The following is a 221415-nucleotide window of genomic DNA, read 5'->3' on the forward strand; positions in this document are numbered from 1 at the left end:
ATATCGACCCTGCCGAGATCGAGGATGCGCTCCTGGCGCACAAGGATGTGGCCTTTGCCGGCGCTATCGGCCAGCCCGACGCCCATGCCGGCGAAATTCCCTGCGCCTATGTCGAACTGGTTTCCGGCGGCACGGTCACGGCAGAAGAGTTGCGCGAACACTGCAAGGTGCATGTCCATGAGCGCGCCGCATTGCCAAGGCATGTCGAGATCCTGGATGAACTGCCCAAGACCGCGGTGGGCAAGGTGTTCAAGCCGGACCTGCGCAAGCGGGCCATCACCCGTGTCTACAACGCCGCGCTGGAAGAGGCGTCGCTGAACGCGAAGGTCGTCGAAGTGATCGACGACAAGAAACGCGGCCTTGTCGCGCGGGTCGAGCGCACGGGCGTGCTGCACGATGATGAGGTGGGTCATGTCCTCGGCGCCTTCACCCGCCCGTGGGAATGGGCCGAGTGAAGAGGGCGGGCTGGCAGGTGCCAGCCCCGGCCCTTACCGCTGGTATCGGCGCTATCTGACCGGGCTGTTCAGCCTGCGGAAGAGGCAGGCCGCGGCCATCAGCGCAAGCACGGTCAGCAACAGCCATGCCATGCCCGATTGCCGGTGCGTCACGGTGGCGGTTTCCGGGTCAAGGCAACGATCCAATTCGTTGAAGCAATCGGCCTGCTGGTAGATCTGCACGATGAACATGGCCGCCGACATCATCGACAGGCCAACCAGCGCCGCGACCAGTGCCAAGCTGAGCGGCGATGCCCTTTTTGGGGATGCGGGGGCGGCAGGGCGTGGTTTGAACATCGCGGACATTTCCAAGCGTGCGGGGCCTTCGACAGGGTTGCGATGCCGGCGTTGGCGGAAAGCCGGCACGCTGCCCCCAGTCTATACAAACGAAAACCCCGCCGAGACAGCGGGGTTTCCTGAAAATCAGGGGCCGCCGCGCGGGGCGGTCCCTTTTTCCGGCGCGGGCCGGGTCAGCTCATCACGAACTGATAGCTGGCCGGCACGTATTCGAACCCGTCGCCGCGGGTTTCCACAAAGCCGATCGCCGGGAAGGGCATGTGGTATCCGATGAACGGCACCTTGTCGGCGGCCATCATGCCCAAAAGCTGGCGGCGTGTCGCGGCGGCGGCGGCCTTGTCGCGGTCGAACTTGACCTCCCAATCCGGGTAGGCCAGCGACCAGACATAATGGTTGGCGAAATCCGCGCCCAGCACAAGCTGCTGCCCGTCGCTTTCCAGCATGTATGTCATGTGGCCCGGCGTGTGGCCGAAGGCGGCCATCGCGGTCACGCCCGAGGCGACGCTGCCGCCATCGTCCAGCATGGTGGTCTTTTCAGCCAGAGGGCGGACGTTGTTTTCGAACCCTTCATTGCCCGACATTTCCCAGGCGTCGAATTCCACCGCGCCGGTCATGTAGGAGGCATTGCCAAAGGTGGGTGCGCCATCGGTCATCAGCCCGCCGATATGGTCGCCATGCATGTGCGTGATCACCACCTTGTCGATCTGTTCGGCGGTGTAGCCTGCCGCCTGCAGGGCCGCCGTGGTGCCCGCGCCGTTCAGGCCGGTGTCGAACAGGATCAGCTCGGACCCGGTGTTGACGACGGTCGGCGTGAAATAGAACTGCGCCTTGTCGGTCGGGATCATGTTGGCGGCCGACACTTCGGCGAATTCGTCAGGCGTGACGTTCATGCCGAAGATGCTTTGCGGTTCGGGCACGGTGCGGGTGCCGGCCAGCAGGGTCGTCACCTCGAAGCTGCCCAGCTTCATGCGTTTGAACTGGGGCATGGCGACGCCCAGCATTTCGGCGGCGGCCAGCGCCGGGCTGGACGCGGCGGCGGCGATGGGCAGCGATGCGGCCGAGGCCAGGACGCTGCGGCGGGTCAGTTTGTGGTCGGTCATTGCAGGATTCCTCCATTGAACTGCGCCAAAAGATAATGCGACGATGGTGGCCGTGTTTGTGAATTCCCGCGCATCCCCTGTGCCTTGACGCAGGGTAAGTTGTAGGGGGCGCAAACCGTCCGTCCAGTGAGGCAGGGGCAAAAACGAGATGCTGGAAATCCTGAAGGCCCGTGATTTCGCGCTTTTGTTTTCCGCGCAGGTCGTCGCGCTGCTGGGCACGGGGCTGATGAGCGTGGCGCTGGGCCTTTTGGCCTATGATCTGGCCGGCGGCGATGCCGGGGTGGTTCTGGGTACGGCCTATGCGATCAAGATGGTGGCCTATGTAGGGCTGTCGCCGGTGGCGCATGCCGTCGTCGCGCGGTTGCCGCGCAAGGCGGTTCTGATCGGTGCGGACGTGGTGCGCGGGGGCGTTGCGCTATGCCTGCCCTTCGTGACCGAGGTCTGGCAGATCTACATTCTGATCTTCGTGCTGCAGGCCGCATCGGCCACCTTTACCCCGACCTTCCAGGCGGTGATCCCCGACATCCTGACGGACGAGGCGCGGTATACCCGCGCGCTGTCGCTGTCGCGGTTGGCCTATGACATCGAAAACGTCGCCAGTCCGGCGCTGGCTGGGCTGTTGCTGCTGGTCATGCCGTTCTCGGCGCTGTTTGCGGGCACGGCGCTGGGGTTTGCCGCGTCAGCGCTGCTGGTGCGGCGCGCGACCGTGCCGCCGGTGTCCGAGGCGGCGGGAACCGCACCTTTTGTCACGCGGGCGACGGCGGGCATCCGGCACTATCTTGCCACGCCGCGCCTGCGCGGGCTCCTGGCGCTTAATCTGGGCGCGGCGGCATCGGGCGCGTTCGTGCTGGTCAATACGGTGGTGCTGGTGCGGTCCGGGTTCGGCATGGACGAAGCTGCGCTTGCGACCGCGATGGCGGCGTTCGGGGCCGGGTCGATGGCGGCCGCGCTTGTCGTGCCGCGTGCGGTCGAGGCGCTGGGCGACCGTCCGCTGATGATCGGGGCGGGATGGGCGCTGGGTGTGCTGACACTTGCGGCCGGCGGTTGGATGGCAGGGCAGGGCCTGCCCGCATGGCCGGTCTTTCTGGGGCTTTGGGGCATGATCGGCGCGCTTTATTCCGCGATCCTTACGCCTTCGGGGCGGCTTATCCGCCGGTCGGGGGATGCCGCCGAGCGGCCGGGGCTGTTCACCGCGCAATTCGCGCTCAGCCATGCGTGCTGGCTGCTGACCTATCCGCTGGCGGGGTATGCCGGGCGGGTGTTGGGTATGCCGGCGGCGATGCTGATCCTGGGCGCGCTGGCGCTGGGCGGTGTGCTGGCCGCGCGGCGTGTCTGGCCGGCCTAGGGCCGCGCGGTTTCTGGACAATTCCGCGCGGGTGTGCGATGGCCCGCGCCAACAGGAGACATCCCGATGACAACCACCCGTTTCGCCCCGTCGCCCACCGGCTATATCCATGTAGGCAACCTGCGCACCGCGCTGATGAATTACCTGATCGCCCGCAAGGCCGGCGGCACCTTCATCCTGCGGATCGACGACACTGACCAGGAACGGTCGAAGCAGGAATATATCGACCAGATCCAGCGCGACCTGGAATGGCTGGGCCTGACCTGGGACCGCATCGAATACCAGTCCAAGCGTCTGGACCGCTACGCCGAAGCCGCCGACCGCCTGCGTGAGATGGGCCGGTTCTACGAGGCGTTCGAGACCCCGACCGAACTGGACCTGAAGCGCAAGAAGCAGCTCAACATGGGCAAGCCGCCGGTTTACGACCGCGCCGCGCTGGCGCTGTCGGAGGCCGAAAAGGACAAGCTGCGGGAAGAGCGTGGCCCCGGCGTGTGGCGTTTCAAGCTGGATCACGAGCGGATCGAGTGGGAAGACGGCATCCTTGGCCCGATCTCGATCGACGCGGCCAGCGTCAGCGACCCGGTGCTGATCCGGGCGGACGGGCAGGTTCTTTATACCATCGCGTCGGTCGTGGACGACACCGAGATGGGCGTGACCAACGTCGTGCGCGGTTCGGACCATGTGACCAACACCGCCACGCAGATTCAGATCATCCGGGCGCTGGGCGGCAATGTGCCTGCCTTCGCGCATCATTCGCTGCTGACCGGCCCGCAGGGCGAGGCGCTGTCGAAACGGCTGGGTGCGCTGTCGATCCGCGACCTGCGCGCGCAAGGCGTGGAACCCGCCGCGCTTTTGTCGCTGATGGCACGGCTGGGGTCGTCCGACCCGGTGGAGCTGCACAGTTCGCTGGAAGAGCTGGCCGAAGGCTTCGACATCTCGCGCTTCGGTTCGGCGCCGACCAAGTTCGACGAACGCGACCTGTTCCCGCTGACCGCGCATTACCTGCAGCAATTGCCGCTGTCCGAAGTGGCGGGCGACATTGCGGAACTGGGCGTGCCGGACGATCTGGCGGAACGGTTCTGGACGGTGACGCGCGACAACATCACCACGCGGGCGGACCTTGCCGGCTGGTGGGCGATGTGCCGCGACGGAGCGACCCCGGTTGTGGCGGACGAGGACCGCGAATTCGTGAAAGAGGCATTGGCGATGCTGCCCGAGCCGCCCTTTGCCGATGATACATGGTCCAACTGGACCACGGCGGTGAAAGAGGCGACGGGGCGTAAGGGCAAGCCGCTTTTCATGCCGCTGCGCCTGGCGCTGACAGGGCAGAAATCGGGCCCCGACATGGGCGACCTGATGCCTCTGTTGCAGAAGGTGCCGCAGGTCGGCTGACCGCCCGCACGGTATGACCCGCCAGCCCGAAAGCTGGCGGGTTTTTCGATCACGCCAGCATCAGCGCGAACGCATCGAGGTGATAGGACGACCCTGTAAGCAGGTTGTCGTAAACCTCGGCCAGTTGGGTGCCTTCGACGTCTTCGATCGCGGCGGCGATATCGACCATGTCCTTTTCCTCGATCGCCAGCCCGACCTCGAGCGCATCGGTCAGCGACTCGCTCCCTTCGGCCAGCAGGGTGTCGTACATTTCCTGCAGCTCGGGGTTGGTGAACTCTCCGGCATCGGCCAGCACGAACCGGTCGGTGTCGATGTCCAGACTATCGGCCACCTGGATCAGCGCGTCGAAATGCTTGTCCTCGGACTGGGCGATGTTGTCGAAGATCTTGACCCCGTAAAGGTCATAGAACGCCTCGTAGATGTCGCCGGCCAGTTTTTCCTCTTCGATCATGTAAAGAAGCTCGGATACGGCTGCGTCGGAATAGGTCGCGGACGTGTGGCTGCTGTCGTCGGAGGCGTGAGCGTCCACCGTTGTGCCGGAATCGTGACCATGTTCGAAACTCTTGAGCTTTTGCTTGCCCATACTCGAGAATTTGTACTGCTTCATATGATAACCTCTTTTTCTTTCAGTCGGTTATCGCGCGTTCCTTAGTCATATATTAATTTTAATATGTGTCTTTTGTAAGGCTTGCAACCACGCCTTGACGCCTTGGGCGGGGAATGGCCCATGGCAAGGCGGATTTCGGCGCATCGTGGAAATCAGACGCGGTCGAGCGCGTCCTTTTCGGACTCGAGCTTCAGGGCAAGCTGCGCATGATCGCGCGCACGGTCCGCCATGTCAGAGGCGGCTTGCGCGAGGTCTTTGGCCGGTGCCTCGGTCAACGCCAGCAGCACGCGGCGTAGCGCGCGGGCCACCTCGATCTGCGCGGCCCCGTCGCGCGCCGTGGCCAAAAAAGCGGCGTCGACCATGTCCACGTCACGCGGCACGGGCAGAAAGACACGCGAAAACCGTGGTGGTTTCGGTTGGCTATCATTCGTGGCGTAATCCCACAAAAGGGTGCCGAGGCGGGTCACCACCTCGATCGCGGTGCCCGGGTCGTTCACCCCCGGCGACAGGGCGCGCGACGCGATTTCCGACAGCGTCGTCAGGCCGAAGGCGGGATCCTGTTCATGCGTCCGTATGCCGCCGATCACGAAGCAGTGCGCGATCCGGTCGAGCGTGGCGTCGCTGACCGTGCCGCCGACCTGCGCGATCGGCTGGCCGCGCAGGACATGTTGGCCGGGCGCATGCGTGATGTAGATCGATGCCGATTTGCCCGCGCATTCCTGCAACCGGCCCAGATCGGCCAACTGCACATAGCCCGACCGCAGGGCGGGCACCGGGGTGGTGCGTTCGGGCATGACGGTATTGCCGTCCAGCGGGTTTGCGCCCAGGGCCGGTTCGCGGGTGCGCGCGATTAGGCTGCGGCGGGCGCGGTCATAGGCGACGGCCATGCTGTCGTCCATGCTGCCCAACTGGCTGAGATGTTCGATCCAGCGCAGCATGGCGATCACCACCATCGCGACGACGAATATCGTCACGCCCATCACCACGACCGCCGTTTCGCTGCCGTAGAATTTTGCGCGGAACAGGATGATCGTGGTCAGCGAATAGACAAAGGCCCCGATAAAGGCCGCCAGAACGCTCTGAGTGGTGGTGTCTTCCAGCAGCAGGCGGTGAATGCGCGGGGTGGCGTTGGCGGCGGCGGCGCGGTGGGCGGCCACCATCACGTTCAGTGAAAAGGTCGAAACGGCCAGCATGGACGAGGCCAGGATGGTCAGCACGGGCATGACCGCGTCCGGGCCGATGCGGCTGGCCAGGCGTTCGGGCATCCACGGCTCGACCGCCGGGGCGGCCAGTGCGGCGATCCCCGCCAGCAGGGCAAAACCCGCCACGCGGACACCCAACCTGCGCCAGGCGCGGCGCAGCAGCATCAGCGGCAGGTAGAGCGTCTGGCGTATCACCTCGCGGCCTCCGGTCTGCGGGTCAGGATCGTGGGGTCGAGCGGTATCCGCCGCGCGCCCACCTGTTCGAGCGCGTCATCGACCATCTTGCGTTCCGCCGGCGCCAGCGCCTGGTGGCGCGGATAGACCGGATCGGCGCGGTCGTCCATGACCGGCGAGGCCCAGCCGTCGGTCGTGGCCAGGAACGCCGCCACGCCCTCGGCGCCGAATTCGTTGAAATAGCCCTGCATGACCACATCGACATAGCTGAGCAGGATCGGGTGGTCGTCGCTGGGCGCGTGGTGCGCGCCGTCGGGGATCGCGTAGATCGCGATCTGCGGGCGGTGGGGCAGGGGGTGATGCACGTCATCGCTGACATGCACGCGGTCATAGGCGTGTTCGCGTTGGTCCAATGCGGCCCAGCTGTGCCCCGGCACAGCCGCGATCAACCCGTCGATGCGGGCGGCCGGGTCGGGTACCGCCGTAAGGAAAGCCACGGCACGCTGAGGCGTTCCGCGCCAGGCCCGGCGCCAGCCGCGCACGCTGGCGCGGTGGGCGTTTTCGAACCCGTGGGTGGCCCGGTTCACAAGCGAGCCGTAGCCAAAGAAAAATGCATCATCCATGCAACAAATGTAGCCGCTCTTGATTCAGGTCAATCCGAAGACACCGCGTTTCGGTGCAGGATGCTTGCCACATCTTGCAGCGAAAGACAGCCCCTTGCGCATAACCAAACGTACCAACCTGGCCATCCGTGTCCTCATGTTCTGTGGGGCGAATTCCGAACGCCTCGTCACGAAAAGCGAGATCGCGGACCGGTGCAACACGTCTGAAAATCACCTTGCCCAGGTGATCAACCAGCTTGGGCAGCTTGGGTATCTGCACACCCAGCGCGGCCGCAACGGCGGCATCATGCTGGCCCGCCCGATGGACCAGATCGTCATCGGGGACGTGTTCCGCCAGCTTGAGGCGAGCGTGCCGCTGGCCGAATGTTTTGCCGATGTCGACAACACCTGCCCGCTGGTCGAGGCATGCCGTCTGCGGCTGGCCATCGCAGATGCGGCTGACGCCTTCTATGCTCATCTCGACGAGGTGCGCCTGGATGCGCTGGTTTGCGGCAATGATCGCTTGCTGGATATCCTCGTGCCGGCCCGCTGTGCGACGGCAGAGGCACGCTAGCATACGAAAACGACCCCTTGTCGTGCGGCACCGACTCGGCTAACCCTAGTTCACCAGCACGGGAGAACCGGTCAGACCGGTGCCGAAGGAGCAACCGCCCCGGAAACTCTCAGGCCAAAGGGACCGCGCTGGACAGGAAGACTCTGGAGAGAGGCGCGCCGGACGCGTCCGCCGAAGGGATAGCGATCTCAGGCAAGAAGGACAGAGGGGGCATCGGCGCACCGGGAAAGCGGTGCAGAATGATGCCCGGTGACGTCTTTGCCCGTATCACCGCGCAGGAACCCTTGGGGGGTATGGGTTGATGACGGAACTGAAACGGCTGGCGCTGCACGATCTGCACACAGAACTGGGCGGCCGCATGGTGCCTTTCGCGGGGTATGAAATGCCCGTTCAATATCCTGCGGGCGTCATGGCCGAGCACACCCATACCCGTGAAAAGGCAGGGCTGTTCGATGTCAGCCACATGGGGCAGGTGATCCTGCGTGCCGGCAGCTACGAGGACGCAGCACTTGCGCTGGAGTCGCTGGTGCCGGTCGATGTCGCCGGGCTGTCCGAAGGGCGGCAGCGCTACGGGTTTTTCACCAACGACGCGGGTGGGCTGCTGGACGACCTGATGCTGGCCAACCGGGGCGATCACTTGTTCATGGTGGTAAATGCCGCCTGCAAGGTTCAGGACATCGCGCATATGCGCGCCGCGCTTGAGCCGCAGGGTGTCGCGGTCGAGGAAATCACCGACCGTGCGCTTCTGGCGCTTCAGGGCCCGATGGCCGAGGCGGTGCTGGCCGCGCATGCGCCTGCCGTTGCCGGCATGCGGTTCATGGACGTGGCGGTGATGGAAATCGACGGGGCGGAATGCTGGATTTCCCGTTCGGGATACACCGGCGAGGATGGTTACGAGATTTCGGTGCCCGAAGGGGCGGCCGACGGTTTCGCCCGAAAGCTGCTGGCAGATGACCGCGTCCTGCCGATCGGGCTGGGCGCGCGCGACAGCCTGCGGCTGGAGGCCGGGCTTTGCCTTTACGGACATGACATCGACGCGGGTACGACGCCGGTTGAGGCCGGGCTGACCTGGGCGATCCAGAAAATCCGCCGTCCGGGCGGCGCGCGGCCGGGCGGCTATCCCGGCGCCGACCGCATCGCGCACGACCTTGACGAGGGGCCGGCCCGGCGCCGCGTGGGCCTGCGCCCCGAAGGCCGCGCACCGATGCGCGAGGGCGTGGCGCTGTTCGCGACCGAGGACGGAGAAGACCAGATCGGCAAGATCACCTCGGGCGGGTTCGGTCCCACCGTCGGTGCGCCCGTCGCGATGGGATACGTGCCCGCGCAATTCGCCGAACCCGGCACGCGGCTGTGGGGCGAGGTGCGCGGAAAGCGCCTGCCCGTGGCCGTCGCCCCGCTGCCCTTTACCCCCGCCAATTTCAAACGCTGAAACCAACAAGGGATGGACCCCATGAAATTCACCGAAGACCATGAATGGCTGCGCGTCGAAGACGATCTGGTTGTCGTCGGCATCACCGAGCACGCCAGCACGCAGTTGGGCGATGTCGTGTTCGTCGAACTGCCCGAGGTCGGCACCAAGGTGGCCGCCGGCGACGAGATCGTCGTGATCGAAAGCGTCAAGGCCGCATCCGACATCGTGGCCCCCGTGGACGGCGAGATCGTCGAGGTGAACGACGCCATCGTGGACGAGCCCGGCAAGGTCAACGAAGACCCGCTGGGTGCGGCATGGTTCTTCAAGTTGAAGGTCGAGGACATGGACGAGATCGACAAGTTCATGGACGAGGACGCCTATAAAGAATTCGTGGGCTGACGCCTGCGAAAGGGTGGGCCGCGCGGCCCGCCCGACGCCACCACCAGATAGCCATAGCGGGACAAACCGATGCCCTTCGAGCCGACCGACTACCTGCCTTACGATTTCGCCAACCGCCGCCATATCGGCCCCTCGCCCGACGAGATGGCCGATATGCTCGAGGTCGTGGGGGCCGACAGCCTTGGTGCGCTGATCGACGAAACCGTGCCAAAGAGTATCCGGCAGGAAAAGCCGCTGGATTTCGGCAAGCCGAAATCCGAGCGTGAACTGCTTTGGCACATGCGGCAGGTCGCCAAGAAGAACGAGGTTCTGACCACGCTGATCGGGCAGGGGTATCACGGCACGGTCACGCCGCCCGCGATCCAGCGCAACATCCTGGAAAATCCGGCCTGGTACACCGCCTATACCCCCTACCAGCCCGAGATCAGCCAGGGCCGGCTCGAGGCGCTGCTGAACTACCAGACGATGGTGGCCGACCTGACCGGGCTTGAAATCGCGAATGCCTCGCTGCTGGACGAGGCGACGGCGGCGGCCGAGGCGATGACGATGGCGCAGCGTGTCGCGAAATCCAAGGCGAAGGCCTTTTTCATCGACGAGAATTGCCATCCCCAGAACATCGCGGTGATGCGCACACGGGCCGAGCCGCTGGGCATCGAGGTGATCGTCGGCGCCCCCGAAGAGATGGACGCCGCCCAGGTGTTTGGCGCGGTATTCCAGTATCCCGGCACCTATGGCCATGTGCGCGATTTCACCCCACAGATGGACGCCATGCACGAGGCGGGCGCGATCGGCATCGTGATCGCCGACCCGATGGCGCTTTGCGTGCTGAAGGAACCCGGCGCGATGGGCGCCGATATCGCCGTGGGCAGCACCCAGCGCTTTGGCGTGCCGATGGGCTATGGCGGGCCGCACGCGGCCTACATGGCGTGCCGCGACGCCTACAAGCGCGCGATGCCGGGCCGGCTGGTCGGGGTGTCGGTGGACAGCCACGGCAACCGCGCCTACCGGCTGGCGCTGCAGACCCGCGAGCAGCATATCCGCCGCGAAAAGGCCACCAGCAACGTCTGCACCGCGCAGGCCCTGCTGGCGGTGATGGCGTCGATGTATGCGGTGTTCCACGGACCCAAGGGGCTCAAGGCGATTGCGCAGCGCATCCACCGCAAGACCGTGCGCCTGGCGCGCGGGCTGGAAGAGGCCGGTTTCGAGATCGAACCGGCGGATGGGTTTTTCGACACGATCACGGTCGAGGTCGGGCTGTTCCAGCGCGGTGTTCTGCAGGCCGCGGTCAAGGAGGGCGTGAACCTGCGCCGCGTCGGCAAGACCAAGGTCGGCATCACCTTTGACGAGGCGACCCGACCCGCGATCATCGAAGCGGTCTGGCGCGCCTTCGGCATCCACCGCAAGGACGAGGATCTCGATCCGGAGTACCGCCTGCCCGATGCGCTGGTGCGGACCAGCGATTACCTGACCCACGATGTGTTCCACATGAACCGGGCTGAAACGGAAATGATGCGCTACATGCGCCGTTTGGCCGACCGCGATCTTGCGCTCGACCGGGCGATGATCCCGCTGGGATCGTGCACGATGAAGCTGAATGCCGCGGCCGAGATGATGCCGATCAGCTGGCCCGAGTTTTCCAACATGCACCCGTTCGCGCCGGTCGATCAGGCGCGGGGCTATGCCGAAATGGTGCAGGATCTTTCGGAAAAGCTGTGCGTCATCACCGGCTATGACGGTATGTCGATGCAGCCCAATTCCGGCGCGCAGGGTGAATATGCGGGGCTTTTGACGATCGCCGCCTATCACCGCGCGCGTGGCGAGGGGCACCGCAACATCTGCCTGATCCCGGTCAGCGCCCACGGCACCAACCCCGCCAGCGCGCAGATGGTCGGCTGGAAGGTTGTGCCGGTGAAATCGGCCGAGAACGGAGATATCGACCTCGAAGATTTCCGCGCCAAGGCCGAGCAGCACGCGGAAAACCTGGCGGGCTGCATGATCACCTACCCCTCGACCCACGGCGTGTTCGAGGAAACGGTCAAGGATGTCTGCAAGATCACCCATGATCACGGCGGGCAGGTCTATATCGACGGGGCGAACCTGAACGCGATGGTGGGCCTGTCGCGGCCGGGCGATCTGGGCGGCGATGTCAGCCACCTGAACCTGCACAAGACCTTTGCCATCCCGCATGGCGGGGGCGGGCCGGGCATGGGCCCGATCGGGGTCAAGGCGCATCTGGAGCCCTATCTGCCGGGCCATCCCGAAACCGGCGGGGCCGAAGGGCCGGTATCTGCGGCGCCTTACGGGTCGGCCTCGATCCTGGCAATCTCTTGGGCCTATGTGCTGCTGATGGGTGGCGAGGGCATGACACAGGCCACGCGCGTGGCGATCCTGAATGCCAACTACATCGCAAAGCGGCTCGAAGGGGCGTATGACGTGCTTTACAAGGGCCCGACGGGCCGCGTGGCGCATGAGTGCATCATCGACACCCGCCCCTTTGCCGAAAGCGCAGGCGTGACGGTGGACGACATCGCCAAGCGGCTGATCGATTGCGGGTTCCACGCCCCCACGATGAGCTGGCCGGTGGCCGGCACATTGATGGTGGAGCCGACGGAAAGCGAAACCAAGGCCGAGCTCGACCGCTTCTGCGACGCGATGCTGGCCATCCGCGAGGAAATCCGCGCGATCGAGGAAGGCCGGATGGACCCGGAAAACAACGCGCTGAAGAACGCGCCGCACACGATGGAAGACCTCGTGCGCGACTGGGACCGGCCCTACAGCCGCGAACAGGGCTGTTTCCCGCCGGGCGCCTTCCGCGTCGACAAGTACTGGCCGCCGGTCAACCGCGTCGACAACGCCTGGGGCGACCGGCACCTGGTCTGCACCTGCCCGCCGATGAGCGACTACGCCGAAGCGGCGGAGTAGAACGACCTGACCGCGCGCTTTTGGCGGCGCGCGGTCGGCCCGTCACCGGCCGGAACGGTGCGGTGCTGGATGTTCCCGGTCAGTTAACGGAGCATTGAAAGGTCCGCAGCGCCTGCATCTGGCGGCATTGGCCGCTATAGCTGTCCAGTTGGCTGCACACCTGTTGCGTGTCGTTGAACGGCAGCGCGCGCGCAAAGCCCAGGACCGGCAGCGGTTGCTGGCCTCGTTGGTCGCCATCGTCCAGCTGATCTGCTCGGTCAGCGGGTCATAACTCGTCTGCATCTTGATGGTGCCGTCGCTGCGGCTGCCCGAAACGGGATCCATGGATACCGAGGTCGGCCCCATACAGGCCGACACTGCCAAGGCGGAACAAAGAACTAACGTTAAGCGGTGCATGGATTTCTCTGGTGTGATTTAAGGTTGTGTCGTTTTTTGCGTGGAATACGGCACACTTTTGGCGATACGAGGGAAAATTCCCGGTCATGTCAGATGATTAGCGCCGATGCCTGTGCCGATGGGCTGTGTGCCGCACATGACGATGCCATCGCCCCGAAATCAGACCCTCAGGATCAGACTGTCGGCCTCCTGACGGATTTTCGGCCAGCGTGCCGCCGGGTCGTCCGGGGCCGATTGTCCCAATGCCACCAGTACGTCCGGCGCAAGCCCGCGCCCTGTCAGGTCCAGCGCGTCGCCCAGGCGCGCGGCGTCGAACCCTTCCATCGGGCAGGCGTCCAGCCCGGCTTCGGCTGCCGCGGCAAGGAACAGCCCGAGGGCAAGGTAGGTCTGCGCCCGCGCCCAGGCGTTGAAATCAGCAGGGGACTTGCCCTCGATATCGCGGGCGTAGCCGTCACGCAGCTTGCGCACGGCCTCGGCGCCCGCAAGCCCACGCTGGGCTGCGACCTTCGCGGCATGGGCATCCAGCGCCAATGCGCCGGCCTTTGTCAAATGCGCGAAAAGCACCAGATGCCCGGCCTCGCCGACATTGGTGCTGGAATAGACGCTGCCCGACACGGCGGCGCGGGTTGTTGCATCTTCGATCACCAGCGCGCGCCATGGCTGCGCGTTAAAGGCGGTGGGCGCCAGAACCGCCGCATGCAACGCATGATCCAGCGCCGCGGAATCCGCGGCGCCGGGGACGAACCGGCGCACTGCATGGCGCCGGCCCAACAGGTCGGTCAAGCTCATTCCGCGGCGACCGCCGGTGCGTCGGGGGCCGGGCGCAGGCCCTTTTCGGCCAGCAGGGGCATGACGTTGTCGCGGAAATTGGGGAATTCCTCGGCGTAATCGAGGAAGGACATCGTGGTGCCCGCGAACCCGGCCTTGGCCAGGCTTTCGATCCCGTCGGCGACCTGTTCAGGCGTACCCACCAGCGGAAAGCCCCCGTGCCCCGCCGCCATCCGGTCGCGGATCAGCGCCAGCAGGTCGTGCGGGAAGGATTGCGCATTGGCGAATTGCAGATTGATCAGGTTGTCCACGGCCTCCCAGTCGGCATTGTCCTGCGCGTACCACTGATGCACCTCGCGCGCCTCCTTTTCGGTGGGGCGGCAGCAGATATGGCTGAAGGTCAGCACGCCCACCTTGCGCCCCTTTCCTGCGGCCTGGTCCTTCAGTTCCTGCACCTCGCCGACCGAGCGTTCCAGATCGATCGCCGGAGTGAACAGGAAATCGGCGTTGTCGGTGGCAAAATCGCGCCCCTGCGGGCTGCCGGCGGCATTCAGGATCGGCGGGCGGCCATCGACGGGGCGCGGCGCTCCGAGAATTTGCTTTAGGTTGAAATACTTGCCGTCCCAGTCGAAAACCTCTTCGCTGGTCCACAGTTTCTGTACGACGTCGAACCATTCCTGCGCATAGCCATAGCGCGTTTCGTGATCGTCAGGCAGGGTCAGGCCAAGCGCCTCGTATTCCGGTCGGTTCCAGCCCGCGACGATGTTCAGGCCGATCCGGCCCTTGCCCACCTGGTCGGCGGTGGCCAGCTGCTTGGCCACCACGACGGGGTGATTGGCCGCGGTGTGCATGGTGGCGAAAACCGTGAGCCGCTCGGTCGAGGCCAGCAGCGCGGTGGCCCAGGTCATGGTTTCCAGCACGTTGTGATGGAAATTCGTCTCGCCGCCGTATCCGATCCAGCGGGCGATGGGCAGCATGAAATCCACCCCCGCCGCATCCAGCATCTTGGCCAGCCGCAGGTTGTTGTCCCAGCTGTTGTCCCAGCGTTCATCCACCTTCGTCACGGTCATCCCGGACGAGCAGTTGGTGGAAAAAGTGCCAAGCTTGAAATGGTCGTTTGCCAGAAAGGCGCGCATGGTTTCGTCTCCGCTGTTGGTCGTTTTGTCTTTGGTGGTAAAATTGGATGCATTTTCAAATAAAAAATCAATTTAAAAATCGATCTTGTGAAAATCACCTTTGGCGACAATGCTGTAGCCCGTGCAAATGCACATGAAAGGAGCCCCGCCGATGAGCCCGAACAAGCCCGAATCAAGCGTCGACAGACGCTGGCACCTCGCGCAGGAGCCTCTCGAGGTCGAGTTGACGGATTTCGAATACGCCCTGATGCGGGCCTTTGAATCCTTCGGGCGCTGGCAGGCGGAATGCCTGGCCTCGTCCGCGCGGCTCGAGGCGTCGGGCCCCGAAAACGCGCTGCTGCATGTCATCCGCATGCATGACCGGCCCAAGACGATCAAGGAGCTGGCCCGCCTGACCAACCGCGACGACATTCCCAACATTCAATACAGCCTGCGCAAGCTGCTCAAGGCCGGGCTGATCGCGCGCGAAGGCTCGTCGCGCACCGGGGTGCATTACACCGTCACCGACGAGGGCCGCGCCATCACCGACCGCTATGCCGAAATCCGGCGGGAATTGCTGGTGTCGCTGCTGGGGCGGCTGAAATCACCCGACGCCTCGCTGCGGGATGCCACCCGCACGCTCGAACTGCTGGTGGGCATCTATGACAGCGCGGCGCTGGATGCGGTCACCCACCGGCGGGATTAGGCGCCGTCCCCCCGCTTCATCTTGCCAAAAATACTCAGGCGCTCAGCTTTCCACGGGCGGTGCGGTAAGCAGCGGGTCGAGCACCTCGGCCACGGCGTCCCAGGTGGCCGGGTCCGCGGCGGTCAGCAGGTATCCCTTTTCCCGGTCGATGGTATAGTCGGCACCGTCCAGCATTTTCGCCACCCCGCCCGCGCGCTGGCAGATCAGAACGCCGGCCGCGTGGTCCCAGGGGTTCAGCGTGCCCGACAGGATGAAATCCACGTTTCCCATCGCCGCCATCCGGTATTCATGCGCCGAACAGCGCAGCGCGTCGGTGCGGGCGAACTCGGTCAGCAGCGGGGCCAGCAGCCGCTGCACCGGCTTTGGCATCAGCGATGCATGGGTATAGCCCGACAATTTCGCGATCGGCCCGCCGCCCGACATCGTCAGCCGGGTTTCGCGACCGGTTGCGGTGACGTGGCGGGCGGGGCTGGCCTCGTCCGCGATCACGTAGTCATCCGCCAGCGGGTCGTAGATCAGCCCGAATACCGGCCTGCCATAGCGCGTCGCCGCCAGGATCACCCCGAAGGCGCCCAGCCCGTGGGCGAAATTCCAGGTGCCGTCCACCGGATCGATGATAAAGGCCAGCTCGGCCTCGGCCGCCCTGGTGCGCAGCGACGGATCGGCGGCGGCGGCCTCTTCGCCGATGATGGTGGCGCCGGGGAACATCCGCGCCAGCCCGCGCGCGATCATCGCCTCGGCAGCGGTGTCGGCCTCGGTCACAAGGTCGTCGGGCCGTGTCTTGGCGGCGATCTGGCCCGCGCTCAGCCGGCGAAAGCGCGGCAGGATCTCGGTGCGCGCGGCGCGGCGGATGATGTTGATCAGGCTGGTCTGTTGCGCGGGGCTCAGCGGGCCGGTGATGATGGCGGGCAGGTCGGTGGGCATGGGGGAATCGCCTTGGCTGGGATCATGGCCTGATTGCCAGCAGGTCGGTGCGGATGCAACGCGGGCAGGGCGCGACAAATCGGGACTCGAAAAAGAACAAAACGTGAATATACTTGTCCCTTGCCATGTATGCCGAGCTTTGCGCCACGTCGAATTTCACCTTCCTCACCGGGGCGTCGCACCCCGAGGAGCTGATGACCCGTGCCATGATGCTGGGCCTGCCCGCGCTGGCGGTGGCCGATGAAAACAGCGTGGCCGGCATCGTGCGCGCCCATACCCGCGCGCGCGACCTTGCCCGCCAGCTGGCCGAGCGCCGGGCCGAGGAGCAGGCCAACGGCGTGATCGGCCCCGGCCGTCCCGGCGCGCCCGCGCAGACACCCGACCTTCACGCGCCGCGCCTGATCCCCGCGGCCACGCTGGTGTTCGAGTGCGGCCTGCGTCTGACGGCGTTGCCGCGCGACCGGCAAGGATGGGCCAATCTCTGCCGCCTGCTGACCACGGGCCGCCGCCGTGCGCCGAAAGGGGACTGCCTGCTCAGGCTCGACGACCTGTGGGATCGGGCGCCGGGGCTCGAACTGCTCCTGCACCCGCCACAGGCGCTGCCGGGGCCGCGCGGCGCGGGTGATTGGTTGCCACAGGCCGAACGGCTGGCGCGCCGCCTTGGGCCGCAGATGCACCTGCTGATGCATCCCCGCTATGACGGGCAGGATGGCCCGCGGCTCGATGCGCAGGCGGCGCTGGCGCGGCGGCTGGGGCTGGGCGCGGTCGCCTCGGCGCTGCCCATGATGCACCACGGCGCGCGGCGGCAACTGGCCGACGTGCTGGCGGCGATCCGCACGGGGCGGCGGGTCGACCAGTTGGGCCGCGCGGCGCTGGCCAATGGCGAACAGCGCCTGCGGTCAGGGGACGAGATGCGCCGCATCTTCGCCGGCCATGCCGATGCGGTGGACGCGGCGGGGGCGCTGGCGGCGCGGCTGGACTTTTCGCTGGACGAGCTGCGCTATGAATACCCGTCCGAGGTGGCGCCGGGCGAAACCCCAGCCGCGCGGCTGCGGCGGCTGGCCGAGGCAGGGCTGCGCTGGCGTTATCCCCATGGCGCCCCCGACAGGGTGCGCGCGCTTCTGGAACATGAGCTGACGCTGATCGGCCGGCTGAAATACGAGCCCTATTTCCTGACCGTGCATGACGTGGTGGATTTCGCCCGCGCGCGCGGCATCCTGTGCCAGGGGCGGGGATCGGCGGCCAATTCGGTGGTCTGCTATTGCCTGGGCGTGACCTCGGTCAGCCCCGAGATCGGCACGATGGTGTTCGAACGCTTCGTCTCGGAGGCGCGCGACGAGCCGCCCGATATCGACGTGGATTTTGAACATGAACGCCGCGAAGAGGTGATCCAGTGGATCTATGAGCGCTATGGCCGCCACCGTGCGGGGCTGTGCGCCACGGTGATCCATTACCGCGGCAAGCGCGCCATCCGCGAGGTGGGCCGTGCGATGGGCCTGGCGCAGGACACGATCTCGGCGCTGTCCTCGCAGCTCTGGGGGTTTTTCTCGACCCACGGGACCGAACCCGAGCGCCTGCGCGAGATCGGGCTGGACCCGGCCGATCCGCATCTTGCGCGCACCATGCGCCTGATCCGCGAGATCATCGGCTTTCCCCGTCACCTGTCCCAGCATGTGGGCGGCTTCATCATGACCGAGGGGCGCCTGGACGAGCTGGTGCCGATCGAGAATGCCAGCATGGAGGACCGCACCGTCATCTGCTGGGACAAGGACGATATCGACAGCCTCGGCATCCTGAAGGTCGATGTTCTCAGCCTCGGGATGCTGACCTGCATCCGCAAGGCGTTCGATCTGATCTCGGCGCATCACGGCACCGGTTACAGCCTGGCGACCCTGCCGCCCGAGGACAGCCGGGTCTACGACATGCTGTGCCGGGCCGACAGCGTGGGGGTGTTCCAGGTCGAAAGCCGCGCGCAGATGAATTTCCTGCCGCGCATGCGCCCGCGCTGTTTCTACGACCTGGTGATCGAGGTGGCGATCATCCGCCCGGGGCCGATCCAGGGCGACATGGTGCATCCCTATATCCGCCGCCGCAACGGCGAAGAGCAGGTCAGCTTTCCCTCGGATGCGCTGGGCGAGGTGCTGGGCAAGACGCTGGGCGTGCCTCTGTTCCAGGAACAGGCGATGCAGATCGCCATCGTGGGGGCAGGGTTCACCCCCGACGAGGCCGACCGCCTGCGCCGGTCGCTGGCCACGTTCAAGAAACACGGCAACGTGTCGGAATTTCGCGCCCGTTTCATGCGGGGCATGCGCGCCAACGGCTATGACGAGGATTTCGCCGATCGCTGCTTTTCCCAGATCGAGGGGTTCGGCAGCTACGGCTTTCCCGAAAGCCACGCGGCGTCCTTTGCGCTGCTGGTCTATGCCTCGGCCTGGATCAAGTGCCACCATCCCGGCATCTTCGCCTGCGCACTGCTCAATTCGCAGCCGATGGGGTTCTATGCGCCAGCACAGATCGTGCGCGACGCGCGTGAACACGGGGTCGTGGTGCGCCCGGTCTGCATCGAGCGCAGTTTCTGGGACAACGTGATGGAGCCGGACGGGCAGGGCGGGCTGGCGCTGCGGCTGGGGTTCCGCCAGATCAAGGGCCTGCCCGAGGAAGAGGCCGCCTGGCTGACCGCGGCGCGCGGCAACGGCTATCGCTCGGTGCAGGATGTGTGGCGGCGCGCGGGGGTCAGCCCCCCGACGCTCACCCGGTTGGCCGAGGCGGATGTGTTCGCCGTGCTGGGCCTGTCACGGCGCGAGGCGCTGTGGCAGGCCGGCGCGATCCGCGCGGCCAGGCCGCTGCCCCTGTTCGACGGCGATCTCGATGGCGAGGCGATCGACGAACCGCCCGCCCATCTGCCCGCGATGACCCTGGGCGAAGAGGTGGTCGAGGATTACGTGGCGACCCGGCTGTCGTTGCGGGCGCATCCGCTGGCGCTGCTGCGTCCGCTGCTGACCCCGCCCGACGGCCGGCCGCCGGCGGCGGGGCCGGATGCGCGGCGCGCGCCCGACCTGTCGCGGATCAGCTTCACACGGGCCAACCCGGATTGACCGGCGCGCCGGTCAGCGCAGGCGGCGCGGGCAGGTGGCCAGTTGCGCGTCATAAAGGACCGCGCGCTCGCCCACCTCGCCCGAGATGCGCATCAGCCAGCTTTTCGCACGGTGGCTGCCGCGGCTGAAACCGGTATGCCCCTCGTGATAGGCAAGGTACTGGTTGCGCGCGTCGTACAGCGAAATCCCGTTTCTTTCCCGCGACTTGTTCATGTACCAGCCCATGAAGTCGGTGGCGTCGCGAATACGGTCACGCTTTGCGCCCCAGCGCCCGGTGGCGCGGCGGTAATCGTCCCACGTGCCGTCCAGCGCCTGCGCGTAGCCGTAGGCCGAGCTTTGGCGGCCCATCGGGATCACGCCCAACGCATAGCGGAAGGGGGTGCGTGCGTTGCCGATGAATTTGCTTTCCTGGTAGATCGTGGCCATCTGCACCGCGACCGGCACGCCCCATTTGCGTTCCGTCGCGACGAAGGCACGCCCGTATTTCGGACGCTGCGCCAGGATCGAACAGGCGTTGTCCAGGTTGCGCGGTGCCGAGAAATCGCCGCCCCCGCAGGAGGCGAGAACCATCAGCAATACCAGTGCGCGAAGAGTTCTGCTCATCTGCCTCTCGCCTCGGTTTATTTGTTTTTTTGCTACTTTAGCGAAAAATCGCCGCGTGTGAAATCACAATTGCGGGCCGCGTCCCGATCACGCACTGTGCAGGTGAGGTTCACGCAGTGTTTCCTTGAATTTCTTGGGAAAAAGGCGCATTGTGCAAGGCTGTGACGAGAGGGAATCCGACGTGATGTTGAAGACGCAGGCGAAATACAGCCTTGGGCAGGTGGTGCGGCACAAGCGCCATCCGTTTCGTGGCGTCGTCTTCGATGTCGATCCGCGGTTCAACAACACCGAGGAATGGTACCAGTCCATCCCCGAAGAGCTGCGCCCGTCCAAGGATCAGCCCTATTATCACCTGCTGGCCGAGAACGAGACGAGCTATTACATCGCCTACGTTTCGGAACAGAACCTGCTGCCCGACACCTCGGGTGAGCCGGTCGACCACCCCGATATCGCGGACCTGTTCGGGCCGTTCCGGGACGGGCAGTACCCGTTGCATTTCCAGCTGAATTGAAGCGCGCGGGCCGTTAACCGCGCGGTTCGCCCGTGAAACCGCGCAATTCCTGACAAATCGTTACCGAAAACCGCGCGATTGCGCGCCGGGACCGCGCGTTTCCTGACGAAAGGTTAACGCCCTGGGCCGGGTTTCGCGGCGGATCGGGCGGTATTTGGGGCCGAACAGGCAAGACCGCGCGGTGCGAGGGAGAAACCGCGCGGTCTTAACCTTTCCCACTTGGGGCGCATGTCCGGGGTCACACCTCGCGCGCGGCGGGGTCGGGAAGGATCCCGCCCTCGGGCGTGCGGCGGTGATCGAAATCGGGGTCGTCACGCTTGATCCTGCGCGACACCAGATGGGCCGCGGGCAGGGTCAGCACGGCGCCAAGCGCCACCGCCCCGGCGATCACCGGCCAGTCGTAATAGCCCAGGCTGAAGGCGATGATGAGAAACCCACCCGCCAGCACGGGAAACACGCCGGACGGGATGAGCACGTATTTCAGGCGATCCATATCGGGCCTCCTTTCACCACCGAGTTATGCAGGCCGTGCGGCGGTGAAAGGGAGGCTCAAGCAGGGGTGAGAGTTGGTCGCGTTGGTGTGAGGGGGATAAGACAACGTGCATCCTAAAGGTGATGCGTTATTAACCTAGGGTGATCTCGGCCCTTTGTATCTAATGCCTATTTGGTTCGAGTTTTCATAACCGCAACGTCGGTTGGTCCAAGCTCGGTCCAACTAAGTATATTATGAGATGTTATTTGTGAATCTCATTGTAACGGTCGGTCGTGGGTGTTTGCCGAAAAAGTTCACCACCAAATCTTCGCCGCCCCAGAAGAGCCCCACAGGGAAATGCACATTCTTGTTTTCAACATTCAAATACAGAAACTGCCCTGTGAATGAAACAATGTCCTTGTTCGATTTTTCCAAAACAACTGTTGCAATGAGTGCCCAAACCAAATTTACGGGAAAGTGGATGCGACCTTCCCCAAAATTGAAATTCCAACCGACAAAAGAACCGGGTTGCTGTTCGGAAAATGCAAACTTTGAAGAAATTGTATATCCGTGTTGAGTGGCATTTCGGTAGCAGTGGTAAATTATGTCTGCAACATCTGGGTTTTCGAGAGTCTTGCCATCGTCGGTTGAAACAGAAATATTCGGAAACCTCGTTTCCGACATATTAAGACCAGTGCAACTAAAAGGCTCAATTATTTGATACTTGGATCTAACGTAGTCTTTGTATTCTTTGCCAGTGATCTTGGCTTTTCCCAAAGCTTTCCGCGCAGTTGCCTCAAGGGCGGGACAGATTAAGTCTAGGGCCTGATCCCAGTTTCTATTTCTCCCGCCTTCAATTGATAGTTCCACACGTTTGGCTATGTCCATAAGGCAATCTCCAAAATAGGGTGTCGCAAGCCTGAATATCAACCTAAAGTTAAGTGGGGTCAAGGTTGGTGCCTCGCCCAATACTGGGCTCATGGCGACACTTGTGCCAGAAGCTTGTCGTAGGTCCACTCCCTTGGTTAGGAGGTCCGAGCACGATGCTGATTTTCGAAAAGTGATTAGGGTGCGATCAGCGCGCAATCGCAGCGGGGCGGGCCCGCAGGTTTTCTGCAAAAACCGTCTTTCACCCACGCGCCCGTAAAATGGACAACCTCAGTTGTCCATTTTCAGGGCGGAAATGAACGCTTCCTGCGGGATATCCACCTTGCCGAACTGGCGCATCTTCTTTTTTCCCGCCTTCTGCTTGTCCAGCAGCTTGCGTTTGCGGGTGGCGTCGCCGCCGTAGCATTTGGCCGTCACGTCCTTGCGCAGCGCGGCCAGCGTTTCGCGGGCGATGACCTTGCCGCCGATGGCGGCCTGGATCGGGATCTTGAACATGTGGCGCGGGATCAGATCCTTGAGCTTTTCGCACATGGCGCGGCCGCGCATCTCGGCCCGGTCGCGATGGACCATGGTCGACAGGGCATCCACCGGCTCGTCATTCACGAGGATCTGCATCTTGACCAGGTTGTCGGCGCGGTAGCCCGTCAGCTGGTAGTCGAAGCTGGCATAGCCCTTGGTCACCGATTTCAGACGGTCGTAGAAATCGAACACCACCTCGTTCAGTGGCAGGTCGTAGACCACCATCGCGCGGGCGCCGGCATAGGTCAGGTCAAGCTGGATGCCGCGGCGGTCCTGGCAGAGTTTCAGCACGTCGCCCAGGAATTCGTCGGGCACCAGGATCGTGGCCTTGATGCGCGGTTCCTCGATATGGTCGATCTTGGAGGGGTCGGGCATGTCGGCGGGGTTGTGCAGTTCGACGAAGCTGCCGTCGCGCATGTAGATGTGATAGATCACGCTGGGCGCGGTCGTGATCAGCTCGATATCGTATTCGCGTTCGATGCGGTCGCGGATGACCTCGAGGTGCAGGAGCCCCAGAAAGCCGCAGCGGAAGCCGAAGCCGAGGGCGGCAGAGGTTTCCATCTCGTAGCTGAAGGAGGCGTCGTTCAGGGCCAGTTTCTCGATCGCGTCGCGCAGGTCTTCGAATTCGGCGCTATCGACGGGGAAGAGGCCGCAGAACACCACCGGGACCGAGGGTTTGAAGCCCGGCAGCGGTTTGTCGGCGCCTTTCTTTTCGTGCGTGATGGTGTCGCCCACGCGGGTGTCGCGGACCTGCTTGATCGACGCGGTGATGAAGCCGATTTCGCCGGGGCCGAGTTCGTCGACGTTCTGCATGGCGGGGCGGAAGACGCCGATGCGGTCGACGCCGTAGCGCGCGCCGGTCTGCATCATCTTGATCTGGTCGCCCTTTTTCAGCTTGCCGTCCATGATCCGTACCAGCACGACGACGCCGAGATAGCTGTCGTACCAGCTGTCGACCAGCATCGCCTTGAGCGGCGCGTTGGCATCGCCGGTGGGGGCGGGCAGGCGGTGGACGATCGCCTCGAGCACCTCGTGGATGCCGATGCCGGACTTGGCGCTGACGCGGATCGCGTCGGAGGCGTCGATGCCGATCACGTCCTCGATCTGTTCGGCCACGCGGTCGCAGTCGGAGGCGGGGAGGTCGATCTTGTTGAGCACCGGCACGATCTCGTGGTCGGCGTCGATGGCCTGGTAGACATTGGCCAGCGTCTGCGCCTCGACGCCCTGGGTGCTGTCGACGACCAGCAGCGAGCCTTCGACCGCGCGCATCGAGCGGCTGACCTCGTAGGCGAAGTCGACATGGCCGGGCGTGTCGATCAGGTTGAGGACATAGTGTTCGCCGTTGTCGGCGGTATATTCGATGCGGACCGTATTGGCCTTGATCGTGATGCCGCGTTCGCGTTCGATATCCATCGCGTCGAGCAACTGCTCTTTCATGTCGCGGGCCGACACGGTGTTGGTTTCCTGAATCAGCCGGTCGGCCAGGGTGGATTTCCCATGGTCGATATGGGCGACGATGGAGAAGTTACGGATATGCGCGAGGTCTGTCATGGATGGGGATATGATGCGGATTCGGAGGGCGGTCAAGGTGGCGCGTGCGTGGGGCTGTGCGGCGGTGCTGGCGCTGTGGGGCGCGGGCGCGCAGGCGCAGGCGCTGATCGTGACGGTGGACCTGTCGGAGCAGCGGATGGAGGTGGCCGAGGGCGGCGAGATCACCCATGACTGGCCGGTCTCCACCGCGCGGGCGGGCAAGTGCACGCCGGTCGGCACCTATACGCCTTACCTGTTGAAACGCATGCATTATTCCACGCTTTACGACAACGCGCCGATGCCCTGGTCGATCTTTTTCCTGGGCAATTACGCGATCCACGGCACGACGCAGGTGGACCGGCTGGGGCAGCCGGCCTCGGCGGGGTGCATCCGGCTGGCGCCGGAAAACGCCGAAATCCTGTTCGAAACGGTGCGCGAGGTTGGGATGGACCAGACGCGCATCGTGGTGCGCGAGTGATCAGCCCCGTGTCGACAGGTCGAGCCAGTCGGCGGCCTCGGGTGTGGTCTGGACCTCTTCCCAGGTGATGACGGGCAGGTCGTAGGGGTGTTCCTCGGCCACAAGCTGCGCCAGTGCCGCGACGTGGGCGGCGCCGGTTTTCAGCAGCAGGTGTACTTCGGCCTCTTCCTCGACCGCGCCTTTCCAGTGAAACAGGCTGATCACGCCGGGGGTGATGTTGGCGCAGGCCGCCAGCCGGGCCTGAAGCGCGGCGCTTGCGATGTCGCGGGCGCTGTCGATGTCGGGGCAGGTGGTCGAAAGGTGGATCATAGACTGGAATGGCTGCCATCGCAGAGCGGGGTCTTGCCCGAATGCTTGCAACCGCAGAAGAACACCTTTTTCGACGCCTCGGCGGTGTATTTCACCGGGGTGAATTCTGTGCCCTTGTGGCTGCCGTCGCAAAAGGGCTGGTTCTGCGATTTCCCGCAGGCGCACCAGAAATAGTTTTTCCCTTCCTCGACCTCGACGGGGTAGGGGGATTTCTGCGGGATGTCGGGCGTGTCGGTCATGTGGCTGGCTCCTGTGCTGGCTCGCTTTGCGATGTTGGCGGATGGGGCGCGGGCGTCAAGGCGTCTTGCGCGTTCGGCGGCGGTGCATGGCGTAGAGGATCGGGGCCGCGATGTGGCGGTAGCCGCGATCAGCCAGCCAGTGCAGGCCCGGCAGCCCGGTGAGCCAGGCCAGCCACCGCCAGCCGGGCAGGCGCGCCCAGAGCAGGCGGAAAGCGTCGAGCCCCTCGTGCCGCTGCCCGTTCAGGTCCACGCGAAAGGATTGAGCGGCGGTGTCGCGGTCGATGCCCCAGGCGGGCGCGGCGTCCAGCCCGTCGATTTCCAGCGGCAGCCCGGTCTTGCGGGCAAGCCGCGCATAGCCCGCGACCTCGCGCGCGCAGATCGGGCAGGTGTCGTTATGCAGGATACGCAGATCGTCCATGCCGCGAAGGATAGCGCTCGGGCGGGTGTGTCAATGGCTGGCCGTTCGTGACACACTGGCGGTCATAGCCAAGGGAGGAGTTCACATGACACGGCCAATCGCGACCGAGGCGCGGATCAGGGGGCGCGTGCAGGGCGTTGCCTTTCGCGCATGGACGCAGGCGCAGGCGGAAAAGCAGGAATTGCGGGGTTGGGTGACCAACAACCCGGACGGTTCGGTTTCGGCCCTGTTCGTGGGGCCGAAAGCCATCGTGGACGACATGGTGGCGCAGCTTTGGGGCGGTCCCGGCGCGGCGGTCGTCGAAGACGTGGCCGCGCGCGAGGTGGATATCCCGGCGGAATTGCCCGAGGTGTTCATGATCCTCCGGTGAGCGGGGGATTGTGGGCTTGATCTGCCAGCTGGTCGCGGCTTCTGTCTATCACCCGTGGTGAGGTGATGGGGGCGGGCGCTGCCCCCTGACGCTTTGTTTAGACCCGCCGGCCCCACAGGTCGTATTCGCCCGCCTCGTCGACCTCGACCCGGACGATATCGCCCACGGCCAGCCCCTCGGTGTCTTCGTCGATAATGAGGTTGCCGTCGATTTCCGGGGCGTCGGATTTGGTGCGGCAGGTGGCGATGCCGTCGGCGTCGATGTCGTCGACGATCACGTCCATCACCTGGCCCACCTTGGCGGCCAGTTTCGCCTCGGATATCGCCTGGGCCTTTTCCATGAAGCGTTCCCAGCGGTCCTGTTTCACCTCGGGCGCGACGTGATCGGGCAGCGCGTTCGAGCGCGCTCCCTCGACGTTTTCGTATTGGAAGCAGCCGACACGATCCAGCTGCGCCTCGTCCATCCAGTCGAGCAGGGTCTGGAATTCTGCCTCGGTCTCACCTGGATAGCCGACGATGAAGGTCGAGCGCAGGGTGATGTCGGGGCAGATCGCGCGCCATTCGGCGATGCGGTCGAGCGTCCTTTCGGCATGGGCGGGGCGCGCCATGCGCTTGAGCGTGTCGGGATGGGCGTGCTGGAACGGGATATCCAGGTAGGGCAGCACCAGCCCGTCGGCCATCAGCGGGATCAGGTCGCGCACATGGGGGTAGGGGTAGACATAGTGCAGCCGCACCCAGGCTCCGAGGCTGCCGAGGTCGCGGGCGAGATCGGTGATATGGGCGCGGTGGCCGCGCTCTTCGGCATGCTTGATGTCGACGCCGTAGGCGCTGGTGTCCTGGCTGATCACCAGCAGTTCCCTGACGCCGTTTTCGACCAGCTTTTCGGCCTCGCGCAGGATGGCGTGGGCGGGCCGGCTGGCCAGCCGGCCGCGCATGTCGGGGATGATGCAGAACTTGCACTTGTGGTTACAGCCCTCGGAAATCTTGAGATAGCTGTAATGGCGCGGGGTCAGCTTGACGCCGCTGGCGGGCAGAAGGTCGATGAACGGGTCGGGCGCGGGCGGCACGGCGGCGTGGACCGCATCGAGCACCTGTTCGTATTGATGCGGGCCGGTCACGGCCAGAACCTTGGGGTGCGCGCCGGTGATGTATTCGGGCTCGGCGCCCAGGCAGCCGGTGACGATGACGCGGCCGTTTTCCTTGAGCGCCTCGCCGATGGCGTCGAGCGATTCCGCCTTTGCGCTGTCGAGAAAGCCGCAGGTGTTCACGATCACCGCGTCGGCGCCGGAATAGTCGGGGCTGATGCCGTAGCCTTCGGCGCGCAGGCGGGTGAGGATGCGTTCGCTGTCGACAAGCGCCTTGGGACAGCCGAGGCTGACCATGCCGATGGTCGGCTGGCCGTCGCGGCGGGTGTCTGTCACGCGGGCGCGGGCAAGATCGGGGCGGAGATCGGGCGGGTTCTGCATGGGCGCGATATACGCCCGGCCCCGCGCCCGGAAAAGAGAAACCGTGCGGGATTCAAGGAATTTTTTGCAATTCCTTAACAAAGTCGTATATACATTGGAGATACGAAAAATAACCCGAGCAGGTTTTGTTTCATGACCGGTGCCTTCAAAAGGGCCTGGGCCGAGGTGGTCCAGCCGATGTTTTCCCGTCCGCGTCGCCTCCAGGTGGCGGCGCTTTGCTGCAAGCAGACCGAAAAGGGCGAGCGTGTTCTGTTGATCACGTCGCGCGACACCGGTCGGTGGATCCTGCCCAAGGGCTGGCCCATCGACGGGCTGACCGCGCCGGACGCCGCGTTGCAGGAAGCCTGGGAAGAGGCCGGTGTGCAAAAGGCGCATATCCGCCGGACGCCGGCCGGCAGCTATGAATACGACAAGATCCTCGAAGGCGGGGTTCCGGTTCCTGTTGACGTGCAGGTCTATCGCGTGGATGTCGACAAGTTGGCCGATGCCTATCCCGAAGCGGACGAACGCACGCGGCGCTGGGTGTCGCCCGCCGAGGCGGCCGAACTGGTCGACGAGGACAGCCTGAAAGACCTGCTGCGGCAAATGTAACAGACTTGCGAAGTTTTTGTGACGGCGCGGTTGATCCGCGCCGGTCGCGCGCGTAGGGCATTGCGGAAACAACACGCCCGGGGGCGCCGCATGACCGATCCGACGCAGAACGGACAGAGCTGGAAAACGCTCGACAAAGATCTCAACCGCATCAGCCAGGTGGAATATGCCACCGCCTATGTCTCGCGCCCGCTGGTGGCGCCGGGGATCGCGCTGGCCTTTATCGTCGTCGCCGGTCTGGCGGCGGCGGTGTTCTTTGGCCAGACGCCGGTCAATATGGTGGTGGTCGCGGCGGCGGTATTCGGCGCCTACATGGCGATCAATATCGGCGCCAACGACGTGGCCAACAACATGGGTCCGGCGGTGGGCGCCAATGCGCTGACCATGGGCGGGGCCATCGTGATCGCGGCCCTGTGCGAAAGCGCCGGGGCGCTATTGGCGGGTGGCGACGTGGTGTCGACCATTTCCAAGGGCATCATCGACCCGGCGGGCGTGTCGGAAACGCGGGTGTTCATCTGGGCGATGATGGCGGCGCTGATATCCTCGGCGCTGTGGGTGAACCTGGCCACCTGGGTCGGTGCGCCGGTATCGACCACCCATTCGGTCGTCGGCGGCGTCATGGGCGCGGGCATCGCGGCGGCGGGACTTGCGGCGGTGAACTGGCCCACGATGGGCGCGATCGCGGCAAGCTGGGTGATCTCGCCCGTGCTGGGCGGGGCGATTGCCGCCGCATTCCTGGCATTCATCAAGGCACGGATCATCTATGTCGACGACAAGATCGCGGCGGCGCGCAAATGGGTGCCGGTGCTGGTGGGCATCATGGCGGGGGTCTTTGCCACCTACCTTGCGATGAAGGGGCTGAAGAAGATCGTCAAGATCGACCTTGGCACCGCGCTGTTCATCGGGGCGGTGACCGGGGCGGTGACTTACGTGATCACCGCGCCGCTGATCCGCCGCCAGTCCGAGGGTATGGAGAACCGCAACAAGTCGCTCAAGGCGCTGTTCGGCCTGCCGCTGGTGTTTTCCGCCGCGCTGCTGAGTTTCGCGCATGGCGCCAACGACGTGGCCAATGCGGTCGGTCCGCTGGCGGCCATCGTGCATGCGGCCGAGTTCGGCGATGTGCAGGCCAAGGTGGCGATCCCGCAATGGGTGATGATCATCGGCGCCTTCGGCATCTCGTTCGGGCTGTTCCTGTTCGGGCCGAAACTGATCCGCATGGTGGGCAGCCAGATCACCAAGCTGAACCCGATGCGGGCCTATTGCGTGGCGCTGAGCGCGGCGATCACCGTCATCGTGGCAAGCTGGCTGGGCTTGCCCGTCAGTTCCACCCATATCGCGGTGGGCGGCGTGTTCGGGGTGGGTTTCTTCCGCGAGTGGCACGCGGAACGGCGTTTGCGCAACGGCAATGGACAACGCGCCGAAGCCAAGCGCCTTGCCCCCGAAGAGCGCCGCCGGCGCAAGCTGGTGCGCCGCAGCCATTTCATGACCATCGTTGCGGCCTGGGTCATCACCGTGCCCGCGGCGGCGGCGATGTCGGCAGTGATCTTCCTGGTGCTCAACGCGCTGGTGGTCTGAGCGGCTGTATTCGGCTGTTTGAACTTCGGTTTCTTACGGTTGGATTGATCCGCACCGCAGGGCATCGCATGGCCGCGGTCGGGCGACCTGGCATTGGGTGGTCGCACTTTATGGTGACGCCACATCTTTGCTGCGATCTTTGCGCATGCGGTGACCAATCGCCCGGCCGGGGGGCGGCCGTGCGATGCCCGGGCCGCTTCGCGGCTGTTCCGGGCAGGGCAATTCGCACTACGCCATCCATTGCGGGCGCGTGGCAGGATGCTATCCTGTGCGCAATCAAGTTAGGGGTGCGTGATGCGTTTGCTGTTCAGGATCATCGGTTTCTTCATCGTCATGGCGCTGGTCGCCGTGGTGTCGCTGCTGTTGCTGCCAGGCGACCGCATCGCCCGGATCGCGGCGGACCAGATCGAGGCGCAGACCGGGCGCGCGGTGACATTGTCCGGCGACACGCAGGTGAGTTTCTGGCCGGTTCTTGGCGTGTCGACCGGCAAGATGGCCATCGCCAATGCCGACTGGGCCCAGGGTGGCCCGATGATGGAGGCAGACAGCCTCAAGGTCGGCGTGGACATGGCAGCACTGATCGGCGGCAGCATCCGCATCACCGGGCTCGAGGCGGAAAACCCGGTGATCCGGCTGGAAACGGCGGCGGACGGGCGCGCGAACTGGCAGGTGGGCGTCGAGGGCGTCAGCCCCTCGGGCGTGTCTGACAGTGCGCCGAACCCGCTGTCGCTGACGCTGGACCGGGCGCTGATCACCAACGCGACGGTCAGCTACACCGACCGCGCGACCGGCGCGACCAGCGTCTACGAGGGCGTTGGCTTTGACATGCGCTGGCCCGATGCGGCGGGGGCCGCGGATTTTGTCCTGACGCTGCAACCGGGCGGCAGCCCGGTCGAGGTGACGGCGACGGTGCAGAATTTCGCCGGGCTGTTCGAGGGCGCAGCGCAGCCGATGGTCGCGCGGGCCAGGCTGGGGGGCGGCAGCGTGAGCTTTGACGGGCGCGGGGGGCCGGGTCTGTTCGCGCAGGGGCAGCTCAAGGCCGATCTGCCCGACACGGGCGCGGCGCTGGCTGCGCTTGGCGTAGGCGGGGTCGATATCCCGCGCGGGCTGGGCCGGGCGGTATCGCTGCAGGCGGGTCTGGATTTCAACGGCACCCGCGCGGTTCTGGACGGGATGTCGCTGGCGCTGGATTCCAACCGGCTGTCGGGCGCGGTGACGGTTGCGCTGCGGGACACGCCGCTGGTGACGGGGCGCCTTTCGGCGGGTGCGCTGGATCTGACGGCGCTGTCGGCCTCGAGCGGCAGCGGGGGCAGTGGCGGTGGGACGCCCAAGGCTGGCGGCGGCTGGCCCAGGGACCGGATCGACGCCAGCGGGCTGGCTGCCTTCGATGCCGATCTGACATTGGCGGCGCAATCGGTGGACCTTGGCCAGTTCAAGCTTGGCGCGACGGAAATCCGGGCGACCAACACCCAGTCGCGTGCGGTGTTCGATATCCAGCGCATGGCCGCCTATGGCGGGCAGATCGCAGGCGATTTCGTGATGAACAACCGCTCGGGCCTGTCGGTCGGCGGGCGGCTGCGGGCCACGGGTGTGGACATGAAGGCGCTGTTGACCGCCGCGGCGGGTATTTCGCGCTTCAAGGCCACCGGCGAGGCGCGGGTGGAATTCCTGGGCGTGGGCAATTCTCTGGATGCGATCATGCGCTCGCTCAGCGGCAATGGCGGTTTTTCCACCGGGCGCGGGGTGATCGACGGGATCGACCTCGACCGGCTGATGCGCGGCGACATGACGACCGGCGGCACGACTGTTTTCGATGCGATGACGGCGAGCTTTACCATTGCCGGCGGGGTGCTGCGCAACGATGACCTGTCGATGGCGCTGCCCTTTGCCAAGGCGACGGGTCAGGGGCAGATCGACCTGGGCGGGCAGAGCATCGACTACACGGTGACGCCGATTTCGCTGACCGCGCGCGACGGGCGCGGGTTGCAGGTGCCGGTGCGGGTGCGCGGCCCCTGGGCCGACCCCAAGATCTCGATCGACCTGGAAAAGGCGGTGAAACAGAATTTCGAGGCCGAGATCGACGCCAAGGAACAGGAAGTGAAGCAGAAGGTCGAGGACAAGATCACCGACAAGCTTGGCGTCGACAGGAATGCCGACCAGAGCGTCGAAGACGCGGTCAAGGACAAGGTCGAAGACAAGCTCAAAGATGAGCTGAAAAAGGGCTTGGGCAAGCTGTTCGAGTGATCCGCGGCCATACCCGCAGAAATTGCTAGGAGATTGCGGACGCTCTTTTTACTGTAGGGTCATTGCACGAAGCGTTTCGGGGTTTTCCCAATGACCGATTTGGAAAAGGAATTTCTGCTGGCGGAATATGCCACGCTGCGTGACGAGATCGCGGACCGGCAGGCCAAGACGTTTCAGATCATCACGGCGGGGCTGTTCGGGATTCCAAGCATCGTGGCCCTGGGCAAGGTCGTCGAGGACGAGTTCAACGTGGGCGAGGCGCTGTTCCTGATGGCGCCGGCGATCGTGATCGTGTCGTGCTTTCTCTATGTGTCCCAGCACACCGGCATGATGCGGGCCGGGAGTTACATCCGCCACCATATCGAACCGCGGTTCCTGGCGGCAGGCAAGGGCTGGGAAAACTGGCTGGAGGACAAGGACAGCAAGGAACGTCTGCGTTCACGCCGGGTCGATGCGTATCTGAACATCTGCTTCTTTGTCGTCGTATGCCTTTATTTCATCGGTGCGATCATGGCGTTCTGGGAGTTCTCGGGCCCTCTGTTCGGGATTCCATCGCTCAATAGCTTCGTTGCCATCATTTATGTGATCCTGGGCATAGTCACCATCGGGGCGGCGGTGAACGAGGCGATGACGGGGCACGACGGAAAACCCGCGGAATCATCCGGTTCGGAAAGCTGAAGGGCCGCGCGCAGTTGCAGTGCGCACGGCCCATTTTTTGCAGTCGTTTCAGCGCCGGTCAGACGCCGAGGCACCAGCGCATGATGGCCTTTTGCGCGTGCAGCCGGTTTTCGGCCTCGTCGAAGATCACCGAATGCGGGCCGTCCATCACCTCGGAGGTCGCTTCGTCGTCGCGATGGGCGGGCAGGCAGTGCATGAACAGCGCGTCGGGTTTGGCGTGCGACATCAGCTCGGAATTGACCTGGTAGGGGCGCAGCTGGTTGTGCCGCCGTTCGCGGGCCGATTGCGGATCGTGCATCGACACCCAGGTATCGGTGACGACAAGATCGGCGCCTTCGACGGCCTTGACCGGGTCGCGCACGATATCGACGTTGACGCCCTTGGCGCGGGCCTCTTCCACAAAGACCATCTCGGGGTCGAGCGGCGGCGGGCCGGTGAATGTCAGGTCGAACCCGAATTGCCCGGCCGCGTGGGCAAAGCTGGCAAAGACGTTGTTGCCGTCGCCCGACCACACGACCTTTTTGCCGGCGATGGGGCCGCGATGTTCCTCGAATGTCAGGATATCGGCCATTATCTGGCAGGGATGGGAGCGGTTGGTCAGCCCGTTGATCACCGGAACGTCGGCGTATTCGGCCATTTCCAGAAGGGTCTGTTCCTCGAATGTGCGGATCATGATCATGTCGACATAGCGCGACAGAACGCGGGCGGTGTCGGCGATGGTTTCGCCGTGGCCGAGCTGCATGTCGGCGCCTGACAGCACCATGGTTTCGCCGCCCATCTGGCGCACGCCCACGTCAAAGCTGACGCGCGTCCGGGTCGAGGGTTTTTCGAAGATCAGCGCCACCATGTGGCCGGCCAGCGGCTGGTCGTCGTCGGGGCTGCCCTTGGGCCGGCCGTTGCGCGCGTCCTTCATGGCGCGTGCGGTGTCGATCATGGACCTGAGTGCGGTGGTGTCGGTCTTGTTGATGTCGAGAAAATGCTTCATGTCGTTCGTTTCCTTTTGGGGGGCAGGGGGCGTTGCCCCCTCTTGGCCCATGGGGCCAATTCACCCCCGAGTATTTCCGGCAAGATGAAGATCAGGCTGCGCCAACCTGCGCCGCGGCCTTGTCGAGGCGGGACAGCGCCTCGGCCGCTTCGTCGGCAGAGAGCGTCAGGGGCGGCAGCAGTCGGATCACGTTGTCGGCGGCAGGCACGGTGATGACGGCGTTGTCATAGCCGGCCTTGACCACGTCGGCATTGGGGGCCTTGCACTTGATGCCCAGCATCAGGCCGGTGCCGCGGACTTCTTCAAAGACGTCGGGATGCGCGGCGACCAGCCCTTCGAGGCCCTGGCGGAGCTGCCCCGCGACGCGGTTGACCTGTGAAAGGAAACCGGGGTCTGCCACATGGTCCATCACCGCGCAGCCCACGGCGCAGGCCAGCGGGTTGCCGCCATAGGTCGAGCCGTGGGTGCCCGCCGTCATGCCGCTGGCGGCATCCTCGGTCGCGAGCACCGCGCCCAGCGGGAAGCCGCCGCCGATGCCCTTGGCGACCATCATGATGTCGGGGGTGATGCCGGCCCATTCATGGGCGAACAGCTTGCCGGTGCGGCCCATGCCGCACTGCACCTCGTCGAGCACCAGCAGCGCGCCGGTTTCGTCGCACAGGTCGCGCAGCCCCTTGAGGCACTGGTCGGGCAGCGGGCGGATGCCGCCTTCGCCCTGCACCGGTTCGATGAGGATGGCGGCGGTGCGGTCGGTCACGGCGGCGCGCAGCGCGTCGTGGTCGCCCCAGGGCAGGTGGGTAAAGCCGGGCATCAGCGGGCCGAAGCCCTTGGTCATCTTTTCTGATCCGGCCGCGGCTATGGCCGCGGTCGAGCGGCCGTGGAAGGAACCCGCGAAGGTGACGATCTCGATCCTTTCGGGGTCGCCCTTTTCGTACCAGTACTTGCGCACCATCTTGACGGCGAGTTCACAGCTTTCGGTGCCGGAATTGGTAAAGAAAACCGTGTCGCCGAAGGTGTGTTCGACCAGCCGGTCGGCCAGCGCCTGCTGCTGCGGGATCTGGTAGAGGTTCGAGACATGCCACAGCTTTTCGGCCTGATCCGTCAGCGCCTTGACCAGCGCGGGATGGGCATGGCCCAGGGCATTCACCGCGATGCCGGCGCCGAGATCCAGAAAACGTCGCCCATCCGCCGTCAGCAGCCAGCTGCCCTCGCCCTTGACGAACTCAAGCGGGGCCCGGGAATAGGTCGGCAGAATACTGGGGATCATGGCGATCATCCTTTGGTGAAAAAGAAGCCAACTGAGTGCCTTACGGCACGGGCTTCGTCAAGGTTTTCGGGAGTTTGCGCAATCCTGCGCGGGTGACAACGAAAAACGGACGTCAGGCGCGGGTGCGTCGGCGTCGGATGGCGGGGATATGGGCCAGCGTCGTCATGGCGTGTCGCTTAGAGGGTTTTTCGCGCCCTGCCAAGCGAAAACGCGCAAGGGCCGCGCGACGGCGGCCCCGCGCGGCCTTATGCCTTGAGCCGGTAGCCGCGGCGGAACATGTCCCAGGCCAGGATGCCGACCGCCAGCGTGAAGCCGGTGACGACCGCAAGGCCAAGCCAGGGCGAGCTGTCGGAAATGCCCAGCATGCCATAGCGCCCGCCGTCGATGATGTAGAACACCGGGTTGGCGTGGGTGATTTCGCGCAGGCCGGCGGGCAGCGCCTCGACCGAGTAGAAGGTGCCCGACAGGAAGGCCAGCGGCGTGACCACGAAATTGGTGATCGCGGCCATCTGGTCGAATTTCTGCGCGATCACCCCTGCAACGACGCCCATTGCCCCCATCATGGCCGAGCCCATGACCACGAAGACCAGCATAACAAGCGGGTGCTGCGGGGTGATGCCGAGAAACAGCCAGACCCCCAGCGCGATCGGCAGAGCCACGAACAGCCCGCGCCCGACACCGCCCGCGATGTAACCCAGCACCAGTTCCAGCGGCGACAGCGGCGGCATCAGCGTATCCACGATATTGCCCTGCACCTTGGAGCCCACCAGCGAGGACGAGGTATTCGCGAAGGAGTTCTGGATCACCGTCATCATCATCAGCCCCGGCGCGATGAAGGTGGTGAATGCCACGCCCATGACGTCGCCGCGGGTCGGGCCGATGGCGATGGTGAAGATCACCAGGAACAGCCCCGCCGTCACCAGCGGCGCAACCAGCGTCTGCATCCAGATCGCGGTAAAGCGCTGCACCTCGCGCAGGGCCAGCGTGTAAAGCCCCAGCCAGTTCATGCGCCCAAAGCGGCGCGCGCCCATTTCGGTTCCGGCCATTGTGTCCCCCTGTCGCGATTCGGTGCCTTGTAACTCGGTCACGGATGCTTAGAATAGGGGCAACCGAAATTGAAAGAGGGCGGTCGGCGCGTGCGGGCCGCCTTTTGATCTCATAACACCGGGTGAGCGACCATGTCCTGGACCGATGAACGCGTCGAGCTGTTGAAGAAAATGTGGGGCGAGGGCCAGTCGGCCAGCCAGATCGCCAAGGAACTGGGCGGCGTGACCCGCAACGCCGTGATCGGCAAGGTGCACCGCCTGGGCCTGTCGAACCGGTCGGGCGGTGGCGGCACCGCCAAGGCCGAGACAAAGCCCAAGGCCGAGGCCAAGGCAAAGCCGGCGGCCAAGACGACCAAGAAGCCGTCGGCGCCCGAAGCGGCAAAACCGGTGCCCGAGCCCAAGGCCGAGGCGCGTCCGGCGCCGACGCCCGCGCGCAAGCAGATCATTCCCGCGGGCCAGCCGCTGCCGCCGCAGCCTTCGGCGAACGAAATCGACCCCGCGGCGCTGGCCAAGGTCAGCGAGATCGAAAAGAAAGCCAAGAAGCTGACGCTGATGGAGCTGACCGAACGGACCTGCAAATGGCCCGTGGGCGACCCCGCGACCGAGGATTTCTGGTTCTGCGGCCTTCCCGTGCAACAGGGTAAGCCCTATTGCGAGGCGCATGTCGGCGTGGCGTTCCAACCGATGTCGAGCCGACGCGACCGTCGCCGGTAAGGCGGCCGGGCGTGCGGCGCTTTTCCCTTTCGCCCCTTGCCCGGTGGCTTGTGCTGCTGGTGCTGCCGGTCTTTGCGCTGTCCGTGGCGTTGATGCCGCAGGCCGCATCCGCACATCTTGCAAAACCGCAGGCGGCAATCGCCGCCATGGGCCATGACGCGGGCATGGGCGCATGCCCCGAATGTGACGCCGCGGGCGATGGCTGTGCGCAGGTTTGCGCGTTGTGTCACGTAATGTCGCCCGAAGTCGCGGCCGCTGCCGTGCCGGGGCATCGTGCGCGCGCGGTGTTGCCATCCGCCCGGCAGGACCAGCCGGGTCCGCGTGCCGACGTGCCAAGCCCGCCACCGCGCTTTTCCTGATCCGACCTGTTCCACTGGCGGGCCGTTGTCCCGCCTGAAACCTGTTCGTATCAGAAAGAGAACCGATATGTATCATTCCACAGTTTCGCGCCGGTCACTGCTGACCGGTCTTGCCGCCACGGTCGCGGTGCTTTCCCCTGTCGCCACGCTGGCGCAGGCAGACCGCGTGTTGCGCGTGACCAAGACGCCCACCTGCGGCTGTTGCGGGGCCTGGGTCGACATGGCCCGCGCCCACGGCTTTGCCGTCGAGGTGACCGATACCTATGACTATGCCGGCATGAAAACCGCGGCAGGTGTGCCGGACACCCTGCTGTCGTGCCACACCGCCACGATCGGCGGCTACGTGGTCGAAGGGCATGTGCCCTTTGCCGCGATCGACCACATGCTTGAGACCCGGCCGGACATCGTGGGCATTTCCGTGCCCGAGATGCCCTCCGATTCGCCGGGCATGGGCGGCGGGCGTGACGCGATCGTTCCGGTGACGGCCTGGGGCCGGTCGGCCGGTGCGGGCGCGCCTTACATCTTCGCCAAGTAACAGTGGCTTCGGGCGCTCCGGTTGCGGGGCGCCCGGGTTCAGCGGCGCGAGAGGATGAACCACTCGCCCACGTTCTCGCGGGTGATGTAGCCCAGGAAATGGCCCTTGGCGTCGGTTACGGCCACGCCCGGCATACCGGATTGCATCGCGTCCAGCACGTCGTCCATCGGCGCATCGAGCCGCAGGGCGGGAATGTCCTGCGTCATCGCGCCCGAGACGGGATCGGCGCGGTGGTCGTTCTGGATCGCGGCGATGATGGCGTTGCGGGTCAGGATGCCCTGAAGGTGGCCATCGGCGTCGATCACCGGAAATTCGGCCTGTGTGGTGCGCAGAACCGCAGCGGCCGCCGTGTCGAGCGTGTCACCGGGGGACAGCGCCTCGAACTGGGTGATCATCGCGTCACGTGCGCGGGCATCGTGCGCCCGGCCGCGCAGCGCGGCGTCAGAGCTTTCGGCCCCGGCCGCAAAAAAGATGAACACCGCGATCAGCACCAGCAGCGGGCTGCCACCGGTCAGGCCGAGGAAGCCGAACAGGAACGCCATCGCCTGTCCGACCTGTGCGGCGATCTGCGTGGCCCGCACCCTGTCCATGAACAGCGCCAGCACCGCGCGGAACACCCGCCCGCCATCCATCGGGAAGGACGGGATCATGTTGAACAGCACCAGCATCAGGTTCACCGCCGCAAGGCGTTGCAGAAAGCCCTGGGTCGGATCTTCGAGCGATTGCAGCACGTTGAGCTGCATGCTTGCGCCCAGGACCACCGTCAGCACCAGCCAGATCACCACGTTCACCGCAGGCCCGGCCAGCGCCACCAGGATTTCCTGACGCGGGTCTTCGGGGATGCGTTCCAGCCTTGCCATGCCGCCGATGGGCAGCAGCGTGATGTCGGGGGTTTTCACGCCGAACCGGCGGGCCATCGTGACGTGGCCGAACTCGTGCAGCACCACACATGTGAAAAGCGCCAGGATGAAGGCCACGTTTTCCAGCGCGGCGGCGGGGCCTTCGGCACCCCAGGCCGCGACCAGAACCCAGGCCAGCAGCAGGAAAAAGGTTGCGTGGATGCGGATCTCGGTGCCGCGGATCGTTCCGATGGGAAAGGACCAGTGCATTGGGTGCCCCCTTTTGGCTTGGCCCGATTTTGGAGGGGCTGGCGGCGAAAGGCAAAGGGCAAATGGCCTCAGCCGCGGGGCTTGGCGCGCAGGGTCGGATCGGCCTGGGCGGGGTCTTCGGGCCAGGGGTGTTTGGGATAGCGCGCGCGCATGTCCTTGCGCACATCGGCATAGGAGCCGGCCCAGAATCCGGGCAGGTCCATCGTGGTCTGCACCGGCCGGCCCGCCGGTGAAAGAAGCGTGACGCGCAGCGGCTGGCCGGCGACGGTGGGATGGGTCGTCTGGCCGAACATTTCCTGCAGGCGCAGCTGGATTTCGGGCGCCTCGCCGGAATAGTCGATGGCGATGCGGCGGCCCAGCGGCGTGGTGAAATGCGCCGGTGCCGCGCGGTCGAGCGCCTGCATCCGGTCCCATGACAGCCGCGCGCGCAAAGCTTCGAGCGGGTCGAAGCGTTTCCAGTCCTCGGCGCTGCGGATGCCGTGGAGATGCGGCAGGAGCCAGTCTTCGAGGCTGTCCATCAGGGCCGTTTCGCCCATGTCCGGCAGGTCGAGCCCGCCATCGCGGGCCAGTTGCACACGCGCGGTGAAACGGCGCGCGGCATCGGTCAGGCCGAGGCCAAGGTCGCGCACACCGTCCAGCATGGCGCGCGCGATGGCGTCGTTGGGGGCGTCCTTCCAGATGCGGTCGTCCAGCACGATGGCGCCCAGCCGTTCCTGCCGCCGCGCGACGACCCGGCGGTCGCGCCGCGACCACGCGCAGGTGTCGACCCAGCCGATCCGGTCGGTAAAGAGGCCGCGCAGCTCGCTTTCGGTGATGGCGATGGCCTGCCTGATGCGTGCCTCGCGCGGGTTGCCGTCTGTATCGGTGACAACGATCAGCCGGGCCTGGCCCAGCGGGTCGCCATCGTCCAGCACCGCGCCCTTGCCGCCCGACAGAACGAAACGGGGCGCATCGCCGCTTCGGCGTTGCCCGATCCGGTCGGGATAGGCGAGCGCGGCCATTTCGGCCGCGCTGTGCGGGTCTGCGTGGGCGCGCGGTACCGCCTGTTCCAATCGCTTCGATTCCGCGCGGATTCGGTCGACGACCGCGCGGTTGGCGGGGTGGGGATGCCGTTCGGCGTAGCGGCGGGGATGCGTTACCGCCTCGAGCCGTAGCGACAGGTCGACGGGCGCGCCGCGCGGCAGCGGATCGCGTTCGGCCAGGAGCGCGGCCATCGGTGCGGCCCGCGGCCCCGCGACGGCCAGCATATGCGCCAGGCGCGGGTGAAGCGGCAATGCCGCCAGCGCGCGGCCGTGATCGGTGATGCGGTCGCCCGCATCGAGCGCCCCCAGCATCCTGAGCAGCGCCTGCGCCTCGGCATAGGCGCCAGGGTTGGGCTGGGTGAGAAAGGGCAGATCGTCGGGCGCAGCCCCCCAGAGTGCCAGCTCCAGCGCGAGGCCGGACAGGTCGGCGGCCTCGATCTCGGCGGGGGGGAAGGGGGCAAGCGCACCTTCCTCGCCCTTTGTCCATAGGCGGTAACAGGTGCCTTCGGCCACGCGGCCCGCGCGGCCTGCGCGCTGGGTGGCCTCGGCGCGCGTCACCCGTTCGGTGACCAGCCGCGCCATGCCCGAGCCGGGATCGAAGCGCGCGCGGCGGGCGCGACCGGCATCGACGACAATGCGGATATCCTCGATCGTGAGCGAGGTTTCGGCGATGGCGGTGGCCAGCACGATCTTGCGGCCCACGGCCATCGGCGCGATCGCGGCACGCTGCGCGGCAAAGGGCATCGCGCCATAGAGCGGGCACAGCGCGCAGTCGGATGGCAGGCGGTCTTTCAACAGTGCCTCGGTCCGGCGGATTTCGCCTTCGCCGGGCAGAAAGACCAGAACGCCGCCGGTGGTTTCCGACACCGCCTGCGCCACCAGGTCGGCGGTGGCCTGTTCCAGCCGGGCGGTTTTCGGCACCGGCGTGTCGCGCCAGCGGATATCGACCGGAAAGCTGCGCCCTTGGGAGGTAACGATCGGGGCCTCCATCAAATCGGCCACGGGCTGGGCGTCGAGCGTGGCCGACATCGCCAGCAGGATGAGGTCGTCGCGCAAAGCGCCCGCGACCTCGAGGCAGAGCGCCAGGCCGAGATCGGCATTGAGCGAGCGTTCGTGGAATTCGTCGAAGATCACCGCGCCCACCCCCGCAAGCCCGGGGTCGGATTGCAGCATGCGGGTCAGGATGCCTTCGGTCACGACCTCGATCCGGGTATCGCGGCCACGCCTGGTTTCGCCGCGGATGCGGTAGCCGACGGTCTGCCCCACCTGTTCGCCAAGGGTTTCGGCCATGCGCTCGGCCGCGGCGCGCGCAGCCAGCCGGCGCGGCTCCAACATCACGATGCGACCCGTGGTCAGCCCGGCGCGCAGGATTTCCAGCGGCACGACTGTGGTCTTTCCCGCGCCGGGCGGGGCCTGCAGCACGGCGCGGCCCGCGCCTTGCAGGGCTGCCAGCAGATCGGGGATCGCGTCATGGATCGGCAGGGTTGTCATGGGGGCTGTTATTGCGCGCTTTGCGCGCCCGGGAAAGGGGGGCTGTCCGCCCCCCTCTTGGGCCTTTGGCCCAATTCACCCCCCGAGGATATTTCCTGAAAGAGAAAGCACGGGCTGGACTTTGCGGCACGGGCTGGGGCATCACGGCGACCGGAACGACGGAGGCGGCGATGGATACCGACCAGTTGGCAGACCGGATCGTGGCAGGTGACAGGCGGGCGCTGGCGCGTGCGATCACGCTGGTGGAAAGCAGCCGCGCCGATCACCGTGACCAGGCCGTCGCGCTGATCGAGGCGTTGCGCGCCAAGACCGCCAGGCAGGCGGTGAGAATCGGGCTGTCGGGCACGCCCGGCGTGGGCAAGTCGACCTTCATCGAAAGCTTCGGGATGATGCTGCTGGGGCAGGGCCTGCGGGTCGCGGTGCTGGCGGTCGATCCGTCGAGCGCGCGTTCGGGCGGGTCGATCCTGGGCGACAAGACGCGGATGGAGCGGCTGAGCCGGGAACAGGGCGCGTTCATTCGCCCCTCGCCCAGCCAGTCGCATCTGGGCGGTGTCGCGCGGCGCACGCGCGAGGCGGTGGCATTGTGCGAGGCCGCCGGGTTCGACGTGGTGCTGATCGAAACGGTGGGTGTGGGGCAGTCCGAGACGGTCGTGGCCGAGATGTCGGATATTTTCGTTTTGCTGCTGGCGCCTGCGGGCGGGGACGAGTTGCAGGGCGTCAAGCGCGGCATCATGGAGATGGCCGACCTGATCCTGGTGAACAAGGCCGATGGCGATCTGAAGGCCTCGGCGGTCCGCACCCAGGCCGATTATGCCGGGGCGCTGCGCCTGCTGCGCAAGCGGCCGCAGGATCCCGAAGGCTTTCCCAAGGCGATTTGCGTTTCGGCCTTGCAGGAGGACGGGCTGGAACGTGCCTGGGACGAGATGCGCGCGCTGGTCGACTGGCGGCGGGACACCGGGCATTTCGACGCCCGCCGCGCGGGGCAGGCGCGTTACTGGTTCGACCAGGAGGTGCGGCAGGCGCTGCTGGCCCAGCTCGAGACCGGGGCGGCGCGGGCGCGCATGGATGCGCTGGCCGAGGCGGTGGCGGATGGGCGCATGACGCCGACGGTCGCCGCGCAGGAGATGCTGGACAGTCTCGGCGGGGCGTGACGCCCCCCGGTTTTCGTGCTATGCGGTAGCGGCAATCATGGCAGGAGGGTGCAGGATGTATCGCGGGATCTGGAATATCTGATCCGATAAGGCCCGTATGTCCGGGCCGCGAGCGGGCAGGTGCCCGCGCATTTCCCATGCGATACGTTCAAGAAAGCCCTGCCCATGTTCCGTTTCTTCGAAAACCTTGTCGATCCTTACGGCCCCTATGAACAGAAGGATCACCCGCCCCAGACGCTGTGGCGGTTCATGTGGGATTATTCCCAGCCCTTCAAACGCGTGTTCGCGCTGGCGGCCGTCCTGTCGGTGCTGGTGGCGGGGGTCGAGATCGCGCTGATCTATTACATGGGCTGGATCGTCGACATCCTGCAGGGCGATCCGGGGCAGGTCTGGGCCGAACATGGCGCGGTGCTGATCGCGTTGGGGGTGTTCATCCTGTTCCTGCGCCCCGCGATCCAGGGGCTGGACGTGCTGCTGTTGAACAACACGATCATGCCGAATTTCGGCACGCTGATCCGCTGGCGGGCGCATGCCCATGTGCTGCGGCAGTCGGTGGGCTGGTTCGAAAACGATTTCGCGGGCCGCATCGCCAACCGTATCATGCAGACCCCTCCGGCGGCGGGCGAGGCGGTGTTCCAGGTGTTCGACGCGGTGACCTTTGCGCTGGCCTATGCGGCGGGCGCGGTGATCGTGCTGGGCCAGGCGGATGCGCGGCTGATGCTGCCTCTGCTGGCCTGGCTGGTCGCTTACGGGCTGCTGATGCGTTGGGCGATTGTGCGCGTTGCGCCCGCCAGCCAGGCCGCGTCGGACGCGCGCAGCGCGGTGACCGGACGGGTGGTGGACAGCTATACCAACATTCATTCGGTCAAGATGTTCGCCCACCACGACCGCGAACTGGCCTTTGCCGGCGAGGCGATAGAACAGGCGCGGCGCACCTTCCAGGCGGAAATGCGGCTATATACCAAGATGGATTTCGGCCTTGTGGTGCTCAATGGCTTGCTGATCGTCAGCGTGGTGGGCTGGGCGCTTTGGCTGTGGATGCAGGGCCAGGCCAGCGTCGGCGCGGTCGCGGCGGCCACGGCGCTGACCCTGCGGCTGAATGCCATGACGGGCTGGATCATGTGGGCGCTGACCACGCTGTTCCGGCAACTGGGCGTGGTGGCCGAGGGGATGGAGACGATCGCCCAGCCGATCACGCTGCTCGATGCGCCCGGCGCCAAACCGCTTGAGGTCGGCCGCGGAGAGATCGTCTTCGACGGGTTGCGCCATGCCTACGGGCGCCAGAGCGGGGGGCTCGAAGGGGTCGACCTGCGTGTGGCGGCAGGCGAAAAGGTCGGGCTGGTCGGCCGGTCGGGGGCGGGCAAATCCACGCTGATGAAACTGCTGTTGCGGTTCTACGCCGCCGAGGGCGGGCGCATCGTGATCGACGGGCAGGACATCGCCGGTGTCACGCAGGACAGTCTGCGCCGCCAGATCGGCATGGTCAGCCAGGACAGCGCGCTGTTGCACCGTTCGGTGCGCGACAACCTGCTTTATGGCCGCCCGGATGCCGACGACGCGCAGCTTGTCCAGGCGGCGCGGCAGGCGCAGGCGCTGGAGTTCATCCACGACCTCGAAGACCCGCAGGGCCGGCGCGGGTTCGACGCGCATGTGGGCGAACGTGGCGTCAAGCTGTCGGGCGGGCAGCGGCAGCGCATCGCGCTGGCGCGCGTGATCCTGAAGGACGCGCCGATCCTGTTGCTGGACGAGGCGACCTCGGCGCTCGATTCCGAGGTCGAGGCGGCGGTGCAGGACACGCTTTACGGCATGATGGAAGGCAAGACCGTGATCGCCATCGCCCACCGGCTGTCGACGATCGCGCGGATGGACCGGATCGTCGTGCTGGACCAGGGCCGGATCGTCGAGCAGGGCCGGCATGCCGAGTTGCTGGATCACGGCGGCCTTTATGCCACGCTCTGGGCTCATCAGTCGGGCGGTTTCCTGGGCGATGACTGAGGACGGACGTGCCTGCTTCATCTTGCCTCAAATACCTCCGGGGGTGAATTGGGCCAACGGCCCAAGAGGGGGCAGCGCCCCCTTGCCCCCGGCGCCGCAGGCGCAACCACTTGTCTGGCAAATCCCCCTTGACGCCCCATCCGATTCCGCCTAATCACCCACAACGAATTTCAGGGCGCTGCCCCCGGCAGTGCCCTTATGTGTTGCAGGGGCCTCATGTGCCCCCCGATCCAGACGAGGAACATGACATGTCGCGCCGCTGCGAACTGACCGGGAAAGGCCCGATGACTGGCAACAATGTCAGCCATGCAAACAACAAGACCAAGCGTCGCTTCCTGCCGAACCTGAACGACACGACGCTTCAGTCCGAAGCACTGGGCCGTGGCGTCAAGCTGCGTATCTCGGCTTCGGCGCTGCGTTCGGTCGATCACCGTGGCGGGCTCGATGCCTACCTGCTGAAGGCCAAGGATGCCGATCTTTCGGCAAACGCCCTGAAGCTGAAGAAAGAGATCATCAAGGCGCAGGAAGCCAACGCCTGATCCTTTCGGCTCGGAATTGAAAACAGCCCCGTCGGTCGACCGGCGGGGCTGTTTCCTTTTGTCGCTTTGGCATCAGGCAAGGGATCCGTATATCTGGCGTCATGACAATGTTGCGGCATCCCGTGATGGGCGTCCTGATGGCGCTGATGCTGGTCCTGACGGGCCAGTCGATGGCCATTGCCCGCGGCACGCCCGGACCGTCTGGCGAGATGGTCCTGTGCACGGGCACCGGGCCCATCACCGTCCTTGTGGACGAAAACGGCCAGCCCGTAGGCCGGGCGCATATTTGTCCCGATTGCGCCTTTGCCTTCTTCGCGGCCCACTGGGATGCCCCGGACCTGCCCGCGCGTGCCCCGGCAAGCCTTGTGCCATTGCGTCCCGGCGCACAGACCTTGCCGGATGCGCTGCAGGTTCCCGTGCCGCAGGCCAGGGGGCCGCCGGTTCTGTCCTGATCTCAAATCTCCAAGGATCACGACAGAACAGGAAAGGACCAGACGATGTCGATCAAATCCACGCTTTTCGCTGCCGCCGCTGCGGTGGCTTTCGCCATGCCCGCCTTCGCCGCCGATATCACGGTGGACGACCCTTATGCCCGCGCGTCTTCGATGATGTCGAGCTCGGGTGCGGCCTTCATGATCATCCACAACAACACCGACACCGACGACCAGCTTGTCGGCGCGGCCTCGGACGTGGCTGAAAAGGTCGAACTGCACACCCACAAGGAAGACGAGAACGGCGTCATGCGCATGCTGCATGTCGAGGAAGGCTTTGCGATCCCGGCAGGCGGCACCATCGAAATGGTGCGCGGCGGCCATCACGTCATGTTCCTGGGTCTGAAGGAAGAGATGCAGCAGGGCGACGTGATAAGCGTGACGCTGCAGTTCGAAAAGGCCGGCGACGTGACCGTCGAAGTGCCGGTCGACCTGGAACGCAAGCCGATGCATGGCAACATGAACAACGGCAACATGAACAATGGTCAGATGAAGCAATCCGACTGATCGCGGCATTGGTCGCGGTATCTGCGGGCCGGCCTTTCGGGGCCGGCCTTTCTTGTGCGCTCAGGCCCGGCCCGACAGCACGGCATCGACCCAGTCGGGCACGACCTCGGTGGCCGCGCCATGGCGTGTCTCGGCGAAATCCGACACCGTGACCGAGGGTTCGAGGTTCAGCTCGACCGTATGCGCTCCGGCGGCGGCGGCCTCCTGCACGAAGGCGGCGGCGGGATAGACATTGCCCGAGGTGCCGATCGCGGCAAAAAGGCCCGCACCGCCAAGATGTGTCCAGATATCGTCCATGTGATAGGGGATTTCGCCGAACCAGACCACGTCGGGCCTGGTTTCGGGCCGCCCGCAGGCCGGGCAGGGGTCGGCCGGGGCCATGACTTCAGGCGCATCCCAGCGGTGACCGCAGGCATTGCACAGCGCGCGCGCCAGTTCGCCATGCATATGCAGCACGCCGCGGGCGCCACCGGCCTCGTGCAGGGCATCGACGTTCTGCGTGACGATCACGACCTCGCCGGCGTAGTCGGCCTGCAGGCGGGCCAACGCGCGATGCGCGGCGTTGGGTTGCGCTTTTGCCGCCTGCGCGCGGCGCTGGTTGTAGAAATCCTGCACCAGCGCGGGATTGCGCGCGAAGCCTTCGGGCGTGGCCACGTCCTCGATCGGGTAGCGCGTCCAGATCCCGTCCTTGTCGCGAAACGTGCCAAGGCCGCTTTCGGCGGAAATGCCTGCGCCGGTCAGGATCACGATCTTGTCCATGTCTTGCCCTTTCGCCGCTTTGGCCCCAGAACAGGGGCATGAGCAAGCGTATCCTCTTTGTCTGTCTTGGCAATATCTGCCGCTCACCCTCGGCCCATGCGGTGACGCGCAGCCTTGCGCCCGACTGGACCGTCGACAGCGCCGGCACCTCTGACTGGCATGTGGGCGAGCCACCCTATGGCCCGATGCAGGCCGCGGCACGTGCGCGCGGCATCGCGATGGACGATCTGCGGGCGCGGCAGTTCCATGCCGACGATTTCGACCTGTTCGACCTGATCGTGGCAATGGATGCCGACAACCTTGCCCGGATCGAGTCGCAGCGCCCCGCCGGCAACGCCACGCCCGTGCGCCTGTTCACCGATTTCGACGGCGTCGGGGCTGGCGATCATGTGCCCGATCCCTATTACACCCGCGATTTCGACGGCTGCCTCGACCTGATCGAAACCTGCGCCCGGGGCTTGATCGAAACCGACTGAGCCGCGGGGTTTGCGGCTTTTCCGAAACTGGGTTTCGCGCGAAGAAAAATCGCCCCTGCCGGACGGTGCCCGCCCTTGCCGTGGGCGGTCCGCATGGCTTTCCTTGAGAAACCAAGGAGGCGCGCGATGACCATCCGACAGATAAAGGCAGCAAGCGGCCTGCCACCCCAAGCCGCGCAAGACACCGCCGACACCGTGCAGGTGATGCTGGCGCGCATCCGCGCGGGCGGCGAGGACGCGGCGCGCGATTATGCGCAGCGTCTGGATGGCTGGGACGGTCCGGCCCTGGTTCAGCCCGAGGCGATCGCGCGGGCCTGCGACGCCGTACCCGAAGGGCTGAAGGCCGATATCCGCTATGCCCATGACAACATCCGACGGTTCGCCGAGGCACAGCGCGCCACGCTGACCGAAATGGAGGTCGAACTGCGGCCCGGACTTTTCGCCGGGCAGCGGGTGATCCCCGTCGGGTCGGTCGGGGCCTATGTGCCGGGCGGGCGTTATGCCCATATCGCGAGCGCGCTGATGACGATCGCCTCCGCGCGGGCGGCGGGTGTGGCGCAGATCACGGCCTGTTCGCCCCCGCGTGGCGATCAGGGTATTCCCGCGCCGATCCTTTACGCGATGCATCTTGCCGGGGCTGATCGTATCCTGTGCATGGGCGGTGTGCAGGGGGTGGCGGCGATGGCGTTCGGCCTGTTCGGCGGGCGGCCTGCCGATATCCTGGTGGGGCCGGGCAATCAGTACGTGGCAGAGGCCAAGAGGCAACTCTTCGGGCCGGTCGGCATCGACATGGTGGCGGGGCCGACCGACAGCCTGATCTTGGCCGACGACAGCGCCGATGCGTTGACCGTGGCGTGGGATCTGGTGGGCCAGGCGGAACACGGGGCCAATTCCCCGGTCTGGCTGGTCGCCTCGGATGCGGCGCTGGCAGAGGCGGTGATGGAACACGTCCCCATTTGCATCGCGGCGCTGCCCGAGCCGAATCGGACGGCCGCGCGCGACGCCTGGGAGGCGCTGGGCGAGGTGTGGGTCTGCGACACGCCCGAAGACATGGCGCAAAAGGCCGACGAATTCGCGCCCGAGCACCTGCATGTGCAGGCCCGCGACCTCGATTGGTGGCAGGGCCGGTTGCGCAATTACGGCTCGCTTTTCCTGGGCGCGAACACGACCGTCCCCTTCGGTGACAAGGCGGCGGGGCCGAACCACGTTCTGCCGACCAGCGGCGCGGCGCGGCATACCGGGGGGCTGTCGGTTCTGAAATACCTCAAGACGGTGACCTGGCAGCGTGTCGAGGACCGCGCGCTGCCCGAACTGGCGCGGGTCAGCGCCAGTATCAGCCGTCATGAAGGGATGGAGGGCCATGCCCGCAGCGCCGAAATGCGTCTGCCGCGCCCGCCTTCGACGTTGAAAGCGGTCGGTTAGCCGCAGTATTCGACCGCGCGCGCGGCGAAGGCCTTGTAGCGTTCCCAGAACCGTTCGTTGGCGATGTTGTCGGACTGCCGGGTTTCCTGCGCGCGGTGCGGATCGCGGAAAAACCGCGCGGCCTGACGCTGCTCGCCGCGTGTCAGCATCTGGTCGGCCACGCGCTGGATGCAGCCGCACAATTCCGGCGTCTTCTGCTTGCGCGGGCTGGCGATGCAGGCGCGGGCGATTGTCCCTGCCTCGGCCGGGGTGGGAAGGGACGGACCGACAAGCCCGGCAAGAACGATGATCACGACCGTTTTTTTCATTCCGCCTGTCTTGCCTCGTCGCGGGTTTCGCATTGCAGACTTAGTGCGTGTCCACGCAAGTCCAATTCTGGCTGAAGCCAAAGCTGAATTCAACTTGCGCCGCGAAAGCTGCCGATCACATTTGGGAAATCATGGTGCTGCTGGAGAGAATTGAACTCTCGACCTCTCCCTTACCAAGGGAGTGCTCTACCTCTGAGCTACAGCAGCGCCGTTCGTGGGCGGCTGATTAGACGCAATTTCGCGCGGGTGCAAGCGCAATCTGGACGGTTTTTTCGCCCTGCTGTAGAGAGGGGCCATGGACCGCAAGAACACACACAATAACCAGTCGAAAAAGGACGCCGAGCGCGATGCGCGGTTGAAGGCCGCGCTCAAGGCCAATATGGCGCGGCGCAAGGAGCAGGCCCGCGCGCGCGCAGGTCACAAGGCGGACGGCGATACAAGCGAAGAAGGGCAGAACTGATGGATTCGATTATCGTGCGCGGGAATGGCGCGCTGAGCGGGCAGATACCGATCGCGGGCGCAAAGAATGCCTGCCTGACCCTGATGCCCGCCACGTTGCTGAGCGACGAGCCGCTTACGCTGACCAATGCGCCGCGCCTGTCGGATATCCGTACGATGTCGGAATTGTTGCGCTCGCTCGGGGCCGAAGTTGCGTCGATGCAGGACGGGCAGGTTCTGGCGCTGTCGAGCCACAAGTTGTCCAGCACACGGGCCGAGTACGATATCGTGCGCAAGATGCGCGCGTCGATCCTGGTCCTTGGGCCGCTGCTGGCACGCGAGGGCCATGCGCAGGTATCGCTGCCCGGCGGCTGCGCCATCGGCGCGCGGCCTGTCGATCTGCATCTGCGTGCGCTCGAAGCCATGGGCGCCGAGATGGAGCTGAAGGACGGCTACGTTCATGCCAAGGCCCCCGGCGGGCTGAAGGGCGGGATTGTCGAGTTTCCCTTCGTGTCGGTGGGCGCGACGGAAAATGCGCTGATGGCGGCGACGCTGGCAAAGGGGACGACCGTCCTGAAGAACGCGGCGCGCGAGCCCGAGATCGTGGATCTTGCGCAATGCCTGCGCCGCATGGGTGCGCAGATCGACGGCGAAGGTACGTCCGAGATCACCGTCCAGGGAGTCGACCGCCTGGGCGGGGCCACCCATCCGGTGGTGACCGACCGGATCGAGCTGGGCACCTACATGCTGGCCCCCGCGATCTGTGGCGGTGAGGTCGAATGCCTTGGCGGGCGGATCGACCTGGTGGGCGCGTTCTGCGAAAAGCTGGATGCGGCGGGCATTTCGGTCGAGGAAACGCCGATTGGCCTGAAGGTATCGCGCAAGAACGGCCGGGTGCGCGCAGTCGACGTGACGACCGAACCTTTCCCCGGCTTTCCGACCGACCTGCAGGCGCAGATGATGGCGCTGCTTTGCACAGCCGAAGGCACCAGTGTTCTGGAAGAGAAGATTTTCGAGAACCGGTTCATGCATGCGCCCGAACTGATGCGAATGGGCGCGAAGATCGACGTGCATGGCGGCACCGCGACGGTGACGGGTGTGGAAAGGTTGAAGGGCGCGCCGGTCATGGCGACCGACCTGCGGGCCAGCGTGTCGCTGATCCTGGCGGGTCTGGCGGCCGAGGGTGAAACCATCGTCAACCGGGTTTATCACCTTGACCGCGGCTATGAGCGGGTCGAGGAAAAACTGGGCAATGTCGGTGCGCATATCGAAAGGGTTTCGGGCAAGTGACGGATGATGCACGCTTCGAGGACGGGCGCGAGGCGCCGCTGAACCTGGGGGCCCTCGATCAAGAGGATCTGAAGGTGATCTCGGCGTTGGTGCAGGACGCGGTGTTTCCGGCGTCGGAAATGGCCTGGCGCGCGCGTGACCGTCGTTTCGCCCTGCTCTTGAACCGGTTTCGCTGGGAAGACAGAGGGCGCGACCGTCACGGGCCCGAGCGGGTGCAGTCGCTTCTGGTCATCGAAAACGTGCTGAAGGTTGCAAGCCAAGGCGTCCCACGTGGAGATGCGGACACCATCCTGTCGCTGCTGGCGATCGACTGGCAACCCGGCGAGGCGCCGGGCGGCGTGCTGGAGTTGCAGCTTGCCGGCGATGGCGCGATCCGGCTGGAGGTCGAGGCGCTCGAGGTGGCTCTGCGCGACGTGACCCGCCCCTATCGCGCGCCGTCGCGCAAGGCGCCGACCCACGACGGCTGACCGCGCCCGGCCCCGGACAGGGCAAGGCGCGGCCGCGGCATCATTTCTGGATGGATTGCAGGTAATAGGCCAGCGACAGGATGCGCCCGCGCGCGATCACTTCGCCGCCGTAAGCGCCGGCTGCCGAAGCTTCGGCCTTGAACTGACCGCCCCAGACCGGCATTTCGCTGCCATGGCCGCGCACTCCGGTGCGCCCGTCGATGATCTGGATCACGTCGAGCATCGGGAACACGCCATCGTTTTGTGCCGACAATTGTGTCAGGTCGGGCACTTTGACCGACATGAATTCAGCCATTGGCCCATTGCCCAGGCCGGCCGGGCCATGGCACGAGGCGCAGGCGTTCATATATTCGCGCTGGCCGGTTTCTTCGGCTTGCGCCATCGGGGAACACATCAGAAAAACAGCCGCAGAAAACGCGGATAATACCGAGAAAGTCCGTTTCATGGTGATTTCCTCCTCTGAAAAAGGGGCTTGCCCCTAAGTCAAGTCTAACCGGCGCGCGCCGGCCCGCTTTGATCAGGATCATGCTAGGCCCTTGAGGGTCGAAGGCGTTACAAGTATGGGTCGCGCAACGAAAAGGAGCCGCCAATGCCCGTTTTTCTGGATGCCACGGACGCCGATTTCGACGCGGCGTTTTCCACCCTGCTGTCGGCCAAGCGCGAAGACAGCCCGGATGTCGACGAGGTGGTCGCCGGGATCATCGCCGATGTGCGTGCGCGCGGCGATGCGGCGCTGATCGAGCTGACGGCGAAATTCGACCGGCTGGACCTGACACCCGACACGCTGCGGTTTTCCGAAGCAGAGGTGGATGCGCTGATCGCGCAGGTGCCGGCGCATGAACGCGAGGCGCTGGAACTGGCGGCCGAGCGTATCCGCGCCTACCATGTGCGGCAGATGCCGCAGGACCAGTCCTGGACCGACCCCGAGGGCGCGATGCTGGGCTGGCGCTGGTCGCCGGTTTCGGCGGCGGGGCTTTACGTGCCGGGGGGGCTTGCCTCTTACCCGTCTTCGGTTCTGATGAACGCGATCCCGGCCAAGGTGGCCGGTGTCGACCGGCTGGCCATCGTGGTCCCCACGCCGGGCGGGCAGGCCAATCCGCTGGTATTGCTGGCCGCGCGGCTGGCGGGTGTGGACGAGATCTATCGCATCGGGGGGGCGCAGGCGGTGGCGGCGCTGGCCTATGGCACCGAAACGATCGCGCCGGTGGACAAGATCACCGGGCCCGGCAATGCGTATGTCGCGGCGGCCAAGCGGCGGGTGTTCGGCAAGGTGGGGATCGACATGATCGCCGGTCCGTCCGAGATCCTGGTGATCGCGGATGCCGATAACGATCCCGACTGGCTTGCTCTCGACCTGCTGAGCCAGGCCGAACATGACGAAAGCGCGCAGTCGATCCTGATCACCGACAGCCCCGTTATGGCCAAGGCCGTCAGCGTCGCGATGGACCGGTTCCTGACCACGCTGGAACGGCGCGACATCGCCGGGGCAAGCTGGCGCGATTTCGGCGCGATCATCACCGTGCCCGACCTCGATACGGCGGCGGCGCTGTCGAACCGCGTGGCGCCCGAACACCTGGAATTGTGCGTGGAAGACCCCGACGCGCTGGCCGAAAAGATCACCCATGCCGGCGCGATCTTCCTTGGGGCCTGGACGCCCGAGGCCATCGGCGACTATGTCGGCGGGCCCAACCACGTTTTGCCAACGGCGCGTTCGGCGCGGTTTTCCTCGGGGCTGTCGGTGATGGATTTCCTCAAGCGTACGACCCTGGCCAAGATGACGCCGGGCGCGCTGGCGGCGATCGGCCCGGCGGCCGAGACGCTGGCGATTTCGGAAAGCCTCGAGGCGCATGGGCTGAGCGTGCGCGCGCGGCTGAACCGGTTGAACGAAGGCTAGGGGCTGCAAAGGGTCGCGGCGCTTTTGATTGCCGAACGGGCTGGCCTGCGCTAGGGACGGTCCATCCAAAAGACGGAAAAAACGACCCATGTCCTACATCAGCCATATCGAGTTGGACGACGCGAACCTGCCGCCGCCCACGCCGGAAATCGAACAGGAGCGCAAGGTCGCGATGTTCGACCTGCTTGAGGAAAACACCTTTTCGTTGCCAAAACGCGACGACCGCGTGGTGCCGGACGGTCCCTACCGCGTCGGGCTGTCGATCCGCGACAAGCGGCTTGTCTTTGACGTGCTGACCGAGGACGGGCAGAAAGCGGCCGAATTCCACCTGTCGTTGTCGCCGTTCCGGCAGGTGGTCAAGGATTACTGGGCGATCTGCGAAAGCTATTACGAGGCGGTCAAGAACTCGGCCCCCAGCCAGATCGAAACGATCGACATGGCCCGGCGCGGCATCCACAACGAAGGTGCGCGCATCCTGGCCGAGCGCCTGGAAGGCAAGGCCGAGATCGACAACGATACCGCGCGCCGCCTGTTCACCCTGATCTGCGTGCTGCATTTCGGGGGCTGATGGTGGTTGGCGATCTGCCCCAGTCGGTGCTGTTCTGCTGCGATCACAACGCGGTCCGTTCGCCCATGGCCGAAGGGATCATGAAGAAGTTCTACGGCACCGACACCTATGTGCAGTCGGTCGGCGTGAAAAGCGACCTGGAAATCGACGGCTTCGCGATTGCGGTCTGTGCCGAGATCGGGGTCGAGCTGTCCCGCCACCGGTCGCGCAGTTTCGAGCAATTGCAGGAATGGGGCGACGATCTTTCGGCCTTTGATCTGGTGGTGGCATTGTCGCCGGCCAGCCAGCGCCAGGCGCTGGAACTGACGCGGGTGTTCCACCTTCAGGTCGAATACTGGCCGATCATGGACCCGACCGGGCTGGGCGAATCCCGCGAGGCAAAGCTGGATGCCTACCGCCAGACGCGCGACCAGATCGTCGCGCATCTGATCGAACGCTGGGGCCCGCCGCGCGAGGACTGATCACCGCGGCCCGTGGGCGTCGCCAATGCGCCGGAACATGCCGTTTGCCCGTTGGACGCCGCCTGCGCCGGTGATACCAATCGCGCGACCATCAGGGAGTGACCGGTATGACCAAAAGCGCGCGTGACACGATCCAACGCTATTTCGACGCCTTCAACGCCGGCGACACCGACGCCATGCTGGCCTGCCTTGCCGATGACTTGGCCCATCACGTCAACGAGGGGCAGGTGCGCATCGGCAAGGCGAAATTCGCCGATTTCTGCGCCCACATGACCCGCTGCTACAAGGAAGAGCTGACCGACATGGTGATCTTCGAGGCCGAAGCCGGCACGCGGGGTGCGGCCGAATTCATCGTGAACGGCACCTATCTTGCCACCGATGACGGCCTGCCCGAGGCGCATGGCCAGACCTACCGGCTGCCGGCGGGATCGTTCTTTTCGCTGGACGACGGGCGCATCACCCGCGTCGTCACCTATTACAACCTTGCGGACTGGGTGGCGCAGGTTTCGAAATGATCGAGGTGCGCGCACTCACCGGCGAGGCGCTGGGCGCGGCGCTGGACGACGTGGCGCGGCTGCGCATCGCGGTGTTCCGCGACTGGCCCTACCTTTACGATGGCGATCTCGGCTATGAGCGGGACTACCTGCAATCCTATCGCGACAGCGCGGGCGCGATCGTCGTGGGGGCGTTCGATGGCGCCCGGCTGGTGGGTGCGGCCACCGGCACGCCACTGGAAGATCACGCCGACGATTTCGCCGCGGCCTTTGCCGGGACGGGGTTGAAGCTGGACGATATCTTCTACTGCGCGGAATCGGTTCTGTTGCCCGAGTATCGCGGCCATGGGATCGGGCACCGGTTCTTTGACCTGCGCGAGGATCACGCCCGCGCGCTGGGTCGCAGGAAATGCGCGTTCTGTGGCGTCGTGCGCCCGGACGATCACCCGCTGCGCCCGGACAGCTACGTGCCGCTGGACGGTTTCTGGCGCAAGCGCGGCTATGAAAGACTGCCCGGCGCCGTTGCGGAATTTTCGTGGAAGGACATCGACCGGGACGCGGAAACGAAAAAACCGCTGCAATTCTGGATCCGGGATCTCTAGATTGGGGGCGCTGCCCCCAAACCCCCGGAGTATTTGAGGCAAGATGAAGATGCGGGGCCTTGCGTCCGTGCATTGGGAAAGGAGCCATTGATGAAAGTCGCAACCGCCGCCTATCCGCTGGATTGGTTCGAGGACTGGTCCGCCTACGAAGACAAGCAGCGCGCCTGGGTGGCCGAGGCCGCGGGCGCGGGTGCCGATTTGCTGGTCTTTCCCGAATATGGCGCGATGGAGCTGGCATCGCTTGGCGGGGGCAATGTCGCGGGCGACGTGACCGGATCGATCCGGGCGGTGTCCGAAAGGGTCGAGGCGATGAACGGGCTGCATGCGCGGCTGGCCGCCGAATTCGGCGTGCACATCCTGGGCGGTTCGGCCCCGGTCGAGGTCGGGGGCCGCGTGGTGAACCGGGCGCATCTGTTCGCGCCTTCCGGCGCGGCGGGGCACCAGGACAAGCAGATCATGACCCGGTTCGAACGCGACGACTGGGGCGTCGAAGGCGGCGGGCCGCTGCGGGTGTTCGACACCGCGCTGGGCAAGCTGGGTATCCTCATCTGCTATGACAGCGAATTTCCTCTGCTGGCCCGCACGCTGGCCGAGGCCGGCGCCGAGATTTTGCTGGTTCCCAGTTGCACCGAGGCGCTGGAAGGGTACTGGCGGGTGCGGATCGGGGCGATGGCGCGTGCGCTGGAATGTCAGTGCGTGTCGGTCATGGCCTCGCTCGTGGGCGATCAGCCGCGCATTTATGCGGTCGAAGAGAACACCGGCATGGGCGGCGTGTTCGGCCCGCCGGATCGCGGCTTTCCGCCGTCGGGCGTTCTGGCAGAGGGCGAGTTGAACCGGCCAGGATGGACCTATGCCGAAATCGACCCTGCCGCGATCGCCGATGTGCGGGCCGATGGCCATGTGCTGAACATGACCCATTGGACCGAACAGGCCGAGCGTCTGCCACATATCGAGACGATCGCGTTGGCCTAGGCGTTTTCCCCTTGAAAAAAGCCGCGAATGCGCCCATTTAAGCGCCTGTCCCGCACCTCTGGCGGGTCATGCAACTAAGGAGAGACCATGGCCAAGGAAGAAATGCTCGAATTTCCCGGTGTCGTGAAGGAACTCCTGCCGAATGCGACGTTTCGGGTCGAGCTGGATAACGGCCATGAGATCATCGCACATACGGCAGGAAAGATGCGCAAGAACCGCATCCGCGTTCTGGCAGGCGACCGGGTACAGGTCGAAATGACGCCTTACGATCTGACCAAGGGTCGTATCAACTATCGTTTCAAGTAACGTGCGCCTGATCCTCGGGTCAGGCAGCCCGCGCCGGCAGGAGCTGCTGGCGCAGATCGGGGTGGTGGCGGACGACATCCGCCCGCCCGATATCGACGAGACCCCCCTGAAACAGGAATTGCCGCGTCCCTATTGCGCGCGCATGGCGCGTGAAAAGGCGCAGGCCGTGCCTGCCGCGGCGGACGATCTGGTGCTGTGCGCCGATACCACGGTCGCAATGGGCCGGCGCATCCTGGGCAAGCCCGCCGACATCGACGAGGCCGGGGCCTTTCTGCGCGCTCTTTCGGGGCGCCGTCACCGGGTAATCACCGCCGTTGCGCTGAAGCGGGGCGACAGGCTGTGGGAACGCGACGTCGTGACCACCGTGCAGATGAAACGCCTCTCCGATGAGGAACTGCGCGGCTATCTTGCGACCGGCGACTGGCAGGGCAAGGCGGGCGGCTATGGCATTCAGGGCCCGGCGGGGGCGTTGATCCCGTGGATCAACGGATCTTTCACAGGCGTGGTGGGCCTGCCGCTGGCGGAAACCGCGGCGCTCTTGCAGGCGGCGGGCTATCCGTTATGGAAGGTGGCATGAAGGGACGTCAGATCATTCTCGATCACCTGGACGGGCGCGAGGCCGCGGCGCTGATCGTGGACGGCCGCCTAGAGGATTTGCTGATCGACAGCGACACGCCCCGCGTCGGCGCGATTTATCGCGCGCTGGCCGACCGCCCCATGAAGGGGCAGGGCGGGCTGTTCCTTTCGACGCCCGACGGCAAGGTGTTCCTGCGCCAGGTGCGCGGCGTGGCGCCGGGGCAAAGCCTGCTGGTGCAGGTATCGGGCCATGCCGAGCCGGGCAAGGCGCTGCCGGTGACGCAGAAGATCCTGTTCAAGAGCCGTTACGCGATCGTCACGCCCGATGCGCCGGGCCTGAACATCAGCCGCAAGATCCGCGATGACGATTTGCGCGACCGGCTGCTGGAAATCGCGCATGAGGAAATGGATGGCGACGGGATGGGGCTGATCCTGCGGTCGTCCTGCGCAGAGGCCGAGCCGCTGGAAATCGCGGCCGATATCGCGCAGATGGCAGACCTGGCCCGTGCGGTGATGTCGGATGCATCCGGCGAAATGGAAAAGTTGACCGAGGGCGATGGCCCCCATGCGCTGGCCTGGCGCGAATGGATCGATCCCGCCGAGGTCGTGACCGAGCCGGGCGGCTTTGCCACCCACGGTGTTTTGGAACGGATCGACGCCGCGCGCAGCCCGCATGTGTCGCTGCCCGGCGGCGGGTCGCTTTATATCGAACCCACCCGCGCGCTGGTGGCGGTGGATGTGAACACCGGCACCGACACGACGCCGGCGGCCGCTCTCAAGGCCAATATAGCGGCGGCGCGCGACCTGCCCCGGCAGCTTCGGGTGCGTGGGCTTGGCGGGCAGATCACGCTTGACCTTGCGCCGATGCCGAAAAAGGATCGCCGCGCGTTCGAAACCGCGCTGCGTGCCGCGTTCCGTGCCGATACGGTCGAGACGACCCTGGCGGGCTGGACGCCGCTTGGGCATTATGAACTGCAGCGCAAACGCGAACGCCGCCCGTTGTCGGAGGTGTTGACATGAGCTGCCCGATCTGCGGCAAGGATGCCGCGCCGAAATTCCGGCCCTTTTGTTCAAAGCGCTGCGCCGATATCGACCTGGCCAAATGGCTGAGCGGGTCTTACGCGATCCCGTCCGACGATCCCGAAGACGCCGAACGTGCGGTCGAGGAGATCGCCCGCGAGGCGCAGAAACCGCACTAGGCGGTCAGCCGGCTGTCAGGGGCGAAACATACCCTTCGCGGATCACATCGGGGTCATAGGCCTTGCGGGCAAAGACCTCGCGCAGCATCGGTTCGAAATGCTCCAGCGGCAAGGTGTCGTAATCCGGGTCGAAACTGGATTGGTCCCAGCGTTCGCAGAATTCGGCGCAGCTGTCGAAACACGGGTGGTCGCGGAACCGGTCGCGCGCGTTGCGGTCCCAACCGTAATGATGCGCGTAGTAAAGCATCTGGAAGATGCCGTGATGTTCGACCACCCAGGCGACATCCCAACGGACGAAGGCGCGGATCACCTCGGCTGAAAACCGGTCGTGGTTCTGCGGAGCCAGCCCGTCGCCGATATCGTGCAGCAGCGCGCCCACGATCCAGTCGATATCCGCGCCGTCGCGTTCGGCGCGGGTGGCCGATTGCAGCCCGTGGGTCATGCGGGTGATGCGATAGCCTTCCAGCGTCGCGTCGCCCTGGCGGCGCAATTCGTCCAGAACCCTGTCGGCCGTCAGGGCCAGGTAGGGCTTTTCCAGCTCGTGGAGCAGGGCATAATCCTCGGCGGTGCCGTCCTTCATCCGGGTGAACCCGACCTTGGGGGTATCCGCCATTGCCTCAGTCCACCGCGCGGATCAGCTTGCGTTCCAGCACACGCAGTACCGTGCGCAGGTCGTGGCCGCGTTTCAGGATCTGCCCGTCCATGCCGACGACCGCGTACTGCCCCTGTTTCAGGCGCAGCTTGGGGTGTTTTTCGATCCGGTAGAGCGGGTTTTCCGCCGTGCGCCGAAACACCGAGAACACGGCCGCGTCGCGCAGGTGCGAAATACCGTAATCCCGCCATTCGCCCGCCGCCACCATGCGGCCATAGAGGCCCAGGATGACGCCCAATTCCCGCCGGTCGAACGCTACCTGCTCGGGGGCGTGGCGGGACGGGAACGGCGCGGGTGTCTGTATCGTCATGGTGCCAGACTTGCGCCGACCGGCCGATCAATCAAGCTTTTTCCGCCGAAACGGGTTGCAAGGTTCGGATCGGCCGCCGGCATCGCGGGCAAATCGTCGGTTGTTGCGTCCCACCATGTCTCGGCCTGCGGGGTCAAACCGTGCCAGGTGCGGGCCACGGCCGCGCGGGGTTCTTCGTGCCAGCCGGGCGGCAGGATCGGCGCGGGAAGGTCGGGAAAGCGCAGCACGATCCGGCGCCAGCGATGGATCAGCAGCGTCCGTGCCGCCGCGGCATCCAGTGGGGGTAGCGCTGTCCCTGCCAAAGCGTCGAGATCGCCGCGCAGCGCGTTCAGTGCCGCCAGGTGTTCGGCAGCCAGGATATCGGCGGAAATTTCCGGCGCCAGCATCTCGATCCGCCCGGTCATGCGGAACTGCGCCGCCGGCGCCGGCACGAAGGCTGGCCGCAGCGCCAGCCCGCCCAGATGCAGGGCAGACGGGTCATGCGACTCCTCGAGGCTGAGCGCCCATTCGGCAACCGGCCCCATGGGCGGCGCATAGATGCGGTGCGTGGCATCGGTGAACTTCGCCCGGCCCGAGCGCGTCAGCCGGTAATGGCTCAGCCGCCCGTCGCGTTCGCTTTCGACCCAGCCATCGCGCCCCAGCCGGGAAAGCGCGGTGCGCAACGCACCGGATTCGACCCCGATCCGGCCAAGCAAGCGTTGAAGCCTTGCGGTCGACACCCGCCCGCCGCGCATCTGCACGCTGTCACCGAAGACGGTGATCACCAGCGACCAGACGCGCAGGCGTCCGTCGGCATGCAGGCTTTCTATTAGGGAGGCAATCGGGTCCATGCCCTTGCTTACACCGTTGGCAGGGTAGGGAAAAGCCGCGGCGCCATGGAGTGGACCTTCCGCTTCATCTTGCCCGAAATACTCCGGGGGAGTCGCCCCACCGGGGCGACGGGGGCAGCGCCCCCCGGACCGCCGCGTCCTGAAAGGCGCGGCTGGCACGGCGTGGCCCGCCCATGGGGCGGGTCACACCACTTGAAAACCCTGGCGGCCTGGCGCCTATGGCCGCTCGTATGCGACCATGGTCAGCAATTCGTACTCAGCCACCTGCTCGCCGTGCTGGTTCGTCAGCGTCGCGTTCCACGCGACCTCGCCATAGCTGTCGGTGCGCTGCGTCTTGCGCTTGCAGGTCAGGCGCACGGCGATGCTGTCGCCGGGGCTGACGGGTTTCTGAAAGCTCAGCCCGTTCAGCCCGGTATTGGCCAGCACCGGACCCGGATCGGGCTGCACGAACAGGCCCGCCGCGAAGGACAGCAGAAGATAGCCATGCGCCACGCGACCAGGGAAGAACGGGTTCGCGCGGGCGGCGTCCTCGTCCATGTGGGCATAGAAGGTATCGCCGGTGAAATGGGCGAAATGTTCGATATCGTGCAGCGTGACCTCGCGCGCCTTGGTGTGGATCGTCTCGCCGATTTCGATCTCGCGGAAAGTGCGTTGGAAGGGATGCTGCGGCCCCTCGATTTCGCGGCTGCCCTTGATCCAGGTGCCGGTGATCGCGGTCAGGATGTCGGGGCTGCCCTGGATCGCGGTGCGCTGCATGTAGTGCAGAACGCCGCGCACGCCGCCCAGTTCCTCGCCGCCACCCGCGCGGCCCGGGCCGCCATGCACCATGTGGGGCAGGGGGCTACCATGGCCCGTGGCCTCGTCCGCGCTGTCGCGGCTCATGATGTAAAGCCGGCCGTGATGCGCGGCGCTTTCCAGCGTAACGTCGCGCGCGACCTGGGGATCATGGGTGAAAAGCGATGCCACAAGCGATCCGCCGCCCGCATTGGCCAGCCGCGCGGCATGGGCGGTGTCGCGATAGGGCAGCAGGGTCGAAACCGGGCCGAAGGCCTCGATCTCGTGCACGGCGCGGGCCGCATCGGGGTCGGCGCAGGCCAGAAGGGTGGGCACGAGATAGGCCCCCGGCAAGTCGGGCGCCGTGTCGCCGCAGATCACCCGCGCCTCGGCCTTGAGCCGCGTCAGCTGTCCGGTCACGTCGTCGCGCTGCGCGAAACTGGCCAGCGCGCCCATGCGCGTGGCCTTGTCCGCCGGATCACCGATGGCGATCTGGCCCAGCCTGTCGGCCAGTGCCCCGGCAACCGCGTCGATCTGCGCTTCGGGCACGATCAGGCGCCGCATGGCGGTGCATTTCTGCCCTGCCTTCACGGTGATTTCGCTGGCAGCCTCTTTCACGAACAGGTCGAACTCGGGGCTGCCCGGGGTGGCGTCGGGGCCAAGGATCGCGGCGTTCAGGCTGTCCTGTTCGCTGGCGAACCGGACCGAGTTTCGCAGCAGGTTCGGGGTCTGGCGCAGCATCAGCGCGGTATCGGCCGAGCCGGTAAAGGCCACCACGTCCTGCGCGCCGAGCAGTTCCAGCAGGTTGCCGGTGCGCCCGATCACAAGCTGCACCGCGCCTTCGGGCAATAGACCCGATTCGACGATCATGCGGAAACAGGCCTCGGTCAGGTAACAGGTCTGCGTCGCAGGCTTGACGATGCAGGGCACACCCGCCAGCAGGGCGGGGGCCATCTTTTCCAGCATCCCCCAGACCGGAAAGTTGAAGGCGTTGATATGCACCGCCACACCCTGGAGCGGCACCGCGATGTGCTGGCCCAGGAACGTGCCCCGGCGCGAAAGCTGTTCGACATCGCCGTCGATATAGACATGCCCGTCGGGCATTTCGCGCCGGCCCTTGGAGGCGAAAAGGAACATGGTGCCGATCCCGCCGTCGATATCGACCCAGCCATCCTTGCGTGTCGCGCCTGTCAGCGGGTTCAGGGCGTAAAGCTCTTCCTTGCGGCCGTCGAGGTAGGCCGCCAGCGCCTTGAGCATCCGGGCGCGGTCATGGAACGTCATGGCGCGCAGCGCCGGTCCGCCGCGGGTTTTCGCATGCTCCAGCATGGCGGCGAAATCCAGCGCGCTGCCGCCGGCCTGCGCGATCGCGGTGCCGTTGACCGGGCCGATGATCTCTTGCGCGGATGCACCCGGCGCAATCCATTGCCCGCCGGCATAGCTTTCGGGTCTCAGCATGTCGGTTCCTCCCGCTGGTGGTTTCGCGCGCAGCATGGCGCATCCCGCGGGGCGGCGCAATACTCTTGACCGCTCGGTCGGTTTTGTGCAGGGTCATGCGGTGAACAGGCGGGAGGGGCCGGATGACACCGGAAGAGCGCGCAAGGCTGTCGGCCGAAGCGATGTGGAAGGACGACCGCGCCAGCAAGTGGCTGGGCGCGCAGATCGACGAGATCGGCCCCGGACGGGCGGTTCTGTCGATGCAGGTGGCGGATCATCACCTCAACGGGCACAGCATCTGCCATGGCGGCTATATCTTTACCCTGGCCGACAGCGCCTTCGCCTTTGCCTGCAACAGCTACAACAAGATCGTCGTGGCGCAGGAAAACACGATCACCTACCTGTCCCCCGGCAAGGGGGGCGAGCGCCTGACGGCCACGGCAGAAGAGGTCAGCCTGACCGGCCGCTCAGGTGTTTACGACGTCGTTGTCACCGGCGAGGACGGGCGCAAGGTCGCGCTGTTCCGCGGGTTGTCGCGGCAGATATCAGGACAGCATTTCCAGGAGGACGAGGCATGAGAGAGGCATTCATCTGCGAGGGCTGGCGCACACCCATCGGCCGTTATGGCGGGGCCCTGGCGCATGTGCGCCCCGACGACATGCTGGCAGGCGTGATCCGCGAACTGGTGGCTCCGTTCGACGGGCTGAAGATCGACGAGTGCCTGATCGGCTGCGCCAACCAGGCCGGCGAGGACAACCGCAACGTCGCGCGCATGGCCGCGCTGCTGGCGGGCCTGGGCGAGGAGGTGCCGGGCGCCACGATCAACCGCCTGTGCGGTTCTGGCCTGGATGCCGTCGGCAGCGCCGCGCGCGCCGTCAAGACGGGCGAGGCCGACCTGGTGATCGCGGGCGGCGTGGAATCGATGAGCCGCGCGCCGCTGGTCATGCCCAAGGCGGATGCGGCGTTTTCCCGCCGGGCCGAGATCTATGACACGACGATCGGCTGGCGGTTCGTCAACCGCGCCATGCACAAGCAGTTCGGCACGGATTCGATGCCCGAAACGGCCGAGAACGTGGCCGAGGATTTCAACATCAGCCGCGAAGACCAGGACAAATTCGCCCTGCGCAGCCAGGAACGTGCCGCCGCCGCAATCGAAAGCGGCCGCCTCGCGCGTGAGATCAAGCCGGTCAGCATCCCGCAACGCAAGGGCGATCCCATCGTCGTCGATACCGACGAGCATCCCCGCGCCACCACTCTGGAAAAACTGGGCAAGCTGCCCGCCCCCTTCCGCGAGGGCGGCAGCGTGACCGCGGGCAACGCATCGGGCGTGAACGACGGTGCGGCCGCGCTGATCGTGGCCAGTGCCGACGCGGTCAAGAAATACGGCCTGACGCCGCGTGCGCGCGTCACCTCGATGGCCACGGTCGGTGTGCCGCCGCGGATCATGGGGATCGGACCGGCCCCTGCGACGCAGGCGCTGCTGGACCGTCATGACCTCAAGATCGGGGATATCGATTTTATCGAGCTGAACGAGGCCTTTGCCGCGCAGGGGCTGGCGACGATGCGCCAGCTTGGCCTGCCGGACGATGCCGACCACGTGAACCCGCATGGCGGCGCCATTGCGCTGGGCCATCCGCTTGGCATGTCCGGCGCGCGGCTTGCCCTGACCAATGCAATCACGATGTCCGACAATGGCGGCAAACGGGCGATCTGCACGATGTGCATCGGCGTGGGCCAGGGCATCGCCCTTCTGATGGAGGCCGTGTGATGGAAGACCTGTCCCCCAGACCTGGCGACCTTGAACATATCGAAACCGCCAGCCGCGACGAGATCTCGGCGCTGCAGCTGGACCGTATGAAATGGTCGCTCCGCCACGCCTATTACAACGTGCCGTTCTACCGCAAAAGCTTTGACGATGCGGGGGTGCATCCCGACGACCTGAAATCCCTGTCGGACCTGTCGAAATTTCCCTTCACGGTGAAAACCGACCTGCGCGACAACTACCCGTTCGGGATGTTTGCGGTCCCGCGCGAAGAGGTGCAGCGCATCCACGCGTCTTCGGGCACGACGGGCCAGCCGACGGTGGTGGGCTATACGAAGAACGATCTCGACGTCTGGGGCACGGTGGTCGCGCGGTCCTTGCGGGCCTCGGGCCTGCGGCGCGGCGATCTGCTGCACAACGCTTACGGCTATGGCCTGTTCACCGGCGGTTTGGGCATCCATCTGGGCGCCGACAAGCTGGGGCTTTCCACGGTGCCGATCTCGGGCGGGATGACGCCGCGCCAGGTGCGCCTGATCGAGGATTTCCGCGCCACCGGCATCACCGTCACGCCGTCCTACGCGCTGTCGATCCTGGATGAATACGCGGCGCAGGGGCTCGACCCGCGCAAATCGCCGCTCAAGGTGGGCATTTTCGGCGCCGAACCTTGGACCAACGCGATGCGCCGCGAAATCGAAGAAGCGTTCGACATGCACGCCGTCGATATCTACGGCCTGTCCGAGGTGATGGGACCGGGCGTGGCCAACGAATGCGTGGAAACCAAGGATGGCCTGCACATCTGGGAGGATCATTTCTATCCCGAGGTGATCGACCCGCAAACCGGCGAGGTGCTGCCGGATGGCGAGCTGGGCGAGCTGGTTTTCACATCGCTGTCGAAAGAGGCCTTTCCGATCGTCCGCTACCGCACGCGCGACCTGACCCGGCTGCTTCCGGGCACCGCGCGCAGCATGCGTCGGATGGAAAAGGTGACGGGCCGGTCCGACGACATGATCATCCTGCGCGGCGTCAATGTTTTCCCCACCCAGATCGAGGAAGTGCTGATGCAGGTCCGCGACCTCGCCCCTCACTTCCAGATCGAACTGCACCGCAAGGGCCGGATGGACGCGATGCGCGTGCTCTGCGAGGCCTGCGAGGGCGTCGGCCAGTCCGGCCGCGACGCCGCCGCGCGCGACATGGCGCACCGCATCAAGCAGATGGTCGGCGTCAGCGTCGAGATCCATGTCTCGGACCCTGGTGGGGTCGAACGCAGCCAGGGCAAGGCGGTGCGCATCATCGACAACCGCCCCAAGGGCGACTGATGGCCCGGGGCCTGGCCCGCGACCACGACGAGAAACGCGCGGCCCTGCGCCACGGGGCCGCGCAGTATTTCGCGCGCCACGGGTTCGACCGCGCCAGCATGACGGGGGCCGCGAAATCCTGCGGCGTGTCCAAGGCACTGATCTATCACTATTACCCGTCGAAAGAGGATCTTCTGTTCGACATTCTGGACGATCATCTGGGCGCGCTTGTCGAAGTGGTCGAGGCCGCGCGCAGCGAAGGCATCCGCGGGCTGATCCGCGCGGTGCTCTCGGCCTATGAGGACGCCGATGCCGAGCACAAGCTGCAGCTCGATGCGCTTTCGGTGCTGCCGGCGGACAAGCAGGCACCGCTGATCGCGCATCAGCGCCGGCTGGTCGCGATCATGTCGGATGCGGTCAGCGCCGAGGCGCCCGCGCTCACGCCCGACCGGCTGCGCGCTGCGACGATGACGGTGTTCGGCATCGTGAACTGGTTCTACATGTGGCACCGCCCCGGCAAGGGGCTGAGCCGTGCGGACTATGCCGACCTTGCGGGCGATTTCGTTCTGGGCGGTCTGCGCGACCTGACGTGACAAAGCGGTGTCGCTGGCGCGACGCCGTATGTCTCGGGCCCTTCGGGGCCCTCGGGGTTGGGGGCGCTGCCCCCGTCCGCGTGCCGCGGACTCCCCCGGGATATATGAAAGAAAGAGAAAACGGGATTGCGCCCGGTGTTTTCTCTTTCCGCAAATATCCCGGGGAGCGCGAGGGGCTGGCCCCTCGCCTTCGCGACATCAGCCCTTGGGATAGCCGATGGATTTGAGCGCCTCGGCGATTTCATCGAGGATGGCCGGGTCGTCGATCGTCGCGGGCATCTTGAACGCCTCGCCGTCGGCGATCTTCACCATCGTGGCGCGGAGGATCTTGCCCGAACGGGTCTTGGGCAGGCGGTCGACCACGCAGGCCAGCTTGAACGCCGCGACCGGGCCGATCTGGTCGCGCACCATGGCGACGCATTCCCTGGCGATCTCGTCATGTGGGCGGTTCACGCCGGTGGTCAGGCAGACGAAGCCCACGGGCAATTGGCCCTTGAGTTCGTCCGAGACACCGATCACGGCGCATTCGGCCACGTCGGGGTGGTTTGCCAGCACCTCTTCCATCGCGCCGGTGGACAGGCGGTGGCCGGCGACGTTGATCACGTCATCCGTGCGCGCCATGATGTAGAGATAGCCATCCTCGTCGATCATGCCTGCGTCGCCGGTTTCGTAATAGCCGGGGAAATGTTCGAGATAGGATTTGCGGAACCGCGCTTCGGCGTTCCACAGCGTCGGCAGCGTGCCCGGGGGCAGGGGGAGCTTGACTGCGATCGCGCCCAGTTCGCCCGGTTTCATCGGGTGTCCCGCCTCGTCTAGGATCTGCACGTCATAGCCGGGCATCGGCACGGTGGGGCTGCCGACCTTGACCGGCAGCGCCTCGATGCCCGCGGGCATGCCGGCGATTGTCCAGCCGGTTTCGGTCTGCCACCAGTGGTCGTAGATCGGCTTGCCCAGGACGTTCGCGGCCCAGTTGATCGTGTCGGGGTCGGCGCGTTCGCCAGCGAGATAGACCGCCCGCAGCCCGCTGAGATCGTATTTGCCGACGAATTCGCCCTTGGGGTCGTCGCGCTTGACCGCGCGGAAGGCGGTGGGGGCGGTGAAGAAGCTGCGCACGTTGTGTTCCGAGATCACCCGCCAGAACGTGCCGGCGTCCGGGGTGCCCACGGGCTTGCCTTCGAACACGATGGTCGTGTTGCCGTGGATCAGCGGCGCGTAGCAGATATAGCTGTGGCCGACGACCCAGCCCACGTCGGACGCCGCCCAGAACGTATCGCCGGGATCGACGTTGTAGATGTTCTTCATTGACCAGTTCAACGCGACCAGATGGCCGCCGGTGTGGCGCACGACGCCCTTGGGCTGGCCAGTCGTGCCCGAGGTATAGAGGATGTAGGACGGGTGGTTGCCCTCGACCGGCAGGCAGTCGGCGGGTTCGACCCCGGCCTGGAAACCGTGCCAGTCGACATCCCGGCCCTCGGTCAGTTTGGCGACTTCCTGTTCGCGCTGGAAGATCACGCAGAATTCGGGTTTGTGGCTTGCCTGCTCGATCGCGCCGTCGAGCAGCGGCTTGTAATGGACCACGCGGCCCGGTTCCAACCCGCAGGAGGCCGCGATGATCGCCTTGGGCTTGGCGTCGTCGATCCGCACGGCCAGTTCATGCGCGGCAAAACCGCCGAAGACGACGGAGTGGATCGCGCCGATGCGTCCACAGGCCAGCATGGCCTCGAGCGCCTCGGGCACCATCGGCATGTAGATGATGACGCGGTCGCCCTTTTCCACGCCCTTTGCGCGCAGCGCGCCGGCAAGGCTGGCCACGCGATCCTTGAGTTCGCGATAGGTGATCTTGTGAACGGTGCCGGTGATCGGGCTGTCATGGATGATCGCCACCTGATCGGCGCGGCCCTGTTCGACATGGCGGTCGACCGCGTTCCAGCAGGTGTTCACCTTGCCGTCGGCGAACCATTCGTACATGTCATCGCCGAGATCGAACAACGCTTTCGACGGTTTTTCGTCCCAGTCGATCGCTTCGGCCGCCTGCATCCAGAAGGCTTCGGGATCGTTCTTCCAGCTTTGATACACGTCTGCATAGGTGGTCATGGTCTTTGTCCTCCGTCCCTCAGGCCGTGGCATGCCCGGCGCTGTCTGGCAACGGGGATAGGTGACAGGGTGCCGTCGGGGCAAGCCTGTTACCGCCCAAACGGACATAAGGCCGCAGAAAATTTGCAGAATATGCAGCGATGCGCCTGCAAATTTTTGCAAACTCTTTTGTTCGATGGTCGTGGGCTGCGAAATTTTCCTGCGAGTGCAAAGTTGCAAACCATAGCTCTGCAAAACCGGTCGGGGCCGGAATCACGGATTCGCGAGCCTGACTGTTTTCGACAGCGGCGATGTCGAAATCGCATCAGACCGTGTTTCGGATCGGTGGTAGCTGTGCGGTCAGGGCGCCGCATGGTGCTGCGCCCTTTGCCTCAGGAAGGTCTGTTGCCATGGGCGACACCAAGAAAAAGCCGGCGAAACCCGGCGCCAAACCCACCAAGAAATAAGACATCCCCAACACGCACGGCGCCGCCGGTCCCGCAAGGCCGGCGGCGCTTTTTGCGTTCAGCCGTAATGCGCCACGGGCGTGCCCGCGATGGCCGCCATGTTCAGCAGCCCGCGCGCGGTGATGCCGGGGGTGACCACATGCGCGCGGTTGCCCATGCCCATCAGGATCGGGCCGACCTCGAGCCCGCCGGCCTTCATTTTCAGGATGTTGCGCACACCCGATGCCGCATCGGCATGGCCGAAGATCAGAACGTTGGCGGTGCCCTGCATGCGGTTGCCCGGCAGCAGGCGTTCGCGCAGTTCCGGGTCAAGGGCGGCATCGACGTTCATTTCACCCTCATAGGCGAAATCGCGGGGCTTGCTGTCGAGTATCGCGATTGCTTCGCGCAGCCGTTTGCCCGAACCCTCGGACTGGTTGCCGAACTGGCTTTGGGAACAGAAGGCGACATTCGGCACCAGCCCGAAACGGCGGACGTGGCGCGCGGCGCCGATGGCGATCTCGGCCAGGTTTTCCGGCGTGGGCAGCGAATAGACATGGGTGTCGGCGATGAACAGCGGCCCGTCTTCCAGGATCATCATGCTGAGCGCGCCATGCGGGCGCAGATCGCCGCGGCCCAGAACCTGCGTGACATAGTTGAGGTGCCAGCGGTATTCACCGAACGTGCCGCAGATCAGGCTGTCAGCCTCTTCGCGATGCACCATGACCGCGCCGATCGCGGTCGAATTGGTGCGCATGATCGCGCGGGCAAGATCGGGTGTGACGCCGCGACGGGCCATCAATTCGTGATAGGTGCCCCAGTAATCGCGATAGCGCGGGTCGTTTTCGGGGTTCACGATATGCAGGTCGCGGCCCGGCCGCACGGTCAGGCCATAGCGTTCGCAACGGCGTTCGATCACCTCGGGGCGCCCGATCAGGATGGGCTGTTCGGTCGTTTCCTCAAGTATCGCCTGCGCGGCGCGCAGAACGCGTTCGTCCTCGCCCTCGGCAAAGACGATGCGGCGCGCGGCGGTGGCGGCGGCCTCGAATACCGGGCGCATCAGCAGGGCGGATTTGAACACGCTTGCGTTCAGCTGTTGTTTGTAGGCGGCGAAATCGTCGATCGGGCGGGTGGCCACGCCCGACTCCATGGCGGCGCGGGCAACGGCGGTGGACACCACGCCGGACAGGCGCGGATCAAAGGGTTTGGGGATCAGGTAATCGGCCCCGAAATTCAACTGTTCCCCGCGATAGGCGGCGGCGGCTTCGGCGCTCGTGGTGGCGCGGGCCAGTTCCGCGATGCCATCGATGCAGGCCAGTTGCATCGCGTCGTTGATCTCGGTCGCGCCCACGTCCAGCGCACCCCGGAAGATGAACGGGAAACACAGCACGTTGTTGACCTGATTGGGAAAATCGCTGCGCCCGGTGGCGATGATCGCGTTCGGCGCGACCTCGCGCACCTCGTCGGGCAGGATTTCCGGCGTGGGGTTGGCCAGCGCGAAAACGATCGGGCGCTCGGCCATTTTCGCCACCATCTCGCGGCTTAGCACGCGGGGGCCGGACAGGCCGAGAAACAGGTCGGCCCCGTCGATCACCTGATCGAGCGTGCGCAGATCGGTGTCCTGCGCGAAGGCGGCCTTTTGTTCGTTCATGTCTTCGGTGCGGCCTTTCCAGACCAGCCCGTGAATATCGCAGAGCCAGACGTTTTCACGTTTTACGCCCAGTTTCAGCAGCATGTTCAGGCAGGCGATGCCGGCGGCGCCGCCGCCGGTGCTGACGACCTTGATATCCTCGAATGTCTTGCCGGCGACATGCAGCGCGTTTTTGGCCGCCGCACCCACGACAATCGCGGTGCCGTGCTGATCGTCGTGGAAGACGGGGATGTTCATCCGTTCGCGGCAGATCTTTTCCACGATGAAGCAATCGGGGGCCTTGATGTCCTCGAGGTTGATCGCGCCAAAGCTGGGTTCCATCGCGCAGACGATCTCGGCCAGTCTTTCGGGGTCGGGTTCGTCCAGTTCCAGATCGAAGCAATCGATACCGGCGAATTTCTTGAACAGGACCGCCTTGCCCTCCATCACCGGTTTCGATGCCAGCGCCCCGATATTGCCCAGCCCCAGCACGGCCGACCCGTTGGTGACCACAGCCACAAGGTTACCGCGCGCGGTATAGCGGCTGGCATTGGCGGGGTCGGCCACGATCTCGGTGCAGGCCTCGGCCACGCCGGGCGAATAGGCACGGGCAAGGTCACGGCCGTTGGCCAGTGGCTTGGTGGCGCGGATTTCGAGTTTTCCGGGCTTCGGGTGCTCGTGATAAAACAGCGCGGCCTGGCGCAGCGCGTCTTTTGGGCTTTCGGTCATGGCGGCCTCCTCCGAAGATTGTTTAGTATTAAACTATCGTTTGACGCAAGGGAAATCGGCCCCCTCCGGCCGCTTATCGCGTATTGCAAAGCGGGCCCCGAGCGGACAGGATCGAACCACCGATTGCCCAAGGACGCCGCCCATGCAGAATATCCGCGCCGAAATGCTGTTGCCAGCGTCGGATTTGCCCGAGGACATCGCCTTTTTCACGAATGTGCTGGGCATGCGGATGGACGAAATCTTTCCCGCCGATGACCCGCGCGAGGCGGTGTTTTCCGGCCATGGCCTTCGCCTGCGGCTGCGCAAGGGGCTTGGGACCGGGCCGGGCATCCTGCGAATCCGCGCCGACGATCCCGTGCTGATCGCGGGCGGCCAGACCGAACTGACCGCGCCGAACGGCACACGGATCGAAATCGCGCCGCTGGACCCGCCCGTCGTGACGCCGCCCGCCGCGCACCGCTTTGTCGTGCGCAAGCTGGCGGACAAGGCGCCCTGGATCGTCGGGCGCGCAGGCATGCAGTACCGCGACCTGATCCCCGACCGGCTGGGTGGGTCGATCATCGCCAGCCATATCCGCATCCCCGACGGCGGCCCGGTGCCGGACATGGTGCATTACCACAAGGTCGGTTTTCAGCTTATTTTCTGTATCCGGGGTTGGGTCGATGTCGTCTACGAGGATCAGGGCCCGCCGATCCGCCTGCAGGCGGGCGATTGTTTCATCCAGCCGCCCGAAATCCGCCATCGCGTGCTGCACGCCAGCGACGGGCTCGAGGTGATCGAGGTGGGCCTGCCCGCCGAACATGTCACCGAGATCGAACATGACATGGACCTGCCCACCCCGCATCTTCGGCCCGATCGTGAATGGGACGGGCAGAAATTCGTCCATCACCAGGCCGACAAGGCGGTGTGGGGGCCGTTCCGCCTGCCGGGCTTTACCTGCCGCGACACGACGATCGCGGAAAACACGCGCGGGGTGGCGGGCGTTCAGGTCGTTCGGCCCGATGGTGAGCCGACCGTCCGGGCCAGCACCGACGCCGATATCCATTTCACCTATGTCATGGCGGGCTCCCTGACGCTCGAGGGCGAAGGGCACCCGGTGCAATCGCTGGAACAGGGCGACGCTTTCGTGATCCCGCCGGGCATGAGTACACGATACAGCGACTTGTCGGACGACCTCGAACTGATCGAAGTCACGCTGCCCGGCCAATTCAAAACGCAACTGGAGGACAAGGCATGAGCCTGCTGGATGCCGCACGCGACGTGCGCGAAAACGCCTATGCACCCTATTCCCATTTCAAGGTGGGCGCCGCGGTCCGCGCCGCGTCCGGCACGGTCTATGTCGGCTGCAATGTGGAAAACGTCGCCTATCCCGAAGGCACCTGCGCCGAGGCAGGGGCCATCGCCGCGATGGTCGCCGCCGGCGAAACCGAGATCATCGAGGTCTGCGTAATCGCCGACAGCCCGACCCCCGTCACCCCCTGCGGCGGATGCCGCCAGAAACTGGCCGAGTTTTCGCGCGGCGAGGTCACGGTGCGCATGGCCACGGTCGATGGGCCGGAACAGGTGGTGACGGTGGCCGATCTGCTGCCCGGCGCCTTCGGCCTGGGCCATCTGGGCCAGGGGCACGGGGAAAAGGGCTGATTCCGCATGGATGCCCGCGCCATCATCGCCAGGCTGCGTGACAAGCACCCGGTCACGCCCGAGGATCTGTGCTGGTTCGCGCAGGGCCTTGCCGATCACGCCGTCAGCGATGCGCAGGCCGGCGCCTTTGCCATGGCTGTGCTGCTGAACGGGCTGGACCGCGACGGGCGCGTGGCGCTGACGCTGGCGATGCGCGATTCCGGCCATGTGCTGCGCTGGGCGCTGGACCGTCCGGTGATCGACAAGCATTCGACCGGTGGCGTGGGCGATTGCGTGTCGCTGGTGCTGGCGCCCGCGCTGGCGGCCTGCGGTGCGGCGGTGCCGATGATCTCGGGGCGCGGGTTGGGCCATACGGGCGGCACGCTCGACAAGCTGGAATCGATCCCCGGCTTCACCACCGACCTGGACGAGGCGCGCCTGCGTGCTGTCGTGGATCAGGCGGGCTGCGCCATCGTGGCGGCGAGCGCCGAAATCGCCCCGGCGGACAAGCGGCTTTATGCGGTGCGCGACGTGACGGCGACGGTCGAAAGCCTCGATCTCATCACCGCGTCGATCCTGTCCAAGAAACTGGCGGCGGGGCTGCAGGGGCTGGTTCTGGATGTAAAGCTCGGCTCGGGCGCGTTCATGAAAACGCCCGGGGACGCGCGGGCTTTGGCGCAGGCGCTGGTCGATACCGCCAACAGCGCCGGTTGCCCGACCGCCGCGCTTATCACCGACATGAACCAGCCGCTGGCGCCGGACCTGGGCAACGCGCTCGAGGTGGCAAGTGCGATGCGGGTGCTGACCGGCCAGGCGCGCGGGCGCCTGTACGATCTGACGGTGGAACTTGGTGGCGTGGCGCTGGCGCAGGCCGGGTTGGCGGCGGATGCGGCGCTTGGTGCGTCTGCAATCGCCGCCGCGATCTCTGACGGCCGTGCGGCGCAGGCGATGGGGCGCATGGTGGCCGCACAGGGCGGACCGCTGGCCTTTGTCGATGAATGGGCGCGCTTCCTGCCCGAGGCCCCGGTCATCCGCGAAATCCCCGCGCCGCAGGCGGGTTACGTGACGGCGATCGACGGGCAGGCGCTGGGGCTTGCCGTTGTCGGGCTGGGCGGTGGGCGGCAGGTCGAAACCGACCGGGTCGACCCGGCGGTGGGCCTGTCCGAGGTTTCGTCCCTGGGGGCGTGGATCGAAAAGGGCCAGCCGCTGGCCCGTGTCCATGCGGCGCGCGAGGATGCAGCCGAGGCCGCACTGCGCGCGGTGCAGGCAGCGGTCACGCTGGGGGCGCAGCCGCCCGATCCGCTGCCCCTGGTGCACGAACGGGTGGGCGCATGATGGTGCGCTCTTCCTTCCCTTGCGGGACGTTATCGCGACAAGGGGCGCCCGCCCCGAGGAGCGCGCCGTGACCCGCGCCTTTCTGATCGTGCTCGATTCCGTGGGCATCGGTGGCGCGCCGGATGCCGCGCGTTTCTTCAATGGGACGCGCCCCGATACCGGGGCGAACACCCTGGCCCATATCGCGCAGGCCTGCGCCACGGGCCGCGCGAACGAGGGGCGCAGCGGACCGTTGCACCTGCCCAACCTCGATCGGCTGGGCCTTGGCGCGGCGGTGCGCCTGGCCAGCGGCGACGAGGTGCCGGGGCTGGATGCGGCGCCGCAGGGACTTTGGGGGGCCGCGAGCGAAATCAGCGCAGGCAAGGACACGCCGTCGGGCCATTGGGAACTGGCGGGCGTTCCGGTGCCGTGGGACTGGCATTATTTCCCCGACACGCAGCCGGCCTTTCCGCCCGATCTCAGCGCCGCGGTGGCCAAGGCAGCCGGCACGGATGGCATTCTGGGCGACTGCCACGCCAGCGGCACCGAGATCGTCGCGCGGCTGGGGGCCGAGCATCTGCGCACCGGATGGCCGATCTGCTACACCTCTGCCGACAGCGTTTTCCAGATCGCCGCGCACGAGCAGGCGTTCGGTCTGGACCGCCTGCTGGAGCTGTGCCGCGCCGTGGCGCCGATGCTGCACAACATGCGGGTGGGCCGGGTGATCGCGCGGCCCTTTGTGGGCGAGCCGGGCCATTTCACCCGCACTGGCAACCGACGGGATTTCGCCATCGCACCGCCCAGCCCCACCTTGTGCGACTGGGTCAGCGGGGCGGGGCGCAAGGTCCACGCCGTGGGCAAGATCGGCGACATCTTTTCGATGCAGGGGATCACGGATGTCGCCAAAGGCAGCGACGCCGATCTGATGGAACACCTGTCGGACCTTCTGGAGACCGCCGAAGACGGCAGCCTGACCTTCGCCAATTTCGTCGAGTTCGACAGCCTTTACGGCCACCGCCGCGATGTGTCGGGCTATGCCCGCCACCTGGAATGGGCCGACGCCGCGCTGGGGCGTCTGATGGACCGGCTGCGGCCGGGCGATCTGATGCTGATCACCGCCGATCACGGCAACGACCCCACCTGGCCGGGCACCGACCACACCCGCGAACGTGTGCCGGTGCTGGGCGCAGGGCTCGGCGCGCGCGCGGTGGGGCAGGTGGGGTTCACGGATGTCGCCGCCAGCGTCGCCGCGCATCTGGGCATCGCGTCGCAAGGGCCGGGAAAGAGTTTTCTATGAGCTGGCGATCCTTCCCCAAGATCGAGCTGCACCTGCACCACGAAGGGGCCGCCCCGCCTGCCTTCATCCGCGGTCTCGCGCAGGAGAAGTCGGTGAACCTGGCGGGCGTCTTCGCCGAGGACGGATCATACGCCTTTCGCGATTTTGCGCATTTCCTGCAGGTCTACGAGGCGGCGACCAGCGTTCTGAAAACGCCCGACGACTACGCGCGCCTGACACTGGCCGTGCTGGAACAGTCGGCCGAACAGGGCGTGATCTATTGTGAAAGCTTCCTGTCGCCGGATTTCTGCGGCGGGCGCGACCTCGGGGCGTGGCGCGAATACCTGGCCGCAATAAGAGAGGCCGCCGCCCGCGCCGAGGCACAGATGGGCATCACCCTGCGCGGCATCGTCACCTGCATCCGCCATTTCGGCCCGGACAAGGCCCGTGAAACCGCGCTTTGCGCCGCCGAAACGGCGGGCGACTGGATCGTCGGCTTCGGCATGGGCGGGGACGAGACGCGCGGCAAGCAGGGCGATTTCGCCTGGGCCTTCGATTGCGCCCGCGAGGCGGGGTTGAAACTGACCACCCATGCCGGCGAATTCGGTGGTCCGGCCTCGGTCGCGCAGGCGCTGGACGACCTGCGCGTCGACCGGATCGGCCACGGCGTGCGCGCCATCGAAGACCCCGCGCTGGTCGACAGGCTGGCCGCCACGGGCACCGTGCTCGAGGTCTGTCCGCTGTCGAATATCGCGCTGGGCCTTTATCCCCAGATGCGGGCGCATCCCGTCGAACGGCTGCGCGCGGCGGGTGTGCGGGTGACGATCAACACCGATGATCCGCCGTTTTTCCACACCAGCATGACCCGCGAATTCGACGCGCTGGAACGCGCCTTCGACTGGGACGAAGGCGTGTTCGATCAGCTTGTGCACAATGCGCTGGACGCGGCGTTCTGCGATGACGCAACGCGCGGGAAACTGGCCAAGCGGCTGGCCGGGGACGCGGACAGCGCTTAATCCGTGCGATCGCGCAAATATTGCCGCGCGCCCGGAACGGGCGCCAGCCAGGGCTCGCGGCGGATGGTCCACAGCTCGTAATCCGGGGTGAACAGGCCGGGCGCGTCCAGCGCGCCCAGATGCAGCTCGATTTCCTGTCCGCTCGTGGCGAATACGGACGATCCGCACCGCGGGCAGAAATGCCGGCCGTCATGGTCGAGGGTCGTTCCCGTGACCGTGGCCGCATCCGCCGGGTAGACCGCGGCGGCAAAGAAGGGCGCGCCGTGATGCTTGCGGCAATCCAGGCAATGGCACAGGCCGACGCGGTCGGGGCGTGGCGGGGCGCTGAACCTGATGCCGCCGCACAGGCATCCACCCGTGATCTTGTCCATTGCGCCGCTCCCTTTCCGACCGATCGTTCCGGCAGGCTATGACGGGGGCGGCCTGCCTTGCAAATACCGGTGTTCCCTTATCCGTTTCCAATCGCGCAAAGCTGCGCTAGAACAACGCAAATTCCATGACAGGAGCCCGGCCATGAGCGATCACTTGACCATCGTCGACCACCCGCTGGTTCAGCACAAGCTGACGCTGATGCGCGACAAGACCACCCCAAGCGCCGTGTTCCGCCAGTTGCTGCACGAAATCAGCCACTTCCTGACATACGAGATCACCCGCGACCTGCCGATGACCACCAAGACCATCGAAACCCCGATGGCCGAGATGGAGGCCCCCACGCTCAAGGGCAAGAAGCTGGCGCTGATCAGCATCCTGCGCGCCGGCAACGGCATGCTGGACGGTGTGCTGGATTGCATTCCGCTGGCGCGCGTTGGCTTTGTCGGGCTTTACCGCGACGAGGCGACGCTCAAGCCGGTGCAGTATTACTGCAAGCTGCCCGAGGGCATGAACGACCGCGTGGCGATCGTCGTTGACCCGATGCTGGCGACGGGCAATTCCTCGGCTGCGGCCATCGATCTGGTCAAGGCTGCGGGCTGCACGGATATCCGCTTCATGTGCCTGCTCGCCGCCCCCGAAGGTGTCGCGCGCATGCAGGAGGCGCACCCCGATGTGCCCATCGTCACGGCCGCCCTGGACGAGCGTCTGAACGACAAGGGATACATCGTTCCGGGACTAGGGGATGCGGGTGACCGCATGTTTGGCACAAAATAAAGGGGTTTCGGGCCGCCGACTCTCTTTACTCGGTTGCGGAAAAACGGCAATCTGCCCGCAGTAATTGCGTGGGGGCGCCATGAATTTTGCACGAGTACTGTCAGTCGCGGTTTTGGTCGGCCATATCGGGTTCGGTATCGCCAATGCCCAGTCATCGCTGAAAACCGAAATCCCGGCTGAATTTCCACCTGCCAGCTTCAAGGGCACCCAATATGTCGATAGCCGCGGATGCGTCTATATCCGCGCAGGCATCGACGGCAACGTGACCTGGGTGCCGCGCATGACGCGGTCGCGGCAGCACATCTGCAACGCCCAGCCGACCTTTGCGCAGGCGCCTGCGCCGCAGCCGCAACAGTCGGCGGCGGCCAGCAAAGTCACGATCCTGCCTCCACCCTCGGACGCGCCCAAGGCGGTTGCTGCCGCTCCGAAACCGCAGCCGGCCAGCCGGCCCGCGCCGCGGACGGTTGCCACGCAACCCGCGGCGGCCCCGGCACCCGTACAGGTGGCCGCGCCCGCCCCCCGGCGGGTCATGGTCCCGTCGACACCGACGCCGGTCGCAATCGTCCCGTCCCCCGCGCCCGTGCGGCAGGTCGCCGTGCCGGCTCGCAAGGTCAAGACCGTGCGCGTGCCGGTCGCCCGCACCGCCGACGCGTCGGGATGCCGCTGGGCATCACCGCAAAGCGCGCAGTACATGCGCGGCAAGGGCGTGCGCTGCGGCCCCCAGACCGTGCCGCCGATCTCTGCGTCGGGGGCAGGTGCGGGTGCGCGTGTCGCCGCAGGATCGTCTGCCGTCACGATCACACCCACAACCCGCATCGCGCCGTTGCATGTCGCCAGGATGCAGGCAGCGGCAGCGGATGTCGGCCCGGTCCCCGAAGGCTACCGCCTGGCGTGGGAGGATGACCGCCTCAATCCCAGACGCGCCCACCAGACGCTGGAAGGCAAGCGGATGATGGACCTGCGCTGGACCCGCGATGTGCCGCGCCGTCTAGTCGACAACTCCACGGGGCTGGACGTGACCGCCTTCAATCCCGATCTGGTTTATCCCTACACGTCGATGGATCAGCAGATGGCGGCCGGGCGGCGCGGCTATCTCTCGACCAAGGGGCAGCCTGCGGCGGCCAAGCCGACCTTCTCGACCCGGTCGGCCCCCAGGACCGCGCGTGGAACGACAAGCGACAAGGCGTTGCGCGTGGCCGTCGGTCATCGTTACGTGCAGGTCGGTACGTACCCGTCCGATGCGGCGGCCCGTGGCGATGCGGCCCGGCTCAAGCGGGCGGGGCTGACGGTTCGCATGGGGACGCTGCACAGCGGGGGTGAAAAATCCCGTGTCCTTCTGGCCGGCCCCTATGCCACGCCGCAAAGCCTTGGCAATGCGCTGCATGCCGCGCGCCGCGCAGGGTTCGCCGGGGCGGTGACGCGGAAATAACACCGGACCCGGGATGCGCATCAAAAGGCCCGTGCCGCATGCACGGGCCTTTTTTCGTGGTGACTTTTCCGGTGGTCAATTGCCGCAGATCGCCTGCAGGCGAAGCCAGTCATTGTCGCTCAGCACGACGCGGGGCGGGGCGGTTCCGGCAAATGGGTCGGCCTCGATCAGGCCCAGCACGGTTTCCCCGGTAAGATCCAGCGCGTAGGCGTAAGGGGTCGAGCGCACACCCGCCCGTTCGAACGCGGCAAGCATGCGCTCGTCCGGCACTTGCACGGGTTTCGCCGAGGGCAGGGTTTCTGCATAGCGTTGCAGCGTCTCGTCCGGCAGGCTGCCGGTCGTAAGCAGCCGGAACGACGCACGCACGCCACCGGCGCGCAGCAGGCGGTCCAGCGGGTCCGATATCGCCGCCCGTTCCTGCGCGGCCAGGATGTAACCGGCGACGATATCGGGGTCTTCGTGGTCTTCGATCAGCCGCGCGCGCAGCAGGATCTGTCCTCCCGGCAGCATGAGTGCGTCGCGCACCCCGTCGCGGACCACGGCCAATCGCGGGATGCGGCCATTCGGTCCGGGCAGGCGCGTGGCCAGCCGCCCAAGCGCGGCCTGTCCCTGCGGGTCGGCACAGGCGGGGCCGGTCACGCGCTGCAACTGTGTCGCCAGTGCCGCGCCTATGTCGGCGCGCTTCGCGCCGGGCACAACCGACACCGCGTGATCGCGCAGCGCGCCCGGCAGCCAGAACACCGCCAGCGCGACGACTGCGGCGGCGCTCAGCCCCAGCATGAAAAGGCGCAGTCGGCCGGGATGGGGGCGGCCGCGTTCGATCGCGTTGCGCAGTTTCTCGATCGCGGCGATCATCTCGGGGGCGTCTTCGCCCAGCTCCAGAACCTCGTCGGGATCGCCGTCGGGATGGAAAAGCGCCGGCATCTCGCCGGGATTGGCACGCTCGACCGCCGCAAGCGACCAGTGCCCGAGCGGCCTGTCCTGCAGGTCCGAGATCACCAGCGTGGCGTCGCCGATGGATACCACGACCTCGCGGCGCTGCGCCCCGGCGCTTTCGCGCCAGAGCCCGGTCGCTTCGAGCCGCTGGTATTGCGTGAGTGCTGTCATCTGCGGGGCTGCCCTGCCTCTTTTTCATACCCTAGCACGGCGCGTCGAAGCGGGGCAATTGCCGTGATCGCAGGGGAAAACCGCGCGGTTTTTCCCCGGTAGCGCGCGGTTGTGCCCGCACTGGTAACGCGCGCCGGCCGTAGCTATCTTGGAGGCAAAGGAAAACGGGGGCGCAGTTGGTCATTTCCACCATAGCCGAAACCATCACGCGCGGTGTCGAAGAGATCGGCGATACCGTGTCGGGCGCGTTTTTCGAGCCGGTGATCCGGCTCGGCGTCACGGGGCTGGCGCGTTCGGGCAAGACGGTATTCATCACCTCGCTCGTGGCCAACCTGATGAACCGGGGGCGGATGCCGCAACTTGTGGCCGCCGCCGACGGGCGCATCTCGGCGGCCTTTCTGCAGCCCCAGCCCGACGACACCGTGCCGCGCTTCGATTACGAGGCGCATTACGCCGCGCTGACCGCCGATCAGCCGCGCTGGCCGGACAGCACCCGCGCCGTGTCGGAATTGCGCCTGTCGCTCAGGGTGAAACCCACGGGCCTGCTGGGCGGACTGCAGGGGCCGCGCACGGTGCATCTGGATATCGTCGATTACCCCGGCGAGTGGCTGCTGGACCTTGCACTGATGGACAAGACCTATGCCCAATGGTCCGAAGAGGTTCTGGGCCGCATCGCGGATCGCGAACAGGCTGCGGATTTCCTTGGCCTCGCGCAGGGGGCGGACGGCACGGCCGAACATGACGAACCCACCGCCCGCGCATTGGCCGACAGCTTTACCGCCTACCTGCATGCCGCGCGCGATGCGGGGTATTACGATTGCACGCCCGGCCGGTTCCTGTTGCCGGGCGATCTGGCGGGCAGCCCGGCGATCACCTTTGCGCCGCTGCCCGGCGCCGGGGATGCGCCGCGCAGATCGCTGGCGCGGGAAATGGCCCGCCGGTTCGAAGCTTACAAGCGCGAGGTGGTCAAACCGTTCTTTCGCGATCATTTCTCGCGGATCGACAGGCAGGTTGTTCTGGTGGATGCACTGGGCGCGATCAATGCCGGGCCCCGCGCGGTCGAGGACATGCGCCTTGCGATGGCCGATATCCTGTCGGCGTTCCGGCCGGGGCGGAACGCGTTTCTGAGCCAGCTTCTGCTGGGCAAGCGCGTGGAAAAGATCCTGTTTGCCGCCACCAAGGCCGATCACCTGCATCACAGCCAGCACGCGCGGCTGACCGCGATCATGGAGGCGCTGACGCGCGATGCCCGCGACCGCGCCGATTTCGCCGGTGCCGCGACGCAGGCGATGGCCATCGCCGCGCTGCGCGCCACGACCGAGGAAACCATCACCCATGACGGGCGGGCGCTGGATTGCGTGCGCGGTACGCTGCTCGACAGCGGCAAGCGCGCGGCCTTTTATCCCGGCGCACTGCCCGAAGATCCCAACCGCCTGTTGTCGCCGGCCCGTGAGGGCGCGGAAAAATGGCTGGAGGCCGATTATCAGGTCATGCGTTTCGCCCCCGCGCACCTGACGCTGAAACCCGGCGAAGGCCCGCCGCACATCCGGCTGGACCGTGCTGCGCAGTTCCTGATCGGGGACCGGCTGTGACCGCCCGCTCAAATCCCGTCGGCCCAAATCCCGCACGCCTGTGGGAGGCGCCGTTGCTGTTGCGCATCCTGTGGGCGCACGAAACGGCGGGGGCGCGTCCGTGGCATACCGATGCCGCGCTGATGCTGCGGTTGATCCGGGCCGGCGCGGTGCGGGTTTTGCGCGATGCGCGCGGCCCGGTGGCATTCATCGCGCGGCAGGGCCCCGTGGTGTTGGCGCTGTATGTCCATCCGCGCAGGCAGGGGCGTGGCCACGGCTCGGCCCTGCTGGAGGATGCCAAGGGGCGCTGCCCGCAGCTTGAGCTTTGGACGTTGCAGGACAATATACCCGCGCGCCGCTTTTACGCCGGGCACGGCTTTGTCGAGATTGCGCGGGGCCGGGGCCTCGGGAACGATGCGGACCTGCCCGATATTCACCTTGCCTGGCAAAAGGAGTGCGCCGCATGACCAACGGCCCGGTTCTGATCGATCTCGAAGGGCAGGACAGCGCCCCCGGACCCGACCAGGCGCCGCCGGTGCCCGACCCCGGCCTGCCCGAACCGCAGGGGCGCGCGATGCAGACAGTTGCGACGCTGACGGCGCGCCGCCCTTCGCGGCTGGCGCGGTGGTTCTGGGGGCTGCTGGTGGCGGTGCTGGGGGCGGTCCTGTCGGTTGCGGCCTGGGATTTCGCGATGGGCCTGATCCAGCGCATTCCCCTGCTGGGATACGCGGTCAGCGCGCTGATCGTGGCGTTGCTGCTGGTCGCATTGATCGCCATCCTGCGCGAGATCGCCGCCTTTTCGCGGCTGGCGCGGATCGACAGGCTGCAGGCGCGGGCCGAGGCCGCGATGGCCGAGGATTCGCTGGAAAAATCGCGCGCCTTGGTGGGTGAGCTGGAGCGACTCTATGCCCGGCGTCCCGAACTCGACTGGAACCGCGACCGCTTTGCCGCGCGCCGGGACGAACAGTTCGACGCCGCGGCGCTGTTCGCGCTGACCGAGGCCGAGATGCTGGCCCCGCTGGATGCGGCCGCGCGCGCCGAGGTCGAGGCGGCGGCGCGCCAGGTCGCCACGGTGACGGCGATCGTGCCGCTGGCGCTGGCCGATGTGGTGGCGGCGCTGACGTCGAACGTGCGGATGATACGGCGTATCGCGGAAATCTATGGCGGTCGCGCGGGCGTGCTTGGGTCGTGGCGGCTGACGCGGGCGGTGATGACGCATCTTGTGGCCACCGGCGCGGTGGCGGTGGGCGACGACCTGCTGGGATCGGTCGCGGGCGGCAACGTGCTGTCGAAACTGTCGCGCCGCTTCGGCGAGGGCATCGTCAACGGTGCGCTGACCGCGCGCGTGGGCATCGCCGCGATGGAGGTGTGCCGGCCGCTGCCGTTCAGCCGCGCGGCGCGCCCGTCGGTATCCGGCACGGTCAAGCGCGCGCTGACGGGGCTGTTCGGGCAATCGAAATGAGTGGCTGCGCCACGCAGGTCTGATTGAGTCAGGGGGCGTTGCCCCCTCGGCCTGCGGCCTCACCCCCGAGTATTTCCGGCAAGATGAAGCGGGCGGGTCAGCGCAGGATAGGCACCCCGCCCGGGCCCTGCATGCGTTCCACGACGCCCGCGCGCAGGGTACGGCCGATGCGGTGGGCGAGCGCGCTCCAGGCGGCGGCCTTTTCGGGCGGCAGTTCGTGGCGCAGCACCATGTCGAACAGGCCCAGCCAGGCATCGAACATGCCGGGGCGCACGTTGCCGGCGTCCTTGTGTACCTGCACCACGTTGCCGTCGTAAAGACCGGCGTGCAGGATCGATTTCTTCCAGAACTCGGTGACTTTCGCCTCGTGTGCGGGCCAGTCGTCGACATGCACGGCAAAGACCGGGCCCAGGCCGGGGTGTTCGCGCGCATAGGCGTAGAAGCTGGCGACGACGCGGGCGATCTCGTCCTCGGAGATGTCGAAACGCGGGGGCAGGGCGGTCATGGTCGTGGTGTCCTTGGCTGGCCGGGCCATTCTGTGCGCGCAACGCCCGTGACGCAACAGGCGGCATCGCGTCGCGCCGGACATGCGCGCGCGACCACTGGACGCCCGCGGCCACCCGGCCTATAACCCGCGCCATGATGTATTTCGCGGCCATCATCATTCGAATTACATGCCCGGCGCTCTGACAGGAACGAGCCGCCGGGAACTCAGGCGTATGGACCTCCGCGCCGCCCTCATCCCCAGATTTTGACGATACGTAAAGGACGCCCAGACATGTGCGCCGAAACGCCTGACTACAAAGACACGCTGAACCTGCCGAAAACCGATTTCCCGATGCGCGCCGGATTGCCCGCGCGCGAGCCCGAGTGGCTGGAGCGCTGGAAACGGATCGGCGTCTATGACCGCCTGCGCGACAAGGCGAAGGACGGGTCGCGCAAGCCGTTCACCCTGCATGACGGCCCTCCCTACGCCAACGGTCACCTGCATATCGGCCACGCGCTGAACAAGACGATCAAGGACATGATCGTGCGCAGCCACCAGATGATGGGGTTCGACAGCCGCTATGTGCCCGGCTGGGACTGCCACGGCCTGCCGATCGAATGGAAGATCGAGGAACAATACCGCGCCAAGGGCCAGGACAAGGACCAGGTGCCGGTGATCGATTTCCGCCAGGAATGCCGCAAGTTCGCCGAAGGCTGGATCGACATCCAGCGCGAGGAATTCAAGCGGCTGGGCATCACCGGCAACTGGGACGACCCGTACCTGACGATGGATTTCCACGCCGAGCGCGTGATCGCCGAGGAGTTCATGAAGTTCCTCATGAGCGGCGTGCTTTACCAGGGGTCCAAGCCGGTGATGTGGTCGCCGGTCGAAAAGACAGCGCTGGCCGAGGCCGAAGTGGAGTATCACGACCGCCAGACCGATGCGGTCTGGGTGCCGTTCGACATCGCCACGGGTGCAAGCGGTGATGCCGAGGGCGCAAAGGTCGTGATCTGGACGACCACGCCCTGGACGCTGCCGCAGAACCGGGCGATCTGTTTCGGCCCGGAAATCGCCTATGGCCTTTATGAAATCACCGGCACGCCGGACGAATGCTGGGCCGCAAAGGGCGACCGTTACCTGCTGGCCGACGATCTGGCCGAAGAGGCGCTGGGCGCGATGCGGCTTGAGACCGGCATGTATCGCCGTTTGCGCGATGTGGATGCGGCCGAGTTGTCGGCGCTGGTCTGCGCGCATCCGCTGCGCGGGGCCGAAGGCGCTGCGGGCGAGTGGGATTTCGACGTGCCGCTGTTCGCGGGCGATCACGTGACCGCCGATGCGGGCACGGGCTTTGTGCATACCGCGCCCAGCCATGGCGACGACGATTACCAGATCGGGCTGAAGCACGGGTTGGAGATGACCTTCAACATCATGGATGACAGCAGCTTCCGTGCCGACCTGCCGTTTTTTGGCGGGCAGCGCATCTATGATGACAAGGGCAAGGCCGGGGGCGCCAACAAGGCGGTGATCGACAAGCTGGTGGCGCTGGGCAAGCTGCTGGCGCGTCGTCGCATCACCATCTCGGACGCGCATTCCTGGCGGTCCAAGGCGCCGGTGATCCGGCTGAACCGCCCGCAATGGTTTGCCGCCATCGACCGCGAGGTGGGCGATGGGCAGGACACCTATGGCACCACGATCCGCCAGCGCGCGCTGACATCCATCGACCAGCTTGTGAAATGGACGCCGCAATCGGGGCGCAACCGGCTGTATTCGATGATCGAAAGCCGCCCCGACTGGGTGTTGTCGCGCCAGCGCGCTTGGGGCGTGCCGCTGACCTGTTTCATCCGGGTTGGCGCCAAGCCGGGCGATCCCGGTTTCCTGCTGCGCGATCCGGCGGTCAATGCCCGCATTTCCGAGGCGTTCGAGGCCGAGGGCGCGGATGCCTGGTACAAGGACGGGGCCAAGGAACGGTTCCTGGGCTATGATTATGACCCGGCAGAATGGGAACAGGTGTTCGATATCCTCGACGTCTGGTTCGACTCGGGTTCGACCCATGCCTTCGTGCTGCGCGACCGTGCGGACGGCACTGCGGACGGCATCGCCGATGTCTACATGGAAGGGACCGACCAGCATCGCGGCTGGTTCCATTCCTCGATGCTGCAGGCCTGCGGCACGATCGGGCGCGCGCCCTATCGCAATGTCGTCACCCACGGGTTCACGCTGGACGAGAAGGGCAACAAGATGTCCAAATCGCTCGGCAATACCATCGTGCCGGACGAGGTGATCAAGCAGTACGGCGCCGATATCCTGCGGCTCTGGGTGGCGCAGACCGATTACACCGCCGACCAGCGGATCGGGCCGGAGATCCTAAAAGGGGTGGCCGACAGCTATCGCCGCCTGCGCAACACGATGCGTTTCATGCTGGGTGCGCTGGGTCATGTGTCGGATGCCGACCTGGTCGCACCGGCCGAGATGCCGGAATTGGAACGCTGGGTGCTGCACCGTCTGGCCGAACTGGATGAACAGGTGCGCGCGGGCTATGCCGCGTTCGATTTCCAGGGCGTGTTCCAGCAGCTTTTCAATTTCTCCACCGTGGATCTGTCGGCGTTCTACTTCGATATCCGCAAGGATGCGCTGTATTGCGATGGCGACACTGCGCGCCGCCGTGCCGCGCGCACGGTGATGGACCTGTTGTTCCACCGCCTGACCACGTGGCTTGCGCCGATCCTGCCCTTCACGATGGAAGATGTGTGGCTGTCGCGTTTTCCGGGCGATGACAGCTCGGTCCATCTGCAGGACATGCCGGCCACGCCCGACGACTGGCGCGACGAGGCGCTGGCGGCGAAATGGGCGATGGTGCGCCGGGCCCGCCGTGCGGTGACCGCCGCGCTTGAGGTGCAGCGCACCGACAAGGTGATCGGCGCCAGCCTCGAGGCGGCGCCGGTGGTGCATGTGGCCGATGCCGACATGCTGGCGGCGCTGAAATCGGTCGCGTTCGAGGATGTGTGCATCACCTCGGATATCGTTCTGACAGCCGATCCGTCGCCGTCCGAGGCGTTCCGCATGCCGGAGGTCGAAGGCGTGGGCGTGGTGTTCGAAAAGGCCGATGGCGAGAAATGCCAGCGCTGCTGGAAAATCCTGCCCGATGTCGGCCAGCATGCCCATCCGGCGACCTGCAAGCGCTGCAACGACGCGCTGGGCTGACCGGCCCGGTTTCGTCTGGCGCAAAGGACAAGGGGGGCAGACAGCCCCCCTTTTTCGTTTCATTGTGACGCACATGAGCGTGACCGACGAGGAAATAGCGGCGATGCTGATGGCGCTTGCCCATGCGCGCGGACCCGGCAAAAGCTTTTGCCCGTCCGAGGCGGCGCGGCGCCTGTCGGATGACTGGCGGCCGCTGATGGCGGATATACGGCGTGTCGCGGCCGGTTTGCCGCTGGCCGCCACGCAAAAGGGTGTTCCGGTCGCGCCGGTGCAGGCGCGCGGGCCGATCCGGCTGCAGCTTGAACAGGGGACGGATTGATGCCGCGAAAGACCATCGACAGCCCCGTGGGCGCGTTGACATTGACCGAGGCGGATGGCGCGATCACCAGCTTGTCATGGGGCGGCGAAGGCGCGGACGACACGCCGTTGTTGCGCGCTGCGGCCGAACAGCTGGACGACTATTTTTCCAATCGGCGCAAGGTGTTCGACCTGCCTCTTGAAGTGCGCGGAAGCGATGCGCAGGCGCGTATCTGCGCGGCGATCGCCGCGATCCCGTTCGGCGAAACACGGACTTATGGCGATCTTGCGCGCGACCTGGATCTGCCCGCGCAGGCGGTCGGGCGGGGATGTGGCGGCAACCCGATCCCGATCCTGATCCCGTGCCATCGCGTCCTGGGGGCGCAAGGGCTGGGCGGTTTCTCGGGCGGGACGGGGATCGAAACGAAAATCTGGCTTCTCAGGCATGAGGGTGCGGCCGGTTTGCTGATCTGAGCCTTGCCGAACCCGAACATAACCGCGCGGTTTATCCACAAAACCGCGCGGTTTCAGCGCCGGTTTCGAACCCTGATCACGCGTTATCCACAGAGCCGCGCTCGGGCACGATCTGTTGAAGGACACCCACGGCGACAAGATAGAGGCTGGTCAGCACAAGGCCCCAATGCGCCCAGCTTTCGGGGTGAAAATCGACCCAGGCGGCCCATCCGGCGAAGAAGGTCCATGCCAGCGCGATGGGCAGCGACAAGCCGCGCCAGCGTTCCGTGCGGACGGGGTGAATGAATTTCAGCGGCAGGAACATCGCCACGGCGAGGATCGCGACGATGGCGAGGATGACGTAGAAATTCGGCTCGATCGCGAAAAGGACGATCACCACCATGTTCCAGCAGCCGGGAAAACCGGAAAAGGAATTGTCCTTTGTCTTCATGCGGGTATCGGCAAAGTAGACGACACTGGCATAGGTGATCACGATGATGGCAAGCCATCCCGTCCACCCCGGTAGGAGGTCGGATTTGAACAGCGCGTAGGCCGGGATGAAGACATAGGTCAGGTAGTCGATGATCAGGTCCATCAGCACGCCGTCGAATTCGGCGGCGTTGGTTTTCACGTCGTATTTGCGCGCCAGCGGCCCGTCTATGCCGTCCACCGCGAAGGCGACGACAAGCCAGAGGAACATCAGGCTCCATTTCTCTTCGACGGCGGCAAGCAGGGCCAGCATGGCGAAAACAGCCCCGGTCGCCGTGAGAAGATGAACCAGTATCGCCTTGATACGCAAAGACAAATCAACCTGCCTTTCGGCCGCGCGCGGCCTTTGGATGGGTGGCGTCATACACTTCTAGCAGGCGCGCTGTATCCACCGCGGTATAGGCCTGCGTGGTCGACAGCGACGCGTGGCCCAGAAGTTCCTGGATGGCGCGCAGATCGCCGCCGGAATTGAGAAGATGGGTGGCAAAGCTGTGCCGCATCGCATGTGGCGTCGCACTGGCCGGAAGGCCCAGCTGCATGCGCGCCTGTTCCATCACCTTCTGGATGGCGCGCGGGTTCAACGTTCCTCCCCGTGCGCCGCGAAACAGCGGCGCTTTTTGTTCTTTTTCATAAGGGCTTAGCGCGAGGTATTCATCCACTGCCCTGCGCGCGGCGGGCAGCACCGGCACGACGCGTTCCTTGCCGCCCTTGCCGCGGATGCGCAGCACGTCGGGCAGCGGCGCGTCCGCGCCGGTCAGCGACAGTGCCTCGGAAATACGCAGGCCAAGACCGTAAAGCAGCGTGACAACCGCCGTGTCCCGCGCGGCGATCCATGGCTCACGCGCTTGGCATTCGACGCGGTCCAGCATTTCGCGCGCGGCGTCCTCGGCCAGGGGGCGCGGGAGTTTCTTTTGGAATTTCGGGGATCTGGCGGCCAGAACTGCGGTGGGTTCGAACCCTTCGCGCTCGGCCAGCCAGCGGTAGAAGCTTTTGACCGCGGACAGCTTGCGCGCCAGCGACCTTGGCCCAAGGTCCGGTCCACGCGTCGCGGCCATCCAGGCGCGCATGTCCGATGTGCTGACGCGCGCCAGCGCCCCAAGCCACTGGCTGTCGCCCTTGTGCATGGTCATGAAGGACAAGAAGCCCAGAACATCGCGGCGGTAGGCCTCGATCGTGTTGTCGGACGCGCCTTTCAGCGCTTTCTGGCGCTCCAGCCAGTCGGCCAGCGCCTGTGTCGCGGCTGGTGAAACCAGGCTCATGACAGCCAGCGGCGCATTGCCCGTTCGAACACGCCCGCGAAAAAGCCCAAAAGATCGGTGCCCTGCGACGGGGCGAACTGGTGCGGGTCTTCGGCGCCCATCATCAGCATGCCAGGCAGGCGGCCCTTGCCGAAATCCAGGCGCAGGCAGGCTTCGGAGCGGATCCAGCCCGCGGCCTCGCCATAGATCGCCTCGCTGCCTTCCTCCATCTGGCGCAGAGTCACCTGGCGCGCCGGCCTGCCGCGTCCGCCGGTCAGGTAGGCGTCGATGAACCCCGGTTCGGCCACGCTCAGCACGTCGCCCAGCCGCTGCACCGCCGGATCGGTGTCGGATTGCACCGATTCAAGCACCAGCTTCACGATGTCGACGCGCAGGATGTCCGCCACCTCGCCGCCGAGATCGCGCAGGAAGGTTTCGAAATCCACAGGGTCCAGCATGCGCAGGATCGCACGGTGCACCTGGTTCGTGCCGGCAAGGTTCTCATAGGCCGCCGCGATGACCGAGCGGTGGGTGTCTTCCAGCCGGTCCAGCCGCGCCTCGAGCCGGTCCATCGCGATGCCGCGCAGATCGACCACGTTGCCGCCCATCGCGCGTTCGTTCGCCGCGACCAGTGCGCGCATCAGGTCGTGATCCTCGAGGATCATGTCGGGCTGTTCCAGGATCTTGTCACGCAATGCGGCGTCGATCTGGGGCTTGGTGGTCATGCGCGCCTCGGTACATTTCACCCGACCATAACAAAGCAGGGTGCGTTTTTGTCGTATTTTTTGGTTCTGTTGCGGGATCGGGGGGGGATTTGTCAACGCATAAGGCCCGCCGCGCGGGCGGGCCCTGCCAGAAAATCCGCGACTGTGTCGGGGATCAGACGATCTTGATCCCGGCCGCCTCGGCATCTTTCAGGAACTGTTCCAGCCCCTTGTCGGTCAGCGGGTGCTGCGCAAGCTTGCGGATCACCTCGGGCGGGGCGGTCATGATGTCGGCGCCGATGCGGGCGGCTTCGGTGACATGATTGACCGTGCGGATCGACGCCGCGAGGATTTCGGTTTCGAACCCGTAATTGTCATAGATCTGGCGGATATCGGCGATCAGCTGCATGCCGTCGAGGTTGATATCGTCCAGCCGCCCGATGAAGGGCGAAATGAAGGTGGCACCGGCCTTGGCCGCCAGAAGCGCCTGGTTGGCCGAAAAGCACAAGGTGACGTTGATCATGTGGCCCTCGGCCGACAGCGCCTTGCAGGCTTTCAGCCCGTCCCAAGTCAGCGGCAGCTTGATGGCGATGTTTTCGGCGATGGTGGCCAGTTTGCGGCCTTCGGCGATCATGGCCCCGGCCTCGGTGGCGACGACCTCGGCGGATACGGGGCCGTCGACGAGATCGGCGATCTCTTTGGTCACTTCAAGGATGTCCCGGCCGGATTTCTTGATCAGCGACGGGTTGGTGGTGACGCCGTCCACGATGCCAAGCTCGTTCAGTTCGGCGATGGCGTCGATCTCGGCGGTGTCCACAAAGAATTTCATTTCGGGCCTTCCTTTCGGCGGTGGGCTTGCTCCGCCCCGCCTTTACCTCATAGACCTAAAGCCCGAAACCCCATTTGGCGAAAGGTGCCGCAGGCGTGAGCGATTTCTTCCACGAAGGCGAACTGGTCGCGGTGCTGACCACCCAGCCGCTGGACCGGCTGCTGGATTACCGTGCGCCCGAAGGGGGATGTTTCGCCGGGGCCTTCGTCGAGGTGCCGTTGGGCCCGCGCAAGGTGCCGGGCGTGGTCTGGGGACCGGGCAAGGGCGATTACGACCGTTCGAAAATCCGCCCCGTGACCCGCGTGCTGGACGTGCCGCCCATGCGCGAAGAGATGCAGACGTTCCTGGCGCGGGCGGGCGATTACACGCTGACGCCGCTGACGCAGATGCTGCGGCTGGCCACGCGGGCGCCGGGCCTGGGCGATCCGCCGTCGATGCGGCGCATTTACCGGCTGGGCCAGGGCGCGCCCGACCGCGTGACGGATGCGCGCACAAGGGTGCTTGAGGTGCTGCGCGATTACGGCGGGCTGGCCTTTACCCTGGGCGAGCTGGCCGAGATGGCGGGCGTGTCCACATCCGTCATCAAGGGGCTGGTCAAGCAGGGGGTCGTCGCCGAAGAGGACAGCCCGCGGGATCTGCCGTTTCCGCCGCTCGACCCGGATTATGGCGGAAAGGATCTGACCCCGGCGCAGGCGGCGGGCGCGGCGCAACTATGCGCGGGCGTGCAATCTGGCGGGTACGGAACCACGCTTTTGCGGGGGGTCACGGGATCGGGCAAGACCGAGGTCTATCTCGAGGCGGTGGCCGAAACTCTGCGGCAGGGACGGCAGGCGCTGGTCCTGTTGCCCGAGATCGCGCTGACGCAGGATTTCATCACGCGGGTCGAGGCGCGGTTCGGCGCAAGGCCGGCCGAATGGCATTCGGGCGTGACCATGACGGAACGTCGAAGGATCTGGAAAATGGCGGCCCAGGGTGGCGCCGAACTGGTCGTGGGGGCGCGCTCGGCGCTGTTTCTGCCTTATCGCGACCTTGGGCTGATCGTCGTCGATGAAGAACACGACACATCCTACAAGCAGGAAGAGGGCGTTCTTTACAACGCGCGCGACATGGCGGTGCTGCGTGCCTCGGTCTGCGGGGCGCAGGTGGTGCTGGCCTCGGCCACGCCGAGCCTGGAAAGCTGGGTCAATGCCGAAGCGGGCAAGTACGAAAAGCTGGTTCTGGACGACCGGTTCGGCGACAGCGTGCTGCCCGAGATGCGCGCCGTCGACATGCGCGCCGAAACCCTGCCGGGCGATCGCTGGATATCGCCCACGCTGCAGCAGGCGGTGGCGGCGCGGGTGGCGCAGGGCGAACAGGCGCTGCTGTTCATCAACCGCCGCGGCTATGCGCCGATCACGCTGTGCCGGGCCTGCGGGCACCAGATCGGCTGTGACCATTGCGACGCGCGGATGGTGGAGCACCGGTTCCTGAAACGGCTGGTCTGCCACCAATGCGGCGAGACAAAGCCGATGCCGGAAAAATGCCCCTCATGCGAGGCCGAGGGCCGGCTTGCCCCGGTGGGCCCGGGTGTCGAGCGGTTGACCGAAGAGGCGCAGGCGCTGTTTCCAGATGCGCGGATCGCGACGCTGAGTTCGGACCTGTTCGGATCGGCGCGCGCGCTCAAGGAACAGATCGCCGCCATCGCCGCGGGCGAGGCCGATATCATCATCGGCACCCAGCTTGTGGCCAAGGGGCACAATTTCCCGCTCTTGACGCTGGTCGGGGTCATCGACGCCGATCTGGGGCTGCAGGGGTCGGACCTGCGCGCGGCGGAACGCACGTTCCAGCTGATGCGGCAGGTGGCGGGTCGGGCAGGGCGCGCCGAGAAGCGCGGGGTGGCGATGCTGCAGACATTCCAGCCCGAGCACCCGGTGATCCGCGCGATCCTCGCGGGCGAGGAAGAGGCGTTCTGGCGCGCCGAAGCGGCCGAGCGCAGCGTGGCTGGTGTGCCGCCGTTCGGGCGGATGGCGGGCATCATCATCTCGTCGCCGGACGCGCAGGTGGCGTTCGATATCGGCAACCACCTGGCGCGGGCGGACGCGCCCCTGCGGCAGGTGGGCGCGCAGGTTTTCGGCCCCGCGCCCGCACCGATCGCCCGCGTGCGCGGGCGGCACCGCGTGCGGCTGCTGGTCAAGGCCGACAAGGGCGTGGCGCTGCAGGGCGCGCTGCGGGCCTGGGTGGGGCAGTTGCGGCTGCCCGCACAGGCGCGACTGGCCGTCGATATCGATCCGCAAAGCTTTTTCTGACGCGCGCCGCGATCCGAATGCGTGGCTGCGCCACTCTCTAACAGTAGGGTCAGGGGGCGCTGCCCCCTCGGCCTGCGGCCTCACCCCCGGGATATTTGCCGGAAAGAGAAAGACTGCGGGCTTGTCTTTCGCGGCGCTCTGTCCGAGCCTGCCTGCGGGAGGAGATGGTTTGCACGATGTCGTGGTGATCGGGGCGGGGCCCGCCGGGCTGGCGCTGGGTGCGTGTCTGCGCGCCGAGGGGCTGGACCCTGTGATCCTGGAACGCGAGGCTTGCGTGGGCAGCGCGTGGCGGCGGCATTACGACCGGCTTTCGCTGCATACCGACCGGGACCGGTCGCACCTGCCGTTCACGCCCTTTCCGCGCGACTGGCCGCGTTACGTGCAGCGGGCGCAGGTGGTCGAGTACCTGGATGCCTATGCCGGCCACCACGGCCTCGTGCCACGGTTCGGCGCCGAGGTGACTGGTTTGGTCCGTCAGGATGCCGGGTGGCGTGTGGCGCTGAAGGGTGGCGAAGAGTTGGAGGCGCGGCAGGTGATCCTGGCGACCGGCGTGTCCGAGACGCCGTTCCGCGCGACCTGGCCGGGATTGGACGGGTTTCCCGGCGCGGTGCTGCATACCCGTGACTATCGCAGGCCGGATGACCTGCCGGGGCAGCGCGTGCTGGTGGTGGGGTTCGGCAATTCAGGCGGTGAACTGGCCATCGACCTGGTCGAGGCGGGACGCGATGTGGAAATCGCGGTACGCTCGCCGGTGAACCTGCTGCCGAAAGAGCTGCTGGGCCGGCCCATCGGCAATTGGGATGTGTTGCAGAAGATTTTCCCGTATCGCGTGGCCGATGCGATCACGGCGCCCGTACTGCGCTGGATGCTGGGCGATTACAGCCGCTACGGGCTGCGCAAGGCCAGCAAGGGGCCGATCGCGCAGATCCGGGAAGACGGGCGCATCCCGCTGATCGACCTTGGAACGCTCGACCTGATGCGTGCGGGCCGGTTGCGGGCGCGGCCGGGCATAGAACGCGTGGACGGCGCGACCGTCAGCTTCACCGACGGGACGGCGGGCGATTACGACGCGATCCTGCTGGCGACGGGTTATAGTGTCGATCTGCGCCCGCTGCTGGGCGAGATGCCCGGTGTGCTGGACGGCACGGGCCGGCCGTTGCGCTCGGGCGAGGAGCTGGCGCCGGGCCTGTGGTTTTGTTCCTACCACACCGTGCCGAACGGGCAGTTGCGCGAGATCGCGCGCCAGGCGCCGGTGATCGCGCGGGGTGTGGCTGCGGCGGTGGCTCAGGCGGCGGCGCGGGCGCCGGCGCGCTGATCGACGAGAAAATCGGTGAGCATCGCGCCGATCCACATGCAGAAGAGCGCAAGCCATGCGGTACCGGCAAAGATCGACCCGCCGGTCACGCCCGCGCCGATCGCGCATCCGCCGGCCAGCATCGCGCCAAAGCCCATCAGCACCGCCCCCGTCATCGAGCGGCGCATGTTGGATTCGTCGGAAAATCCCTGGAACTTGAACTCGCCCTTCAGCAGCGACGAGACCATCGAGCCGACGACCACGCCGGGCACGAGGCCCACCGAGAATTGCATCACCTCGTTGCGGTCCAGGAAGAACATCAGCGTATGCGCCGAGGGACCGGAGAAGGTGACGCTTTCGATCGTCACCGGATCAAAGGCAATCTGGCTGAGCGTGTAGGTCGCGACCCAGCCCACCGCCACGGAAAAGCCGACGCCTGCGCCGAAAATCAGCCGGCTGGCGGAAATCTTGTTCTTCCAGGATACGTAGAGCGCCAGCAGTGCAAAGACGATACCGATTGCAAGGCCCGCCCATTGCGGCAGCCCGAGTGCGGCCAGCAGGTCGAGGTTGCGCCCGCCGGAGGTCGTCCAGAGCGCGGCAAGATCGTTGCGCACGTCCGAGAGGATGCCCGACAGGCTCATTTGTGCGACGACGGCAAAGATAAGCCCCGAAACGACCGAGCGCAGGTTGCCGGTAGCGGCCAGAACCAGCAGGCGCCCCGAACAGCCGCGTGCCAGAACCATCCCGACGCCGAACAGAAGCCCGCCGATGATCGCGCCGGACCAGCTGCCCGGCACGGCCATGTGCCGGCTTTCGGCGGCATCGAACAGACCCAGAAGCTGTGCGGCCTGCACCCAGACAAGCGCGGTGGAAAAGGTCAGGAACCACACCGCGACCTTGTCGCCCATCTGTCCGCGGGCAAATTCGACGGTCGCCGCGCGCAGGCAGAACCGCGAGCGTTGCGCGGACACGCCGAAGATCACGCCGGTGATCAGGCCAAGCAGGGCGGCTGTCGGTGTTTCCCCGATGCGTTCGACAAGGGCTAGCAGGTCCATCGCGCGTCTCCGATCCTCGGTAAGCTCGCCCGCATATGTCAGATCGCGGTGCGAAACGCCTTGATTCAGATCAGACAGCGGGCGGGGCTGGCCAGGTGAGGCGGCGACGCTTTTCGCGCTATGCGGATTGTGCAAAGCCGCCCTGCATGGCCGCACATGCTGGCCTCTCGCCAAGTTCCGAAAAAGGGCGTAAGGGCAAGGGATGAAAACCATGCCCCTTGCCGACGCGCGGGCCTTGCCGCTCTGGCGCAGGCCGACATCGCTGCTTTTCGCGATGGCGCTTGCCATGCCGATTGCCTTTGCCACCTGGTCGGCATTGCTGAACAATTTCGTGGTCGAGGTCGCGCAGTTCGATGGCGCGGATATCGGCCTGCTGCACACGGTGCGCGAAATCCCGGGCTTTCTTGCCGTGGGCGTCATCGCCGTCATCATGTTCGTGCGCGAACAGGTGCTGGGGCTGGTGTCGCTGATCCTGCTGGGCGCGGCCACCGCGATCACCGCTTGGTTTCCCAGCCTGGGCGGCATCCTGACGATCACCATGCTCAGCTCGATCGGGTTTCACTATTACGAGACGGTGAACCAGTCGCTGCAATTGCAATGGCTGCCCAAGGAGCGCGCGCCGCAGATCCTGGGCTGGTTGCTGGCGGCCGGGTCGGCGGCGACGCTGGTGGCCTATGTGCTGATCGTGCTGACCTGGGAGGCGTTCGATCTGTCCTACAACCTGGTCTACCTGGTGTCGGGCGGAATCACGGTGGCGCTGGCGGCTTTCTGCTTGCTGGCCTATCCGCAATTCGAGGCGCCGAACCCGCAGCTTAAAAAGTTCATCCTGCGCCGGCGGTACTGGCTGTATTATGCGCTGCAGTTCATGGCGGGCGCGCGGCGGCAGATCTTCATGGTCTTCGCCGGGTTCATGATGGTCGAGAAGTTCGGCTTTGACGTGCACGAGGTGACAGGGCTGTTCCTGATCAACCTGGTGATCAATATGGGGCTGGCGCCGGTATTCGGCCGTGCGGTGGCGCGGTTCGGGGAACGCAATACGCTGGTCTTCGAATATTCCGGGCTGGTGCTGGTGTTCCTGGCCTATGGCGGGATCTACTGGTTCGGCTGGGGCGTTCTGCTGGCCTCGGTGCTTTATGTGATCGACCATATGCTGTTCGCGCTGGCGCTGGCGTTGAAGACCTATTTCCAGAAGATCGCCGATCCCGGCGATATCGCACCGACGGCGGCGGTGGCCTTTACCATCAACCATATTGCCGCGGTGGGGCTGCCCTGGGTTCTTGGCCTGTTGTGGCTGGTGTCGCCCGCGGCGGTGTTCGGGCTGGCCGCCTCGATGGCGGCCACGTCGCTGATCCTGGCGCTGATGATCCCGCGCCACCCCGAGCCCGGCAACGAGACGGTATTCTCCCGCTTCGTCGCGGCGGCGCCGGCGGAATAGGCGATGCTGGCGCGCGTCACCCGGTGCGCTAGTTTCCACGCGGCGGGCCGAAGCGCCCGAAAAGGAGAGTAACGAGGACCATGTCGCAGAGCGCGAAATTCACCACCGGATCGACCCTGCGCCATGTCGTCGTGATGACGCTGACCGGCTCACTCGGGCTGAGCTTCATGTTCCTGGTGGATTTCCTGGCGCTGTTCTGGATCAGTCAGCTTGGCCGGGAAGAGCTGATTGCGGCGGTGGGCTTTGCCGCGACGATCCAGTTCTTCCTGATCTCGATCTCGATCGGGATGATGATCGCCGCGGTGGCGCTGGTCAGCCGTGCGCTGGGGCAGGGGGATCCCGACCGAGCGCGGCGGATCGCGACTTCGGCCATGATTTACGCCGTGGCGGTGCAGGGAATGATCGCCGTCACCGTCTTTGTCCTGCGCGAGCCCATCCTGCGGTGGTCGGGCGCCGGGGGCGTGGTGCTGGAGGTGGCGTCGACATTTCTTGGCATCTCGGTCGTGTCGCTGCCGCTGATCGCGCTGGGGATGAGTTCGGCCGCGGTACTGCGGGCTGCGGGCGAGGCGTGGCGCGCGATGATGGTCACCACCACCGGCGGGCTGGTGGCGCTGGTCGTCGATCCGATCCTGATCATCCTCATGGGCCTCGGGGTGCCGGGGGCGGCGATGGCGATCGTGATCTCGCGTCTGGTGATGGCTTGCGCCGGGCTCTACTGGGTTTCCGGCAAGGGCCTTCTGACGCGGCCCGCGTTTTACGATCTGCGCGACATGATGGCGCCTTTCCTGGCGATCGCGTTGCCGGCCGTGGCGACACAGGTGTCCACCCCGTTCGGCAACTGGGTGCTGATCCGCGCGATGGCCGAACATGGCGAAAGCGCGGTTGCGGGGCTTGGTGTCGCCGCGCGCCTGCAGATCCTCGGCTTCGGTGGGATATTCGCGCTGTCAGGCGCCATCGGCGGCATTATCGGGCAGAACCACGGCGCGGGCCTGTCCGACCGCGTGCGGCAGTCCTATCTCGATGCGTTGAAATTCTGCGCGGTCTATACCGCCGTGGTCTGGGCACTGATGGTGGCCTTTGCCGATCCGCTGGCGCGCGCCTTCGGGCTGAGCGGGCTGGCGGCCGAGGTCGTGCACTGGTTCGCGCTGATCGGGGCGGGGTCGTTCATGTTCACCGGGGCGTTGTTCGTGGCCAATGCCGCCTTCAACAACCTGGGCCGGCCGATCTGGGCGACGATGGCCAACTGGGCGCGCGACGGCGGCATGATGGCCCCCTTTGCCTTTGGCCTGGGCGCGATGTTCGCGGCGCCGGGCGTGATCGCCGGGCAGGCGCTGGCCAACATCCTGGCGGGCGTTCTGGCGGCATGGTTCGGCTGGCGCTTTGTCAGCCGCGGGCTTGACCGCGCGGCGCACCCGGCCTAACGCGAGGGCGGCCAAGACAGGAGATGCCGCCATGCCCACATTCACCGCGCTGACCACTTTGATGGGAAAGGACCGCGCCGAAGCGCTGGGCGAGGCGGTGGAACGCCTTGTTCCCGAACCGACCGGCGTCGGCGTATTCGAGATCGAGGACGATTCCGGCCTGTGGGAAGTCGCGTGCTATTTCACCGAAGCACCCGATGACACCGGGCTTGCGCTGCTGGCCGCGGCGCATGACGCCAAGCCGTTCGCCGTGTCGGAACTGCCCGAGACCGATTGGGTGGCCAAGGTGCGCCGCGAACTGACCCCGGTCGAGGCCGGGCGCTTTTTCGTCTACGGCAGCCACGACGCCGACAAGGTGCCCGACGGCTGCGAGCCGCTGCTGATCGAGGCGGCGATGGCATTTGGCACCGGGCATCACGGCACGACGCTGGGCTGCCTGCGCGCGCTGGACCGGCTGGCCAATGACGGATTTCACGGGCGCAACGTCGTGGATGTCGGCTGCGGCACCGCCGTGCTGGCAATGGCTGCGGCGCGGATCTGGCCGGAAACGGTGCTGGCCAGCGATATCGACGCGGTTGCCGTCGAGGTGGCCGAGGCGAATGTGTCGGCCAACGGGCTGGACGACCGCGTGCGCTGCCTAGAGGCGACCGGGTTCGATCATCCTGATCTCAAGGCCGCAGCGCCCTTCGACCTTGTCTTTGCCAATATCCTGAAAGGTCCGCTGATCGCCCTGGCGCCGGATGTCGCGGCATATACCCAAAAGGATGGGAAAGTGATTCTTTCGGGGATTTTGAACACGCAAGCGGATGAGGTTATCGCCGTTTATGCACGTCATGGCATCAATCTTGCCCATCGCGAAGAGATTGGTGAATGGACGACGATAACGCTTGTGAAAAAAGGCTAATTCCCCGCAAAAATGGGGCGCGTTTTAGGCGCCTGCCCCATTTCTGCCGCAATCTGACATCATAAATAATTCCAACGCTGGTGGGGGCCAGCAATGGAGTTTGAGATGGTCGATGCTGCCACTGACTTTCACAAGCGCATGACGCGTATCAACAAGCGCCACGCACGCCTGTCGCACGGTTATATTTCCATCGTCGGCAAGGACGGGCTGATCATCACCAAGCCCAAGCGCCGCACGGGCGGTTTCCCGCTGCGTGTGATCTCTCTGATGATCCTGGTCTTTTTCGGTTTCAAGGTTCTGCTGATTTCGCAGCTTGGCCCACAGGGTTATGCCGAGCGTGTCCAGCTTTTGCAAACGGGCACCGCGGTCGAACAGGCCGGCGCCTACATCCTCAAGGCCGATCCGATCAGCAGCGCGCTGGCCGACGGCATCCGCAAACTGTCCCTCTGATCTCTCAATCAGGGTTCTCTACCGCCCCTGCTCAGGTTCAATGGCAGCACCAGGGGGCACAATGAAAAAGGCCGCGTTCCATCGGGAACGCGGCCTTTCGCTTTTCTGGTGGGGCGCAGCGCTCAGGCGCGGCGGGCCACTTCGTCGATGTCGCCACGGCACAGGCCGATGTCTTCCAGCTCACGGTCGGTAAGCTTGGCCAGCGCATTGCGGGTCACGCGGGCGTCGTTCCAGTCCGCGAAAGCGGCAAACAGGCGCGAGAAAACGTTACCGGCACGAGGAGCGGTGCCGAAGGCGGCGGGGCGGTGGGCGTCGAAAGCTGCCATTTTCGTGGTCCTTCAGGTTAAGAATTGTGCGGATTGAAAACCCGCTGTCTGAAGCCGCACTTAGGATGTGTGTTTTCACCTCGCAAGCCATCTTTTTTGCATAGGAGTCATGCAGTGGTTGCATGTGTCCAAAATGCGGCGAAACGCCTTGTAAAAAAGGGCTGAAACGCCTCTGCGAATGTCGGATTCAGACTGTGTGATGGCGCTTTTCGACCACTTGTTTCGCTGCGATGCGGCGAAGGGTCGTTTTTCGACTTCAGCGGTTTGGAGTTGGCGTTTGTTCGCGTTTCGTGCTACTGCGTCAGAAAAGCAACAATCGGCAGGGCAGTGATGCGGATTTTAGGGATCGATCCGGGGCTTCGGAACCTCGGATGGGGCGTGATCGAGGCGCAGGGCAGCCGACTCAGCCATGTGGCCAACGGAATATTGCACTCGGAAGGCGCGGATTTGGCGCGGCGCCTGCTGTCGCTGCACGAACAACTGACGGATATCCTGCATCGTTACGCGCCGGAAACGGCGGCTGTCGAACACACCTTCGTCAACAAGGATGGGGCGGGCACGCTGAAGCTGGGCCAGGCGCGCGCGATTGCGCTGCTGGTGCCGGCGCAGTTCGGGATTGCCGTGGGCGAATACGCGCCCAACGCTGTCAAGAAGACGGTCGTCGGCGTGGGCCATGCCCAGAAAGGGCAGGTCGATCACATGGTGCGGATGCAACTGCCCGGCGCCGATATCGCGGGGCCGGATGCGGCGGATGCGCTGGCGGTGGCGATCTGCCATGCCTACCAGGGGGCGGCCTCGACCAGGCTGGAGCAGGCGGTGCGGAGGGCCAGCGCATGATCGGCAAGATCGCGGGGCGGATCGACTACCGGGCCGAAGATCACGTCCTGATCGACGTGCGCGGTGTCGGCTACCTGGTCTATTGCTCTGACCGGACGCTGGCGGCGCTGCCGCCCGCGGGCGAGGCGGTGGCGCTGTATACCGACCTGCTGGTGCGTGAGGATCTTTTGCAGCTTTTCGGCTTTCCCACCCTGGTGGAAAAGGAATGGCACCGCCTGCTGATGAGCGTGCAGGGCGTTGGCGCCAAGGCATCGCTTGCGATCCTGGGAACGCTTGGCCCCGAGGGCGTCAGCCGCGCCATCGCCCTGGGTGACTGGAACGCCGTCAAGGCGGCCAAGGGCATCGGGCCGAAAACGGCGCAGCGCGTGGTGAACGAACTGAAGGACAAGGCCCCCGGCATCATGGCGCTTGGCGGCACGATGGGGGCGGCCATCGGCGATGACGCCGCCGACGTGATCGAGGACGCGCCCACCGCCACCGCCAAACCGCGCCCCGCGCCCATGCCGCGCGGCAATGCCGCCGCGCAGTCCGAGGCGCTGTCGGCGCTGGCCAATCTCGGCTATGCGCCGGGCGAGGCCGCGGGCGCCGTGGCGCAGGCCGCGGATGACGCGCCCGATGCCGATACCGCCACCCTGATCCGGGCGGCGCTGAAACTGCTGGCTCCGAAAGGGTAGGGCGCGCCATGACCAATCCCGACCCCACCCTGCGCCCCGATCCGTTGCCGGAAGACGGCGATCGCGCCCTGCGTCCGCAGGCGCTGGACGAATTCATCGGTCAGGCCGAGGCGCGGGCGAACCTCAAGGTGTTCATCCAGTCCGCCCGTCAGCGCGGCGAGGCGATGGATCATACGCTGTTTCACGGGCCCCCGGGGCTGGGCAAGACCACGCTGGCGCAGATTATGGCCAAGGAACTGGGGGTGAATTTCCGCATGACCTCTGGTCCGGTGCTGGCCAAGGCCGGCGATCTGGCGGCGATCCTGACCAACCTGGAAGCGCGTGATGTGCTGTTCATCGACGAAATTCACCGCCTCAATCCGGCAGTCGAAGAGGTGCTGTATCCCGCGCTCGAGGATTTCGAACTCGATCTCGTGATCGGTGAGGGCCCGGCGGCACGCACAGTGCGGATCGAATTGCAGCCCTTCACGCTGGTCGGGGCCACCACGCGGATGGGTCTTTTGACCACGCCGCTGCGCGACCGGTTCGGCATCCCGACGCGGCTGAATTTCTACACCAAGGAAGAGCTGCACGAAATCGTGACGCGCAATGCCCGCCTGATGGGCGCGCCGGCCACGCCCGAAGGCGCGATGGAGATCGCCCGCCGCTCACGCGGGACACCGCGGATCGCGGGGCGGCTGCTGCGGCGTGTGGTCGATTTCGCGGTGGTCGAGGGCGAGGGCCGTGTGACAAAGGAAATCGCCGATCACGCGCTGACCCGGCTGGGTGTCGACAACCTGGGCCTGGATGGCGCCGACCGGCGGTATCTGCGCCTGATCGCCGAGAATTATGCCGGTGGCCCGGTGGGTATCGAAACCCTGTCGGCTGCCTTGTCCGAAAGCCGCGACAGCCTTGAAGAGGTGATCGAACCTTTCCTGCTGCAGCAGGGCCTGATCCAGCGGACCCAGCGGGGACGGATGCTGGCGCAAAAGGGCTGGACGCATCTGGGGCTGGCTGCGCCGAAGCCGCCCGGACAATCCGATCTTTTCGGAAAGTGACCGCCCGTCGTGACCGTTAACCGCGCGGTTTGCCCACGAAACCGCGCGGTGTCGACGCTTGCACACGACCCGGCCTGCGCGTTATCCCCGCGCCAGCCGACAGGAGAGCCCGATGCAAGACGCCCTGATGACACCCCAAGAGGTCACGCAGCTGTTCACCCGCGCGGACGGGCGGTTCGTGTTCGCGCGCTGGGGCCGGCCCATCGCGCCGGTCGTGTTTGGCGTCGAGGACAGTACGCTTGAGGTGATCAAGGGCGCGCTCGAGGCGGTGGCGGCCCTGTCGGGGCACAAGCTGGCCGAAACCGACCCCGAGCTTGGCGCCAACCTGATGGTGTTCTTTTTCCGTGATTGGGACGAATTGCCCGAGGTGCCCAACCTGGATCGGCTGATCCCCGATCTCGGCCCGCTGGTGGCGCGGCTGAAATCCGTCGATGCCAACCAGTACCGCGTGTTCCGTTTTGACGAGGCGGGCGGGATAAAGGCGGCTTTTGTTTTCGTGCGCATGGATGCGGAATTGTCGAAACTGCCCGCCGATGTTCTGGCGCTCAGCCAGGTGGTGCAGACCTTCCTTCTTTGGTCGGACACGGCGTTCACCGATCGGTCGCCGTTGGCCGTGCTGCAGGATAGCACGATCCTGCGCCCCGATATCGCCGCGCTTGTTCGCGCGGCTTACGATCCGGTGTTGCCCGTTGCCGCAGACGATCCCTCGCATGCGCTGCGGCTGCAGGCGCGGATGCAGGCCGCGCCGCCGGACGCCTGATGCGGTGTTTCATCGGCCTGCCCCTGCCGGACGATGTCTGTGTGGCGCTCGCCGACCTGACGGCGGGCCTGCGGACCGGCCGGCCCGTGGCCGAGGACAATCTGCACCTGACGCTGGCCTTCCTGGGTGACGTGGAACTGCCCGAACTCGAGGCGCTGCATGCCGCGCTGTCGGATGTCGCCTTTGCGCCTTTCGATCTGCGGCTTGCCGGGCTCGACATGTTTGGGGGGCGGCGTCCGGCGGTGGTGTTCATCCGGGGCGATGGCGGCGAGGCCCTTCTGCGGCTGCAATCGCGCGTCACGGCGGCTGCGCGATCTGCCGGGATCGACCTGCGCCGCGAAAGGTTCCGGCCGCATGTGACGCTGGCGCGTTTCCGGCGCGACATGCGGGTCGAGGATACGGACAAGCTGGGCGCTTTCCTTGCCGCCCATGGCGATGCGGCGCTGGCGCCTTTCGGCGTCGATGCCTTCGCTCTCTACCGTTCGACGCTGCACCCCGACGGCCCGGTCTACGAGGTGCTTGCAGACTATCCCGCATCGGCCTAGCGTGCGGGCCATGAGCGAAGAAAGCCCCAAGGTCTATACCCTGCCGATCCGCGTCTATTACGAAGACACGGACATGGCCGGCATCGTCTATTACGCCAATTACCTGCGGTATATCGAACGCGGCCGCAGCGAATGGGTGCGCGAGGTGGGGCTGGACCAGAACCGCATGAAGGACGAGGACGGGATCGTTTTCGCCGTGCGCCGCGTCGAGGCGGATTACCTTGCGCCCGCGCGGCTGGATGACCGTCTGGACGTTCTGACATGGGTCGCCGAACGCAAGCCTGCGCGCATGATCATGGGCCAGGAGGTGCGGCGGGGCGACAAGGTGCTGTTCCGCGCGCTGGTCACCGTGATCTGCATGACGCTGGATGGCCGTCCGGTGCGCATGCCCGTCTGGGACGAGGGCTGATCCCGCTTTCACACCGCCGAAGGCGCCTGCCGGAGTGAATTTGCCCGGACCGCGCGCTGCGATCCGGCCCGGCGGGTTTCCGCGTAGTCGATATGGTAGCGCAGCCGTGATGCAGTTCCTGTTGGCTTTCCCCTTACCTATGGGGTAGTTTGCGGGCAAAAGGCCCTGAAAAACGGGGCCACAGACAACGAGCAGGCAGAATGGAAGCAGAAACCCTTGCACTGGCGCAGGAGATGGATTTCTCCATGTGGTCGCTTTTCGCGCGCGCCACCCTTACCGTGAAACTCGTGATGATCCTGCTGATCGTGGCCTCGTTCTGGTCATGGTCGATCATCGTTCAGAAACTCATCGCATACCGCAAGGCGCGGGCAGAGGCGGCGGTGTTCGACCGCGCCTTCTGGTCGGGCGAGCCGCTGGACGAGCTGTTCGACCAGATCGGCGCCGATCCCGCCGGCCGGTCCGAGCGTGTCTTTGCCGCCGGCATGATCGAATGGCGGCGAAGTCACCGGCAGGATGGCGGGCTGATCGCCGGGGCACAGGCCCGCATCGACCGTTCGATGGACGTGGCGATTGCCAAGGAAGCCGAGGATTTGCAGGGCGGTCTGTCGGTTCTGGCCACGGTCGGGTCGGTCACGCCGTTTGTCGGCCTGTTCGGTACAGTCTGGGGGATCATGCATGCCTTTATCGGCATCGCCGAGCAGCAGAACACCAATCTTGCCGTTGTCGCGCCCGGTATCGCCGAGGCGCTGCTGGCCACCGGGCTTGGCCTGCTGGCCGCCATCCCGGCGGTGATCTTCTACAACAAGCTGAGTGCGGACAGCGATCGCATCGTCGCGGGGTACGAGGCGTTTGCAGACGAGTTCTCGACCATACTCAGCCGTCAGCTGGATTCCTGAACCATGGGCGCAGGTGTGATCCAGAAGGACGGGGGCGGCGGGCATCGCCGGCGTCGGCGCGGCGGTCGCGCGCGTCCGATGTCGGAAATCAACGTCACGCCCTTTGTCGACGTGATGCTGGTGCTGCTGATCATCTTCATGGTGGCGGCGCCGCTGATGACGGTGGGCGTGCCGGTGGAATTGCCCAAGACCGCGGCGAACGCGTTGCCCGGCGAACAGGAAGAACCCCTGGCGATCACCATCACTGCGGAGGGTGTGGTGATGATCCAGACCACCGAGGTGCCGCGCGACGAACTGGTCAACCGGCTGCGCGCGATCGCGGCGGAACGAGCCAGCGACCGCGTGTTCGTGCGCGCCGACGGCGCCGTGCCCTATGCCGGTGTCGTGCAGGTGATGGGCGCGCTGAACAGGGCCGGATTTTCCAATATCGGGCTGGTGACGGATACCGGCGGCCCCGCGCTTGACGGGCAGGAGAACTGAGGCCCGCAATGCATGTGGGACACGTCATATCGGGGGCGGGCCATATCGGCCTGATCGGCTGGATTCTGTTCGGCGGCGCCTTTGCGCCGTCGCCGGAACCGTTCGAGGTGACCGAGGTGGCGATGATTTCCGGGGCCGAGTTCGATGCATTGATGCGCGGGCAGGAGCCGCCCGAAACCGCCACGCAGGTGGCCTTGCCCACACCGCCCGAAACCGACGAGCCGCCCGCGCCCGCACCGGCGCGCCCCGAGCCGCGCCCGACGCCGCCCGCGCCCGACGTGACCGAAGCCCCGCCGCCCGATCCCGCGCCCAGCCAGCCCGAGCCGGCCCCGGCCGAACCTGCCGACGTGCAGGACGAGGTGACCGAGATCGCGCCGCCGCCGCAGGAACAGGCGGTGCTGGCGCCAGACCTGTCCGATCGCCCCGTCCCGCGCGAGGCGCCGCGCGTCGCGCCCGAACCGGTCGCCCCGCCGCCGCCCGATGCGCGTGTCGACGACGTGGTGCGCGAAGAGGCCGTGCCGCAGGACAACCCCGACACGCCCAGCCCAGAACAAGAGGCGACCGCCCCCGAAGAGGCGACGACCGAGATCGTGACCGAAGCCGAAGAGAAACCCAGCGCGGCGCCGCTGCGGTCGGTCCGTCCGCAGGCGCGGCCCAACCGGCCCGCTCCGCAACCGCAGACCCAGACCGCCGCCGCGCCTGCGCCCGACCGGGCCGAGACCTCGAGCGCGGTGGAAAATGCGCTTGCCGAGGCTTTGGGGAACGCGCAGGCCACGGGCACGTCGACCGCGCCTTCGGGACCGCCGATGACATCGGGCGAACGCGATGCGCTGCGCGTGGGCGTGCAGCGGTGCTGGAACGTCGGGTCGCTGTCCTCGGACGCGTTGCAAACGACGGTTGTCGTCGGGGTCGAGATGAACGAGGACGCGACACCGATCACCGGCTCGATCCGGCTGATCAGCCATTCCGGCGGCTCTGAAGCCTCGGCCCGGCAGGCGTTCGAAACCGCGCGGCGGGCGATCATCCGCTGCGGCGCCAGCGGTTACGACCTCCCGCGCGACAAGTTCGGCCAGTGGCGCGAGATCGAAATGACGTTCGACCCAAGCAACATGAGGATCAAGTGATGGCCCGTGTCCCTTGGTTCGCGAAAAGCCGACGCCCGGCACCGTGCGTTCGGCCGGGATGCGCCGACTGTGACGCGATGCCGAAAGACAAGATTGAACTGACAGCCAAACCGGAGAAAATGAGGATCACATGATTTTGCGTTACCTGACCCTCCTCGCGGCCTTGTGGATCATGGCCATGCCGGCGACCGTGCAGGCCCAGAACGGGCCTCTTCGGATCACCATCGACGAAGGGGTGATCGAGCCGCTTCCCTTTGCCTCGCCGGATTTCGTGGCTGAAAACACCGCAGCGACGCAGCTGGCCGCGGACATCGCGCGTGTCGTCGCGGCGGACCTTACGGGGACGGGGCTGTTCCGGGAAATTCCGAAGGACGCTTTCATCAGCCAGATCACCAGCTTTTCCAGCCCGGTGCAGTTGGCCGACTGGCGCGCAATCAACGCGCAGGCGCTGATCACCGGGGCCGTCAGCGCCGGCAGTGACGGGCGCCTGACCGTCAAGTTCCGCCTGTACGACGTGTTCGCCGGGCAGGAGTTGGGATCGGGCTTGCAGTTCGACGGCACTCAGGCGGGCTGGCGGCGGATGGCGCACAAGGTCGCCGATGCCGTCTATAGCCGGATCACGGGCGAAGCGCCCTATTTCGACAGCCGCGTGGTGTTCGTCGCTGAAACCGGCCCAAAGGGCGACCGCAAGAAACGGTTGGCCGTGATGGATTATGACGGGGCGAATGTGCAGTACCTGACCGACAGCAGCTCCATCGTGCTGGCGCCGCGTTTTTCGCCGTCTGGCGACCGCATTCTTTATACCGGCTATGAAACCGGGTTTCCCAAGATCTACTTGCTGGATGTCGCCAGCGTCGGTCGGCAGGTGCTGGAGAACCAGCCCGGCACGATGAGCTTCAGCCCGCGGTTTTCGCCCGATGGCCAGACCGTCGTCTATTCGCTGACGCAGGGCGGCAATACCGATATTTATCGCATGTCGCTTTCGGGCGGAGCGCCGCAGCGGCTGACCAGCGCGCCCTCGATCGAAACAGCGCCCAGTTTCAGCCCCGACGGCACGCAAGTCGTGTTCGAATCCGACCGGTCCGGCACCCAGCAGCTTTACATCATGTCCGCGAATGGCGGCGAACCGCGCCGCATCAGTTTTGGTCCTGGCCGCTATGGCACGCCGGTCTGGTCTCCGCGCGGCGATCTGATCGCGTTCACCAAGCAATCCAAAGGCCGGTTCCATATCGGGGTGATGCGCACCGACGGCTCGGAAGAACGTCTGCTGACCGCGTCGTTCCTGGACGAGGGGCCGACATGGGCGCCCAACGGCCGGGTGATCATGTTCACCCGCGAAACCCAGGGCGCAGGCGGGGAATCCTCGCTCTATTCGGTGGATATCACGGGGCGGAACCTGAAACGGGTGCGCACCGAGGGCGGGGCAAGCGATCCGTCCTGGTCGCCGTTGCAGAATTAGGCCGATGCCGCAGGCGTGAAGCCGCAACCGATTCCCTTGTGAGTTCACCTGTGCTAACAAAAGCGCAGGCAAGACCAATGATGACCCATAAAACAAACGGGACAATGAAATGACCTATCTTACACGGGCAGTGATGCTGACATCGGTGCTGGCGCTGGCGGCATGCACCAATCCGGGCCGCTTCGGCGGCGGCAACGAGGTGAACCTCGGCGCCAATTCCGGTTCCGGCGCGATCGTACCCGGATCGGCGAACGATCCGGCCTCGCCGCTTTATTTCCAGCAGTCGGTCGGTGACCGCGTGCTGTTTGCCGTCGATCAGTCGACCCTGACCCCCGAGGCGCAGGCTGTGCTGGACGGGCAGGCCGCATGGCTGATGCAGAACGCCGACTACACCGCAGTGATCGAAGGCCATGCCGACGAGCAGGGCACGCGCGAATACAACCTTGCCCTGGGCGCGCGCCGCGCCAACGCGGTGCAAGAATACCTGGTGTCGCGCGGTGTCGCGGGCAGCCGCCTGCGCGTGGTCAGCTATGGCAAGGAACGTCCGATCGAGCTGTGTTCGGACGAGGCGTGCTATGCCAAGAACCGCCGCGCGGTGACAGTGCTGGCCGCCGGGCTGACAAGCTGATCCGGTAAACAGGACCAAGGGGGTGGACATGCGCAAGCTTGTGTTCGCGGGGCTGATGGCCGTTCTGGCATGGCCGGTATCCGTCCATGCGCAGCAGGCCGAAACGCTGGCCGATATCCGGCAGGAGATGACCGTTCTCTATGTCGAGATACAAAGGCTCAAGCGCGAGCTGTCCACCTCGGGGGCACCCGGCGGTGTGGTCCAGGGTGGGTCAAGCCTGGAGCGGATCGACGCGATCGAGGCCGCGCTGCAGCGGTTGACGTCGAAAACCGAAGAGCTGGAGTTTCGTATCAACCAGGTCGTGACGGACGGCACCAACCGCATTGGCGACCTGGAATTCCGCCTGTGCGAGCTGGAAAGCGATTGCGACATTTCCAAGCTGGGCGATACCCCCACGTTGGGCGGGGTCGAGGTGCCGGCAACGCCGGCGCCCGTGGCGCCCACCCCGACACCCGGCGCCGAAGGCCCGCAGCTTGCCGTTGGCGAGCAGGCGGATTTCGATGCGGCGCGCGCTGCGCTGGATGCAGGCGAATACCGCAACGCCGCCGACCTGTTCGCGCGCTTTGCCGAAACCTATCCCGGTGGGCCGATGACCGCCGAAGCGCATCTGCGCCGGGGCGAGGCCTTGAACAGCCTGGGCGAAAACACCCAGGCGGCGCGGGCCTATCTCGAGGCGTTCAGCAGCGATCAGGATGGGACGTTCGCGCCGCGTGCGTTGTTCCTGCTGGGCGAAAAACTGGGTGAACTGGGCCAGACGCAGGAGGCCTGCGTGACGCTGGCCGAGGTCGGTACACGGTTCCCGCAATCCGACGCGGTTCAATCGGCAGAGCAGGCACGGGCGCGGATCGGCTGTCAGTGAGCGGTGTCGCCGATAGGGTTGGCGCACGGATCGCGGATCTGATCGGCCCCGACCCTGTTTCGGGTCTTGGCGTTGCGGTGTCCGGCGGCAGCGATTCCCTTGCTCTGATGCTTTGTGCGGCAAAATGGGCCGCCTCGCGGGATATTGCCTTTCGGGCGGTGACAATCGACCACGGGCTGCGGGCCGAAGCCGCGCGTGAGGCCGGCGAGGTTGCGGCCGTCGCCCGCGCGCACGGGATCGCGCATGACATCGTGGCCTGGGGTGGATGGACCGGGCAAGGCAACCTGCAGGATCAGGCGCGCCAGGCGCGCTATGCGCTGATCGGCGATTGGGCGCATGACGTGGGGATCAGCCACGTCGCGTTGGGCCATACCGCCGACGACCAGGCCGAAACCCTGCTGATGCGGCTGGCGCGTGGTGCGGGCGTCGACGGACTGTCGGCCATCCCTGAGCGGCGGCTTTTCCAGGGTGTCACCTTTCTGCGGCCTTTGCTGGACATCGGGCGCGGGGAACTGCGCGACTGGCTGGCCGCGCAGGGCCAGGACTGGATCGACGACCCGTCGAACGAAGACGCGCGGTTCGACCGGGTCAAGGCGCGGCAGGCGCTGGATGTTCTGGCGCCCTTGGGGATCGGGCGTGCGCAGCTTGCGGTCGTGGCTGCCAACATGGCAGAGGCCCGCAAGGCATTGAATTGGTACGTTTATCTGGCCGCGCGTGAAATCGCGCGGCTTGAGTCCGGGGATGTCGTCATCGCCTCGGCGGGGTTCCGGGCGCTGCCCGAAGAGATCAAGCGCCGCATGCTGGCCCATGCCTTGTGCTGGATCAGCGGAGCGCCCTATCCGCCCCGCCGGCGGCCGCTGGTGGACCTGGTGAACAAGGCGCTGAACGGCGAGGGCGCCACGTTGCACGGTTGCCGCCTGCTGCCCGGGCGCGACGAGATCCGCCTGACGCGCGAATTCAACGCGGTGGCCGGGTTGCGCAGTGAGGCGGGCGCGATATGGGACGGGCGCTGGCGTTTTGCCGGGCCGGCGGGGGATGGCGGGCTCGAGATCGCCGCGCTGGGCGAGGCCGGTCTGTCGCAATGCCCGGACTGGCGCGAAACCGGCATGCCGCGCGCATCGCTGCTGGCGTGTCCGGCCGTCTGGCGGGGCGATCGCGTGGTCGCCGCACCTCTTGCGGGGCTGGCGAACGGGTGGCGGCAGGTTCTCGCCCGCGACGAAGAAGAATTCCTTTCCGCACTGATGATGCGCTGATTACGCATTGAAGTAACCGCGCCGATCTCTATCTTAGGAATGTGGGCCTTGCGCAGTCGCGCGGGCCAAAGAACTTGTGGGAGATTTTCCTTGGGCAACGCGAGAAACATCGCCTTCTGGGTGGTCCTGTTCCTGCTGATCCTTGCACTGTTCAACCTGTTCAGCGGAACGGGTGGCACGATGCAGAGCACCTCGGTCAGCTATTCGGAATTCGTGCAGAAGGTCGAAAACGAAGAGGTCAGCCGCGTCACTCTGGACGGTGAGCGTGTGCGCTTCCGTGGAGAGGACGGCACCGATTACACCACGATCAAGCCCGAGGATGCCGAGATCACCCAGCTTCTGATCGACCAGGGCATTCCCGTCAGCGCCGAAAGCCAGGAGCAAAGCGGCTTTCAGTCCTTCATCCTGTCGCTTCTGCCCTTCGTGCTGCTGGTGGCGATCTGGATCTATTTCATGAACCGCATGCAGGGTGGCGGCCGTGGCGGGGCCATGGGTTTCGGCAAGAGCCGGGCCAAGCTGCTGACAGAAAAGCACGGGCGCGTCACCTTCGACGACGTGGCGGGCATCGACGAAGCCAAGGACGAATTGCAGGAGATCGTGGAATTCCTGCGTAATCCGCAAAAATTCAGCCGCCTGGGCGGGAAAATCCCCAAGGGTGCGCTGCTGGTGGGCCCTCCGGGTACCGGTAAGACGCTTCTGGCGCGGGCCATCGCGGGCGAGGCCGGGGTTCCGTTCTTTACCATCTCGGGTTCGGATTTCGTGGAAATGTTCGTGGGTGTCGGCGCCAGCCGTGTGCGCGACATGTTCGAACAGGCGAAAAAGAACGCGCCCTGCATCGTGTTCATCGACGAGATCGACGCCGTGGGCCGGCACCGTGGTGCGGGCTATGGCGGCGGCAACGACGAGCGCGAACAGACATTGAACCAGCTTCTGGTGGAAATGGACGGGTTCGAGGCCAACGAAGGCGTGATCATCATCGCCGCGACCAACCGCAAGGACGTGCTGGACCCCGCGCTGCTGCGTCCGGGCCGGTTCGACCGGCAGGTCACGGTGCCCAACCCCGATATCAAGGGCCGCGAAAAGATCCTGGGCGTTCATGCGCGCAAGACGCCGCTTGGCCCCGATGTGGACCTGCGGATCATCGCGCGCGGCACCCCCGGTTTCTCGGGTGCGGACCTTGCCAACCTCGTGAACGAGGCGGCGCTGATGGCCGCCCGTGTCGGCCGCCGTTTCGTGACGATGGAAGATTTCGAACAGGCCAAGGACAAGGTCATGATGGGGGCCGAGCGCCGCTCGATGGTGCTGACGCCCGACCAGAAGGAAAAGACCGCCTATCACGAGGCCGGCCATGCCGTTGTCGGGTTGGCCCTGCCGAAATGCGACCCGGTCTACAAGGCGACGATCATTCCGCGCGGTGGCGCGTTGGGCATGGTGGTGTCGCTGCCGGAAATGGACCGACTGAACTGGCACAAGTCGGAATGCGAGCAGAAGCTGGCGATGACGATGGCGGGCAAGGCGGCCGAAATCCTGAAATACGGCCCCGAAGAGGTGTCGAACGGCCCGGCCGGCGATATCCAGCAGGCCAGCCAACTGGCCCGCGCGATGGTGCTGCGCTGGGGCATGTCGGACAAGGTCGGTAATATCGACTATGCCGAGGCGCATGAGGGCTATTCCGGCCAGACGCCCGGTTTCTCGGTCTCGGCGCACACCAAGGAACTGATCGAGGAAGAGGTCAAGCGCTTCATCCAGGAGGCCTATGACAAGGCGTTCGAAATTCTGACCGAGAAAAAGGAAGAATGGGAACGGCTGGCAGAGGGCTTGCTGGAATACGAAACGCTGACCGGCGAGGAAATCCAGCGTGTGATGCGCGGTGAGCCGCCGCAATCGGGCGCCGACGAGGACGAGCCCGAAGACAAGGGCAATGCGCCTTCGGTGACCGCCATTCCCAAGACCAAGCCCAAGGCCAAGCCGACGGGCGGTATGGAGCCCGAGCCGACCTGATGGCCGCAAAGACGACAAACGACTGGAACCCCGGAACCTATCACAGGTTCCGGGGTCAGCGTTTGCAGCCTGCGCTGGACCTGCTTGCGCGGATCGGCGGCCTGCCTGACGGGGATGTCGTTGATCTTGGCTGTGGCAGCGGTGCCGCGGCGCCCGCGCTGGCGGCGCGCTTTGCGGGGCGGCAGTTGATCGGGGTGGACAGTTCGGATGCGATGCTGGCCGAGGCCGGTGCTTTGGGTCGGTATGCGCGGCTGGAATGTGCCGACATCGCCGAATGGCGTCCCGAAGATAGGGCAGCCCTGATCTTTTCCAACGCGGCGCTGCATTGGGTCCATGGCCACGAGGCGCTGTTGCCGCGGCTGGCGGGAATGCTGGCGCCGGACGGTGTGCTTGCGGTGCAGGTGCCGCATCAGAACAACGCCCCAAGCCACCGGGTCTGGCTGAGCCTGGTGAACGAGATGTTTCCCGGCGCCTATGACGCTTCGGGCGGGCCGGGCATTCTGCTGCCGGCAGATTATCACCGCATCCTGTCGCCGCTTGGCCGTCTGGAGCTTTGGGAGACCGAATATTACCAGGCGCTGCCGGCAGATGAGGATGGCCACCCCGTGCGCCGGTTCACCGAGGCGACATTCGCGCGCCCGATCCTGTCGGCGCTGGACGACACCCAGCAGGCGCGTTTGATCGCGGCTTACGAGGCGGTCATGGACAAGGCGTATCCCCGCGGCGCCGATGGCACGGTGCTGTTTCCGTTCCGGCGGTTGTTCTTTACCCTTCAGGTCTGATCCGCGCGCGTGATGGTATGGGCCACGAAAGGTGATTTGATCGCCCCGCCTGGCCGGGGCAGAGTGCGCCCATCACCAAAAGGGAGGCGCCGATGCCCGCACTGATCCCCACGGATTTCACCGCCATTGTCACGTGGTTGGGCGTTGTCGAAAGCGACGACCGAACCGCCTTGGCGGCGAACGCGCGCGATGCGCTGGATCTGACCTTCGACGGGGTGGCGGGGTCGGTGCATGGCGGGCGTATCCGCCCTTCGTGCAGCCGGGTGGTCGCGCAGCACACCAAGGGCACACCGATCGCGAATGAAAGGCAAGTTTCGATCCTGTCCGAGGAAGAGATGGCCGAGATCGCGGCCGGGATGGGGCTTGCGCGGCTGGACCCGGCGCGGCTGGGCGCGACCATCGTCATTCGCGGCCTGCCGGACCTGAGCCTTGTGCCGCCGTCCTCGCGCCTGCAGGGGCCGGACGGGGCAACGCTGGTCGTCGACATGCAGAACCGGCCCTGCCATCTGCCGGCGCGCAGCATCGAAACGGTGGAGCCGGGCAAGGGCAAGCTGTTCAAGCGGGCCGCCGAGGGTCTGCGCGGCGTCACGGCTTGGGTCCAGCGCGAGGGACGTCTTGCATTGGGCGACGCTTTGCGGCTGCACATCCCCGACCAGCCGGCGTGGCCTCATATCGATTCCGCGCGCGGGCGTTGATCGGCGTCCCGGATTTCCGAAAAGAAACAGACGCGCGACATCCCGCCGCAAGAAGTGCCGGAAAGGTCGGAATTGCCGCTTTGCGACCTCGGCTCAATCTATATCACAGGCCATGGAACACAGGGCGCCGCGCGCCACACGCAGGGAAAGCATCCATGAGCTACAAATCCGATATCGAAATCGCCCGCGAAGCCAGCAAGAAACCGATCCAGGAGATCGGCGCCAAGCTGGATATCCCGACCGATCACCTGCTGCCCTATGGCCATGACAAGGCCAAGGTCAGCCAGGATTTCATCAACTCGGTCCAGGGCAATACCGATGGCAAGCTGATCCTGGTGACGGCGATCAACCCGACGCCCGCGGGCGAGGGCAAGACCACGACAACCGTGGGCCTTGGCGACGGTCTGAACCGGATCGGCAAGCGCGCGGCGATCTGCATCCGCGAGGCCAGCCTCGGCCCGTGCTTTGGCATGAAGGGCGGGGCCGCGGGCGGCGGTTATGCGCAGGTGGTGCCGATGGAGGACATGAACCTGCATTTCACCGGCGATTTCCACGCGATCACCAGCGCGCACAACCTGCTGTCGGCGATGATCGACAACCATATCTACTGGGGCAACGAACTGGCCATCGACGAGCGCCGGGTTGTCTGGCGCCGGGTGCTGGACATGAACGACCGCGCACTGCGTGATATCGTGACCAGCCTGGGCGGCGTGGCCAACGGATTCCCGCGCCAGACCGGGTTCGATATCACCGTGGCCTCCGAGGTCATGGCGATCCTGTGCCTTGCGACCGATCTCGAAGACCTGCAGCGCCGTCTGGGCGATATCATCGTGGCCTATACCCGCGACAAGCAGCCGATCACCTGCCGCGACATCAAGGCGGACGGCGCGATGACCGTGCTGCTGAAGGATGCAATGCAGCCCAACCTGGTGCAGACGCTGGAAAACAACCCCGCCTTCGTGCATGGCGGCCCGTTCGCGAACATCGCGCATGGCTGCAACTCGGTCATTGCGACGCGCACGGCGCTGAAGTTGGCCGACTACGTCGTGACAGAAGCCGGGTTCGGCGCGGACCTGGGCGCCGAGAAGTTCATGAACATCAAGTGCCGCAAGGCCGGCATCGCGCCGTCCGTGGTGGTCGTGGTGGCCACCGTGCGGGCGATGAAGATGAATGGCGGCGTCGCCAAGGCGGATCTGGGCGCGGAAAACGTCGATGCCGTGAAGAAGGGCTGCCCGAACCTTGGCCGCCATATCGAGAACGTCAAACAGTTCGGCGTGCCGGTGGTCGTGGCGATCAACCATTTCGTGACCGACACCGAGGCCGAGATCCAGGCGGTCAAGGATTACGTGGCCGAGCAGGGCTCGGAGGCGATCCTGTGCCAGCACTGGGCCAAGGGCTCGGAAGGCACCGAGGCGCTGGCCACCCGCGTGGCCGAGATCGCCGACAAGGGCGAGGGCAATTTCGCCCCGCTTTACGGCGACGATCTGAGCCTGCTGGAAAAGGTCGAAACCATCGCAAAGCGCATCTATCGCGCCGACGAGGTTCTGGCCGATCAGAAGATCCGCAACCAGCTCAAGGAATGGGAAGACGCGGGATACGGCAACCTGCCGGTCTGTATGGCGAAGACCCAGTATTCCTTTACCACCGATCCGAACCGCCGTGGCGCGCCCACCGGCCATTCGGTGCCGGTGCGCGAGGTGCGCCTGTCGGCCGGTGCCGGGTTCGTGGTGGTGATCTGTGGTGAAATCATGACGATGCCGGGCCTGCCGCGCCAGCCCGCCGCAGAGGCGATCCACCTCAACGACGCGGGCCAGATCGAGGGCCTGTTCTAGGAAAAAGGCCGGGCCGGGCGGGGCATCGAGCCCCGCCCGGCCCGGTCGCCGCCCTTGGGCGGCTCCTGCCTCCGGCGGGAGTATTTCGGGCAAGATGAAGATGCGGGGCTTGTCCCCTGGCGGTCGATCGGCGATCACGGTGCCGAACCGGGAATGAAGGGATGTTCGATGTCAGCGACGATCATTGACGGCAAGGCCTTCGCGGCCACGGTGCGCGAAAAGGTGGCGGCACATGTGGCGCGGCTGAAATCCGACCACGACATTACGCCCGGTCTGGCGGTTGTGCTGGTGGGCGAAGACCCGGCCAGCCAGGTTTATGTCCGGTCCAAGGGCAAGCAGACCATCGAAGTGGGCATGAACTCCTACGAACACAAGCTGCCGGCCGATACGTCCGAAGCGGTGCTGCTGGACCTTATCGAGCGTCTGAATGCCGACCCGGAAGTGCATGGTATCCTGGTGCAATTGCCGTTGCCCAAGCACCTGGACGAGGATCTTGTGATCAATTCCATCGCCCCGGCCAAGGATGTGGACGGATTTCACATCTCGAATGTCGGGTTGCTGGGGACGGGGCAGAAAAGCATGGTGCCCTGCACTCCGTTGGGCTGCCTGATGATGCTGCGCGAGCATCACGGCGATCTGTCGGGGTTGGAGGCCGTCGTGATCGGCCGGTCGAACATCGTGGGCAAGCCGATGGCGCAGCTTTTGCTGGGCGACAGTTGTACGGTGACGATCGCCCATTCGCGGACCCGTGATCTGCCGGGCGTGGTGCGGCGCGCGGATATCGTTGTGGCCGCTGTGGGCCGGCCCGAAATGGTGCAGGGCGACTGGATCAAACCGGGTGCCACGGTGATCGACGTGGGCATCAACCGGATCGACGCGCCGGAAAAGGGCACGAACGAGGATGGCAGCGTCAAGACAAGGCTGGTGGGGGACTGCGACTTTGACAGTTGCGCAGCCGTCGCCGGGGCCATCACCCCGGTGCCGGGCGGGGTGGGCCCGATGACCATCGCCTGCCTGTTGGCCAACACCGTCACCGCCTGTTGCCGCGATGCCGGACTGCCCGAGCCCGAGGGCCTGACCGCCTGAAGCCTGGCAAAAGCCCGTGCAGAACAACTTTATTGTTTTCGCTCGTCAAAATTGACGAGAAAACCCGCGTGTTCCCCTTGCGTGCAGCAATTTCATTTCCTACCCCGGTAGTTGTCAAAATCAAAAGTTTTGCGATGCAGGGGTGCGAGTTGGAAGATAACGGGTTTCGGCGGATCTGGCGGCGCTACACGCATCCCATCACACAGGTCGTCTGCATCTCGATTGCATTGATCGCGGCGGTGTCCGGGCCATTCGGAACGATTGATACGATGTCGTTTTTTAATCGGCTGGTTTACTGGACAGCCATCGCCTTCGGTACAACAGCGGCCGCGTATCTTGTGCGGGAGGTCACGGCAGGCTAGGTGCGCAAGGACCGCCCGATCCTGTTCGAGGCAACAGCGACCATTCTTATGGTTCTGGTTTGCACACCGTTTGTTGCGGCGCTGACCGATTTCCTGGATTCCGAAGGCTGCCGGGAGGCGGGGTGTTTCGGTGAGATGGCCTTCTACACGGCGCTGACAACCGTGATCGTTTTCGTGGTTCGGCGCGTGATCCCGGGTTTCGAGGAGTTGGTGTTCTTCGCACGCGACGAGCATGGCAATCTTCAACTGGTCGCACCCAGCCCGGTCCCGCCCAAGCAGGTCGAAGCGATACCGCGGCCACGGCTTTACCAGCGGCTTCCGAAGGGTGAAACCGGCACCGTCCTGCATTTGACGGCAAGCGGTCATTTCGTGACAGTCACGCTGAGCACGGGTGAGTATAAAATTCGGATGCGGTTCACCGATGCCGTGAATGAAATGGACATGATCGAAGGTTACTGCACCCACCGGTCACATTGGGTGGCGCGGGCGGCGGTAGCGGGCCATGGCCGCGTGGATGGCAAGCCGGTTCTGATCCTGGAGAACGGTATGGAGGTTCCGGTCAGCCGGACCTACCGCCCGGAGATGGAGGCTGCGGGACTGATCCCGCACCAGGCCTAACGCGGCATGGGCATGGGCCGGGGTGTAGGGCCTGTCAGCACGGCAAGCGCCTCGGGCCGCATAAGCGTGTCCAGAACCGCGTCAGAGCTGCGCAGCCCGCCGGTATAGGTGCCGAATGCAGGCAGGATCACGCGATCCCCGTCGATCAGGAAACACGGCCGGCTGATCGTGCGAACGCGGGTGCGGATCGCGGCCTTGGGATGATAGTGGCCCGAGATCTCGCCGCTTTGGGCGGGATCGGCAATGTGGCGGAAACAAAGCGGCGGCTGCGGCAATTCCGCAAGATGCGTGCCGCCCAGATCGACAGGACCGGGATCGTGGTTGCCTTCGATCCAGACCCAGCGGCGCCCGGCCTGAAGCCGCGTGATCCACAGCCGGTCTTCGTCGTCGAGGCCCTGCGCCGCAGCGGTATCGTCGAAGCTGTCGCCAAGGCAGACGACGATGCCTGGCTGATAATCCTCGATATCGCGGTGCAGCCGCATCAGCGTGTCGCGTGTTTCATACGGCGGCAGCGGTGCGCCGCCACGGCGGGCGAAACGTTCTGATTTGCCCAGGTGCAGGTCCGACACGCATAAAAGCCGACGGTCCGGCCACCAGAGCGCACCTGACCCCAGCGCCAGAAGCGTCTGGCCCGCGAGGGTGAAGGGATAACCGCTGGAAGGGGCGGGGGCCTGCATTGTTTTACTCTTGTTCTGCTGCCGGCAGCATCGGGGAAATCCGCCGGGCTGGCAAGGCCGGGGCGTCAGGCCAGACCGGCTTCGGTCAGCAGGCGTTCGGTTTCCTCGGCCAGCAGGCGTTCCTGGCCCGCACCCTGTACGGGCACACGGCCCGGTTCGAGAAACAAGGGCGCGGAAAGAGGCGAAAGGCGGTCGAGCCTGATGTGATCGATCCTGCCGTCGATCCGGTCGAGCATGTCCTCGATCCGGCCGAAATCGACAAGGCCGCGCATGGCCTCGTCGCGGGTGATGCGCAGCATCAGGTGATCGGGATCGTATTTCGCCAGCGTGTCGTACAGGATGTCGGATGAAAACGTGGCCTGCCGCCCCGATTTGCGCTGGCCCTGAAAGCTGCGCTGGATCAGCCCGGCGATGGTGGCCGAGGCGCGGAATGTGCGCTTCATCACGGCGTTGCCCGCAAGCCAGGTTTCCAGTCCTTCGCGCAAGGCGGCGCGGTCGAAAAGCGGCGTGGGGTCGGTGACGCGTTCCAGCCCCCAGATCAGCGTTGCGTAATCCGTGGCGACGAAACCCAGCGGATCGAGTGCCATTTCCTCCATCCGCTTGGTCAGGATCAGGCCCAGGGTGGCTTGGGCGTTGCGGCCGGCGAACCCATAGGCGCACAGGTAATCGCGCCCTTCATGGGGAAATGTTTCGATCAGCAGCCGCCCCGCCTGCGGCAGGCGCGAGACCTGGCGCTGCAGGGCCAGCCAGTCGGCGGTATGGGCGGGCAGTTGCGGCCAGTCGGGTTGCGCGAACATCGCCAGGATGCGCTGGCTGAGCTGGGTGGAGGTGGCGAATTTCGTGCCGTTGAAAACCGCGACTTTCGGTTCGCGGCCACGGTTGCGGCTGACCTCGACCGTCATTTCGCGCAGGGATTCATAGCGCACGACCTGCCCGCCGATCAGGAATGTGTCGCCGGGGGTCAGCGAGGCGGCAAAGCCTTCCTCGACCTCGCCCAGGGGCGCACCGCCGCGGCCCTTCATCCGCACCTTCAACGTGTCGGTATCCTGGATCGTGCCGATGTTCTGGCGGATCAACGCCGCGGCGCGCGGGTCGCGCAGCTGCCACATCCCGTCGGCGCGCTGTTGCAGGCGTTGCCAGCGGTCATAGGCGCGCAGGGCATAGCCGCCGGTTGCGCAGAATTCCAGGCAGGTGTCGAAATCGGCGCGGGTCAGGGTGGCATAGGCGCCCGCCGACGTGACCTCGGCGAAAAGCGCATCGGCATCGAACGGGCCGGCGCAGGCCGCGATCAGGATATGCTGGCACAGCACGTCGAGCGGGCCGGGACCGCGCGGTTCGCCGTCAAGATCGTGCGCCTTTGCCGCCTCGAGCGCAGCCACGCATTCCACCACTTCAAACCGGTTTGCAGGCACCAGCAGCGCCTTTGAGGGCGCGTTGTAGCGGTGATTGGCGCGACCGATCCGTTGGATCAGGCGTTTGACGTTCTTGGGCGCGCCGACCTGGATCACAAGGTCGACATCGCCCCAGTCGATGCCGAGATCGAGGCTGCCTGTGCAGATGATCGCGCGCAGATCGCCCGCGACCATCGCCTGTTCGACCTTTTCGCGCTGCGCGCGCGACAGCGACCCGTGGTGGATGCCGATGGGCAGGCCCTCGTCGTTCTGGAGCCAGAGCTTGTGAAAGAATATCTCGGCCTGGGCGCGGGTGTTGTGAAAGATCAGCGTGGTCTTGTGCCGTTTGACCTGTTCCAGCACTGCGGGGATTGCATAGGCCGCGCCGCCGCCGGCCCAGGGAGGGGCCTGGTCGGTGTTCAGCATGGATATGTCGGGGTCCGGGCCGGGATCGGCCTGCACGATTTCGCATCTGTCGGGGTGGCGGGCCATCAGGCGCGCGATGGCGTCGGGGTCGTCTACCGTGGCCGACAGCCCGACGCGGCGCAGTCCGGGGGCAAGGGCCTGAACACGCGACAGCGCCAGCATGAGCTGGTCGCCGCGCTTGCTGTCGGCCAGGGCGTGAATCTCGTCGATCACGATACGCTGGAGGCCGGCAAAGATGCGCGGTGCATCTTCGTAGCTGATCAGCAGGGCCAGGGATTCCGGCGTTGTCAGCAGGATATGCGGCGGATCGGCCCGCTGCCGCCGTTTGGCGCTATAGGACGTATCGCCGGTGCGGTCCTCGATGCGGATCGCAAGGCCCATGTCTTCTACGGGACGGGTCAGGTTGCGCTTGATGTCGGCGGCCAACGCCTTGAGAGGGCTGACATAAATGGTATGCAGCCCGTCATGGCCATGGGCCGCAAGTTCCGCCAGCGTCGGCAGGAACCCGGCCATCGTCTTGCCGCCGCCCGTCGGCGCGATGAGCAGCGTCGCGGGGTCTGGGGCCCGCTCCAGCATGTCGCGCTGATGCGGGTGGATCGTCCAGCCACGGGCGGAGAACCAGGTTTCGATCTGATCGGGCAGGTCACGCATCATGCAGATGTAGCGCGTTGACCCCGGCGTGAAAATAGATGCCCCGCGCCTTGCGATTATGCAAGACGCGGGGACAATTCCGGCGAGCAGACCGGACTATTTCACGATGTGCTCGTCCTTGACGAACATGTTGCCCCATGCACGATCGATAAGCTCGGGCGTCATCTGGTAGGGAATACCCTCAAAATTGCAAATCGAGATCATCTGGTCGATCAGAAAGATCGGCTGATAGTTTGCATAAATGTTGTTGATCGTGGGGTATTTCTTTTTCAGCAGGTGCACGAGTGCGGGCTCGGAAAGGGGAATCCCCTTTTTCTTGGCCACCATGGCAAAGATCTTGAGGAAGTTTTCCTGGTTCGGGCCGTCAATCTTGATCTTGTAGAAAATCCGGCGCAGCGCGGCCTGGTCGAAGATTTCGTTAGGGTGGAAGTTGGTCGAAAAGATCACCAGCGTGTCGAAGGGCACTTCGAATTTTTCACCCGATTGCAGGGCAAGGATATCCTTGTTTTCTTCCAGCGGAACGATCCAGCGGTTGACCAGCGCCTGCGGCGGTTCGGCCTGACGGCCAAGGTCGTCGACGATGAAGATGCCGCCGGTGGATTTCAGCTGCAGAGGCGCCTGGTAGGTGCGCGCCGTGGGGTTGTAGACAAGGTCGAGCATGTCGAGCGAGAGTTCACCACCGGTGATCACGGTGGGACGTTCGCATTTCACATAACGGGTGTCATAGCTGCGGCGCACACGCAGGGAGTTGGGATCGTCCTCTTCGGTTTCGGCGGCCGAATGCACGATCGGGTCGTAGACCGTGATGACCTGACCGGCGTATTCGATCGCGCGGGGGACATAGATCTTGTCGCCCATCGCATCGCGTATGCCGTTGGAAATACTGGATTTACCGTTGCCCGGTGGGCCATACATCAGGATCGACCGGCCGGCGCTGACGGCCGGGCCGAGATTGTCGAGCAGGCTGTCGGGCAGAACCAGGTGGCCCATCGCATCGGTCAACTGCTTGCGGGTGATCTGAATGTTGCGGATGGACTGTCGCTTGACCTGCTCGCGATACACTTCGAGCGGCACCGGCATCGGCCCGAAATATTCCGACTGGCTGAGCGCATCGAGCGTCCGCGCCTTGCCGGCATCGGTCAGCTGAAAACCCATTTCGTTGCCGTTCGCGTTGGCATGCAGGGTGCCCGTCGCCTCGAGCAGGTTCTGGCTGCGGGCGATGTCGATCAGTTCCTGTGTCACCGCGCGGGGCAGGCAGACGGCGCGCGCCACGTCGCCCACCATGTCCAGGTTCTTGCGGAACATGGTTTTCAACATGATGTCGCGCATCATCACCGTGGAAAGCTGCATTTCCTCGATCCGCTTGGGGACGGGGGGCGGCTGTACACCGGAGGTGGAGGGCGCTTGCATGTTCATCGGGCGTTTTTCCTGCTCGGTCCTGGCGATGCGCGGGGCATCAGTGGTGAATTCACACCGAACATGCCCGGCCAAGATGGCGAAAAGATGGAAAAAGCGGTGCGCCTTGTTGGCCTGTCACGCCGCCCCGAGCGTTAGATAGATCAGCAGCGTTCCGGCCAGTGACAGCCCCATCGGGAACTTCCAGCCCGCCGACCAGCTTTGCCATTCGGGGGCGAGGCGGCGCAGGCTGGAATGCTTGGCCAGCCTGTGGGTCACGAAAGCCGCGATCAGGTTGGCCATGAAGATCAGGATAAGCATGCGCATGTCCGCGGCCCAAAGATACGGGCCGGCCGCGGCCACGAACTTGGCATCGCCCGCACCGACAAGCCCGGCGGCGTTCATGGCGATGCCGAGCGCCAGAAGGATCGGCATATGCGCAAGTTGCCAGCCATAGTCGGGCAGCGGCATCAGGAAGGGCCCGGCCACGACGAACAGGCCGAACAGCGTGTAGACGGCCGCGTTGCGGATACGCATGAAGCGCAAATCGGTATAGGCGACCCAGGCACAGACCGGGGCCGCCAGTACGAGCAGCACCAGGGCTGCGAGATCGGGAATGGCCATGCCGCGCGTCAACGCGGCGATCAGCGTGCCAATCTCCATCCGGTATCAGCCGTCTTCGAGCGCGCGCAGCGACCGGACCGCTGCCTCGAAATGCTGGGGATGGGTTTCCACGGCTTCGCGAAGCAAGGTCTTGCCGGTTGCGACATCGCCCTGCTTGACCGCGCTCAGGCCAAGCGTGTGCAGCAATTGCGCACGTTCCACCTGATCCATCGGAATGACGGGCAGGGTGTATTTCCGCTGTGCGCCTCGGGCCAGAACAAGGTTGTTCTTGGCCGTGAACAGCGTCCCGTCCTGATCCAGGGCCTCACCAAAGAGGCGCTCGGCCTCGGCGTATTCGCCGCGCGTCAGTTTGGAATAGCCCCAGTTGTTAAGAACACCGGCGGGGCGGGTCGTCAGCCCCACGGCGATGTCATAGAAGCTGTCGGCCTTCTTCCATTCCTTGTTGCTGTCGGCAATCATCGCCTCGAGCCGGTAGCGTTTGAACGTTTCGTAGGTGGGCGGAACCTTGTCGAGCGTTTCCTCGGCTTCTTTCCACTGGCCGGCCCGGATATAGGCGTCGGCCAGGTCCACCTGATCGTCATTGGTCGAGTCCGCGTGCTTCACGACCTTTTGCCATGCCGAAACCGCCTCGGTGTTGCGTTTTGCACGCACCAGCGAACTGGCAAGGCCGCGTTGCAGGTCGATCCGTTCGGGTTTTTCCTTTGTCGCGCGGGCGAAATAGGACACCGCCTCGTTGGGATCGGCGACCGTCAGCATGATGTCGCTGAGGTTGCTTTCGTCGATCACGTCGACCTCCTGGAAGGCGCGGTCGACCTTGTCCTTGTCGATGCGCTGCTCACAGGCGGACAGGCTGAACGACCCGGCTATGCACAGGGAAATAAGGATAGGGTGGCGCATGTTGTGCGTCCTTATACTGCTCTTGCCTCTTACGGCACGCTGCGGATCACGTAGTCGCTGCTTCCGCGTCGCACCAATTTATAGTCTTGTTCTTTTTCATCACCATAGTCCTGTTTTTCATTTTTTGCTATGGCCAAGCGTAAATTATCACGAATTGAGTCACTTTCGCCATTGTCCAGTGCGTAGGCACGGCGAAGAACCTGTTCGGCCTCGGCGGTCTTGCCCTGTTCCATCAGAACGACACCAAGGTTGTTCCATGTTTCGGGGATCGCTTCGTCGGTTGCGATGGCGCGGCGCAGCAGGGTTTCCGCCTGTCCCAGCCGCCCCAGTCCCAGGTTGGCGGTGCCCATGCCCGACAGCACGTCGACATCGCGCGTCCCCCGGTCGAGCGCGGCGCGGCTGTATGCCTCGAGCGCAAGTTCGTATTCGCCGGCCTGCATCAGGCGGTGGCCGACGATCAGCCCATCCACCGCTTCTGCGCCCGGTTTTGCACCGGGTGCATAGGGGCCGCGTTGCGCGCCAAGGCCGCCTGTGGAGCAGGCGGCCAGGGCAAGGGTTGCTGTAAGGGCGATCCCCAATCGGATCGGTGTCATGCGGTTGCCTGTTTGGTCCGTGTTATCGGGCCGCACCGATCTGCGTGATCCCGTGGGCCGATGGACCGACAAGGATGATGAGAAGTGGCGGCACTGTCAGCGTCATTGTGACAAGTGTCATCTTCGTAGGCAACTTGTTTGCTTTTTCCTCGGCGCGCATCACGCGCTTGTCCCGCATTTCGCTGGCATAGACCCGCAGCGCGTCGGCGATCGAGGTGCCGAAGGTGGCCGACTGGATCAGCACGGTCACGAAACTCGACACGTCCTGCACACCACAGCGTTCGCCCATGTCGCGCAGAACGGTGGACTTGTCCTTGCCCGCCTTGATTTCAAAGCTGACCATCTCGAACTCGTCGGCGAGGGCAGGGAAGGACGGGCGGATTTCATGCGCCACCCGGATGATCGACTGATCCAGCGACTGGCCGGCCTCGATGCAGACAAGCATCATGTCGAGCGCGTCGGGGAAGCCTTCCTGGATCTGGGTCTGGCGTTCCTGCTGCCGCTTGGTGACCCAGTATTTCGGCGCCATGTAGCCGACCACGCCGGGGCCGAGGATGTAGACCAGCGTCTGCTGGGTCGACATGTCGTCCGCATCGGACAGGAACAGCAGGTAATAGATCACGCCGATTGCGATCCCGGCGATGCCCAGGGCGAATTGCGCGAAGTGATAGTAGCGAACCGAGTTGCGCGAGCGATAGCCCGCCTGCATCAGTTTCTGGCGGACGGCGGAGTATTCCTTTTCGTCCTTGGGTTCCAGGAACTCCTTGTATTTCTCAAGCTTGTCCTTGGACGAGCCGGTGCGCAGGCGCTGGCCGGGCGACATCACCACCCCGCGTTCGTTTTCCTGGCGCAGTTTTTCCAGCGGATCCTTTTGCTGTTTGAGAAGGATCGGCAGGGTTGCCAGGATCATCAGCAGCCCCAGAGAGCCGACGACGATCAGCGGTCCGAATTCGCCAAGGCTGCCGGTAAGGAGATCGTTTATCTGTTCCATGGTCGTTTCCTTGTCAGACCTTGATGTTTACCAGCATCCGCATCACCAGAAGGTTGGCGATAAGGAAGGCGCCCACGACGAAACAGGCGGGGATGAACCACGGGTGGTCGATCACCTCGTCGTAGTAATTGGGATCGAGCAGGTTGATCGCGATCAGCGCGAAGATGGGGAAGCCCGACAGGAACTTGCCCGACCATTGTGCTTCGGCGGTGATTGCCTTGACCCGCCGGAACAGGCGGAAGCGGGCGCGGATCACGCGGGCAAGACCGGCAAGGATCTCGGCCAGGTTACCGCCCGATTGCTGCTGGATCGTCACGGCCACGGCCAGAAAGCGCAAATCCTGCATATCGAGCCGTTCCGCCAGATCCTTGAGCGCGTCGCCGATGTCGCGGCCATAGGCGCTTTCGTCCGCGATGATGCCGAATTCGGTCGCGAGGGGGTCTGGAACCTCCTTGGCGACGATCTGGATCGCGGACGAGAACGGATGGCCAACACGCAGCGACCGCACCATCAGTTCGACGGCGTCGGGCAGTTGTTCCTCGATCATGCCAAGGCGTTTCTTGGCCTTGTGGTTCACCCACATGTAGACGCCGCCGACACCCATGCCCACGGCGACAAGCGCGCGCACCGGTGCGCTGGTTTCGGTGCCAACGGTAAGGCCCAGGAAGGCGATGACGGACAGGCCGATCATGATCATGATCAATTGCAGTGGCGAAAACGCGATCGCGCCCTTTTGCGCACGATCCGCCAGCATCGCATAAAGCGGGATACCCCGCGAGTTCATGTGCTGGCGCATTTCCTTGCGCAGCGTCGCCATGACCTCTTCGCGGCGGTTGCCCTGCTCCAGCATTTCCAGCCGGCGGTTGACGCGGCTGTTGAGGCTGATCGACCGCCCGAAGACCGTCAGATACAGGCCCTCGACCAGGACGAGAACGCCAATGAAGATCAGGCCGTAGATGATCGGCTCGATACTGATGGACATGACTGGTTACTCCGCTGCGATCGGTTCGAAGATGTTGGCCGGCAGGTCATAGCCCCACAGGCGGAAGCGTTCGGAATAGTGGCTGCGCACGCCTGTGGCCGTGAAATGGCCGATGATCTTGTTTTCCGGGGTCAGGCCGACGCGCTGAAAGCGGAACACTTCCTGCATTGCGATCACGTCGCCTTCCATGCCGGTGATCTCGGTGATCGAGGTCATGCGGCGGCTGCCATCCTGAAGGCGGCTGGCCTGCACGATCACGTTCACGGCGCTGGCGATCTGGCTGCGCACGGCCTTGATCGGCATTTCGATCCCGGCCATCGCGATCATGTTTTCCAGACGGCTGACACCGTCGCGGGCGCTGTTGGCGTGGATCGTCGTCATCGACCCGTCGTGGCCTGTGTTCATGGCCTGCAGCATGTCGATCACTTCCTCGCCGCGCGTTTCGCCGACGATGATGCGGTCGGGGCGCATCCGCAGCGCGTTGCGCAGACAGTCGCGCTGTGTCACCGCGCCCTTGCCCTCGACGTTCGGCGGGCGGCTTTCCATCCGGCCGACATGGGTCTGTTGCAGCTGAAGTTCGGCCGTGTCCTCGATCGTCAGGATGCGTTCCGAGTTGTCGATGAACGACGACAGCGCGTTGAGCGTCGTCGTCTTACCCGAACCGGTCCCGCCCGACACGATGATGTTCAGCCGGGTCGCGACGGCGGCCTGAAGGTAGGCGGCCATTTCCTCGGAAAAGGCGCCAAACGCCACGAGGTCGTCGACGCCAAGCTTTTCCTTCTTGAACTTACGGATGGAGACCAGGCTGCCATCGACCGCGATCGGCGGCACCATCGCGTTGAAACGCGACCCGTCCGCAAGACGGGCGTCGACATAGGGGTTCGATTCATCCACGCGCCGGCCCACGGCGCTGACGATCTTGTCGATGATGCGCTGGAGGTGGCGTTCATCCTTGAAGGTGATGTCCGTCATTTCCAGCTTGCCGGACCGTTCCACGAAGATGCGGTGCGGGCCGTTGACGAGGATATCGTTGACCGAGTCGTCCTTGAGAAGCGTTTCGAGCGGCCCGAGGCCGCGCACTTCGTCATAGAGTTCCTGGTTGAGGGTGATGCGGTCCTCGCGGTTGAGAACGACACCCTTTTCAGACAGCACCTCGGACGCGATGGCCGAGATTTCCGTCTTGAGATCCGTTTCCGTCGCGCTTTCGATGGCGCTGAGGTTGAGATTGTCCAAAAGCGCACGGTGCAGTTCCAGCTTGATCTCGCCAAGCCGTTCCTTGCGTTTGCGTTCCTTATCGGCGGGGCCCGCCTGGGCGGGCGCCTTGGCCATCGGTTTGCGCTGCGACGGCGCCTTGGGGGCAGGGGCCGCTGCCGGTTTTGCACCCGCGGGTGCCGGCGCGGCGGCCTTGGCGGCAGGGGCCGCAGAACGTGCTGCGCCCGGTTCGGGGGCGTTCGGTTTCTTGTAGCGCGAAAACATGCTTCAGATCCTCGGATTCGTCAGGCGGCTGCCTCGGTTTCGCTCTGGCCCAGCTCGTGCAGGCTTTGGGCTAGCTTTGCGATCTCCTTGCGCAGCACGTTCTTGGGCGCGCTCAGCGCAAGCGGTTGTCCGTGGTCGGCGCCTTGCGTCACCTGGCGGCCGCCATCGGGCATCAGCAGTTCGATCGAGATACCCAGGCTTTCGGCCATGCGCTTGACCCGGCTCTTGCCGTTCAGATCCGTGAACTTGGGCGAACGGTTCAGAACGAAGCGCAGTTTCTCAAAGGGCATGTCCTCGGATTGCAGCAGGCGTTTGAAACGCAGCGTGTTCTGCGCCGAACGCATGTCGAGTTCGATCATGGCAAGATAGATGTGCGCCGTGTTCAGAACAGTTTCCGTCCACTGAACCAGCGTGTGCGGCATGTCGACGAGGACGTAATCGTAATGATGACGCGCCTGTTCGATGATGCGGCGGACATCGTCGGATGTAATCAGGTCGAGCGGGATCATCTCGGCGGGCGAGGTCAGAACCTGCAGGCTGTCCTCGTAGCCGACCATGGCCGAGTTGAAGCTTTCGCCATCCATGGACTCGGTGTCCGACAAAAGCTCGAACACCGCCTCGCGGCGGGGCAGGTCCAGATATGTCGCGGCCGAGCCGTATTGCAGGTCGAGATCGATCAGGCAGACCTTGGGCGGCGTTTCGCCCTTCTTGGCGACCTGCGTCAGCTCCCAGGCCAGGTTGACGGCCATCGTGGTGGCGCCGCAGCCACCGGCAAGGCCATGCACGGCCATGACCACACCTTCGCGCGACGTGCCGGACAATCGCTTGGGGCGCGGGGCTTCGTCTTCGCCGTCGTATTCCGCATAGGGTTCGGGGGCAGGGGCGCGCAGCCGGTCGATCGCGGCCTGGAGTTCCAGCTCGGGCAGGGGGTAGGGCACGAATTCGTCCGCACCCTGGCGCAACAACTGGTGCAGTGCAGCGGGGCTTACGTCTTCGGCGATCAGGATGACCTTGACGTCGTTGGCCTTGGCGCGGGCGATGATCTCGCCCAGCATGACAAGGTTCTCTTCATCCTCGGCGTCGACGGCGAGGGCGACGAATTCCAGGTTCTCGGCTTCGGGCTGACCGAAGAAGGCAAGAGACTCGGCAAACCCCAGGTCGCCCCAGGTTTCGCCCATGGCCGCTTCCATGTCCTCGATCAGAAGATCGAAGTTCTGCACGTCGCGGGAGATCGTGCATGCCAGGATCGGATTGGATTCCGGCTGAAGTTGCGCGTTACTCGTCATTTGCCTCACATCCTTGTTCATCGGGTCACGAGGAGGCGCGGACAACGTGCCCGAACCTCAGGTTTCCCGTGCCCGAGTCGTCGGGGCCGCTTTTCTCTCAGCTTGGAAGATGAGTGAGAATGTGGGCGAGATTGCGGCCAAAAAATCGAAATTGTGCGTTATCTTTTGACGATAAGAAAGGGCGGGCTGAATTGTTCAGCCCGCCCTCCAGTTTGTTGTTTTGATTATTGTTATTGATCTGTTGCGAGGTCGGCGCCCTGAATGCCGGACAGGCCGGTGCGGGCGGTCGCGCTCTGGACGTATTCGCGGTAGATGATCTCGGCGTATTTGCCGTCCATCACCGTGGGGTGACGCCCGATAAAGCCGGAAACCTCGGTCACGGTGCGGCGATTGCGGCGCTCGCGCCCTTCGGTCACGACCAGCGGTTGGGTTTCGCCGAAGCTGACCACCGCCTCGAGCCGGTTGCGCGTGATGCCCAGGGTCGAAAGATAACCCACGACGGCCTGCGCGCGGCGCATGCCCAGGCGTTTGTTGTAGGCGTTCGAACCAACCTTGTCGGTATGGCCGTAGACGCGGAACCGCACTTCGGGGAACTGGCGGATCCAATCGGCCTGCCGGCGCAGGATCGCGCGGGCGTTTTCATCCAGTGCCGCCGAGTTGAACTCGAAATTCACCATCGAGGTAACTTCGCGGGCAAATCTCTGCGACAGGCCGACGATATAGCTTTTCTCGCCGTTCTGGATCTGGATGTTGTTCATCGTCGCGTTGCCGAAATCCGCGTCGTTGTGCAGGATGCCGGCCTCGCGCCAGAAGCTGGAGTTCCGCACCATGCTTTCGCTGCAGGCGGTGAGGGCCACAAGGCCGCTGAATGCGATGAGCTTGTACATCTGCCTTGTCTCCTCTTAATCCATCACGTAGCCGTAGGAACCCTTGAAGTCCTGCTTGGCGACTTCGCCGGCCGCACCCTTGAGCTGGCGCTGACCACCGGTACTGTTCTGCACGCGGCCATACAGGAAGAGATCCTTTTCCGACGGCGGCTTGACCCGGTCGGTCGGCAGGCTGAGCGCCTCGCCGCGGGTCGGCGTCACCAGATGCGCGGTGATGATGATCACCAGTTCGGACTGGGAACGCTGGTATTCGGCACTGCGGAACAGTGCGCCCAACACGGGGATGTCACCCAGCCAGGGCACCTGGCCGTTCAGGTCGCGGAAGTCGTCCTTGAGCAAGCCGGCGATGGCAAAGCTTTCGCCGTCGCGCAGTTCGACCGTGGTCGAGGTTTCGCGGCGCTTGAACGCGTCGATCTTGAAGGCGTTGAGTTCGAACCCGCGCGTCGGGTCGAGTTCGGACACCGCAGCTTCGAGTTCGAGGTTGATCAGCTTGTCGTCCAGAACGCGCGGGATGAAGTTCAGTTCGATCCCGAAGGGTTTGAACGCCACGGTCACGCGGCCGTCGCTCTGGCTGACGGGGACGGGGTATTCGCCACCGGCCAGGAACTTGGCCTCCTGTCCTGACAGCGCGGTCAGGTTGGGTTCGGCCAGTGTGCGGATAACGCCTTTGCTTTCAAGGGCTTCCAGCAGAACGCCGACTTCGACGGACCCTGCGTTGAAACCAAACAGCATCGCGCCGTTCTGTTCGCTGGTCTGCGGGATGGTGCCGGCCAGCGAGTTCTGCTGCGACACCGCGTTCGCGGCGGTGTTGGTGCCGCCCGACACGCCCAGGTCGCCGCCGAGCGTGCTGCCGTTCAGGGCCAGCGAGGCGCTGAGCGACTTGGAAACGTTGCGCTCCATCTCGGCGAAGCGGACCTTGAGCATGACCTGCTGAACGCCGCCGACCGTCATCAGGTTCGACACGCGCTCGGGTGCGTAGCGTTCCGCCAGTTCCAGCGCGCGCTCCATCTTGGCGGTGCTCGAAACCGTGCCTGACAGAACGATCCCGTCATTGGCGGTGCGCACTTCGATCTTTTCGCCGGGCATGATCTGGCGGATGCGTTCCTTGAACTCGGAAACATCCGCGGCCACGCGGACATCCACGTTGGTGATCAACTGGCCGTTCGCGTCAAAGATCGACAGTGTCGTCAGACCGGGCGATTTGCCCAGAACATAGATGGTGCGATCGCTGAGCGACGAGATGTCGGCGATCGACGGGTTGGCGATGCTGAGTTCGGCGAAAGGAATTTCGCTTTCCACAACGACCGCACGGTTCATGGGAACATTCAGGTCACTTGCGGTACCGCGTTTGACCACGCGGATCGTCTCTGCCTGGGCTGTGCTGGTCATTGCAAGCGGCATGGCCGCAAGCGCAAAGCCGGTCACAGCCGCCTTCAAAAGCTTCTCGATTTTCATGTGACCTGCCTCTCCGATCACGCTGCATTTATGTGGCCGTTTCGACCTTATTGCTGTCGACCATGCACGAATTGCAGTTTTTTTGCAAGAATCAAGCTGTTCCGTTCGGAAACTCATGTGGATATGTGGCAACAGCCTAAAGGAGAGCGGGCGACCGGTTGCCCGATCGCCCGCTCTGCACGCATCTATTACAGGCCGATCAGTTGGTGCAGGGGATCGGAAGCTCGACAACCTCTGCGCCCCGACGGGTGCGGATTGTGCAGACCTCTTCCTTCTTTTCTTCCTCTACAACGGGGGCCGCTGCCAGTCCAAGCAGCTTTGCCTGGTCGATTTCGATCGCTTCGCTGATCGTGTCGTCGTTGGTGCCGACAAGCGCCAGTGACAGGCGGCCGGTCGTCTGTGCCAATGCCAGGCTCGCAACCTGTTCGGGGCGGACGGCCACCGTGACGGTGCGCGCGATGGTGGCACCGGTCGTTTCGCTGTTGGCCGACTGGTCGATCGCGATGACGTTGACCGCCGTTTCGATCAGTTTGGTCACTTCGCTGCGGCTTTCGCTGTTGCGCGCGGCGCCGGGACGCTGGACCTCGCCGGTCCAGTAGACATCGACACGGTGGCCGGGCATCAGAAAGCCGGACACGCCGCTTGCGACATCGACCTTGATGGCAAAGGCGCGCATACCGCGCTCCAGCCGCGAGGTGATGCCGGCATCCTGACCGGGTTCGGTCACTTTCAGCGCCATGATCGCCTCGTCCTTTTCCATGCTCCGCACGACGGTGCGCAGTTCGTCGGAATTGGCCGGGAACAGCTCTTCTTCCTTGATGAAGGCGCCTTCGGGGATGGCGTCTTCGGGCCAGCGGACCTGGCGCACGTCTTCGCGCGTCAGTTGCTCACCGTATTTCAGTTGTCGTTCTGCCACGAAGACGGGGATGGTCTTGACCATCTGTTCCTTCACGGCATTCGCGGCGGCCAGTTTTGCCTGGTAGCTCGCGATGTAATTCTTGGCCATGTAGACCGCGAAACCGGCAAGTGCGAGGCCGGCGATCAAGACCAAACCAAAGACTACCCGCATGTTGTTTCCTCATTTGTTTTGGCATGGCACAGACGTATCTGCGATGCCTGATTTCGCTTTGCGCCCGAAGGGCCAGCGGTTGCCGTTCACTGCCTCAAGGGGTGGAACAGCCCCGGCCGTGGGGCCGGGGCGTCCATTGTCGTACCGGTTTACTGGCCGATCTCGCTGGCGATATTCGCCGCTGCATCTGCGGACAGAAGCTCGGTCTGGTCCTCGATGCCGATATAGGCGATGGTTGCCAGGCCGACGACAGCCGCGGTCAGGACGACCCAGTCAACAGTGACGGCGCCGCTCTCGTCGCGCAGGAACCGCTTAGCAAGTTTCAACATCACACCCTCCGTGGGATTAAACTATCAACGCGCCCTGAAATCGTCGTGCTGTCGGTTCTCTCTCCTCGTGCATCGATTCAGGTTGCATATTGAGTGACATGCGATTTGGGCAGAAATTTGGTTCTGACGGATCGAAATACGGGTAAACACAAGGCTTTTCGCGGGTAAGAAAGAAAAGGGACCACCTGCTTTTGCAGGCGGCCCCTCTCGAATTCCGTCAGGTGTGGCGCAATGCGCCAGCCACCATTACTGACCGATTTCGCCTGCGATGTTGCCTGCGGCATCAGCTGCCAGCAGTTCGGTCTGGTCTTCGATGGCGCCATAGGCCACGATTGCCAGGCCAACCACGGCTGCGGTCAGCACGACCCAGTCCACCGTCACGGCGCCGTCTTCGTCTTTGCGGAAGTTCTTGAAGAATTTAATCATTTTGTATCCCTCCAAAGGATCAGTTACTCAGGTTGCCCACCGCACCTTTATGGACCAGCCCCTTTTCCCTCTGGGCAGGCCCGGTACGGCATGGAACCGTTATCCAAGCTAAATGCGGCACGATTTGGGTGTGGCGAGCGTGAAGAAAGGCAATTTGGGGGCCTTTTCAGGGTATCTTGCCAAAACTCGGTCACAATTCGGCAGATCGTGTTTTTCCTCTAAGTAATTGCACAAACAAAGAAAAAGGGCCGTTCGCGATACGAACGACCCTTTTCTGTCAAGCCGCTCACCCCCGCAAGGAGGTGGCGATCGGTCATTACTGACCGATTTCGCCTGCGATGTTGCCTGCGGCGTCAGCTGCCAGCAGTTCGGTCTGGTCTTCGATGGCGCCATAGGCCACGATTGCCAGGCCAACCACGGCTGCGGTCAGCACGACCCAGTCCACCGTCACGGCGCCGTCTTCGTCTTTGCGGAAGTTCTTGAAGAATTTGATCATGGTTCGTCCCTCCAAAGGATCAGGTTGCTCAGGTTCATTACCGAGCCGGTAATTTGATGGGCGCTACTCTCAACTGGCCCATCGCCGTCTTGGTATGGCGACAATTAGCCAAGGGAATCGGGCATGATTTGGGCGGCATTCGCACCATTTTGGAAACGTGCGAGGTTTGGGTGGGGAATTTTTCTAATTATATGATTTGAAAGGGAAAAATAATTTTCGGGAACCTTTCCGATCCCATCCTCATGCCGTTTATGCAACGGTTTGCCGCCGAAGCGCACGGCGCAAACTGGCTTTTTGCACCTGATTCTGCCTATGATTCTGTAACGAGCAGTAAAAAGGCGGCAGAAAAAATGTACCGCGCGTGGATTCTGGCTGGCATGATGGCCCTTGCCGGGGCTGGCGGCGTTCTCGCCGAGGCGCCGAAGCCTTTTCCCGATTTCACTTTCAAACGGATCGCGCCCCCCAAGAAGGGTGAGCGGCCAACCCTGCCGCAGATCGAGCCGCAGGCTGCGCCGGCGGTCGAGGCCGCTGCCCCCGCGCCCGATCCCACCACGCCCGCAGACGCGCGGTATGGCTGGTTCTGGGACGTGATTTCACCCGGGAACGAGGATGTCGGTCCCGCCCGATTGGAGCCGGCCCTGACAAAGCTGTCCAATCCTCCCGACGGGCAGGGGGTTGCGGCACCGCGGCTGAGCGACCTGTTGCGCATCGCGCGTGAACAAAAAGCGCCGCTTTTGCTGAACACCGTGGGCACCGGCGTGTCGCCGGCGCTGGCCCTGGCGGTCATCTCTGTCGAATCCGGCGGCCGCGCCGATGCCGTCAGCGGTGCCGGTGCGCAAGGGCTGATGCAACTGATCCCGGCCACGGCCGAACGCTTCGGCGTCGTCGACAGCCTCGACCCGGATCAGAACATCAAGGGTGGCGTTGCCTATCTCGACTGGCTGCTCAAGGAGTTCCAGGGCGATGCGATCCTGGCGCTTGCGGCCTATAACGCGGGCGAGAACGCCGTGAAAAAGCACGCAGGCGTGCCGCCCTATGCCGAAACCCGCGACTATGTGCCCAAGGTACTGGCTGCCTTTGCCGTGGCGCGGGCCCTGTGCAAGACGCCGCCCGAATTGATCTCGGATGGCTGCGTCTTCAATCTTGGATCATGAAAAAGGGCCGCGCGACGGCGGCCCTTTCGGTTTCTTGTGCGGGACCGATCAGACGATCGTCGCGTCGGTCGCGGCAATCAGGTCTTCGCGGGTGACGCCGGGGGCGGTTTCCACGATGTGCAGGCCCTTGTGGGTCACGTCCAGAACGCCAAGGTTGGTGATGATGCGATCGACCACGGCCTTGCCGGTCAGCGGCAGGGTGCAATCCTTCAGAACCTTGGACTCACCCGCCTTGTTGGTGTGATCCATCACGACGACGACCCGGCCGACACCGGCCACGAGGTCCATCGCACCGCCCATGCCCTTGACCAGCTTGCCGGGGATCATCCAGTTGGCCAGATCGCCCTTTTCGCTGACCTCCATCGCTCCGAGGATCGCCATCGCGATTTTGCCGCCACGGATCATGCCAAAGCTGGTGGCGCTGTCGAAATAGACCGAGTGCGGCAATTCGGTGATCGTCTGCTTGCCGGCATTGATCAGGTCGGGATCCTCGTCCCCTTCGTAAGGGAAGGGGCCCATGCCCAGCATGCCGTTTTCCGATTGCAGGGTCACTTCGACGCCTTCGGGGATGTAGTTCGACACAAGGGTCGGAATCCCGATCCCCAGGTTCACGTACATCCCGTCTTCCAGTTCCTGTGCCGCGCGGGCGGCCATTTCGTTTCTGTCCCAAGGCATTTCGACTTCTTCCCCTCTTACTGGTCCGTAAAGCCCACCGGCACATCGATCATGATCACGGTGCCGGCGGCCCCGCGGGCCACGTTTATCGTTGCGTCCAGTCCTTCGAGCAGCTGCGAGATCAGCCGCCCGCCCATGGTTGCGCCATTGGGCCAGTCGATCGACGGGGGCAAGCCCACGCCATCGTCCGACACCATGATCCTGAGCCCACCTGCGGCGAGCTCGGTCACGCGCAATTCGACGTAACCCTGCTGCATCCCCTGGAATGCATGCTGGAACGCGTTCGTCAGAACCTCGCACATCACCAGGCCGATGCGCGTGGCGGTTTCCAGGTTGACCGAAATCGGTTCAACAAACTGGTTGAAACGGATGCCGACCCGGCCTTCGTGGAACGAGATCGCGTTCGCGATCCGGCTGAGCAGGCTTCCAAGGTCGATGAAACCGTCGTTGACCCTGCGATCCGAGAGCTTCATCTCTTCATAGACAAGCTGCAGACATTCCAGGCGGCGCGGCAGCGCCTCGGCCTCATGCGTCAGGCCCTTCGCGTCTTCGGCGCCGCTCAGCGTTCGCAGGCTGCCCAGGATAAGGGCCAGGTCTTTTTCGACGCGGCTGACGACGATTTCGAGATCGCGGATCTCGATCTGGTTGTCGGATGCGCGGTCGCCTGGCATCAGCGCCTTCTGGATACCCAGGAAATAGATCGGCACGCCCTGGTCGTTCTTGATCGGCGCAATTATGAGCCGGTTCTGGAACGGGGTGCCGTCTGAGCGGTAGTTGAGAATATCGACAGACACGTCGCGGGCTTTTGCGATCGCGTCGCGGATCTGATCGACGTCGCGCTTGTCCGTCCGGTCCCCTTGCAGGAAACGGCAGTTGCGCCCGATGACCGACGACCGGTTGTAGCCGGTCGTCCGCTCGAACGCGTCGTTGACATAGATGATCGGGTTATCTTCCAGTGCCGGATTGGTGATTACCATGGCGATGCTGAGCCGCGAAAACCCGATCAGCACATCGCTGTCACCGAGCACCATATCCAGTTCTTCGTCGTGCACCGAAGGAGCTCCCCGTTGTCAGGCCGCGGGGCGCGGGCGCGTCGTACGCTGTTCGATGCGCTTTTCGTGCTCGCCCTGGATCAGGCGGTGGACATAGATGCCGGGCAGGTGGATCGCATCGGCATCGAGCTCGCCTGGCTCGACGATCTCTTCGACCTCCATGATGCAGACCTTGCCGCACATGGCTGCCGGCGGGTTGAAGTTGCGCGCGGTCTTGCGGAAAATCGCGTTACCGGTGGTGTCGGCCTTCCATGCCTTCACGATCGACAGGTCGGCGAAGATCCCGCGTTCCAGGATATATTCCTGACCGTCGAAAACCTTGACTTCCTTGCCCTCGGCGATCTGCGTGCCCACACCCGTCTTGGTGTAAAAGCCCGGAATACCGGCACCGCCGGCGCGCATCCGTTCGGCCAGCGTGCCCTGCGGATTGAATTCCAGCTCAAGCTCGCCGGACAGGTACTGGCGCATGAATTCCGCGTTTTCACCCACGTAAGAGGACATCATCTTCTTGACCTGGCGCGAGGCAAGCAGCTTGCCCAGGCCGAAATCGTCGACGCCGGCGTTGTTCGACGCAACGGTCAGATTCTTGACGCCGCTGTCAACGATCGCATCGATCAGAAGTTCGGGGATGCCGCAAAGGCCAAAGCCGCCAGCAGCGATCAGCATGCCATCGTGCAACACACCGTCCAATGCGTCGGCAGCCGATTTGTAGACTTTCTTCATTTGTGTCTCCCTCAAACCGTCGTTGGCTTTGTCATGCAGTCTGTGGGTGACGGTGTCAACGATTCCGCGGGCATCGCATGCCGTTGCATACTTTCGGTAGTCAGCCCTTCTTGGCTGTCTTGCGGGTGGTTTTCTTGCGCCCGCCGCCCTTCTTGGCCGCCTTTTCGGCGATCAACTGCATGGCCTGCTCCATGGTCACGCTTTCGGGGTCGGTGTCCTTGGGCAGGGTGGCATTGATTTTCGCCCATTTGACATAGGGGCCATATCGTCCGTCCATCACGGCGACCGGTCCGCCTTCGTCGGGGTGATCTCCCAGTTCCTTGAGCGCCTTGGCGGCGGCGCGTCCGCGCCCACCGGGATTGGCCCGCTTTTCGGCCAGCAGTTCGACCGCGCGGTTCATGCCGATCTCGAACACGTCAGCAGGATCTTTGAGGTTCGCGTAGACGGGCTTTGCCTCGTCCGGCAACTGGTGTGCCACATATGGCCCGTAGCGCCCGAAATTTGCGGTGATCGTGCCACCCTCGGGGTGGTCGCCCACGACGCGCGGCAGGCTGAGAAGGGTCAGCGCCTTTTCCAGCGTCATCTCGTCCGCGCTCCAGCCCTTGGGCAGGCTGGCGCGGTCGGGCTTCTTGTTCTCTTCGGTCGCTTCGCCGCGCTGGACATAGGGCCCGAACCGGCCCGAGCGCAGGCTGATTTCGTTGCCGTTTTCATCTTCGCCCAGCACCCGGTCACCGGATTCGGCCGCATCGCCGCCGATAGGCCGGGTGTAACGGCATTCAGGGTAGCGCGAGCACCCCACGAAACCGCCCGTGCGCGAGGTTTTCAGATGCAGTTGCCCCTCGCCGCAAAGCGGGCAGGCGCGCGGGTCGCCGCCATCCTCGCGCGGGGGGTAGAGCGTGGGGGCCAGCGCGTCGTCCAGAACATCCAGCACCTCGGTGATGCGCAGCTCCGAGGTTTCTGCGATCGCGGTCGAGAAATCGCGCCAGAAACGCGACAGCAATTGCTTGTAGTCGATTTGACCTGCGCTGACCTCGTCGAGTTCGTCCTCCAGCGCGGCGGTGAAATCGTACTCCACGTAGCGGCGGAAGAAATTGGTCAGGAACACGGTGACGATGCGGCCCTTGTCCTCGGGGATCAGGCGGTTCTGTTCCTTGCGCACGTATTCGCGGTCCTGGATCGTCGTCACGATCGAGGCATAGGTCGAGGGGCGTCCGATGCCCAACTCTTCCATCTTCTTGACCAGCGTCGCCTCGGTATAGCGCGGCGGCGGCTGGGTGAAATGCTGGTCGGGTGTGATCTGGCGCTTTTCGGCCTTTTCGCCCTGCATGATCTGGGGCAGGCGCTTGTCGTCGTCATCCACGACACTGTCGTCGCGGCCTTCTTCATAGACGCGCAGGAACCCGTCGAACAGAACGACCTGCCCGGTGGCCCGCAGCCCGACCTGCCCGTCGCCACTGGCGATATCGACCGTCGTGCGCTCCAGCCGCGCGGCCTCCATCTGGCAGGCGATGGTGCGTTTCCAGATCAGGTCATAGAGCTTGCGCTGATCGGGGTCCGACAGTTTCAGCGCGGCGGCATCCTTTTTCATTTCCGTGGGGCGGATACATTCATGCGCTTCCTGCGCGTTCTTGGCCTTGTTCTTGTACATGCGCGGGCTGTCGGGCACGTATTCGGCGCCGTAACGATCCTTGATCGCGTCGCGGGTCGCGTGCACGGCCTCGGGCGCCATGTCGATCCCGTCAGTCCGCATGTAGGTAATGTGACCCGCCTCATAAAGCCGCTGTGCCGCGCTCATCGTCTGACGCGCGCCCATGCCGAACTTGCGGCTGGCTTCCTGCTGCAGGGTCGAGGTCATGAAGGGCGCGGCGGGGTTCCGGCTTGCCGGCTTGGCCTCGACCGAGCTCACCGTCAGGTCGCGGCTGGTGATCGCCTGGACCGCCAGCTCGGCCTGGGTTTCGTTCTCGATATCGTAACGGTCAAGCTTCTTGCCGGCGAGGATGGTCAGCCGTGCCTCGTATTCCTGCCCGCGCGGTGTCGCCAAAAGCGCCTTGACGGTCCAGTATTCGCGGGGTCGGAATGCCTCGATTTCCATCTCGCGCTCGACGATCAGCCGCAGGCAGACCGATTGCACGCGTCCCGCGCTGCGCGCACCGGGCAGCTTGCGCCACAAGACGGGGCTGAGGTTGAAGCCGACCAGATAGTCGAGCGCCCGCCGCGCGAGATAGGCCTCGACCAGCGGGGCGTCGATGTCGCGCGGATGCTGCATCGCCTCGGTCACCGCGGCCTTGGTGATGGCGTTGAAGGTGACGCGGCGCACGTCGGTGTCCTTCTTGATGGCGCGGCGTTTGGTCAGCGCCTCTTTCAGGTGCCAACTGATCGCCTCGCCCTCACGGTCGGGGTCGGTTGCGAGGATCAGTTCGTTGTCGTTCTTGAGGGCCTCGGCGATGGCGCGCACATGTTTCTGGCTGTCACTGCCGACTTCCCATTTCATGTCGAAATCGTGTTCCGGGTCGACCGAACCGTCCTTGGGCGGCAGGTCACGCACATGGCCGTAGGACGCCAGAACGGTGTAGTTGGAACCCAGATACTTGTTGATTGTCTTGGCCTTGGCAGGGGATTCGACAACAACGACGGGCATGCGGCTTCCTTTCGACTCGGCACTGGGGCTGTGGCGGCGGACCATGTGGGGTGCATGGCTCGTTTGTCAATGCGCCGTATCAGAGCATCGGCGTTCATCAAAACGGAAACCGACGGTATGCCGGGGTGCCGGGGCAGGTGGAAAGGACGGGGCAGGGCGCTGCGGGTTCCCGTGGCGACGGTCGCTTTGCTCGGAAGGTGTGTTCAGGTGGCGCGGGCAAGCAAACCGCCGGGGTGGCGCACGATCCGGCCCTCCAGTTCGAGGTCGGTCAATGCCGGGGCCACGGCCTGGGCCGGGGCCTTGAGGTCGCGGATCAGCTGATCCTCGGCCAACGGTGACGGCCCGAGCCGGTCGAGTATCAGGCCGTGCAGGGCCGCCGTTTCGCGCAGGCTGCGCTTTTGCGGCGGTGGGACGGGGATTTCGGTCTGGACGGGCGCGCTCTCGCCAAGATGACGGTCGATGTCGCGGGCGGGCAGGGCCTCGATCACGTCTTCGGCGCGGCGGATCAGTGTCGCACCATCGCGGATCAGCATGTTGCATCCGGCCGCGCGGGCGTCGAACGGGTGGCCGGGCACCGCGAGCACCTCGCGCCCCTGGTCCAACGCATCGCGCGCGGTGATCAGGCTACCCGATTTCGCCGCGGCCTCGACCACAACGACGGCGCGCGCCAGCCCCGAAATCAGCCGGTTGCGGCGCGGGAAATGCCGTGCCTGCGGCGTCAGGCCCATCGGTTGTTCCGACAGGCGCAGGCCCCTGGCGGCGATGTCTTCCGCAAGCGTGGTGTTTTCAGCGGGATAGATGATGTCCACACCGCCGGCCATGACAGCGATCGTTCCGGTTTCGACCGAGGCAAGATGCGCCGCGGTGTCGATGCCGCGGGCAAGGCCCGAAACGGTCACGAACCCCTGTTTGCCGAGGTCGAGCGCGAGCGCGCGCGCCATCCGGGTTCCAAGGGAGGACGCGTTGCGCGCACCGACCATCGCGATCCTGTCACGCGACAAAAGGCCGAGATCGCCCATCGCCCACAGGATCGGGGGCGGGTCGGACAGGTCAAGCAGCGCAGCGGGATAGTCGGGCGCTCCGACGCAGATCATTTGCGCCCCGGTCGCTTGCGCCTTGCGCAGTTCGGCCAGCGCGACTTCGGGCGGGCAGGGGGTGTAATCTTCGACACCGGCGGCGCGAGCGATATCTGGCAACGCTTCGAGCGCAGCCTGGGCCGAGCCGTGTTCCTTCATGAGGCGATAAAAGGTCGAAGGACCGACCCGCCGGGAGCGCAAGAGGCGAAGCCACGACACCCGCTCATCTTCCGTGGTGGGTGGGAGTGGGGGGTGAGTGGAAGGATGAAACTCTTCTGGCATCGCAACCTCGCCGTCTTACGGAATCATCTCTACCGCGCGGCTGGTTAATGCCGGGTAAACCCTGATCGACCGGAAAGAAAACCGCGCGGTTGGTGGGCCAAACCGCGCGGTTTCCCTGCACGATCGGAAATCAGGCCCCGGCGCCGCCCACGGTCAGACCGCCGATCATGACGGTCGGCTGACCCACGCCCACCGGCACCCATTGGCCGGCCTTGCCGCAATTGCCCATGCCCGGATCAAGCGCCATGTCATTGCCAAGCGCGCGGATCTGTTGCAGCGCGGTCGCGCCGTCGCCGATCAGCGTCGCGCCCTTGACCGGCGCTCCGACCTTGCCGTTCTTGACGCGGTAGGCCTCGGTGCAACTGAAAACGAACTTGCCGTTGGTGATGTCGACCTGACCGCCGCCGAACCCAACGGCATAGATGCCGTCCTTGAGGTCGGCCACGATGTCGCCGGGATCGGCATCGCCGCCCAGCATGTAGGTGTTGGTCATGCGCGGCATCGGTGCATGGGCATAGCTTTCCCGCCGTCCGTTGCCGGTGGGTTCGACCCCCATCAGGCGGGCGTTCTGGCGGTCCTGCATGAAGCCCACGAGAATGCCGTCCTCGATCAGGACATTGCGGCCGGACGGCGTGCCTTCGTCGTCGAAGGTGATAGAACCGCGCCTGTCGGGGATCGTGCCGTCATCCAGCACTGTCACACCCGGCGCGGCGACGCGCTGGCCCATCAGCCCGGCAAATGCCGAGCTGCCCTTTCGGTTGAAGTCACCCTCGAGCCCGTGACCCACTGCCTCGTGCAGCAGGATGCCGGGCCAACCGGGGCCAAGCACGACGTCCATGATGCCGGCGGGCGCGGGTTCGGCGCGCAGGTTGACCAGCGCGATGCGCAGCGCCTCTTGCGCCTTGGCCTGCCAGTCTGCGGGATCGAGCAACCCGTCCAGCCCGACGCGCCCGCCTCCGCCGGCGGTGCCCTGTTCGCGGCGGCCCTGATCTTCGACGATCACGCTGACATTGACGCGGGTCATGGGGCGCACGTCGCGCATGTGCTGGCCGTCGGGTCGCAGGATTTCCACCTCTTGCAGAGATGCGGCGATCGTCGCCGTGACCTGCACGACCCGCGGGTCGACGTCGCGCGCGAAGGCGTCGATGGCGCGCAGGGTCTCCAACTTGACGGGAAATTCCACCCCGGCGATCGGGTCGGCATCCGTATAAAGATGCCGGTTCGTGGCTTGCGGCCCGGCGGCCAGCGTTCCACCGCCTTCACCCACCGCCAGCCGCGCCGTGGCAACTGCGCGGGTCAGCGCCGCGTCCGAGATTTCAGAAGAATGGGCATAGCCCGACACCTCGCCGCGGACGGCGCGCAGCCCGAATCCTTCGGTCGCGTCATAGCTTGCCGTCTTGACGCGCCCATCGTCGAAGACCAGCGCCTCGGCGCGGCGGCGTTCAAGGAAAAGTTCGCCGTCATCCGCGCCCGCCGTCGCCTCTTGCAGCTTTCTGAGGGCCGCATCGTGATCGAGCATCGTCTGGAACGGGCGGAAATCTGTATCGGCCATCGGTCTGCCTTTGTCCTGAAGCTTTGTGCCGGGCCGCTGCACGTCGTGTGCCGGCCCGATTCCCTGTCGTTTCCTCATATAAGCCGTGCAAGCGGGCCCCGCCACCATATGGGTGCAGGCATCTTTCGCAGACGCCAAAGGGACATGCCGAATGCCTGTTTTTCGTGGCTTGTGAAGAGAGGCTCATTTGATCTATGTCAAAAAAAGCGTCCGTTTGCCGCAACCGAATATGTTGTCCGATGTGACATAATGTGGTTCATGGCAGCGAATGAATGCCGGGATTCCGCCGTATACCACGCCAGGCGGGGTCTTTTGGGACCGAACAGAACGAACGATCAACCGATCAGGGTGACACATGCGACTTTTCTCTAGCCTTCTGGCCGCATCCGCAGCCTTTTCCGCCGCGCCTGCCTTTGCGCAGGAAGCGCTTGAAATCATTGGTAAGCCCAAGGAAGGCGGCATCGGCTTTCAGCCGGCCGCGACCGAGCTGGCGCGCGATCTGCAAGGGCTGGATGGCCTGATTCTTGTGATCATCACGGCGATCACCATCATGGTCTGCCTGCTGCTGCTCTACGTGATTTTCCGGTTCAACCGCCGGGTCAATCCGAACCCGTCGAGCTTTACGCACAATTCGCCGCTGGAAGTGGCGTGGACGATCGGTCCGATCGTGATCCTCGTCTTTATCGGTGCGTTTTCGCTGCCCGTTCTGTTCAAGCAGCAGGAAATCCCCGATGGCGACATTTATATCAAGGTGACCGGCTATCAGTGGTACTGGGGCTATGAGTACACCGACCACGAATTCGGGTTCGAAAGCTTCCTGCTTGCACGCGAAGACCTGGAAGACCACGGGTATTCGCAGGACGAATACCTTTTGGCCACCGACACCGCCGTGGTCGTGCCTGTGGGCAAGACCGTCGTCATGGACGTGACCGCCGCCGACGTGATCCACAGCTGGACGATCCCTGCCTTCGGCGTGAAACAGGACGCCGTGCCGGGCCGTATCGCACAACTCTGGTTCAACGCCGAAAAGGAAGGTGTCTATTTCGGCCAGTGCTCGGAGCTGTGCGGCAAGGACCACGCCTATATGCCGATCACCGTCAAGGTCGTCAGCCAGGAAGCCTATGACGCATGGCTGAAGGGTGCGATTGCAGAATACGCGGGCAACCCCGCTTCGATCGACCTGGCCTCGGCCGAGTGACGCAAGCCTGACCGGGATGCGCCCGCCAGCGCATCCCGCCGCGCCAGCCAACAGGACACGACATGAGCGACGCGACGATCAATTCGACGGTTCAGCAGCCCGAAGCGGGCTTTGGCGACTATGTTGCGCTGCTCAAGCCGCGTGTGATGTCGCTTGTCGTGTTCACTGCCGCAGTCGGCCTGCTGGCCGCACCTGTTGCAGTGCATCCGTTCATCGCCTTTTGCGCGATCCTGTTCATCGCGATCGGGGCAGGGGCCTCGGGTGCGCTGAACATGTGGTGGGACGCCGATATCGACCGCGTGATGAAGCGCACCGCACGCCGTCCGGTTCCGGCCGGCAAGGTGACCGCAGACGAAGCGTTGTCGCTGGGCGTGGCGCTGTCGGTCATGTCGGTCATGATGCTGTGGCTTGCGACCAACTGGGTGGCCGCGGCGATCCTGGCCTTCACCATCTTCTTTTACGCCGTGATCTACACGATGTGGCTGAAGCGCTGGACGCCGCAGAACATCGTGATCGGCGGTGCGGCGGGTGCGTTCCCTCCGATGATCGGCTGGGCTGTCGCGACGGGTGGTGTCAGCATCGAATCCGTGCTGATGTTCGCGCTGATCTTCATGTGGACGCCGCCGCATTTCTGGGCGTTGGCGCTGTTCATGAACTCGGATTACGAGAACGCGGGCGTGCCGATGCTGACAGTGACGCATGGCAAGCGCGTCACGCGCAACCACGTGTTCTTTTACACGCTGCTTCTGGCCGTGCTGGCCGTGGGTGCCGGGTTCACCGCGATCGGCGGGCCGATCTACCTGACGGTGGCGGTCGTCCTGAACGCGCTGTTCGTGCTGGGCGCCTGGCGCATCTGGCGGCGTGACGAGAGCCAGGCAGAGGGCGACAAATACGCGGTCGAGAAGAAATTCTTCCGCTTGTCGCTGCTGTATCTTTTCGCGCATTTCGGTGCGATCCTCGCAGAGGCGGCGCTGCGCCCCTGGGGCCTGGGAGGCTGGTGAGCGCATGAGCTTTCGCGAGGAACATGAACTCCATGGCCGCCGCAAGGGCCGCAACATCGGTGTGGGGCTGACGCTTGCTGCGTTCATCTGCATTGTGTTCGGGCTGACGGTGGTCAAGGTGACCCGTGGCGATTTCGAACCGCCGCGTGGCCAGCAGGTGGAAGGGAACTGACGCATGGCGATGGATCCGAAAACGAAAACCGTGGCGCAAACCGTGGGCGTCGTCTTCCTGATGGGCGGGCTGGCCTGGGTGTCGGTGCCGTTCTACGACTGGTTTTGCCGTGTCACCGGGTTTGGTGGCGTGACGGATGTTGCCGAAGCCGGGTCGGACGTGATCCTGGATCAGACGATCAAGATCCGGTTCGACGCCTCGATCGAGCGCGACTTCCCCTGGGAGTTCAAGCCGCTCCAGCGCGAAATGGAAATCCGCATCGGCGAAACCGGCCTTGCCTTTTACGAGGCCTACAATCCGACCGACCGCCCGATCGCGGGCTCGGCCAGTTACAACGTGGCCCCCTACGAAGCGGGCGGCTTTTTCACCAAGATCGACTGCTTCTGCTTTGAACAGCAGGTATTGCAGCCGGGCGAGCGCGTGGAAATGCCGGTGACGTTCTATGTCGATCCCGAAATCGTCGAGGATCGCGACGCAAAATACGTCCACCGGATCACGCTGGGCTATACGTTCCACGAAATCGACCTGCCCGAAGAGCAAGCCGCTCTGAGCGCGGGCGAAGACACAACCGTTAACTAAGAAAAGCCAACGAGGGATACGCGATGGCGCACGAAAAGAACCACGATTATCACATTCTGGCCCCGTCCCTGTGGCCCCTTCTGGGCGCGATGGCGGGCTTCGTCATGCTGTTTGGCGCCGTCATGTGGATGCATGACAATGGGCCTTGGGTGTTCCTGATCGGCCTCGTTGGCGTGCTCTACGTCATGTTCGGCTGGTGGGCCGACGTTGTGGCCGAAAGCCAGGTGGGCGATCACACGCCGGTCGTCCAGATCGGCCTGCGCTATGGCTTTATCCTGTTCATCATGTCCGAGGTGATGTTCTTTGCCGCATGGTTCTGGAGCTTCTTCAAGCACGCCATGTACCCGATGGGCCCGCAAAGCCCGGCAGTCGACGGTGTCTGGCCGCCGGCTGGCATTGAAACCTTCGACCCCTGGCACCTGCCGCTGATCAACACGCTGATCCTGCTGTGCTCGGGCGCGGCGGCAACCTGGGCTCACCACGCGCTGGTTCATGAAAACAACCGCGAAGACATGAAATGGGGCCTTATCATCGCAATCGCGCTGGGCGCTATCTTCACGCTGTTCCAAGCCTATGAATACAGCCACGCGGCCTTTGGCTTCGCCGGCAACATCTACGGTGCGAACTTCTTCATGGCGACCGGCTTTCACGGGTTCCACGTGATCATCGGCACGATCTTCCTTTTCGTGTGCCTGCTGCGCCTGATGCGGGGCCATTTCACGCCGGAAAAACACGTCGGCTTCGAGGCCGCTGCCTGGTACTGGCACTTCGTCGACGTGGTGTGGCTGTTCCTGTTTGCCGCCGTTTACATCTGGGGCGGCTGAGGCACCTGCCTTTGCGGTTGAAATCCACCGCGTAAACCGACAGAAAGCAGGGCGCGCCGGGAAGGCGCGCCTTGTGCGTTTGAATGGACCCGTCCGAAAGACCCCGCGATGCAGCGTATCCTTGTCCCGCTGATTTTCGGCCTTGCCGGCGTCGCCGTGCTGGTCGGCCTTGGCACCTGGCAGGTGCAACGGCTTGAATGGAAGCGGGGCATCCTGAACGATATCGAGGCGCGGATCGCAGCCGATCCCGTGACCTTGCCCGCCGATCCCGACCCCGAGGCCGATCGCTATCTGCCGGTGCGCGTGACCGGGCGAATAGGTGACCAAGACCCGCTGCGCGTCCTGGTCAGCCAGAAACAGGTTGGCGCCGGTTACCGGCTGATATCGGCGCTGGACACCGATCAGGGCCGCGTTCTGCTGGATCGTGGTTTCATTCGGGTGGCAGATGCGATCCCGCCCGCGCCCGGAGGCCCGGTGACGGTGACGGGCAACCTGCACTGGCCGGATGACCGCAACAGTTCGACCCCCGAAAACGACGTCGCGGGCAACACCTGGTTCGCCCGCGACGTGGCGCAGATGGCCGGGGTTCTGAACACCCGGCCCCTGCTGGTCGTGGTGCGCAGCGTGTCGCCCGCCGACAAGGGCGTGACGCCGTTGCCCGTCGACAGCAGCGGCATTCCGAACGATCACCTCGAATATGCGATCACATGGTACTCGCTCGCCCTGATATGGGCGGCGATGACCGGTTATTTCCTATGGCGCAACCGGCGCCCCAAAGCTGAAGGCTGAGGGCTGATGAAATACGTATCCACCCGGGGGCAGGCCCCGGAACTGACCTTTGAAGAGGCGATGCTGACCGGGCTTGCGCGTGACGGCGGGCTTTATGTGCCGTCCGAGGTTCCGGTGATGGCGTCCGAAGAAATCGCGGCGCTGGCCGGGCTGCCCTACGAGGAAGTGGCATTCCGCATCATGCGCCCCTTCATCGGCGACACATTCACCGATGACGAATTCCGCGGTATCATCGCCCGCGCCTATGAGGGGTTCGGCCATGCCGCGCGGGCGCCGCTTGTGCAGCTCGGATCGGGGCATTTCCTGTTGGAGCTGTTCCATGGCCCCACGCTGGCGTTCAAGGATTTCGCGATGCAGCTGATCGGCCAGCTGTTCCAGGCCGCGCTGAAACGCTCGGGGCAGCGGGTGACCATCGTGGGCGCGACCAGCGGCGATACCGGATCGGCCGCGATCGAGGCGTTCAAGGGGCTGGATGCGGTGGATGTCTTCATCCTCTACCCCCATGGCCGCGTCAGCGAAGTGCAGCGCCGCCAGATGACCACGCCTTCCGAAGCAAACGTTCATGCGCTGGCCATCGACGGGCATTTCGACGACGCGCAGGCCCGTGTGAAGGACATGTTCAACGATTTCACGTTCCGTGACGGCGTGCAGCTGGCAGGCGTGAATTCGATCAACTGGGCGCGGGTGCTGGCGCAGGTCGTTTACTACTTTGCCTCGGCCGTCGAACTGGGCGCGCCGCACCGCAAGGTCAGCTTTACCGTGCCCACCGGCAATTTCGGCGACATATTCGCAGGCTACATCGCCAAGAAGATGGGCCTGCCCATTGACCGGCTGGTGGTCGCGACGAACCAGAACGACATCCTGCACCGCTGCCTCAGCACGTCCGACTACACGCCCGACGGTGTGATCCCGTCGATCAGCCCGTCGATGGATATTCAGGTCAGCTCGAACTTCGAGCGTGCGCTGTTCGATGCCTATGGCCGCGATGGCGGGGCGGTGGCGCAGCTCATGGACGAGTTGAAGGCCGGCGGTTTCAAGGTCAGCCAGGGGGCGTTGCAGGCGCTGCGCGAGCATTTCGACAGCGGCCGCTGCGACGAGGACGAAACCCGCGCCACGATCAAGCGGCTGCAGGCCACCACCGGCGAATTGCTGTGCCCGCACAGCGCGGTTGGCGTGAAGGTCGCCGAGGAGCATCTGAAACCTGGTGTGCCGATGATTACGCTGGCCACGGCCCATCCCGCCAAGTTCCCTGCCGCGGTAGAAGAGGCGTCGGGCATTCATCCGCCCTTGCCACCGCGCATGGCCGATCTTTATGAACGCGACGAGCGCGTCACGCGCGTGCCGAACGATTTGTCCGCCATCGAAACCCTGATCCGGGAGCGTATCGCCAAGTGAGTGTTGAACTGCATACCCTGTCCAACGGTTTTCGCATCGTCACCGAAAGGATGCCGGGCCTGCAATCGGCAGCCATCGGTGTGTGGGTTCTGACCGGTGCGCGCAACGAACGGCCCGAACAGAACGGCATCGCGCATTTCCTGGAGCACATGGCGTTCAAGGGTACCGAGCGGCGCAGCGCGCTGGATATCGCCGAGGCGATCGAGGATGTCGGCGGCTATATCAACGCCTATACCTCGCGCGAGGCGACGGCCTATTACGCGCGGGTTCTGGGGCCGGATGTGCCGCTGGCGCTGGACGTGATCGCAGATATCCTACGCGCTTCGGTTCTCGATCCGCGCGAGATCGAGGTCGAGCGCGGCGTGATCCTGCAGGAGATCGGGCAGGCGCTGGACACGCCCGACGATGTGATTTTCGACTGGCTGCAGGAACGTGCCTATCCCGATCAGCCGCTGGGCCGGTCGATCCTTGGCCCGGCTGAACGCGTCCGGGGCTTTTCCCGCGAGGATCTGCAGGATTTCGTGGCCGAGCATTACGCACCGGGAAACATGGTTCTTTCGGCTGCCGGCGATGTCGATCACTCCGAAATCGTGCGCCTGGCCGAGCAGGCGTTCGGCGATCTGGCGGCGCGGCCGGCATCCAAGGTTTTGCCGGCGCGGTTCGAGGGCGGCGACCTGCGGGTGAAGAAGAAGCTGGAGCAGGCCCATCTGGCCCTCGCCTTCGAAGCGCCCGCGGTGACCGATCCGGGCATCTATGCCGCGCAGATCCTGGGATCGGCGCTGGGGGGCGGCATGTCGAGCCGCCTGTTCCAGGAGATCCGCGAAAAGCGGGGGCTGTGCTACACCATCTTCGCGCAGGCGGGGGCCTATTCCGACAGCGGGATGATGACGATCTATGCCGGCACATCCGGTGAACAGCTGGGCGAGTTGACCATGCTGACGCTGGACGAGATGAAGCGGGCCGCGGACGGTCTGACCATGGCCGAGCTTGAACGTGCCCGCGCCCAGATGAAGGCCGGTCTGCTGATGGGGCTCGAAAGCCCGTCGTCGCGGGCCGAGCGCATGGCGCGGATGATACAGATCTGGGGCCGGGTGCCCGGGCTGGAGGAAGTGGTGGCCAAGGTCGATGCGGTGACGCTGCCCGATCTGCGTGACATGGCCGGGCGTATGGTGGCCGAGGCGCGCATGGCCGTCGCGCTTTACGGGCCGGTGTCGAAAGCCCCCGATTGGGACGCGCTGAATGCGCGGCGCGCTGCCTGATGCTGTTCTCGCGCAGGAAGGTTCGGATCGAAACCGAACGCATGACCCTGCGAGCGCCCCAGCACGGCGACTTCCGCGACTGGACGACCCTGCGCCGCGAAAGCGCCGATTTCCTTGTGCCGTGGGAGCCGACCTGGGCCGAGGACCACCTCACCCGCAAGGGGTTCACCAATCGTGTCTACTGGGCGCAGCGGTCGATCTCGAACGGATCGGCCGTGCCGCTTTTCCTGGTGCGCCGGGACGACCAGTTGCTGCTTGGTGCGATCACGCTGGACAATATCCGCCGTGGGCCTGCGCAGGCCGGGACGCTGGGATACTGGATCGGTGAACCTTATGCACGGCACGGATACATGCGCGAGGCGATCACCGCGATGACGCATCATGCCTTTCACCACATGGGGCTGAGCCGGATCGAGGCCGCCTGCCTGCCGGAAAACGCGGCGTCCCGGGGCGTGCTGGAAAAATGCGGCTTCAAATACGAGGGCGTGGCGCAGAGCTATCTGCAGATCAACGGGCGCTGGCGAACCCATGTGCTGTATGCCGCGCTGCGCGCGGACAGGCGCGGACGGACCGGCACGGGCTGAGTTCACGGCTGTTTGATCCTCGCCGGGCCGGGGAATCGCGCTAACCTTCCTGTGACAACAGGAGGTATGCCGATGATCCGACTTGCCCTTGCCATGTGTCTTGGCCTCAGCGCGACGGCCGCGATGGCGCAGGACCGCCGCCTGAGCCATTGCATCGCCATCGCCGATGCGGCCCCGGGGATCGAATATCTGCACAAGGCCAGCTTTAGTGAACCGGTGCCGGATTTCTCGGCGCGGATCACCTATGTGGCGCATGCCTCGTTCCTGATCCAGACGCCAGGGGGCATCAACGCGGTGACGGATTACACCGGGTTCATCGGCAATGTCGACCTGATCCCGGATGTCGTGACGATGAACCACGCGCATTCCACGCATTGGACGCCAAGCCCCGATCCTGCGATCCCGCATGTCCTGCCGGGCTGGGGAGAAGAGTTCGGCCAGGGGATCGAGCACCGCCTCGATCTGGGCGAGATGTATATCCGCAACGTGCCGACCGACATCCGCAGTTACGGCGGGGTCGAGGAAAAGGGGAACTCGATCTTCGTCTTCGAGGTCGAGGGGCTTTGCATCGGGCATCTGGGGCACCTGCATCACGAACCGGACGAGGCGCAATATGCGGCGCTTGGACGGCTCGATGTGGTGATGGCGGCTGTGGATGGCGGCATGACACTGGATCTGCCGACGATGCTGAAGGTTCTGAAGCGGTTGAAATCCTCGGTCGTGATCCCGATGCACTGGTTCCAGGACCTGTCGCTGCAAGCGTTTCTCGATGGTATGTCGGGGGAGTTCGACATCGTCAACGAAGGGGCGCATTCGCTAACCGTATCGCTGCGGGATCTGCCGCCGCGCCCGACGGTGGTGGTTCTGCGCCCAAACTACCTGCGCGCGCCCGTGGACTGACCCGGTGCAGGCAGGGGGCGCTGCCCCCTCTTGGCGCTTTGCGCCAATTCACCCCCGGAGGTATTTGAGGCAAGATGAAGAAGGGGTTGTTGACGCCGTGGCGCTGTGCGTATCTGCCTGCGTCATGCGAGGGATTGCCATGTTGAAGGACGCCGATCAGGATTTCGTCGATCAATTGCGCGCCGTGCTGCCGGAACGCGCCATTCGCACACCCGAGGCGCGCCACCTGGAAGAGCCGCGCGGTCAGTGGACGGGACAGGCCGCAGCGGTCGTTGCGCCCGGATCGGTGGACGAGGTGTCCGCCGTTCTGCGCGCCTGCAATGACGCGAAGATCGGCGTCGTGCCCTATGGCGGCGGCACCGGTCTGGTGGGCGGGCAGGTCGCGGGCGAAGGGCCCTTGCCGATCCTGCTGTCGCTCGAACGGATGGCGGCGATCCGCGCCGTGCACCCCGAAGAAAACGTGATCGAGGTCGAGGCGGGTGCGATCCTGCAGGATGTTCACACGGCGGCCGAAGCGGTCGATCGGCTTTATCCCCTGTCCATCGCGTCGAAGGGATCGGCGCGGATCGGCGGATTGCTGGGCACGAATGCGGGCGGGGTCAACGTCCTGCGCTATGGCAACGCGCGCGATCTGTGTCTGGGTGTGGAAGTCGTGCTGGCCGATGGGCGGGTCTGGAACGGGATGAGCCGCCTGCGCAAGGACAACACCGGCTATGATCTGCGTAACCTGATGATCGGCTCGGAGGGCACGCTGGGCGTGATCACAGCGGCCAGCCTGAAACTTGCCCCGCGTCCGGCGGGCGAAGGCACGGCGCTGATGGTGGTGGACAGCCCCGCCGCCGCGCTGTCATTGCTGGCGCTGGCGCGTGACAGGATGGGTGAGGGGATCAGCGCCTTCGAGATCATGCACCGGATGGGGCTGGAGTTCCTGACCGAGAAGCTGCCGGACATCCGCCAGCCGTTCGATACGCCGCCGGAGTGGTTCGTGCTGATCGACGTGGGGCTTGCCGCCGGGCTGGACCCGGCCGAGGCGCTGGAGGCGCTGTTTGCCGATGCGTTCGACAGGGGGCTGGTCAGCGACGGGATGATCGCGCAATCCGAGACGCAGCGCCACGAATTCTGGGAGGTGCGCGAACAGATACCCGAGGCCAACAGGCGCGTCGGGTCGATCTCCAGCCACGATATCAGCCTGCCGATGGGTGCGGTGGCCACGTTCATCGAACAGGGGGGCGCGGCGCTGGCGCGGCTGGGCGATTTCCGTATCAACTGTTTCGGGCATCTTGGCGACGGCAACCTGCATTACAACGTCTTCCCGCCGAAGGGCCGCGACAAATCTGAGTTCCACAACCTGCGCGACGACATCAAGACCTGCGTGCATGACCTCGTGGATGCGATGGGGGGATCGGTCAGCGCCGAGCACGGGATCGGCCGGCTGAAGGTCGGCGATCTGGAGCGTTATGGCCATCCGGTCAAGCTGGAGGTGATGCGCGGGATCAAGGCCCTGCTGGACCCCAACGGTATCCTCAATCCCGGTGCGGTGCTGCGCGCGGGGGGTTAGAGCCCCTCGAAGTCGCACAGGGCATGGACGTCCATGCCCATCTTTTCCAGCCGTTTGCGGCCGCCAAGCTCGGGCAGGTCGACCACGAAGGCGCAGCCGACGATTTCGCCGCCCAGCCGTTCGACCAGCTTGATGCCGGCTTCGGCGGTGCCGCCCGTGGCCAGCAGGTCGTCGACCAGCAGGACGGTTTCACCGGGGGCGATGGCGTCGTCGTGCACTTCGACGACCGCTTCGCCGTATTCCAGCTGGTATTCCTCGGAGATGACAGCGCCGGGCAGTTTGCCCTTCTTGCGGATCGGCACGAAGCCGGTGCCAAGCTGATGCGCCACCGCGCCACCCAGGATGAAGCCGCGCGCCTCGAGGCCGACGACCTTGTCGATCCGCTGTCCGGCATAGGGGTGCAGCATCTGGTCCACGGCCATGCGGAACCCGCGCGGATCGGCGAAAAGCGTGGTCACGTCGCGAAACAGGATGCCCTCATGCGGGAAATCCACGATTGTGCGGATGTAATCCTTTACGGTCTTGCGATTGTTCATGGCTGTCCCCGTTGCGTATTCCGGCGTCCGGTTTGGCCTATCGGCAGATGCGGTGCAAGAGGCTTGATCCTGCAGACGTCAGGGAACGCTGCGCGGGCCTGTGCCGTGCACGTTTCAGAGTTGCCCGCGCGCCGCGGCGTATTCTATGTATATACAGATCACGGTAGCGGCCTGGGCGGAAACCGAATTGACTGGCAAGGAAGACAAGCGGTCCGCCAGAAAGAGCGGCAAGAAGCGCAAGAAAAAGGACAGCCAGTTGATACTGAGGCTGGACAAGGAAGAGCGCGACGCCTTCGTCGAGCTGTGCAAGGACATGGACACGTCCGCCGCCCGCGAAATCCGCGGCTTCATCCGCAAGTTCCTGAAAAAGAACGGCTGACCGGTCAGGCCGCGCGGCGCAGCGTTGCGGTCAGTACCCCCATGCCGATCAGGGCCGCGCCGCCCGCGCGTGTCATGCCGGTCACGACGCGGGGACGGGCGATGACGCGCCGCAACCGGTCGGCCGCCAGCGCATAGGCCAGCGCGTTCAGCGCGGCAAGGCCGACGAAGGTTGCGATCAACACGGAGAATTGCGGCAAGAGCGGTGCCTGCGGGTTCACGAATTGCGGCACGAAGGCAATGAAGAATGCGATGGATTTCGGGTTGAGCGCGGTCACGACGGCGGCGTGGCGGAACACTTCGGCGGGGCGCACCGTTTCGGTATCCTGCGGGTTCAGCGCCTTGCCTGGCGCGCTGCGCAGCAGGCGCCAGCCCATCCAGATCAGATAGGCCGCGCCCACCCATTTCAGCACCGTGAACAGCGTGGCCGAGGCCAGCACCAGCGCGCCGAGACCGGCGAGCGATGCGCTCATCGCGACGAAATCGCCCAACGCCACGCCGGTCGCGCTGGCCACCGCCACCTTGCGCCCCTGGCTCAGCGCATAGCTCAGCACCAGCAGGACGGTTGGCCCCGGAATGAGAAGCAGTGCGGTCGAGGCGGCGACGAAGGCCAGCCAGATTTCCAGGGACATCAGTTGCTCTCCTGCGGTGGATAGTGGCGGCGCAGGGCCATGATGTCCTGCGGACCAAGGGTCTTGGCGGCGTTGCTGTCTTCGGAAAAGACCGAAACCCCGTTATAGGCAGGATTGCGGATATCGGTCATGAAGCCAAGGGCCTGCGTGATCTCTTCCAGCATGGCGGATTCGTATTGCCGGATCGACAGGTTGGTGGAAAAGGCGATGACGGCGCGGGTTATCTCGCGCCGGTTCGTCCACCAGACGCGCACCGTCGCGCCACGGATCGTCGCCCCGTCGATCGTATCGAGACCGGTTCCGCTGACCGGGGCACTGCCGTCCGTGTCGAGAAGATAGATGCGGATGTCGGCCTGCTCCGGTGTCTCGGTCAGAACCAGGCGCAGGCCGGCGCCGGCGTCATTGAGGTATTGCAGGGCGCGGATCACGGCAGCGCGGGCGCGTTTCTGCCGTCCGCCCAGATAGGCGCGGTCGATCCGGGCAAAGGCCACGCGCAGCGGGGACGTGGTGTCCCAGTGGATGAAGGGCTTGGAGCAATCGCCGCCCGGGGCCGCGCCACAGGCGACCACGCGATAGAAATCGTCGTCGCCCAGCACGCCGGACGTGGTGACGTATTCGGTGGCCTGCGCGGGCAGGGCGGACAGGCCGAATATGGCGGCGAGGCGCCACACGCGATCAGAGAACGCGGCCTGCCACCGCATCCAGACGCGCCAGAACCGCCGGATCGCGCTTTTCCGGCGCGGTGATCATCGCGGTGTCCAGCGCCCGGTCGCAGCCATGCGGGCAGGGTGCGCGGCCCGAACCCAGAAGCGCGGGCAGATGGGTGATGGTGCGGCGCGCCTTGTCGGCGTTGCCGGTCAGGGTGCGGACGATGTCGCTGACCTCGACCGCGTCGTGATCGGGGTGCCAGCAATCGTAATCGGTGACCATCGCGACCGAGGCATAGCAAAGCTCGGCCTCGCGGGCGAGTTTCGCCTCGGGCATGTTGGTCATGCCGATCACGTCCGCGCCCCAGTGGTCGCGATACATGTTGGATTCGGCCAGGGTGGAAAACTGCGGCCCCTCCATCGCAAGGTAGGTGCCGCCGCGATGAACGGTCGCGCCGCTTTTGTCGGCGGCCTCCGCCACGCTGTCGGCAAGGGCCGCGCAGGTGGGGTGGGCCAGGCTGACATGGGCCACGCATCCGGGGCCGAAAAACGATTTGTCGCGGGCGAATGTGCGGTCGATGAACTGATCCACGATCACGAAATCGCCCGGGGCCATTTCCTCGCGGAAGGAACCGCAGGCCGACATCGAGATCACGTCGGTCGCGCCCAGACGTTTGAGCGCGTCGATATTCGCGCGGTAAGGCACCGAACTTGGGTCAAGCACATGCCCGCGTCCGTGGCGCGGCAGGAAGGCCAGCTTCAACCCTTGCAGCGTGCCGGTCAGGATCGCGTCGGACGGTTTGCCCCAGGGGGTTTTGACCTCGACCCATTCGACCTGCTCCAGCCCGTCGATTTCGTAAAGGCCCGATCCGCCGATGATGGCGATCATCCGTTCCGTCATGCTGTTCTGCCTTTCCCGCTAGCGTCGGGCGCATATTCCGTCCGACGCGGCCCAAGCGCAAGGCCGGGTTACGGTGCGCAGGCCAAAAGCGATGGCACATCGCCATGCTGGATCACGTCGATATGCCGCGCGACGTGATCCGTGGGCCAGTCCCACCAGGCGAGGGCCTCAAGCTTTGCGATCTCTTCCTCGGTAAAGCGGCGGCGGACCACCTGCGCGGGATTGCCCGCGACGATGGAATAGGCGGGTATCGTGCCGCCCACGACCGCGCCTGCGCCCACGATCACGCCATTGCCGATCCGCGCGCCGGGCAGCACGATCGCGTCCATCCCCAGCCACACATCGTGGCCGATCACGGTATCGCGGCTGTCGGGTTGTGCCGGAACGGCGTTTTGCAGATCGAAGATCTCGAACGGAAAGGTCGAAGGCCCGTGCCGGGCGTGATTGGCCGAGGCGGTGACAAAGCGCACGCCATGCGCGATCTGGCAGAACCGCCCGATCTCCAGCCGCCCTTCGGAGGTTGGAAAGAGGTAAGGCGCCAGCAGCCCCGCCCAGCCCTGCGGCGTATCGGGCGGGGTGAAGCTCGAGGCGTAAGTATAAGCGCCAACAGAGATATTCGGCTGGTCGATGGCATTGGCCAGGAACACCGTTCCGGTATGGGGGGTGCCATCGGGCAGGATCACGGGATAGAGCGTGTCGGGATCGGGCAGGCGCGGCATGGGCGCGCTCCTTTCGCTGAAAACCTTTGTGTCGGGATAGTTCAGCGGCGGAAAATCATCGGCCCGGGCTCCTGTTGCGCACTGCATTGCTACACTTTGCGGCGCAAGAGTGCAAATCGCCGGGCCCGCCGCCGCGGCGCCGCATACGCAAGAATACCGTGCAATCCCGGGAAATCCTGTTATGACCTGCCTGCAACGCGGCCTTTCGGGCCGTTTGGGTGGCCTTTTATGCTGCACTGCAGTATGGCGCGCCCTGCGAACGGAAAAATCAGGGACAGAACATGCACCGCACCATCATGGCGAGCCTCGCCAACCGCCTAGCTTTGCCGGATCTCAGCCTCTTGCCGGATGAACGGCTGACGCCCGACCGCCTGCGGATCGAGCTGTTGTCGGGCCTGACCGTGGCGCTGGCGCTGGTCCCCGAGGCGGTGGCCTTTGCGTTTGTCGCGGGCGTGCATCCCCTGGTGGGGCTTTACGCGGCCTTCCTTGTGGGATTGATCACCGCGCTGATCGGTGGCCGCCCGGGCATGATTTCGGGGGCCACAGGTGCAATGGCCGTGGTCATGGTGGCGCTGGTGGCCCAGCATGGGGTCGAGTACCTGTTTGCAACCGTTGTGCTTATGGGGCTGTTGCAAGTCTTCGCCGGTGTGATGCAATGGGGAAAGTTCATCCGGCTGGTGCCGCATCCGGTGATGTTGGGCTTTGTCAACGGGCTGGCGATCGTGATCTTCCTTGCGCAGCTCAGCCAGTTCAAGGTTCCGGGATCGATCGAGAATACCGGCCACGGCATGGGCGGAGGCGAGTGGCTTTCGGGTGGGCAGCTTTACACGATGCTTGGGCTTGTGGCGCTGACCATGGCGATCATCTGGGTGATGCCGCGGATCACGCGTTTCGTGCCCGCGCCGCTGGCCGGCATCGGGGTCGTGGCCGGGCTGGTGATCGCGCTGGGACTGGATGTGCCGCGCGTGGGCGACATGGCGTCGATCCAGGGCGGGTTGCCGCCGTTTCATATCCCCGCCGTGCCGCTGACCTGGGAAACGCTGCAGATCATCCTGCCTTACGCGATCATCCTGGCGGCGATCGGGTTGATCGAGTCGCTGCTGACGCTGAACCTGGTGGGTGAGATCACCGGCAAGCGCGGTGGCGCGTCGCAGGAATGCATCGCCCAGGGCGTCGCCAACACCGTGACCGGCTTTTTCGGCGGCATGGGCGGTTGTGCGATGATCGGGCAGTCCATGATCAACGTGAAATCGGGCGGGCGCACCCGGGTGGCCGGGATCGCGGCGGCGCTGTTCCTGCTGGTCTTCATCCTGTTCGCGGCGCCGGTGATCGAGCTTATCCCGCTGGCGGCGCTGGTGGGCGTGATGTTCATGGTGGTGATCGGCACGTTCGCCTGGAACTCGCTGACGATCCTGCGCAAGGTGCCGCTGACCGATGCCTTCGTCATCCTGCTGGTGACCGTGGTCACCGTGATGGAAGACCTGGCCGTCGCGGTGGTCGTGGGCGTGATCGTTTCGGCGCTGGCCTATGCCTGGAACAATGCCCGCCGCATTCACGCGAAAACATACGACACGCCCGAGGGCGCGCGGGTCTATCAGGTGCAGGGGCCGCTGTTCTTCGGGTCGAGCGACGGGTTCGTCGAGATGTTCGACATCGAGCGCGACCCGGGGCTGGTGATCGTGGATTTCGCCGACAGCCGGGTGGTGGACCAGTCCGCGCTGCAGGCCATCGAGGCGGTGGCCGCCAAGTACGAGGCCGCCGGTAAACGCATCGAACTGCGCCACCTGAGCCGGGATTGCCACAAGCTGCTGAAAAAGGCGGGCCACCTGATGGTCGACAGCGACGACGACCCCGATTACGCGCTGGCGGTGGATTACAGCGTGCGCACCGGCATCCTGGGCGGACACTGACGCTGCGGTTTCGGATCGGCTGTGCCGATCCGACCGGCCGGGGGGCGTTGCCCCCCGGACCCCCCAGGATATTTGCGGAAAGAGAAAACGGGCGGGCGCGCCCCTTGTCAGTCGTCGGGGCGGGCGAGACTGAAGAGATCGGTGATCATCGAATAATCGCGATACCCGAGCCGTGTCAGGGGCTGGTAGCTGGTGATGTCGAAAACCCCGTCCTTCAGGCAATCGTCGCGCATGTAGATGCCCGTGACCTCGCCCAGTACGAGGTAGTTCGCCTCGCCGCGCAGTTTCACGACATCGACCAGCGTGCATTCCAGCGCCGCGGGGACGCCATCGACGCGGGCGCAGGGGATGGTTTCGCATTCGACCCGTGTCAGCCCGGCATGATCGAACTCGGACACGTCTGCGGGGATTGTCGCGCTCGAGGCGTTCATCGCGTCGCGCATCGCGTATTCCACGATGTTGACGCAGAACACGCCGCTTTCGCGGATGTTGCTGACGCTGTCCTTGGTGCCCTCGCGGTCGGATTTGGTTCCGGTCGAGGAAAACATGACCTGCGGCGGCACATAGGCGGTGGCGTTGAAGAAGGAATAGGGCGCGAGATTGTCGATCCCATCCTTGCCTCGGGTCGAAATCCAGCCGATCGGGCGGGGCGTTACGATGGCATTGAACGGGTTGTGTGGCAGGCCATGGCCATTTTTCGGTTCGTAAAACATGCTTGTCCTATCCTGTCGCGTTTGTGCCAGACCTAGCGCCATGCTAGGGGGCTTTCCAGCGGAATCAGGGGGTTGGCCCGGTGTTTGAACTGGCGCAGGAACGCGACAGCGATTGGTGGGAGGTCGAGGCGCTTTACGACCTGTGCTTTGCGCCGGGACGCGAGGCCTTGTCGAGCTATCGTTTGCGCGACGGCGTGCCGCCGGTTTCCGAGCTGTCACTCGTGGCGCGGGACGCCGATGGCATCCTTGCCGGGGCGATCCGGTTCTGGCCAGTTCTGGTGGGCGGGCGAAAGGCCCTGCTGCTTGGCCCCGTCGCGGTTCACCCGACACGCCAGGGTGAGGGGCTGGGCGGGCTGCTCATCCGCGACAGCCTGGCGCGCGCCGTGGCGCTGCGGTGGGAACGGGTGATGCTGGTGGGTGATGCGCCCTATTATGCGCGTTTCGGGTTTTTCCGGCTCGACGGGGTCGAGATGCCGCCGCCGACGAACCCCGAAAGGGTTCTGGGCCGCGCTTTGGTGCCAGGCGCCTGGGATGGCGTGAAAGGCAAGGTAAGCCGTGCGACTTGAACCGGGACGTGCCCTTCCCAATCTATGAAAGGCGGGAAGGAGCGCCCATGGACATAGAAATCGCCGATCCGACACCTGTTGACCTCGAGGCTGAAATGACTGCGTTGGCGCGCCGCTACCGGGCTGCGGGCGGCGTGGGCATTCAGGTTCTGAACCTGATCGGGGGACGTGCCGAGGGGCTGCTCGACCGGCTGCCGAAACCGGCGCGCGACAACCTGGACGGTGCGACCGAAGAGGCGCTCAGGCTGGCGATGCGGGCGGCGCAATCTTCGCGTGGGGTGGTCGGGGATCAGCCCGGCTGGCTGAATACAGCGCTGACAACGGCGATGGGGGCCGCCGGCGGCTTTGGCGGCTTGCCATCCGCTCTGGCGGAATTGCCTGTCACCACAACCGTGCTGCTGCGTGCGATACAGGGGGCCGCGGCCGAACACGGGTTCGACCCGGCGGCGGAAAACGTGCAGTTCGACTGCATCCGCGTGCTGGCAAGCGCCGGCCCGCTGGAAGAGGATGACGGCAGCGACCTGGCGTTCATCGGCACACGGCTGACGCTGACAGGGCCGACGCTGAACGCGCTGATCGCCCGCGTGGCGCCGCGTCTGGCTACGGTTCTTGGGCAGAAACTTGCGGCGCAGACCGTGCCCGTCCTGGGGGCCGTGGCGGGTGCGGCCACGAACTATGCCTATACCAGCTACTACCAGGAAATGGCGCATGTGCATTTTCGTCTGCGCCGCCTCGCCATCGAGGCCGACACGGCGCATGCCGATCTGCTGGACGATTTGCGGCGGCGTGTCGCCCCGAAAATCAGCCGGATGTAGACCGCGGGCTATTGCCTGCACTGCGAACGGGCCGCAAACTCCGCCACAGGAGGAGCCCGCATGTCGAACGCACCCGTCCACGAGATCGACCCGAAAGCATTCTGGCGCGATCCCTATCCCGATCTCGCAAGGATGCGGGCCGAGGCGCCGATTGCCTATGTCCCGCAACTGGGCGCGACGCTGATAACGCGGCGCGACGACATCTTCGTCAACGAAAAGAAGATCGAGGTGTTTTCCTCGCATCAGCCCGAGGGTTTGATGACGATCCTCATGGGCGAAAACATGATGCGCAAGGATGGCGCGCCCCACGTGGCAGAACGGCGCGCGATCTTTCCGACCGTGTCGCCAAAGACGGTCAAGCAGGTGTGGAAGGACCAGTTCGCCGCGGGCGCGGCGCGGGCGCTTGACCGGTTGCATGGCCGCGATACCGCCGATCTGGTCAAGGACTATGCGATGGAGGTCAGCGCGGAGGCGCTGAAATCCATGACCGGGCTGATCAACATGGACTGGCGCGAAATGGACCGGGTCAGCCAGGGCATGATCGACGGCTGCGCGAACTATGCCGGCGATCCCGCGATCGAGGCGCATTGCCACGATTGCACCGCGTCCATCGACCGTCATATCACCGAGCGGCTGCCTGAATTGCGCAAGGCCCCCGACCAGTCGCTGATTTCCGTGCAGATCGAGGCCGGTTTGCCCGAGGCACAGATGCGCGCCAACGTGAAGCTGGCGATTTCGGGCGGGCAGAACGAACCGCGCGATGCCATCGCGGGCGCAGCCTGGGCGATGCTGGCCCATCCCGAATGGCTGGAGGCGGTGCGGGCGGGCGACGTCAGCTGGCTGCAGGTGTTCGAGGAATACGCCCGCTGGATCAGTCCGATCGGCATGTCACCCCGCAGGATTGCGCAGCGTCACGAGGTGGGTGGCGTCACGCTCGAGCCCGAGGACCGTTTGTTTTTCATGTTCGGATCGGGCAACCGCGACGAAAGCGTCTTCGCCCGCCCCGATGTGTTCGATCCGACCCAGGATATTTCCGCCGCGATATCGTTCGGGGCGGGGCCGCATTTCTGCGCCGGGGCCTGGGCCTCGCGCTGCCTGATCGCCGAGGTGGCGCTGCCGATGCTGTTCGAGCGGTTCCCCAAGATCGCGCTGGCGGACGAGGCGCCGTTTGGTGGGTGGGCCTTTAGAGGGCCTTTGAATGTGCCGGTGCGGCTGAACTGAACAGGGGGTCAGGCGCCGTTGCGCAGGAACTCCATCACGGCAGGACGTACCGACATTTCGCCGCGGTCGCGCGCGCCATGGATCACGGCGCGCAGTTCATCGAGGTTGGTACGCCGCAGCACGTTCTTGACCGGTCCGATCGAAGCCGGACGCATCGACAGCGTGGGAATACCGATGGCGGCAAGGCAGGCTGCTTCGATCGGGCGGCCCGCGTCCTCTCCGCAGAAGCTGAGCGCGGTGTTCGATGCCTCGCAGCGCGCCACGATCTGTTCGAGAAAAGTCAGGAAAGACACGTTGAGCGTGTCATAGCGTCGGCGCACACGTTCGTTTTCGCGGTCGGCGGCAAAGAAGAACTGCTTCAGGTCGTTTCCGCCAATCGACAGGAAATCGACCATTTCAAAGAACTTGTCCGGCGCGAAGGCGAGGCTGGGGGTTTCCAGCATCGCACCCACTTCGATCTTTTGCGGGATGACGTGCCCAAGGATCTTTTCACGCGCAAGCGCCTTGTCCATCTCGGCGCGGGCGGCGGTGAATTCTTCGTACTGCGCCACAAACGGGAACATCACCGTCAGCGGCCGGCCGGCTGCGGCGCGCAACAGCGCCTGGAGCTGCATCCGAAGCACGCCGGGTTTGTCGAGGCCCACCCTGATTGCCCGCCAGCCAAGCGCGGGGTTCGGTTCGTCGTTGGGCTTCATGTAGGGCAGGACTTTGTCCGACCCAATGTCGAGCGTGCGGAACACCACGCGCTTGCCATGCGCGGCGTCCAGAACGCGCGAATAGAGCGCGGCCAGCTCGTGGCGCTTGGGCATCTGGTTGCGCACGAGGAATTGCAGTTCGGTCCGAAACAGGCCGACACCTTCGGCGCCCGACCCGTCGAGGCTGGGCAGATCGGCCATCAGGCCCGCGTTCATGTGCAGCCCGATCGTCTTGCCGTCCAGCGTGGTGGCGGGCTTGTCGCGGATCGAGGCATAACGTTCCAGCGCCTGGGCCTGCATCGCGATCTTGTCGCGGAACGCCGACACAACGGTTTCGTCAGGCCGCAGATGCACGATGCCCTGATCGCCATCCACCATGATGTGATCGCCGTTCAGCGCCTCGGTCGTGATCCGTTCTGCGTGGATGACCAGCGGGATCGCGAGCGCGCGCGCGACGATCGCGGCATGGCTGCCGACCGAGCCTTCCTCGAGCACGATACCTTTCAGGCTGCGCCCGTAATCCAGCAGTTCCGCAGGTCCGATATTGCGGGCGATCAGGATCGGGTCGGGGGGCATTTCCGCGCCGGTTTCGTTGCCCTGGCCGGTCAGGATGCGCAGCAGGCGGTTCGACAGGTCGTCGAGGTCGTGCAGGCGGCCGCGCAGATAGGGGTCGCTGACCTGACTCATGCGGGCGCGGGCGGCGGATTGTTCCTTTTCGACGGCGGCCTCGGCCGACAGGCCGCGGGCGATGTCCTCTTCCATGCGGCGCATCCAGCCCTTGGAATTGGCGAACATCCGGTAGGCTTCCAGAACCTCCATCTGTTCCTTGTCGCCGGTGGCCGCACCTTCGAGCATCTGGTCCACGCGCACACGCAGGTGATCGACCGCTTCGTGCAGGCGGGTCAGTTCCTTGTGCGGGTCTTCGGCGACCGGATTGGTGATGACCACGCGCGGTTCATGCAGCCAGACATGGCCCTGTGCCGCGCCTTCCTGGCCGGTCGTGCCGCGGAACATGACGGGCTGCTGGTGGCGCGCCTTCAGTGCCGCGCCTTCGCCGACGAAGGCGCCAAGCTCGGTCATTTCGGCCAGCACCATCGCCACCACTTCGAGCGCGTAGACCTCGTCCGATGAAAACTGCCGCGCCTCCTTGGACTGCACGACGAGCACGCCCAGTTTCTCGCCCAGCCGCTGCACCGGGATGCCCAGGAACGAGGAATAGATTTCCTCGCCCGTTTCGGGCATGTAGCGAAATCCCTTTTCCTTGGGGGCATCGGCCGAGTTTACGATCTTGCCGGTGCGCGCAACGCGGCCCACGAGGCCCTCGCCCAGGCGCATGCGGGTTTCGTGCACGGCCTCGGGGTTCAGGCCCTCGGTGGCGCACAGTTCCAGCGTTTCCTCGTCCCGGAACAGGTAGACCGAGCACACCTCGGTGCCCATCGAGTCGGCGATCAGATGGGTGATCTTGTCCAGCCGCGCCTGACCCGCGGCCTCTTCGGCCATGGTGTCGCGCAGCCGGCGCAGCAGCTTGCGGCTTTCGCTTTCGGTCGTTTCAGGCATGAGTTCTGCCGCTGTCCCCAAGATGGTGCGCCGTTATCCCGGCCCGACAGTTAGATCACAACGCGGGCCGGATTTGAACGGATTTCTTGTAGGTTGCGGTGGCAAGCCAAAGCGCCGATGCCCTTCATGCGTGCGATTTGGGCAGGGCGAGGGCCGTGGGCTCAGGCCGCCTTTTCCAGCTCGAACGCATCATGGAGCGCCTGCACGGCCAATTCCATGTATTTGCGGTCGATCAGAACCGAGATCTTGATTTCCGAGGTCGCGATGACCTTGATGTTGATCCCTTCGTCGCTGAGCGTCTTGAACATCTTGGCGGCGACACCCGACTGGCTGCGCATGCCGATGCCGACGGCCGACACCTTGGCCACGTCGGTATCGGCGATCAGGTCGTGGAAATTGATGTGACCGGCAGTTTTCGCGTCGTTCAGCGCCTTTTCGGCGCGCTTCACCTGGTCCACCGGGCAGGAAAAGGTCATGTCGGTGCGACCTTCCTCGGCGATGTTCTGGATGATCATGTCGACATTGACGCCGGATTCGGCCAGCGGGCCAAAGATGGCGGCGGCGATGCCGGGACGGTCGGCGACGCTGACCAGTGTCATCTTGGCCTCGTCGCGGCTGTAGGCGATGCCCGAAACGGGACGGTTTTCCATGACTTCCTCCTCATCGCAGACGAGCGTGCCCGCATCGTCGGATTGTTCCTCGAAACTGGACAGGACGCGCAGCTTGACCTTGTAGCGCATGGCCAGCTCGACCGAGCGGGTCTGCAGCACCTTGGCGCCGAGGCTGGCAAGCTCCAGCATTTCCTCGAACGCGATCTTGTCAAGCTTGCGCGCCTTCGACGCGATGCGGGGGTCGGTCGTGTAGACGCCATCCACATCGGTGTAGATATCGCAGCGTTCCGCGCCGAAAGCCGCGGCAAAGGCCACGGCCGTCGTGTCGCTGCCGCCCCGGCCCAGCGTGGTGATGCGGCCTTCGGGGCTGACGCCCTGGAAGCCGGCGACCACGGCCACGCGCATGCCTTCGCCGAACTTCGCCATGATGTTGTCGGTCGGGATATCCTCGATCCGGGCCGAGGAATGGGCGCTGTTGGTTTTCACCGGCACCTGCCAGCCCTGCCAGCTGCGCGCGGGCACGTCCATTTCCTGCAACGTCAGCGCCATCAGGCCCGCGGTGACGTTTTCGCCCGAGCTGACGATGGCGTCGTATTCGCGCGCATCGTACAGCGGCGATGTCTCGTTCACGAAGCCCACCAGCTTGTTGGTTTCCCCCGCCATGGCCGAGACGATGACGATCACGTCATAGCCCTTGGATACCTCGACGCCGACGCGTTTGGCGGCGCGCCTGATCCGGTCCAGCGTGGCGACCGAGGTGCCGCCGAATTTCATCACGAGAATGGGCATGGGATTCCCCGACGTTCAAGTTTCGCGGGGTTTAGGCGCAGTTGCGCGAAAGGGCAAGATATCAATGATGCGGGGGCTGTCCGCTCAGCCGCGGTAATCGGCCGCGCGCAAGGTGCCCGAATGCGCCATGGTTTCGGCCCCGTCGACGATGTCGGTGTTTTGTGCCGCCTGGGTGATCCAGCCTTCTGTCGTCCTTTGCGCAACGAAGGTCAGGATGGTGCGGCGCGGCCCTGCAGCGCCACCATCGGGCAGGCGCTGGCCCGTCAGCGTAAAGCGGCACTGCACGATGGCCACATCATCGCCCAGGTGCTTGACGCGGATCGTGCCCGGCGTCAGCAGGGTTTCCGCGAAAAAGCTCTGCAATGCGTAATCATGGGCCTTTTCGATCGCGGCGCGGTCATGCCACCACAGGCCGACCACGTTCACGAACTCGGCCTTTTCCGCGAAGAGCGCGGCAAGTGCTGCCGCGTCCCGCGCCATCCATGCGGCGGCAAAGGCGCCGGGGATGTCGCCCGGTTCTGCGGGCAGCGCGGTCAATAGGGATGATCCCGGCCGTCCCAGGTGCGAAAGCAGCCCGTTGTCGCCATGTCCAGCTCGTCGAAGCGGCGCAGCAGTCCATCTGCGGCCTCGTCGGCGGTGATGTCCGCGGCGGTGCCGCCCATGTCGGTTTGGACCCAGCCGGGGTGATAGATGCCGACGGCAATACCCAGATGTGCAAGATCCGCCGCAAGGTTGCGGCCAAGGTTCAACGCCGCGGCCTTGGATGCGCGGTAGATATAGCTGCCGCCGGGCGCGCGTGTCTGGCTGGCCATCTGGGACGAGATGATCGCGATCCGCGGCGATTTCGAAAGCTGAAGGTTCGGCAACAGCTCCTGCACGGTCAGGAAAACCCCCGTCACGTTCACCGCGAAGGTTTCGGCCCACATTTCGGGCGGATAGCCATCGGCAAGGTTTTGGCCCTTGTCGACATAGACGCCCGCGTTGCACACCAGCAGATCAACGGGCATCGCATCCAGCGCGGTCCCCATGGCGCGGATGTCGCCGGGGCGGGTGACATCGACTTTGATCAATCCGCCATGACCGTCGCGGGAAGTGCCGGTCACGCTGTCCCCGCGGGAGCGGCATGACTCGGCGATGGCACGGCCCACGCCGCGGCTGGCGCCTGTTATCACGACATGCATCTGCGATCCTCTCAGTTCGATTTTCGACCGGGCAAGAAGGGCAGGGGGGCCACCGGGATACCGTCTTCGATCAACTTTTTCGCGTCTTCCGGTTTCGCCTCGCCATAGATCGAGCGTTCGGGCGCCGCGCCTTCGTGCATCGCGCGGGCTTCCTTTGCGAAATTCATGCCGACGTAATCGGAATTCGCCTCGATCTTGCGCTTGAGTTCGGCAAGCGCCTGCTCCGCCGGGCTGGCGGGGGCGCTGAGCGGTTTTTCCTGTTCGGGGCCGGTCGATGCCTTGCGGCCCGGCCGGACCTGCGGCGCCATCAGGGCTTTTTCGACCCCGCTGTCACCGCAAATGGCACAGGAAACCATGCCGTTCGCCTTGAGCTTTTCAAAGGCGTCGGCTGATTGGAACCAGCTTTCGAAACGGTGGCCGTCGGTGCATTTGAGCGTGAATTTTATCATCGCGTTTTACCGGAATTAACGTGTCTTTACATAACTACGGCCGCGAAAAGATCAAGCTAACGCCGCAGCAGGCGGGGGTCGAAGTTTCGTATGATCTCGGCCAGCTCGGGTTCGGACACGCGGGCCGCCGCCTTCTTGCGGCCAAACCACTTGCGGCGACGCTGCTTTGCCTCGGGAAAGCTGCCGTCCAACGATTTCACGGCCACCGGAAAGACGATCGCGATACAAGGTTCCTGCCGCTTGCGGCCCAACACCTTGCGGTAGGAAAATACGCCGATGGCGTCCTTGTCCACCCGGCCGCGTACGCCCGCCTCTTCCCAGGCTTCGCGCAATGCGGCCTTGGCGGGTGACTTGCCCCGCATCGGCCAGCCCTTGGGGATGATCCACCGCCCGGTCCCACGCGAGGTAATCAACAGGAATTGAGGCTTTTCCTTGCGTATCCGAAAGCAAAGCGCCGCGTATTGCGTCCGCACATCGTCGTGATGCGCAAGCATCGCCTTGGTCGAAAAGTGGCGTGCCACGTACCCGGCTCCTGTCTCGTGCTGCCCTTGGCCCGACTGTCGCTTGAAAATCCACACCGATCAAGCCCCGGCCGCGCGCGCTTGCGCAGGGCCGGGCGCACGGGTAAGGCGAGAGGATGGCGACACAACTTTCGCATAAGGACCACACCCGCGCGATACTGGTGCTGGGTCTTCCGCTGATCGGCAGCCACCTGGCGCAATTCGCGGTAACGCTGACCGATGCGGTGATGCTGGGTTGGTACGATGTCGAAGTGCTTGCGCAGCAGGTTCTGGGCGGCATGCTGTTTTTCGTGCTGTTCATCATGGGATCGGGCTTTGCCTGGGCGGTGATGCCCATGGTGGCCGAGGCCGAAAGCGCCGGCCGCGTGGCCGAGGTGCGCCGCGTCACCCGTATGGCGCAATGGCTGTCCATGCTTTTCGGGCTGGCCTGTCTGCCGGTGTTCTGGTGGTCCGAGTCGCTGTTGCTGCTTGCGGGGCAACAGCCCGGTGTCGCCGCCGGCGCACAGGACTACCTGCGCATAGCGGGTCTGGCGATCTTTCCTGCGCTTATGGTCATGTTGCTGAAATCCTATCTTGCGGCGCTGGAACGTGCGCAGGTGGTGTTGTGGGTGACGGTTGCGGCCGTCTTCGTGAACGTTCTGGTGAACTACGCGCTGATCTTCGGTAACTGGGGAATGCCCGAACTGGGCATTCGCGGTGCGGCCATCGCATCGCTTGCGGTGCAGGCCGTGTCGGCGGTGGGGCTGGCGGTCTATGCCGCGCTGGTCACGCCCGAACATGCGCTGTTCAGCCGGGTCTGGCGCCCGGATTGGGAGGCGTTCGGCGCCGTGTTCCGCCTGGGCTGGCCCATCGGGATCACCAACCTCGCCGAGGTCGGTCTGTTCGCGGCCTCGTCGCTGATGATGGGGTGGCTGGGCACTTTGCCGCTCGCCGCGCATGGCATCGCGCTGCAGATCAGTTCGGCTACTTTCATGGTGCATCTGGGGTTGTCGAACGCGGCCACCGTGCGAGCGGGCAGGGCGCTGGGACGCGGCGATCTGGACGGGCTCAGGCGCGGTGGGGCGGTGATCATCGCGATCTCCGGCGTGATGGTGGCGTTGACGATCGCGTTGTTCCTGGGCCTTCCGGGGCCGATGGTCGGGCTGTTCCTGGCGCCGGACGACCCCGATCGCGCCTTCGTCATCGCGATCGGCGTCGGGTTGCTGGCGGCGGCGGCGCTGTTCCAGTTGGCAGACGCCGCACAGGTGATGGCGCTGGGCTTGCTGCGCGGGGTGCAGGACACGCGTGTGCCGATGGTGATCGCGACGCTGAGCTATTGGGCCGTGGGCGTTCCCATGAGCTATGTGCTTGGGTTCACCCTGGGCATGGGTGGCGTGGGCGTCTGGCTGGGGCTCGCCATCGGGTTGGCCCTTGCGGGCGTCTTCATGATGTGGCGGTTCTGGCGTATCACCCTGCCTGCGCTGTCGGGGCGCCCTGCCTGACGATCAAATTCCCGTGTCGGGCCTGTCCGGGGGGAACCGCGCGACTACCTTCTGCGCCATGCGACAGTCCATGATTTCATTTCCTCTCGTTGGCCTTCTTGCCCTTGCGGCCACGCTTTTGGGTGGTCCCGCCGCGGCTGCGGGCCCGGTACCGTTCGATCAAAGCTGGCAGGAGCAGCGGTTCCCGCGTCTTGCCGCCAACAGCTACGCCTTCAGGGGAAAGACTCTCGGCCTGAGGTCGGAGGGTGCGGTATCTTTGGCGTGGCGCGGGCTCGATGCGTCGTTCTGGTCGGCGCGGCAGGCGGAATGGGACTGGCAGGTCGATGCCGGCACGCCCCCGACCGACCTGACCCGCAAGGGCGGCGATGACCGCAACATCGCACTCTATTTCGTGTTCGTGCCGCGCGACAGGGCCGAGGATGCCTCGGAGTCCAGCCTGCGGCGGTTGCTGCGCGACCGGGATGCACGGGTGCTGGTCTATGTCTGGGGCGGCGCGCATGATCGCAACCAGATGCTCGATAGCCCCTATCTCGGGGATCGCGGAAAGACCGTCGTGCTGCGGCCATCCGGCAGCGGGGCGCATCGCGAAACAGTGGACCTTGCCGGGGATTATGCACGCGCCTTTGGCGGTTCACCCGGTGCGCTGGTCGGCCTTGCGGTATCCGGCGACAGCGACGATACCGACAGCCGGATCGAGGCGCGCATCGACAACCTGGTTCTGCGATAGATCAGTCTTCGGTGATGCCGCGCGCCGCAAGCATGCGGTCGGCCTTTTTGCGGACCAACACGGTGCGCAGGTCGTGCATCGCCAGCAAAAGGGAATCCGTCACCAGTTCCAGCTGTTCGTCCGTGGCACGGGATTGTGCCCAGTGGGTCGTCTGGTTCAGGTAATCCACCGCACGCAGGATGTCGTCGATATCGCGTTCGGCCAGGACGCGCACGCGCTCGGTCATCCAGTCGCGGATTGCGCTCAGGTCTTCGTCGGAAAGGGTGCGTTCGCCATGCGGCTTGATCTGGCCGTTGTTGATGTTGACGACCGCGATCTGATCCATCTCGATCCGGCGCTGGCGGTTTTCGGTGTCCACGCGGAACACGAACGCGCCGTTCTCGCGCACACGGAAATAATATGGGGGCAGTTCGCCAGCCATGCCTGTCCTGCTTTCTTGCCTATCCGAAGGGCCTTACACCAATTCCGCGCAGAAGTCGCCAATGCGCTTGCATGCTTCTGTCAATGCCTCGTCCGATGTGGCGTAGCTGATACGGAAACAGGGCGACAGGCCGAATGCGGCGCCAAAAACGACCGCAACGCCCTGCGCGTCGAGCAAGGCGGTGGCAAAGGCCTCGTCGCTGTCGATCCTGGTGCCGTCCGGCGTCTGCTTGCCAATCAGCCCGGCGATTGACGGGTAGACATAGAACGCCCCCTCGGGCCGTGGGCAGGTGATGCCGGAAATGGCGTTCAGCGCATCGACCACCAGGTTGCGGCGGCGGACGAAGGCGATGTTGTGTTCGGCGATGAAATCATGCGGACCGTTCAGGGCCGCCACCGCGGCCCACTGGCTGATCGAACAGGGGTTCGAGGTGGATTGCGACTGCACCTTGCGGATCGCCGCGATCAGCGGTTCGGGCCCCGCGGCATAGCCGATGCGCCAGCCCGTCATGCAATAGGCCTTTGACACGCCGTTGACGGTCAGCGTGCGGTCGTAAAGCCCCGGTTCGACCTGCGCGGGGGTGCAGAATTCGAAATCGTCATAGGCGAGGTGTTCGTACATGTCGTCCGTCAGCACATGCACATGCGGATGACGCATGAGCACGTCGGTCAGCGCCTTCAGTTCGTCACGCGAATAACCCGCGCCGGTGGGGTTCGAGGGCGAGTTGAACAGGAACCACTTGGTGTTGCGCGTGATCGCGGCCTCCAACTGGTCGGGCGTGATCTTGAATGCGTTTTCCAGCTGCGCCTCGATGAACACCGGCTGCCCGCCCGCCAAAAGCACCATGTCGGGATAGCTGACCCAGTAGGGGGCGGGGATGATCACCTCGTCGCCGGGGTTCAGCGTGGCCATCAGCGCGTTATAGAGCACCTGCTTGCCCCCGGTGCCCACGGTAACCTGCGCGGGCTTGTAGTCCAGCCCGTTGTCGCGCGCGAACTTGGCGCAGATCGCCTGTTTCAGCTCGGGGATGCCGTCGACCTGGGTGTAACGTGTGTGGCCGGCCTCGATCGCGGCGATACCGGCGGCGCGGATATGTTCGGGCGTGTCGAAATCGGGTTCGCCCGCGCTCAGCCCGATGATGTCGCGGCCGGCGGCCTTCAGTTCGGCCGCCTTGTTCGACATCGCGATCGTGGGTGACGGTTTTACGCGCGAAAGTGTCTGAGACAGAAAGGACATGGGCCACCCCCGGTTTTAATCGCTTGATCGATGTCTTAGGCTTGGGCGGCATGCCGATCAAGCACGATCGGAGGAACGGAGAAAAATGGAACAAACCGATACCAACGACTGGTACGGCCCCGACGCAGCGACCTTTGGCGACCGGCTGGCCGCTGCGCGCGAAGCCGCGGGCATGACCCAAAAACAGCTGGCCAAGCGCCTCGGCGTCAAGCTTGGCACACTGAATGCCTGGGAAAACGACATGAGCGAGCCGCGCGCCAACCGCCTGTCGATGATGGCCGGTATTCTCAACGTGTCGATCATGTGGTTGCTGACCGGTGAAGGCGACGGTCTGGCCGCGCCCGAGGACGAGGTGACCATTCCACCCGAAATCAATGACCTTCTGGTCGAGATCCGCGATCTCAAGGCGCAGATCGGTGCATCCGCCGAGCGACTGGGGCGCCTGGAAAAGAAGTTGCGCCTGACGCTGAAATCCGGCACCTGAGGGGCATGACAGAACCACGCGATATCCGTCTCAAACGCCTGCGCATGCGCTCGATGCGGCGCGGCATCAAGGAAATGGACATGATCCTGATCCGCTATTCGGGATCGCGCCTGGATGCGCTTGGGCCGGACGAGCTGGATGTCTATGACGCGCTGCTGTCCGAGAACGATCAGGATCTATATCAATGGGTGTCGGGCCAGGCGGCCCCGCCCGACCGCTTTTCCGCCCTGGTCGAAGATATCCGCCAAGTGATCGGAACCGCGGAATAATTCGCATTTTACGAACCATTTTGGGGGTTTAACCGATTATTCGGCATTTTGCCCCAGTGTCCCGTCCCGAGCAGCCATAGGACGGAGACACGATAGATGAGCATGCACAGCAGGATGCCCGAAGCGCATCAACACAGCTTCATGGGCGGTTACCTAGAAGCGTTGGCACTGGTCGAACGTCTGCACCGGTTGCTGCTCGACGTCATCAAGGACGAGTTCGAGCGGGTGGGCGTCATCGACATAAACGCGGTGCAGGCGCTTCTCTTGTTCAATATCGGCGAGAACGAGGTGACGGCCGGGGAACTTAAAAGCCGCGGTTACTATCAAGGCAGCAATGTCAGCTACAACCTGAAAAAGCTGGTTGAAATGGGCTACATGCATCACCAGCGGTGCGAGATCGACCGCCGCTCGGTCCGGGTCCGCCTGACGCAGAAAGGCCGCGATATCCGCGATGTCGTGGCAAAGCTCTTTGCCCGTCACGCCGATGGCCTGCAGGAAAAGGGTGTGCTGGGGGCCGAAGGGATCGAAACAATCACCCATTCGCTGCGCCGCGTCGAACGCTACTGGACGGACCAGATCCGCTATATCTACTGACGCCGGGGCGATGCCCGACCGATCTGGACGGACAATTCTCGCAGCAGCTTGCGCTCCATTGCGTCCCGGTAATCTGCGAACCCGTCGGCCCGGAGGACGAATGCCCCGGGCCCACGGATCAAATCGCGGCGGTAATGGTCGAAAAGATCACCTGTTTCGGCATGATCCATGGCCGGGTCATCCACCATGATCGCCAACCCGTTGACCGTGACACCCGCCAGCGTTCCGCGCGCATAGACCTCGGCCGGGGAGGGGCCGTCGTTGTGCACACCATCGCCTGACACGTCCAGGATCTGCCGGTCGCAGGGCGGGGCGCGGTTGAACATCGCCTGGGCGTATTCCAGCATCCGCCCGGTGCCGGTCGCGAATTCCGCATAGCTGCGGCGGCTATCGGAAATGGCGGCCGCCGCCGCGTCGATGGCAGCCGGGCTGTCCAGCCATGTCCATTCCAGGATGACGTCCTGCTGGACCAGGCCGCTCCATTCGAACACCGCCAGCGCAACACGCTGTCCCGGCACCGAAAGCACCGCGTCCCTGACCGCCGGCGCGGCCAGCGCGGCCGCCAGGCCCTGACGCTGCAACTGGTCTTCGTCCGCATCGACCGAGGACGAGATGTCCAGCGCCAGCAGCAGCGCCAGCCGGCAAGAGGCCGCCGCCGACTGCACCGACAGCAGGATCGCCAGCGCGGCCGCGGCCAGCCTTACCAATGGCCGGTGTTTTCCATGCTTGCCCACGGCTCTTGCGGCGCCAGCGGGTCGCCCATCTGCAAAAGCTCGACCGAGATATTGTCGGGGCTGCGCACAAAGGCCATGCGTCCATCACGCGGTGGGCGGTTGATCGTGACGCCGTTGTCCATCAGGTGCTGGCACATCTCGTAGATGTTTTCGACCGCATAGGCGAGATGCCCGAAATGCCGGCTGTCCGAGGGCAGGCCGTCATCTCCATCCCAGTTGTAGGTCAACTCGACCGGGCATTCCTCCTGGCCTTCCGGGGCCATGAAGATCAGCGAAAACCGACCTTCCTCGCTGTCGTAGTGGCGGGTCTTCTTGAGGCCCAGAAGCTTGTAGAACTTCATGCTGGCTTCGAGATCCTTCACCCGGACCATCGTGTGCAGGTATTTGACTTTCATTGCCCGTTCCCCCTTTGCTTGCTTTGTGTAGGCCAAGTTAAAGCGGCGGCGCGTCAATGCCAGCCGAATCTCGGATCAGGCGGTCAAAACGCGGAACGCACGCCGAATTCTGTCGCAATACGATCGGATTCGTACAGGCCGATATTCGAAAGATTGCGCTCGGCCCGAAGCGTGACCGTGGGCACGAAGCCATAGAAATCCACCTCGCGGAACGTGGCTGTGACATGGGCGATCGCGCTTTGATCCTGGCGCCCGTCCGCGCTGAACGGGCTTGTATCGTAATCCCGCATCCTCAGGGAAAGCCCGTAATCCAGGTCGACACCCCAGAACGGGTTTGGCGGCGCGAAACTGACGCCCATCCCGATCTCGGAGTAATCGGCATTCGAGCTGTCCGACCGGCTGTCGCCCAATTCCAGCCGCCAGGTCAGAACGCCACCTTCGGCAAGGGCTTGCTGCAGGAACAGGTCCAGGCGGCCGGCATCCGCATGCGGGGCGCGCGGACCACGGGTGAGTTCCGACGACAGCGTGCCGCCAAGGCGCAGGGTTGGCGACATCACGCGGGTCGCCCCAAGCTTGACCGACCCGAAATCCGCGTAATGCTGCCCGCCGTAATCCATCGTCCCGAGATGCGCACCCAGGGTGACCTCGCCGCTCCGGTCCGGCAGGCGCCAGCGCTGGGTCAATCCGCCCGAGATGATCGAGGTGCGGAAATCGCTGCCTTTGACACCGGGGGCCAAGGCCTTGGCCGCATCGCTCAGCTTGTAGGTGCGATAGTCATAGGCGAGGGTCACATCGGTGGCGCGCATCGGCGTTTCGCCGAAACGGTACCGCAGGGCAAATCCGATATTCTGCTCGACCCCGGACAGGGCCAGGGCCGCGCCGCCCAACTCGACCTCGACGAATTGCCGGGTGAAGGGATCGAAAAACGTCGACTCGCCCGTGGTAGACCCGTTGTTCACGTTTGAATTCGGGCTGATCCCGGCGATGATCTGAAAACTGAGCGGTGTCCGCGACCGCACATACTTGAAATCGCGGGCGGCACGGGCGCGGCTTGCCTCGTCGGGGGCGTGTTCGATGGCGCGGCGCAACCATAGCTGGGCGGGGATGCGCAGATCGGAACTCGCCAGTGCCTGCGCCATCACCAGCGCGCTGGCATGGCGTTCCTGCGCGGTGTCCGAGTGCCGCCAGGCCGCGCGCGCCCAGCGTCGCGCGTTTTCGAGCTGGCCCAGATCACGATAGGCGCGCGCGCCTATCAGCAGGGCATCGACATCGCCACCGTCGCGCGCGCGCAGCGCCTCGGCCATGACCGCAGCCTGATCCGGCCTGCCTTGTTCGAGCGACTGCAAAGCGATGCCGCGCAATTCGTCCGGCGTCATCTCGACCGTCGACGCCTGAGCGCCCTGCGCCATCAAGGTGGCGCAAAGGACTGCCAGTCTGAGCCACATTGCCTGCGCCTTATCTGCGCTTGACGATGAAGGCGCCGGTTTCGCGTTCGGTGATGCCGCTGCCGCGGGGATCTTCGCCTTCGAGCACGACGATCCCGACGATCTCCCCGCCCGCGCCGGACGTGTGATCGCCCGACATGACCAGGTAGTAGTTGCCTTCCAGATGGGTGTCGCCGAACCGCGAGGTAAAGACCTCGCCGGTGGCCTCGCCGTTCTCGGTCATCACGTTCGGGCCGATCCGCGTCGTGATGGTTTCCAGCGCTGACAGCGGGGAGAACCCGGTCGGCACGTTGCTGTTGGCCGCGGACAGGTAAGTCGCCGTGATGTTGTTGCCGTTGACGTCGAAAATCTCGCGGTTCGAAATCCGCAGCCGCACGGCATCGGCGCAGGTTGCCCCCGAGCAATTGTTGAGGAACCCGTCAAAGTCGATCGCCACGTCGGCATCGCCCGTCACGTATTCCAGCCCGCCGCGTCCGTCGAAGTCGCGCAAGCCAGCATAATCGCCGCCATAAGACGCCTGGCCCGAGGTCGGCAGGACCACACCGTTGTTACGCTGGTAAATGAAGCCGCCGAAACCATAGCCGACATAGCTGCCTGTGCGGACCACCGCGAATTCGGTCTGGCCGGTGTCGCTGACACCATAGATGACGCGGTGCTGAAGCTGCGAGATAGGCGAATTGGTCAGGAAATCGGGCACGGTCGTCGGTGCCTCGTAGACCGCATAGAGCGAATTGCCGGGTTTCGACAACGTGGTGACGGCGGTGCCGCGCGTGTATTGATAGGGCGGGTTGTCGCCGTCAAAGGCCAGCCCCTCGACCTGGAACGTGTCCGAGGCGCTGTCATAGGCAAAGTCGTTCGCGAACCCGTTGCCGTAATCCGTGCCCGAGGAATCCTCGGCCCGCGCTTCGCGGCGCTGGATCGGGTCCGTCGCCTGCGGGTCGCTGGTTCCGGGCAGGGCAAAGGGCTCGGTTTCGGGCTCAGCGGGGGCGGGTGCCGGCTCTTCGTCTTTCATGAACGGGTTGGTGCCATCGCCACTGCAGGCAGAAAGCGCCAGTGCCGCGCACAGCATAAGGGAATAGGGTTTCATCGCGCCTGTCCTCATTTCGCGTCTGTTGCACCCGCTTTATTATTGATGCCGGGTGTCGTTTGGGCGCTAAGGTCAGGCGGGTGCCACAAAAAGTCAACAATTGAAACACAATCGACGGCAGAGCGGGCCGCAACCGCGGCCAATCTGCCACCCCCGCGATATGGGCTTTTTCCACCCTGTAAACGCAAGATATAGTGTCCCGGCGACTCGCCCGGTAAAGAAAGGATGCGCCATGACGCTCTCGCCCGAACAACAGGCCGAAATCGACGACCTGCGTGCCAACCCGCAGCCGACGCTGCGCACGGTGTCGGAGGGCATGGAAAAGCACCTCTATTCCGCGATCCCGGTGCTGGATCACGGCTTCGTCCGGGTGGTCGACTACATGGGCGACGACGCCGCGATCTGCCAGGCCGCGCGCGTGAGCTATGGCAAGGGCACCAAGTCGGTGCAGAACGACGAGGGGCTGATCCGCTACCTGATGCGGCACTGGCATTCGACCCCGTTCGAGATGTGCGAGATCAAGCTGCACGTCAAACTGCCCGTGTTCGTCGCGCGGCAGTGGATCCGCCACCGCACCGCCAACGTCAACGAATATTCCGCGCGCTATTCGATCCTCGACCGCGAGTTCTACATTCCTGCGCCCGAGGCGCTGGCCGCGCAATCTGTCGTCAACAACCAGGGCCGGGGCGAGGCGCTGGAGGGCGAAGAGGCCGACCGCGTCCTGCGCTACCTGCGCGACGACGCGATGCGCGCCTATGACCATTACGAGGAAATGATCAGCCAGGAAGGCCAAAAGGGCCTGGCCCGCGAACTGGCCCGCATGAACCTGCCCGCCAACGTCTATACCCAATGGTACTGGAAGGTCGATCTGCACAACCTGCTGCACTTTTTGCGCCTGCGCGCCGATGCCCACGCCCAGTACGAAATCCGCGTCTATGCCGATGCGATCTGCGACGTGGTGGCCGACTGGGTGCCCTTCGCCTACAAGGCATTCGAGGATTACCGCATGGGTGGCGCCACGCTGAGCGCCACAGCCCTTGATTGTGTCCGCCGGATGTTGAAAGGTGAGGCCGTCACACAGGAAAACTCCGGTATGTCCAAGGGCGAATGGCGGGAGTTTATGGGGGTGCTTGCCTAGAAGCTGACTCTGGGTTATTGCACCCGAAAGTCGGAGTTGTGTCAGTTGCTAGTAAATCACGTACAAGGTGAGCGGTTTCCGTCGCGAAAATACACACAAGAAGAAGTTGAGGAATTCTTGCGGAGCGTTGCTTCAACAGAAGATGTCTTCTTTTGCAAACGCGTTTTGTTCCGCCTCAAGGATTGCGGCCTGGAACCCTTGGAGGTCGTCGCTGCTATCCAAGACGGCGTGGTGCGTTCTTGGGAATTGACACCGGATCGCTGGGACATCCGCCTTGAGGTGCGGCCGGATGATGGTGACGTTAAAGCTTACAACGTGGTTGTGTATCTGACCAAAGAACACTCACTGTACTGTGAGGACATCAGAGATGCGGCCTAGAGAGTGTTGGTTTCGTGAGTTGTTGACACAATCGCTCAGTGTATGTGAACACTATATTAATTAAGTCTGTGTAGATGACAGGGGTTCCTATCAGATTAACTTGATATCTGACGAACCGGTAAGAGGGACAGTATGCTGGATAAAGTTGAACGTGCGGACGTACCGAGCCATGCAATCGCAGTTTCCTTGGGCGAAGGTGATTGGTTCCGTTACTCGGCTTGCGGTATGGATAATGTCTACGTGTGTGGGGTTATGGCCGCGCATTTCACAGACCTCGATGAATGGTTTAAATTCAGAAACTTGCGTCTCATGAACCAGCTCATATCAGAGGCTTTGTCGAATGAGGTGGATTTGATCGGGCCAGCGCAGTTCACCTTTTTGAGAAAACAAACAGGTCTGACTCTGCATGAATTTTGTTCGCTGAACTCAATTGACTTGCATAGTGTCGAAGCGTGGCTTGAAGGTCGAGGGTTTCTTCCTGATGGGCTTCGCGAATCGGTGTGTGCAATGGTGAGCGACATCCACGCCAACCGCTCAACTGCAGCACAATTGCGCGATCAAGCGCTGAATCTGCATCAGGCGGCCTGATATTCGATCGTACAGAGTGCGTTCTTGCACAGCATCTTAATGGACTGGCGCTTTTCGGCGTGACGACGCGGATGTGTTCAGCGCGCCCGCTCGGTTTCGCTTGTTCCCTCCCATCATAAAAAAACCCGACCAAAATCGTCGTAATCGCTCTGGTATCCGCCGCCGCCCTCCCTATCTTTGCCCGAACGGCTAAAAAAACGCTTGTTCACCATGCGCCCCCTCCGCTTTAAGGGGCCGCGCGGAACGACGACAGGGAGCAGACATGACGAACGGTGGCGGATTACTTCCCATCATCGCCCTCTTGCCCTTTCTGGGGGCATTGATACCGGGCATCATGATCCGGGCGGGCCGGAACGCCTGCGCCGCGTTCACCGCCGTGCCGACGATCGTCGCGCTGGCGATGCTGGCCACGATGACCCCGCAGGTCATGGCGGGCGAAGTGCTGACCGCGCAGATCACCTGGCTGCCGCAGTTGGGCCTGTCGGCCAGTTTCTTCCTCGACGGGCTGGGGTTGATGTTTGCCTTCATGATCCTGGGCGTCGGGCTGCTGATCACGCTATACGCGCGGTTCTACCTGTCGGGCGAGGATCCGATGGGGCAGTTCTATACCTACCTGCTGCTGTTCCAGGGCGCGATGCTGGGCATCGTGATTTCCGACAACATCCTGCTTTTGCTGATTTTCTGGGAGCTGACGAGCCTCAGCTCCTTCCTGCTGATCGGGTATTGGAAACACCTGCCCGAGGGCCGGCAGGGCGCGCGCATGGCGCTAGCGGTCACCGGGTCGGGCGGGTTGGCGATGATCGCGGGCATGCTGATCCTGGGCAATATCGCGGGCAGCTACAACCTGACCGACATCCTGCAGCAGGGCGATGCGATCCGCGCCTCCGACTGGTATCTGCCGGCGCTGATCCTGATCCTGCTGGGCGCCTTCACCAAGTCGGCGCAGTTCCCGTTCCATTTCTGGCTGCCGCACGCGATGGCCGCGCCCACGCCGGTGTCGGCCTACCTGCACTCGGCCACGATGGTGAAGGCGGGCGTTTTCCTGATGGCCCGGATGTGGCCGGTTCTGGCGGGCACCGACGCGTGGTTCTACATCGTGTCGATCACCGGGCTTGTGACGATGGTGCTGGGCGCGCTGATCGCGCTGTTCAAGGACGATCTCAAGGCGCTGCTCGCGTTTTCCACGGTCAGCCACCTGGGCCTGCTGACGATGCTGCTGGGCTTTGGCACCGAAAAGGCGGCGATCGCTGCGGTGTTCCACATCATCAACCACCTGACCTTCAAGGCGGCGCTGTTCATGACGGCGGGGATTGTCGATCACGAAACCCACACGCGCGACATCAAGCGCCTGGGCGGGCTGGCCAAGTTCATGCCGATCACCGCGCTCATCGGCACCGTGGCGGCGCTGTCGATGGCGGGGATTCCGCTGTTCAACGGCTTCCTGTCCAAGGAGCTGATGCTGGAAGAGGCCGCGCACACCGCCTGGTACGACAATCACTGGGTCGTGCCCGCGCTGGCGACGCTGGGCGCGCTGTTGTCGGTGGCCTATTCGCTGCGCTTCATTTTCCACGTCTTTGCCGGTCCCGCGCGCGACGACTACCCGGCCAAGCCGCATGATCCGCCGTTTGGCATGTATGCCGCGCCCGCGCTGCTGTGCGTGCTGGTGGTGCTGATCGGCGTGATGCCCGCGCTGGCCACGCCGGTGGTCAAGATGGCCGCGAACGCGGTCACCGGGACCGAGCTGAGTTTCTATCTCAAGATCTGGCACGGCGTGACGCCGGCGCTGATCATGTCGATCATCGCGGTTGTCGGTGGCGCGATCCTTCTGGGCCTGCACCGCCCGCTGGAGCGCGTCTGGAACGCCGCCCCGCGCCCCGAGGCCAAGGCCATTTTCGACGCGCTGATGGCGGCCGCCGTGGGCCTTTCGACCCGTGTGACCGAAGGGCTGCACAACGGCGCGATCAGCCGCTACCTCGCGATTTTCGTGGCGGCCACGGTGGCGATGACCTGGGTCGCGTTCTCGGGCGGCACGCTCAGTCCGTCGACGCGCGAATTCCTTCCCGTGGCGCCGGTCGCGGCGATCGGCTGGGTGCTGCTGATGGCGGCCACGGTGCTGGTCGTCTTCAATCACCGCAACCGGTTCCGGGCGCTGGTGCTGATCGGGATCATCGGGCTGATGATCTCGGGCGGGTTCGTCTACCTGTCTGCGCCCGACCTTGCGCTGACGCAGATCTCGGTCGAGACCGTGACGATCATGCTGCTGCTTCTGGCGCTGCATTTCCTGCCCAAGACAACTCCGTCCGAAAGCAGCGCGGGCCTGCGCCTGCGTGACGGGGCCATCGCGATTGCGGCGGGGGTTGGCGTTGCGGCGCTGTCCATGGCGTTCCTGATGCGCGATTTCGACACGATCTCGGAATACCACCTGGCCAATTCCTACGAAGGCGGCGGCGGCACGAACGTCGTCAACGTGATCCTGGTGGACTTCCGGGGCTACGATACGTTTGGCGAGATCATCGTGCTTGGCATTGCCGGCCTGACAATCTTTGCGCTGATGGAGGCGCTGCTGAACGGTCCGGCCTCGCGCCGTCTGCGCAACACCGATTACAGCCAGGACCGGTCGCGCGACCGCCACCCGCTGATGATGGTTGTGGCCACGCGCGCGATGCTGCCCATCGCGGTGATGGTCGGCGTCTACATCTTCCTGCGCGGGCACAACCAGCCGGGCGGCGGGTTCGTTGCGGGCCTCGTGATCTCGATCGCGCTGCTGATGCAGTACATGGCCTCGGGCTTTGGCTGGACGCAGACGCGCCAGCGGTTCGAATATCATTCGATGATCGGCTGGGGCGTGCTGGTGGCCGGCATCACCGGGGCTGCGGCCTGGCTGGGCGGCGCACCGTTCCTGACCAGCATCTATGGCTACATCAAGCTGCCCTGGATCGAAAAATTCGGGCTCGGGTCGGCCTTCATGTTCGATCTGGGCGTGTTCCTGACCGTTCTCGGGGCCGTGATGCTGATGCTCTACAGCCTGTCGCGCATCGCGCGCTACGCGGGCGAAACCGTGAATATCGAGCCGATGGATTACGATCCGTCACTGAAACCAGAGCTGAAAAAGCCGGAGGAGGGGTGACATGGAGCTTTTGGTGGCAAGCTCGGTCGGCGTGCTGACCGCGGGCGGAGTGTACCTGATCCTGCGGCTAAGGGCGTTTCCCGTGATCCTGGGATTGGCGCTGCTGTCCTATGCGGTGAACATCTTTCTGTTCTCCACGGGGCGGTTGCTGGTCAACGCGCCGCCCGTGCTGAACAAGTACGGCGACGCGGTCAATACCGATCCGCTGCCACAGGCGCTGGTGCTGACGGCCATCGTGATCTCGTTCGGGATGACGGCGGTGCTGGTGATGATCGCGCTGGGCGCGTTTCTCGAGGCAGACCACGACAAGATCGACATGACCGATGAACCCGAGGCCGAGGCCATGGGCGAGGAGCGCGGCGCATGAGTCACTGGATTATCGCCCCGGTCGTTCTTCCGGCGGTCCTTGCGCCGATCATCGCCTTTGTCATGCGCCACGATATCGGGCTGGCGCGCGCGGCGTCCTTTGCGGGCACCATCGCGCTGGCCGCGATCTGCATCGGGCTGACGGTCGCCGCCGCGGGTGGCGAAACCGTATCCTACGAGCTTGGCAACTGGCCCGCGCCCTTTGGTATCGTGCTGGTGCTGGATCGGCTGTCGGCGGTCATGCTTTTGCTGACATCGATGCTTGCGCTGATCGTGCTGGTGCATGCCGTCGCTACGGGCTGGGACGCGCGCGGGCGGCATTTTCACGCGCTGTTCCAGTTCCAGCTGATGGGCATTTGCGGCGCGTTCCTGACGGGGGATGCCTTCAACCTCTTCGTTTTCTTCGAGGTTCTGCTGATCGCATCCTACGGGTTGATGATCCACGGCGGCGGCCGCGTGCGCCTGCAGGCGGGTCTGCAATACGTGGTCATGAACCTGGCGGGGTCGACGCTGTTCCTGTTCGCGCTCGGTACGCTTTATGCCGCGACGGGCACGTTGAACATCGCGGATCTTGCCGAAAAGGTACGCGCCCTGCCGGTCGAGGACGCGGCACTGGTGCGCTCGGCCGCGATCATGCTGATGATCGTCTTCGCGGTCAAAGCGGCGCTTTTCCCGGTGCAGTTCTGGCTGCCCGGCACCTATTCGAACGCGCCCGCCCCGGTGGCGGCGCTGTTCGCCATCATGACCAAGGTCGGCGCCTACGCCATCATCCGCGTCCATAGCGTGGTGTTCGGGCCGGACGTGCCGGTTCTTGCAGGGTTGCCGGGGACGTGGCTGATGCCCGCGGCGATCGTAACGCTGGCCATCGGCGCCATCGGCGTGTTGGGGGCGCGGCGCCTTATGCCGCTGCTGTCCTTCTCGGTCGTCGGCTCGATGGGGACGATGATGATCGCCGTTGCGGCCTTCACCCCCGAAGCGACGAGTGCCGCGCTCTATTACCTTGTGCACTCCACCTTCTCGGCGGCCGCGCTGTTCCTGCTGGCCGATCTCGTGGTGTCGCGGCGTGAAACCGGCGACTTGCTCAAGGCGCAGATGCCCACCGTGCAGAACGGGCTGTTCGCGGCGCTGTTCTTTGCCGGGGCGATCGGGATGGCGGGGATGCCGCCGCTCAGCGGGTTCCTGGGCAAATTGCTGATCCTCGACGCGATGCGGACGACGCCCGAGATGACGATTGCCTTCGTCGCGATCCTTGTGGGGTCTTTGCTGACCATCGTCGGCTTCGCCCGCGCCGGCAGTATCCTGTTCTGGAAATCCACCGCCATGGAGCCGGTCGAAATCGACCCGGCCGCCGACGCGGTCGACCCCGAGGCCCCGCAAGCCGCCGGTGTGCTGCAAGTGGTGCCCACTTTCGCCGCCCTGGCGCTGCTTGCCGGGCTCGCGGCGTTTGCCGGGCCGGTCAGTGCGTATCTGAACGCGGCTTCGGGGCAATTGTTCGACAGCAGCGGCTATGTCGAGGCCGTGCTGGGCCAGGACGCAGAGGGCTGATCCCATGTTGAAACGCATCTTCCCCCATCCGCTTCTCAGCCTGACGCTCGTTGTCGTGTGGCTGGCGCTGGTCAACAAGGTGACACCGGGCAACTTTGTCCTGGCGGTCCTTCTGGGTATCGCGATCCCGTTCCTGACCGCGCCCTACTGGCCGGGCCGTCCGATCATCAAGCGCCCGCTGCGCGTGATCGAGTATGTCTTCATCGTTCTGTGGGACATCATCGTTGCCAACTTTCAGGTCGCGGCGATCATCCTGTTCCGGCGCAACCAGAACATCCGTTCGCAATGGGTGACGGTGCCGCTGGATCTGACCTCGCCCGAGGCAATCACCGTGCTGGCGGGCACCATCACCATGACGCCCGGAACGGTTTCGGCGATGTTGTCCGCAGACAGCAGCGCGATCCTCGTGCATTGCCTGCACACCGACGACCCGGAAGGGGTGCGCGACGACATCAAGAAACGCTACGAGTGGCGACTGAAGGAGATTTTCCAATGATCACCTACGCCTTGCTGTTCGCCTTTGGCTGTTTCGGGATCGGGCTGCTGTTCAACCTGTGGCGCATCGCGACGGGCCCGGACACCGCCGACCGCATCCTTGCGCTGGACACGATGGTCATCAACATCATCGCGCTGCTGATCCTTTACGGCATCTGGCGCGGAACGGCCGTGTATTACGAGGCGTCGATGCTGATCGCGATGGTCGGGTTCGTGTCGACAGTTGCCTATTGCCGCTTCGTCCTGCGCGGCGACATCATCGAATAGGGGGCGCAGATGGAGCTAGTGACAGAAATCCTGATCTCGTTCTTCCTGGTGGTGGCCGGAGTGTTCGGGCTGGTCGGCTCTCTTGGCATGGTCAAGCTCAAGGATACGATGCAGCGTCTGCACGCACCGACCAAGGCGACGACGGTGGGTGTCGGTGGCGTGCTGGTCGCCTCGATGCTCTATTTCCTGCTGGTCAAGGGCACGTTCAGCTTCCACGAACTGCTGATCACGCTTTTCCTCTTCCTGACCGCGCCGATCAGTGCCAACTTCATCGCCAAGACGTTCATCCAGGGCCATCTGCGGGCCGAAAACCTGCCCGCGTCCGAGGGCGAATACGGCTGGTCGATCTACGATGATCCGCCCACCGTGGACGAGACGACCGAAGAAAACGCCTGACGGCCAGCGCAGATCCCAGGGGGCGGACATGCTGACACTCGATCACATCGCGGTAGCCGCCGAAACCCTCGAGGAGGGCCGCGCTTTCGTCGAGGATCTGCTGGGAACGCCCCTGCTGCCCGGTGGCCAGCACGCGGTTATGGGCACGCATAACATGCTGCTCGGGCTGGAAGACGGCATTTACTTCGAACTGATCGCCATCGACCCGGACGCCGCGCCGCCCGCTTTTCCACGCTGGTTCGACCTTGATAGTTTCGCAGGGCCGCCCCGGCTGACCAACTGGATCTGCCGCGTGCCCGATCTGGACGCCGCGCTGGATGTGCTGGCGGCCGGCGCACCGCTGGACGTGGTGCGCGGCGATCTCCGCTGGCGCATGGGGGTGCCTGCGGACGGGCGCTTGCCCTTCGACAACTGTCACCCTGCGCTGATCCAGTGGCAGGGCAAGCTGCACCCGATGGACAGGCTGCCCAATTCCGGCCTGCGGCTTGCCAGCCTGCGCATCCTGCATCCGCGCGCGGATGAACTGCAGGCGCTGCTGGCGCCCGTGCTTGACGACCCGCGCGTATCCTGCGGTGTCAGCGATCAGCCGGCGCTCGAGGCGGTGATCGAAACGCCCCGGGGTGAAAGGGTTCTCAGATGATCATTCGCCCGGCGCGGCCTGAAGATGCGGCCGGCATCCTGCCCATCGTGAACCACGTCATCCGCGAAACATCGATCACCTTCACCTCCACCGAGAAATCCGAAGATCAGGTCAGGGACGAAATCGCATCGCGGGACGGGGCGTATTTCGTGGCGGATGCGGACGGTCGGATAAAGGGCTTCGCCACGTATTTCCAGTTCCGCAACGGCCCCGGATACGCCCGCACGATGGAACATTCCATCGCTCTGTCGCACGATGCCTGGGGGCAGGGTGCGGGGCGGGCCCTTATGTCGGCGCTCTGCGACCATGCCGCGGCGCGGGGCGCGCACAGCATGTGGGCGGGCGTCAGCGCCGAAAACCCGTCCGGTGTCGCCTTTCATGCGCGCATCGGCTTTGCCGAGGTTGCCCGCCTGCCCGAAGTCGGGTTCAAGTTCGGGCGGTGGATGGACCTTGTTCTGATGCAAAAAATTCTCTGAGACCGTCCTGACACAGCCGCAAGCACAGGGTAGGGTGCGCGCCATGTCGATTTGGACCCGCATATCCGATGCGCTTTCCGCGCTTGCCAGTGGCGAACCGCTCTCCGCTGTGTTCGACCGGCTGCGCACGCCGCCGGAACGCTCGGTCGCGTTCACCATCGCGGTGATTGCGCTGGGCGCCAAGATGGCCAAAGCCGACGGGCTGGTCACGCGCGACGAGGTCACCGCCTTCCGCGAGGTGTTCCAGATCGCAGCCGAGGACGAAGCCCAGGCCGCCCGCGTGTTCAACCTTGCCCGGCAGGACGTGGCCGGGTTCGAGGATTATGCCCGCAAGATCAAGGCGATGTTCGACCGCACCGAAGGCCCGCTATGCGACCTGATGGAAGGGTTGTTTCACATCGCGATGGCGGACGGCACCTATCACCCGGCAGAGGATGCGTTCCTGGAACGGGTGGCCGACATCTTCGGTCTGCCCGACCGCGAGTTTCGCAGTCTGCGCGCACGCTTCGTCCCCGATGCCGCGCCCGATCCCTACAGCGTGCTGGGCGTGACGCCCGAGATGACGATGGATGACATCCGCAGCGCCTGGAAAAAGCTGGTGCGCGAAAACCACCCCGACGCGCTGACCGCGCGCGGCCTGCCGGAAGAGGCGGTCAAGATGGCCGAACGCCGGATGAACGACATCAACCGCGCGTGGGAAGAGATCAGCAAGGGCAAGGCTGCCTGATGCGCATCGCCACTTATAACATCGAGTGGTTCAACAATCTGTTCGATGATCAGGGCAATCTGCTGGACGATCGCGGGTGGTCGGGGCGGCACGATGTGCGGCGCACCGATCAGCTGGCCTCGCTCGGGATCGTGTTCACAGCGTTGAACGCCGATGCCATCATGGTCATCGAAGCGCCCGACCATAACGGCCGCCGCACCACAGTGCCCGCGCTGGAAAATTTCGCCAACTATTTCGGTCTGCGCGCGCGCAAGGCCGTGGTGGGGTTTCCGAACGACACCCAGCAGGAAATCGCGCTGCTATACGACCCCGACACGCTGAGCGCGCGGCACGATCCAATCGGTGATCCGACCGGCAAGAAGGGCGATGCGGGCAGCCCGCGTTTTGACGGTGTGTTCCGTATCGATCTCGATATCGACGCCACCGAAGACCTGGTGAAATTTTCCAAGCCCCCGTTGGAGTTGGCAATCGAAACCGTGTCGGGGCGCAAGCTGCGGATGATCGGTGCGCATCTGAAATCGAAGGCGCCGCACGGGGCGCAGAATCATGACGAGGTGATGCGCATGGCCATCGCCAACCGCCGCAAGCAACTGGCGCAGGCGATCTGGCTGCGCGGGCGGGTCGAAGAGCATCTGCAAAAGGGCGAACCCCTGATCTTGCTGGGGGATTTGAACGACGGTCCCGGATTGGACGAGTACGAGCATCTTTTCGGCCGTTCGTCGGTCGAGATCGTGATGGGCGCCGATGGGCAGCAAGGGCTTTATGATCCTCATGCAAGGCGCGCATTGCAGCAGCGGATCGGGGCGATGCCGACGTCGGCCAGGTTCTATTTGTCGAGTGAACACAGGTATTTGCAGGCCCTTCTTGATTACATCATGATCTCGGGCGACCTGCTTGCGTTGGAACCGCGTTGGCGCATCTGGCATCCCTTCGACGATCCCGTGTGCTGGTCGACGCTGGAATTGCGCGATGCGCTGATTACCGCCTCCGACCACTTTCCGGTGACGCTCGATATCGGTCTGTGACTCAAAATCTTCGCGCGGATCGCTTATATTGGTCGCATGAAACGCATCGTCCTTGCCTTTGCCCTTGCCACCCTTCCGGTTTCTGCCGTCGCGCAAGATACTGAAAAGGATGGGTTTTCCCTGATGGAAGAAGGGGCGCGCCTGTTCCTTCGCGGGATGATGGAAGAGGCCGAGCCTGCCTTGAAAGAGCTTCAGCGGCTGGTCGAGGACATGGAGCCTGCGATGCGGCAATTCGTGCAGGAAATGGGGCCTGCATTGAACGAGTTACTGGGGCAGGTTGACGATCTTTCGAATTATCATGCGCCCGAGATGCTGCCCAATGGCGACATCATCCTGCGCCGTAAAGTGCCGATGCCGCCGCCCCAGGACGGGCAGGACGAGATCGAGCTTTAGGCCCGGACGGCCGTTAACCGCGCGATATCCCCGCAAAATCGCGCAGTTCCTGACATAAGATGAACGGAAACCGCGCGGCCCGGCGCCGAAACCGCGCGGCGTGGGCCCGCCGGACACATCCCTTTGGTTAAGGAAGGGTTAATTTCAGCGTTCTCTCCGCCCGGTCCGGGCAAGGGCGCGCGGTTTGCGCCCTAAACCGCGCGGTCGTTAAGGTTTCGCTGTCGGGGACCGGCGGCGCAGCTTGACCCGGCTTGTCGCGCCCAACGTATCGGCCAGCGAAAGAAACCGCGCTTCGGCCACCTCGCCGAAGAGCGGTTCGGCCTCGGGGCTGAGCCAGAGTTCCAGTTCCTTCTTCTTGGGGAACCAGCGCATTTCGCCCATCGGCGCGCCTTGCAACCACAGCATCGCGCCAAAACGCATCGCCTTACCCAGAACCTCGGCCAGGTGGACCTCTTTTTCGGGGATCAGGCTGTACATTTCCTCGAACCGGGTGCCGTCGCGCTTGTTGGTATAGCGGTGCATCAGGGCCAGGCCCAGGAACACGCGTTCGGCATGTTTCAACCCACCCAGATTGGCGCGCGTGGCGTTGTCGAAACACACCTCGGCGCGGTAGTCGGGATGCGCACGCCAACTGACGTCATGCAGCAGGCAGGCAGCCCGGATCAGGCGCTTGCGTTCAGCCGAGGCGCTGGAGAACAGCGGCAGCACAAAATGATAGAGCTGCCGGCCAAAGCCGGGCAGGCGGGCATCCTTGGCCTCGGCAAAACGGCAGGCCTCGATCAGCGGGTCGCGGTCGCGCAGTTCCTGCGGCATCTGCTGATACAACATGCCTTCGCGGATACCATAGCTGCTGATGGCGATGTCGCGCGGCTTGAAGGTCTTGACCACCTCCTTGAGCACTTCGGCCGCCAGCGGCACCAACGCCATGCGGCTGGACGACACGCCCGAGCGGTTGCGCAACTCTTCGGCATCCTGGGATGCGATGTATTTCACCGTTTCAAGGACGGATTTGCGGCTCATGCGGTATTCGTGCAGAACGTGCAGCGGATAGCCGCGCCGCTCCATGTCGATCCGGGCGATGGCGCGCCACGACCCACCGACCAGAAACAGGCGGTTCTTTTGCGGGCCCATCTTTTCGGCGAGATCGGCCAGCGTTTCGCGGATATAGGCGCGGCGGGCCTTTTTGCCGCCCTTGATCGTGGCCAGTTTCAGCGGACCGAGCGACGAGGTTTCGCGCCTGCCGACATGGCCGCCGTTGATTTCGGCCAGTTCCATCGACGAGCCGCCGATGTCGCAGACAAGCCCGTATGATCCGGGCCAACCCAGAAGCACACCCTGCGCCGAAAGCCGTGCCTCTTCGCGCCCGTCGATGACGTGGATTTTCAATCCGGTTTCGCGCTGCACCTCGGCGCAGAAATCCGGGCCGTCCTCGGCGTCGCGGACGGCGGCCGTGGCGACGGCGGTCAGCGGGGCGATTCCCATGCCTTCGGCAAGGTGCTGGAACCGGCGCAGCGCCGACAAGGCGCGACTCCGCCCGGTCGGGGACAATTGCCCGGTCTTGCCCAGCCCTTCGCCCAGGGCGCACATTATCTTTTCGTTGTAGAAATAGGCAGGGCTGCGCGCGGCGCCGTCGAACACCACAAGGCGCACCGAGTTCGAGCCCACATCCACCACCCCCACGCGGGACAGCGCCCGTGCCTTGGGGTCGTTGAAAAGCGGCCTGCCGAACGGCCCCCAATCCTGCGGGCCCGTGCCGGTCATGTCGGTCATCGTGTGGCTCCGTGCCGTTTTGACCCGTTATGGCCGGGGTGGCGGCGGGGGTCAATCACCCGGGGGTGCGGCATGGGCCGCCTTGCCGGACCCTGGCGCGCGTTCGGCCGACAGGAAGCTGCCAAGCAGGCGCAGGGCCGATACGTTGTCACAGATCACCTTGAACAGGACAAGGAAAGGGACCGCCAGCAGCATTCCCGGTATCCCCCAGAGCCAGCCCCAGACCAGCACGGTCAGGAATACCGCGATCGTGTTCAACTCCAGCCGCCGGCCAAGCAGCCATGGGGTGACGATCTGCCCTTCGAGCGTGGTCAGCACCGCGTAGCCGAGCGGCGGAACAAGACCGGCGGCGACATCGGGATAGTGGGTCAGCGCGTGGACCCCCAGCAGAAGCACACCGATGATCCCGCCCAGGTAGGGCAGGTAGTTCAGAACAAAGGCTGCCGCACCCCAAAGCACCGGATTGGGAAAGCCCAGCAGCCAAAGATAGGCCGCCAGCGCGGCGCCAAGGCCCATGTTGATCAGCGTGATCGACAGAAGGTAGCGCGAAATCCGGGCCTCGATGTCGAAGATCACCTTGCGCACATGGTCGCGGTCGCGCGGGAAGGCGTTGAGGATCTTTAATAGCACCAGGTCGCCCGAGCCGAGGATCAGCATCGCAAGGATCGTGCCAATCGCGATCGCCGACCCGAAATTCGCGGTCTGCCCCAGCAGCGTCGACAGGAAACCGGGCCCGTCGGCACGCACGGCGGGTGCGGCGTTGGTGCCTTCGGCGATCTGTTCGACCTCTTTCGTGGCGTCCTGCATTTCCTGCACCGACGAAAACAGGGAGGCCAGTTTCCAGCGCAGTTCCGTCATCATGCGCGGGATGTCTGCGACCCAGTCGGACAGGACGCCGGACAGGGAATAGAAAAACCCGGCGATCGCCACGGCCAGCGTGGCGATGACAAGGAAGGACGCGATCGGCGCGGGGCAGCCGACGCGGCACAGCGCCCGCACGACCGGCCGGAGCGTCAGCGCAAGGAACAACCCGAACAGGATCGGGAACAGCACGTCGCGCGCGATCAGCACCGCACCGAACAGCAGGATCAGGAACACCCCGATCAGCAGGCCCCGGATCAGGGCCAGTTCATGCGACTGGGGCGTGGACACCGTCACTTTCGCCCGGACAGGAACCCGGCGGCGAATCCGGCCAGGACCACATAGGGGGCGGCCTTGCCGATTTCCTCGCCCGCCTCGCGGCTGAGGCATTCAAGCTGTTGGTGAAGTTCGGGGGGGATCTGCGGCGTATCGCGGCGTCGGGCGTCGGCCATCTGCCGTGCGATCAGCATGGCGAGGATCGCCAGGACCAGCGCCAGCAGCGCGGTCAGAAAACTTGCCGTGACAGGGCCAAGCTCGGCCGCCAGCATGAGGAAGACGCCGAAGCCCGCAAAGCCCAGGGCGGCCGCGAAGAAAACCGCGGCCACCGCGCCGCCTGCGATCTGCAGGGCGGCGCGGCGGGCCTTGGCTTCGGCCTGGCGTTCGGCAAGGCGCAGGGCCTGGCCGGCTAGGTCGATCAGCGACATCACTTGCGGCCCAGCAGACCGGCCAGGACGAATCCGGCGGCAAAGGCCATGCCGGTGGCCGCCAGGGGATGCGCGCGGATCTGGTCTTCGGTCGCGGCGCGGGCGCGCTGGCCCTGCTGGACCGCGCTGTCATAGGCGGCGCGGGCCTCCTCGGACAGGTTTTCCAAACCCGTCTGGGCCTGCGCGACGCGGTCATGCCCGATCTCGCGCGCGCGATCTCCGGCCAGTTTCGCCAGCGCTTCGATATCCTTGCGGGCTAGGGCAAGCTGGTCTTCGAGTTCCTGTTGTTTCGACATGTGTCTGTCCTCCGTTTGCCTTGGTTCGGGATGGAAAGCCTGCCGGTCAGACCGGAGGCTTGCCGCGCACGGCGCGCGCGATCATCGCGATCACGAAGAGAATGATGAAAACGTAGAAAATGATCTTTGCGATCCCGGCGGACGCGGCAGCGATACCGCCGAAACCCAGCACGCCGGCAATCAGCGCAATGACCAGAAACGTAATGGCCCAACCCAACATAATTTGACCTCCTTGTTCAGTTTGGTCGAACAGGGAAATATTCAGCAAATTTGATCAAATTCCACCGGATCGGCGGAAAACCGCGGGGAAGGGCGCCGCGAGTGCGGGGGTCAATCCTCGGTATGTGTCAGTTTTGGAACGTCTTTTGCGCCTGCCGACCCGCGGCCCGAGAGCGACGGGTTTTCCATGAAGAACCGGTGTGCGTTGAAGGCGAACTGGCCCTCGGGCACCTCGGCGCGGTGGAATTTGCCATCCGGCGACATCGTCCAGCTTTGCGCCACGTCGGCGAGGTTCGCCGCCATGATCTGGCTGACGATCTGGGCCTTGACGGTGGGGTTCTCGATATCGACGAGGGTTTCGACCCGGCGGTTGAGGTTGCGGCCCATCCAGTCGGCGGACGAGATGAAGACGCGCGCCTGTTTGCTGGGCAGCCCGTGGCCGTTGCCGAAACAGATGATGCGGGAATGTTCGAGGAACCGCCCGATGATGGATTTGACGCGGATGTTTTCCGACATGCCCTTGATGCCGGGGCGCAGCCCGCAGATGCCGCGAATGACGCAGTCGATCTTGACCCCGGCGCGGCTGGCCTCGTAGAGCGCGTCGATCATGTCGGGTTCGATCAAGGAGTTCATCTTGATCCAGATCTGCGCGGGCTTGCCGGCGCGGGCGTGCTCGGCCTCGGCGGCGATCATTTCCAGCATCTTGGGCTTGAGGCTGTGGGGGCTGATCGACAGGTTTTCCAGGCCCTCGGGCATGGCATAGCCCGACAGGTAGTTGAACACCTTGGTGGCGTCGCGCCCCAGCGCCGGGTCGCAGGTAAAGAACGACAGGTCGGTGTAGATCTTGGCGGTGATCGGGTGGTAGTTGCCGGTGCCGTAATGGGTATAGGTGACCAGCTTGTCGCCCTCGCGCCGGACCACGGTGGAAATCTTGGCATGCGTCTTCCAGTCGACGAAGCCGTAAACCACATGCGCGCCCGCGCGTTCCAGCCGGCGGGACTGGCGGATGTTGGCGGCCTCGTCGAAGCGGGCCTTGAGCTCGACCAGCGCGGTGACGGATTTGCCGTCCTCCGCGGCCTCGCACAGGGCCTCGACGATGGGCGAGTTGCGCGACGTGCGGTAGAGCGTCTGCTTGATCGCCACTACGTCCGGGTCGCGCGCGGCCTGCTGCAGGAACCGCACCACCATGTCGAAGGTTTCGTAGGGGTGGTGCAGCAACATGTCCTTTTGCCGGATGGCGGCGAACATGTCGCCGTCGAAATCCTGCACGCGTTCGGGCACGCGCGGCGTGAAGGGCGGCCAGAGCAGATCGGGCCGGGCATCCAGCACCAGTTCCTTGACGTCGGCGATACCGATCATGCCATGCACCTCGACCACCTCGTCGGGTTCGACATGCAGTTCTTCCATGATGACGGCGGTCAGCGCCTCGGGGGCGCCGGCGGAGATTTTCATGCGCACCACCTCGCCGCGGCGGCGGCGTTTCAGCGCGACCTCGAATTCGCGCACGAGGTCTTCGGCCTCTTCCTCGACTTCGAGATCGCTGTCGCGCAGCACGCGGAAGGTGCAATGCCCCTTGAGGGTGTAGCCCGGAAAGAGGCTGTCGAGATGCAGCAGCAGCACCTCTTCGAGCGGCAGGAAGCGGTGGGCGCCCTCATCCGAGGGCAGCGCCACGAAGCGGTCGATCTGGTGCGGGATCGGCAACAGCGCCTGCAGCGCGCGCTTGTCGCTTTTGCGCTGGAGTTGCAGCGCAAGGCTGAATCCTGTGTTGGGAATGAAGGGGAACGGGTGTGCGGGGTCGATCGCCAGTGGCGACAGAACCGGAAAGACGTTCGACAGGAAATGATCGGACAGATAGGCGCGGTCGGCCTTGGTCAGGTCGCCCGGTTCCAGCAGAACGATGTTTTCGGCCGCCATTTCCTGGCGCAGCTCGTTGAAGATGCGCTGCTGCGATTCCATCAGGTTGCGCGCGTCCTCGTTGATCAGGACAAGCTGCTCTGCCGGGCTGAGGCCGTCGGCGGCGGGGGTGGTGTTGCCGGCATGGGCCAGTTCGCGCAGGCCTGCCACGCGCACGGTATAGAATTCATCGAGGTTCGTGGCCGAGATCGACAGGAACCGCACCCGTTCCAGCAGGGGGACGCGGGGGTTTTCGGCCTCTTCCAGAACACGCCAGTTGAAGCCCAGCCAGCTGAGTTCGCGGTTGTAGAACCGGCCCGGCCCGTGCTGGTCCAGGTCTGGCATGGCGACGGCGGGCGAAAAGGGGGCGTGCAGGAAATCGGCGGCGGTCATGGGGACGGTATCGGCCCTTTCTGTGACGGGGGTGTGACGGTGCAGATGCGCCCGACAGGGTGCGCGCATGCGCGGGATTTGTCCAGCTATCCCGCGTCGATCCGTGCCAGAACATCGCGGGCCAGCGCCATGCTGATGCGGCGTCTGTCGGCCAGCGCGGTGCGGTCCATTTCCGCCACCACGGCACGGGCGGTGGCGAAGTCACGCGTTATGTGCTTGATCAGGTGGTTCAGCGCGTCGGGCGTGGGATTGATCTGCCGGTCGGAAAACAGCTTGAGCAGCACCGCGCCCAGAAGTTGGTCGTCCGGCGGGCTGAGCGTGGCGGCCTGCGTGCCCTGCATGCGGCTTTGCAGGTCGGGCAGCGTCAGGCCCCAATGTTGCGGCGGGGCCGACGCGGTCAGCAACAGGCTGTGCCCTTCGGCCAGCACGAGGTTGTGGAGGTGGAACAGCGCCTCTTCGGCGGCGGGGTCGCCGGCGATGCGGTCGGCATCCTCGACCGCGACGGGGGATTGCGACAGGGCGGGGATGTCGGCATCCGCCAGCCCGGTCGCGGCGACGATGCGCGCGCCGCTTTCCGCCGCCCAGACATGGGCCAGGTGGGTCTTGCCCGCGCCGGCGGGCCCGATCAGCAGCAGCTTGCGCGAGGGCCAGGTCTGCCAGCCTTCGATCATCGCCACGGCCAGGGCGTTGGCGGGCGAGACGAAGAAATCCTCGCGTCCCAGTGCGGTGCGCACCGGAAGGTCGAAACCGAGCTGCTGTGCCATCAGTCGCGCGTCTTTTCCGACAGGCCGCGATAAAGCCGGCTGTCCTTGTAGTTGTCGATCAGGAACCGTGCGATCACGCCCAGCGACGCCGCGACCGGCACCGCCACCAGCATGCCGACAAAGCCGAACAGCGTGCCGAAGACCGAAAGCGCGAAGATCAGCCAGACCGGGTGCAGCCCGACCGAGCCGCCCACCAGCTTGGGCGTGAGGATGTTGCCCTCGATCACCTGGCCCAGCACGAAGATGCCCGCGATCAGCCCCAGCGACACCCAGTCGCCCCAGAACTGGAACAGCCCCAGGCCGATGGCCAGCGCCCCGCCGACCAGCGCGCCGACATAGGGGATGAAGGTAATGAGCCCGGCGACAAAGCCCACGACCAGGCCGAATTGCAGCCCCACCAGCATCAGCGCCACCGCGTAATAGGTGCCGAGGATCAGGCAGACGGTGCCCATGCCGCGAATGAAGCTGGCGATCACGTTGTCGATCTCGCCAGCCAGGCGGCGGATCACCGGGGCGTGGTCGCGCGGCAGCAGGTCGTCGATGCGGGCGACCATGTTGTCCCAGTCATAGAGCAGGTAGAAGGCCACAACCGGCACGATCACGAACAGCATGATCACGTTGATCACCGACGCGGCCGAGTTCAGCAGCGATTCCAGCAGTTGCCCGCCGCGGTCGCGGATCGTTTCGCCCAGCGAGGCAAGCGACTGGCGCAGCACCGAGCCGTCGTCGAGCATGCCGGGAAAGCGCGTGTTGATGAATTCCAGCAGGTCGCGAAACAGTTGCGGGGCGGTGTCGAACAGGTTGACCGTCTGGTTGACAAGCGTCGGGATCACCAGCAGCGCCAGCAGGATGAAGACCAGGATCGCCACCAGCGTGATCGTCGCCGTGGCGACCGCGCGGCTTGCGCCCATGCGTTCCAGCCGGTCGGCGACGGGATCGAGGAAATAGGCCACCGCGCCGCCCAGCACGAAAGGCAGGATCACATCGCCCAGGAACCACAGCACCAGCACGAACACCGCCGCGGCGATGCCCCAGTACTTTACCTGATCCCTGACCGGGAGTGCCATTTACGCGTCTCCGAAAACCTTTCCATCCTATGTCACCCGCACGGGGCGGATATTCAAGGGGGAAGGCTGGATGCGGCCTGCCGCGCGGAACCAGGGCCGCATGCCGCCGGTCGGGCCCGTGCGCGGGGTGATCTGTCCACCAACGGCCCCTTGTGTGGCCCCAAACGCTCGGCTAGGAACAACCCACCCTGACTGTACGAGGATATCCATGCGCCTGAGCCGCTATTTCCTGCCCGTTCTGAAAGAGACGCCCGCCGAGGCGCAGATCGTCAGCCACCGCTACATGCTGCGCGCCGGCATGATCAAGCAGGCCAGCGCCGGAATCTATTCCTGGCTGCCGCTGGGCTTCAAGGTTCTGCGCAAGATCGAGAACATCGTCCACGAGGAACAGGTGCGCGCGGGCCATATCCCGATGCTGATGCCGACGCTGCAATCGGCCGATCTGTGGCGCGAAAGCGGGCGCTACGACGATTACGGCCAGGAAATGCTGCGCGTCACCGACCGGCATGGCCGCGACATGCTCTATGGTCCGACCAACGAAGAGCTGATCACCGATATCTTCCGCAGCCATGTGTCGTCCTATCGCGACCTGCCGCTGACGCTCTATCACATCCAGTGGAAATTCCGCGACGAGATCCGCCCGCGTTTCGGCGTGATGCGGGGCCGCGAGTTCCTGATGAAGGACGGCTACAATTTCGACCTGACGAAAGAGGACGCGCTGCACGCCTATAACCGCCATCTGGTCAGCTATCTGCGCACCTACGAGCGCATGGGTTTGCAGGCAATTCCGATGCGCGCCGACAGCGGCCCGATCGGCGGCGACGACACCCACGAATTCCTGGTCCTGGCCGACACCGGCGAGAGCGAGGTGTTCTATGACAGCCAGATCACCGAGCTGAAATTCGGCGACCGCGAGATCGACTATGACTCGCGCGAGCAGTGCCAGGCGGTGCTGGAAGAGTTCACCAGCCGCTACGCGCGCACCGACGAAACCCATGACGAAGCGGTGTTCAACCAGATCCCCGAAGGGCGCCGCCGCGTGGCGCGCGGGATCGAAGTAGGGCAGATCTTCTATTTCGGGACAAAGTATTCCGAGCCGATGGGCGCGACTGTGCAGGGCCCCGACGGCAAGGCGGTGCCGGTGCATATGGGCAGCCACGGCATTGGCGTGTCGCGCCTTGTGGGGGCTATCATCGAGGCCAGCCACGATGACCGCGGCATCATCTGGCCCGAGGGCGTGACGCCGTTCCATGTCGGCATCGTGAACCTGAAATCCGGCGATGCCGAGGCCGACGCCGCCTGCGAAAGCCTTTATGCCGCGCTCGAGGCGAAGGGGCTGGAGCCGCTTTACGACGACACCGACGAGCGTGCGGGCGGCAAGTTTGCGACGATGGACCTGATCGGCCTGCCCTGGCGCATCACCGTGGGGCCGCGCGGGCTGAAGAACGGGGTGGTCGAGCTGACCAGCCGCCGCACTGGCGAGAGCGAGGAAATGAGCCCCGAAGCCGCGGTCGAGCGCGTGGCGCAGATCTATGCGCCGCACATGGTGCGCGGCATCTGAACCGAAATGGCCGGGGCGGCGATGGACAGCCGCCCCGGGCCTGCCCTAGACTGGCACAAAACAATCGGTCAGAGGCAGGCAGATGATCCGGGCATTGATCCTTGCGGGCGGTATCGCCGGCGCGGCGGGGCTGTCGCAGTTTCCCGAATATTCCCAACAATATAGCCAGCGCCTTGGCGGGGCTGTCGATGCGCTTGGGCAGGTGGTGGCGGATTTCGACGCGTCGGCCGCCGCTGCCGGGCTGAGCCGCGACGCGGCGCTGGCGCAGATGACCGGCAGCGCGTTCCTCGACCGGCGCCGTGCCGACATGGCACGCACTTTCGCGCGTCACGCGCGTCTTTCCGCCGACCTTTCGGCGCTGCGCGGGGCGGGGCCCTTCATGCGCGCCTATCACGCCACCCGCCTGACCGACCCCGATATCGCCGCCCGGGCGCTGGCCGACTTTCGGCCCGCGCTGCCGCTGGATTTCGCGGGGCTTGCCTTTGGGCTGGTGGGCTTTGGCTTGGGCGCGGGGCTGGTTTCGGGGCTCTTGCGCCTTCTGCGCTGGCCTTTCGCGCGGCGCGCGCGGCCTGCCGGGTGATTGTCGCGAATCGGATAAGGCATTGTTTCGCAAGCCGCTCTTGCGCGTTGGGGCGCATTTCTGAGAGATTGTGGCAAAAGGATGGCGCGGTTGTGGGGCAGTCTGCCTGCGCGTTCGGTCGGACCGCATCAGTGCGGTAAGACCCTGGAAAGGACTGGTGCGCAGATGTTGTTTGCCCATTGTGATGAGCCCGACGCGGCGCTTGCGGATGCGCTCCATGTATCCGAAAACCTGAATGGCCGGGTGGTGATCCCGCATTGCGACAAGGCGATGGGCACGGTGGTCGTGATGCATCACGACACCTGCCGGCAGATGCCCTCGGTTTCCTACGATCACACCGATGACGGCGATTTGCGCCTGTGCCTGCCCGAGGGCGAGGTCGTGTTGCTGGGTGTGCGCGATCCTTCGCAGGTTTGCATGGTGTTGCGCGGGCACTGACCTGCCGGTCAAATCCGCTCAGTTCCGCGTGTGTGCGGGCGGCACGGCTTGACCCTGCCGTGTGAAATTCGCAGTGTCGCGCTGAATTTGACATGGATGATGCCAGTGCCGCAGCAGCGCCTTTCGCAGACCGCGCCGTTTTCCGCCTTTGAATGGATGATCGCCTGGCGCTATCTGCGCGCAAGGCGCGCCGAGGGCGGTGTCAGCGTGATGACCTGGATCAGCCTGATCGGCATCACGCTTGCCGTTTTCGCCCTGATCGCGACGCTTGCCGTGCGTTCCGGGTTCCGGGCGGAATTCGTCGATACGATCCTGGGCGCGAACGCCCATGTCACCGTCTACAGCCTGGGCACCGTCGACCAGCAGACCGGCGCGATCGACCGGACGCTGCCGGATTACGCCGAGATGGCGGCCCGCGTGGCCGAGGTGCCCGGCGTCACGCGCGTGGCCCCGCTGATCAAGGGGCAGGTGATGGCCAATGCGCGCGACCGCAACGCGGGGGTCGAGGTGTTCGGCATCGCCCCCGACGATCTGCAGGCCATCCCGCGGATCGGGCAGGGCGACGGGCACGAGGGGTCGGTTTCGGAATTCGCGCAGGGCGTCGCGATCGGGTCGGGCGTGGCGCGCGAACTGGGCGTGGGCATCGGCGACACGATCCGCATCATCAGCCCCAACGGCGTGAAAACCCCCTTTGGCACCAAGCCGCGGGTCAATGCCTACCCGGTCACCTACATCTTTACCGCGGGGCGCTGGGATATCGACCGCACGCGCATCTACATGCCGTTCGAAGAGGCGCAGGCGTTCTTCAACCGCGAAGGGGTGGCCGACGAGCTGGAAGTGATGGTCGAGAACCCCGACCAGGTCGACCGGATGGCCTTGCCGTTGCTGGCCGCCGCGGGAGAGCGCGCGCAGTTGTGGACATGGCGGGACGCCTCGGGCGGATTTCTGAACGCGCTCGAGATCGAAGACCGGGTGATGTTCGTGATCCTGTCGATCCTGGTGCTGATCGCCACGATGAACATCGTTTCGGGGCTGATCATGCTGGTCAAGAACAAGGGCCGCGATATCGGCATCCTGCGCACGATGGGCCTGACCGAAGGATCGGTTCTGCGGGTGTTTTTCATCTGCGGGGCGTTCACCGGGCTGATCGGCACGGCGATGGGGGTGATCCTGGGGTGCCTGTTCGCGATCTATATCGACCCGATCTTTGCCTTCATCAACGGGCTGTCGGGGGGCAATGCCTGGGATCCGGCGATCCGGGGCATCTATTACCTGCCCGCAAAGCTGGAACTGGCCGATGTATTGAGCGCGGTGGCGCTGTCGCTGGGGCTGTCGTTCATCGTCACGATCTTTCCGGCGCGGCGCGCGGCGCGGATGAACCCGGTGGAGGCGCTGCGCTATGAGTGATCCGGTGCTGGCGCTGGAGGGCGTGACCAAGACCTACAACAAGGGCAAGCCCGGCGCGGTCGAGGTGTTGCGCGGTGTCGATCTGCATGTGGCGCGCGGCGAGGTGGTGGCGCTGGTGGCGCCTTCGGGCGCGGGGAAATCCACGTTGCTGCATATCGCGGGGCTGCTGGACACACCCGACACCGGATCGGTCAGGATCGGCGGGGACGAGATGGTGGGTCTGTCGGATCGCCGCCGGACCATCGTGCGGCGCAACGATGTCGGCTTTGTCTACCAGTTCCATCACCTGCTGCCCGAGTTCTCGGCGGTGGAAAACATCGTGCTGCCGCAACTGGCACGGGGCGTTTCGCGGGCCGAGGCGCAGATCCGCGCGCTGGACCTGATGGCCCGCGTGGGCGTGGCGGAACGTGCCGATCACCGGCCCGCCGCGATGTCGGGCGGCGAACAGCAGCGCGTGGCCTTTTGCCGGGCGCTGGCGAACGAGCCGCGCCTTCTGCTGGCGGACGAGCCGACCGGAAACCTGGACCCCGAAACCTCGGACACGGTGTTCGAGGCGCTGATGGATCTTGTGCGCTCGACCGGGTTGTCGGCGCTAATTGCCACGCACAACATGGCGCTTGCCGCGCGGATGGACCGCGTGCTGCGCCTGGACAAGGGCGTTCTGGGGGCGGGGTAGCGGTCAGACCTTCTGGGTCAGGAACACGCCTGCCGCCATCATGGAGATGCCGCCCAGGCGCATGGCGCTGATGGGGGTGACGCGGGCGCCGAACAGCCCGTAATGATCGATCACCGCCGCGCTGATCAACTGCCCCAGCAGCACGAAGAACACAGCGTTGCCCAGGCCGAAATGTGGGGCGATGAAGGTGACCGACAGGATGTAGAACGCGACCAGCAAGCCCCCGAGCAGCAGGTGGCGCGGCACCGTCGGCAGCGCCAGGATCGGGCGCGCCCCGTGCACAAGCAGCACCACGACGCTGCCCGCCAGCGCCACGCAGAACAGCACGACCGCCGCCGCCACCGGCGAGCCGAGCCGCACGCCAAGCTGCGCATTCAATGCTGCGAGGATCGGAATGCCGACGCCCGCCGCAAGCATGGTTATCGCATAGAAATGAGTGGGTTGCATGGCAAAGCTTTCTTACGGCTTGAAGAAGGTGGCGGTGGCCTGCGCGATCAGTTTGTCATCGGGTTCGGCCAGCAGATCGGCGGCGGCGAAGATCAGCGACTTGCCCGCGCGCACGACCCGCGCCTCGCAGCGCACGCGGGTGCCGGTGCCCGGGCGCAGGAACTGCGTGTCGAGATTGGTGGTCGCGACGGGCAGCGGCTCTCCCAGATGGGCGAAACAGGCGAAAACCATGCTGGTGTCGGCCAGCGTTGCCAGCGCCTGGCCGCTGACGATGCCGCCGATGCGGGCGATTTCATCCGTGATCGGGATCGACAGCGTGGCATGGCCGTCCGCCGCCATCGCATCGAAGCGGATATCCAGCGCGCGCACCCAGGGCGCGAAGCCCGATTTCAGGATGGTTTCGGCCTCGGTCACGGTGATGGTCATTGCGTCTGTCCCCTGTTCGTCGCTTTGGCGCAGAATGGCGCGGCGGGCGGGGCTTGTCACCCATGATCCAGATCAAGGCGGCCTTGCGGGGGCTGCGACATCCTGCGCCTGAGCAGACGAGGAGGCAGAGCCGATGCCCCGCCACATTCTTGCGATCTGTGCCGCGCTGGCGCTGGCCGGGTGCATGACCGAGCCGCAACGCCCGCCGGGCGCCAAAACCTTTGCCAGCCTGTGCAGCACCTGCCACGGCGCGGGCGGGCGCGGCGACGGGCCGATCGCCGGCGATCTTCCGGTGCCGCCCGCCGACCTGACGGGACTGGCCGTGCGCAATGGCGGCGCGTTTCCGCGCGACGCCGTAATCGCCAAGGTTTACGGCTACCCAGGGCGCTACCACAGTGCCATCATGCCGGAATTCGGCCCGCTTTTCGACGGCGCGACCGTGACCGTGACGACGGCGGATGGCGCGCAGGTGGAAACGCCGCGCGCGTTGCTGGACCTTGTGGATTACGTGCAGTCGTTGCAGCGGCCATGAAAAGGAGACCCGCTATGAAACATCTTGCATTGCTCGCCCTTGCGCTGGCCCCGATGGCCGCTCAAGCCCAGGACGCGGCGGAAGGCGCGGTTGTCTACATGCAGCGCTGCGCCACATGCCATGGCGCCGAGGCCAAGGGGGGCGGGCCAATGGCGCCGATCCTGCTGGTGCAACCCAAGGATCTGACGCGGCTTGCGGCTGAAAACGATGGCGATTTCCCCCTGATGCGGGTGTTGCAGCGGATCGACGGGCGTGACCCGCTGGTCAGCCACGGCAGCGACATGCCGGTCTATGGCGAGCTGTTCGAAGGCGACGACACGGCGCTGAAGCTGCCCTCGGGGCAGCCGGTCCTGACCAGCCGCACCATTGCGGATCTCGTCGTCTTCCTGCAGGCTATCCAGCAATAAGGCAGAGACAAGGGAGCAGGAAGATGCGGATGATCGCGGCGGCGGTTCTGGGGGGTGTGTTATTGGCGGCCTGTGCGGTCGAGGACATGCCCGAACCCGACGAGGGCCGCGCGCTTTTCGTGGAAAACTGCGCGATGTGCCACGGCGCCTCGGGGCGCGGCGATGGCGAGATCGCCGCCGGGCTGCGGCCCAGGCCGGCCGACCTGACGACGATCGCCGCGCGCAATGGCGGTGCCTTCCCGCGGGCGCAGGTGCTGTCCAAGATCGACGGTTACGCGCGGTCGGACCCGCAGCAGGACATGCCGGAATTCGGGCTGCTGCTGCGTGGTGACACCGTGCCGGTGGATGTGGGCGACGGGCAGTTTACGCCGGTGCCGCGTCCGTTGGCGGCGCTGATGACCTATCTGGAATCGATCCAGCGTTAACGGCAAATCCCGCGCGTTTCGGCGCCTTTCCAGGGCAGCGAAACCTTGGGCCGGCTGATCGCCCGGTCGAGCCGGTCAATCGGCATTTCCGCCCCGATCATCGCGCGCAGGCGGCCGGTGCGCGGCGCGTCGGGATCGAGCAGGCGGCAGCAGACATATTCCTCGACGATGGCGCCCTGCTGTTCGTAGCCGTAATCGAGAAAGCGCGCCTCGGTTTCGATGTCGAAGAGATAGGGATCGGGGTTGCCCGCATGTTCGCCCGCCCCCTTGAGCGGGTGATACCCGGTGCGCTTGCGGTTCTGCCATTGCCAGACATGCACCATCTCATGCGCCATCAGTGTCGCGTCGAGCAGGTCGATCTGTTCGGGGAAATTCGCCATGAAATCATCACGATAGAGATCGCGGCGGTAAAAGACGCGGTTGAACGCCACCGCCGCGCCGGGCGAGACCGTCACGGTTTCGCCGCGCGAGGGCGGAAAGATCCGTTCCATGCAGGTCAGGCGCGGGCGCACGGGGCGCTGATAGGTGAACGAGCCCGCGATCAGCCCGTCGTGAAACCGCACCCGCGCAGGGTTCACCTCGTCGCCATGGATGGCGCGGGCAAAGGCGATCTCGTTTTCCGTCATCGGCCGCCCGCAGGCGGCAAGGAGCATCAGAAGGGCGGTGAGGATCAGGGCGCGCATGGGGGATTTAGAGCGCGTGTTCGGACGCGGCGCAAGGGAAAGGATGTGTCGTTGGCGGTGCCGTGCGGTGGCCAGACCGCAGGATGGCGATCCAACGGTGGTTGGGGGCACTTTATGGCCGCCACATCCGCAAGAGGTTTGATCGGGGCGCTGGTGGTGGCCAAATCGCCAGCCCGGGGGGCGGTCTGGCGATCGCGCGGCGGCGCGCTTTGCGCGCCTTGATTCCGCGCTGGAATTCCATTTCAACAATTATGCGGATGAGCCACTTTGATTTGATGTCATTATCTCAAGTTCTTTTGCAATTTGAACTCTTGCTAGCTGGAAAATACCTTTCTCGTTGCACATTGGACAAATGCAAGCAACCGCGGTGGGAATGAACTTTCCGTTCTCGTGCCTTGTAGAGCCACGAAACTCCGCTTTAATTTTGGCGGATTTACTCAAACATCCAACTCCTCGACGAACCGCGCGTTCTCCTGGATGTACTGGAACCGCAGTTCCGGTTTTTTCCCCATCAGCCGTTCCACGAGGTCGCCGGTTTCGCCGGGCTCGTCCTCGTCTATGGTGACGCGGATCAGCTTGCGGGTGGCCGGGTCCATCGTGGTTTCCTTGAGATCCTTGGCGTCCATCTCGCCCAGGCCCTTGAAGCGTTGCACGTCGATCTTGCCCTTGCCGCCCAGGCCCTTTTTCAGCCGTTCCTCTTTCGCCGCGTCGTCCGAGACATACATCCGGCGCGCGCCCTGCGTCAGCCGGTAGAGCGGCGGGCAGGCGAGGTAGAGATGCCCGGCATCGATCATCGGGCGCATCTGGGTGAAGAAGAACGTCATCAGCAGCGACGCGATATGCGCGCCGTCGACATCGGCGTCGGTCATGATGATGATCTTGTCATAGCGCAGGTCGTCGATGTTGAACTTGGTGCCCAGCCCCACGCCAAGCGCCTGGGTCAGGTCGCTGATCTCGGCATTGGTGCCGAGTTTCGAGCTTGCCGCGCCCAGCACGTTCAGGATCTTGCCGCGCAGCGGCAAGAGCGCCTGCATCTTGCGGTCGCGCGCCATCTTGGCCGACCCGCCCGCGCTGTCGCCCTCGACGATGAACAGCTCGGTGCCTTCGCGGGAGGTGGCCGAACAATCGACCAGCTTGCCGGGCAGGCGCAGTTTCTTGGTGGCGGACTTGCGCTGGGTTTCCTTTTCCTGCTTGCGGCGCAGCCGTTCCTCGGCCCGCAGCACGAGGAAATCGAGGATCGCGCCGGCCGATTTCGTATCGGCCGCCAGCCAGTTGTCGAAATGGTCGCGCACCGCGTTTTCGACCAGTTTCTGCGCCTCGGTCGTGGCCAGCCGGTCCTTTGTCTGGCCCACGAATTCGGGTTCGCGGATAAAGCATGACACCAGCGCGCAGCCGCCGGTCGTCAGGTCTTCGCGGGTGATCTGGGCGGCCTTGCGGTTGTTGACCAGCTCGCCATAGGCGCGGATGCCTTTGAGGATCGCGGCCCAGAACCCGGCCTCGTGCGTGCCGCCTTCGGGGGTGGGGACGGTGTTACAGTAGGATTGGATGAACCCGTCGCGCGAGGGCGTCCAGTTGATCGCCCATTCGACCTTGCCGGGGGTGTTGAATTTCTCCTGGAAATCGACGGTGCCGGCAAAGGGCGCCTCGGCATAGGTAGAGGCGCCGCCCAGGGTTTCGCGCAGGTAATCTGCCAGCCCGCCGGGAAAGTGGAACGTGGCCTCGGTCGGGGTTTCGCCATCCTCGATCGCGGATTTCCAGCGGATTTCGACGCCCGAGAACAGGTAGGCCTTGGAGCGCACCATCTTGAACAGGCGCGCGGGCTTGAACCGGTGCGAGCCGAAGATCTGTTCATCGGCGTGGAAGGTCACGGTGGTGCCGCGGCGGTTGGGGGCCTGGCCCAGCTTTTCCACCGGACCCAGCGGGATGCCGCGGGAAAAGCGCTGTTCGAACAATTCGCGGTTGCGCGCGACCTGCACGACCATCGAATCCGACAGCGCGTTCACGACCGACGCGCCAACCCCGTGCAGGCCGCCCGATGTCTGGTAGGCCTTGCCGCTGAATTTCCCGCCCGCGTGCAGCGTGCAGAGGATCACCTCGAGCGCGGATTTGTCGGGGAATTTGGGGTGCGGATCGACGGGGATGCCGCGGCCGTTGTCGCGGATGGTGATGGCATAGTCGTCGTGGAGTTCGATCTCGATGCGGTTGGCGTGGCCGGCCACGGCCTCGTCCATCGAGTTGTCGAGCACCTCGGCCACGAGGTGGTGCAGCGCGCGTTCGTCGGTGCCGCCGATATACATGCCGGGGCGTTTGCGGACAGGCTCCAGCCCTTCGAGCACCTCGATCGAAGAGGCGTCATAATCGGTGGGCTCGGTCGGGGACAGAAGGTCGTCGGCCATGTGCTGCGCTGCTCTCTTTTGGTTGGTTGGCGCGCATTATGGCAGAGCCGGCGGGGCGGGGGAAGTGGCTGTGGCCGCGATCAGCCCCGTGCGATCCAGTCGCGGATCAGGCTGGCGACAAGGGCGGGCTGCTGGTGGTGCAGCCAGTGGTCGGCATTGGCCACGTTCACGCGGGTCAGGTCGTCGCAGTAGTCTTCGAGCCCCTCGGTCGCCTCGGGCAGGAGCGCGGTGTCGTTCTCGCCCCAGATCAGCAGGTGGCGCATCGGCACGCGCAGCTTGTCATGGGGCAGGTCGGGCAGGCCGGTGGCGCGTTCGCCCGGTTTCGGCACCACCAGCGGCGAGGCGCGATACCAATTGAGCATGCCGGTCATTCGGCCCGGCCGCGCCCATTCGGCCTTGTAGGCGGCAAGCCTGTCGCCGGCCAGCCAGGACATGTCCATATGCGCGGCAAAAAGCGCCTGAAGCTTGGCGAAATCATCGGCGGCAAGGATGTCCTCGGCGCCGTCGCCGCGCAGCCAGGGGATGTATTGCGAGGCGGCGGTTTGCGCCCCGCCTGCGGCCAGCGCGCGCTGGAACGGAGCGGGATGGACGCCGTTCATGATGATCAGGCGCGACACCAGGTGCGGGTGGAACATCGCCAGCCCATAGGCCACGGCCGCGCCCCAGTCGTGGCCCAGCACGATGACCGGGGCGCCGATCTGTTCGATCAGTGCCGCCATGTCGCCCACCAGCTTTCCGTTGGCATAGTCGCGCACATCCTGCGGGGCCCAACTTTGGCCGAAGCCGCGCTGGTCGGGGGCGACTATGCGGAAATCGGGCAGGTGCCCGGCCAGGTCGGACCAGGCGCCGCCATATTCGGGAAAGCCGTGCAGGGCCAGGATGACCGGCGCATCCGCCGGCCCCCATTCGTACAGGTGAAACTCCTGCCCTTTCAGGCGGGTGGTGTGTTCCTGCATCATTCCCCCTTTGCACGGCTTTCGAAGCGCAGGCCCGCCGCCGTGCGCGCATCGAACCCCGCCCAATAGCTGTGGTCGTCCTTTTCGCTGCCCTCCTCGTTCAGGGAAACCTGGCCTTCTTCGGCGTATTCCACCAGATCGAAATATCGCGCCATGTCGTCATCGCCCTTGAGGTGCAGATCCATGAAGGCGGTGGCGAAATGCTGGGTGACGTTGTTCATGCGCACGGTGTCCCAGACCGCGTCGGCATAGTGATCGAAGGGCATGAAATCGAGGATCCCGGTATCCTGCCATGCCTCGGCCGGGGCGGGGATCGGGGCGGCGGCGTTGTGATTGGCGCCGATGAAGGTCAGCAGGTGCCGGTCGGTTCCGGTGGCCTGTTCGAAGATCTGGCGCATCGCCGGATAGGACGATACGTCATCCACCGATCCGGCCATCAGTAGCGTGGGTTTGCGCAGGCCCGTCAGCCCGGTTTGGTCCCAGAAATTATAGTTCTTGCCCCAGGGGCCGATGGCGATGATGGCCTTGACCCGGTCGTCGATCAGCCCTTCGTGGCTGTCGGTGCCTGCCTGGTTGGCGGACAGCAGCCCCTTGGGCGTGCCCCAGCTGTAGTCCACCGCCTGCTGCGTGACGCCCGCGCCGCCAAAGATCAGCGCGCCATAGCCACCCATGGAATAGCCGATCACCCCGGTTGTCGCGGTGTCGGTGATCGCGCCCAGCGGGCCGTCCAGCTCGGCCATGAAGTCGATCACCGCGCGCTGATCCCAGGGCCGGTTGTAAAGCGTCGAGCCGAACGCCGCCTGATCGGAATAGGTGCTGTCGGCGTGATCCAGCGACACGGTGACATATCCCTTGGAGGCCAGGTTCTCGCCCAGGTGGGACATCAGGAAGCGGTTGCCGGGATAGCCGTGGCTGATGACGATCAGCGGAAACGACCCTTCGGCCGGGTCGGCATCGCGTGCGGCGCGGCCATGCAGCGTGGTCGCGGTCTGCCCGTCGCGGATCACCGTGTCATAGGTGCCGCCCGGTTCAGTGCCTTCGGCGGCGGGATACCAGATCTCGACCGTGTAGGGCCGGTCGTATTCCGGGGTCGCATCGTCCGTGACGTTCAGGATGTCGATCCGGCCCGGCACGGTGAAGGACATTTCACGCACACCCACCGGGTAGGCACCATAGGGGCTGAGGGCCGGGGCGTCGGGGCGGATCGTGTCGATGCGGTTCTCTGCCATTGCGGACCCTGCGGCAATCGCCAGCGCAAGGCCGGCTGTCGTGAGTTTGATCATGGGCTCTTCCTCCTCCGTGTTGATACGCCAAGACCTAGTGCGCAAGCCCCGGTTGCCAGCCTCGCCGCCGTTTCGTCGCGTCATGGGGCCGATTGCGCGGGGTTGACCGGGATCAAGGCGCGGTTGTGGGCGGTGGGGTAAGATTGCGTAGTTCAAAAAGGAGACGCGCATGACCGCAGCCGAAACCAAGATCAAGCCGCAGGCCGAAAAGGCCAATTCGAAATCCGCGCCCGCTGCGGTAGATGCGGTCGCGGCCGTCGATCAAAAGCCGCCGCGCCGGCGCTGGCCTTCGCCCGAAGAGGTGCGCCGCGCCTTCGAGAGCGGCGAATACCCGTATCAGGACCGCATGTCGCGCCGCGCCTACGAGGCGCAAAAGGCCAAGCTGCAGGCCGAGTTGCTGAAGGTGCAGCTCTGGACACAGGAAACGGGGCAGAAATTCGTGCTGCTGTTCGAAGGGCGCGATGCGGCGGGCAAGGGCGGCACGATCAAGCGCTTTACCGAGCACCTGAATCCGCGCACCGCGCGCGTCGTCGCGTTGAACAAACCCACCGAGGAAGAGCGCGGGCAATGGTATTTTCAACGCTATATCAATCACCTGCCGACTGCCGGCGAGATGGTTCTGTATGACCGCAGCTGGTACAACCGCGCCGGTGTCGAGCGGGTGATGGGGTTCTGCGAGCCCAATGAATACCTGGAATTCATGCGTCAGACGCCGGAACTGGAGAGGATGCTGGTGCGCTCGGGCATCCAGCTATACAAATACTGGTTCTCGGTCACGCAGGACGAACAGCGCGCGCGGTTCCAAAGCCGCGAAACCGACCCCCTGAAACAGTGGAAGCTGAGCCCGATCGACAAGGCGAGCCTGGACAAGTGGGACGATTACACCGAGGCGAAGGAGGCGATGTTCTTTTACACCGACACCGCCGATGCGCCCTGGACCATCGTCAAGTCGAACGACAAGAAACGCGCGCGGCTGAACTGCATGCTGCATTTCCTGTCCACGATCGACTATCCCGGCAAGGATCTGAAGATCGCCCACGCGCCCGACCCTCTGATCGTGGGGCAGGCGGGCCATGTGATCCACCGCGCCGATCACATATTGGGGTCGGCTTTGCATCCCGATCAGCGCAAGGTGCGGTGATGCGGATAGCGGGCGGTATCTTGCCGCCCGCATCCTTCGCGGCAAGATGGCCATTTGCGCCGCTGCAGGATTGCGGCTAATCCCGTTGCATGGCCCGCTTTTTCCATATCACGGCGTTCCTGACCGCTGCGTTTTCGCCCACGATCGGCGCGGCGCATCCGCATATCTTCGTCGATACGGCGCTGCATGTGGTCACCGATGATGCGGGCCGCATCAGTGGCGTCGAGGTGCATTGGAGCTATGACGAGCTTTACAGCCTGCTGGTGCTGGAGGACATGGAGCTTGACGGCGATTACGATGGCAAGCTGACCGAGGCAGAACTGCAGGCGCTGGACGGGTTCGACCTGCAATGGGTCGAAGGGTTCGCAGGCGATCTTTATGCGACGGTGGGCGGAGAGGGCGTGACGCTTGGCGCGCCCGAAGGGCGGGGCACGAGCTTCGAGAACGGCAAGATCACCACCCGCCATTTCCGGCCCGTGTCCGGTGGCGGGGCCGAGCTGATCCTGCGCGCCTATGACCCGACATTCTACACCGCCTATGACCTGACGGGCGGCGTGCACGCGCCCGAAGGCTGCGACGTTCGGATCGAAAAGCCCGACCTCGATGCCGCCTATGCGGCGGTCGAGGCCGCGCTGGAGGACATGCCGCCCGATCCCGACGACTATCCCGAAGTGGGCGATCTTTTCGCCGATACGGTGCGCGTGACATGCGAATAGCGGTGTTCGGTGCGCTGGCCGCGATCCTGGCCCTGGCCGTCTGGCTGTGGCCGATGGGGGGCATGGATGACGTGTCGCGCTGGGCGGCGCAGGGTCAGCGCGACGTTCAGAACGCGATGGCGGGGCTGCTCAGGCGCCTGCGCGGCGGCGATCCGGCGGCGCTGGGCGGGTTGCTGGGCATGTGTTTCGCCTACGGGTTCTTTCACGCGGCAGGCCCCGGCCATGGCAAGCTGCTGATCGGCGGCTATGGCGTCGGGCGCCGGGTGCCGGTGATGCGCCTGTCGGTTCTCGCCGTGGCGTCGAGCCTGGCACAGGCAGCAAGCGCCATCGCGATGGTCTATGCCGGGGTGCTGGTGCTGGACCTCACGCGCAACCAGATGGTCGACACGGCCGAGCGGGTTCTGGCGCCGGCCAGCTATGTCATGGTTGCGCTGGTCGGGCTTTGGCTGCTGTTTCGCGGTGCGCGCCGGCTCTGGTGGGGGCGCGCGGCTGCGCATACCCATGATCATCACGATCACGGGGATGGCGAGGCTTGCGATTGCGGCCATGCCCACGGGCCCACGCCCGAACAGGCGGCCGAGGTCCATTCGCTGCGCGATGCGCTGGTGCTGATCGCCGCGGTGGCAGTGCGCCCCTGTACCGGGGCGTTGTTCGTGCTGATCCTGACATGGCAGATGGATATCCGCATGGCGGGCATCCTGGGTGCGCTCGCGATGGGGCTGGGCACCGCCAGCGTGACTGTCGCGGTGGCAATCCTGTCGGCGATCCTGCGCGAGGGCACGCTGATGCAGATCGGTGGCGGCGCGCGCAGCCTGCGCGCGCTGTCCCTGATCGAGATCGCGGCGGGTGCGGTTGTCGCCGTCGTCGCGCTGCAATTGGCGCTGGCCGCGCTCTAGCACCCGCTTGCCATTCCTTGCGGCTTCGTCCGATAGTCGGTCGGACGCATCGAAGGAGCCTTCCCGTGACCTCAGCCCTGTCGCGCACGCAGCGCATTTCCAAAACCGTGATCGAAACCGAAGGCGGCGTCGTCGCCGCGCAGAATTCGCTGGCCGCACGCGCCGGTGCCGAGGTGCTGGCTGCGGGGGGCGATGCGGTCGATGCCGCGGTGGCGACCTCGTTCGTGCTGGGCGTGGTCGAGCCCTGGATGAGCGGCCCCGCAGGCGGCGGGGCCATGATGCTGTGGCGCGCCGGCGAGGAAGAGGCGATTGCGCTCAATCACGGAATGCGCGCGCCCGCGGCGCTGGACCCGGCCGACTACCCGCTGTCCGGCGAGGGCGTGTCGGGTGATCTGTTCCCGTGGGAACGGGTGGTGGATGACCGCAACGTGCAGGGTGCCACGGCCGTGGCCGTGCCGGGCGTGGTGGACGGGCTGGGCCAGGCCCATGCGCGCTGGGGCCGGATGCCCTGGGCCGAGCTTGTGGCCCCGGCCATCGCGCAGGCGAAACAGGGGATGCTGGTCGACTGGTTCGCGGGGTTGTGCATCGCGTCGGTCACGCGGGAGCTGGCCAAAGACCCGGACGCTGCGGCGCTGTTCCTGCAGGACGGGCAATGGCCCACGATCGGGGCCTGGACGGCGCTGGCGGAAACCCGGCTCGACCAGTCGCGCATGGCCGACAGCCTGGAACAGATTGCACGCGACGGGGCGCGGGCGCTCTATGACGGCGATCTTGGCGCGGCGATGGCGGCCGATATCCAGGCAAAGGGCGGCAGCCTGTCGCATGACGACCTGCGCAGCTATGCGGCCGAGTTCCACCCCGCGCTAAGCTTTGCCTATCGCGACGCGACGATCCACGCGGTGCCCGGGCTGACCGCGGGCCCGACGCTGCAGCACGCGTTGGGTGTGGCCGCCGAAACGCCGCTGGGCGACGCGGCGGACGGTACGGCCTTTGCGGCCTATGCGCGGGGGCTGGCCTCGGCCTATGCCGACCGGCTGGCGAACATGGGCGACGACGGTGAAAGCCCCAAGGCGCCGGGATCGACCACGCATTTCTCGGTCGTGGACCGCAAGGGTAACATGGTGGCGCAGACGCAGACGCTGCTGTCGATCTTCGGGTCGCGCGTGGTGTCGCCCTCGACCGGGTTCCTGATGAACAACGGCATCATGTGGTTCGATCCGGTGCCGGGGCGGCCCAATTCGCTGGGGCCGGGCAAGCGGTGCCTGATGAATGTCTGCCCGACGATCGGGCAGACGGGCGACGGCACGCGTTTTGCCGTCGGCGCCAGCGGCGGGCGCAAGATCGTGTCGGCCGTGGCGCAGCTTTCGGCGCTGATGGCCGATTTCGGCCTGGATATCGGCGCGGCCTTCCACCATCCGCGGATCGACGTGTCGGGCGGCGCGGTCGTGGTGGCCGACGAAACCCTGCCCGAGGGCGTGATGGCCGCGCTCCGGGCCGAGCATGACGTGCGCACGGCGCGGCGCTCGGTGTTTCCGTATTCCTTTGCCTGCCCGGCGGGGGTCATGCGGCGCGCGGGGCGCAATTCGGGCTGCACCGAGATCATGTCGCCCTGGGGCGACGCCATCAGCGAAGACGAGGTGCGCGCATGACCCGCGATGCCGCCATCGCCGCGGCGACGGCGTATTTCGACGACGGGCGGTTCCAGTCGGATCTGGCGGCGCTGGTGGCCTATCCCACCGAGAGCCAGAACCCCGATGCCGCGCCCGAGCTGCGCCGCTACCTGGACGAGGCGATGCTGCCGCGCCTGACCGCGCTGGGCTTTGCCTGCGAGATTTTCGACAATCCCGTTCCCGGTGGCGCGCCCCTGCTGGTAGGCGAGCGGATCGAGGATGCGGGCCTGCCCACGATCCTGACCTATGGCCACGGCGATACCGTGCGCGGGCAGGAGGGCATGTGGCGTGACGGGCTGCATCCCTTTACCCTGACCGAGGATGGCGAGCGGCTTTACGGGCGCGGGGCGGCGGACAACAAATGCCAGCACCTGATCAACATCGCCGCGCTGGAACAGGTGCTGTCCGTGCGCGGGCGTCTGGGCTTCAACGTCAGGATCGTGCTGGAAATGGCCGAGGAAACCGGCTCGACCGGGCTGGGCGCGTTTTTCCGGCAGAACAGGGACCGGCTGACGGCGGATGTCCTGATCGCGTCGGACGGGCCGCGCCTGCAACCCGACACGCCCACGATGTTCATGGGGTCGCGCGGGGGGATCAACTTCGACCTCGTGGTCGACCTGCGCGACGGCGCGCATCATTCGGGAAACTGGGGCGGGTTGCTGGCCGATCCGGCGATGATCCTTGCGCAGGCGCTGTCGGTCATCACCGACAAGCGCGGGCTGTTGCAGATCCCCGAATGGCGGCCCGACAGCCTGACGCCGGCGGTGCGCGCGGCGCTGGACGGACTGCCGATCGAAGGCGGCCCCGATGGCCCGCAGATCGACCCCGACTGGGGTGAGGAAAGCCTGACACCGGCCGAGCGCGCCTATGGCTGGAACAGCTTCGCGATCCTCGCGATGAAAAGCGGCGTGCCCGAGGCGCCGGTCAACGCGATCTCGGCCCATGCCCGCGCGACCTGCCAGTTGCGCTTTGTCGTCGGCACCGACCCCGAGGCGATCCTGCCGTCGCTGCGCCGTCACCTCGATGCGCACGGGTTCGAATGCGTGAAGATCGACGCCGAGGGCCAGATCCATTTTCCGGCCACGCGGCTCGATCCCGGCCACCCCTGGGTGCGCTTCGTGCGCGGATCGCTGGAGCGGACGGCAGGCAAGCCCCCGCATGTGCTGCCGAATCTCGCGGGATCGCTGCCCAACGACACCTTTGCCGACATTCTGGGCCTGCCCACGGTCTGGGTGCCGCATTCCTACCGCGGCTGTTCGCAGCACGCCCCGGACGAACACGTGCTGAAACCCGTCTGCCGCGATGCGCTGCGCGTGATGGCAGGACTGTTCTGGGATATCGGTGAGGGGCAGGGTGTGCCCGGCTAGGCGAGGGCAGGGGTGATGGAGGCGAGTACCAATGGCGTACCGGTGTCGCAACCTGTTCAAATACGTTTTAAAATCATAATCTTGTCGGATTTTCCTTGTTCCAACCTGTGCCATGAAATAGCAATAAATCGCACCCTCTTGGGTGGGTAGGTATGGGGTAGGATTTTGGGGATCGAGTTCGATTCCCAGTTCGAACAAGGGCGGCTCAAATGCCAAAACGCGCCAGAGAACTCAGTGCGCTGGAGGTCAAGCGCCTCTCCCGGCCGGGTCTGCATGCCGTGGGTGGTGTGGCTGGCCTCGCCCTGCAGGTCACTGCAACGGGCGCGCGCTCCTGGGTCTTCCGATATCGCTTCAATGGGCGGCGGCGGGAGGCCGGTCTCGGCCCTTATCCAGATGTTCCGCTGGCCAAAGCTCGAGATTATGCTCGGGAGGCCCGCGACATGCTAAGACAAGGCCTCGATCCCGTCGCTGAACGCCAGGCGGCACGGCGGCGTCTTCTGACCTTTCAAGAAGCCGTTGAACGGTTTGATGCGGAAAAGGCGATCGAGTTTCGCAGTCAGCTGCACCGCAAACAGTGGCGTGCCTCGCTGGAGCGACACGCGATCCCGCAGCTCGGGGATATGGCTGTGGCTGATATTAGCCTTCAAGATGTGCTCGACACGTTGCGCCCCATTTGGCTCGAAAAGACCGAGACGGCCTCGAAAGTGCGCCAGCGGATCGAGCAAGTGTTGGATTTTGTCACTGTCTCAGGGCATCGCAGCGGCGATAACCCGGCGCGCTGGCGAGGAAATCTGAGCATGGTTCTGCCTGCGCCGGGCAAGCTCACGGCGGGGCAAAACTTTCCAGCGCTCCAGCTCGATGACGCTCCGCGCTGGTTTGCCGCCCTCCGCGCACGCTCCGGTATGAGTGCCCGGGCATTAGAATTTCAGACGTTGACGGCCTCACGAACAGGTGCCGTGCGCTTCGCTACATGGGATGAGTTTGACCTTGAGCGGCGCCTATGGATCATCCAACCGGGACGACAATTCTCGAAAATCCCGCCGTCCGGACGCCCGCACAGAGTGCCCCTCACGGAGGCGCTGGTCAGCTTGCTCAAAGGACTACCAAAAGAGCAGGGCAATCCTTTGGTGTTCTGGGCGCCGCGCGGCGGTGCTTTTTCCGATGCCGCCATCGCAGCCGTCATGCGTAAGATGCATGCGGCCGACCTCAAATCGGGGGGGGCGAGGCTTTTTTGACGCGCAAAGTGATCGTCCGGCTGTCCCACACGGGCTGCGCTCGACCTTCCGGACCTGGGTTGCGGAGCGCACACAGTTTGATGGGGATATGGCCGAGATCGCATTGGCGCATAAGGTCGGGAGCAAGGTGCAGCAAGCCTATGACCGCTCCGACCAGGTCGAGAAACGCCGCGAGATGATGGAAGCCTGGGGGGCGTTTCTCAAATCGATTTAGGAAACGAAAGTCTGGTTGGTTTCTGCGCGGCACGCTTCGCTTGAGCCATAGCGATGACTTTCTGATGCCGAGAATGCTATTCCCTAAGTTGTGTCTTGCGCAGATTTTCTTCGCGATTGTCGCGTTGCGAGCACCTCCGAAGGTGTGAGGTTTTTCGTTCATCGAATCATGATCGAATCTCTCAGGAAGAGGCGCTGATTCTTTGGTGCTAACCGATCGTAGAGAAGTAGAATTTTAAAATAAAATAATAAAAACAATAAATTAGGCGTCGGGCTTTTTTGTGACGGGTTAGCTGGACTACCTTCTGTCGATCGAAAACGTGGAGGCAGTCTATGTATCTTTCAGATCGGCAGGTGGCGCAGCGATACAGTGTTTCAAGAGGAACACCTTGGCGGTGGGCCAAAACAGACTCAACCTTTCCAAAACCAGTAGAGCTTACTCCAGGTTGTACTCGCTGGCGATTGATGGATTTGGAGAATTGGGAGCAAAACAAAGCAGAGGTTCAGAGCTATGACAAAGAATGAGCATGACGCAATACAGGCCGCTTTTGAGAACGCGGAACGAATTGATCCTATCCCCATGGGCGACCCTCCTGCGGAAAGCAAAGCCACCGCGGGTTCCAAGAAACCAAGGAAAGCGAAATTGCAGCATATGTCATCGAGATATGATGGAATACCGGTTGTCAGGAATGAAAACGGTGTGCCGATCTGGTGTACCGGCACAGCTGTAGAGATCCTACGGCATCTCCCCGAATGGCAAGGGGTTCTATACCGTGATGAGTTCTCGGGATGTGACATGCTTGCACGCCCTATTCCAGGCAGCGAAGACAGCGATGATTTTCAGCCGCGAGCAATCCAGGATCTCGACGTCACACAGGCACAGGTATGGTTCCACCATAATGGGTTCTCTAAGGCCTCCATTCGCGCAGTTGCCGATGCGCTTGAAGCCGTGGCTTTTGAAAATAGGGTCGATCCTTTGAAAGACTGGCTATTGGGGTTGACCTGGGATGGACAACCGCGGTTGTCCGCGTGGTTGACGATCTATCTCGGTGTCGAAGAAAGCGAATATTCCGCTGAGGTTGGTAAACGCTGGGCGATCTCTGCGGTGGCACGCGTCTTTGAGCCCGGTTGTAAAGCAGATTGTTGTTTGATCCTGGAAGGTCGTCAAGGCGGTGGGAAAAGTTCCGCGCTTCGCGTGCTGGCTGGTGCAGAGTATTTTGCCGACGCGTTGCCCGATCTTGCGCACAAGGACGCAAAGCTATCTCTGCGCGGGAAATGGATCTTCGAGCTTTCGGAACTCGCCGCCCTGAACCGATCTTCGTTGGAGACTGCCAAGGCATTCATATCCCGCCGGGAAGAAAAATATCGACGTCCATATGGACGAAAGGACGTCACCGAACCGCGGCGATGTGTTTTTGCCGGAACGACCAATGAAGATAGCTACCTTCGCGACACCACGGGGAACCGACGGTTTTGGCCGGTACGTGTCGGCCCTATCAATATCGATGCCCTAAGCCGGGATCGCGAACAGCTTTGGGCTGAAGCTGTGCACGCCTATCGCGCGGGAGAGCGATGGTGGCTCGACACGAAATTCAACAAGATCGCGGCTATGGAGCAGGCCGAGCGTGTCGCAGATGACCCATAGACCGCGCTGATTGTTGAACACTGTGAGAAAAAGGAAGCCGTAGCGTGCAAGACGATCCTACAAGAAACCATTGGCATCCCAAAAGAAAAAATGACGCAGGCGGATACCAAGCGGGTCGCTGGGATCCTGCGAACAATCGGGTACGTCCGTGACGGAAACTTCACGTCTGGACCCGAAAAGGGCGCCGCCAGATATGTGCGTCAAGAGGAAGTATGACGTCTCTTCATAGTAGACGTATGTCCTTCTCGGGGTCTCATAAACGATATCGGTAGACGAAGTAGACCAGTTTTTAGAGAGTTTGTGGAGAAGTGTAAGCTACTGAATAAATGGTGAATTCTCATTTCATGGTTTGTGGTGGCTCTCCGGATTTGCTTGAGAAAGATTTTGTTCTCCCTGGTCTACTTCATCTACTGCGAGGACCATTGGTGGCTTTGTTTTAGGAAAGGGGGGGGGTGGGGTAAATCTCTCTATCCTCTTCCGATCCAAACCCACTCTCTCTCCAACGCACAGATTTTTTCCTGTGTAGCTGAAGTTTTTCTCGAGGCTGACAATTCTGGTCAACCGTGCCTACCACCATTCTTTGTTGCGGCGATCTTCTAGGTGAATCATTTAAAGCATAGCAATATCAGTGTTTTAGTAACATATTTGTCGCGTGTTTCTGGATTGCTGCCGAAATGATTGGTCTCTCCTGAGGAACGCTTGGACACCGAAGAATTTTTCCCGTCGCGCAGTCACGCAACACTTTGGACTGCCTATTGAAGGTTTTTCTGCGCTCTATTGCCCGGCTGCTCAACAACCGGCCTTTCCTCCAGATGCTCCATGCTGCTGCGTCCCGCGCTTTGATAACAGCGTCGCCTAAGCGATCTTCTTGATTCATCCATAAGCTGATGGTTCCCTGCCATCATGGAACAACTTGACTCATTTCTCCTCGTCGCGCTGGCGGTCTATTTCGGACTTGCCGCACTCCTTTTCCCCGTCTTTGGCTGTCTTCTTTTTCGTGGGAGACAGCTGCTGCGCGACCAAGCTTTAGCCCTTAAAAAAACGCCTAGAACAAGCGCGATCTGAGTACGAGGCGCGGCTGACTGTAATCCTGGCGAAACGCAAGAAAGACGTTGCGCGATACTCGGCGATTATCAGTATCGAGGAGGAAATCTCCCATCTAGAAGATGACCGCGACACGAGAGTATGCGAAATCGCTCAGGAAATCCGAAAGCCTGATGAAGGCGTGCTCTGAGTTCATGAGCGGAGGATGTGACGAGGAAAAAGATGTTCGGGCACTTGTCACTGCCTGACATCTAAATGATCTGCGCGTCATGGGACCGGTTGCTCACCCCCTATTGGGCGCAAGCCAAGCAAGAGGTGCGGGATAGGCTTATCGACCGACTTAAAACGGCCGCTCCGCTTTTAGTGGGGCTGTCTTTCGAGAAATGACTGCACTGTCCCGGATCAAAGCCTTGGGGCTGTGCAGTGCCTCCCACTCCCTCTCGATTGAATACCCTTCTACTGGTCCGGCAAAAGAGCGTTCATAAGGCCAGAATTGTGAGCCTGAAAATTCCCATCGTCTCCTTTGCACCAGATTTAACTCATAAACCTGCCGCATCTGCTGCGTATGCTTTCTTCGAACAGAGTGAGAGACAGAACGAATGGGGCTTATTTTTTACGCGCGGGGCGATAGCTCCTCGGCCAATAACAGCGAGATCAACTCGGAAAGCCTGTCGAAGACGCCAACGACGACGTTAGAGTTCAAAACGATCGGGCCAGACGGGGACTATCTTCTGGAATTCAACGACGGGGCGTCCGATCCTGACACGCTGCTCTACATCAACGGCCAGGCACGTTTTTTCACGGTCGAGTTTTCGGGCAATCTTCCGCAAAGCAACAAGTTCTCGAACGTCAACGGCCTCGATCTGCGGGGTGAGGAGGTCGTGGTCATCACGGACGAGATGACCGGACAGAGATACTATTTTCTGACCGACCCGACTTTGAACACGTTCTTGACAATGGAGAGCATGCCGAACGGGTCGGTCCCGATTACCAATGTCAGCAGCACAAACGACGTTGTCATCTGCTTTGCGCGCGGGACACGGATCGAGACGCCAAGCGGGCCGACTCGAATAGAAAACCTGCGAACTGGGGACCTGGTTCATACCGAGCATGGCCCCAAACCCATTCAATGGATTGGCAGCACCAAGCTCACTTACCATCACCTGGCAGCGGATCGCTCACTCCGGCCCATAAAAGTTCGTGCGCATGCATTTGATGACAACGTGCCAGAGAAAGACATCGTTCTTTCCCCGAACCATCGGGTCGTTGTCGAAGACGGATATGTGTCGCTGCTCTTCGGGTTTGAAAGAGCGCTGTGCGCGGTGAAACATCTTTTGGACCCAGGTAGAATAGAGCCATTTCTACCGCTTGAAGGGGTCGAGTATTTTCATCTGATGCTTGAGCAGCACGAAATCGTCCAATGCAACAACCTTTCAAGTGAAAGCTTGTATTTGGGGTCTGACGCGTTCGACGCCATCGGAGAAAACGCGATGGCTCAGCTCCAAAACGACCTCAAGTCTCGAATGCCGTCAGGTGAAGTCCGGCAGAAGTCAGCATTGCCCGTTTTGAAAAAGCATGAGGCTTCCTTGCTTATTGCGCCGAACGGTTCAACACGCGGCTCAAATAGAGCGCAAAAACACGCTGCCTAACTCTCGATTGTAAAGATACATAAACGACAGCCATCGAGTAATTATTGGACGCTCTATTGTATTGAAACAGCTCCAAAGAGGAAGTCGTCGAAATCGACTGCTGTGGTTTCCAGTCCAAGAAGAAGAGTTTCAAAGGAAATTTCCCGAGAGCAAAGTGTTCGTGAGAACGAGATAACTCCCTTTCCCAAATCCAACTCTTCGGCTCTTCGCTTTTGCCACGTTTTCCGGTTTGACCCGACGGTTTCTAGCCCGTGAGGCCGGGGCGTAGTGGATACCAAGTAGTTTTTTTCTTGCGGTTTCGGTTTCAAATGACAGGTTGCGGCATTTTCCTCGCGGTCTTTGAACGCGTCACCGCAAAGAAGTTTTCTCTTCGCTACTTGTTTCCAAAGTTCACGTCGTGCTTGGTGGTCTCGGAGGCCAAGAAAAATGACGCCTACAGTGACTTCGGTTCGCGAAAAGTCTACAAACAGTTTTGCTTGGTGTTTTCTTTTTGTCAGCCGATCATCAGCCCAAACCTCTAGCCACAAACGATTTGGAACGCATGATAGGCGGGTATGTTGATCCAGGTAGGGGACTGAACAAAAGCAATCCAATTCGATGTGGCTTAAGTTCTCTGTGACCAAAGAGCCAAGCCTATCCAGAGCTCGACAGCTGGCTCTGACCGTGACCCGCTCAGAAGGTTTCAAACTTTGAAAAATGCCTGGCTTCGTTGCCCATAGCCTTTGAATCAGAGATAGGTCTCTTTCACCGGTCAGCTTGTGGAGGATATCTGATCGGGTTGACGCCTGCATTCCGAAGCTCGCGCTCGCGCCCCAAGCTCAAAGATGCAGGTTGTATGTGGTTTTTATCGGGCCTTTTTATGAACAGTTCTTTGGTAATTGTCGGCACCAAAAAGGCCCTCGCGTCTCATTTGATCCGTAGTGAACGGTATTCATTCGGACTTGCAGGCATTCCTATCTGAGATGTCATGCAGCATCTGATAGCCAACTCGTCCAAATCGCACGTAGTTCATCGGCAAGAGTCATTGGATCGAATGGCTTTGTGATTACCGCGATTGCGCCTTGAGCACGCAGTTTTTCTGCAAAATGGTCTTCAGCCTTCGCCGTAACAAACACCGTCGGTACGTCCGCCATGCCTGGAATTTTTTGAATTTCGTTCCGGACTTCCTGGCCACTCATCTCTGGCATCATGACATCCAAGAGCAGAAGTTGCGGCGCGAATTCCTCTGCTGAGGAAATCGCCGAATGGCCATCGCTGGATTGAAGGATCCTGAATTGACCGACGGTTTCCAGCGCGATCTGCACGATGGTGCGGATGTCTTCATCGTCATCGACATGTAGTATGCGTTCAAGTTCCATTAGTTGACCTTCGATTGGTGAGTTGCCCAA

232 protein-coding genes, 1 tRNA gene and 2 riboswitches (1 of these 235 cut by a window edge) are annotated in these 221415 nt (G+C 64.6%); of the genes, 138 read left to right on the forward strand and 95 right to left on the reverse strand.

From position 1 onward, the window contains the following. On the forward strand, nt 1–455 hold the end of the coding sequence (locus BLT50_RS09280; RefSeq protein WP_090028406.1) for an acyl-CoA synthetase. 1429 nt of this gene lie to the left of the window's left edge; 455 of the gene's 1884 nt are visible here — the last part of the coding sequence; the start codon falls outside the window, past its left edge; it ends in the stop codon at nt 453–455. Nucleotides 456–506: 51 nt separating this feature from the next. Here the strand turns inward: BLT50_RS09280 and BLT50_RS19020 are convergent, their stop codons facing one another. Further along, the gene (locus BLT50_RS19020; protein ID WP_139170504.1) at nt 507–734 is read right to left on the reverse strand and encodes a hypothetical protein; all 228 of its coding nucleotides are present in this window, start codon (nt 732–734) and stop codon (nt 507–509) included. A gap of 230 nt (nt 735–964) precedes the next feature. Beyond that, a complete protein-coding gene (locus BLT50_RS09290; RefSeq protein WP_090028408.1) occupies nt 965–1891 on the reverse strand; it encodes an MBL fold metallo-hydrolase in 927 nt (308 codons plus the stop codon). A gap of 148 nt (nt 1892–2039) precedes the next feature. Here BLT50_RS09290 and BLT50_RS09295 point away from each other — a divergent pair, with 148 nt between their 5' ends. Then, the gene (locus tag BLT50_RS09295; protein WP_090028409.1) at nt 2040–3236 is read left to right on the forward strand and encodes an MFS transporter; all 1197 of its coding nucleotides are present in this window, start codon (nt 2040–2042) and stop codon (nt 3234–3236) included. A 66-nt stretch (nt 3237–3302) separates the two neighbouring features. Continuing rightward, on the forward strand, nt 3303–4628 hold the full coding sequence (gltX, locus tag BLT50_RS09300) for a glutamate--tRNA ligase (RefSeq protein WP_090028410.1): 1326 nt from the start codon (nt 3303–3305) through the stop codon (nt 4626–4628). Nucleotides 4629–4677: 49 nt separating this feature from the next. Here the strand turns inward: gltX and BLT50_RS09305 are convergent, their stop codons facing one another. From BLT50_RS09305 to BLT50_RS09315, 3 genes are all read right to left on the reverse strand, one after another. Further along, nucleotides 4678–5235: a DUF2202 domain-containing protein gene (locus BLT50_RS09305; RefSeq protein WP_090028411.1), complete on the reverse strand. Its 558-nt coding sequence runs from the start codon at nt 5233–5235 to the stop codon at nt 4678–4680. A 152-nt stretch (nt 5236–5387) separates the two neighbouring features. After that, complete coding sequence (locus BLT50_RS09310) at nt 5388–6632, reverse strand: DUF2254 domain-containing protein (protein WP_245723341.1); 1245 nt, start codon at nt 6630–6632, stop codon at nt 5388–5390. Then, a complete protein-coding gene (locus BLT50_RS09315; RefSeq protein WP_090028412.1) occupies nt 6629–7234 on the reverse strand; it encodes a gamma-glutamylcyclotransferase family protein in 606 nt (201 codons plus the stop codon). Before BLT50_RS09315 ends, BLT50_RS09310 begins: the two co-directional genes overlap by 4 nt. A 94-nt stretch (nt 7235–7328) precedes the next feature. Here BLT50_RS09315 and BLT50_RS09320 point away from each other — a divergent pair, with 94 nt between their 5' ends. The 4 genes from BLT50_RS09320 to gcvP all read left to right on the forward strand — a co-directional run bounded on the left by BLT50_RS09320 (nt 7329) and on the right by gcvP (nt 12519). Continuing rightward, nucleotides 7329–7787, forward strand: coding sequence for an RrF2 family transcriptional regulator (locus tag BLT50_RS09320; protein ID WP_090028413.1), 459 nt, complete (start codon nt 7329–7331; stop codon nt 7785–7787). Between the two features lie 49 nt (nt 7788–7836). Continuing rightward, nucleotides 7837–7923: riboswitch (glycine riboswitch) on the forward strand. Nucleotides 7924–7928: 5 nt separating this feature from the next. Continuing rightward, nucleotides 7929–7994, forward strand: a riboswitch (glycine riboswitch). Nucleotides 7995–8088: 94 nt separating this feature from the next. Beyond that, the gene (gene gcvT, locus BLT50_RS09325; RefSeq protein ID WP_090028414.1) at nt 8089–9216 is read left to right on the forward strand and encodes a glycine cleavage system aminomethyltransferase GcvT; all 1128 of its coding nucleotides are present in this window, start codon (nt 8089–8091) and stop codon (nt 9214–9216) included. A 21-nt stretch (nt 9217–9237) separates the two neighbouring features. Next, a complete protein-coding gene (gcvH, locus tag BLT50_RS09330; RefSeq protein WP_090028606.1) occupies nt 9238–9597 on the forward strand; it encodes a glycine cleavage system protein GcvH in 360 nt (119 codons plus the stop codon). Nucleotides 9598–9666: 69 nt separating this feature from the next. Beyond that, the gene (gcvP, locus tag BLT50_RS09335) at nt 9667–12519 is read left to right on the forward strand and encodes an aminomethyl-transferring glycine dehydrogenase (RefSeq protein WP_090028415.1); all 2853 of its coding nucleotides are present in this window, start codon (nt 9667–9669) and stop codon (nt 12517–12519) included. Between the two features lie 555 nt (nt 12520–13074). On the opposite strand, the gene BLT50_RS09340 is transcribed toward gcvP, so the two are convergent. Both BLT50_RS09340 and BLT50_RS09345 read right to left on the reverse strand, forming a co-directional pair. Continuing rightward, the gene (locus tag BLT50_RS09340; RefSeq protein ID WP_090028416.1) at nt 13075–13704 is read right to left on the reverse strand and encodes a nitroreductase family protein; all 630 of its coding nucleotides are present in this window, start codon (nt 13702–13704) and stop codon (nt 13075–13077) included. Next, nucleotides 13701–14819, reverse strand: a complete 1119-nt coding sequence (locus tag BLT50_RS09345) for an LLM class flavin-dependent oxidoreductase (RefSeq protein WP_090028417.1) — start codon at nt 14817–14819, stop codon at nt 13701–13703. Before BLT50_RS09345 ends, BLT50_RS09340 begins: the two co-directional genes overlap by 4 nt. Nucleotides 14820–14970: 151 nt before the next feature. Here BLT50_RS09345 and BLT50_RS09350 point away from each other — a divergent pair, with 151 nt between their 5' ends. Beyond that, the gene (locus tag BLT50_RS09350; RefSeq protein ID WP_090028418.1) at nt 14971–15504 is read left to right on the forward strand and encodes a winged helix DNA-binding protein; all 534 of its coding nucleotides are present in this window, start codon (nt 14971–14973) and stop codon (nt 15502–15504) included. 42 nt (nt 15505–15546) lie between these two features. Here the strand turns inward: BLT50_RS09350 and BLT50_RS09355 are convergent, their stop codons facing one another. Beyond that, a complete protein-coding gene (locus tag BLT50_RS09355) occupies nt 15547–16428 on the reverse strand; it encodes an inositol monophosphatase family protein (protein WP_090028419.1) in 882 nt (293 codons plus the stop codon). A 125-nt stretch (nt 16429–16553) separates the two neighbouring features. Here BLT50_RS09355 and BLT50_RS09360 point away from each other — a divergent pair, with 125 nt between their 5' ends. Then, a complete protein-coding gene (locus BLT50_RS09360; RefSeq protein ID WP_090028420.1) occupies nt 16554–19523 on the forward strand; it encodes an error-prone DNA polymerase in 2970 nt (989 codons plus the stop codon). Nucleotides 19524–19535: 12 nt separating this feature from the next. Here BLT50_RS09360 and BLT50_RS09365 read toward each other — a convergent pair whose 3' ends face one another. Further along, entirely contained in the window at nt 19536–20126 is a 591-nt protein-coding gene (locus BLT50_RS09365; protein WP_090028421.1) for a transglycosylase SLT domain-containing protein, read from the reverse strand. A gap of 184 nt (nt 20127–20310) precedes the next feature. Here BLT50_RS09365 and hspQ point away from each other — a divergent pair, with 184 nt between their 5' ends. After that, complete coding sequence (gene hspQ / locus BLT50_RS09370) at nt 20311–20637, forward strand: heat shock protein HspQ (protein ID WP_090028422.1); 327 nt, start codon at nt 20311–20313, stop codon at nt 20635–20637. Between the two features lie 238 nt (nt 20638–20875). On the opposite strand, the gene BLT50_RS09375 is transcribed toward hspQ, so the two are convergent. The 3 genes from BLT50_RS09375 to lepA form a co-directional block, all read right to left on the reverse strand. After that, nucleotides 20876–21130: a hypothetical protein gene (locus tag BLT50_RS09375; protein WP_090028423.1), complete on the reverse strand. Its 255-nt coding sequence runs from the start codon at nt 21128–21130 to the stop codon at nt 20876–20878. A gap of 231 nt (nt 21131–21361) precedes the next feature. Next, on the reverse strand, nt 21362–21997 hold the full coding sequence (locus tag BLT50_RS19025) for a hypothetical protein (protein ID WP_139170505.1): 636 nt from the start codon (nt 21995–21997) through the stop codon (nt 21362–21364). Between the two features lie 270 nt (nt 21998–22267). Next, on the reverse strand, nt 22268–24067 hold the full coding sequence (gene lepA / locus BLT50_RS09385) for a translation elongation factor 4 (RefSeq protein WP_090028425.1): 1800 nt from the start codon (nt 24065–24067) through the stop codon (nt 22268–22270). Between the two features lie 10 nt (nt 24068–24077). On the opposite strand from lepA, the gene BLT50_RS09390 reads away from it, so the two are divergent. After that, complete coding sequence (locus tag BLT50_RS09390; RefSeq protein ID WP_245723342.1) at nt 24078–24524, forward strand: L,D-transpeptidase; 447 nt, start codon at nt 24078–24080, stop codon at nt 24522–24524. On the opposite strand, the gene cutA is transcribed toward BLT50_RS09390, so the two are convergent. From cutA to BLT50_RS09405, 3 genes are read right to left on the reverse strand one after another with little or no spacing between them, the layout of a single operon-like run. Further along, complete coding sequence (gene cutA, locus BLT50_RS09395; protein ID WP_090028426.1) at nt 24525–24833, reverse strand: divalent-cation tolerance protein CutA; 309 nt, start codon at nt 24831–24833, stop codon at nt 24525–24527. After that, entirely contained in the window at nt 24830–25072 is a 243-nt protein-coding gene (locus tag BLT50_RS09400) for a CDGSH iron-sulfur domain-containing protein (protein WP_090028427.1), read from the reverse strand. The genes cutA and BLT50_RS09400 overlap by 4 nt, the downstream gene beginning before the upstream one ends. A 55-nt stretch (nt 25073–25127) precedes the next feature. Continuing rightward, complete coding sequence (locus tag BLT50_RS09405) at nt 25128–25490, reverse strand: thiol-disulfide oxidoreductase DCC family protein (RefSeq protein WP_090028428.1); 363 nt, start codon at nt 25488–25490, stop codon at nt 25128–25130. 85 nt (nt 25491–25575) lie between these two features. Here BLT50_RS09405 and BLT50_RS09410 point away from each other — a divergent pair, with 85 nt between their 5' ends. Then, on the forward strand, nt 25576–25860 hold the full coding sequence (locus BLT50_RS09410) for an acylphosphatase (protein WP_090028429.1): 285 nt from the start codon (nt 25576–25578) through the stop codon (nt 25858–25860). Nucleotides 25861–25957: 97 nt separating this feature from the next. On the opposite strand, the gene rimO is transcribed toward BLT50_RS09410, so the two are convergent. After that, on the reverse strand, nt 25958–27325 hold the full coding sequence (gene rimO / locus BLT50_RS09415) for a 30S ribosomal protein S12 methylthiotransferase RimO (protein ID WP_090028430.1): 1368 nt from the start codon (nt 27323–27325) through the stop codon (nt 25958–25960). A 132-nt stretch (nt 27326–27457) separates the two neighbouring features. Between rimO and BLT50_RS09420 the strand changes: the two genes are divergently transcribed. The 4 genes from BLT50_RS09420 to BLT50_RS09435 all read left to right on the forward strand — a co-directional run bounded on the left by BLT50_RS09420 (nt 27458) and on the right by BLT50_RS09435 (nt 32413). Next, the gene (locus tag BLT50_RS09420; RefSeq protein ID WP_090028431.1) at nt 27458–27916 is read left to right on the forward strand and encodes an NUDIX hydrolase; all 459 of its coding nucleotides are present in this window, start codon (nt 27458–27460) and stop codon (nt 27914–27916) included. A gap of 90 nt (nt 27917–28006) precedes the next feature. After that, nucleotides 28007–29491, forward strand: a complete 1485-nt coding sequence (locus tag BLT50_RS09425; RefSeq protein ID WP_090028432.1) for an inorganic phosphate transporter — start codon at nt 28007–28009, stop codon at nt 29489–29491. A 294-nt stretch (nt 29492–29785) separates the two neighbouring features. Beyond that, nucleotides 29786–31735: an AsmA family protein gene (locus BLT50_RS09430; RefSeq protein ID WP_090028433.1), complete on the forward strand. Its 1950-nt coding sequence runs from the start codon at nt 29786–29788 to the stop codon at nt 31733–31735. 90 nt (nt 31736–31825) lie between these two features. After that, entirely contained in the window at nt 31826–32413 is a 588-nt protein-coding gene (locus BLT50_RS09435; RefSeq protein WP_090028434.1) for a hypothetical protein, read from the forward strand. 58 nt (nt 32414–32471) lie between these two features. On the opposite strand, the gene argF is transcribed toward BLT50_RS09435, so the two are convergent. The 3 genes from argF to BLT50_RS09450 all read right to left on the reverse strand — a co-directional run bounded on the left by argF (nt 32472) and on the right by BLT50_RS09450 (nt 35711). Next, the gene (argF, locus tag BLT50_RS09440) at nt 32472–33398 is read right to left on the reverse strand and encodes an ornithine carbamoyltransferase (RefSeq protein WP_090028608.1); all 927 of its coding nucleotides are present in this window, start codon (nt 33396–33398) and stop codon (nt 32472–32474) included. A 91-nt stretch (nt 33399–33489) separates the two neighbouring features. Further along, a complete protein-coding gene (locus BLT50_RS09445; protein ID WP_090028609.1) occupies nt 33490–34665 on the reverse strand; it encodes an aspartate aminotransferase family protein in 1176 nt (391 codons plus the stop codon). Between the two features lie 245 nt (nt 34666–34910). Beyond that, nucleotides 34911–35711 (reverse strand): ABC transporter permease, encoded by an 801-nt coding sequence (locus BLT50_RS09450; RefSeq protein WP_245723343.1) that lies wholly within the window; start codon nt 35709–35711, stop codon nt 34911–34913. Between the two features lie 132 nt (nt 35712–35843). Between BLT50_RS09450 and BLT50_RS09455 the strand changes: the two genes are divergently transcribed. The 3 genes from BLT50_RS09455 (at nt 35844) to BLT50_RS09465 (ending at nt 37319) form a co-directional block, all read left to right on the forward strand. Further along, nucleotides 35844–36425, forward strand: a complete 582-nt coding sequence (locus BLT50_RS09455; RefSeq protein WP_090028435.1) for a GcrA family cell cycle regulator — start codon at nt 35844–35846, stop codon at nt 36423–36425. A gap of 11 nt (nt 36426–36436) precedes the next feature. Continuing rightward, nucleotides 36437–36784 (forward strand): hypothetical protein, encoded by a 348-nt coding sequence (locus tag BLT50_RS09460; RefSeq protein ID WP_139170506.1) that lies wholly within the window; start codon nt 36437–36439, stop codon nt 36782–36784. A 67-nt stretch (nt 36785–36851) separates the two neighbouring features. Further along, nucleotides 36852–37319, forward strand: a complete 468-nt coding sequence (locus BLT50_RS09465; protein WP_090028437.1) for a DUF411 domain-containing protein — start codon at nt 36852–36854, stop codon at nt 37317–37319. A 38-nt stretch (nt 37320–37357) separates the two neighbouring features. Here BLT50_RS09465 and BLT50_RS09470 read toward each other — a convergent pair whose 3' ends face one another. Beyond that, complete coding sequence (locus tag BLT50_RS09470; protein WP_090028438.1) at nt 37358–38428, reverse strand: site-2 protease family protein; 1071 nt, start codon at nt 38426–38428, stop codon at nt 37358–37360. Between the two features lie 68 nt (nt 38429–38496). Continuing rightward, nucleotides 38497–40941: an ATP-dependent helicase HrpB gene (gene hrpB / locus BLT50_RS09475; RefSeq protein ID WP_090028439.1), complete on the reverse strand. Its 2445-nt coding sequence runs from the start codon at nt 40939–40941 to the stop codon at nt 38497–38499. A 170-nt stretch (nt 40942–41111) separates the two neighbouring features. On the opposite strand from hrpB, the gene meaB reads away from it, so the two are divergent. The 5 genes from meaB to BLT50_RS09500 all read left to right on the forward strand — a co-directional run bounded on the left by meaB (nt 41112) and on the right by BLT50_RS09500 (nt 45624). Next, a complete protein-coding gene (gene meaB / locus BLT50_RS09480) occupies nt 41112–42092 on the forward strand; it encodes a methylmalonyl Co-A mutase-associated GTPase MeaB (RefSeq protein ID WP_090028440.1) in 981 nt (326 codons plus the stop codon). Between the two features lie 165 nt (nt 42093–42257). Beyond that, nucleotides 42258–44087, forward strand: a complete 1830-nt coding sequence (locus tag BLT50_RS09485; protein WP_090028441.1) for an ABC transporter ATP-binding protein — start codon at nt 42258–42260, stop codon at nt 44085–44087. Between the two features lie 248 nt (nt 44088–44335). Next, on the forward strand, nt 44336–44626 hold the full coding sequence (rpmB, locus tag BLT50_RS09490) for a 50S ribosomal protein L28 (RefSeq protein ID WP_090028611.1): 291 nt from the start codon (nt 44336–44338) through the stop codon (nt 44624–44626). Between the two features lie 101 nt (nt 44627–44727). Beyond that, nucleotides 44728–45078, forward strand: a complete 351-nt coding sequence (locus tag BLT50_RS09495; RefSeq protein ID WP_090028442.1) for a hypothetical protein — start codon at nt 44728–44730, stop codon at nt 45076–45078. A 45-nt stretch (nt 45079–45123) separates the two neighbouring features. Beyond that, nucleotides 45124–45624: a copper chaperone PCu(A)C gene (locus tag BLT50_RS09500; RefSeq protein ID WP_090028443.1), complete on the forward strand. Its 501-nt coding sequence runs from the start codon at nt 45124–45126 to the stop codon at nt 45622–45624. 60 nt (nt 45625–45684) lie between these two features. Here BLT50_RS09500 and BLT50_RS09505 read toward each other — a convergent pair whose 3' ends face one another. After that, nucleotides 45685–46383: an NAD-dependent deacylase gene (locus tag BLT50_RS09505; protein ID WP_090028444.1), complete on the reverse strand. Its 699-nt coding sequence runs from the start codon at nt 46381–46383 to the stop codon at nt 45685–45687. Nucleotides 46384–46421: 38 nt separating this feature from the next. Here BLT50_RS09505 and BLT50_RS09510 point away from each other — a divergent pair, with 38 nt between their 5' ends. Together BLT50_RS09510 and hisD (BLT50_RS09515) are read left to right on the forward strand one after the other, a co-directional pair. Then, nucleotides 46422–46859 (forward strand): low molecular weight protein-tyrosine-phosphatase, encoded by a 438-nt coding sequence (locus BLT50_RS09510; RefSeq protein ID WP_090028445.1) that lies wholly within the window; start codon nt 46422–46424, stop codon nt 46857–46859. A 126-nt stretch (nt 46860–46985) separates the two neighbouring features. Then, nucleotides 46986–48281, forward strand: a complete 1296-nt coding sequence (gene hisD, locus BLT50_RS09515) for a histidinol dehydrogenase (RefSeq protein ID WP_090028446.1) — start codon at nt 46986–46988, stop codon at nt 48279–48281. Here hisD (BLT50_RS09515) and BLT50_RS09520 read toward each other — a convergent pair. Together BLT50_RS09520 and BLT50_RS09525 are read right to left on the reverse strand one after the other, a co-directional pair. Continuing rightward, complete coding sequence (locus tag BLT50_RS09520; RefSeq protein ID WP_090028447.1) at nt 48278–48589, reverse strand: hypothetical protein; 312 nt, start codon at nt 48587–48589, stop codon at nt 48278–48280. The two genes, hisD (BLT50_RS09515) and BLT50_RS09520, sit on opposite strands and share 4 nt — an antisense overlap. A gap of 132 nt (nt 48590–48721) precedes the next feature. Beyond that, a tRNA-Thr gene (locus tag BLT50_RS09525) sits at nt 48722–48796 on the reverse strand. Nucleotides 48797–48884: 88 nt separating this feature from the next. On the opposite strand from BLT50_RS09525, the gene BLT50_RS19285 reads away from it, so the two are divergent. Genes BLT50_RS19285 through BLT50_RS09535 form a run of 3 tightly spaced genes read left to right on the forward strand, consistent with a single transcriptional unit; the run spans nt 48885 to nt 50784 of the window. Further along, nucleotides 48885–49049 carry a hypothetical protein gene (locus BLT50_RS19285; protein ID WP_175491443.1) on the forward strand — a complete coding sequence of 55 codons (165 nt, stop codon included), beginning with the start codon at nt 48885–48887 and terminating at the stop codon, nt 49047–49049. Further along, complete coding sequence (gene murA / locus BLT50_RS09530) at nt 49049–50317, forward strand: UDP-N-acetylglucosamine 1-carboxyvinyltransferase (RefSeq protein ID WP_090028448.1); 1269 nt, start codon at nt 49049–49051, stop codon at nt 50315–50317. Before BLT50_RS19285 ends, murA begins: the two co-directional genes overlap by 1 nt. Next, complete coding sequence (locus BLT50_RS09535; protein ID WP_090028449.1) at nt 50314–50784, forward strand: DUF2948 family protein; 471 nt, start codon at nt 50314–50316, stop codon at nt 50782–50784. Before murA ends, BLT50_RS09535 begins: the two co-directional genes overlap by 4 nt. Before the next feature lie 40 nt (nt 50785–50824). Here BLT50_RS09535 and BLT50_RS09540 read toward each other — a convergent pair whose 3' ends face one another. Further along, nucleotides 50825–51166 (reverse strand): c-type cytochrome, encoded by a 342-nt coding sequence (locus tag BLT50_RS09540; RefSeq protein WP_245723344.1) that lies wholly within the window; start codon nt 51164–51166, stop codon nt 50825–50827. Between the two features lie 207 nt (nt 51167–51373). On the opposite strand from BLT50_RS09540, the gene hisD (BLT50_RS09545) reads away from it, so the two are divergent. From hisD (BLT50_RS09545) to BLT50_RS09590, 10 genes are all read left to right on the forward strand, one after another. After that, nucleotides 51374–52678, forward strand: a complete 1305-nt coding sequence (gene hisD / locus BLT50_RS09545) for a histidinol dehydrogenase (RefSeq protein ID WP_090028451.1) — start codon at nt 51374–51376, stop codon at nt 52676–52678. An 88-nt stretch (nt 52679–52766) separates the two neighbouring features. Further along, nucleotides 52767–53246 (forward strand): UPF0262 family protein, encoded by a 480-nt coding sequence (locus BLT50_RS09550; RefSeq protein WP_090028452.1) that lies wholly within the window; start codon nt 52767–52769, stop codon nt 53244–53246. Next, the gene (locus BLT50_RS09555) at nt 53246–53707 is read left to right on the forward strand and encodes an arsenate-mycothiol transferase ArsC (protein WP_090028453.1); all 462 of its coding nucleotides are present in this window, start codon (nt 53246–53248) and stop codon (nt 53705–53707) included. Before BLT50_RS09550 ends, BLT50_RS09555 begins: the two co-directional genes overlap by 1 nt. A gap of 107 nt (nt 53708–53814) precedes the next feature. Beyond that, nucleotides 53815–54222 carry a ketosteroid isomerase-related protein gene (locus BLT50_RS09560; RefSeq protein WP_090028454.1) on the forward strand — a complete coding sequence of 136 codons (408 nt, stop codon included), beginning with the start codon at nt 53815–53817 and terminating at the stop codon, nt 54220–54222. Beyond that, entirely contained in the window at nt 54219–54803 is a 585-nt protein-coding gene (locus BLT50_RS09565) for a GNAT family N-acetyltransferase (RefSeq protein ID WP_090028455.1), read from the forward strand. Before BLT50_RS09560 ends, BLT50_RS09565 begins: the two co-directional genes overlap by 4 nt. A gap of 90 nt (nt 54804–54893) precedes the next feature. Next, nucleotides 54894–55775, forward strand: coding sequence for a carbon-nitrogen hydrolase family protein (locus tag BLT50_RS09570; RefSeq protein ID WP_090028456.1), 882 nt, complete (start codon nt 54894–54896; stop codon nt 55773–55775). An 87-nt stretch (nt 55776–55862) separates the two neighbouring features. Further along, the gene (gene infA / locus BLT50_RS09575; RefSeq protein ID WP_043918791.1) at nt 55863–56081 is read left to right on the forward strand and encodes a translation initiation factor IF-1; all 219 of its coding nucleotides are present in this window, start codon (nt 55863–55865) and stop codon (nt 56079–56081) included. A gap of 1 nt (nt 56082) precedes the next feature. Continuing rightward, nucleotides 56083–56658, forward strand: coding sequence for a Maf family protein (locus BLT50_RS09580; protein ID WP_090028457.1), 576 nt, complete (start codon nt 56083–56085; stop codon nt 56656–56658). Continuing rightward, nucleotides 56655–57677 (forward strand): ribonuclease E/G, encoded by a 1023-nt coding sequence (locus tag BLT50_RS09585; RefSeq protein ID WP_090028612.1) that lies wholly within the window; start codon nt 56655–56657, stop codon nt 57675–57677. The genes BLT50_RS09580 and BLT50_RS09585 overlap by 4 nt, the downstream gene beginning before the upstream one ends. Beyond that, nucleotides 57674–57856 carry a DNA gyrase inhibitor YacG gene (locus tag BLT50_RS09590; protein WP_090028458.1) on the forward strand — a complete coding sequence of 61 codons (183 nt, stop codon included), beginning with the start codon at nt 57674–57676 and terminating at the stop codon, nt 57854–57856. Before BLT50_RS09585 ends, BLT50_RS09590 begins: the two co-directional genes overlap by 4 nt. Nucleotides 57857–57860: 4 nt before the next feature. On the opposite strand, the gene BLT50_RS09595 is transcribed toward BLT50_RS09590, so the two are convergent. The 4 genes from BLT50_RS09595 to paaZ form a co-directional block, all read right to left on the reverse strand. Then, nucleotides 57861–58436, reverse strand: a complete 576-nt coding sequence (locus tag BLT50_RS09595; RefSeq protein WP_090028613.1) for an HD domain-containing protein — start codon at nt 58434–58436, stop codon at nt 57861–57863. A 37-nt stretch (nt 58437–58473) separates the two neighbouring features. Then, nucleotides 58474–58818 (reverse strand): DUF2794 domain-containing protein, encoded by a 345-nt coding sequence (locus BLT50_RS09600; protein WP_090028459.1) that lies wholly within the window; start codon nt 58816–58818, stop codon nt 58474–58476. Continuing rightward, on the reverse strand, nt 58815–59648 hold the full coding sequence (locus BLT50_RS09605; RefSeq protein ID WP_090028460.1) for a PaaX family transcriptional regulator C-terminal domain-containing protein: 834 nt from the start codon (nt 59646–59648) through the stop codon (nt 58815–58817). The genes BLT50_RS09600 and BLT50_RS09605 overlap by 4 nt, the downstream gene beginning before the upstream one ends. A 216-nt stretch (nt 59649–59864) precedes the next feature. Then, nucleotides 59865–61877 carry a phenylacetic acid degradation bifunctional protein PaaZ gene (paaZ, locus tag BLT50_RS09610; RefSeq protein WP_090028461.1) on the reverse strand — a complete coding sequence of 671 codons (2013 nt, stop codon included), beginning with the start codon at nt 61875–61877 and terminating at the stop codon, nt 59865–59867. Between the two features lie 122 nt (nt 61878–61999). Between paaZ and paaI the strand changes: the two genes are divergently transcribed. The 4 genes from paaI to BLT50_RS09630 are packed head-to-tail and all read left to right on the forward strand — an operon-like array spanning nt 62000 to nt 65506. Next, nucleotides 62000–62434 carry a hydroxyphenylacetyl-CoA thioesterase PaaI gene (paaI, locus tag BLT50_RS09615; RefSeq protein WP_090028462.1) on the forward strand — a complete coding sequence of 145 codons (435 nt, stop codon included), beginning with the start codon at nt 62000–62002 and terminating at the stop codon, nt 62432–62434. After that, nucleotides 62431–63624, forward strand: coding sequence for a 3-oxoadipyl-CoA thiolase (gene pcaF, locus BLT50_RS09620; protein ID WP_090028463.1), 1194 nt, complete (start codon nt 62431–62433; stop codon nt 63622–63624). The genes paaI and pcaF overlap by 4 nt, the downstream gene beginning before the upstream one ends. Beyond that, nucleotides 63624–64934, forward strand: a complete 1311-nt coding sequence (gene paaK, locus BLT50_RS09625) for a phenylacetate--CoA ligase PaaK (RefSeq protein ID WP_090028464.1) — start codon at nt 63624–63626, stop codon at nt 64932–64934. The genes pcaF and paaK overlap by 1 nt, the downstream gene beginning before the upstream one ends. After that, nucleotides 64934–65506: a TetR/AcrR family transcriptional regulator gene (locus tag BLT50_RS09630; protein ID WP_090028465.1), complete on the forward strand. Its 573-nt coding sequence runs from the start codon at nt 64934–64936 to the stop codon at nt 65504–65506. The genes paaK and BLT50_RS09630 overlap by 1 nt, the downstream gene beginning before the upstream one ends. Nucleotides 65507–65704: 198 nt before the next feature. Here BLT50_RS09630 and prpE read toward each other — a convergent pair whose 3' ends face one another. Both prpE and BLT50_RS09640 read right to left on the reverse strand, forming a co-directional pair. Next, nucleotides 65705–67600 carry a propionate-CoA ligase PrpE gene (prpE, locus tag BLT50_RS09635; protein ID WP_090028466.1) on the reverse strand — a complete coding sequence of 632 codons (1896 nt, stop codon included), beginning with the start codon at nt 67598–67600 and terminating at the stop codon, nt 65705–65707. A gap of 504 nt (nt 67601–68104) precedes the next feature. Beyond that, the gene (locus tag BLT50_RS09640) at nt 68105–70384 is read right to left on the reverse strand and encodes an NADP-dependent malic enzyme (protein WP_090028467.1); all 2280 of its coding nucleotides are present in this window, start codon (nt 70382–70384) and stop codon (nt 68105–68107) included. 142 nt (nt 70385–70526) lie between these two features. On the opposite strand from BLT50_RS09640, the gene BLT50_RS09645 reads away from it, so the two are divergent. From BLT50_RS09645 to BLT50_RS09665, 5 genes are all read left to right on the forward strand, one after another. Further along, a complete protein-coding gene (locus tag BLT50_RS09645) occupies nt 70527–71621 on the forward strand; it encodes a cupin domain-containing protein (protein ID WP_090028468.1) in 1095 nt (364 codons plus the stop codon). Beyond that, nucleotides 71618–72025 (forward strand): cytidine deaminase, encoded by a 408-nt coding sequence (locus BLT50_RS09650; protein ID WP_090028469.1) that lies wholly within the window; start codon nt 71618–71620, stop codon nt 72023–72025. Before BLT50_RS09645 ends, BLT50_RS09650 begins: the two co-directional genes overlap by 4 nt. Nucleotides 72026–72031: 6 nt before the next feature. After that, nucleotides 72032–73339: a thymidine phosphorylase gene (locus BLT50_RS09655; RefSeq protein WP_090028470.1), complete on the forward strand. Its 1308-nt coding sequence runs from the start codon at nt 72032–72034 to the stop codon at nt 73337–73339. A 67-nt stretch (nt 73340–73406) separates the two neighbouring features. Continuing rightward, a complete protein-coding gene (locus tag BLT50_RS09660; RefSeq protein ID WP_090028471.1) occupies nt 73407–74615 on the forward strand; it encodes a phosphopentomutase in 1209 nt (402 codons plus the stop codon). Then, entirely contained in the window at nt 74612–75610 is a 999-nt protein-coding gene (locus BLT50_RS09665) for an adenosine deaminase (protein ID WP_090028472.1), read from the forward strand. Before BLT50_RS09660 ends, BLT50_RS09665 begins: the two co-directional genes overlap by 4 nt. Here BLT50_RS09665 and BLT50_RS09670 read toward each other — a convergent pair. Further along, nucleotides 75607–75981 (reverse strand): GFA family protein, encoded by a 375-nt coding sequence (locus tag BLT50_RS09670; protein ID WP_090028473.1) that lies wholly within the window; start codon nt 75979–75981, stop codon nt 75607–75609. The genes BLT50_RS09665 and BLT50_RS09670 overlap by 4 nt on opposite strands. A gap of 142 nt (nt 75982–76123) precedes the next feature. Here BLT50_RS09670 and upp point away from each other — a divergent pair, with 142 nt between their 5' ends. Continuing rightward, nucleotides 76124–76756, forward strand: a complete 633-nt coding sequence (upp, locus tag BLT50_RS09675) for a uracil phosphoribosyltransferase (RefSeq protein ID WP_090028474.1) — start codon at nt 76124–76126, stop codon at nt 76754–76756. A 79-nt stretch (nt 76757–76835) separates the two neighbouring features. After that, nucleotides 76836–78185, forward strand: a complete 1350-nt coding sequence (locus BLT50_RS09680; RefSeq protein ID WP_090028475.1) for an SPOR domain-containing protein — start codon at nt 76836–76838, stop codon at nt 78183–78185. 75 nt (nt 78186–78260) lie between these two features. Here BLT50_RS09680 and BLT50_RS09685 read toward each other — a convergent pair whose 3' ends face one another. After that, the gene (locus tag BLT50_RS09685) at nt 78261–79292 is read right to left on the reverse strand and encodes a hypothetical protein (RefSeq protein ID WP_090028476.1); all 1032 of its coding nucleotides are present in this window, start codon (nt 79290–79292) and stop codon (nt 78261–78263) included. Nucleotides 79293–79468: 176 nt separating this feature from the next. Here BLT50_RS09685 and BLT50_RS09690 point away from each other — a divergent pair, with 176 nt between their 5' ends. From BLT50_RS09690 to BLT50_RS09700, 3 genes are read left to right on the forward strand one after another with little or no spacing between them, the layout of a single operon-like run. Beyond that, entirely contained in the window at nt 79469–80884 is a 1416-nt protein-coding gene (locus BLT50_RS09690) for a YcjX family GTP-binding protein (protein ID WP_090028477.1), read from the forward strand. Continuing rightward, nucleotides 80881–81330: a GNAT family N-acetyltransferase gene (locus BLT50_RS09695; protein WP_139170508.1), complete on the forward strand. Its 450-nt coding sequence runs from the start codon at nt 80881–80883 to the stop codon at nt 81328–81330. The genes BLT50_RS09690 and BLT50_RS09695 overlap by 4 nt, the downstream gene beginning before the upstream one ends. Beyond that, entirely contained in the window at nt 81327–82325 is a 999-nt protein-coding gene (locus BLT50_RS09700; RefSeq protein ID WP_090028479.1) for a YcjF family protein, read from the forward strand. The genes BLT50_RS09695 and BLT50_RS09700 overlap by 4 nt, the downstream gene beginning before the upstream one ends. Nucleotides 82326–82422: 97 nt before the next feature. Here the strand turns inward: BLT50_RS09700 and BLT50_RS09705 are convergent, their stop codons facing one another. Continuing rightward, on the reverse strand, nt 82423–82830 hold the full coding sequence (locus BLT50_RS09705; protein ID WP_090028614.1) for a group III truncated hemoglobin: 408 nt from the start codon (nt 82828–82830) through the stop codon (nt 82423–82425). Nucleotides 82831–83103: 273 nt separating this feature from the next. On the opposite strand from BLT50_RS09705, the gene ileS reads away from it, so the two are divergent. The 3 genes from ileS to BLT50_RS09720 all read left to right on the forward strand — a co-directional run bounded on the left by ileS (nt 83104) and on the right by BLT50_RS09720 (nt 86784). Further along, nucleotides 83104–86013: an isoleucine--tRNA ligase gene (ileS, locus tag BLT50_RS09710; protein ID WP_090028480.1), complete on the forward strand. Its 2910-nt coding sequence runs from the start codon at nt 83104–83106 to the stop codon at nt 86011–86013. A gap of 73 nt (nt 86014–86086) precedes the next feature. Next, nucleotides 86087–86332 carry a DUF3253 domain-containing protein gene (locus BLT50_RS09715; protein WP_090028481.1) on the forward strand — a complete coding sequence of 82 codons (246 nt, stop codon included), beginning with the start codon at nt 86087–86089 and terminating at the stop codon, nt 86330–86332. After that, on the forward strand, nt 86332–86784 hold the full coding sequence (locus tag BLT50_RS09720; RefSeq protein WP_090028482.1) for a methylated-DNA--[protein]-cysteine S-methyltransferase: 453 nt from the start codon (nt 86332–86334) through the stop codon (nt 86782–86784). The genes BLT50_RS09715 and BLT50_RS09720 overlap by 1 nt, the downstream gene beginning before the upstream one ends. A gap of 76 nt (nt 86785–86860) precedes the next feature. Here the strand turns inward: BLT50_RS09720 and BLT50_RS09725 are convergent, their stop codons facing one another. From BLT50_RS09725 to fsa, 4 genes are all read right to left on the reverse strand, one after another. Continuing rightward, entirely contained in the window at nt 86861–87568 is a 708-nt protein-coding gene (locus BLT50_RS09725) for a CDP-alcohol phosphatidyltransferase family protein (protein ID WP_090028483.1), read from the reverse strand. Nucleotide 87569: 1 nt separating this feature from the next. Then, nucleotides 87570–88511 carry a tyrosine recombinase XerC gene (locus BLT50_RS09730; protein ID WP_090028484.1) on the reverse strand — a complete coding sequence of 314 codons (942 nt, stop codon included), beginning with the start codon at nt 88509–88511 and terminating at the stop codon, nt 87570–87572. Then, nucleotides 88508–89215: a DUF484 family protein gene (locus BLT50_RS09735; RefSeq protein WP_090028485.1), complete on the reverse strand. Its 708-nt coding sequence runs from the start codon at nt 89213–89215 to the stop codon at nt 88508–88510. Before BLT50_RS09735 ends, BLT50_RS09730 begins: the two co-directional genes overlap by 4 nt. Before the next feature lie 154 nt (nt 89216–89369). Continuing rightward, nucleotides 89370–90023 (reverse strand): fructose-6-phosphate aldolase, encoded by a 654-nt coding sequence (fsa, locus tag BLT50_RS09740; protein ID WP_090028486.1) that lies wholly within the window; start codon nt 90021–90023, stop codon nt 89370–89372. 95 nt (nt 90024–90118) lie between these two features. On the opposite strand from fsa, the gene BLT50_RS09745 reads away from it, so the two are divergent. Together BLT50_RS09745 and BLT50_RS09750 are read left to right on the forward strand one after the other, a co-directional pair. Further along, complete coding sequence (locus tag BLT50_RS09745; protein ID WP_090028615.1) at nt 90119–92308, forward strand: primosomal protein N'; 2190 nt, start codon at nt 90119–90121, stop codon at nt 92306–92308. Between the two features lie 169 nt (nt 92309–92477). Continuing rightward, nucleotides 92478–93623 (forward strand): flavin-containing monooxygenase, encoded by a 1146-nt coding sequence (locus tag BLT50_RS09750; protein ID WP_175491445.1) that lies wholly within the window; start codon nt 92478–92480, stop codon nt 93621–93623. Here the strand turns inward: BLT50_RS09750 and BLT50_RS09755 are convergent. Then, nucleotides 93593–94657, reverse strand: coding sequence for a YeeE/YedE family protein (locus BLT50_RS09755; protein WP_090028488.1), 1065 nt, complete (start codon nt 94655–94657; stop codon nt 93593–93595). The two genes, BLT50_RS09750 and BLT50_RS09755, sit on opposite strands and share 31 nt — an antisense overlap. A gap of 202 nt (nt 94658–94859) precedes the next feature. Here BLT50_RS09755 and BLT50_RS09760 point away from each other — a divergent pair, with 202 nt between their 5' ends. The 4 genes from BLT50_RS09760 (at nt 94860) to BLT50_RS09775 (ending at nt 98867) form a co-directional block, all read left to right on the forward strand. After that, nucleotides 94860–96092: an MFS transporter gene (locus BLT50_RS09760; protein ID WP_090028489.1), complete on the forward strand. Its 1233-nt coding sequence runs from the start codon at nt 94860–94862 to the stop codon at nt 96090–96092. Nucleotides 96093–96172: 80 nt separating this feature from the next. Beyond that, complete coding sequence (locus BLT50_RS09765) at nt 96173–97513, forward strand: MATE family efflux transporter (RefSeq protein WP_090028490.1); 1341 nt, start codon at nt 96173–96175, stop codon at nt 97511–97513. A gap of 31 nt (nt 97514–97544) precedes the next feature. Then, complete coding sequence (locus BLT50_RS09770) at nt 97545–98417, forward strand: 50S ribosomal protein L11 methyltransferase (RefSeq protein ID WP_090028491.1); 873 nt, start codon at nt 97545–97547, stop codon at nt 98415–98417. A gap of 138 nt (nt 98418–98555) precedes the next feature. After that, complete coding sequence (locus BLT50_RS09775) at nt 98556–98867, forward strand: hypothetical protein (RefSeq protein ID WP_175491446.1); 312 nt, start codon at nt 98556–98558, stop codon at nt 98865–98867. A gap of 122 nt (nt 98868–98989) precedes the next feature. Here the strand turns inward: BLT50_RS09775 and BLT50_RS09780 are convergent, their stop codons facing one another. Further along, entirely contained in the window at nt 98990–99193 is a 204-nt protein-coding gene (locus BLT50_RS09780) for a DUF1127 domain-containing protein (RefSeq protein WP_090028493.1), read from the reverse strand. Between the two features lie 330 nt (nt 99194–99523). Here BLT50_RS09780 and ruvC point away from each other — a divergent pair, with 330 nt between their 5' ends. The 20 genes from ruvC (at nt 99524) to BLT50_RS09880 (ending at nt 117530) form a co-directional block, all read left to right on the forward strand. Further along, nucleotides 99524–100030 (forward strand): crossover junction endodeoxyribonuclease RuvC, encoded by a 507-nt coding sequence (gene ruvC / locus BLT50_RS09785; protein WP_175491447.1) that lies wholly within the window; start codon nt 99524–99526, stop codon nt 100028–100030. Further along, a complete protein-coding gene (gene ruvA / locus BLT50_RS09790; RefSeq protein WP_090028495.1) occupies nt 100027–100704 on the forward strand; it encodes a Holliday junction branch migration protein RuvA in 678 nt (225 codons plus the stop codon). Before ruvC ends, ruvA begins: the two co-directional genes overlap by 4 nt. Nucleotides 100705–100712: 8 nt before the next feature. After that, nucleotides 100713–101741, forward strand: a complete 1029-nt coding sequence (gene ruvB, locus BLT50_RS09795) for a Holliday junction branch migration DNA helicase RuvB (RefSeq protein WP_090028496.1) — start codon at nt 100713–100715, stop codon at nt 101739–101741. 127 nt (nt 101742–101868) lie between these two features. Further along, nucleotides 101869–102501 (forward strand): hypothetical protein, encoded by a 633-nt coding sequence (locus tag BLT50_RS09800; protein WP_175491452.1) that lies wholly within the window; start codon nt 101869–101871, stop codon nt 102499–102501. Further along, entirely contained in the window at nt 102501–103046 is a 546-nt protein-coding gene (gene thpR / locus BLT50_RS09805; protein ID WP_090028497.1) for an RNA 2',3'-cyclic phosphodiesterase, read from the forward strand. The genes BLT50_RS09800 and thpR overlap by 1 nt, the downstream gene beginning before the upstream one ends. Nucleotides 103047–103056: 10 nt before the next feature. Continuing rightward, nucleotides 103057–103455 carry a tol-pal system-associated acyl-CoA thioesterase gene (gene ybgC, locus BLT50_RS09810; protein ID WP_090028498.1) on the forward strand — a complete coding sequence of 133 codons (399 nt, stop codon included), beginning with the start codon at nt 103057–103059 and terminating at the stop codon, nt 103453–103455. A gap of 200 nt (nt 103456–103655) precedes the next feature. Then, nucleotides 103656–104351, forward strand: a complete 696-nt coding sequence (gene tolQ, locus BLT50_RS09815; RefSeq protein ID WP_090028499.1) for a protein TolQ — start codon at nt 103656–103658, stop codon at nt 104349–104351. Between the two features lie 3 nt (nt 104352–104354). Next, nucleotides 104355–104831: a protein TolR gene (gene tolR / locus BLT50_RS09820; protein ID WP_090028500.1), complete on the forward strand. Its 477-nt coding sequence runs from the start codon at nt 104355–104357 to the stop codon at nt 104829–104831. 8 nt (nt 104832–104839) lie between these two features. Beyond that, nucleotides 104840–105955 carry an energy transducer TonB gene (locus BLT50_RS09825; protein WP_090028501.1) on the forward strand — a complete coding sequence of 372 codons (1116 nt, stop codon included), beginning with the start codon at nt 104840–104842 and terminating at the stop codon, nt 105953–105955. Nucleotides 105956–106085: 130 nt separating this feature from the next. After that, a complete protein-coding gene (tolB, locus tag BLT50_RS09830) occupies nt 106086–107414 on the forward strand; it encodes a Tol-Pal system beta propeller repeat protein TolB (RefSeq protein ID WP_090028502.1) in 1329 nt (442 codons plus the stop codon). A gap of 109 nt (nt 107415–107523) precedes the next feature. Next, the gene (pal, locus tag BLT50_RS09835) at nt 107524–108042 is read left to right on the forward strand and encodes a peptidoglycan-associated lipoprotein Pal (protein ID WP_090028503.1); all 519 of its coding nucleotides are present in this window, start codon (nt 107524–107526) and stop codon (nt 108040–108042) included. Between the two features lie 28 nt (nt 108043–108070). Beyond that, complete coding sequence (gene ybgF, locus BLT50_RS09840; RefSeq protein WP_090028504.1) at nt 108071–108901, forward strand: tol-pal system protein YbgF; 831 nt, start codon at nt 108071–108073, stop codon at nt 108899–108901. Beyond that, nucleotides 108898–110154, forward strand: coding sequence for a tRNA lysidine(34) synthetase TilS (tilS, locus tag BLT50_RS09845; RefSeq protein ID WP_245723346.1), 1257 nt, complete (start codon nt 108898–108900; stop codon nt 110152–110154). Before ybgF ends, tilS begins: the two co-directional genes overlap by 4 nt. Nucleotides 110155–110244: 90 nt before the next feature. Further along, complete coding sequence (gene ftsH / locus BLT50_RS09850) at nt 110245–112155, forward strand: ATP-dependent zinc metalloprotease FtsH (protein WP_090028505.1); 1911 nt, start codon at nt 110245–110247, stop codon at nt 112153–112155. Beyond that, nucleotides 112155–112937, forward strand: a complete 783-nt coding sequence (locus BLT50_RS09855; protein WP_090028506.1) for a methyltransferase domain-containing protein — start codon at nt 112155–112157, stop codon at nt 112935–112937. The genes ftsH and BLT50_RS09855 overlap by 1 nt, the downstream gene beginning before the upstream one ends. A 92-nt stretch (nt 112938–113029) precedes the next feature. After that, nucleotides 113030–113632, forward strand: coding sequence for an MOSC domain-containing protein (locus tag BLT50_RS09860; RefSeq protein ID WP_090028507.1), 603 nt, complete (start codon nt 113030–113032; stop codon nt 113630–113632). 155 nt (nt 113633–113787) lie between these two features. After that, nucleotides 113788–115464, forward strand: a complete 1677-nt coding sequence (locus tag BLT50_RS09865) for a formate--tetrahydrofolate ligase (RefSeq protein WP_090028508.1) — start codon at nt 113788–113790, stop codon at nt 115462–115464. Between the two features lie 168 nt (nt 115465–115632). Next, nucleotides 115633–116550, forward strand: a complete 918-nt coding sequence (folD, locus tag BLT50_RS09870) for a bifunctional methylenetetrahydrofolate dehydrogenase/methenyltetrahydrofolate cyclohydrolase FolD (protein WP_090028618.1) — start codon at nt 115633–115635, stop codon at nt 116548–116550. A gap of 32 nt (nt 116551–116582) precedes the next feature. Then, the gene (locus BLT50_RS09875) at nt 116583–116912 is read left to right on the forward strand and encodes a hypothetical protein (RefSeq protein WP_139170510.1); all 330 of its coding nucleotides are present in this window, start codon (nt 116583–116585) and stop codon (nt 116910–116912) included. Then, a complete protein-coding gene (locus BLT50_RS09880; RefSeq protein WP_090028510.1) occupies nt 116913–117530 on the forward strand; it encodes a LytTR family DNA-binding domain-containing protein in 618 nt (205 codons plus the stop codon). Here the strand turns inward: BLT50_RS09880 and pdeM are convergent. The 16 genes from pdeM to BLT50_RS09960 form a co-directional block, all read right to left on the reverse strand. Next, on the reverse strand, nt 117527–118207 hold the full coding sequence (pdeM, locus tag BLT50_RS09885) for a ligase-associated DNA damage response endonuclease PdeM (protein WP_090028512.1): 681 nt from the start codon (nt 118205–118207) through the stop codon (nt 117527–117529). The genes BLT50_RS09880 and pdeM overlap by 4 nt on opposite strands. A 65-nt stretch (nt 118208–118272) precedes the next feature. Beyond that, on the reverse strand, nt 118273–120675 hold the full coding sequence (locus tag BLT50_RS09890) for a ligase-associated DNA damage response DEXH box helicase (RefSeq protein WP_090028619.1): 2403 nt from the start codon (nt 120673–120675) through the stop codon (nt 118273–118275). Nucleotides 120676–120771: 96 nt separating this feature from the next. Continuing rightward, nucleotides 120772–122091: an ATPase gene (locus tag BLT50_RS09895; protein ID WP_090028620.1), complete on the reverse strand. Its 1320-nt coding sequence runs from the start codon at nt 122089–122091 to the stop codon at nt 120772–120774. A 117-nt stretch (nt 122092–122208) separates the two neighbouring features. After that, nucleotides 122209–122733 (reverse strand): prepilin peptidase, encoded by a 525-nt coding sequence (locus BLT50_RS09900; RefSeq protein WP_342706699.1) that lies wholly within the window; start codon nt 122731–122733, stop codon nt 122209–122211. Nucleotides 122734–122739: 6 nt separating this feature from the next. Beyond that, the gene (locus BLT50_RS09905; RefSeq protein ID WP_090028513.1) at nt 122740–123591 is read right to left on the reverse strand and encodes a tetratricopeptide repeat protein; all 852 of its coding nucleotides are present in this window, start codon (nt 123589–123591) and stop codon (nt 122740–122742) included. Between the two features lie 29 nt (nt 123592–123620). After that, entirely contained in the window at nt 123621–124184 is a 564-nt protein-coding gene (locus tag BLT50_RS09910) for a tetratricopeptide repeat protein (protein WP_090028622.1), read from the reverse strand. Between the two features lie 22 nt (nt 124185–124206). Next, nucleotides 124207–125175, reverse strand: coding sequence for a type II secretion system F family protein (locus BLT50_RS09915; protein ID WP_090028514.1), 969 nt, complete (start codon nt 125173–125175; stop codon nt 124207–124209). 13 nt (nt 125176–125188) lie between these two features. Continuing rightward, nucleotides 125189–126157, reverse strand: coding sequence for a type II secretion system F family protein (locus BLT50_RS09920; RefSeq protein WP_090028515.1), 969 nt, complete (start codon nt 126155–126157; stop codon nt 125189–125191). A 6-nt stretch (nt 126158–126163) separates the two neighbouring features. Continuing rightward, nucleotides 126164–127633, reverse strand: a complete 1470-nt coding sequence (locus BLT50_RS09925) for a TadA family conjugal transfer-associated ATPase (RefSeq protein ID WP_090028516.1) — start codon at nt 127631–127633, stop codon at nt 126164–126166. Nucleotides 127634–127653: 20 nt separating this feature from the next. Next, nucleotides 127654–128919, reverse strand: a complete 1266-nt coding sequence (locus BLT50_RS09930; protein ID WP_090028623.1) for a CpaE/TadZ family protein — start codon at nt 128917–128919, stop codon at nt 127654–127656. Nucleotides 128920–129149: 230 nt separating this feature from the next. Beyond that, nucleotides 129150–129806, reverse strand: a complete 657-nt coding sequence (locus tag BLT50_RS09935; RefSeq protein WP_090028517.1) for an OmpA family protein — start codon at nt 129804–129806, stop codon at nt 129150–129152. A gap of 15 nt (nt 129807–129821) precedes the next feature. Beyond that, on the reverse strand, nt 129822–131261 hold the full coding sequence (locus tag BLT50_RS09940; RefSeq protein ID WP_090028518.1) for a type II and III secretion system protein family protein: 1440 nt from the start codon (nt 131259–131261) through the stop codon (nt 129822–129824). A gap of 199 nt (nt 131262–131460) precedes the next feature. Then, the gene (gene cpaB, locus BLT50_RS09945) at nt 131461–132330 is read right to left on the reverse strand and encodes a Flp pilus assembly protein CpaB (RefSeq protein ID WP_090028519.1); all 870 of its coding nucleotides are present in this window, start codon (nt 132328–132330) and stop codon (nt 131461–131463) included. A 149-nt stretch (nt 132331–132479) separates the two neighbouring features. Next, a complete protein-coding gene (locus BLT50_RS09950) occupies nt 132480–132659 on the reverse strand; it encodes a Flp family type IVb pilin (protein ID WP_090028624.1) in 180 nt (59 codons plus the stop codon). Between the two features lie 246 nt (nt 132660–132905). Continuing rightward, nucleotides 132906–133085 (reverse strand): Flp family type IVb pilin, encoded by a 180-nt coding sequence (locus tag BLT50_RS09955; protein ID WP_090028521.1) that lies wholly within the window; start codon nt 133083–133085, stop codon nt 132906–132908. A 316-nt stretch (nt 133086–133401) separates the two neighbouring features. Then, nucleotides 133402–133581: a Flp family type IVb pilin gene (locus tag BLT50_RS09960; RefSeq protein ID WP_090028521.1), complete on the reverse strand. Its 180-nt coding sequence runs from the start codon at nt 133579–133581 to the stop codon at nt 133402–133404. 350 nt (nt 133582–133931) lie between these two features. Here BLT50_RS09960 and BLT50_RS09965 point away from each other — a divergent pair, with 350 nt between their 5' ends. Then, the gene (locus BLT50_RS09965) at nt 133932–134735 is read left to right on the forward strand and encodes a lytic transglycosylase domain-containing protein (protein ID WP_090028625.1); all 804 of its coding nucleotides are present in this window, start codon (nt 133932–133934) and stop codon (nt 134733–134735) included. 48 nt (nt 134736–134783) lie between these two features. Here the strand turns inward: BLT50_RS09965 and BLT50_RS09970 are convergent, their stop codons facing one another. The 6 genes from BLT50_RS09970 to tldD all read right to left on the reverse strand — a co-directional run bounded on the left by BLT50_RS09970 (nt 134784) and on the right by tldD (nt 142733). Then, nucleotides 134784–135410 carry a 3-oxoacid CoA-transferase subunit B gene (locus BLT50_RS09970; protein ID WP_090028522.1) on the reverse strand — a complete coding sequence of 209 codons (627 nt, stop codon included), beginning with the start codon at nt 135408–135410 and terminating at the stop codon, nt 134784–134786. Between the two features lie 17 nt (nt 135411–135427). Next, nucleotides 135428–136462: a PAS domain-containing protein gene (locus BLT50_RS09975; protein WP_245723347.1), complete on the reverse strand. Its 1035-nt coding sequence runs from the start codon at nt 136460–136462 to the stop codon at nt 135428–135430. Nucleotides 136463–136480: 18 nt separating this feature from the next. Continuing rightward, nucleotides 136481–137185 carry a CoA transferase subunit A gene (locus BLT50_RS09980; RefSeq protein WP_090028523.1) on the reverse strand — a complete coding sequence of 235 codons (705 nt, stop codon included), beginning with the start codon at nt 137183–137185 and terminating at the stop codon, nt 136481–136483. Between the two features lie 100 nt (nt 137186–137285). Then, nucleotides 137286–139823, reverse strand: a complete 2538-nt coding sequence (topA, locus tag BLT50_RS09985) for a type I DNA topoisomerase (protein ID WP_090028627.1) — start codon at nt 139821–139823, stop codon at nt 137286–137288. 203 nt (nt 139824–140026) lie between these two features. Beyond that, nucleotides 140027–141181, reverse strand: coding sequence for a DNA-processing protein DprA (dprA, locus tag BLT50_RS09990; RefSeq protein ID WP_090028524.1), 1155 nt, complete (start codon nt 141179–141181; stop codon nt 140027–140029). Nucleotides 141182–141311: 130 nt separating this feature from the next. Next, the gene (gene tldD / locus BLT50_RS09995) at nt 141312–142733 is read right to left on the reverse strand and encodes a metalloprotease TldD (protein ID WP_090028628.1); all 1422 of its coding nucleotides are present in this window, start codon (nt 142731–142733) and stop codon (nt 141312–141314) included. A gap of 355 nt (nt 142734–143088) precedes the next feature. Here tldD and coxB point away from each other — a divergent pair, with 355 nt between their 5' ends. The 11 genes from coxB to BLT50_RS10050 all read left to right on the forward strand — a co-directional run bounded on the left by coxB (nt 143089) and on the right by BLT50_RS10050 (nt 152992). Beyond that, entirely contained in the window at nt 143089–143931 is an 843-nt protein-coding gene (coxB, locus tag BLT50_RS10000) for a cytochrome c oxidase subunit II (protein ID WP_090028525.1), read from the forward strand. Between the two features lie 62 nt (nt 143932–143993). After that, the gene (gene cyoE, locus BLT50_RS10005; protein ID WP_090028526.1) at nt 143994–144932 is read left to right on the forward strand and encodes a heme o synthase; all 939 of its coding nucleotides are present in this window, start codon (nt 143994–143996) and stop codon (nt 144930–144932) included. A gap of 4 nt (nt 144933–144936) precedes the next feature. Then, nucleotides 144937–145104: a cytochrome C oxidase assembly protein gene (locus BLT50_RS10010; protein WP_090028527.1), complete on the forward strand. Its 168-nt coding sequence runs from the start codon at nt 144937–144939 to the stop codon at nt 145102–145104. 3 nt (nt 145105–145107) lie between these two features. Continuing rightward, nucleotides 145108–145683, forward strand: a complete 576-nt coding sequence (locus BLT50_RS10015; RefSeq protein ID WP_090028528.1) for a cytochrome c oxidase assembly protein — start codon at nt 145108–145110, stop codon at nt 145681–145683. A 23-nt stretch (nt 145684–145706) separates the two neighbouring features. After that, nucleotides 145707–146507 carry a cytochrome c oxidase subunit 3 gene (locus BLT50_RS10020; protein WP_090028530.1) on the forward strand — a complete coding sequence of 267 codons (801 nt, stop codon included), beginning with the start codon at nt 145707–145709 and terminating at the stop codon, nt 146505–146507. A 108-nt stretch (nt 146508–146615) separates the two neighbouring features. Then, complete coding sequence (locus BLT50_RS10025) at nt 146616–147296, forward strand: SURF1 family protein (protein ID WP_090028531.1); 681 nt, start codon at nt 146616–146618, stop codon at nt 147294–147296. 6 nt (nt 147297–147302) lie between these two features. Next, nucleotides 147303–148691 (forward strand): threonine synthase, encoded by a 1389-nt coding sequence (thrC, locus tag BLT50_RS10030; RefSeq protein WP_090028532.1) that lies wholly within the window; start codon nt 147303–147305, stop codon nt 148689–148691. Further along, nucleotides 148688–149950, forward strand: a complete 1263-nt coding sequence (locus BLT50_RS10035; RefSeq protein ID WP_090028533.1) for a M16 family metallopeptidase — start codon at nt 148688–148690, stop codon at nt 149948–149950. The genes thrC and BLT50_RS10035 overlap by 4 nt, the downstream gene beginning before the upstream one ends. Continuing rightward, nucleotides 149950–150534 (forward strand): GNAT family N-acetyltransferase, encoded by a 585-nt coding sequence (locus BLT50_RS10040; RefSeq protein WP_090028534.1) that lies wholly within the window; start codon nt 149950–149952, stop codon nt 150532–150534. The genes BLT50_RS10035 and BLT50_RS10040 overlap by 1 nt, the downstream gene beginning before the upstream one ends. A 72-nt stretch (nt 150535–150606) precedes the next feature. Then, on the forward strand, nt 150607–151434 hold the full coding sequence (locus BLT50_RS10045; RefSeq protein ID WP_090028629.1) for an MBL fold metallo-hydrolase: 828 nt from the start codon (nt 150607–150609) through the stop codon (nt 151432–151434). Nucleotides 151435–151573: 139 nt separating this feature from the next. After that, on the forward strand, nt 151574–152992 hold the full coding sequence (locus tag BLT50_RS10050; RefSeq protein ID WP_090028535.1) for an FAD-binding oxidoreductase: 1419 nt from the start codon (nt 151574–151576) through the stop codon (nt 152990–152992). Here the strand turns inward: BLT50_RS10050 and BLT50_RS10055 are convergent. Further along, nucleotides 152989–153528, reverse strand: coding sequence for an adenine phosphoribosyltransferase (locus BLT50_RS10055; protein ID WP_090028536.1), 540 nt, complete (start codon nt 153526–153528; stop codon nt 152989–152991). The two genes, BLT50_RS10050 and BLT50_RS10055, sit on opposite strands and share 4 nt — an antisense overlap. Nucleotides 153529–153673: 145 nt before the next feature. Here BLT50_RS10055 and BLT50_RS10060 point away from each other — a divergent pair, with 145 nt between their 5' ends. Beyond that, nucleotides 153674–153907, forward strand: coding sequence for a hypothetical protein (locus tag BLT50_RS10060; protein WP_245723348.1), 234 nt, complete (start codon nt 153674–153676; stop codon nt 153905–153907). A 4-nt stretch (nt 153908–153911) separates the two neighbouring features. On the opposite strand, the gene BLT50_RS10065 is transcribed toward BLT50_RS10060, so the two are convergent. The 4 genes from BLT50_RS10065 to BLT50_RS10080 form a co-directional block, all read right to left on the reverse strand. Then, complete coding sequence (locus BLT50_RS10065) at nt 153912–154538, reverse strand: LysE family translocator (protein WP_090028537.1); 627 nt, start codon at nt 154536–154538, stop codon at nt 153912–153914. Continuing rightward, nucleotides 154538–155209 carry a DUF2927 domain-containing protein gene (locus BLT50_RS10070; protein ID WP_175491448.1) on the reverse strand — a complete coding sequence of 224 codons (672 nt, stop codon included), beginning with the start codon at nt 155207–155209 and terminating at the stop codon, nt 154538–154540. Before BLT50_RS10070 ends, BLT50_RS10065 begins: the two co-directional genes overlap by 1 nt. Before the next feature lie 4 nt (nt 155210–155213). After that, complete coding sequence (locus tag BLT50_RS10075) at nt 155214–156086, reverse strand: S-methyl-5'-thioadenosine phosphorylase (protein WP_090028539.1); 873 nt, start codon at nt 156084–156086, stop codon at nt 155214–155216. A gap of 68 nt (nt 156087–156154) precedes the next feature. After that, a complete protein-coding gene (locus BLT50_RS10080; RefSeq protein ID WP_090028631.1) occupies nt 156155–156805 on the reverse strand; it encodes a CatB-related O-acetyltransferase in 651 nt (216 codons plus the stop codon). Nucleotides 156806–157086: 281 nt separating this feature from the next. Between BLT50_RS10080 and BLT50_RS10085 the strand changes: the two genes are divergently transcribed. Further along, nucleotides 157087–158715 carry a SulP family inorganic anion transporter gene (locus BLT50_RS10085; RefSeq protein WP_090028632.1) on the forward strand — a complete coding sequence of 543 codons (1629 nt, stop codon included), beginning with the start codon at nt 157087–157089 and terminating at the stop codon, nt 158713–158715. Between the two features lie 107 nt (nt 158716–158822). Here BLT50_RS10085 and BLT50_RS10090 read toward each other — a convergent pair whose 3' ends face one another. Continuing rightward, the gene (locus tag BLT50_RS10090; RefSeq protein WP_090028540.1) at nt 158823–159428 is read right to left on the reverse strand and encodes a flavin reductase family protein; all 606 of its coding nucleotides are present in this window, start codon (nt 159426–159428) and stop codon (nt 158823–158825) included. Between the two features lie 80 nt (nt 159429–159508). Here BLT50_RS10090 and BLT50_RS10095 point away from each other — a divergent pair, with 80 nt between their 5' ends. From BLT50_RS10095 to BLT50_RS10105, 3 genes are read left to right on the forward strand one after another with little or no spacing between them, the layout of a single operon-like run. Continuing rightward, on the forward strand, nt 159509–159994 hold the full coding sequence (locus tag BLT50_RS10095) for a GNAT family N-acetyltransferase (protein WP_090028541.1): 486 nt from the start codon (nt 159509–159511) through the stop codon (nt 159992–159994). 47 nt (nt 159995–160041) lie between these two features. Continuing rightward, the gene (locus BLT50_RS10100; RefSeq protein ID WP_090028542.1) at nt 160042–160809 is read left to right on the forward strand and encodes an EcsC family protein; all 768 of its coding nucleotides are present in this window, start codon (nt 160042–160044) and stop codon (nt 160807–160809) included. Nucleotides 160810–160869: 60 nt separating this feature from the next. Continuing rightward, a complete protein-coding gene (locus BLT50_RS10105; RefSeq protein ID WP_090028543.1) occupies nt 160870–162030 on the forward strand; it encodes a cytochrome P450 in 1161 nt (386 codons plus the stop codon). A gap of 8 nt (nt 162031–162038) precedes the next feature. Here BLT50_RS10105 and ptsP read toward each other — a convergent pair whose 3' ends face one another. The 6 genes from ptsP to BLT50_RS10135 all read right to left on the reverse strand — a co-directional run bounded on the left by ptsP (nt 162039) and on the right by BLT50_RS10135 (nt 167833). Then, entirely contained in the window at nt 162039–164282 is a 2244-nt protein-coding gene (ptsP, locus tag BLT50_RS10110) for a phosphoenolpyruvate--protein phosphotransferase (protein ID WP_090028544.1), read from the reverse strand. 161 nt (nt 164283–164443) lie between these two features. Beyond that, nucleotides 164444–165682, reverse strand: a complete 1239-nt coding sequence (locus BLT50_RS10115; protein ID WP_090028545.1) for an aspartate kinase — start codon at nt 165680–165682, stop codon at nt 164444–164446. 84 nt (nt 165683–165766) lie between these two features. Next, nucleotides 165767–166219, reverse strand: coding sequence for an SgcJ/EcaC family oxidoreductase (locus BLT50_RS10120; RefSeq protein WP_245723349.1), 453 nt, complete (start codon nt 166217–166219; stop codon nt 165767–165769). After that, nucleotides 166216–166863, reverse strand: a complete 648-nt coding sequence (locus BLT50_RS10125; RefSeq protein WP_090028546.1) for an SDR family NAD(P)-dependent oxidoreductase — start codon at nt 166861–166863, stop codon at nt 166216–166218. The genes BLT50_RS10120 and BLT50_RS10125 overlap by 4 nt, the downstream gene beginning before the upstream one ends. Nucleotides 166864–166874: 11 nt before the next feature. Further along, a complete protein-coding gene (locus BLT50_RS10130; RefSeq protein ID WP_090028547.1) occupies nt 166875–167312 on the reverse strand; it encodes a DUF1178 family protein in 438 nt (145 codons plus the stop codon). Nucleotides 167313–167368: 56 nt separating this feature from the next. Beyond that, nucleotides 167369–167833, reverse strand: coding sequence for an NUDIX hydrolase (locus BLT50_RS10135; protein WP_342706700.1), 465 nt, complete (start codon nt 167831–167833; stop codon nt 167369–167371). A gap of 116 nt (nt 167834–167949) precedes the next feature. On the opposite strand from BLT50_RS10135, the gene BLT50_RS10140 reads away from it, so the two are divergent. Then, nucleotides 167950–169314: an MATE family efflux transporter gene (locus BLT50_RS10140; RefSeq protein ID WP_090028549.1), complete on the forward strand. Its 1365-nt coding sequence runs from the start codon at nt 167950–167952 to the stop codon at nt 169312–169314. 70 nt (nt 169315–169384) lie between these two features. After that, the gene (locus tag BLT50_RS10145; RefSeq protein ID WP_245723350.1) at nt 169385–170041 is read left to right on the forward strand and encodes a DUF3047 domain-containing protein; all 657 of its coding nucleotides are present in this window, start codon (nt 169385–169387) and stop codon (nt 170039–170041) included. Between the two features lies 1 nt (nt 170042). On the opposite strand, the gene BLT50_RS10150 is transcribed toward BLT50_RS10145, so the two are convergent. Both BLT50_RS10150 and BLT50_RS10155 read right to left on the reverse strand, forming a co-directional pair. Then, nucleotides 170043–170462: a hypothetical protein gene (locus BLT50_RS10150; protein WP_090028551.1), complete on the reverse strand. Its 420-nt coding sequence runs from the start codon at nt 170460–170462 to the stop codon at nt 170043–170045. A gap of 33 nt (nt 170463–170495) precedes the next feature. Continuing rightward, nucleotides 170496–171698: a pyridoxal phosphate-dependent aminotransferase gene (locus BLT50_RS10155; RefSeq protein ID WP_090028552.1), complete on the reverse strand. Its 1203-nt coding sequence runs from the start codon at nt 171696–171698 to the stop codon at nt 170496–170498. A gap of 85 nt (nt 171699–171783) precedes the next feature. Here BLT50_RS10155 and BLT50_RS10160 point away from each other — a divergent pair, with 85 nt between their 5' ends. From BLT50_RS10160 to BLT50_RS10170, 3 genes are all read left to right on the forward strand, one after another. Continuing rightward, on the forward strand, nt 171784–172182 hold the full coding sequence (locus BLT50_RS10160; protein WP_090028553.1) for a helix-turn-helix domain-containing protein: 399 nt from the start codon (nt 171784–171786) through the stop codon (nt 172180–172182). A gap of 5 nt (nt 172183–172187) precedes the next feature. Next, nucleotides 172188–172451 (forward strand): FAD assembly factor SdhE, encoded by a 264-nt coding sequence (locus BLT50_RS10165; protein WP_090028554.1) that lies wholly within the window; start codon nt 172188–172190, stop codon nt 172449–172451. A 96-nt stretch (nt 172452–172547) separates the two neighbouring features. Beyond that, nucleotides 172548–173045 (forward strand): MarR family winged helix-turn-helix transcriptional regulator, encoded by a 498-nt coding sequence (locus tag BLT50_RS10170; RefSeq protein ID WP_175491449.1) that lies wholly within the window; start codon nt 172548–172550, stop codon nt 173043–173045. Here BLT50_RS10170 and BLT50_RS10175 read toward each other — a convergent pair. From BLT50_RS10175 to BLT50_RS10190, 4 genes are all read right to left on the reverse strand, one after another. Beyond that, complete coding sequence (locus BLT50_RS10175) at nt 173039–173779, reverse strand: DUF1194 domain-containing protein (RefSeq protein ID WP_245723351.1); 741 nt, start codon at nt 173777–173779, stop codon at nt 173039–173041. The two genes, BLT50_RS10170 and BLT50_RS10175, sit on opposite strands and share 7 nt — an antisense overlap. Continuing rightward, nucleotides 173746–174174 carry a VOC family protein gene (locus tag BLT50_RS10180; protein WP_090028556.1) on the reverse strand — a complete coding sequence of 143 codons (429 nt, stop codon included), beginning with the start codon at nt 174172–174174 and terminating at the stop codon, nt 173746–173748. The genes BLT50_RS10175 and BLT50_RS10180 overlap by 34 nt, the downstream gene beginning before the upstream one ends. An 83-nt stretch (nt 174175–174257) precedes the next feature. Next, complete coding sequence (locus BLT50_RS10185) at nt 174258–175619, reverse strand: porin family protein (RefSeq protein ID WP_139170511.1); 1362 nt, start codon at nt 175617–175619, stop codon at nt 174258–174260. Between the two features lie 10 nt (nt 175620–175629). Continuing rightward, nucleotides 175630–176706, reverse strand: coding sequence for a hypothetical protein (locus BLT50_RS10190; protein ID WP_090028558.1), 1077 nt, complete (start codon nt 176704–176706; stop codon nt 175630–175632). A gap of 232 nt (nt 176707–176938) precedes the next feature. On the opposite strand from BLT50_RS10190, the gene thyX reads away from it, so the two are divergent. The 14 genes from thyX (at nt 176939) to BLT50_RS10260 (ending at nt 188267) form a co-directional block, all read left to right on the forward strand. After that, a complete protein-coding gene (gene thyX, locus BLT50_RS10195; protein ID WP_090028559.1) occupies nt 176939–177844 on the forward strand; it encodes an FAD-dependent thymidylate synthase in 906 nt (301 codons plus the stop codon). Between the two features lie 36 nt (nt 177845–177880). After that, nucleotides 177881–178222: a hypothetical protein gene (locus tag BLT50_RS19030; protein ID WP_139170512.1), complete on the forward strand. Its 342-nt coding sequence runs from the start codon at nt 177881–177883 to the stop codon at nt 178220–178222. A 132-nt stretch (nt 178223–178354) separates the two neighbouring features. Then, nucleotides 178355–178810, forward strand: a complete 456-nt coding sequence (locus tag BLT50_RS10205; protein WP_090028561.1) for a hypothetical protein — start codon at nt 178355–178357, stop codon at nt 178808–178810. 262 nt (nt 178811–179072) lie between these two features. Then, complete coding sequence (locus BLT50_RS10210; RefSeq protein ID WP_090028562.1) at nt 179073–181937, forward strand: monovalent cation/H+ antiporter subunit A; 2865 nt, start codon at nt 179073–179075, stop codon at nt 181935–181937. A gap of 1 nt (nt 181938) precedes the next feature. After that, nucleotides 181939–182304, forward strand: a complete 366-nt coding sequence (locus BLT50_RS10215) for a Na+/H+ antiporter subunit C (protein ID WP_090028563.1) — start codon at nt 181939–181941, stop codon at nt 182302–182304. Continuing rightward, complete coding sequence (locus tag BLT50_RS10220) at nt 182301–183848, forward strand: monovalent cation/H+ antiporter subunit D (protein WP_090028564.1); 1548 nt, start codon at nt 182301–182303, stop codon at nt 183846–183848. The genes BLT50_RS10215 and BLT50_RS10220 overlap by 4 nt, the downstream gene beginning before the upstream one ends. 4 nt (nt 183849–183852) lie before the next feature. Continuing rightward, nucleotides 183853–184344 carry a Na+/H+ antiporter subunit E gene (locus BLT50_RS10225; protein WP_090028565.1) on the forward strand — a complete coding sequence of 164 codons (492 nt, stop codon included), beginning with the start codon at nt 183853–183855 and terminating at the stop codon, nt 184342–184344. Continuing rightward, nucleotides 184341–184610, forward strand: coding sequence for a K+/H+ antiporter subunit F (locus tag BLT50_RS10230; protein WP_090028566.1), 270 nt, complete (start codon nt 184341–184343; stop codon nt 184608–184610). Before BLT50_RS10225 ends, BLT50_RS10230 begins: the two co-directional genes overlap by 4 nt. A 9-nt stretch (nt 184611–184619) precedes the next feature. After that, nucleotides 184620–185006 (forward strand): Na+/H+ antiporter subunit G, encoded by a 387-nt coding sequence (locus BLT50_RS10235; RefSeq protein WP_090028567.1) that lies wholly within the window; start codon nt 184620–184622, stop codon nt 185004–185006. Nucleotides 185007–185034: 28 nt separating this feature from the next. After that, entirely contained in the window at nt 185035–185646 is a 612-nt protein-coding gene (locus BLT50_RS10240) for a VOC family protein (RefSeq protein ID WP_090028568.1), read from the forward strand. Beyond that, complete coding sequence (locus BLT50_RS10245) at nt 185643–186122, forward strand: GNAT family N-acetyltransferase (RefSeq protein WP_090028569.1); 480 nt, start codon at nt 185643–185645, stop codon at nt 186120–186122. The genes BLT50_RS10240 and BLT50_RS10245 overlap by 4 nt, the downstream gene beginning before the upstream one ends. A gap of 43 nt (nt 186123–186165) precedes the next feature. Further along, nucleotides 186166–186849 (forward strand): molecular chaperone DjiA, encoded by a 684-nt coding sequence (locus BLT50_RS10250; RefSeq protein ID WP_090028570.1) that lies wholly within the window; start codon nt 186166–186168, stop codon nt 186847–186849. Continuing rightward, complete coding sequence (locus BLT50_RS10255) at nt 186849–187874, forward strand: endonuclease/exonuclease/phosphatase family protein (RefSeq protein ID WP_090028571.1); 1026 nt, start codon at nt 186849–186851, stop codon at nt 187872–187874. Before BLT50_RS10250 ends, BLT50_RS10255 begins: the two co-directional genes overlap by 1 nt. 36 nt (nt 187875–187910) lie before the next feature. Next, nucleotides 187911–188267, forward strand: coding sequence for a hypothetical protein (locus tag BLT50_RS10260; RefSeq protein ID WP_090028572.1), 357 nt, complete (start codon nt 187911–187913; stop codon nt 188265–188267). Nucleotides 188268–188474: 207 nt separating this feature from the next. On the opposite strand, the gene ppx is transcribed toward BLT50_RS10260, so the two are convergent. From ppx to BLT50_RS10300, 8 genes are all read right to left on the reverse strand, one after another. Continuing rightward, entirely contained in the window at nt 188475–190028 is a 1554-nt protein-coding gene (gene ppx / locus BLT50_RS10265; protein WP_425433944.1) for an exopolyphosphatase, read from the reverse strand. 60 nt (nt 190029–190088) lie between these two features. After that, nucleotides 190089–191189 (reverse strand): AI-2E family transporter, encoded by a 1101-nt coding sequence (locus tag BLT50_RS10270; protein ID WP_175491450.1) that lies wholly within the window; start codon nt 191187–191189, stop codon nt 190089–190091. Nucleotides 191190–191191: 2 nt separating this feature from the next. Continuing rightward, nucleotides 191192–191602, reverse strand: coding sequence for a phage holin family protein (locus tag BLT50_RS10275; RefSeq protein ID WP_090028575.1), 411 nt, complete (start codon nt 191600–191602; stop codon nt 191192–191194). Continuing rightward, the gene (locus BLT50_RS10280; protein WP_090028576.1) at nt 191602–191898 is read right to left on the reverse strand and encodes an ElaB/YgaM/YqjD family protein; all 297 of its coding nucleotides are present in this window, start codon (nt 191896–191898) and stop codon (nt 191602–191604) included. The genes BLT50_RS10275 and BLT50_RS10280 overlap by 1 nt, the downstream gene beginning before the upstream one ends. Before the next feature lie 46 nt (nt 191899–191944). Continuing rightward, nucleotides 191945–192118 (reverse strand): DUF1328 domain-containing protein, encoded by a 174-nt coding sequence (locus BLT50_RS10285; RefSeq protein WP_090028577.1) that lies wholly within the window; start codon nt 192116–192118, stop codon nt 191945–191947. A gap of 110 nt (nt 192119–192228) precedes the next feature. After that, nucleotides 192229–194403 carry an RNA degradosome polyphosphate kinase gene (locus BLT50_RS10290; RefSeq protein WP_090028578.1) on the reverse strand — a complete coding sequence of 725 codons (2175 nt, stop codon included), beginning with the start codon at nt 194401–194403 and terminating at the stop codon, nt 192229–192231. Between the two features lie 86 nt (nt 194404–194489). Further along, a complete protein-coding gene (locus BLT50_RS10295) occupies nt 194490–195167 on the reverse strand; it encodes a P-loop NTPase family protein (RefSeq protein ID WP_090028579.1) in 678 nt (225 codons plus the stop codon). After that, nucleotides 195167–196234, reverse strand: a complete 1068-nt coding sequence (locus BLT50_RS10300) for an AI-2E family transporter (RefSeq protein ID WP_090028580.1) — start codon at nt 196232–196234, stop codon at nt 195167–195169. The genes BLT50_RS10295 and BLT50_RS10300 overlap by 1 nt, the downstream gene beginning before the upstream one ends. 208 nt (nt 196235–196442) lie before the next feature. Here BLT50_RS10300 and proS point away from each other — a divergent pair, with 208 nt between their 5' ends. From proS to BLT50_RS10325, 5 genes are all read left to right on the forward strand, one after another. Beyond that, nucleotides 196443–197795, forward strand: a complete 1353-nt coding sequence (gene proS / locus BLT50_RS10305) for a proline--tRNA ligase (protein WP_090028581.1) — start codon at nt 196443–196445, stop codon at nt 197793–197795. Nucleotides 197796–197877: 82 nt separating this feature from the next. Further along, nucleotides 197878–198375 carry a DUF2937 family protein gene (locus BLT50_RS10310; protein ID WP_090028582.1) on the forward strand — a complete coding sequence of 166 codons (498 nt, stop codon included), beginning with the start codon at nt 197878–197880 and terminating at the stop codon, nt 198373–198375. 165 nt (nt 198376–198540) lie between these two features. Then, nucleotides 198541–198813, forward strand: coding sequence for a hypothetical protein (locus BLT50_RS10315; RefSeq protein WP_139170513.1), 273 nt, complete (start codon nt 198541–198543; stop codon nt 198811–198813). Nucleotides 198814–198969: 156 nt separating this feature from the next. Then, nucleotides 198970–200220 (forward strand): lipoprotein-releasing ABC transporter permease subunit, encoded by a 1251-nt coding sequence (locus BLT50_RS10320; RefSeq protein ID WP_090028635.1) that lies wholly within the window; start codon nt 198970–198972, stop codon nt 200218–200220. Further along, nucleotides 200213–200896: an ABC transporter ATP-binding protein gene (locus BLT50_RS10325; protein ID WP_090028584.1), complete on the forward strand. Its 684-nt coding sequence runs from the start codon at nt 200213–200215 to the stop codon at nt 200894–200896. Before BLT50_RS10320 ends, BLT50_RS10325 begins: the two co-directional genes overlap by 8 nt. Before the next feature lie 3 nt (nt 200897–200899). Here the strand turns inward: BLT50_RS10325 and BLT50_RS10330 are convergent, their stop codons facing one another. After that, nucleotides 200900–201313 (reverse strand): DMT family transporter, encoded by a 414-nt coding sequence (locus BLT50_RS10330; RefSeq protein ID WP_245723352.1) that lies wholly within the window; start codon nt 201311–201313, stop codon nt 200900–200902. A gap of 42 nt (nt 201314–201355) precedes the next feature. Beyond that, nucleotides 201356–201769, reverse strand: a complete 414-nt coding sequence (locus BLT50_RS10335) for a PaaI family thioesterase (protein WP_090028586.1) — start codon at nt 201767–201769, stop codon at nt 201356–201358. Nucleotides 201770–201902: 133 nt separating this feature from the next. Here BLT50_RS10335 and BLT50_RS10340 point away from each other — a divergent pair, with 133 nt between their 5' ends. From BLT50_RS10340 to BLT50_RS10350, 3 genes are read left to right on the forward strand one after another with little or no spacing between them, the layout of a single operon-like run. After that, complete coding sequence (locus tag BLT50_RS10340; protein ID WP_090028587.1) at nt 201903–202301, forward strand: c-type cytochrome; 399 nt, start codon at nt 201903–201905, stop codon at nt 202299–202301. 14 nt (nt 202302–202315) lie between these two features. Then, nucleotides 202316–202708 carry a c-type cytochrome gene (locus BLT50_RS10345; protein ID WP_090028588.1) on the forward strand — a complete coding sequence of 131 codons (393 nt, stop codon included), beginning with the start codon at nt 202316–202318 and terminating at the stop codon, nt 202706–202708. A 23-nt stretch (nt 202709–202731) separates the two neighbouring features. Continuing rightward, nucleotides 202732–203133, forward strand: coding sequence for a c-type cytochrome (locus tag BLT50_RS10350; protein ID WP_090028589.1), 402 nt, complete (start codon nt 202732–202734; stop codon nt 203131–203133). Here BLT50_RS10350 and BLT50_RS10355 read toward each other — a convergent pair. Beyond that, entirely contained in the window at nt 203130–203816 is a 687-nt protein-coding gene (locus BLT50_RS10355) for a hypothetical protein (protein WP_090028590.1), read from the reverse strand. The genes BLT50_RS10350 and BLT50_RS10355 overlap by 4 nt on opposite strands. A gap of 83 nt (nt 203817–203899) precedes the next feature. Between BLT50_RS10355 and BLT50_RS19035 the strand changes: the two genes are divergently transcribed. Continuing rightward, nucleotides 203900–204193, forward strand: a complete 294-nt coding sequence (locus BLT50_RS19035) for a hypothetical protein (RefSeq protein WP_139170514.1) — start codon at nt 203900–203902, stop codon at nt 204191–204193. A 60-nt stretch (nt 204194–204253) separates the two neighbouring features. Here BLT50_RS19035 and parE read toward each other — a convergent pair whose 3' ends face one another. The 3 genes from parE to BLT50_RS10370 all read right to left on the reverse strand — a co-directional run bounded on the left by parE (nt 204254) and on the right by BLT50_RS10370 (nt 208451). Next, a complete protein-coding gene (parE, locus tag BLT50_RS10360; protein WP_090028591.1) occupies nt 204254–206212 on the reverse strand; it encodes a DNA topoisomerase IV subunit B in 1959 nt (652 codons plus the stop codon). Nucleotides 206213–206292: 80 nt separating this feature from the next. Further along, nucleotides 206293–207168 carry an alpha/beta fold hydrolase gene (locus BLT50_RS10365; RefSeq protein ID WP_090028636.1) on the reverse strand — a complete coding sequence of 292 codons (876 nt, stop codon included), beginning with the start codon at nt 207166–207168 and terminating at the stop codon, nt 206293–206295. Then, a complete protein-coding gene (locus BLT50_RS10370) occupies nt 207168–208451 on the reverse strand; it encodes an alpha/beta hydrolase family protein (protein WP_217629231.1) in 1284 nt (427 codons plus the stop codon). Before BLT50_RS10370 ends, BLT50_RS10365 begins: the two co-directional genes overlap by 1 nt. Before the next feature lie 169 nt (nt 208452–208620). Here BLT50_RS10370 and ppk2 point away from each other — a divergent pair, with 169 nt between their 5' ends. The 11 genes from ppk2 to BLT50_RS10415 all read left to right on the forward strand — a co-directional run bounded on the left by ppk2 (nt 208621) and on the right by BLT50_RS10415 (nt 220027). Beyond that, nucleotides 208621–209592 carry a polyphosphate kinase 2 gene (gene ppk2, locus BLT50_RS10375; RefSeq protein ID WP_090028592.1) on the forward strand — a complete coding sequence of 324 codons (972 nt, stop codon included), beginning with the start codon at nt 208621–208623 and terminating at the stop codon, nt 209590–209592. 89 nt (nt 209593–209681) lie between these two features. Continuing rightward, the gene (locus tag BLT50_RS10380; protein ID WP_090028593.1) at nt 209682–210308 is read left to right on the forward strand and encodes a DUF1007 family protein; all 627 of its coding nucleotides are present in this window, start codon (nt 209682–209684) and stop codon (nt 210306–210308) included. Next, nucleotides 210299–211204, forward strand: coding sequence for a nickel/cobalt transporter (locus BLT50_RS10385; protein ID WP_090028594.1), 906 nt, complete (start codon nt 210299–210301; stop codon nt 211202–211204). Before BLT50_RS10380 ends, BLT50_RS10385 begins: the two co-directional genes overlap by 10 nt. A gap of 65 nt (nt 211205–211269) precedes the next feature. Next, nucleotides 211270–212853: a gamma-glutamyltransferase gene (locus BLT50_RS10390; RefSeq protein WP_090028595.1), complete on the forward strand. Its 1584-nt coding sequence runs from the start codon at nt 211270–211272 to the stop codon at nt 212851–212853. Next, nucleotides 212850–214241, forward strand: coding sequence for a M20 family metallopeptidase (locus BLT50_RS10395; protein ID WP_090028596.1), 1392 nt, complete (start codon nt 212850–212852; stop codon nt 214239–214241). Before BLT50_RS10390 ends, BLT50_RS10395 begins: the two co-directional genes overlap by 4 nt. 209 nt (nt 214242–214450) lie before the next feature. Then, nucleotides 214451–215476 (forward strand): tyrosine-type recombinase/integrase, encoded by a 1026-nt coding sequence (locus BLT50_RS10400; RefSeq protein WP_245723353.1) that lies wholly within the window; start codon nt 214451–214453, stop codon nt 215474–215476. Between the two features lie 88 nt (nt 215477–215564). Beyond that, nucleotides 215565–215690 carry a site-specific integrase gene (locus BLT50_RS19700; protein ID WP_281241643.1) on the forward strand — a complete coding sequence of 42 codons (126 nt, stop codon included), beginning with the start codon at nt 215565–215567 and terminating at the stop codon, nt 215688–215690. A 332-nt stretch (nt 215691–216022) separates the two neighbouring features. Then, nucleotides 216023–216214, forward strand: a complete 192-nt coding sequence (locus BLT50_RS19770; protein WP_090028597.1) for a helix-turn-helix transcriptional regulator — start codon at nt 216023–216025, stop codon at nt 216212–216214. Then, nucleotides 216201–217334 carry a virulence-associated E family protein gene (locus tag BLT50_RS10410; protein ID WP_090028598.1) on the forward strand — a complete coding sequence of 378 codons (1134 nt, stop codon included), beginning with the start codon at nt 216201–216203 and terminating at the stop codon, nt 217332–217334. Before BLT50_RS19770 ends, BLT50_RS10410 begins: the two co-directional genes overlap by 14 nt. Nucleotides 217335–218237: 903 nt before the next feature. Further along, nucleotides 218238–218399 (forward strand): hypothetical protein, encoded by a 162-nt coding sequence (locus tag BLT50_RS19290; protein ID WP_175491451.1) that lies wholly within the window; start codon nt 218238–218240, stop codon nt 218397–218399. 578 nt (nt 218400–218977) lie between these two features. Then, complete coding sequence (locus tag BLT50_RS10415; protein ID WP_090028599.1) at nt 218978–220027, forward strand: Hint domain-containing protein; 1050 nt, start codon at nt 218978–218980, stop codon at nt 220025–220027. A 965-nt stretch (nt 220028–220992) separates the two neighbouring features. On the opposite strand, the gene BLT50_RS10425 is transcribed toward BLT50_RS10415, so the two are convergent. Continuing rightward, the coding region (locus BLT50_RS10425) for a response regulator (protein ID WP_245723354.1) at nt 220993–221415 on the reverse strand (423 nt) is incomplete at its 5' end.

Source organism: Lutimaribacter saemankumensis (genome assembly GCF_900100005.1).
Lineage (GTDB): Bacteria > Pseudomonadota > Alphaproteobacteria > Rhodobacterales > Rhodobacteraceae > Lutimaribacter > Lutimaribacter saemankumensis.

Coding starts and splice junctions, on each gene's coding strand:
- BLT50_RS10290 (WP_090028578.1), bottom strand. CDS start 194,403: ATGACCGCCGCCGATTTCCTGCACGCCCCCTTTTCGCCCGCCGTCGCC.
- BLT50_RS10160 (WP_090028553.1), top strand. CDS start 171,784: ATGGAACAAACCGATACCAACGACTGGTACGGCCCCGACGCAGCGACC.
- BLT50_RS10230 (WP_090028566.1), top strand. CDS start 184,341: ATGATCACCTACGCCTTGCTGTTCGCCTTTGGCTGTTTCGGGATCGGG.
- proS (WP_090028581.1), top strand. CDS start 196,443: ATGCGCCTGAGCCGCTATTTCCTGCCCGTTCTGAAAGAGACGCCCGCC.
- BLT50_RS10240 (WP_090028568.1), top strand. CDS start 185,035: ATGCTGACACTCGATCACATCGCGGTAGCCGCCGAAACCCTCGAGGAG.
- BLT50_RS09520 (WP_090028447.1), bottom strand. CDS start 48,589: ATGAAAAAAACGGTCGTGATCATCGTTCTTGCCGGGCTTGTCGGTCCG.
- BLT50_RS09825 (WP_090028501.1), top strand. CDS start 104,840: ATGCATGTGGGACACGTCATATCGGGGGCGGGCCATATCGGCCTGATC.
- BLT50_RS10380 (WP_090028593.1), top strand. CDS start 209,682: ATGGCCCGCTTTTTCCATATCACGGCGTTCCTGACCGCTGCGTTTTCG.
- BLT50_RS09910 (WP_090028622.1), bottom strand. CDS start 124,184: ATGACACCGATCCGATTGGGGATCGCCCTTACAGCAACCCTTGCCCTG.
- BLT50_RS09470 (WP_090028438.1), bottom strand. CDS start 38,428: ATGCACTGGTCCTTTCCCATCGGAACGATCCGCGGCACCGAGATCCGC.
- BLT50_RS10340 (WP_090028587.1), top strand. CDS start 201,903: ATGCCCCGCCACATTCTTGCGATCTGTGCCGCGCTGGCGCTGGCCGGG.
- BLT50_RS09925 (WP_090028516.1), bottom strand. CDS start 127,633: ATGTTTTCGCGCTACAAGAAACCGAACGCCCCCGAACCGGGCGCAGCA.
- BLT50_RS09980 (WP_090028523.1), bottom strand. CDS start 137,185: ATGAAGAAAGTCTACAAATCGGCTGCCGACGCATTGGACGGTGTGTTG.
- BLT50_RS09895 (WP_090028620.1), bottom strand. CDS start 122,091: ATGAACATGCAAGCGCCCTCCACCTCCGGTGTACAGCCGCCCCCCGTC.
- fsa (WP_090028486.1), bottom strand. CDS start 90,023: ATGAAATTCTTTGTGGACACCGCCGAGATCGACGCCATCGCCGAACTG.
- BLT50_RS10400 (WP_245723353.1), top strand. CDS start 214,451: ATGCCAAAACGCGCCAGAGAACTCAGTGCGCTGGAGGTCAAGCGCCTC.
- tolQ (WP_090028499.1), top strand. CDS start 103,656: ATGGAAGCAGAAACCCTTGCACTGGCGCAGGAGATGGATTTCTCCATG.
- BLT50_RS09510 (WP_090028445.1), top strand. CDS start 46,422: ATGAGCAAGCGTATCCTCTTTGTCTGTCTTGGCAATATCTGCCGCTCA.
- paaK (WP_090028464.1), top strand. CDS start 63,624: ATGGAAGACCTGTCCCCCAGACCTGGCGACCTTGAACATATCGAAACC.
- gltX (WP_090028410.1), top strand. CDS start 3,303: ATGACAACCACCCGTTTCGCCCCGTCGCCCACCGGCTATATCCATGTA.
- BLT50_RS10350 (WP_090028589.1), top strand. CDS start 202,732: ATGCGGATGATCGCGGCGGCGGTTCTGGGGGGTGTGTTATTGGCGGCC.
- BLT50_RS10205 (WP_090028561.1), top strand. CDS start 178,355: ATGCTGGATAAAGTTGAACGTGCGGACGTACCGAGCCATGCAATCGCA.
- BLT50_RS09915 (WP_090028514.1), bottom strand. CDS start 125,175: ATGGAACAGATAAACGATCTCCTTACCGGCAGCCTTGGCGAATTCGGA.
- BLT50_RS10075 (WP_090028539.1), bottom strand. CDS start 156,086: ATGACGGAACGGATGATCGCCATCATCGGCGGATCGGGCCTTTACGAA.
- BLT50_RS09955 (WP_090028521.1), bottom strand. CDS start 133,085: ATGATTAAATTCTTCAAGAACTTCCGCAAAGACGAAGACGGCGCCGTG.
- BLT50_RS09645 (WP_090028468.1), top strand. CDS start 70,527: ATGCAGAATATCCGCGCCGAAATGCTGTTGCCAGCGTCGGATTTGCCC.
- BLT50_RS10325 (WP_090028584.1), top strand. CDS start 200,213: ATGAGTGATCCGGTGCTGGCGCTGGAGGGCGTGACCAAGACCTACAAC.
- BLT50_RS10025 (WP_090028531.1), top strand. CDS start 146,616: ATGCAGCGTATCCTTGTCCCGCTGATTTTCGGCCTTGCCGGCGTCGCC.
- BLT50_RS10275 (WP_090028575.1), bottom strand. CDS start 191,602: ATGTCGCTGATCGACCTAGCCGGCCAGGCCCTGCGCCTTGCCGAACGC.
- BLT50_RS09505 (WP_090028444.1), bottom strand. CDS start 46,383: ATGGACAAGATCGTGATCCTGACCGGCGCAGGCATTTCCGCCGAAAGC.
- BLT50_RS09435 (WP_090028434.1), top strand. CDS start 31,826: ATGACCGATTTGGAAAAGGAATTTCTGCTGGCGGAATATGCCACGCTG.
- BLT50_RS09765 (WP_090028490.1), top strand. CDS start 96,173: ATGTCGCAGAGCGCGAAATTCACCACCGGATCGACCCTGCGCCATGTC.
- rimO (WP_090028430.1), bottom strand. CDS start 27,325: ATGCAGAACCCGCCCGATCTCCGCCCCGATCTTGCCCGCGCCCGCGTG.
- BLT50_RS10015 (WP_090028528.1), top strand. CDS start 145,108: ATGGCGATGGATCCGAAAACGAAAACCGTGGCGCAAACCGTGGGCGTC.
- BLT50_RS10255 (WP_090028571.1), top strand. CDS start 186,849: ATGCGCATCGCCACTTATAACATCGAGTGGTTCAACAATCTGTTCGAT.
- BLT50_RS09685 (WP_090028476.1), bottom strand. CDS start 79,292: ATGACAGCACTCACGCAATACCAGCGGCTCGAAGCGACCGGGCTCTGG.
- BLT50_RS09780 (WP_090028493.1), bottom strand. CDS start 99,193: ATGGCAGCTTTCGACGCCCACCGCCCCGCCGCCTTCGGCACCGCTCCT.
- BLT50_RS10335 (WP_090028586.1), bottom strand. CDS start 201,769: ATGACCATCACCGTGACCGAGGCCGAAACCATCCTGAAATCGGGCTTC.
- thyX (WP_090028559.1), top strand. CDS start 176,939: ATGACGCTCTCGCCCGAACAACAGGCCGAAATCGACGACCTGCGTGCC.
- BLT50_RS09950 (WP_090028624.1), bottom strand. CDS start 132,659: ATGTTGAAACTTGCTAAGCGGTTCCTGCGCGACGAGAGCGGCGCCGTC.
- BLT50_RS09865 (WP_090028508.1), top strand. CDS start 113,788: ATGAGCTACAAATCCGATATCGAAATCGCCCGCGAAGCCAGCAAGAAA.
- BLT50_RS10140 (WP_090028549.1), top strand. CDS start 167,950: ATGGCGACACAACTTTCGCATAAGGACCACACCCGCGCGATACTGGTG.
- BLT50_RS09735 (WP_090028485.1), bottom strand. CDS start 89,215: ATGACCACCAAGCCCCAGATCGACGCCGCATTGCGTGACAAGATCCTG.
- BLT50_RS09350 (WP_090028418.1), top strand. CDS start 14,971: ATGAGCCCGAACAAGCCCGAATCAAGCGTCGACAGACGCTGGCACCTC.
- meaB (WP_090028440.1), top strand. CDS start 41,112: ATGGATACCGACCAGTTGGCAGACCGGATCGTGGCAGGTGACAGGCGG.
- BLT50_RS10130 (WP_090028547.1), bottom strand. CDS start 167,312: ATGATAAAATTCACGCTCAAATGCACCGACGGCCACCGTTTCGAAAGC.
- BLT50_RS10320 (WP_090028635.1), top strand. CDS start 198,970: ATGATCGCCTGGCGCTATCTGCGCGCAAGGCGCGCCGAGGGCGGTGTC.
- BLT50_RS09640 (WP_090028467.1), bottom strand. CDS start 70,384: ATGACCGAAAGCCCAAAAGACGCGCTGCGCCAGGCCGCGCTGTTTTAT.
- BLT50_RS10060 (WP_245723348.1), top strand. CDS start 153,674: ATGTATATACAGATCACGGTAGCGGCCTGGGCGGAAACCGAATTGACT.
- cpaB (WP_090028519.1), bottom strand. CDS start 132,330: ATGCGGGTAGTCTTTGGTTTGGTCTTGATCGCCGGCCTCGCACTTGCC.
- BLT50_RS10415 (WP_090028599.1), top strand. CDS start 218,978: ATGGGGCTTATTTTTTACGCGCGGGGCGATAGCTCCTCGGCCAATAAC.
- BLT50_RS10310 (WP_090028582.1), top strand. CDS start 197,878: ATGATCCGGGCATTGATCCTTGCGGGCGGTATCGCCGGCGCGGCGGGG.
- gcvT (WP_090028414.1), top strand. CDS start 8,089: ATGACGGAACTGAAACGGCTGGCGCTGCACGATCTGCACACAGAACTG.
- paaI (WP_090028462.1), top strand. CDS start 62,000: ATGACACCGGAAGAGCGCGCAAGGCTGTCGGCCGAAGCGATGTGGAAG.
- BLT50_RS10385 (WP_090028594.1), top strand. CDS start 210,299: ATGCGAATAGCGGTGTTCGGTGCGCTGGCCGCGATCCTGGCCCTGGCC.
- paaZ (WP_090028461.1), bottom strand. CDS start 61,877: ATGCTGAGACCCGAAAGCTATGCCGGCGGGCAATGGATTGCGCCGGGT.
- BLT50_RS10125 (WP_090028546.1), bottom strand. CDS start 166,863: ATGCATGTCGTGATAACAGGCGCCAGCCGCGGCGTGGGCCGTGCCATC.
- BLT50_RS10245 (WP_090028569.1), top strand. CDS start 185,643: ATGATCATTCGCCCGGCGCGGCCTGAAGATGCGGCCGGCATCCTGCCC.
- pdeM (WP_090028512.1), bottom strand. CDS start 118,207: ATGCAGGCCCCCGCCCCTTCCAGCGGTTATCCCTTCACCCTCGCGGGC.
- BLT50_RS10040 (WP_090028534.1), top strand. CDS start 149,950: ATGCTGTTCTCGCGCAGGAAGGTTCGGATCGAAACCGAACGCATGACC.
- murA (WP_090028448.1), top strand. CDS start 49,049: ATGGATTCGATTATCGTGCGCGGGAATGGCGCGCTGAGCGGGCAGATA.
- BLT50_RS10100 (WP_090028542.1), top strand. CDS start 160,042: ATGGACATAGAAATCGCCGATCCGACACCTGTTGACCTCGAGGCTGAA.
- BLT50_RS10020 (WP_090028530.1), top strand. CDS start 145,707: ATGGCGCACGAAAAGAACCACGATTATCACATTCTGGCCCCGTCCCTG.
- gcvP (WP_090028415.1), top strand. CDS start 9,667: ATGCCCTTCGAGCCGACCGACTACCTGCCTTACGATTTCGCCAACCGC.
- BLT50_RS10155 (WP_090028552.1), bottom strand. CDS start 171,698: ATGTCCTTTCTGTCTCAGACACTTTCGCGCGTAAAACCGTCACCCACG.
- BLT50_RS09340 (WP_090028416.1), bottom strand. CDS start 13,704: ATGAGCTTGACCGACCTGTTGGGCCGGCGCCATGCAGTGCGCCGGTTC.
- tldD (WP_090028628.1), bottom strand. CDS start 142,733: ATGGCCGATACAGATTTCCGCCCGTTCCAGACGATGCTCGATCACGAT.
- BLT50_RS09900 (WP_342706699.1), bottom strand. CDS start 122,733: ATGGAGATTGGCACGCTGATCGCCGCGTTGACGCGCGGCATGGCCATT.
- BLT50_RS10330 (WP_245723352.1), bottom strand. CDS start 201,313: ATGCTTGCGGCGGGCGTCGGCATTCCGATCCTCGCAGCATTGAATGCG.
- ptsP (WP_090028544.1), bottom strand. CDS start 164,282: ATGCCTGAAACGACCGAAAGCGAAAGCCGCAAGCTGCTGCGCCGGCTG.
- BLT50_RS10065 (WP_090028537.1), bottom strand. CDS start 154,538: ATGTCCCTGGAAATCTGGCTGGCCTTCGTCGCCGCCTCGACCGCACTG.
- BLT50_RS10355 (WP_090028590.1), bottom strand. CDS start 203,816: ATGCGCGCCCTGATCCTCACCGCCCTTCTGATGCTCCTTGCCGCCTGC.
- BLT50_RS10395 (WP_090028596.1), top strand. CDS start 212,850: ATGACCCGCGATGCCGCCATCGCCGCGGCGACGGCGTATTTCGACGAC.
- BLT50_RS09595 (WP_090028613.1), bottom strand. CDS start 58,436: ATGAAGGACGGCACCGCCGAGGATTATGCCCTGCTCCACGAGCTGGAA.
- BLT50_RS09800 (WP_175491452.1), top strand. CDS start 101,869: ATGACACCCCAAGAGGTCACGCAGCTGTTCACCCGCGCGGACGGGCGG.
- BLT50_RS10280 (WP_090028576.1), bottom strand. CDS start 191,898: ATGTCGAAACAACAGGAACTCGAAGACCAGCTTGCCCTAGCCCGCAAG.
- infA (WP_043918791.1), top strand. CDS start 55,863: ATGGCCAAGGAAGAAATGCTCGAATTTCCCGGTGTCGTGAAGGAACTC.
- BLT50_RS09715 (WP_090028481.1), top strand. CDS start 86,087: ATGAGCGTGACCGACGAGGAAATAGCGGCGATGCTGATGGCGCTTGCC.
- BLT50_RS10170 (WP_175491449.1), top strand. CDS start 172,548: ATGAGCATGCACAGCAGGATGCCCGAAGCGCATCAACACAGCTTCATG.
- rpmB (WP_090028611.1), top strand. CDS start 44,336: ATGTCGCGCCGCTGCGAACTGACCGGGAAAGGCCCGATGACTGGCAAC.
- BLT50_RS09445 (WP_090028609.1), bottom strand. CDS start 34,665: ATGATCCCCAGTATTCTGCCGACCTATTCCCGGGCCCCGCTTGAGTTC.
- BLT50_RS09305 (WP_090028411.1), bottom strand. CDS start 5,235: ATGAAGCAGTACAAATTCTCGAGTATGGGCAAGCAAAAGCTCAAGAGT.
- BLT50_RS10150 (WP_090028551.1), bottom strand. CDS start 170,462: ATGGCTGGCGAACTGCCCCCATATTATTTCCGTGTGCGCGAGAACGGC.
- BLT50_RS10260 (WP_090028572.1), top strand. CDS start 187,911: ATGAAACGCATCGTCCTTGCCTTTGCCCTTGCCACCCTTCCGGTTTCT.
- BLT50_RS10115 (WP_090028545.1), bottom strand. CDS start 165,682: ATGCCCATTCTCGTGATGAAATTCGGCGGCACCTCGGTCGCCACGCTG.
- BLT50_RS09570 (WP_090028456.1), top strand. CDS start 54,894: ATGAAAGTCGCAACCGCCGCCTATCCGCTGGATTGGTTCGAGGACTGG.
- upp (WP_090028474.1), top strand. CDS start 76,124: ATGAGCGATCACTTGACCATCGTCGACCACCCGCTGGTTCAGCACAAG.
- BLT50_RS10370 (WP_217629231.1), bottom strand. CDS start 208,451: ATGATCAAACTCACGACAGCCGGCCTTGCGCTGGCGATTGCCGCAGGG.
- ileS (WP_090028480.1), top strand. CDS start 83,104: ATGTGCGCCGAAACGCCTGACTACAAAGACACGCTGAACCTGCCGAAA.
- BLT50_RS09720 (WP_090028482.1), top strand. CDS start 86,332: ATGCCGCGAAAGACCATCGACAGCCCCGTGGGCGCGTTGACATTGACC.
- coxB (WP_090028525.1), top strand. CDS start 143,089: ATGCGACTTTTCTCTAGCCTTCTGGCCGCATCCGCAGCCTTTTCCGCC.
- BLT50_RS09390 (WP_245723342.1), top strand. CDS start 24,078: ATGATGCGGATTCGGAGGGCGGTCAAGGTGGCGCGTGCGTGGGGCTGT.
- cutA (WP_090028426.1), bottom strand. CDS start 24,833: ATGATCCACCTTTCGACCACCTGCCCCGACATCGACAGCGCCCGCGAC.
- BLT50_RS09770 (WP_090028491.1), top strand. CDS start 97,545: ATGCCCACATTCACCGCGCTGACCACTTTGATGGGAAAGGACCGCGCC.
- BLT50_RS09465 (WP_090028437.1), top strand. CDS start 36,852: ATGTATCATTCCACAGTTTCGCGCCGGTCACTGCTGACCGGTCTTGCC.
- BLT50_RS09680 (WP_090028475.1), top strand. CDS start 76,836: ATGAATTTTGCACGAGTACTGTCAGTCGCGGTTTTGGTCGGCCATATC.
- BLT50_RS10190 (WP_090028558.1), bottom strand. CDS start 176,706: ATGAAACCCTATTCCCTTATGCTGTGCGCGGCACTGGCGCTTTCTGCC.
- BLT50_RS10090 (WP_090028540.1), bottom strand. CDS start 159,428: ATGTTTTACGAACCGAAAAATGGCCATGGCCTGCCACACAACCCGTTC.
- BLT50_RS10220 (WP_090028564.1), top strand. CDS start 182,301: ATGAGTCACTGGATTATCGCCCCGGTCGTTCTTCCGGCGGTCCTTGCG.
- BLT50_RS10145 (WP_245723350.1), top strand. CDS start 169,385: ATGATTTCATTTCCTCTCGTTGGCCTTCTTGCCCTTGCGGCCACGCTT.
- ruvB (WP_090028496.1), top strand. CDS start 100,713: ATGACCAATCCCGACCCCACCCTGCGCCCCGATCCGTTGCCGGAAGAC.
- BLT50_RS19285 (WP_175491443.1), top strand. CDS start 48,885: ATGGACCGCAAGAACACACACAATAACCAGTCGAAAAAGGACGCCGAG.
- BLT50_RS09605 (WP_090028460.1), bottom strand. CDS start 59,648: ATGGACCCGATTGCCTCCCTAATAGAAAGCCTGCATGCCGACGGACGC.
- tolB (WP_090028502.1), top strand. CDS start 106,086: ATGATTTTGCGTTACCTGACCCTCCTCGCGGCCTTGTGGATCATGGCC.
- BLT50_RS09600 (WP_090028459.1), bottom strand. CDS start 58,818: ATGACGATACAGACACCCGCGCCGTTCCCGTCCCGCCACGCCCCCGAG.
- BLT50_RS09940 (WP_090028518.1), bottom strand. CDS start 131,261: ATGAAAATCGAGAAGCTTTTGAAGGCGGCTGTGACCGGCTTTGCGCTT.
- BLT50_RS09430 (WP_090028433.1), top strand. CDS start 29,786: ATGCGTTTGCTGTTCAGGATCATCGGTTTCTTCATCGTCATGGCGCTG.
- BLT50_RS10250 (WP_090028570.1), top strand. CDS start 186,166: ATGTCGATTTGGACCCGCATATCCGATGCGCTTTCCGCGCTTGCCAGT.
- BLT50_RS10010 (WP_090028527.1), top strand. CDS start 144,937: ATGAGCTTTCGCGAGGAACATGAACTCCATGGCCGCCGCAAGGGCCGC.
- BLT50_RS10215 (WP_090028563.1), top strand. CDS start 181,939: ATGGAGCTTTTGGTGGCAAGCTCGGTCGGCGTGCTGACCGCGGGCGGA.
- ppx (WP_425433944.1), bottom strand. CDS start 190,028: ATGACCGGCACGGGCCCGCAGGATTGGGGGCCGTTCGGCAGGCCGCTT.
- BLT50_RS09960 (WP_090028521.1), bottom strand. CDS start 133,581: ATGATCAAATTCTTCAAGAACTTCCGCAAAGACGAAGACGGCGCCGTG.
- BLT50_RS09400 (WP_090028427.1), bottom strand. CDS start 25,072: ATGACCGACACGCCCGACATCCCGCAGAAATCCCCCTACCCCGTCGAG.
- BLT50_RS09860 (WP_090028507.1), top strand. CDS start 113,030: ATGCCCGCACTGATCCCCACGGATTTCACCGCCATTGTCACGTGGTTG.
- BLT50_RS09670 (WP_090028473.1), bottom strand. CDS start 75,981: ATGGACAAGATCACGGGTGGATGCCTGTGCGGCGGCATCAGGTTCAGC.
- ruvA (WP_090028495.1), top strand. CDS start 100,027: ATGATCGGCAAGATCGCGGGGCGGATCGACTACCGGGCCGAAGATCAC.
- BLT50_RS09935 (WP_090028517.1), bottom strand. CDS start 129,806: ATGTACAAGCTCATCGCATTCAGCGGCCTTGTGGCCCTCACCGCCTGC.
- BLT50_RS10410 (WP_090028598.1), top strand. CDS start 216,201: ATGACAAAGAATGAGCATGACGCAATACAGGCCGCTTTTGAGAACGCG.
- folD (WP_090028618.1), top strand. CDS start 115,633: ATGTCAGCGACGATCATTGACGGCAAGGCCTTCGCGGCCACGGTGCGC.
- BLT50_RS09650 (WP_090028469.1), top strand. CDS start 71,618: ATGAGCCTGCTGGATGCCGCACGCGACGTGCGCGAAAACGCCTATGCA.
- BLT50_RS19700 (WP_281241643.1), top strand. CDS start 215,565: ATGGCCGAGATCGCATTGGCGCATAAGGTCGGGAGCAAGGTGCAGCAA.
- BLT50_RS10235 (WP_090028567.1), top strand. CDS start 184,620: ATGGAGCTAGTGACAGAAATCCTGATCTCGTTCTTCCTGGTGGTGGCC.
- BLT50_RS09890 (WP_090028619.1), bottom strand. CDS start 120,675: ATGCGTGACCTGCCCGATCAGATCGAAACCTGGTTCTCCGCCCGTGGC.
- pcaF (WP_090028463.1), top strand. CDS start 62,431: ATGAGAGAGGCATTCATCTGCGAGGGCTGGCGCACACCCATCGGCCGT.
- BLT50_RS09655 (WP_090028470.1), top strand. CDS start 72,032: ATGGATGCCCGCGCCATCATCGCCAGGCTGCGTGACAAGCACCCGGTC.
- dprA (WP_090028524.1), bottom strand. CDS start 141,181: ATGCCAGAAGAGTTTCATCCTTCCACTCACCCCCCACTCCCACCCACC.
- thrC (WP_090028532.1), top strand. CDS start 147,303: ATGAAATACGTATCCACCCGGGGGCAGGCCCCGGAACTGACCTTTGAA.
- cyoE (WP_090028526.1), top strand. CDS start 143,994: ATGAGCGACGCGACGATCAATTCGACGGTTCAGCAGCCCGAAGCGGGC.
- lepA (WP_090028425.1), bottom strand. CDS start 24,067: ATGACAGACCTCGCGCATATCCGTAACTTCTCCATCGTCGCCCATATC.
- hspQ (WP_090028422.1), top strand. CDS start 20,311: ATGTTGAAGACGCAGGCGAAATACAGCCTTGGGCAGGTGGTGCGGCAC.
- BLT50_RS10185 (WP_139170511.1), bottom strand. CDS start 175,619: ATGTGGCTCAGACTGGCAGTCCTTTGCGCCACCTTGATGGCGCAGGGC.
- BLT50_RS09630 (WP_090028465.1), top strand. CDS start 64,934: ATGGCCCGGGGCCTGGCCCGCGACCACGACGAGAAACGCGCGGCCCTG.
- hisD (WP_090028451.1), top strand. CDS start 51,374: ATGCCCGTTTTTCTGGATGCCACGGACGCCGATTTCGACGCGGCGTTT.
- BLT50_RS10080 (WP_090028631.1), bottom strand. CDS start 156,805: ATGCCGCGCCTGCCCGATCCCGACACGCTCTATCCCGTGATCCTGCCC.
- BLT50_RS10180 (WP_090028556.1), bottom strand. CDS start 174,174: ATGAAAGTCAAATACCTGCACACGATGGTCCGGGTGAAGGATCTCGAA.
- BLT50_RS10365 (WP_090028636.1), bottom strand. CDS start 207,168: ATGCAGGAACACACCACCCGCCTGAAAGGGCAGGAGTTTCACCTGTAC.
- BLT50_RS19025 (WP_139170505.1), bottom strand. CDS start 21,997: ATGGACATAGCCAAACGTGTGGAACTATCAATTGAAGGCGGGAGAAAT.
- BLT50_RS10210 (WP_090028562.1), top strand. CDS start 179,073: ATGACGAACGGTGGCGGATTACTTCCCATCATCGCCCTCTTGCCCTTT.
- BLT50_RS09455 (WP_090028435.1), top strand. CDS start 35,844: ATGTCCTGGACCGATGAACGCGTCGAGCTGTTGAAGAAAATGTGGGGC.
- BLT50_RS10345 (WP_090028588.1), top strand. CDS start 202,316: ATGAAACATCTTGCATTGCTCGCCCTTGCGCTGGCCCCGATGGCCGCT.
- BLT50_RS09755 (WP_090028488.1), bottom strand. CDS start 94,657: ATGGACCTGCTAGCCCTTGTCGAACGCATCGGGGAAACACCGACAGCC.
- BLT50_RS09855 (WP_090028506.1), top strand. CDS start 112,155: ATGGCCGCAAAGACGACAAACGACTGGAACCCCGGAACCTATCACAGG.
- BLT50_RS10295 (WP_090028579.1), bottom strand. CDS start 195,167: ATGGCACAGCAGCTCGGTTTCGACCTTCCGGTGCGCACCGCACTGGGA.
- BLT50_RS09295 (WP_090028409.1), top strand. CDS start 2,040: ATGCTGGAAATCCTGAAGGCCCGTGATTTCGCGCTTTTGTTTTCCGCG.
- BLT50_RS10225 (WP_090028565.1), top strand. CDS start 183,853: ATGTTGAAACGCATCTTCCCCCATCCGCTTCTCAGCCTGACGCTCGTT.
- BLT50_RS09345 (WP_090028417.1), bottom strand. CDS start 14,819: ATGCGCGCCTTTCTGGCAAACGACCATTTCAAGCTTGGCACTTTTTCC.
- BLT50_RS09315 (WP_090028412.1), bottom strand. CDS start 7,234: ATGGATGATGCATTTTTCTTTGGCTACGGCTCGCTTGTGAACCGGGCC.
- ybgC (WP_090028498.1), top strand. CDS start 103,057: ATGAGCGAAGAAAGCCCCAAGGTCTATACCCTGCCGATCCGCGTCTAT.
- BLT50_RS10315 (WP_139170513.1), top strand. CDS start 198,541: ATGTTGTTTGCCCATTGTGATGAGCCCGACGCGGCGCTTGCGGATGCG.
- BLT50_RS09730 (WP_090028484.1), bottom strand. CDS start 88,511: ATGAGCCTGGTTTCACCAGCCGCGACACAGGCGCTGGCCGACTGGCTG.
- BLT50_RS09905 (WP_090028513.1), bottom strand. CDS start 123,591: ATGCGCCACCCTATCCTTATTTCCCTGTGCATAGCCGGGTCGTTCAGC.
- BLT50_RS19035 (WP_139170514.1), top strand. CDS start 203,900: ATGGCGATCCAACGGTGGTTGGGGGCACTTTATGGCCGCCACATCCGC.
- BLT50_RS09420 (WP_090028431.1), top strand. CDS start 27,458: ATGACCGGTGCCTTCAAAAGGGCCTGGGCCGAGGTGGTCCAGCCGATG.
- BLT50_RS09500 (WP_090028443.1), top strand. CDS start 45,124: ATGTCGATCAAATCCACGCTTTTCGCTGCCGCCGCTGCGGTGGCTTTC.
- BLT50_RS09705 (WP_090028614.1), bottom strand. CDS start 82,830: ATGACCGCCCTGCCCCCGCGTTTCGACATCTCCGAGGACGAGATCGCC.
- BLT50_RS10055 (WP_090028536.1), bottom strand. CDS start 153,528: ATGAACAATCGCAAGACCGTAAAGGATTACATCCGCACAATCGTGGAT.
- BLT50_RS09565 (WP_090028455.1), top strand. CDS start 54,219: ATGATCGAGGTGCGCGCACTCACCGGCGAGGCGCTGGGCGCGGCGCTG.
- BLT50_RS09360 (WP_090028420.1), top strand. CDS start 16,554: ATGTATGCCGAGCTTTGCGCCACGTCGAATTTCACCTTCCTCACCGGG.
- BLT50_RS19770 (WP_090028597.1), top strand. CDS start 216,023: ATGTATCTTTCAGATCGGCAGGTGGCGCAGCGATACAGTGTTTCAAGA.
- BLT50_RS09550 (WP_090028452.1), top strand. CDS start 52,767: ATGTCCTACATCAGCCATATCGAGTTGGACGACGCGAACCTGCCGCCG.
- thpR (WP_090028497.1), top strand. CDS start 102,501: ATGCGGTGTTTCATCGGCCTGCCCCTGCCGGACGATGTCTGTGTGGCG.
- BLT50_RS19290 (WP_175491451.1), top strand. CDS start 218,238: ATGGAACAACTTGACTCATTTCTCCTCGTCGCGCTGGCGGTCTATTTC.
- hisD (WP_090028446.1), top strand. CDS start 46,986: ATGACCATCCGACAGATAAAGGCAGCAAGCGGCCTGCCACCCCAAGCC.
- prpE (WP_090028466.1), bottom strand. CDS start 67,600: ATGACCACCTATGCAGACGTGTATCAAAGCTGGAAGAACGATCCCGAA.
- BLT50_RS10285 (WP_090028577.1), bottom strand. CDS start 192,118: ATGTTGGGTTGGGCCATTACGTTTCTGGTCATTGCGCTGATTGCCGGC.
- BLT50_RS09425 (WP_090028432.1), top strand. CDS start 28,007: ATGACCGATCCGACGCAGAACGGACAGAGCTGGAAAACGCTCGACAAA.
- BLT50_RS09585 (WP_090028612.1), top strand. CDS start 56,655: ATGAAGGGACGTCAGATCATTCTCGATCACCTGGACGGGCGCGAGGCC.
- BLT50_RS09495 (WP_090028442.1), top strand. CDS start 44,728: ATGACAATGTTGCGGCATCCCGTGATGGGCGTCCTGATGGCGCTGATG.
- topA (WP_090028627.1), bottom strand. CDS start 139,823: ATGCCCGTCGTTGTTGTCGAATCCCCTGCCAAGGCCAAGACAATCAAC.
- BLT50_RS09485 (WP_090028441.1), top strand. CDS start 42,258: ATGTTCCGTTTCTTCGAAAACCTTGTCGATCCTTACGGCCCCTATGAA.
- ybgF (WP_090028504.1), top strand. CDS start 108,071: ATGCGCAAGCTTGTGTTCGCGGGGCTGATGGCCGTTCTGGCATGGCCG.
- BLT50_RS09410 (WP_090028429.1), top strand. CDS start 25,576: ATGACACGGCCAATCGCGACCGAGGCGCGGATCAGGGGGCGCGTGCAG.
- BLT50_RS10045 (WP_090028629.1), top strand. CDS start 150,607: ATGATCCGACTTGCCCTTGCCATGTGTCTTGGCCTCAGCGCGACGGCC.
- BLT50_RS09665 (WP_090028472.1), top strand. CDS start 74,612: ATGAGCTGGCGATCCTTCCCCAAGATCGAGCTGCACCTGCACCACGAA.
- BLT50_RS10085 (WP_090028632.1), top strand. CDS start 157,087: ATGCACCGCACCATCATGGCGAGCCTCGCCAACCGCCTAGCTTTGCCG.
- pal (WP_090028503.1), top strand. CDS start 107,524: ATGACCTATCTTACACGGGCAGTGATGCTGACATCGGTGCTGGCGCTG.
- ruvC (WP_175491447.1), top strand. CDS start 99,524: ATGCGGATTTTAGGGATCGATCCGGGGCTTCGGAACCTCGGATGGGGC.
- BLT50_RS09775 (WP_175491446.1), top strand. CDS start 98,556: ATGACGCGTATCAACAAGCGCCACGCACGCCTGTCGCACGGTTATATT.
- BLT50_RS09965 (WP_090028625.1), top strand. CDS start 133,932: ATGTACCGCGCGTGGATTCTGGCTGGCATGATGGCCCTTGCCGGGGCT.
- BLT50_RS09365 (WP_090028421.1), bottom strand. CDS start 20,126: ATGAGCAGAACTCTTCGCGCACTGGTATTGCTGATGGTTCTCGCCTCC.
- BLT50_RS09375 (WP_090028423.1), bottom strand. CDS start 21,130: ATGGATCGCCTGAAATACGTGCTCATCCCGTCCGGCGTGTTTCCCGTG.
- BLT50_RS09555 (WP_090028453.1), top strand. CDS start 53,246: ATGGTGGTTGGCGATCTGCCCCAGTCGGTGCTGTTCTGCTGCGATCAC.
- BLT50_RS09920 (WP_090028515.1), bottom strand. CDS start 126,157: ATGTCCATCAGTATCGAGCCGATCATCTACGGCCTGATCTTCATTGGC.
- BLT50_RS09405 (WP_090028428.1), bottom strand. CDS start 25,490: ATGGACGATCTGCGTATCCTGCATAACGACACCTGCCCGATCTGCGCG.
- BLT50_RS09760 (WP_090028489.1), top strand. CDS start 94,860: ATGAAAACCATGCCCCTTGCCGACGCGCGGGCCTTGCCGCTCTGGCGC.
- BLT50_RS09540 (WP_245723344.1), bottom strand. CDS start 51,166: ATGGCGCAAGCCGAAGAAACCGGCCAGCGCGAATATATGAACGCCTGC.
- BLT50_RS09450 (WP_245723343.1), bottom strand. CDS start 35,711: ATGGCCGGAACCGAAATGGGCGCGCGCCGCTTTGGGCGCATGAACTGG.
- BLT50_RS10105 (WP_090028543.1), top strand. CDS start 160,870: ATGTCGAACGCACCCGTCCACGAGATCGACCCGAAAGCATTCTGGCGC.
- BLT50_RS09560 (WP_090028454.1), top strand. CDS start 53,815: ATGACCAAAAGCGCGCGTGACACGATCCAACGCTATTTCGACGCCTTC.
- BLT50_RS09970 (WP_090028522.1), bottom strand. CDS start 135,410: ATGCCTTGGGACAGAAACGAAATGGCCGCCCGCGCGGCACAGGAACTG.
- hrpB (WP_090028439.1), bottom strand. CDS start 40,941: ATGACAACCCTGCCGATCCATGACGCGATCCCCGATCTGCTGGCAGCC.
- ppk2 (WP_090028592.1), top strand. CDS start 208,621: ATGACCGCAGCCGAAACCAAGATCAAGCCGCAGGCCGAAAAGGCCAAT.
- BLT50_RS09700 (WP_090028479.1), top strand. CDS start 81,327: ATGACCAACGGCCCGGTTCTGATCGATCTCGAAGGGCAGGACAGCGCC.
- BLT50_RS10050 (WP_090028535.1), top strand. CDS start 151,574: ATGTTGAAGGACGCCGATCAGGATTTCGTCGATCAATTGCGCGCCGTG.
- BLT50_RS09590 (WP_090028458.1), top strand. CDS start 57,674: ATGAGCTGCCCGATCTGCGGCAAGGATGCCGCGCCGAAATTCCGGCCC.
- tolR (WP_090028500.1), top strand. CDS start 104,355: ATGGGCGCAGGTGTGATCCAGAAGGACGGGGGCGGCGGGCATCGCCGG.
- parE (WP_090028591.1), bottom strand. CDS start 206,212: ATGGCCGACGACCTTCTGTCCCCGACCGAGCCCACCGATTATGACGCC.
- BLT50_RS09930 (WP_090028623.1), bottom strand. CDS start 128,919: ATGACGAGTAACGCGCAACTTCAGCCGGAATCCAATCCGATCCTGGCA.
- argF (WP_090028608.1), bottom strand. CDS start 33,398: ATGAAGCATTTTCTCGACATCAACAAGACCGACACCACCGCACTCAGG.
- BLT50_RS09290 (WP_090028408.1), bottom strand. CDS start 1,891: ATGACCGACCACAAACTGACCCGCCGCAGCGTCCTGGCCTCGGCCGCA.
- gcvH (WP_090028606.1), top strand. CDS start 9,238: ATGAAATTCACCGAAGACCATGAATGGCTGCGCGTCGAAGACGATCTG.
- BLT50_RS09355 (WP_090028419.1), bottom strand. CDS start 16,428: ATGCCCACCGACCTGCCCGCCATCATCACCGGCCCGCTGAGCCCCGCG.
- BLT50_RS10300 (WP_090028580.1), bottom strand. CDS start 196,234: ATGGCACTCCCGGTCAGGGATCAGGTAAAGTACTGGGGCATCGCCGCG.
- BLT50_RS10165 (WP_090028554.1), top strand. CDS start 172,188: ATGACAGAACCACGCGATATCCGTCTCAAACGCCTGCGCATGCGCTCG.